200 protein-coding genes, 15 pseudogenes and 3 riboswitches (2 of these 218 running past the window's edge) are annotated in these 228,235 nt (G+C 72.4%); of the genes and pseudogenes, 107 read left to right on the top strand and 108 right to left on the bottom strand.

The features are described 5' to 3' along the window. Both E3Z34_RS15835 and E3Z34_RS15840 read right to left on the bottom strand, forming a co-directional pair. Positions 1–1,083: the 5' portion of a sensor histidine kinase gene (locus E3Z34_RS15835; RefSeq protein ID WP_134774378.1), read on the bottom strand. The gene continues 432 nt to the left of window position 1, outside the view; the window shows 1,083 of its 1,515 coding nt (coding positions 1–1,083); the start codon lies at positions 1,081–1,083; its stop codon lies off the left edge, out of view. Further along, positions 1,080–2,087: a DUF2891 family protein gene (locus E3Z34_RS15840; RefSeq protein ID WP_134774379.1), complete on the bottom strand. Its 1,008-nt coding sequence runs from the start codon at positions 2,085–2,087 to the stop codon at positions 1,080–1,082. The genes E3Z34_RS15835 and E3Z34_RS15840 overlap by 4 nt, the downstream gene beginning before the upstream one ends. A 25-nt stretch (positions 2,088–2,112) precedes the next feature. Between E3Z34_RS15840 and E3Z34_RS15845 the strand changes: the two genes are divergently transcribed. From E3Z34_RS15845 to E3Z34_RS15855, 3 genes are all read left to right on the top strand, one after another. Further along, the gene (locus E3Z34_RS15845; protein WP_238695225.1) at positions 2,113–2,889 is read left to right on the top strand and encodes a thioesterase family protein; all 777 of its coding nucleotides are present in this window, start codon (positions 2,113–2,115) and stop codon (positions 2,887–2,889) included. A gap of 296 nt (positions 2,890–3,185) precedes the next feature. Continuing rightward, positions 3,186–3,713, top strand: a complete 528-nt coding sequence (locus E3Z34_RS15850; protein WP_134774381.1) for a hypothetical protein — start codon at positions 3,186–3,188, stop codon at positions 3,711–3,713. A 14-nt stretch (positions 3,714–3,727) separates the two neighbouring features. After that, positions 3,728–4,363: an RDD family protein gene (locus E3Z34_RS15855; RefSeq protein ID WP_134774382.1), complete on the top strand. Its 636-nt coding sequence runs from the start codon at positions 3,728–3,730 to the stop codon at positions 4,361–4,363. A gap of 3 nt (positions 4,364–4,366) precedes the next feature. On the opposite strand, the gene E3Z34_RS15860 is transcribed toward E3Z34_RS15855, so the two are convergent. The 4 genes from E3Z34_RS15860 to E3Z34_RS15875 all read right to left on the bottom strand — a co-directional run bounded on the left by E3Z34_RS15860 (position 4,367) and on the right by E3Z34_RS15875 (position 8,961). After that, complete coding sequence (locus E3Z34_RS15860) at positions 4,367–5,398, bottom strand: ABC transporter ATP-binding protein (protein ID WP_134774383.1); 1,032 nt, start codon at positions 5,396–5,398, stop codon at positions 4,367–4,369. Continuing rightward, on the bottom strand, positions 5,398–6,204 hold the full coding sequence (locus E3Z34_RS15865; protein WP_134774384.1) for a hypothetical protein: 807 nt from the start codon (positions 6,202–6,204) through the stop codon (positions 5,398–5,400). The genes E3Z34_RS15860 and E3Z34_RS15865 overlap by 1 nt, the downstream gene beginning before the upstream one ends. Continuing rightward, positions 6,201–7,175: a type IV toxin-antitoxin system AbiEi family antitoxin gene (locus E3Z34_RS15870; protein ID WP_134774385.1), complete on the bottom strand. Its 975-nt coding sequence runs from the start codon at positions 7,173–7,175 to the stop codon at positions 6,201–6,203. The genes E3Z34_RS15865 and E3Z34_RS15870 overlap by 4 nt, the downstream gene beginning before the upstream one ends. A gap of 82 nt (positions 7,176–7,257) precedes the next feature. Further along, a complete protein-coding gene (locus E3Z34_RS15875; RefSeq protein WP_420818962.1) occupies positions 7,258–8,961 on the bottom strand; it encodes an ABC transporter permease in 1,704 nt (567 codons plus the stop codon). Then, a riboswitch (TPP riboswitch) is annotated at positions 8,952–9,057 on the bottom strand. Its footprint overlaps the gene before it by 10 nt. Positions 9,058–9,122: 65 nt before the next feature. Between E3Z34_RS15875 and E3Z34_RS15880 the strand changes: the two genes are divergently transcribed. After that, entirely contained in the window at positions 9,123–9,455 is a 333-nt protein-coding gene (locus E3Z34_RS15880; RefSeq protein WP_134774386.1) for a hypothetical protein, read from the top strand. On the opposite strand, the gene E3Z34_RS15885 is transcribed toward E3Z34_RS15880, so the two are convergent. Both E3Z34_RS15885 and E3Z34_RS15890 read right to left on the bottom strand, forming a co-directional pair. Then, the gene (locus tag E3Z34_RS15885; RefSeq protein ID WP_134774387.1) at positions 9,445–9,666 is read right to left on the bottom strand and encodes a hypothetical protein; all 222 of its coding nucleotides are present in this window, start codon (positions 9,664–9,666) and stop codon (positions 9,445–9,447) included. The genes E3Z34_RS15880 and E3Z34_RS15885 overlap by 11 nt on opposite strands. Before the next feature lie 599 nt (positions 9,667–10,265). Beyond that, positions 10,266–10,475, bottom strand: coding sequence for a hypothetical protein (locus E3Z34_RS15890; RefSeq protein WP_134774388.1), 210 nt, complete (start codon positions 10,473–10,475; stop codon positions 10,266–10,268). A gap of 187 nt (positions 10,476–10,662) precedes the next feature. Between E3Z34_RS15890 and E3Z34_RS15895 the strand changes: the two genes are divergently transcribed. Then, positions 10,663–10,923 carry a hypothetical protein gene (locus tag E3Z34_RS15895; RefSeq protein ID WP_134774389.1) on the top strand — a complete coding sequence of 87 codons (261 nt, stop codon included), beginning with the start codon at positions 10,663–10,665 and terminating at the stop codon, positions 10,921–10,923. Between the two features lie 16 nt (positions 10,924–10,939). Here E3Z34_RS15895 and E3Z34_RS15900 read toward each other — a convergent pair whose 3' ends face one another. The 3 genes from E3Z34_RS15900 to E3Z34_RS15910 form a co-directional block, all read right to left on the bottom strand. Then, positions 10,940–11,590, bottom strand: a complete 651-nt coding sequence (locus E3Z34_RS15900; protein ID WP_134774390.1) for a NeuD/PglB/VioB family sugar acetyltransferase — start codon at positions 11,588–11,590, stop codon at positions 10,940–10,942. Between the two features lie 21 nt (positions 11,591–11,611). Continuing rightward, entirely contained in the window at positions 11,612–12,253 is a 642-nt protein-coding gene (locus tag E3Z34_RS15905; protein ID WP_338043747.1) for a sugar transferase, read from the bottom strand. A gap of 38 nt (positions 12,254–12,291) precedes the next feature. Beyond that, complete coding sequence (locus tag E3Z34_RS15910) at positions 12,292–13,485, bottom strand: thiamine ABC transporter substrate-binding protein (protein ID WP_134774391.1); 1,194 nt, start codon at positions 13,483–13,485, stop codon at positions 12,292–12,294. Continuing rightward, positions 13,485–13,590, bottom strand: a riboswitch (TPP riboswitch). Its footprint overlaps the gene before it by 1 nt. A gap of 37 nt (positions 13,591–13,627) precedes the next feature. Here E3Z34_RS15910 and E3Z34_RS15915 point away from each other — a divergent pair. The 11 genes and pseudogenes from E3Z34_RS15915 to E3Z34_RS15960 all read left to right on the top strand — a co-directional run. After that, the gene (locus E3Z34_RS15915) at positions 13,628–13,993 is read left to right on the top strand and encodes a DUF4235 domain-containing protein (RefSeq protein WP_134774392.1); all 366 of its coding nucleotides are present in this window, start codon (positions 13,628–13,630) and stop codon (positions 13,991–13,993) included. A 294-nt stretch (positions 13,994–14,287) separates the two neighbouring features. Next, the gene (locus tag E3Z34_RS15920; protein ID WP_238695226.1) at positions 14,288–15,874 is read left to right on the top strand and encodes a polysaccharide biosynthesis protein; all 1,587 of its coding nucleotides are present in this window, start codon (positions 14,288–14,290) and stop codon (positions 15,872–15,874) included. A 20-nt stretch (positions 15,875–15,894) separates the two neighbouring features. After that, positions 15,895–17,067, top strand: a complete 1,173-nt coding sequence (locus E3Z34_RS15925; RefSeq protein WP_238695227.1) for an aminotransferase class I/II-fold pyridoxal phosphate-dependent enzyme — start codon at positions 15,895–15,897, stop codon at positions 17,065–17,067. Positions 17,068–17,179: 112 nt separating this feature from the next. Continuing rightward, positions 17,180–18,490 carry a glycosyltransferase family 4 protein gene (locus tag E3Z34_RS15930; protein ID WP_158288712.1) on the top strand — a complete coding sequence of 437 codons (1,311 nt, stop codon included), beginning with the start codon at positions 17,180–17,182 and terminating at the stop codon, positions 18,488–18,490. 64 nt (positions 18,491–18,554) lie between these two features. Then, positions 18,555–19,574: an SDR family NAD(P)-dependent oxidoreductase gene (locus E3Z34_RS15935; RefSeq protein WP_134774395.1), complete on the top strand. Its 1,020-nt coding sequence runs from the start codon at positions 18,555–18,557 to the stop codon at positions 19,572–19,574. Next, positions 19,571–19,702, top strand: a pseudogene (locus E3Z34_RS19960) (NAD-dependent epimerase/dehydratase family protein); the annotation flags it as partial. The gene E3Z34_RS15935 and the pseudogene E3Z34_RS19960, both read left to right, overlap by 4 nt. Positions 19,703–19,775: 73 nt before the next feature. Further along, a complete protein-coding gene (locus E3Z34_RS15940; RefSeq protein WP_238695228.1) occupies positions 19,776–20,684 on the top strand; it encodes a polysaccharide biosynthesis C-terminal domain-containing protein in 909 nt (302 codons plus the stop codon). Next, positions 20,681–21,811 (top strand): non-hydrolyzing UDP-N-acetylglucosamine 2-epimerase, encoded by a 1,131-nt coding sequence (gene wecB, locus E3Z34_RS15945; protein WP_134774396.1) that lies wholly within the window; start codon positions 20,681–20,683, stop codon positions 21,809–21,811. The genes E3Z34_RS15940 and wecB overlap by 4 nt, the downstream gene beginning before the upstream one ends. A 269-nt stretch (positions 21,812–22,080) precedes the next feature. Next, positions 22,081–22,365, top strand: coding sequence for an LbetaH domain-containing protein (locus E3Z34_RS20370; protein WP_420818963.1), 285 nt, complete (start codon positions 22,081–22,083; stop codon positions 22,363–22,365). 392 nt (positions 22,366–22,757) lie between these two features. Further along, a complete protein-coding gene (locus tag E3Z34_RS20375; protein ID WP_158288713.1) occupies positions 22,758–23,528 on the top strand; it encodes a glycosyltransferase in 771 nt (256 codons plus the stop codon). A gap of 357 nt (positions 23,529–23,885) precedes the next feature. Next, positions 23,886–24,242, top strand: a pseudogene (locus E3Z34_RS15960) (transposase); the annotation flags it as partial. Between the two features lie 5 nt (positions 24,243–24,247). Here E3Z34_RS15960 and E3Z34_RS15965 read toward each other — a convergent pair. After that, positions 24,248–25,462, bottom strand: coding sequence for a hypothetical protein (locus tag E3Z34_RS15965; RefSeq protein ID WP_134774399.1), 1,215 nt, complete (start codon positions 25,460–25,462; stop codon positions 24,248–24,250). Between the two features lie 1,716 nt (positions 25,463–27,178). Further along, a complete protein-coding gene (locus E3Z34_RS15970) occupies positions 27,179–27,931 on the bottom strand; it encodes an ATP-grasp fold amidoligase family protein (RefSeq protein ID WP_158288714.1) in 753 nt (250 codons plus the stop codon). Positions 27,932–28,643: 712 nt separating this feature from the next. Between E3Z34_RS15970 and E3Z34_RS18335 the strand changes: the two genes are divergently transcribed. The 3 genes from E3Z34_RS18335 (at position 28,644) to E3Z34_RS15985 (ending at position 30,236) form a co-directional block, all read left to right on the top strand. Beyond that, on the top strand, positions 28,644–28,826 hold the full coding sequence (locus E3Z34_RS18335) for a transposase family protein (RefSeq protein WP_238695229.1): 183 nt from the start codon (positions 28,644–28,646) through the stop codon (positions 28,824–28,826). Between the two features lie 529 nt (positions 28,827–29,355). After that, complete coding sequence (locus E3Z34_RS17775; RefSeq protein ID WP_158288715.1) at positions 29,356–29,877, top strand: hypothetical protein; 522 nt, start codon at positions 29,356–29,358, stop codon at positions 29,875–29,877. 56 nt (positions 29,878–29,933) lie between these two features. Further along, a complete protein-coding gene (locus tag E3Z34_RS15985; RefSeq protein WP_238695519.1) occupies positions 29,934–30,236 on the top strand; it encodes a transposase in 303 nt (100 codons plus the stop codon). Here E3Z34_RS15985 and E3Z34_RS15990 read toward each other — a convergent pair. Then, a pseudogene (locus E3Z34_RS15990) lies at positions 30,148–30,697 on the bottom strand (helix-turn-helix domain-containing protein); the annotation flags it as partial. The gene E3Z34_RS15985 and the pseudogene E3Z34_RS15990 sit on opposite strands and share 89 nt — an antisense overlap. 79 nt (positions 30,698–30,776) lie before the next feature. Between E3Z34_RS15990 and istA the strand changes: the two are divergent. Both istA and istB read left to right on the top strand, forming a co-directional pair. Beyond that, complete coding sequence (gene istA, locus E3Z34_RS15995; RefSeq protein ID WP_134774944.1) at positions 30,777–31,991, top strand: IS21 family transposase; 1,215 nt, start codon at positions 30,777–30,779, stop codon at positions 31,989–31,991. After that, on the top strand, positions 31,988–32,788 hold the full coding sequence (gene istB, locus E3Z34_RS16000; protein WP_134774402.1) for an IS21-like element helper ATPase IstB: 801 nt from the start codon (positions 31,988–31,990) through the stop codon (positions 32,786–32,788). The genes istA and istB overlap by 4 nt, the downstream gene beginning before the upstream one ends. On the opposite strand, the gene E3Z34_RS16005 is transcribed toward istB, so the two are convergent. Further along, entirely contained in the window at positions 32,780–32,986 is a 207-nt protein-coding gene (locus E3Z34_RS16005; protein WP_194092420.1) for a hypothetical protein, read from the bottom strand. The two genes, istB and E3Z34_RS16005, sit on opposite strands and share 9 nt — an antisense overlap. A 230-nt stretch (positions 32,987–33,216) precedes the next feature. Between E3Z34_RS16005 and E3Z34_RS16010 the strand changes: the two genes are divergently transcribed. Beyond that, on the top strand, positions 33,217–34,650 hold the full coding sequence (locus E3Z34_RS16010; protein WP_134774403.1) for a tyrosine-protein kinase domain-containing protein: 1,434 nt from the start codon (positions 33,217–33,219) through the stop codon (positions 34,648–34,650). A 3-nt stretch (positions 34,651–34,653) separates the two neighbouring features. Next, positions 34,654–35,532 (top strand): hypothetical protein, encoded by an 879-nt coding sequence (locus tag E3Z34_RS16015; protein WP_134774404.1) that lies wholly within the window; start codon positions 34,654–34,656, stop codon positions 35,530–35,532. 39 nt (positions 35,533–35,571) lie between these two features. On the opposite strand, the gene E3Z34_RS16020 is transcribed toward E3Z34_RS16015, so the two are convergent. From E3Z34_RS16020 to E3Z34_RS16030, 3 genes are all read right to left on the bottom strand, one after another. Then, on the bottom strand, positions 35,572–36,492 hold the full coding sequence (locus tag E3Z34_RS16020) for an ABC transporter permease (protein WP_238695231.1): 921 nt from the start codon (positions 36,490–36,492) through the stop codon (positions 35,572–35,574). A gap of 1 nt (position 36,493) precedes the next feature. Then, positions 36,494–37,528 carry an aliphatic sulfonate ABC transporter substrate-binding protein gene (locus E3Z34_RS16025; protein ID WP_134774405.1) on the bottom strand — a complete coding sequence of 345 codons (1,035 nt, stop codon included), beginning with the start codon at positions 37,526–37,528 and terminating at the stop codon, positions 36,494–36,496. Positions 37,529–37,628: 100 nt separating this feature from the next. Beyond that, positions 37,629–38,450 carry an ABC transporter ATP-binding protein gene (locus tag E3Z34_RS16030; RefSeq protein WP_134774406.1) on the bottom strand — a complete coding sequence of 274 codons (822 nt, stop codon included), beginning with the start codon at positions 38,448–38,450 and terminating at the stop codon, positions 37,629–37,631. Between the two features lie 578 nt (positions 38,451–39,028). Between E3Z34_RS16030 and E3Z34_RS16035 the strand changes: the two genes are divergently transcribed. Further along, complete coding sequence (locus tag E3Z34_RS16035; protein ID WP_134774407.1) at positions 39,029–40,384, top strand: hypothetical protein; 1,356 nt, start codon at positions 39,029–39,031, stop codon at positions 40,382–40,384. Positions 40,385–40,395: 11 nt separating this feature from the next. Here E3Z34_RS16035 and E3Z34_RS16040 read toward each other — a convergent pair whose 3' ends face one another. The 7 genes from E3Z34_RS16040 to E3Z34_RS16070 form a co-directional block, all read right to left on the bottom strand. Then, the gene (locus tag E3Z34_RS16040) at positions 40,396–41,616 is read right to left on the bottom strand and encodes a phenylacetate--CoA ligase family protein (protein ID WP_134774408.1); all 1,221 of its coding nucleotides are present in this window, start codon (positions 41,614–41,616) and stop codon (positions 40,396–40,398) included. 63 nt (positions 41,617–41,679) lie between these two features. Beyond that, the gene (locus E3Z34_RS16045) at positions 41,680–42,543 is read right to left on the bottom strand and encodes an ABC transporter ATP-binding protein (protein ID WP_134774409.1); all 864 of its coding nucleotides are present in this window, start codon (positions 42,541–42,543) and stop codon (positions 41,680–41,682) included. After that, positions 42,540–43,748 (bottom strand): ABC transporter substrate-binding protein, encoded by a 1,209-nt coding sequence (locus tag E3Z34_RS16050; RefSeq protein WP_134774410.1) that lies wholly within the window; start codon positions 43,746–43,748, stop codon positions 42,540–42,542. The genes E3Z34_RS16045 and E3Z34_RS16050 overlap by 4 nt, the downstream gene beginning before the upstream one ends. Before the next feature lie 65 nt (positions 43,749–43,813). Continuing rightward, entirely contained in the window at positions 43,814–44,875 is a 1,062-nt protein-coding gene (locus E3Z34_RS16055; RefSeq protein ID WP_238695232.1) for a branched-chain amino acid ABC transporter permease, read from the bottom strand. A gap of 4 nt (positions 44,876–44,879) precedes the next feature. Further along, on the bottom strand, positions 44,880–45,752 hold the full coding sequence (locus E3Z34_RS16060) for a branched-chain amino acid ABC transporter permease (protein WP_134774411.1): 873 nt from the start codon (positions 45,750–45,752) through the stop codon (positions 44,880–44,882). A 22-nt stretch (positions 45,753–45,774) separates the two neighbouring features. After that, entirely contained in the window at positions 45,775–47,790 is a 2,016-nt protein-coding gene (locus E3Z34_RS16065) for an AMP-binding protein (RefSeq protein ID WP_238695233.1), read from the bottom strand. Further along, the gene (locus E3Z34_RS16070; RefSeq protein ID WP_238695234.1) at positions 47,783–48,688 is read right to left on the bottom strand and encodes an ABC transporter ATP-binding protein; all 906 of its coding nucleotides are present in this window, start codon (positions 48,686–48,688) and stop codon (positions 47,783–47,785) included. The genes E3Z34_RS16065 and E3Z34_RS16070 overlap by 8 nt, the downstream gene beginning before the upstream one ends. A 160-nt stretch (positions 48,689–48,848) precedes the next feature. On the opposite strand from E3Z34_RS16070, the gene E3Z34_RS16075 reads away from it, so the two are divergent. The 4 genes from E3Z34_RS16075 (at position 48,849) to E3Z34_RS16090 (ending at position 54,124) form a co-directional block, all read left to right on the top strand. Then, positions 48,849–49,595, top strand: coding sequence for an IclR family transcriptional regulator (locus E3Z34_RS16075; protein WP_158288717.1), 747 nt, complete (start codon positions 48,849–48,851; stop codon positions 49,593–49,595). Further along, on the top strand, positions 49,588–51,486 hold the full coding sequence (locus E3Z34_RS16080; protein ID WP_134774413.1) for an acetate--CoA ligase: 1,899 nt from the start codon (positions 49,588–49,590) through the stop codon (positions 51,484–51,486). The genes E3Z34_RS16075 and E3Z34_RS16080 overlap by 8 nt, the downstream gene beginning before the upstream one ends. Before the next feature lie 114 nt (positions 51,487–51,600). Beyond that, positions 51,601–52,809: an L-2-hydroxyglutarate oxidase gene (gene lhgO, locus E3Z34_RS16085; RefSeq protein ID WP_134774414.1), complete on the top strand. Its 1,209-nt coding sequence runs from the start codon at positions 51,601–51,603 to the stop codon at positions 52,807–52,809. Positions 52,810–52,840: 31 nt separating this feature from the next. Further along, a complete protein-coding gene (locus E3Z34_RS16090; RefSeq protein ID WP_134774415.1) occupies positions 52,841–54,124 on the top strand; it encodes an ATP-grasp domain-containing protein in 1,284 nt (427 codons plus the stop codon). A 501-nt stretch (positions 54,125–54,625) separates the two neighbouring features. On the opposite strand, the gene E3Z34_RS16095 is transcribed toward E3Z34_RS16090, so the two are convergent. Next, the gene (locus E3Z34_RS16095) at positions 54,626–55,369 is read right to left on the bottom strand and encodes an esterase family protein (protein WP_134774416.1); all 744 of its coding nucleotides are present in this window, start codon (positions 55,367–55,369) and stop codon (positions 54,626–54,628) included. Between the two features lie 485 nt (positions 55,370–55,854). On the opposite strand from E3Z34_RS16095, the gene E3Z34_RS16100 reads away from it, so the two are divergent. The 9 genes and pseudogenes from E3Z34_RS16100 (at position 55,855) to E3Z34_RS16135 (ending at position 63,811) form a co-directional block, all read left to right on the top strand. Beyond that, positions 55,855–57,141, top strand: coding sequence for a sensor histidine kinase (locus tag E3Z34_RS16100; RefSeq protein ID WP_134774417.1), 1,287 nt, complete (start codon positions 55,855–55,857; stop codon positions 57,139–57,141). Positions 57,142–57,186: 45 nt separating this feature from the next. Beyond that, positions 57,187–57,855 carry a response regulator transcription factor gene (locus E3Z34_RS16105; RefSeq protein ID WP_134774418.1) on the top strand — a complete coding sequence of 223 codons (669 nt, stop codon included), beginning with the start codon at positions 57,187–57,189 and terminating at the stop codon, positions 57,853–57,855. A gap of 217 nt (positions 57,856–58,072) precedes the next feature. Continuing rightward, complete coding sequence (locus tag E3Z34_RS16110) at positions 58,073–58,804, top strand: 4-hydroxy-tetrahydrodipicolinate reductase (RefSeq protein ID WP_158288718.1); 732 nt, start codon at positions 58,073–58,075, stop codon at positions 58,802–58,804. Continuing rightward, the gene (gene dapA, locus E3Z34_RS16115; protein WP_134774420.1) at positions 58,801–59,814 is read left to right on the top strand and encodes a 4-hydroxy-tetrahydrodipicolinate synthase; all 1,014 of its coding nucleotides are present in this window, start codon (positions 58,801–58,803) and stop codon (positions 59,812–59,814) included. Before E3Z34_RS16110 ends, dapA begins: the two co-directional genes overlap by 4 nt. Before the next feature lie 11 nt (positions 59,815–59,825). Then, entirely contained in the window at positions 59,826–60,683 is an 858-nt protein-coding gene (locus E3Z34_RS16120) for a 2,3,4,5-tetrahydropyridine-2,6-dicarboxylate N-succinyltransferase (RefSeq protein ID WP_134774421.1), read from the top strand. Continuing rightward, positions 60,680–61,921, top strand: coding sequence for a pyridoxal phosphate-dependent aminotransferase (locus E3Z34_RS16125; RefSeq protein ID WP_134774422.1), 1,242 nt, complete (start codon positions 60,680–60,682; stop codon positions 61,919–61,921). Before E3Z34_RS16120 ends, E3Z34_RS16125 begins: the two co-directional genes overlap by 4 nt. Continuing rightward, a pseudogene (locus E3Z34_RS20380) lies at positions 61,918–62,460 on the top strand (hypothetical protein); the annotation flags it as partial. The gene E3Z34_RS16125 and the pseudogene E3Z34_RS20380, both read left to right, overlap by 4 nt. A 116-nt stretch (positions 62,461–62,576) precedes the next feature. Further along, positions 62,577–63,125, top strand: a complete 549-nt coding sequence (locus E3Z34_RS19595) for a type III PLP-dependent enzyme domain-containing protein (protein WP_158288719.1) — start codon at positions 62,577–62,579, stop codon at positions 63,123–63,125. A 35-nt stretch (positions 63,126–63,160) separates the two neighbouring features. Then, positions 63,161–63,811 (top strand): class I SAM-dependent methyltransferase, encoded by a 651-nt coding sequence (locus tag E3Z34_RS16135; protein WP_134774424.1) that lies wholly within the window; start codon positions 63,161–63,163, stop codon positions 63,809–63,811. 17 nt (positions 63,812–63,828) lie between these two features. Here E3Z34_RS16135 and E3Z34_RS16140 read toward each other — a convergent pair whose 3' ends face one another. The 3 genes from E3Z34_RS16140 to E3Z34_RS16150 form a co-directional block, all read right to left on the bottom strand. After that, positions 63,829–65,394 (bottom strand): flotillin family protein, encoded by a 1,566-nt coding sequence (locus E3Z34_RS16140; protein ID WP_134774425.1) that lies wholly within the window; start codon positions 65,392–65,394, stop codon positions 63,829–63,831. A 133-nt stretch (positions 65,395–65,527) separates the two neighbouring features. Next, the gene (locus tag E3Z34_RS16145) at positions 65,528–66,343 is read right to left on the bottom strand and encodes an SDR family NAD(P)-dependent oxidoreductase (protein WP_134774426.1); all 816 of its coding nucleotides are present in this window, start codon (positions 66,341–66,343) and stop codon (positions 65,528–65,530) included. Positions 66,344–66,608: 265 nt separating this feature from the next. Continuing rightward, on the bottom strand, positions 66,609–67,046 hold the full coding sequence (locus E3Z34_RS16150) for an Lrp/AsnC family transcriptional regulator (RefSeq protein WP_238695235.1): 438 nt from the start codon (positions 67,044–67,046) through the stop codon (positions 66,609–66,611). Positions 67,047–67,203: 157 nt separating this feature from the next. Here E3Z34_RS16150 and E3Z34_RS16155 point away from each other — a divergent pair, with 157 nt between their 5' ends. From E3Z34_RS16155 to E3Z34_RS20385, 5 genes and pseudogenes are all read left to right on the top strand, one after another. Continuing rightward, on the top strand, positions 67,204–68,367 hold the full coding sequence (locus E3Z34_RS16155) for a thiamine pyrophosphate-dependent dehydrogenase E1 component subunit alpha (RefSeq protein ID WP_134774428.1): 1,164 nt from the start codon (positions 67,204–67,206) through the stop codon (positions 68,365–68,367). Further along, positions 68,364–69,395, top strand: a complete 1,032-nt coding sequence (locus E3Z34_RS16160) for an alpha-ketoacid dehydrogenase subunit beta (RefSeq protein ID WP_134774429.1) — start codon at positions 68,364–68,366, stop codon at positions 69,393–69,395. Before E3Z34_RS16155 ends, E3Z34_RS16160 begins: the two co-directional genes overlap by 4 nt. Next, the gene (locus E3Z34_RS16165) at positions 69,392–70,753 is read left to right on the top strand and encodes a dihydrolipoamide acetyltransferase family protein (protein ID WP_134774430.1); all 1,362 of its coding nucleotides are present in this window, start codon (positions 69,392–69,394) and stop codon (positions 70,751–70,753) included. Before E3Z34_RS16160 ends, E3Z34_RS16165 begins: the two co-directional genes overlap by 4 nt. 111 nt (positions 70,754–70,864) lie before the next feature. After that, positions 70,865–72,361, top strand: coding sequence for an alanine/glycine:cation symporter family protein (locus E3Z34_RS16170; RefSeq protein ID WP_134774431.1), 1,497 nt, complete (start codon positions 70,865–70,867; stop codon positions 72,359–72,361). A 64-nt stretch (positions 72,362–72,425) separates the two neighbouring features. Further along, positions 72,426–72,671: pseudogene (locus E3Z34_RS20385) on the top strand (uracil-DNA glycosylase family protein); the annotation flags it as partial. An 83-nt stretch (positions 72,672–72,754) separates the two neighbouring features. On the opposite strand, the gene E3Z34_RS16175 reads toward E3Z34_RS20385, so the two are convergent. After that, positions 72,755–73,375: a CueP family metal-binding protein gene (locus E3Z34_RS16175; RefSeq protein WP_134774432.1), complete on the bottom strand. Its 621-nt coding sequence runs from the start codon at positions 73,373–73,375 to the stop codon at positions 72,755–72,757. 100 nt (positions 73,376–73,475) lie between these two features. On the opposite strand from E3Z34_RS16175, the gene E3Z34_RS16180 reads away from it, so the two are divergent. The 4 genes from E3Z34_RS16180 to recD are packed head-to-tail and all read left to right on the top strand — an operon-like array spanning position 73,476 to position 82,858. Further along, the gene (locus E3Z34_RS16180) at positions 73,476–73,940 is read left to right on the top strand and encodes a YbaK/EbsC family protein (RefSeq protein ID WP_134774433.1); all 465 of its coding nucleotides are present in this window, start codon (positions 73,476–73,478) and stop codon (positions 73,938–73,940) included. A 40-nt stretch (positions 73,941–73,980) separates the two neighbouring features. Beyond that, positions 73,981–77,466, top strand: coding sequence for an exodeoxyribonuclease V subunit gamma (gene recC, locus E3Z34_RS16185; protein ID WP_134774434.1), 3,486 nt, complete (start codon positions 73,981–73,983; stop codon positions 77,464–77,466). Continuing rightward, a complete protein-coding gene (locus E3Z34_RS16190; RefSeq protein ID WP_238695236.1) occupies positions 77,466–80,894 on the top strand; it encodes a UvrD-helicase domain-containing protein in 3,429 nt (1,142 codons plus the stop codon). The genes recC and E3Z34_RS16190 overlap by 1 nt, the downstream gene beginning before the upstream one ends. Then, a complete protein-coding gene (recD, locus tag E3Z34_RS16195; protein ID WP_134774435.1) occupies positions 80,891–82,858 on the top strand; it encodes an exodeoxyribonuclease V subunit alpha in 1,968 nt (655 codons plus the stop codon). Before E3Z34_RS16190 ends, recD begins: the two co-directional genes overlap by 4 nt. Here recD and E3Z34_RS16200 read toward each other — a convergent pair. The 7 genes from E3Z34_RS16200 to E3Z34_RS16230 form a co-directional block, all read right to left on the bottom strand. After that, positions 82,776–83,291, bottom strand: coding sequence for a hypothetical protein (locus E3Z34_RS16200; RefSeq protein WP_134774436.1), 516 nt, complete (start codon positions 83,289–83,291; stop codon positions 82,776–82,778). The genes recD and E3Z34_RS16200 overlap by 83 nt on opposite strands. 283 nt (positions 83,292–83,574) lie before the next feature. Further along, on the bottom strand, positions 83,575–86,034 hold the full coding sequence (locus tag E3Z34_RS19600) for an ABC transporter permease (RefSeq protein ID WP_134774437.1): 2,460 nt from the start codon (positions 86,032–86,034) through the stop codon (positions 83,575–83,577). Continuing rightward, on the bottom strand, positions 86,034–86,804 hold the full coding sequence (locus E3Z34_RS16210; protein ID WP_134774438.1) for an ABC transporter ATP-binding protein: 771 nt from the start codon (positions 86,802–86,804) through the stop codon (positions 86,034–86,036). Before E3Z34_RS16210 ends, E3Z34_RS19600 begins: the two co-directional genes overlap by 1 nt. Positions 86,805–86,955: 151 nt before the next feature. Continuing rightward, positions 86,956–87,288 carry a DMT family transporter gene (locus tag E3Z34_RS16215; protein WP_134774439.1) on the bottom strand — a complete coding sequence of 111 codons (333 nt, stop codon included), beginning with the start codon at positions 87,286–87,288 and terminating at the stop codon, positions 86,956–86,958. Between the two features lies 1 nt (position 87,289). Continuing rightward, positions 87,290–87,604, bottom strand: a complete 315-nt coding sequence (locus E3Z34_RS19265; protein WP_134774440.1) for a DMT family transporter — start codon at positions 87,602–87,604, stop codon at positions 87,290–87,292. Positions 87,605–87,636: 32 nt separating this feature from the next. Continuing rightward, positions 87,637–87,699: riboswitch (guanidine-III (ykkC-III) riboswitch) on the bottom strand. Between the two features lie 147 nt (positions 87,700–87,846). Continuing rightward, positions 87,847–88,500, bottom strand: a complete 654-nt coding sequence (locus E3Z34_RS16225; RefSeq protein WP_238695522.1) for a response regulator — start codon at positions 88,498–88,500, stop codon at positions 87,847–87,849. A 74-nt stretch (positions 88,501–88,574) separates the two neighbouring features. Beyond that, positions 88,575–89,936 carry a sensor histidine kinase gene (locus E3Z34_RS16230; RefSeq protein WP_134774442.1) on the bottom strand — a complete coding sequence of 454 codons (1,362 nt, stop codon included), beginning with the start codon at positions 89,934–89,936 and terminating at the stop codon, positions 88,575–88,577. Positions 89,937–90,083: 147 nt separating this feature from the next. On the opposite strand from E3Z34_RS16230, the gene E3Z34_RS16235 reads away from it, so the two are divergent. After that, complete coding sequence (locus tag E3Z34_RS16235) at positions 90,084–91,958, top strand: glycosyltransferase (RefSeq protein WP_134774443.1); 1,875 nt, start codon at positions 90,084–90,086, stop codon at positions 91,956–91,958. Next, a complete protein-coding gene (locus E3Z34_RS16240; protein WP_134774444.1) occupies positions 91,955–93,265 on the top strand; it encodes a glycosyltransferase in 1,311 nt (436 codons plus the stop codon). Before E3Z34_RS16235 ends, E3Z34_RS16240 begins: the two co-directional genes overlap by 4 nt. Positions 93,266–93,334: 69 nt before the next feature. On the opposite strand, the gene E3Z34_RS16245 is transcribed toward E3Z34_RS16240, so the two are convergent. The 5 genes from E3Z34_RS16245 to E3Z34_RS16265 form a co-directional block, all read right to left on the bottom strand. Beyond that, the gene (locus tag E3Z34_RS16245; protein ID WP_134774445.1) at positions 93,335–94,801 is read right to left on the bottom strand and encodes an MBL fold metallo-hydrolase RNA specificity domain-containing protein; all 1,467 of its coding nucleotides are present in this window, start codon (positions 94,799–94,801) and stop codon (positions 93,335–93,337) included. A 66-nt stretch (positions 94,802–94,867) separates the two neighbouring features. Then, a complete protein-coding gene (gene hutI, locus E3Z34_RS16250) occupies positions 94,868–96,070 on the bottom strand; it encodes an imidazolonepropionase (protein WP_238695237.1) in 1,203 nt (400 codons plus the stop codon). Next, positions 96,067–97,437: a formimidoylglutamate deiminase gene (locus E3Z34_RS16255; RefSeq protein ID WP_194092421.1), complete on the bottom strand. Its 1,371-nt coding sequence runs from the start codon at positions 97,435–97,437 to the stop codon at positions 96,067–96,069. The genes hutI and E3Z34_RS16255 overlap by 4 nt, the downstream gene beginning before the upstream one ends. Beyond that, positions 97,434–98,666 (bottom strand): allantoate amidohydrolase, encoded by a 1,233-nt coding sequence (locus E3Z34_RS16260; RefSeq protein ID WP_134774951.1) that lies wholly within the window; start codon positions 98,664–98,666, stop codon positions 97,434–97,436. Before E3Z34_RS16260 ends, E3Z34_RS16255 begins: the two co-directional genes overlap by 4 nt. A gap of 126 nt (positions 98,667–98,792) precedes the next feature. Further along, the gene (locus E3Z34_RS16265; protein ID WP_134774447.1) at positions 98,793–99,308 is read right to left on the bottom strand and encodes a DUF4395 domain-containing protein; all 516 of its coding nucleotides are present in this window, start codon (positions 99,306–99,308) and stop codon (positions 98,793–98,795) included. Between the two features lie 77 nt (positions 99,309–99,385). Between E3Z34_RS16265 and E3Z34_RS16270 the strand changes: the two genes are divergently transcribed. The 3 genes from E3Z34_RS16270 to E3Z34_RS16280 all read left to right on the top strand — a co-directional run bounded on the left by E3Z34_RS16270 (position 99,386) and on the right by E3Z34_RS16280 (position 101,297). Beyond that, positions 99,386–99,865 (top strand): aminoacyl-tRNA deacylase, encoded by a 480-nt coding sequence (locus tag E3Z34_RS16270; protein WP_134774448.1) that lies wholly within the window; start codon positions 99,386–99,388, stop codon positions 99,863–99,865. 70 nt (positions 99,866–99,935) lie between these two features. Then, on the top strand, positions 99,936–100,439 hold the full coding sequence (locus E3Z34_RS16275) for a YlcI/YnfO family protein (RefSeq protein WP_134774449.1): 504 nt from the start codon (positions 99,936–99,938) through the stop codon (positions 100,437–100,439). Positions 100,440–100,457: 18 nt separating this feature from the next. After that, positions 100,458–101,297, top strand: a complete 840-nt coding sequence (locus E3Z34_RS16280; RefSeq protein ID WP_134774450.1) for a DUF4097 family beta strand repeat-containing protein — start codon at positions 100,458–100,460, stop codon at positions 101,295–101,297. A gap of 275 nt (positions 101,298–101,572) precedes the next feature. On the opposite strand, the gene E3Z34_RS16285 is transcribed toward E3Z34_RS16280, so the two are convergent. The 6 genes and pseudogenes from E3Z34_RS16285 to hutH all read right to left on the bottom strand — a co-directional run bounded on the left by E3Z34_RS16285 (position 101,573) and on the right by hutH (position 108,742). Next, positions 101,573–102,871: an MFS transporter gene (locus tag E3Z34_RS16285; protein ID WP_134774451.1), complete on the bottom strand. Its 1,299-nt coding sequence runs from the start codon at positions 102,869–102,871 to the stop codon at positions 101,573–101,575. 37 nt (positions 102,872–102,908) lie between these two features. After that, positions 102,909–103,787: a DMT family transporter gene (locus E3Z34_RS16290; protein WP_134774452.1), complete on the bottom strand. Its 879-nt coding sequence runs from the start codon at positions 103,785–103,787 to the stop codon at positions 102,909–102,911. A gap of 64 nt (positions 103,788–103,851) precedes the next feature. Beyond that, on the bottom strand, positions 103,852–105,555 hold the full coding sequence (gene hutU / locus E3Z34_RS16295) for a urocanate hydratase (RefSeq protein ID WP_134774453.1): 1,704 nt from the start codon (positions 105,553–105,555) through the stop codon (positions 103,852–103,854). 354 nt (positions 105,556–105,909) lie between these two features. Continuing rightward, complete coding sequence (locus E3Z34_RS16305) at positions 105,910–106,554, bottom strand: hypothetical protein (RefSeq protein WP_238695238.1); 645 nt, start codon at positions 106,552–106,554, stop codon at positions 105,910–105,912. A 199-nt stretch (positions 106,555–106,753) separates the two neighbouring features. Then, positions 106,754–106,834 (bottom strand): annotated as a pseudogene (locus tag E3Z34_RS20390) (type IV toxin-antitoxin system AbiEi family antitoxin domain-containing protein); the annotation flags it as partial. A gap of 306 nt (positions 106,835–107,140) precedes the next feature. Next, positions 107,141–108,742, bottom strand: coding sequence for a histidine ammonia-lyase (gene hutH, locus E3Z34_RS16315; protein ID WP_134774456.1), 1,602 nt, complete (start codon positions 108,740–108,742; stop codon positions 107,141–107,143). A 115-nt stretch (positions 108,743–108,857) separates the two neighbouring features. Between hutH and E3Z34_RS16320 the strand changes: the two genes are divergently transcribed. The 5 genes from E3Z34_RS16320 (at position 108,858) to E3Z34_RS16340 (ending at position 115,423) form a co-directional block, all read left to right on the top strand. Next, on the top strand, positions 108,858–109,463 hold the full coding sequence (locus E3Z34_RS16320) for an ASCH domain-containing protein (RefSeq protein ID WP_238695239.1): 606 nt from the start codon (positions 108,858–108,860) through the stop codon (positions 109,461–109,463). Between the two features lie 238 nt (positions 109,464–109,701). Continuing rightward, the gene (locus tag E3Z34_RS16325) at positions 109,702–112,152 is read left to right on the top strand and encodes a glycogen/starch/alpha-glucan phosphorylase (protein ID WP_238695523.1); all 2,451 of its coding nucleotides are present in this window, start codon (positions 109,702–109,704) and stop codon (positions 112,150–112,152) included. A 17-nt stretch (positions 112,153–112,169) separates the two neighbouring features. Then, the gene (locus E3Z34_RS16330; protein WP_134774459.1) at positions 112,170–112,937 is read left to right on the top strand and encodes an IclR family transcriptional regulator; all 768 of its coding nucleotides are present in this window, start codon (positions 112,170–112,172) and stop codon (positions 112,935–112,937) included. Between the two features lie 59 nt (positions 112,938–112,996). Beyond that, positions 112,997–114,406, top strand: a complete 1,410-nt coding sequence (locus E3Z34_RS16335) for a NupC/NupG family nucleoside CNT transporter (protein ID WP_134774460.1) — start codon at positions 112,997–112,999, stop codon at positions 114,404–114,406. A gap of 30 nt (positions 114,407–114,436) precedes the next feature. Next, positions 114,437–115,423, top strand: coding sequence for an NAD(P)H-quinone oxidoreductase (locus E3Z34_RS16340; RefSeq protein ID WP_134774952.1), 987 nt, complete (start codon positions 114,437–114,439; stop codon positions 115,421–115,423). A gap of 220 nt (positions 115,424–115,643) precedes the next feature. Here the strand turns inward: E3Z34_RS16340 and E3Z34_RS16345 are convergent, their stop codons facing one another. Continuing rightward, on the bottom strand, positions 115,644–116,279 hold the full coding sequence (locus E3Z34_RS16345) for an NUDIX hydrolase (RefSeq protein ID WP_158288720.1): 636 nt from the start codon (positions 116,277–116,279) through the stop codon (positions 115,644–115,646). A gap of 28 nt (positions 116,280–116,307) precedes the next feature. Continuing rightward, a pseudogene (locus E3Z34_RS16355) lies at positions 116,308–117,766 on the bottom strand (FAD-binding dehydrogenase). A gap of 70 nt (positions 117,767–117,836) precedes the next feature. Here E3Z34_RS16355 and E3Z34_RS16360 point away from each other — a divergent pair. From E3Z34_RS16360 to E3Z34_RS16370, 3 genes are all read left to right on the top strand, one after another. Then, positions 117,837–119,576, top strand: coding sequence for a metallophosphoesterase family protein (locus E3Z34_RS16360; RefSeq protein ID WP_134774462.1), 1,740 nt, complete (start codon positions 117,837–117,839; stop codon positions 119,574–119,576). A 179-nt stretch (positions 119,577–119,755) separates the two neighbouring features. After that, complete coding sequence (locus tag E3Z34_RS16365; protein WP_134774463.1) at positions 119,756–119,977, top strand: hypothetical protein; 222 nt, start codon at positions 119,756–119,758, stop codon at positions 119,975–119,977. Then, entirely contained in the window at positions 119,974–122,421 is a 2,448-nt protein-coding gene (locus E3Z34_RS16370) for a hypothetical protein (RefSeq protein ID WP_134774464.1), read from the top strand. The genes E3Z34_RS16365 and E3Z34_RS16370 overlap by 4 nt, the downstream gene beginning before the upstream one ends. A gap of 26 nt (positions 122,422–122,447) precedes the next feature. Here the strand turns inward: E3Z34_RS16370 and thpR are convergent, their stop codons facing one another. Then, complete coding sequence (gene thpR / locus E3Z34_RS16375) at positions 122,448–123,035, bottom strand: RNA 2',3'-cyclic phosphodiesterase (RefSeq protein WP_134774465.1); 588 nt, start codon at positions 123,033–123,035, stop codon at positions 122,448–122,450. Positions 123,036–123,092: 57 nt separating this feature from the next. On the opposite strand from thpR, the gene E3Z34_RS16380 reads away from it, so the two are divergent. Together E3Z34_RS16380 and E3Z34_RS16385 are read left to right on the top strand one after the other, a co-directional pair. Then, positions 123,093–123,920 carry a DsbA family protein gene (locus E3Z34_RS16380; protein WP_134774466.1) on the top strand — a complete coding sequence of 276 codons (828 nt, stop codon included), beginning with the start codon at positions 123,093–123,095 and terminating at the stop codon, positions 123,918–123,920. Between the two features lie 46 nt (positions 123,921–123,966). Continuing rightward, the gene (locus E3Z34_RS16385; protein ID WP_238695240.1) at positions 123,967–124,899 is read left to right on the top strand and encodes a carbamate kinase; all 933 of its coding nucleotides are present in this window, start codon (positions 123,967–123,969) and stop codon (positions 124,897–124,899) included. A 16-nt stretch (positions 124,900–124,915) separates the two neighbouring features. Here the strand turns inward: E3Z34_RS16385 and E3Z34_RS16390 are convergent, their stop codons facing one another. Next, complete coding sequence (locus tag E3Z34_RS16390) at positions 124,916–125,230, bottom strand: YciI family protein (protein WP_134774467.1); 315 nt, start codon at positions 125,228–125,230, stop codon at positions 124,916–124,918. Positions 125,231–125,367: 137 nt separating this feature from the next. Here E3Z34_RS16390 and E3Z34_RS16395 point away from each other — a divergent pair, with 137 nt between their 5' ends. Together E3Z34_RS16395 and E3Z34_RS16400 are read left to right on the top strand one after the other, a co-directional pair. After that, a complete protein-coding gene (locus E3Z34_RS16395; protein WP_238695241.1) occupies positions 125,368–125,523 on the top strand; it encodes a hypothetical protein in 156 nt (51 codons plus the stop codon). A gap of 1 nt (position 125,524) precedes the next feature. Next, a complete protein-coding gene (locus E3Z34_RS16400) occupies positions 125,525–126,256 on the top strand; it encodes a VOC family protein (protein WP_134774469.1) in 732 nt (243 codons plus the stop codon). Here E3Z34_RS16400 and E3Z34_RS16405 read toward each other — a convergent pair. Together E3Z34_RS16405 and E3Z34_RS16410 are read right to left on the bottom strand one after the other, a co-directional pair. Further along, positions 126,232–127,361: pseudogene (locus tag E3Z34_RS16405) on the bottom strand (trans-sulfuration enzyme family protein). The gene E3Z34_RS16400 and the pseudogene E3Z34_RS16405 overlap by 25 nt on opposite strands. A gap of 67 nt (positions 127,362–127,428) precedes the next feature. After that, positions 127,429–127,908, bottom strand: a pseudogene (locus E3Z34_RS16410) (CGNR zinc finger domain-containing protein); the annotation flags it as partial. 81 nt (positions 127,909–127,989) lie between these two features. Between E3Z34_RS16410 and E3Z34_RS16415 the strand changes: the two are divergent. After that, on the top strand, positions 127,990–128,955 hold the full coding sequence (locus tag E3Z34_RS16415; protein ID WP_134774470.1) for an EamA family transporter: 966 nt from the start codon (positions 127,990–127,992) through the stop codon (positions 128,953–128,955). 4 nt (positions 128,956–128,959) lie between these two features. On the opposite strand, the gene E3Z34_RS16420 is transcribed toward E3Z34_RS16415, so the two are convergent. Then, positions 128,960–130,462: a S10 family peptidase gene (locus E3Z34_RS16420; RefSeq protein ID WP_134774471.1), complete on the bottom strand. Its 1,503-nt coding sequence runs from the start codon at positions 130,460–130,462 to the stop codon at positions 128,960–128,962. A 566-nt stretch (positions 130,463–131,028) separates the two neighbouring features. Between E3Z34_RS16420 and E3Z34_RS16425 the strand changes: the two are divergent. Further along, positions 131,029–132,770 (top strand): annotated as a pseudogene (locus E3Z34_RS16425) (M3 family metallopeptidase). Here E3Z34_RS16425 and E3Z34_RS16430 read toward each other — a convergent pair. Both E3Z34_RS16430 and E3Z34_RS16435 read right to left on the bottom strand, forming a co-directional pair. Beyond that, positions 132,771–133,025 (bottom strand): hypothetical protein, encoded by a 255-nt coding sequence (locus E3Z34_RS16430; RefSeq protein ID WP_134774472.1) that lies wholly within the window; start codon positions 133,023–133,025, stop codon positions 132,771–132,773. It lies immediately after the preceding pseudogene. A gap of 38 nt (positions 133,026–133,063) precedes the next feature. After that, entirely contained in the window at positions 133,064–135,148 is a 2,085-nt protein-coding gene (locus E3Z34_RS16435) for an elongation factor G (RefSeq protein WP_134774473.1), read from the bottom strand. A gap of 136 nt (positions 135,149–135,284) precedes the next feature. Here E3Z34_RS16435 and E3Z34_RS19270 point away from each other — a divergent pair. Together E3Z34_RS19270 and E3Z34_RS19605 are read left to right on the top strand one after the other, a co-directional pair. Next, positions 135,285–137,954 (top strand): annotated as a pseudogene (locus E3Z34_RS19270) (efflux RND transporter permease subunit); the annotation flags it as partial. 82 nt (positions 137,955–138,036) lie between these two features. Next, on the top strand, positions 138,037–138,504 hold the full coding sequence (locus E3Z34_RS19605; RefSeq protein ID WP_170213095.1) for an efflux RND transporter permease subunit: 468 nt from the start codon (positions 138,037–138,039) through the stop codon (positions 138,502–138,504). A 3-nt stretch (positions 138,505–138,507) separates the two neighbouring features. Here E3Z34_RS19605 and E3Z34_RS16445 read toward each other — a convergent pair whose 3' ends face one another. Beyond that, a complete protein-coding gene (locus tag E3Z34_RS16445) occupies positions 138,508–139,872 on the bottom strand; it encodes a glucose-6-phosphate dehydrogenase (protein WP_134774475.1) in 1,365 nt (454 codons plus the stop codon). Positions 139,873–139,949: 77 nt separating this feature from the next. Between E3Z34_RS16445 and E3Z34_RS16450 the strand changes: the two genes are divergently transcribed. Then, positions 139,950–140,450 (top strand): DedA family protein, encoded by a 501-nt coding sequence (locus tag E3Z34_RS16450; protein ID WP_134774476.1) that lies wholly within the window; start codon positions 139,950–139,952, stop codon positions 140,448–140,450. A 4-nt stretch (positions 140,451–140,454) separates the two neighbouring features. Here E3Z34_RS16450 and E3Z34_RS16455 read toward each other — a convergent pair whose 3' ends face one another. From E3Z34_RS16455 to E3Z34_RS16475, 5 genes are all read right to left on the bottom strand, one after another. Further along, complete coding sequence (locus E3Z34_RS16455) at positions 140,455–141,651, bottom strand: MFS transporter (RefSeq protein WP_134774477.1); 1,197 nt, start codon at positions 141,649–141,651, stop codon at positions 140,455–140,457. Between the two features lie 32 nt (positions 141,652–141,683). Next, positions 141,684–142,271 (bottom strand): class F sortase, encoded by a 588-nt coding sequence (locus E3Z34_RS16460; RefSeq protein WP_134774478.1) that lies wholly within the window; start codon positions 142,269–142,271, stop codon positions 141,684–141,686. A 53-nt stretch (positions 142,272–142,324) separates the two neighbouring features. Beyond that, the gene (locus E3Z34_RS16465; protein ID WP_134774479.1) at positions 142,325–142,603 is read right to left on the bottom strand and encodes a PT domain-containing protein; all 279 of its coding nucleotides are present in this window, start codon (positions 142,601–142,603) and stop codon (positions 142,325–142,327) included. Between the two features lie 643 nt (positions 142,604–143,246). Next, positions 143,247–143,540: a hypothetical protein gene (locus E3Z34_RS16470; RefSeq protein WP_134774480.1), complete on the bottom strand. Its 294-nt coding sequence runs from the start codon at positions 143,538–143,540 to the stop codon at positions 143,247–143,249. Continuing rightward, positions 143,534–144,391: a hypothetical protein gene (locus tag E3Z34_RS16475; RefSeq protein ID WP_134774481.1), complete on the bottom strand. Its 858-nt coding sequence runs from the start codon at positions 144,389–144,391 to the stop codon at positions 143,534–143,536. Before E3Z34_RS16475 ends, E3Z34_RS16470 begins: the two co-directional genes overlap by 7 nt. A gap of 62 nt (positions 144,392–144,453) precedes the next feature. Between E3Z34_RS16475 and E3Z34_RS16480 the strand changes: the two genes are divergently transcribed. Next, positions 144,454–145,449 (top strand): hypothetical protein, encoded by a 996-nt coding sequence (locus tag E3Z34_RS16480; RefSeq protein WP_134774482.1) that lies wholly within the window; start codon positions 144,454–144,456, stop codon positions 145,447–145,449. 7 nt (positions 145,450–145,456) lie between these two features. Here the strand turns inward: E3Z34_RS16480 and E3Z34_RS16485 are convergent, their stop codons facing one another. Beyond that, positions 145,457–146,068 carry a biotin transporter BioY gene (locus E3Z34_RS16485; protein WP_134774483.1) on the bottom strand — a complete coding sequence of 204 codons (612 nt, stop codon included), beginning with the start codon at positions 146,066–146,068 and terminating at the stop codon, positions 145,457–145,459. Positions 146,069–146,243: 175 nt separating this feature from the next. Between E3Z34_RS16485 and E3Z34_RS16490 the strand changes: the two genes are divergently transcribed. From E3Z34_RS16490 to ilvA, 4 genes are read left to right on the top strand one after another with little or no spacing between them, the layout of a single operon-like run. Then, positions 146,244–147,263: a 6-phosphofructokinase gene (locus E3Z34_RS16490; RefSeq protein ID WP_134774484.1), complete on the top strand. Its 1,020-nt coding sequence runs from the start codon at positions 146,244–146,246 to the stop codon at positions 147,261–147,263. Positions 147,264–147,294: 31 nt separating this feature from the next. After that, the gene (locus tag E3Z34_RS16495; RefSeq protein ID WP_134774485.1) at positions 147,295–147,690 is read left to right on the top strand and encodes a DUF3592 domain-containing protein; all 396 of its coding nucleotides are present in this window, start codon (positions 147,295–147,297) and stop codon (positions 147,688–147,690) included. Between the two features lie 33 nt (positions 147,691–147,723). Beyond that, positions 147,724–148,914 carry a M20 metallopeptidase family protein gene (locus tag E3Z34_RS16500; protein WP_134774486.1) on the top strand — a complete coding sequence of 397 codons (1,191 nt, stop codon included), beginning with the start codon at positions 147,724–147,726 and terminating at the stop codon, positions 148,912–148,914. After that, on the top strand, positions 148,911–150,164 hold the full coding sequence (gene ilvA, locus E3Z34_RS16505) for a threonine ammonia-lyase IlvA (protein WP_134774487.1): 1,254 nt from the start codon (positions 148,911–148,913) through the stop codon (positions 150,162–150,164). Before E3Z34_RS16500 ends, ilvA begins: the two co-directional genes overlap by 4 nt. A 7-nt stretch (positions 150,165–150,171) precedes the next feature. Here the strand turns inward: ilvA and E3Z34_RS16510 are convergent, their stop codons facing one another. From E3Z34_RS16510 to E3Z34_RS16535, 6 genes are all read right to left on the bottom strand, one after another. Further along, complete coding sequence (locus E3Z34_RS16510) at positions 150,172–151,050, bottom strand: siderophore-interacting protein (RefSeq protein ID WP_134774488.1); 879 nt, start codon at positions 151,048–151,050, stop codon at positions 150,172–150,174. Beyond that, positions 151,047–151,931, bottom strand: coding sequence for an ABC transporter ATP-binding protein (locus E3Z34_RS16515; RefSeq protein WP_134774489.1), 885 nt, complete (start codon positions 151,929–151,931; stop codon positions 151,047–151,049). Before E3Z34_RS16515 ends, E3Z34_RS16510 begins: the two co-directional genes overlap by 4 nt. After that, a complete protein-coding gene (locus E3Z34_RS16520) occupies positions 151,928–153,055 on the bottom strand; it encodes a FecCD family ABC transporter permease (RefSeq protein ID WP_134774490.1) in 1,128 nt (375 codons plus the stop codon). Before E3Z34_RS16520 ends, E3Z34_RS16515 begins: the two co-directional genes overlap by 4 nt. Continuing rightward, positions 153,052–154,095, bottom strand: a complete 1,044-nt coding sequence (locus tag E3Z34_RS16525) for a FecCD family ABC transporter permease (protein ID WP_238695242.1) — start codon at positions 154,093–154,095, stop codon at positions 153,052–153,054. The genes E3Z34_RS16520 and E3Z34_RS16525 overlap by 4 nt, the downstream gene beginning before the upstream one ends. 25 nt (positions 154,096–154,120) lie before the next feature. Then, positions 154,121–155,209 (bottom strand): iron-siderophore ABC transporter substrate-binding protein, encoded by a 1,089-nt coding sequence (locus E3Z34_RS16530; RefSeq protein ID WP_134774491.1) that lies wholly within the window; start codon positions 155,207–155,209, stop codon positions 154,121–154,123. A 100-nt stretch (positions 155,210–155,309) separates the two neighbouring features. Beyond that, positions 155,310–157,079, bottom strand: a complete 1,770-nt coding sequence (locus E3Z34_RS16535; RefSeq protein WP_238695243.1) for an MMPL family transporter — start codon at positions 157,077–157,079, stop codon at positions 155,310–155,312. Between E3Z34_RS16535 and E3Z34_RS19275 the strand changes: the two genes are divergently transcribed. The 5 genes and pseudogenes from E3Z34_RS19275 (at position 157,057) to moaA (ending at position 159,722) form a co-directional block, all read left to right on the top strand. Beyond that, positions 157,057–157,581 (top strand): hypothetical protein, encoded by a 525-nt coding sequence (locus tag E3Z34_RS19275; RefSeq protein WP_238695244.1) that lies wholly within the window; start codon positions 157,057–157,059, stop codon positions 157,579–157,581. The genes E3Z34_RS16535 and E3Z34_RS19275 overlap by 23 nt on opposite strands. 16 nt (positions 157,582–157,597) lie before the next feature. Beyond that, positions 157,598–158,095 (top strand): MarR family winged helix-turn-helix transcriptional regulator, encoded by a 498-nt coding sequence (locus E3Z34_RS16540; protein ID WP_238695245.1) that lies wholly within the window; start codon positions 157,598–157,600, stop codon positions 158,093–158,095. Between the two features lie 76 nt (positions 158,096–158,171). Continuing rightward, a pseudogene (locus tag E3Z34_RS19965) lies at positions 158,172–158,348 on the top strand (hypothetical protein); the annotation flags it as partial. 109 nt (positions 158,349–158,457) lie between these two features. Further along, positions 158,458–158,697: a MogA/MoaB family molybdenum cofactor biosynthesis protein gene (locus E3Z34_RS19970; protein ID WP_338043814.1), complete on the top strand. Its 240-nt coding sequence runs from the start codon at positions 158,458–158,460 to the stop codon at positions 158,695–158,697. Next, entirely contained in the window at positions 158,697–159,722 is a 1,026-nt protein-coding gene (gene moaA, locus E3Z34_RS16550; RefSeq protein ID WP_134774493.1) for a GTP 3',8-cyclase MoaA, read from the top strand. Before E3Z34_RS19970 ends, moaA begins: the two co-directional genes overlap by 1 nt. Positions 159,723–159,724: 2 nt before the next feature. Here the strand turns inward: moaA and E3Z34_RS16555 are convergent, their stop codons facing one another. The 10 genes from E3Z34_RS16555 to E3Z34_RS16600 all read right to left on the bottom strand — a co-directional run bounded on the left by E3Z34_RS16555 (position 159,725) and on the right by E3Z34_RS16600 (position 171,279). Continuing rightward, positions 159,725–159,964 (bottom strand): MoaD/ThiS family protein, encoded by a 240-nt coding sequence (locus E3Z34_RS16555; protein WP_134774494.1) that lies wholly within the window; start codon positions 159,962–159,964, stop codon positions 159,725–159,727. A gap of 47 nt (positions 159,965–160,011) precedes the next feature. Then, complete coding sequence (locus tag E3Z34_RS16560; RefSeq protein ID WP_134774495.1) at positions 160,012–161,148, bottom strand: cell wall-binding repeat-containing protein; 1,137 nt, start codon at positions 161,146–161,148, stop codon at positions 160,012–160,014. An 80-nt stretch (positions 161,149–161,228) separates the two neighbouring features. Beyond that, entirely contained in the window at positions 161,229–161,813 is a 585-nt protein-coding gene (locus tag E3Z34_RS16565) for an NTP transferase domain-containing protein (protein ID WP_202976978.1), read from the bottom strand. Positions 161,814–161,816: 3 nt separating this feature from the next. Continuing rightward, on the bottom strand, positions 161,817–162,950 hold the full coding sequence (locus tag E3Z34_RS16570; RefSeq protein WP_134774496.1) for a ThiF family adenylyltransferase: 1,134 nt from the start codon (positions 162,948–162,950) through the stop codon (positions 161,817–161,819). Between the two features lie 23 nt (positions 162,951–162,973). Continuing rightward, positions 162,974–163,366: a cupin domain-containing protein gene (locus E3Z34_RS16575; protein ID WP_134774497.1), complete on the bottom strand. Its 393-nt coding sequence runs from the start codon at positions 163,364–163,366 to the stop codon at positions 162,974–162,976. Continuing rightward, positions 163,363–164,109: a respiratory nitrate reductase subunit gamma gene (narI, locus tag E3Z34_RS16580; protein ID WP_134774498.1), complete on the bottom strand. Its 747-nt coding sequence runs from the start codon at positions 164,107–164,109 to the stop codon at positions 163,363–163,365. Before narI ends, E3Z34_RS16575 begins: the two co-directional genes overlap by 4 nt. Then, entirely contained in the window at positions 164,106–164,963 is an 858-nt protein-coding gene (narJ, locus tag E3Z34_RS16585; protein ID WP_134774499.1) for a nitrate reductase molybdenum cofactor assembly chaperone, read from the bottom strand. Before narJ ends, narI begins: the two co-directional genes overlap by 4 nt. Beyond that, the gene (narH, locus tag E3Z34_RS16590) at positions 164,963–166,723 is read right to left on the bottom strand and encodes a nitrate reductase subunit beta (RefSeq protein WP_134774500.1); all 1,761 of its coding nucleotides are present in this window, start codon (positions 166,721–166,723) and stop codon (positions 164,963–164,965) included. The genes narJ and narH overlap by 1 nt, the downstream gene beginning before the upstream one ends. A gap of 1 nt (position 166,724) precedes the next feature. After that, a complete protein-coding gene (locus E3Z34_RS16595) occupies positions 166,725–170,441 on the bottom strand; it encodes a nitrate reductase subunit alpha (RefSeq protein ID WP_134774501.1) in 3,717 nt (1,238 codons plus the stop codon). Further along, complete coding sequence (locus tag E3Z34_RS16600; RefSeq protein ID WP_134774502.1) at positions 170,434–171,279, bottom strand: helix-turn-helix transcriptional regulator; 846 nt, start codon at positions 171,277–171,279, stop codon at positions 170,434–170,436. The genes E3Z34_RS16595 and E3Z34_RS16600 overlap by 8 nt, the downstream gene beginning before the upstream one ends. Before the next feature lie 248 nt (positions 171,280–171,527). Here E3Z34_RS16600 and E3Z34_RS16605 point away from each other — a divergent pair, with 248 nt between their 5' ends. The 7 genes from E3Z34_RS16605 to E3Z34_RS19980 all read left to right on the top strand — a co-directional run bounded on the left by E3Z34_RS16605 (position 171,528) and on the right by E3Z34_RS19980 (position 178,982). Beyond that, positions 171,528–172,895: an MFS transporter gene (locus tag E3Z34_RS16605; RefSeq protein WP_134774503.1), complete on the top strand. Its 1,368-nt coding sequence runs from the start codon at positions 171,528–171,530 to the stop codon at positions 172,893–172,895. Next, complete coding sequence (locus tag E3Z34_RS16610) at positions 172,892–174,328, top strand: MFS transporter (RefSeq protein ID WP_134774504.1); 1,437 nt, start codon at positions 172,892–172,894, stop codon at positions 174,326–174,328. The genes E3Z34_RS16605 and E3Z34_RS16610 overlap by 4 nt, the downstream gene beginning before the upstream one ends. Continuing rightward, positions 174,325–174,630 carry a DUF2249 domain-containing protein gene (locus E3Z34_RS16615; protein WP_134774505.1) on the top strand — a complete coding sequence of 102 codons (306 nt, stop codon included), beginning with the start codon at positions 174,325–174,327 and terminating at the stop codon, positions 174,628–174,630. Before E3Z34_RS16610 ends, E3Z34_RS16615 begins: the two co-directional genes overlap by 4 nt. Before the next feature lie 4 nt (positions 174,631–174,634). Then, positions 174,635–175,072 carry a hemerythrin domain-containing protein gene (locus E3Z34_RS16620; protein ID WP_134774506.1) on the top strand — a complete coding sequence of 146 codons (438 nt, stop codon included), beginning with the start codon at positions 174,635–174,637 and terminating at the stop codon, positions 175,070–175,072. Between the two features lie 19 nt (positions 175,073–175,091). Further along, positions 175,092–176,228: a hypothetical protein gene (locus tag E3Z34_RS16625; protein ID WP_134774507.1), complete on the top strand. Its 1,137-nt coding sequence runs from the start codon at positions 175,092–175,094 to the stop codon at positions 176,226–176,228. Then, the gene (locus E3Z34_RS19975; protein ID WP_338043748.1) at positions 176,221–177,339 is read left to right on the top strand and encodes a hypothetical protein; all 1,119 of its coding nucleotides are present in this window, start codon (positions 176,221–176,223) and stop codon (positions 177,337–177,339) included. The genes E3Z34_RS16625 and E3Z34_RS19975 overlap by 8 nt, the downstream gene beginning before the upstream one ends. 434 nt (positions 177,340–177,773) lie before the next feature. Next, on the top strand, positions 177,774–178,982 hold the full coding sequence (locus E3Z34_RS19980; protein ID WP_338043815.1) for a multicopper oxidase domain-containing protein: 1,209 nt from the start codon (positions 177,774–177,776) through the stop codon (positions 178,980–178,982). Positions 178,983–178,986: 4 nt separating this feature from the next. Here the strand turns inward: E3Z34_RS19980 and E3Z34_RS16635 are convergent, their stop codons facing one another. Both E3Z34_RS16635 and E3Z34_RS16640 read right to left on the bottom strand, forming a co-directional pair. Beyond that, positions 178,987–179,850, bottom strand: coding sequence for a glycosyltransferase family 2 protein (locus E3Z34_RS16635; protein ID WP_134774508.1), 864 nt, complete (start codon positions 179,848–179,850; stop codon positions 178,987–178,989). A gap of 77 nt (positions 179,851–179,927) precedes the next feature. Further along, entirely contained in the window at positions 179,928–181,664 is a 1,737-nt protein-coding gene (locus E3Z34_RS16640; RefSeq protein WP_238695246.1) for an alpha-amylase family glycosyl hydrolase, read from the bottom strand. 70 nt (positions 181,665–181,734) lie between these two features. Here E3Z34_RS16640 and E3Z34_RS16645 point away from each other — a divergent pair, with 70 nt between their 5' ends. Together E3Z34_RS16645 and E3Z34_RS16650 are read left to right on the top strand one after the other, a co-directional pair. Continuing rightward, entirely contained in the window at positions 181,735–183,000 is a 1,266-nt protein-coding gene (locus E3Z34_RS16645) for a multidrug effflux MFS transporter (protein ID WP_238695247.1), read from the top strand. Further along, positions 182,997–183,461, top strand: a complete 465-nt coding sequence (locus E3Z34_RS16650; RefSeq protein ID WP_134774509.1) for a pyridoxamine 5'-phosphate oxidase family protein — start codon at positions 182,997–182,999, stop codon at positions 183,459–183,461. Before E3Z34_RS16645 ends, E3Z34_RS16650 begins: the two co-directional genes overlap by 4 nt. A 116-nt stretch (positions 183,462–183,577) precedes the next feature. Here E3Z34_RS16650 and E3Z34_RS16655 read toward each other — a convergent pair whose 3' ends face one another. From E3Z34_RS16655 to E3Z34_RS16705, 12 genes and pseudogenes are all read right to left on the bottom strand, one after another. Further along, a complete protein-coding gene (locus E3Z34_RS16655; protein ID WP_134774510.1) occupies positions 183,578–184,372 on the bottom strand; it encodes an enoyl-CoA hydratase in 795 nt (264 codons plus the stop codon). 3 nt (positions 184,373–184,375) lie between these two features. Then, a pseudogene (gene acs / locus E3Z34_RS16660) lies at positions 184,376–186,346 on the bottom strand (acetate--CoA ligase). Positions 186,347–186,466: 120 nt separating this feature from the next. Then, complete coding sequence (locus E3Z34_RS16665) at positions 186,467–187,972, bottom strand: sodium/solute symporter (RefSeq protein ID WP_134774511.1); 1,506 nt, start codon at positions 187,970–187,972, stop codon at positions 186,467–186,469. A gap of 1 nt (position 187,973) precedes the next feature. Further along, entirely contained in the window at positions 187,974–188,357 is a 384-nt protein-coding gene (locus tag E3Z34_RS16670; protein WP_134774512.1) for a hypothetical protein, read from the bottom strand. Next, positions 188,354–189,130, bottom strand: a complete 777-nt coding sequence (locus E3Z34_RS16675) for a LytR/AlgR family response regulator transcription factor (RefSeq protein ID WP_134774513.1) — start codon at positions 189,128–189,130, stop codon at positions 188,354–188,356. The genes E3Z34_RS16670 and E3Z34_RS16675 overlap by 4 nt, the downstream gene beginning before the upstream one ends. 35 nt (positions 189,131–189,165) lie before the next feature. After that, positions 189,166–190,332 carry a histidine kinase gene (locus E3Z34_RS16680; RefSeq protein WP_202976980.1) on the bottom strand — a complete coding sequence of 389 codons (1,167 nt, stop codon included), beginning with the start codon at positions 190,330–190,332 and terminating at the stop codon, positions 189,166–189,168. Positions 190,333–190,379: 47 nt separating this feature from the next. Then, a complete protein-coding gene (locus E3Z34_RS16685) occupies positions 190,380–192,452 on the bottom strand; it encodes an MDR family MFS transporter (RefSeq protein ID WP_134774514.1) in 2,073 nt (690 codons plus the stop codon). Further along, on the bottom strand, positions 192,449–192,895 hold the full coding sequence (locus E3Z34_RS16690) for a MarR family winged helix-turn-helix transcriptional regulator (RefSeq protein WP_134774515.1): 447 nt from the start codon (positions 192,893–192,895) through the stop codon (positions 192,449–192,451). The genes E3Z34_RS16685 and E3Z34_RS16690 overlap by 4 nt, the downstream gene beginning before the upstream one ends. Before the next feature lie 77 nt (positions 192,896–192,972). Continuing rightward, the gene (locus tag E3Z34_RS16695; RefSeq protein ID WP_134774516.1) at positions 192,973–195,183 is read right to left on the bottom strand and encodes a catalase; all 2,211 of its coding nucleotides are present in this window, start codon (positions 195,181–195,183) and stop codon (positions 192,973–192,975) included. 98 nt (positions 195,184–195,281) lie between these two features. After that, positions 195,282–195,521 (bottom strand): DUF5701 family protein, encoded by a 240-nt coding sequence (locus tag E3Z34_RS19280; RefSeq protein WP_238695248.1) that lies wholly within the window; start codon positions 195,519–195,521, stop codon positions 195,282–195,284. Then, a pseudogene (locus E3Z34_RS19285) lies at positions 195,434–195,874 on the bottom strand (DUF5701 family protein); the annotation flags it as partial. The pseudogene E3Z34_RS19285 and the gene E3Z34_RS19280, both read right to left, overlap by 88 nt. 4 nt (positions 195,875–195,878) lie before the next feature. After that, positions 195,879–196,409, bottom strand: coding sequence for a LiaF domain-containing protein (locus E3Z34_RS16705; RefSeq protein WP_134774517.1), 531 nt, complete (start codon positions 196,407–196,409; stop codon positions 195,879–195,881). 57 nt (positions 196,410–196,466) lie between these two features. Here E3Z34_RS16705 and E3Z34_RS16710 point away from each other — a divergent pair, with 57 nt between their 5' ends. Further along, positions 196,467–197,471: an aldo/keto reductase family protein gene (locus tag E3Z34_RS16710; protein WP_134774518.1), complete on the top strand. Its 1,005-nt coding sequence runs from the start codon at positions 196,467–196,469 to the stop codon at positions 197,469–197,471. A gap of 3 nt (positions 197,472–197,474) precedes the next feature. Here the strand turns inward: E3Z34_RS16710 and E3Z34_RS16715 are convergent, their stop codons facing one another. Continuing rightward, on the bottom strand, positions 197,475–198,011 hold the full coding sequence (locus E3Z34_RS16715) for a hypothetical protein (RefSeq protein ID WP_238695249.1): 537 nt from the start codon (positions 198,009–198,011) through the stop codon (positions 197,475–197,477). 112 nt (positions 198,012–198,123) lie between these two features. On the opposite strand from E3Z34_RS16715, the gene E3Z34_RS18345 reads away from it, so the two are divergent. From E3Z34_RS18345 to E3Z34_RS16725, 3 genes are read left to right on the top strand one after another with little or no spacing between them, the layout of a single operon-like run. Further along, positions 198,124–198,393 carry a hypothetical protein gene (locus E3Z34_RS18345; RefSeq protein ID WP_202976981.1) on the top strand — a complete coding sequence of 90 codons (270 nt, stop codon included), beginning with the start codon at positions 198,124–198,126 and terminating at the stop codon, positions 198,391–198,393. Beyond that, positions 198,393–199,277 carry a MalY/PatB family protein gene (locus tag E3Z34_RS16720; RefSeq protein ID WP_202976982.1) on the top strand — a complete coding sequence of 295 codons (885 nt, stop codon included), beginning with the start codon at positions 198,393–198,395 and terminating at the stop codon, positions 199,275–199,277. Before E3Z34_RS18345 ends, E3Z34_RS16720 begins: the two co-directional genes overlap by 1 nt. 43 nt (positions 199,278–199,320) lie before the next feature. Next, on the top strand, positions 199,321–199,602 hold the full coding sequence (locus tag E3Z34_RS16725; protein WP_134774519.1) for a ribosomal protein L7/L12: 282 nt from the start codon (positions 199,321–199,323) through the stop codon (positions 199,600–199,602). A 113-nt stretch (positions 199,603–199,715) separates the two neighbouring features. Here the strand turns inward: E3Z34_RS16725 and E3Z34_RS16730 are convergent, their stop codons facing one another. Further along, positions 199,716–200,747 carry a hypothetical protein gene (locus E3Z34_RS16730; protein ID WP_134774520.1) on the bottom strand — a complete coding sequence of 344 codons (1,032 nt, stop codon included), beginning with the start codon at positions 200,745–200,747 and terminating at the stop codon, positions 199,716–199,718. A gap of 54 nt (positions 200,748–200,801) precedes the next feature. On the opposite strand from E3Z34_RS16730, the gene E3Z34_RS16735 reads away from it, so the two are divergent. Next, positions 200,802–201,836 (top strand): saccharopine dehydrogenase, encoded by a 1,035-nt coding sequence (locus E3Z34_RS16735; RefSeq protein ID WP_134774521.1) that lies wholly within the window; start codon positions 200,802–200,804, stop codon positions 201,834–201,836. Here E3Z34_RS16735 and E3Z34_RS16740 read toward each other — a convergent pair. Continuing rightward, the gene (locus E3Z34_RS16740) at positions 201,833–203,068 is read right to left on the bottom strand and encodes an acyl-CoA dehydrogenase family protein (RefSeq protein ID WP_238695250.1); all 1,236 of its coding nucleotides are present in this window, start codon (positions 203,066–203,068) and stop codon (positions 201,833–201,835) included. The genes E3Z34_RS16735 and E3Z34_RS16740 overlap by 4 nt on opposite strands. 43 nt (positions 203,069–203,111) lie before the next feature. Beyond that, on the bottom strand, positions 203,112–203,909 hold the full coding sequence (locus E3Z34_RS16745) for a PIG-L deacetylase family protein (RefSeq protein ID WP_134774522.1): 798 nt from the start codon (positions 203,907–203,909) through the stop codon (positions 203,112–203,114). 53 nt (positions 203,910–203,962) lie between these two features. On the opposite strand from E3Z34_RS16745, the gene E3Z34_RS16750 reads away from it, so the two are divergent. Further along, complete coding sequence (locus E3Z34_RS16750) at positions 203,963–204,535, top strand: hypothetical protein (protein ID WP_134774523.1); 573 nt, start codon at positions 203,963–203,965, stop codon at positions 204,533–204,535. 5 nt (positions 204,536–204,540) lie between these two features. Here E3Z34_RS16750 and E3Z34_RS16755 read toward each other — a convergent pair whose 3' ends face one another. Beyond that, positions 204,541–206,295 carry an AMP-binding protein gene (locus E3Z34_RS16755; RefSeq protein WP_134774524.1) on the bottom strand — a complete coding sequence of 585 codons (1,755 nt, stop codon included), beginning with the start codon at positions 206,293–206,295 and terminating at the stop codon, positions 204,541–204,543. Between the two features lie 48 nt (positions 206,296–206,343). On the opposite strand from E3Z34_RS16755, the gene E3Z34_RS16760 reads away from it, so the two are divergent. Continuing rightward, positions 206,344–207,228: a phosphotransferase gene (locus E3Z34_RS16760; RefSeq protein ID WP_238695251.1), complete on the top strand. Its 885-nt coding sequence runs from the start codon at positions 206,344–206,346 to the stop codon at positions 207,226–207,228. Here the strand turns inward: E3Z34_RS16760 and E3Z34_RS16765 are convergent. Then, complete coding sequence (locus E3Z34_RS16765) at positions 207,225–209,000, bottom strand: peptidoglycan bridge formation glycyltransferase FemA/FemB family protein (protein ID WP_134774525.1); 1,776 nt, start codon at positions 208,998–209,000, stop codon at positions 207,225–207,227. The two genes, E3Z34_RS16760 and E3Z34_RS16765, sit on opposite strands and share 4 nt — an antisense overlap. A 141-nt stretch (positions 209,001–209,141) precedes the next feature. On the opposite strand from E3Z34_RS16765, the gene E3Z34_RS16770 reads away from it, so the two are divergent. After that, positions 209,142–210,869, top strand: a complete 1,728-nt coding sequence (locus E3Z34_RS16770; protein WP_158288722.1) for a D-glucuronyl C5-epimerase family protein — start codon at positions 209,142–209,144, stop codon at positions 210,867–210,869. Between the two features lie 34 nt (positions 210,870–210,903). Here E3Z34_RS16770 and E3Z34_RS16775 read toward each other — a convergent pair whose 3' ends face one another. Together E3Z34_RS16775 and E3Z34_RS16780 are read right to left on the bottom strand one after the other, a co-directional pair. Further along, the gene (locus E3Z34_RS16775) at positions 210,904–211,572 is read right to left on the bottom strand and encodes an FMN reductase (RefSeq protein WP_134774527.1); all 669 of its coding nucleotides are present in this window, start codon (positions 211,570–211,572) and stop codon (positions 210,904–210,906) included. Then, the gene (locus tag E3Z34_RS16780) at positions 211,569–212,696 is read right to left on the bottom strand and encodes an LLM class flavin-dependent oxidoreductase (RefSeq protein WP_134774528.1); all 1,128 of its coding nucleotides are present in this window, start codon (positions 212,694–212,696) and stop codon (positions 211,569–211,571) included. Before E3Z34_RS16780 ends, E3Z34_RS16775 begins: the two co-directional genes overlap by 4 nt. Positions 212,697–212,786: 90 nt before the next feature. Between E3Z34_RS16780 and E3Z34_RS16785 the strand changes: the two genes are divergently transcribed. Then, on the top strand, positions 212,787–213,527 hold the full coding sequence (locus E3Z34_RS16785; RefSeq protein WP_134774529.1) for a CPBP family intramembrane glutamic endopeptidase: 741 nt from the start codon (positions 212,787–212,789) through the stop codon (positions 213,525–213,527). A 3-nt stretch (positions 213,528–213,530) separates the two neighbouring features. Here E3Z34_RS16785 and E3Z34_RS16790 read toward each other — a convergent pair whose 3' ends face one another. After that, positions 213,531–213,941, bottom strand: coding sequence for an ankyrin repeat domain-containing protein (locus tag E3Z34_RS16790; protein ID WP_194092467.1), 411 nt, complete (start codon positions 213,939–213,941; stop codon positions 213,531–213,533). A gap of 656 nt (positions 213,942–214,597) precedes the next feature. Here E3Z34_RS16790 and E3Z34_RS16795 point away from each other — a divergent pair. Together E3Z34_RS16795 and E3Z34_RS16800 are read left to right on the top strand one after the other, a co-directional pair. After that, positions 214,598–215,428 carry a HEAT repeat domain-containing protein gene (locus tag E3Z34_RS16795; protein WP_134774962.1) on the top strand — a complete coding sequence of 277 codons (831 nt, stop codon included), beginning with the start codon at positions 214,598–214,600 and terminating at the stop codon, positions 215,426–215,428. 40 nt (positions 215,429–215,468) lie between these two features. Then, positions 215,469–216,680, top strand: a complete 1,212-nt coding sequence (locus tag E3Z34_RS16800) for an AAA family ATPase (RefSeq protein ID WP_134774530.1) — start codon at positions 215,469–215,471, stop codon at positions 216,678–216,680. 40 nt (positions 216,681–216,720) lie between these two features. Here the strand turns inward: E3Z34_RS16800 and E3Z34_RS19290 are convergent, their stop codons facing one another. The 5 genes and pseudogenes from E3Z34_RS19290 to E3Z34_RS16815 form a co-directional block, all read right to left on the bottom strand. Continuing rightward, positions 216,721–217,248 (bottom strand): hypothetical protein, encoded by a 528-nt coding sequence (locus tag E3Z34_RS19290; protein ID WP_238695543.1) that lies wholly within the window; start codon positions 217,246–217,248, stop codon positions 216,721–216,723. Next, positions 217,172–218,401: pseudogene (locus E3Z34_RS16805) on the bottom strand (bifunctional 3'-5' exonuclease/DNA polymerase); the annotation flags it as partial. The gene E3Z34_RS19290 and the pseudogene E3Z34_RS16805, both read right to left, overlap by 77 nt. A gap of 2 nt (positions 218,402–218,403) precedes the next feature. Then, positions 218,404–219,003, bottom strand: coding sequence for an SGNH/GDSL hydrolase family protein (locus E3Z34_RS16810; protein WP_338043816.1), 600 nt, complete (start codon positions 219,001–219,003; stop codon positions 218,404–218,406). Further along, the gene (locus tag E3Z34_RS19985) at positions 218,982–219,239 is read right to left on the bottom strand and encodes an SGNH/GDSL hydrolase family protein (RefSeq protein WP_338043749.1); all 258 of its coding nucleotides are present in this window, start codon (positions 219,237–219,239) and stop codon (positions 218,982–218,984) included. Before E3Z34_RS19985 ends, E3Z34_RS16810 begins: the two co-directional genes overlap by 22 nt. Before the next feature lie 67 nt (positions 219,240–219,306). Beyond that, a complete protein-coding gene (locus tag E3Z34_RS16815) occupies positions 219,307–219,582 on the bottom strand; it encodes an HU family DNA-binding protein (protein ID WP_134774531.1) in 276 nt (91 codons plus the stop codon). A gap of 115 nt (positions 219,583–219,697) precedes the next feature. Here E3Z34_RS16815 and E3Z34_RS16820 point away from each other — a divergent pair, with 115 nt between their 5' ends. The 9 genes from E3Z34_RS16820 to cobU form a co-directional block, all read left to right on the top strand. Next, positions 219,698–220,675 (top strand): aminotransferase class I/II-fold pyridoxal phosphate-dependent enzyme, encoded by a 978-nt coding sequence (locus tag E3Z34_RS16820; protein WP_134774532.1) that lies wholly within the window; start codon positions 219,698–219,700, stop codon positions 220,673–220,675. A 279-nt stretch (positions 220,676–220,954) separates the two neighbouring features. Beyond that, positions 220,955–221,992, top strand: coding sequence for an ABC transporter substrate-binding protein (locus tag E3Z34_RS16825; protein ID WP_134774533.1), 1,038 nt, complete (start codon positions 220,955–220,957; stop codon positions 221,990–221,992). A gap of 43 nt (positions 221,993–222,035) precedes the next feature. Further along, positions 222,036–223,130 (top strand): FecCD family ABC transporter permease, encoded by a 1,095-nt coding sequence (locus E3Z34_RS16830; RefSeq protein ID WP_134774534.1) that lies wholly within the window; start codon positions 222,036–222,038, stop codon positions 223,128–223,130. Further along, positions 223,127–223,999, top strand: a complete 873-nt coding sequence (locus E3Z34_RS16835; RefSeq protein WP_202613615.1) for an ABC transporter ATP-binding protein — start codon at positions 223,127–223,129, stop codon at positions 223,997–223,999. The genes E3Z34_RS16830 and E3Z34_RS16835 overlap by 4 nt, the downstream gene beginning before the upstream one ends. Beyond that, the gene (gene cobO / locus E3Z34_RS16840) at positions 223,996–224,571 is read left to right on the top strand and encodes a cob(I)yrinic acid a,c-diamide adenosyltransferase (RefSeq protein ID WP_134774535.1); all 576 of its coding nucleotides are present in this window, start codon (positions 223,996–223,998) and stop codon (positions 224,569–224,571) included. Before E3Z34_RS16835 ends, cobO begins: the two co-directional genes overlap by 4 nt. After that, the gene (locus E3Z34_RS16845) at positions 224,555–226,153 is read left to right on the top strand and encodes a cobyric acid synthase (RefSeq protein ID WP_202976983.1); all 1,599 of its coding nucleotides are present in this window, start codon (positions 224,555–224,557) and stop codon (positions 226,151–226,153) included. Before cobO ends, E3Z34_RS16845 begins: the two co-directional genes overlap by 17 nt. Before the next feature lie 5 nt (positions 226,154–226,158). Further along, the gene (locus E3Z34_RS16850; RefSeq protein WP_134774964.1) at positions 226,159–226,848 is read left to right on the top strand and encodes an adenosylcobinamide amidohydrolase; all 690 of its coding nucleotides are present in this window, start codon (positions 226,159–226,161) and stop codon (positions 226,846–226,848) included. Between the two features lie 2 nt (positions 226,849–226,850). Then, a complete protein-coding gene (locus E3Z34_RS16855) occupies positions 226,851–227,981 on the top strand; it encodes a CobD/CbiB family cobalamin biosynthesis protein (RefSeq protein WP_202976985.1) in 1,131 nt (376 codons plus the stop codon). Beyond that, a protein-coding gene (cobU, locus tag E3Z34_RS16860; protein ID WP_134774536.1) for a bifunctional adenosylcobinamide kinase/adenosylcobinamide-phosphate guanylyltransferase crosses the window boundary here: on the top strand, positions 227,978–228,235 show its 5' portion. The gene runs 267 nt beyond the window's last position; the window shows 258 of its 525 coding nt (coding positions 1–258); its start codon is at positions 227,978–227,980; the stop codon falls past the right edge of the window. The genes E3Z34_RS16855 and cobU overlap by 4 nt, the downstream gene beginning before the upstream one ends.

Below are 228,235 nucleotides of genomic sequence, written 5' to 3' on the forward strand. Positions count from 1 at the left end.
GGTGCTCAGCCGCCAGCGGCGGTCGCCCAGGGAGGTGAGCCGGTCCATGCACTCCACGGCCAGCTCGGTGACGTCGGTGGGGGCGGTCCGGACGAAGTCCGGGCGTTGCGCCTTGGCCAGCACGAGCAGGTCGTCGACGAGCCGCTGCATCCGGTCGACCTCGTCGAGCATGAGCGTCCGGGTGGCGGTCACCTCCTCGGGGTCGTGCGGGTCGAGCAGCTCGGCGTTGCCGCGCAGGATGGTCAACGGGGTGCGCAGCTCGTGCGCGGCGTCGTCGAGGAACTGCCGCTGCTCACCCACCCCCGCCTCGATCCGGTCGAGCATCTGGTTGAAGCGGACGCCGAGCTGGACGACGTCGGTGTCGGCGCCGGCGACGTCCACCCGGCGTGACAGGTCGGTGGTGCTGACCTCGGCCGTGGCCTCCTGGAGGTCGCGCAGGGGGCGCAGGAGCCGGCCGAGGACGACGTGGGCCAGGGCCGCCCCGAGCGCCATGACGACCACGCTGACGAGCACGAAGATGAGGACGCGGCGCAGCATCTCCTCCTGCTGGGACCCGAGGTCGATGGCGACGACGAAGGTCCCCTGGCGCTCCTCCCCGTCCAGCCGCACGTCGGCGGCGAGCACGCGCAGGGTGGTGCCCTGGGTCCGCAGGGAGGTGATCCGGGCCTCCCCCTCGGGCACGGACAGGGCGGTGACGGCCGAGACCACGTCCGGGCCCTGCACCTCGAAGGCCCGCTCTCCCCCGCTCCAGAACATCGGCCGGTCCTGCACCAGCCCCATGAAGGCCTCGTCCTCCCCGGCCGTCGAGGTGGCGATGAAGTCGTAGAAGAGGTCGTCGACGTCGACGTAGGCCCGGCCGTCCCGACCGGGCCCGGCCTGGGCGAGCAGGCCCAGCTCGTCCACCTCCTGGACGAGGTCGTCGTTGATCTGGTCGACGACGCGCTGGTACTGCACCGTGAACGACAGCAGGCCCGTGAGCAGCAGCCCGAGCGCGAGCAGCCCGACGACCATGGTCATCAGCCGCTGGCGGACGGTCCACCTGGGCCGCGCCGCCGGGGTGGGCTCCCCCGCCGCGTCGGTCACGGCCGCTCCAGGGCGCCCCTGGCGAGCAGCGCGAACGACACCAGCCAGTGGGTGGCCATGAAGTCGCCGTCGGTGATCGCGACCAGCACGGCACCCTCCTGCTCGTCGGCGGCGGCGCGCAGCCGGTCGGCCGCGGCGTCGGGCACCCATCCTGCCAGCCCGCGCAGGGCCCAGGCCCGGGACAGCGCGAGCCCGAGCAGGTGCGCCCCCTGGCCGTCGGTCGGGTCCAGGACCGTGGGGGTCGCCAGGAGCGAGGTATGCCGTCCCTCCCCGAGGCCGGGCAGCACCCGGGCCAGCCAGGGGCGGACCTCCTCCGGCGGCAGCACCCGGGTCATGAGCAGGGCCTCGGTGAGCGCCGGGGAGAGGAAGTCGGTGCCGCCCGGCTCGTGGTCGGTGGGCGCGGAGCCGTCGTCGGCGAACCAACCGAGGGCCGCGTCCCGGCAGGCGGTGACGACCTCGGGCCGGTCGAGGCGGTCGGGGGCGTAGGCGTCGAGGAGCAGGAGCAGCGCGAAGGCGTCGTTCTGGTGCTTGCCGTGCCGGACGGGGTAGGCCTGGCGCGCCAGCCAGCCGGGGACCAGCTCGGCCACGAGGTCCCCGAGGGGTGCCAGCGCGGCAGCCCAGCGCCCGCCCGGGTCGTGGGTCGCGGCGACGAGCTGGGCGGCCCACGCCCAGCCGTATGGCCGCTCGAAGCCGGGACGCTCCCGGAGGTAGGCGACCTCGACCGCGACGTTCGCCGGGGTCAGCCGCTCGTCCAGGAGGGCGGTGGCCGCGGCCCGCTCGGCCTCCGGGAGGGAGGCGGCATACCGTGACAGGAGGGTGACCAGGGACCACTGCATGTGGACGCTGCTGTGCCAGTCGAGCGCGCCGGAGAAGGCGGGGTGGCGCTCGTGCGGGACGACGGAGGTGTCGTCCGGGCCGAGGACGAGGTGGCCGGGCGCCCACGGGTAGGGGGTGCCGAGCACCGAGCGGGCGATCCGGCTCCAGGCCGGCAGGTCGGAGGTCATGGGGCCATTACTACACTCGGGCACCGTGACGCAGACGAGCGAGCACTACTTCACGGCGCTGGGCGGGGGGCGCTACGCCCCGACGGAGCAGACGCAGGGGGCCTGGCAGGAGGACGAGCAGCACGTCGCGCCCGTCATCGGGCTGCTCGTGCACGCGCTGGAGCGCGAGCATCCGAGCGAGCACCTGCAGTGGGCCCGGGTCAGCGTCGACATCCTCGGCATGATCCGCCGCGAGGAGATGCAGGTGACCACCCGGGTGCTGCGGCCCGGGCGCACGATCGAGCTGCTGGAGTCGGTCGTGGAGATCGGCGGCCGGCCGACCGTGCGGGCGACCGCCTGGCGGCTGGTGCGCGGGGAGACGGCCGAGGTGGCTGCCGTGGAGCACGACCCGATGCCGGGCCCGGACGAGCTCCCCGTCTGGGACGGGATGGCGCAGTGGGGCGGGCACTTCATCCGCTCCGTGGAGTTCCGCGCGGCGGGCAACCGGCCGGGTCGGGGGCGGGCGTGGGCCCGGACCCCGCTGGCCCTGGTGGACACCGAGCCGGTCTCGGACCTGGCCCGCTGGGTGGGGCTGCTCGACACCGCCAACGGCATCGCGACCCGGCAGAGCCCGCGCGAGTGGCTCTACCCCAACGTCGACCTCACCCTCCACCTGCACCGACGGCCGCGCGGCACGTGGGTTGGCCTGGACACCCGCGTGCACTGGGGCCCGGACGGCCTCGGGCAGACCTCGTCGGTCGTCCACGACGTGGACGGACCGATCGGCACGGTGGAGCAGGCGCTCACCGTCCGCAAAGTGTGATCCAGATCACATCCGACGGACGCAACGTTTCGGCCCTCCACGACGTCTTCATCTATGTCGGCCCGGGACAGCCGACGACCGTCGGGAGGGCGCCGCGAGGCGGACTGGGAGGGTTGCAGGAGGGTGGGGCGCCGGTGCAGGGGCCCGGTGCCCCACTCCCTGCCTGATCGATCACCGCGGCGAGCCGCGCGTCTTCCTCCGAGCCCGCGACCTCGCAGCGCGAGGAACCCGCTGTCCGGCGGGCGCGTCATACCCCCGCCTAGACTCGCAAGGACGCACCCGGAGGAGATCCGACGATGACCCGCACCCGAGTCCTGCCGACGACGTTGGCGCTCGCGCTGTGCCTGGGCCTGGCCGCCTGCGGCACGAAGGACGCCGAGCCCGCCGACCCGACCGGCACCACCACGGCGGCCCCGGCCGCCCCCACCAGCGACGCCCCCACCCCCGACGAGGACGACATGACCAGCAGCGGCCCCACCCTGCCCGGCCCCGACGCGGGCGACCTGCCGATCAGCCCGGTCCCCGACTCCGTGGTCCAGCGCGACGACGTGCAGCAGGCGGTCGCCGACGAGGCCGAGCGCCGCGGCGTCCCCGTCGAGGAGGTCACCGTCGCCGGCTACGCGGAGGTCACCTGGCGCGACGGTTCCCTCGGGTGCCCACAACCGGGCATGATGTACACGCAGGCGCTCGTGCCCGGCCATCAGCTGGTGCTCGAGGTCGACGGGGAGTATGCCAGCTACCACGCCGGCCGGACGGGGGCGTTCACCTACTGCGCCGACCCGGTGACTCCCGCCGAGGGCAGCGTCCCGAGCAGCGACACCTGAGGAGAAGGCCCGTGATGACCTGGCCCCCCAACGACCCCTACGGCAGCCCGGCCGACGACCAGCGTCGCCCGCCGCTCACCGGCCCGACCGAGGGCGGCGCCCCGTGGCTGGGGGCTCCGCCGCCGCCGATCCCGTCCTACTCCCCGCCGCCTCCCGGGCAGACGCCCGGGCCGCAGGACTCCTTCCCGCAGTACGGGTACGGCGCGCCGAGGCCCCCTCAGCAGCAGCTTCGCTACGCCGACTGGGGCGAGCGGGTAGGGGCGACGCTCGTGGACTGGATGATCCTCCTCCTGCCGCTCCTCGTGCTCTCCGAGATCTTCGAGTCGCTCGCCACCCTGCTGTGGCTCGGCGCCGCGGGGTGGATCGGCTGGCTCAACGGCAGCAAGGGGCAGTCGCCGGGCAAGGCGCTCATGGGGCTCAAGGTCATCCGGGACGTCGACGGCACCACCCTGGGCGGACCCGTCGGCGTCGTGCGGTCGCTGGCGCTGCTGCTCATGTTCCCCTTCACCGCGGGCATCGCGTGGGCGCTCTCCCTGGCCTGGCCGATGTGGGACGCCAAGAAGCAGACGCTCCACGACAAGATCGTCGGGGCGTCGGTGGTGGCCGGCTACCCGCGGCAGAAGCTGGGCAAGGACATCTTCACGCCCTGACCCTCAGGTCTGGAGCAGCGCGATCCCGCGCGGGTCGACCGCGAGGCGGACCCGCTGCCCGGGAGTGAGTCCGACGTCGTCCCCCAGCGCGGTCGCGGGACCGAGCCCGTCGACGTCCACGTCGAGGTGCACCGCGTCGCTCACCGCGACCGCGCGCCGGACGGTGCCGGTGAGGGTGCCGGCCGGGTCCTGGCGGAGCGCGTTGCGACGCAGCGCGATGTGCCGCTCACCACGCGAGGCGTCCGGTGCGCCCTGGGACAACCATTCGGCGCGCTCGGTGGGGTCGGGAAGCAACCACGCGGCGCGGTCGGTCGTGAGGGGGAGGATGGTCGTGTAGCCGATGAACGCGGCCACCTCGGCATCGACCGGCGCGCGCCACACCTCGGCCGTCGGCCCCTCCTGCACGACCCGGCCCGCGAGCATGACGGTGAGCCGGTCGGCGACCGTGAAGGCCTCGTCATGGTCGTGGGTCACCATGACCGCGGTCGTGCCGGTCTCCACGAGGATCTCCCGCAGGTCACCGCCCAGACGCTCCCGCAGCGACCGGTCGAGCGCTGACAGGGGCTCGTCGAGCAGGAGCAGCTCGGGGTCGGCGGCTAGGGAGCGGGCCAGGGCGACGCGTTGCTGCTCCCCGCCGGAGAGGGTGGGGGGACGGCGGTCGGCATACCCGGGCAGGCCGACGAGCTCGAGCAGCTCGTCGACCCGGGACCTCCGTGCGGCCCGGCCCACCCCGCGCAACCGCAGCGGGTAGGCGACGTTGGCGCCCACCGTGGCGTGGCCGAAGAGCTGCCCGTCCTGGAACATGAGGGCGAAGCCACGCTCGTGCGTGGGCACGCCGGCCAGGTCGCGCCCGCGCCAGCGGACGCTGCCGGCGTCGAGGTGCTCCAGCCCGGCGGTGGCCCGCAGCAGGGTCGACTTGCCGCAGCCGGAGGGGCCGAGGATGGCCAGCACCTGCCCCTCCTCCACCGTGAGGGTGACGTCGTCGACGGCCGTGGTGGCGCCGAATCGCACCGTGAGATCGGTGATCTCGAGCATCAGAAGGCACCCACCGATCCCAGGCCGGTCCGGAAGCCGGCGGCGAAGGCGCCCAGGAGTTGCGGACTGGTCAGCGACCCCATCTGACTCGCGAGTCGAGCTGCCTGCGGAGGCGCATCGAGCACCTTGAGCACCGCACCTCCGTGGAGCGGATCAAACGGCAGCGCGGCCAACCGTCCAGTTCGGAAGGCTGCTGCGACGTCGATGGCGTAGTCGGACCGCGCCAGCGCCTCTGCGTCTTCCCACGCTTCCTCCACGTAGGGAGACTCCGCGGACGCCTCCAGGATGTGTCTGAGGTCGAGAGCGTCCTTGGCGCTCTTCAGATGCCGGTCTCGCCAGGCAAGCACCTTCAGCGCAGCTTGCCCAGGGAGGGAAGCGACGTGGACTGTCACCGCGTTCGGCAGGTTCACCACAACCGCTGTAGCCGCAGCCTCGGCGAGTCCGGTCACGTCGAGGAGGTGTCCGTCATCGAGTTCGACGTGACGGTCCCGCTCCATCGGTCCGAAGGGCACCACGTCGACCTCCACCCCCAGGACGCGAACCTTGTGGTCGCTGTTGCGGACGGGATGGAGCCCACGAGTGAACCCCTCGAGCCCCTCCCGGTCGACCGCGACGGCAATGTCGACATCCAGGGTCGCACGGACCACAGGCTGCTGAGTCACAGCGTGCACGACAAGATCCCGCGCTGCGGCGCCTATCACCAGCATCGTGAGATCCAGACGCTCGGCCCGCTCCGTCAGCTCTCGAAGAACGTCGACGGGGACGGGCAGCGCCTCGGCTGCCGACAGGTCGACCGATGTGATCACAGCTGCTTGGCCAGGTCAGCCAGCCTCGGGTCGGTCTCGGCCAGGAGGTCGGCCCGGATCAGGATCTCAGGGACAACTGCCGTCTTGTCCTCCAGGAGCTTCTCACCCCAGAAGATGTCTCGCAGCTGTATCCACCCGTCCGGGTCGTGCCTGAGCCGGCCGGCGACGATGACGTCCTTCCGCTTTTCGGCAGAGGAGTAGAGCAGCGCCGTCTTCGGCCTGATCGACATGCCGATCGTCCGTGCCGCCAGTTCGGATCCGACGTAGACCCCGCTCGGCATCACCGTCAACACCTCCGTCGGCGATGACCAGACGCCTGACGAATACCGCGGGGCGTCGATGCCGCCTAGCCCCGAGAGAGCCAGATAGCTCTCCGTCCAACGATCTGCCATCGTGGCCTGCTTGAGCAGCGCGCCGTCCTTCGAGAGATACCCGAGCTCACGCAGCCCCTTCAGCACCCGGTTCGTCGTTCCCAACGACGCCCCTGCGAGTGCAGCCAGGTCGCGCTGAGTGCCCACCTCTTCGAGACTGCCGCGCACGAGGAGGACGAACGTCACGGGCAGCCCCGTCCTGGAGAAGGGCCGGTCGATGGAAGGTGGTCCTGCGGCACGTCGCCACCCATCGAGGCGGACGAGCAGCCCGGGGGCAGCGAACGAGGCCGCGCCGGTGGAGTCGAGGTAGCCCCACCCAGCAGCCTCCAGCGCCTTGCGCACCGCCGGCTTGATCTCGTGCGACAGCACCACACCACCCGGCACCGGTGGGAGCAGCTCGATCGCACCGGCGGAGAGCGCTCCTTTCAGGACGACCGGGAAGGTGCGTTCCCCCCCTCGCCAGAAGATCGTCAGCTGGCCGTCTACCGAGCCGCGGTCCTCCACCCACGACCACTTGGCCCCCAGCCCCTGGCTGATCAGGGCCTTGAGAGCCTCATTGAGCAGCGCCCCCTCCCCGCAACGACGTTCCACCGTCTTCATGTGTTCAGATTACTGGAACAACGAGACTTCTGGAACAGTCTCGCCCGGACTTCACGCCCCCTCGCACCCGCCACTTCGAGCATCAGAAGGCACCCACCGATCCGACCCGGAGCCGTTCGACGACGCCCATCACGGTGACGGTGAGCAGCGCGAGGAGCACGCTGGCGGCGAGCGCCATCCCGAGGTGGTCGGCCCCCGGGCGGGAGATGAGTTGGTAGATGACGACCGGCACCGTGGGCCGGTCCGGCCGGGCGAGGAAGGCGGTCGCGCCGAACTCCCCGAGGGAGACCGCGAAGGCGAAGCCGGTCGCGGCGAGCACCGGCCGGGTCAGCACAGGGGCCTCGACGGACCAGGCGGCACGCCAGGGGCTGGCGCCGAGCGTGGCCGCGGCCTCCTTCTGGCGCGGGTCGACCGACCGGAGGACCGGGGCGAGGGTGCGCACCACCAGCGGTAGCGCCACCATCGCCTGGGCGATCGGGACGAGGACCGGGGAGGTCCGCAGGTCCAGCGGCCCGCGGTCGAGGGTGATGAGGAAGCCGAAGCCGACCGTCACCGCGGAGATGCCGAGCGGGAGCATGAAGGCCCCGTCGAGCCCGGAGACGACGCGCGACCAGCCACGCGACCGGGGCCGGCGGGAGACGAGGACGGCGACGATGAGCCCGAGCACCATCGCCAGGACGGTCGCGTCCACGGCGGTGCGCAGCGAGTTGCCCATCGCCTCGGTCACGCTCACCCGCAGGGCCTGGGTGGCGTCGGGATCGGTCAGCGCCCGGTAGTGGTCGAGCCCCCACCCGTCGCCCACCCGCAGCGAGCGCACGACGAGCGACCCGACGGGGAGGAGGACGAAGGCGACGACGACCGCGGTCACCACGAGAGCCGGTATGTCGTGCCGCCGGGGGCGGCGGGCCGCCGCCACGGCACCGACCCGGGTCAGGGCCTGCTCCCGGGTCGAGCGGGCGCGGGAGGCGAGCGCCAGCATCGCGACGACCGCGACGAGCTGCAGCACCGAGAGGACGGCCGCGCCCTGCAGGTCGAGGAACTGCACGGTGAGCAGGTAGATCTCGGTCTCGACCGTGCCGTAGCGCAGCCCGCCCAGGGTGAGCACCACGCCGAAGGCGGTGGAGCAGAAGAGGAAGACCAGGGTGGCCGCGGAGATGAGCGCCGGGAGGAGCGCGGGGAGGGTGACGGTGCGCCATACCGTCCACGGGCTCGCACCGAGGGTGGCGGCGGACTCCTCGGCCCGCCGGTCCAGCCCCTCCCACATCCCGCCGACGGTGCGCACGACGACCGCGAGGTTGAAGAAGACGAACGCGAGCAGGATCGGCACCCACGTCCCGTCCCAGCCCAGGCCCCCCAGCGGCCCGCCGGTGGAGAGCAGGGAGCGGAACATCACGCCGACGACCACGGTCGGCAGCACGAACGGCATGACGACGACGGCCCGCAGCAGCCCCCGCCCGGGGAAGCGCAGCCGGTAGAGCGCGAACGCCACCGGCACCCCGGCGAGGAGGGTCAGGACCGTCCCGGCCAGCGAGCTGACCAGGGTGAAGGTGATGACCCGCAGGGTGCGGCTGCGCCCGAGGACGTCCGGTATGCCGGACAGGTCCAACTGCCCGTCCGGCAGGAAGCCGCGGGCGAGCATCCCGCCGACCGGCAGCAGGAAGAAGACGGTAAGAAAGGCCAGCGGCACCAGGGCGACGAAGCCGAGGGTCGCACCCGGGCCGGTGACGACCCGGCGCCGGCCGGGCACCACGGCGCGACCCGGGTGCGGGTCAGCGGTGGGCGTCAAACCCGACTCCCTTCGCCGGTGCTAACCGGAGCAGGTTCCAAAGGGTCTGCGGTGATCCCGCACTCTCAGCGCCGAGGCGCTCCCCTGTCGCGACCGATCGACCCTAGCACCGGGGCCACCAGCTCTGTGTCCAGAGCCGCCGCACCCGCTACCGTGCTGCTATGACGCTTCAGCCTCCGGGCGAGTATCACCGTGATCTCATCCGGCTCGCAGACCTCACTCTGCACACGGACGTCCTCGAGAACTACCGGTTCGTCGATTGCACCCTTGTCGGCCCGGCAGTGGTGGTCCCGCTCAACGGGACCGAGATCCTCCATTGTCGGTGGGACGGCGATCTAGGAGCTGTGCTCTGGGCCATCGATGTCGAGCGTCCGGCCGTCATCGGCGCGATCGGGTTGTCGAACTGTCAACTCATCGGCTGCACACTGCAACGCGTCGGTCTGGCCGTCCCGGCGTCTCAAGTAGACGAGATCAGCAGGGGATTTACTGCCTGACCATGGTGCTCACGTTGCGAAGCGCCACGCCGGGCTGAACCTCGTTGCCCTCGACGCGAACAAGCGTCCAGCCTTCTTCGATCATGGCGGCCGTGACCGCTCGCAGATCGCGCGGCCCTGTCACCGGCTCGGGAGACAGCGCCTCGAACCGAGCAAGCGTCTCTTCCCGGGTCAGCGACTCGTCCTCTACCCAGTCCTTCATCCTGCTCATTGTCACACCCACCGCGCGGACTTCACAACCCATGTGTCGGCCTGCTCATCCCAGGATGGCACCGGCAGCAACCAGGCGATGACTGTCCGCCCAGCAGCAGTTGTGCCCACAGCCACGAGCCGGTGGCCATGATCCTCATGCTGCTCCCAAGCGACCCGAGGCGTCGCAGGAAACTGGAGTGCCTCTTGCACCTCCTCCGGAGTGATGTTGTGCTTGCGGCGCAGCTTGTGCACGATCGCCGGGTCGCACCGCACCGACCCTAGGTACGCCATGAACGGCAGTCTGCCATCCGGCAAAGAACGAGCACACCCCCGTCCGGCCGCCCCGGCGCCGCCCACGTGGGAGACGTCAGCCGCCGCGGCCTGGCCCTGGGCGTCGAGCTCGTCCAGGCTCCCGCGACGCGGCCTCGGCCCTCGCCGCCAGGACGGTGATGGCCGCCTGGCGGCTCGGGGCGGTCGTCTACCCGGTCCGGGACAACGAGCTGGAGGTCACCCCGCCCCTGGTCATCGCCCCCGAAGCGGCCGACCGGGCGTCGACCTGCTCACGCGCGCGATCGACGCCGCCGCCCTCGGCCAGGTTACCGACGAGGACGTCGCGGCCTACTCCGGCTGGTGATGGACCCCTGCACTCACCCCGTCCGTCGCTGAAGCCACCCCGGCACGGTCACCGCTCATCCCGCAGCGCCGCACGCCGGTGCGCAGCTCCGCCTCGTCCAGCACCGTCCTCGCGTGGCAGATGCCGACCGCCAGGACGAGCACCGCGACGGCGAGCACGGCGACCCCGAGCAGGACCAGCTGGGTCGTGGTCATGCGACCTCACCCCTCCCGTCAGCAACTCGCCAGAACGTCGGCACGATGGTAGGCGATTCGGGCGCCGGAAACCGCACCCGCACCCCTGTGCCGGACGACCTGACCCCTCATCCCTCGCACCCGCGACTGCGACATCGGCGTGTCATAATTCGCCCACTCGGAGGGTGCAACCAGCAGGGAGACGACCGTGACCCGTCTTGTGGTGAAGATGAACGACCGTGGAGCCTGGGAGGTGTTCGACGACACCGGCCAGAGCCTCTTCTCCGGCGAGAGACTGCGCGCGGAGGGCTTCGCCCGGCGGCTGTGCGCCGCCGCCGGCGGGACCGTCACCGTCGTCAGCCGGACCGGGGAGCAGCTGGGGCAGTACCGCGTGGCCCCGTGGACCGCGCCGTCACCCACCAGCACGAAGAGGCGAACTGGCACGTCCGAGCGGCGCCGGCGCCGCTGAGCACGAGGACCGACCCTTAACGCTGACCCAGGGCTCGAGCCGGCACTCCCACAACGGTTGTGGCAGGTTCGACATTCTTGACCACCGCCGCGCCTGCCCCCACGACCGCCTCGCTGCCGACGCAGAGTCCTTGGTTGACGCAAGCGGTCGTACCGATCGTGGCGCCCTGTTTCAGCACGACGTCCCCCGAAATCGCGGCCAACGGGTTGACCGTCGCGAAGTCTTCAAGCACGGCGTCGTGTCCGACAGTGGCATTGAGATTCAGATGAACATGCCTCCCGATCCGCACATTCGTGGTGATACGGACGCCTGCGGCAATCACCGTCCCTGGCCCGAGAGTCACATCGGCACCGATGGTTGCGGACGGGTGGACCAGGGTGGTGGCGATCAGGCCCGCTTCGTCCGCTCTGGCCGCGAGTTGTGCACGGACCTTCGGATTCCCCACTCCCACCACATAGGCTGCTCCGCGAAGCCGAGCCAACTCGGTGCTGCTGCCGAGATAATCTGCTCCGATCCTCTCAAGTCGCTGCAGGTCAGGGCTCCCGTCATCTACGAAACCGCGGAACCGAAGACGCAAGTCCTCACTGCATGAAGAGGCAGCACTATCTCTCGCGACGTCCAGCACCTCTCGACCGAAGCCGCCAGCGCCGATAATGACAAGATCCATGGCTCAACCGTAGCCTGGCTTTCAGCCCCGCCCTTGACTAGTCGGCGGCTCTGGTGCAGCGCTCCCTCGGAACGCCGTCATCGTGGCCTCGCCTTCCGCCGAGATTCCATCCCGCTTGACGACGGCCGCCACGGTCCGCAAGAGGATCTCGACGTCCCCGCGCAGGGACCATCCGTCCACGTAGGCAACGTCCAGACGGAATCGCTCGTCCCATGAGACGGCGTTCCGGCCCGACACCTGCGACAGGCCGGTCAACCCTGGGCGCATATCGTGGCGCCGCGCCTGCTCGGGCGAGTAGAGGGGAAGGTACTCGACGAGCAAGGGCCGGGGGCCGACGATGGACATGTCTCCGCGCAGGACGTTCCACAGCGTCGGGAGTTCATCGACGCTGGTGCTGCGCAGCAACTGGCCGAGCTTTGTGAGCCGCTCCTCGTCCGTCACCCTGCCACGCACCGTGTCGACGTGATGCATCGTCCTGAACTTGACCATCTCGAAGATCTGACCGTTCAAACCGGGCCGTTGCTGGCGAAAAAGCACGGGACGCCCCATGGTGCAGCGGATCGCCACGGCAGCGACAGCTTGGATGGGCGCGGTAGCCGCTAACCCAACAACCGCGACCGCGAGATCCATCCCCCGCTTGATCAGTCTCTTGTCGATCTTCACACCGTCGTTTGTAGCCCAGACACGTCAGGATCACCTACTCAGCCGGTGGCGATGTCCGCCCACTCACGCAGCCAGGTCTCGCGCTCGGCCTCGATCTGCTGCGGGTGGACGACGATCGGGTCCTCGGCGACCTGGGCCCACTGGGCCCAGAGCTCGGGCAGTGCCACCTGGTCGGCGACGGGGAACATGTACATGCTGTCCGGGATGGCCGCCTGCACCTCCGGGCTGACCAGCCAGTCGACGACCGCCCGGGCCCCCTCGGGGTTGTCGGCGCCCTCGAGGACACCGGCGTACTCCACCTGACGGAAGCAGGTCTCCAGCAGCGCGCTCGTGGTCGGTTCGAAACCGCCCTCTGGGATGGTGAAGGGCGGGCTGGAGGCGTAGGAGAGGACGATCGGCCGGTCACCGTCGCTCCCGCCGGCGGTGAAGTCGACCGTGTAGGCGTCGGTCCAACCGCTCGTGACCTTCGCCCCGTTGGCCATGAGGTCCTCCCAGTAGCCCTGCCACTCCCCGGGGCCGAACTCGCCGACGGTGGCGAGCAGGAACGCCAGGCCGGGGCTGGAGGTGCTGGCACCGGGGGTGACGAAGAGGTTCTCGTACTCCGGCTTGGTGAGGTCGGTCAGGCTCACCGGCGGGGCGACCCCCTGCTCGGCGAACCAGACGTTGTCGATGTTGACGCACACGTCGCCGAAGTCGACGGGGGTGAGGTATGCCGCGCCTCCGTCCTCGAGCGCGTGCTCCGCCGCGGACTCAGGCAGGTCGGCCGGCGTGTGGGCGGCCAGGGCGTCCGCCTCGACCACGCGGGTCGCGTAGGTGTTGTCGATCCCGAAGACCACGTCGGCGGTCGGGCGGCCCGCGGTGAGGACGACCTGGTTGGCCATCGCCCCCGCGTCGCCCGCCAGCTGGATTTGCAGCTCGTAACCGGACTCGGCCTCGAACGCCTCGATGAGCTCGTCCGGCAGGGAGAAGGAGTCGTGGGCGGTGAGCACCACCGTGCCCGGGTCGGACGGCGGGGCGGCCGTCGCGGTCCGGCTCGTGTCGTCGGAGCTCACGACCCCGTCCGGCTGGCTGGTCAGTGCGGCGTCGTCCAGCGTCTCCGTGGCTGGCTCGGCTGTGGGGGGCGGCGCCGGCGTGGCTGCCTCCCCCTCGTCAGCGCCCTCGCCCAGGAGGGTGCACCCGCTGAGGGTGGTGGACAGGACCAGCCCGAGGGCCAGGACGCGGGTATGCCGCATTGCTCTCTCCTTCGACTTCCTTCGCCGGTGCTAGCCGGAGCAGGTTCAAGGGTCTGCGGCCGGGTGCCGCACTCTCAGCGCTGATGCGCTCCCCTGTCGTTCGACTCTGACCCTAACAGGGTGCTGTGGCAGGATCGGCGGCATGGGTAACCTCGTCGCCAAGCTCGCCACCACCGTCGCCGCCATCGGCGCCAGCGTTGTCGCCCGAAAGATGACCGACGGCACCTGGAAGTTCGTCACCGGCAACGACTCCCCCAGCAACCCGGAGGATCCGGACATCGACATCAAGGAGGCGGTGGCCTTCGCCATCCTCTCCGGTGTCCTCGTCGGCCTGGCCCGCATGCTCGCCAACCGGCAGGCCACCAAGTTCGTCGCCAAGACCCAGGGCAAGAGCTCCAAGGAGGTCGGCGAAAGGCGAACGCCTGAGCCGCCAAACACCACGCGACGCCGACCCCGAGTCACACCAGACACACGAATCGCTGCTAGTCTCCCGCTTCACATTGCGTGAGGTGTAAACATAGGGCAGGATTGGCCGGTCCCGCCGTTTATGTCGCACAGGGGAGCGCATGTCCCGAGAGCAGTCCGCCGCCGATCCACGACCGTCCCGAGAGTTCACCGTCCGCGCCCTCTGGGTGCTCACCGACGGCGCTCCTGGGCGATTGCGCTGCTGCTCGCCCTCTGGACCCGCCTCAGCTTCGACCAGAACTTGCTGACTCAGGCGACCCCGTGGATCGTGGCCGGCCTTGCCGCGGTTCTGCACGGGGCCATCGGACTTGCGACCGGGCCCTACATGGTCCGGCACATGCGCGGCAGCTTCGACGAGGTCACCTCGGTCGTCAAGACCGCTCTGATCACCGCACTCGTCATCATCGCCATCGCCTGGGCAACGCCTGACGTAGTTCTTCCCCGCTCGGTAGCGCTCCTCGCCCCCGCCCTGGCCATCGTGCTCATGCTCGCCGTGCGTTTCACCGTGCGGACCTACCGGTCGCACCGGGTGGCGTCTAACCCCGACGGGGAGCGCGTCATCATCCTCGGCGCCGGCCTGGCCGGTCGCCGGCTCGTGCACAACATGCTCCACGACGACCGCTCCGAGTTCGCTCCTGTCGCACTCCTGGATGACGCCCGCTCCAAGCGGCGACTGAAGATCGAGGGCATCCCGGTCATGGGCACCCGCCGGGACCTCGCCGCGGTCGCCGAGCGCACGGGGGCCAAGTATCTCGCCGTCGCGATCCCTCGAGCTGACGCAGAACTCCTGAGAGAGATTCAGGCCCAAGCCCGAGAGGCCGGGCTGCAGGTCAAGACCCTTCCCCCGATCGAACAGTGGCTGCGACAGTCAGACCCCCAGGCCACCGACCTGCGCGACATCAACCTCGAGGACCTCCTGGGCCGCCGGGCCGTCGAGTTGGACCAGGACGCCATCGCTGAGCACATCACCGGCAAGGTTGTCCTTGTTACCGGCGCAGGCGGTTCGATCGGCTCCGAGCTCTGCCGCCAGATCCAGCGTTTCTCCCCTGCTCGCCTCGTCATGCTCGACCGTGACGAGTCAGCGCTGCACGCCGTGCAGCTGTCGATGACAGGTCGCGGTCTGCTCGAGGGCGACGACCTGCTGCTCGCCGACATTCGCGACGCGGAACGCCTTGAACACTCGTTCAGTGAGATATGCCCGGACGTCGTGTTCCACGCCGCAGCCCTCAAGCACCTCAGCTTGCTTGAGCGCTACCCCGATGAGGCGTGGAAGACCAACGTCTTGGGAACCCTCAACGTTCTTCAGGCAGCGTCAACTGCAGGGGTGGGGACGTTCGTCAACATCTCCACCGACAAGGCCGCAAGCCCGACGTCGGTGCTCGGCACGTCCAAGCGCGTCGCCGAGCGTCTAACTGCGCATTTCGCCAAGCATGAGCCAGGACGGTACGTTTCCGTCCGTTTTGGCAACGTCCTCGGATCCCGCGGCTCGGTCATCCCTGCCTTCACCGAGCAGATCCGTCGCGGCGGACCCGTGACCGTGACCCACCCGGACGTGGAGCGCTATTTCATGCTCATCCCCGAGGCCTGCCAGCTCGTCTTGCAAGCTGGCGCCATCGGCCACGACGGCCAGGCTATGGTCCTCGACATGGGCACGCCAGTGAAGATCGTTGATGTGGCTAAAGAACTCATAACCCTCTCCGGCGAGCACGTGGATATCCGGTTCACCGGTCTCCGACCTGGTGAGAAGCTTTCAGAGGTTCTCTTCGCCAGCCATGAGGTGCATCTGCCGACTAGTCACCCACTCATGAGCGCGGTGAATGTCCCGCCCCTCGACGCCCACTCAGTCACCTCTTCCACGATCGCGCCCATCGAACTGCCGGACCTTCTGCGAGGCTATTCCTTGTCCGGAACGGGCAGCTCGTGACCAGTTCCACCCCCCCGTCCGTGAGGCCGTCACCCGTCGATGCCTCCCTTCCGAGTCTCGACGAAACCGCAGAGCGCATTCTCCTTTCGGCCCCTGACGTCGGCGAGTTGGAGCGCGAGTATGTTCTCGCCGCCATGCGCTCGGGTTGGGTGGCGCCCGCGGGCCCAGACCTACATGCCTTCGAGTCGGAGGTCGCCGAGCGAGTCGGCGTAGCGCACGCCGTGGGCCTTTCCTCGGGGACGGCAGCCCTGCATCTTGCTCTCGTCTCGTGGGGAGTTGGCCCGGGTGATGTGGTCCCAGTCTCAACCCTGACGTTCGCGGCCACTGTCAACGCCATTCGTTATGTGGGAGCCGAGCCGTTCTTCGTCGACTGTGACGAGGAATCGGGCAATATGTCGCCCTCCCTCCTTCGCCAGTCTCTGACACACTTGCGCTCCGAGGGGCGGCATGTCCCTGCGGTTGTGCCCGTCGATCTGCTGGGCAAGGCCGTTCAATACGGCGCGATAACGGAGGTCACGCAAGAGTTCGAGGCGCGTCTGCTGTCCGACGCCGCGGAGTCATTCGGCTCCACTTGGCAGGGACTCCCGACCGGTTCGTTTGGGGACGCTTCAGTGCTTTCGTTCAACGGCAACAAGGTGATGACGACCTCGGGCGGCGGGATGATGCTGACCAATGATGAGGCGCTGGCCGTCCACGTGCGCAAGCTCTCCACGCAGGCACGAGAGCCGGTGGTACATTACGAACACAACGAGGTTGGGTACAATTACCGACTCTCCAACATCTTGGCCGCACTGGGGAGAGCCCAGCTGACACGCCTAGACGAGATGATCGCAAGACGTCGCTCCTGGCGTGAGCGGTACCGCAACATCTTTCGAGAGCACCTTGGCGTGCGAATCCTCGGCGGCGAAGACGACTCCCAGGACAATTGCTGGCTGACTGGCATCGTCGTGGATCCTCACAGCGCAACATTTAGTGCGCGAGAACTAGGCGCCGCCCTGCGTCTCTCCAACATCGAGACACGACCCATATGGAAACCCATGCACCTGCAACCAGTCTCGCGAGGCATCAAAGGCATCATCGATGGCACCTCTGAGAAGATCTTCGACCAAGGCCTCACGTTGCCCAGCGGATCAGCGATGACGGAAGAGCAGTTCGGCCGTTTGATAGCCCAGATCACGCGGGTGATTGGGTGAGATGGTTGCACCTTGACGTCGCGGCCACTCGGCACTGCCGGTACGGCCCCCTGGACCGCGCCCTCCGCATCGAATGCCCCTTGCCGAGTGCCCATGTGCAGGTGGCTGCCCGATGAACCAGCCTGGACTCCGTGTCCTCTTCATATGCCAATGGTACCCACCTGAGCCCGCGGCCATCCCGGAAGGGATTGCCAGAGCGCTGACGCGTGAAGGTTTACACGTCGAGGTCCTAACGGGTATTCCAAATTACCCTAGCGGCGTGGTCGCAGATGGATATTCAGCCCTCCGGGGGACCTTCGAGATGCGCCAAGAGATCAGGGTGCAACGCGTTCCGTTATATCCAAGTCACGACTCGAGCGTCATGAAGCGGTTCGCCAACTACGCGACTTGGGCTATCGCGGCCAGCATTCTGGGATTTCGCTCGCTGCGGTCGGCCGATGTCGCGCTTGTTTACTCCTCCCCCGCGACAGCCGCCCTGCCAGCAATGGTGGCCAGTCGCCTATGGGGTAAGCCCTACGTCTTGCTGGTCCAAGACGTATGGCCGGACTCGATCTTCGCCTCCGGGTTTTTCCCAGGAACATTCGGGAGGCTCGCACGTCGCATCATCAACCACTATGTCGAATCGACATACAAAATGGCTGAGCACGTCGCGGCCATCTCCCCGGGCATGGCTGACCTTCTAGCGCAACGGGGTGTCCCCCAAGAGAAGCTCTCCGTCGTTTACAACTGGGTGCCCGAAGAGGAGTTGCAGGAGAAATCTTGGCCGACTCCGACGCTCGGCCACCGCTCGCTGGCCTCTCGCGTAGGTGTCCACCAGAACAACCGCATCTTCCTTTATGCAGGAAATCACGGTCACGCGCAGGCGCTTGACTACGTCGTCAGGGCCTTCCTCGACGACCGCACGGCTCCAGCGCATCTCGTCATGCTGGGAGACGGAGTGGTGAAACGGGATTTGGTCTCCCTAGCCAATGAACATCCTAGGGTTCACTTCTTGGACCGCGTTGATCCCGCCGAAGCGGCTCAGTTAATGGTCGATGCCGACGTATCTGTAATCTCTCTCGCTGACGAGCCACTCTTCTCTGTGACTATGCCGAGCAAGGTTCAGTATGGGCTAGCGAGCGCGACACCGATGCTGGTCGTGGCACGCGGGGATGCTGCCTCAGTCGTGAGAGACGCCAATGCCGGCGCGGTAGCCGAGCCTGGAGACGTTGACGCGGTCGTTGAAGCGGTCCGAAAACTCGCGGATGCTTCCCCCACGGAGCTCTTAGAGATGGGGGCACGAGGTCAGCGTGTATATCACTCGGAGATGGCCTGTGCAGTGGGGGCACCCAAGCTCTCGTGGATACTAGGCGAAGCCGCCACGCGGCGCAAAGGCCCGCGAGCAGCGAGCGATCAAACAGAGAGGGTGGGAAATTTCTCATGACTCACACTGTCGGACGGATCCTCGTCCTAGACCGTCAAACGAATGCCGCGGGAGTACCACACCCATGACCGACCTCAACAACGCCACCATCACCATCACCGGTGGCACCGGCTCCTTCGGCAACACTATGGTGAGGCACCTCTTGACCGAGGGTGCCGCCGAGGTGCGGGTCCTCAGCCGTGACGAAGCCAAGCAGGACGAGATGCGCCAGCGGCTGAGCGACTCACGGATGCGGTTCTTCCTCGGTGACGTCCGCGACCGGCACAGCGTCAATAACGCCGTGGCCGGAGCCGACTTCGTGTTCCACGCTGCCGCGTTAAAGCAGGTCCCCAGTTGCGAGTTTTTCCCGGACCAGGCCGTCAAGACAAACGTCGTCGGCAGCCAGAACGTGATCGAGTCCGCCCACGCTCACGGGGTCCAATCCGTGGTGTGCCTGAGCACGGACAAGGCGGTGCATCCGGTCAATGCGATGGGCATGACGAAGGCACTGATGGAGAAGACCGCCCAAGCCTTCGCGCGCAACCACCCCACGTCCAAGACCACCGTGTCAATCACACGCTATGGGAACGTAATGTACTCGCGAGGGTCAGTCATCCCGCTATTTGTCCGCCAGATCGTCAACCGCGACCCCATGACCGTCACCGAGCCCTCCATGACGAGGTTCCTGATGTCGCTCGACGAATCGGTGGACCTCGTCAACCACGCCTTCTTCCACGCCGAACCCGGGGACCTGTTCGTCAAGAAGGCCGCCGCGTGCACGGTCGAGACGCTGGCCCAGGCGGTGGCCCAAGTGATGGGAGTCGACCCGCTCATTCGGCGCATCGGCATTAGGCACGGTGAGAAGATGTACGAGACACTGCTAGCGAACGAGGAGTCCATGCACGCCATCGACCAGGGGGAGTACTTCCGTGTGCCGCTCGACGCTCGGAGCCTCGATTACTCCGTTTACGTTGATGAGGGCGAACGTCAGCCACACATGACGCAGTTCGACTCCAACAACACCCAGCGGCTTGACGTCGCCCAGACCGCCGAGCTAGTCAGGGCGTTGCCCGAGATTCAGGCCCTTCTGGATGGCCGCGTATGAGGATCCTGCTGACCGGCGCGACAGGCTTCCTCGGCTGGCACACCCGCCTGAGACTTCATGCCTTAACCAACCACGAAGTAGTTGCCGTTGATCGTAAGACATGGGATGGACTGCCAGAACGCCTCGCCGGCGTACACGCCATCATCCACCTCGCCGGCGTCAACCGTGCCGACTCCGAGCAGGCCGTCGAAGCGGGCAAACGTGAGCCTGGCCTCGGAGCTAGCGGCCGCCATCGAGTCAGAGGGGCGTCCCGTTCGCGTCGTCTTCGCAAACTCGATCCAGTCCGGCAACGGAACACCCTACGGTTCATCGAAGGAACGGGCGGGTGCCATCCTCAACGCGGCCGTCGAACGCGTCGGGGGCCAATTCGTCAACGTGTTCCTGCCAAACATATTCGGCGAGCACGGACGGCCGAAATACAACTCGTTTATCGCTACCTTCGTCCACACCACAGTCCATGGTGACACTGCGAACATCAACCACGGCCGCGTGGGCCTTCTACACGCACAAGACGCAGCTCAAGCATTGCTCGACGGTCTGACCACGAGGCGGCAAAGCCTCGTACCCGCACCGGAGGAGCATGCAGTGCAGGAGGTCTGGGACCTGCTGCAGGAGTTCCACACAACCTACGTCCCAACGGGAGAGATCCCAGACCTGTCGACTAAGTTCCGGGTCGACCTCTTCAACACCTACCGAGCCGCCCTCTTCCCAGAGCACTACCCAATCGCACTTCTGCCGCAAGCTGATTCTCGGGGCGCCTTCGTGGAAACGGTCCGTTGTCGTGGCGGAGAGAGCCAGACAGCTTTCTCGACCACGGTCCCAGGGGTTACCCGAGGCGAGCACTATCACCTAAGGAAAGTCGAGCGCTTTGCTGTAATGAGCGGCTGCGGCACCATCCAACTTCGGAAAATGTTTTCCGACGAGGTGCTCAACTTCGAGGTGTCCGGCGACGACCCCGCGGCGGTTGACATGCCCATAGGCTGGGTGCACAACATTACAAACACCGGCGACGTCGTCATGCTCACCCAGTTCTGGAGCCATGAGCTCTTCCGGCGAGACGCGCCGGACACGTTCGCCGCGCCCGTTCGAGTCGAGGAGCAACCCTCGTGAAGGTTATGACCGTCGTCGGCACACGCCCAGAGCTCATACGACTCTCACGCGTGATCCATCGACTCGACGCCACCGCAAACATCGATCACGTCCTCGTGCACACCGGTCAGAACTACGACTACGAACTCAACCAGGTGTTCTTCGACGATCTCGAACTCCGCAAGCCGGACCACCTGCTCGGCGTCGACACTTCCTCTCTCGGAACTGTTCTCGGCGGCACCCTGATCGCCGTCGAACGCGTCATCCGAGCGGAGCAGCCCGACGCCCTTCTCATTCTCGGCGACACGAATTCATGCATCGCTGCATTGATAGGCCGCCGGATGAAGGTTCCCGTCTACCACATGGAGGCCGGCAACCGTTGCTTCGACCTTAACGTGCCCGAAGAGACAAACCGTCGCCTCGTGGACCACGTGAGCGACTTCAACCTCCCCTATACCGAACACGCACGGCGCAACCTATTGGCCGAGGGGCTTCACCCGCGCCGAATCTTGGTGACCGGATCCCCAATGCGCGAGGTGCTGAATAGTAGTCTATCTAAAATTGAGGCATCGGATATTGTGGAACGTCTCGGCCTGAAAAGGGATGAGTACTTTCTCGTCAGCGCTCACCGGGAAGAGAACGTTGACGACCCAGAGAGACTGGAGCGACTACTGGCCTGCCTAATCTCCGTCAGACGGCAATTTGGAAAGCGCGTAATCGTATCCACACACCCTCGGACCCGAAAGCGGCTCAGAAGCTTGCCCGACACCAAACCGCTAGACGACATAGAATTTCTGCAGCCCTTTGGATTTCATGACTATAATAAACTTCAGATTAACGCCACGTGCGTGCTTTCCGATTCGGGAACTATAGCAGAGGAGTCGTCCATGCTGGGCTTTCCTGCCATAACCTTGCGTGATTCAATCGAAAGACCTGAAGCGCTTGATACTGGCTCAATTATGATGACGGGCCTCGACGCCTCCGACGTGACTCGTGCCATTCGAATGGTGACAACAGACCGAGGAGTCAGTTTCACGGAACCTAGTGATTATCAAATCAGTGATACAAGCAGAAGAGTGGTCCGATTCATAGCCTCCACAGCGTCGCGGCATCACCAGTGGGCTGGAGTTCGCGGCGGAAAGCAATGAATTTAAAGCGACGTGGCACCACATACGCCATGCTCAGTCACCTCAGGCGTAACGCTATAAGAGTCGCGAGGGGTCTAAAAGGTGTACACCCTACAGCTTACGTTCATCCCAGCGCACGGGTTAGTCGAGATCTTGAAACGGAAGAATGGGTCTTTATTGGACCAAGAGTTTCTGTAGCCCCCCTTGTGTCGATCGGCCGGTACACAATGCTGGCGTCGGGCGTCAACGTCGTTGGAGACGACCACGTCTGGGACGTGGTGGGGGAGCCTATGCAGTTCACGGGGCGTCCTACTCAACAACGTACGCGGTTTGGGCGCGACGTTTGGGTCGGACAAGGAGCACTAGTCCGGCGTGGCGTGACCGTTGGAGACGGTGCAATCGTGGCGGCGCATGCGGTTGTGACCAAAGACGTTCCTCCCTACAGCATCGTAGCTGGAGTCCCGGCGACCATACTTCGCACGCGATTTGAAGGGGCGGACCGGGCCGAGCATCAGAGACTGTTGGACGGACCCGTGATGAAACGTGTTGCCGCCGAAAGACTGGAGCGTTCATGACTTGGAAGCCAGACAGGAGGCGGGTAGCGGTCGTCTACCCACATCTTCCGCACTATCGGTACGGCGTATTTCTTGAGCTGGAAAAGAGACTCTCCGATATCCTTTTCATTACAGGTGGCCAGTCGCGCGATGGGACCATCTCTGTAATTCCGCCTGGAACCTTTAGACGTGAAGCTGCGGTGAGAAATCGGTGGCTAGGGCCATTTTTGTGGCAGAGGGGATTGGGTACGGTTCTACGCAAGTTTGATCCTGAGGTGGTCATCTTTCTTGGCGATGTTTCCCATCTCTCCACGTGGGTGAACGCCGTGACTAGCCGCATTAGGGGTCGACGGGTCTTATTTTGGACCATAGGATGGCATAGACCTGAGGGGGGGATCCGTCGACTTATTAGGATGTTTTTCTACCGCCTTTCTGACTTACTTCTTCTTTACGGTACAACGGGTCAACGTATAGGTGTCGACCTGGGTTTCCCCAGAGACCGGACTCGAGTAGTTTACAACAGTCACTCATCTCTTTCGGACGCACCCAGTGCGGCGCTCGTACCCGAACTGCTCCCCCCACCAGACCGTCCTACAATCGGGGCAGTACTGAGGCTGACTCGCACTAAACAGCTGGAGGCCATTATCGAAACTGTGGCAGAGGTCAACAGAAGGTCAACATTGGGCGCGTGCTGTCTGATCGTCGGTGAGGGTCCAGAGCGAGAGCGACTGGAGACGCAAGCCGCCGCGGCAGGAGTCGACCTCTATCTTCCAGGCGCGATTTATTCAGTCGACGCACTCGAAGAGGTCTACCGTCGAATCGACGTGACCCTCGTACCGGTAGCTGCTGGGTTGACGGTCTTGCAGAGTTTGAACGCAGGCACCCCTGTAGTCACGGTAGCCGACGCCTATCGCCAAATGCCCGAGTTTGAGGCCATAATTGATGGTCGCACCGGCACTCTGACGTCCGACCTGGATCCGCGTGAGTTTGCCATTGCGAGCTTATTTTGGCTGAGGCAGATTGGGCAATACGGGGAGTCGATTGCGAACGAGATTCGGGCCCTCACTAACTCTCGATGGTCCCCCACTGCGCAAGCAGACGCAATTGTGAAGGCGGTTAATTTCGCAGTCATCACACCTGGCTTTGGACAGGTAGTGCGTCGTCACGTGGCCCGACGCCGCTGACCTGCGGTCGTCCTGCTTCTGGTTATATGATTTCATTGCGCCAATCGGGGTCTTGCCAGTTGCGGTGGAGGGGAGAGAGAGGTGGCGTGGGGGGAGGACGCGGGCCGTGGAGTCGTCCGAGGATGCTGGCCTGGCTGGCCCTAAGCGGGCCCGGCCCGAAAGGTCCCTCGAAGTTGACCCCGGCCAAGGTCGCCGAGATCCGGTCCCGCCGGAAGGCGAAGGCCTCGTTTGGGGGCTCTTCGAACTCCACCGACGGATCGCCCGAGGACTGACCAACTTCGAGAACTACCGCCTCCGCATGCTCCTCATCGGCGGAGGGCTGAAACTATGACCCCACCCTCAAAGACGAAGAGCCCGTTTATGAAGCAGGTGGCCCGCGCCTACCCAGAGGGCGAGCTGCACCTGGTGATGGACAACCGCGCCGCCCACAAGAAGGCCGAGGTCCGGGTCTGGCTGGACAAGAACCCTCGCATCCACGTGCACCACACCCCGACCTCTGGCTCCTGGCTCAACCTGGTCGAGGTCTGGTTCTCCATCATCGAACGCCAGGCGATCCACCGCGGCAGCTTCGGCTCGGTCAAGGACCTCAACGCCAAGATCCGCGCCTTCATCGACGGCTGGAACGACCGATGCCACCCCTTCGTCTGGACCAAGACCCCAGACGAGATCCTCAAGAAGGCGAACCGTCAAGCAACTTCAAACGCGGGCCACTAGGAACGCTAGTTCTGGCTCGTCAGGAGCCTCGCCGGCCTACGCCCCTCAAACGGACAAGCCGGTTCCGCCCTGATAACTGAGAGCAAAAGCGTCACGCTGCTTAGGCCGACAAACGCCCCACTCGGCTCAATAATGGTGTACGCCGCAAGGGCTGCGAGTACTCCGATGTTCAGGGTCGGGCGGTCCCGAACAAGCTCCCGAAGAAGTGCTGCTACGAGGAACGCCCCGGCGATAAAGGCGACGGCCCCCCCAGCGACCCCGAACGACAACGGTGCGAAGTGGGGAGTCCCTCCGTACTCTAGCGCGAACGCAGTGGTGCCGTTTGCCAAGAACCCATCGAACGTTGCTGCCAGGGCATACGCATTCAACTCAACCCTGCCTGTTGAGAATCCGTGGGGCCCCGTCTGCACCAACCGGTCCAACGTGCTCAGCGCCAGGCCCTGCCGTGCCAACCACCACACTATGGCTAGAGCAGCCGCTGCGGCCATAAGCGCGTGGCGCGCCCGCAACCGTCCGCGCAGCAACAGCCATGAGCAAGCTAGGACCAACATCGCCAGCCCTACCCGGCCACCCGACAGCAGCAGACCGGCAATACAGATCCCCGTGCCCGCAGCATTTAACAGCCGTCCTCGCCGCTCGATGGCCGCTAGCACGCCCAATACGAGGGCTGCCATCCCTAGGTCGCTTGCAACTTTCGTGGCGGACGGGCCCAAGCCGGTCAGCCTCATCACCCCGGCATCAGAGACGGGAACCAAGGCAACTGCAGGCCCGAGCCCGGCCGCGGTGGCGATGAGCACGAGGGCACTTATAACCGCGCCGGTAGCGAAACCTGTCAAGACGGACCGCGGATTAGGGAGCCGATGAAGTGCAAACCAGGCACAGGCGACGGCCAGGAGCATGGTCACGCCGCTTCGGGTGTCCAGAGGGTCCGGCCTGGCATACCCGACGACGGTGAGCCACACGCCTAGACCCAGCAGGGTCAATGCCCACGGTCTCGCGAAACGCCACGGAGCCGCTGTTGGGAGGTGCAATGCCCTGACACCGATGGCAACGGCTAGCCCGTAGCGCACTAAATCAAACAGCACGGGAGGGAGCGTTCCGACGGAGTAAATGGGGAAGAGCGCCGCCCAAACGAACACCACTCCCGCCAGCCTGTAGGTGCCGGCAAACAAGAGCAACGCGAGCGCGCCACAGGCCGCCATCATCACATCCGCAATCACACCACCACCCTACCGACTGACGCATCCTTTGGCGACGTAGGGTTGACCTCCTCGCCAACGCCTGCCGGAACTCGCGCACCAGAATTTAGCAAACTCGCGGGACGCGATTCAGTTCCTGCCATCCCCCACCGAGGCAGCGCAGGTGCCCCAGCGGTCCCCTTGGGCGCCTGCACCGGCTTCTCCAAGATCATACTCGCCATCGTCTTTGAGCCAAGATGTGCAAAGCCATAACGTGCAAAGCCGACGCCGCCACTATAGCGATGCCGAGCCCTGTTGGACCAGCACCCATGACTAAGACAACAGAGCCGAGGTGCAGAGGACTGCTGATCAGGCGAACCCTGACCAACGCCCGTGCATTATCCATAGCTACAAACAGTGAACTATACACCTCTCCAAGTGCAACAATGCCCGCTAGTGCGATGAACCCAGCAAACAAGGGCGAGGACCCGTCAAACTCTTCACCCAAGAAGGTTGGAATCGCTAGCCCAAGGAATGGCGCCACTACCCCCAGCCCCCCAGCGAGCAGCAACGTGTAGCGCCGGGCCCTTCTAAAAAGCTGAGACCGTTGGGCTGGCAACACCGTCGCCAGCTTGGGCGCTAGCAACGTAACGGCCGACGATGTCAGCAAACTCAGGGGCGCCAGCGTTCGGGATGCCGCGGCATACCAGCCCGCCAAATTAGCAGGACCAAGCAGTGCAAGAATAAAGACGTCCAGGCCATTGACTCCCGATAGCAGCGAAGAGTACCAGTACGGTCGTGACTTCCTGACTTCCGCTACAAGGCCGCGTGGCGCCCCCAATGTGGGAAGGCAAACTGCCAAGCTCACGATGACGGCGCACGAAACGCCGAGCATCAACCCGGCGGGAGCAGCATCGACGGCATTCCCGCCAACCCATCCAAGCAAGGGTGTCAGGCGCCTAAATCCCATAACTATCTCAGCGCGTGAATGTAGCTGCCTACCCAGAAGGACGGCCAATGTGGCCTCTACCAATAGATCGCCCACCACTAAGGCAGTTGCCATAACGGTTAACGTCCAGCTTGCCTCGAAAACGGTGATTGAGACCGCCACTAGGACGATCCCTAGGGGCATTGATAGAAGTGTTTGAGCCGCCAACAGAGTCGACGCGCTCGAGTCTGCGTCTCGTTCTGAAGCAAGCCGTAGCGCTCGCGTCGGCATCCCCAGGTTGAACACCCGTGAAAGGTAGGCCCCAAGAGCGAGAATAGCACCGAAGATTCCAAACGTGACCGCTCCCATGTCGAGCAGGAGAAGGAGGATTAGAATGCCTTGCATGACGGACCCGAGTATCCGAACAAGGACCTGGCGAAAGAGCAGCCACCGGAGGCGCTTCACGCGGGCTCCGCCTCTATCCCTCAGCGCCCCGAAGCCCGATGGGCATGGCGGCCCCATTACGGCATTCAACTTCGGAGTCTCCACAGGGCTCACGTGATGTGCTCATCTGGGTCGAGATGATTGGGGAACCAACGGGCCGGATTGAATAATGCAAGTCGTCGAAATCGCGTGGTGATTTTTCACGCAACTCCTCTACCCACCCTCGGAGCGACACAGGCGCTGATTGCAAGAAGCAAGGGATATCAAAACCGGACGGTCTTGCGACAGGCGCGGTTCCGAGTTTCAGGAGCATTTCAGCTGAAGCGGGTTTGATCGATGAAGTTACTTCCCGCAGGAGCGTTTCCTCAGAAGCCCCAATTGCTTGATTATTCAATGCCCTCAGGAAGCCCGAGATCGCGCAGGGCCGAGGTAGTAAAGTATCGCATATATCCCCCTTCGGGTGTAAATGTCAATTCTCCGAGAAGCACCCTCCCGTCAGGAAGGCAGTACATATCGACTCGAACTTGCGTAAAGCGCTTAGCAATCGATTGAGCGACTTGAAGCATCTCTTCGAGTTTGGGCGGAGGTAGATACTCTCGTTGAGAGAGTTTGTGCGGCTTAATACCAGGCAATTGCTCCCAGGTTGGGCTGAACAGGGCCAGTTTAGTTCCTTTATCTCGTTCTGCGCAGACTAGTATGGCTCTGACCTCACCGCCCGACGTCATGAACTTGTAATCGATCGGCCTGCCCCCTCCCCTGGTGTCCTCGATGAGTTCCTCCGCGTAACACATGCGCTCGATGCCTGCATATTGCGGTTCCATGGGCCCGAGTCGCGAATCGTACTCGAATTCCAGTTGGCGGAGAGCATCCTCCTTTTTCATCGCAGCCTTGTCCCAGCAAATAACGTGGTTGCCTGAACCGTGATTTGTTTTCAGGACAAATCGATTGGGAAGATTCTCCCAGTCGATTGCTTCAACATTGGCCCATCGGCCATAGATTTCAGGGAGATACCGAGAAAGCCCAAATTGGGCAAAGTATTCTCGCACCTTCAATTTGTCGACCAGATCTGTATAAGAATTCACCTTGCCGGATAAGATCTCGGACAAAACCAGTTCGCTGAGATTCTGCGGCCGGGACAAGTTCGGAAATCGCCCTCGGTGGCGCCAGTATATTAGGTTGACGCACATTCGTGGCGAGAGCGACCAGAGTATCCTCTCTCCTTTTGATTTCAGGTACAATACTGCGCCCATGCGGCCCCTCCTGTAAGAAGCAATCAAACTACGCTTAATCAGACCCTATCGGTGGCGCTCGCCTGCTCCAGAGAGGTCTTCACCGTCCCTGATGGCAATCCGGTCAGCCTGCTCACGTGGTCCATTGCTTGGTAGCTGGCCGGAGGAGTTCGCGCTGGGCATGCCTACAGGCGCCGCCGCTGAAAAGCTCCGGTGCTGCGTTGCCGATGTAACACTACCTCGTACTCGCGCGCGAGTTGGCAACGAGTGGGAACGTTCTACCGATCGGCGGCTCTTCGTCCTGGGTCGGGTGAGGGCGGCGCGTTGAAGCGCTGCTTGAGGGGTGGGACGCAGGGCCTCGGCAAAGTCGGTCGGTGGGGCGCTGACCTGCGAGGACGTCGCGGCGTGTCGTGAGTGACGGGTGTGGCCCGTGTGACTTGATAGGAGTTCTCACACCGCCGATCACGCCGAGGACCACACCCGTCGATGTTGACGGGTGTGGTCGTCATCTTCGCTTACCACCCCCGCACTGTCACAACGCCCCGGTTGGGCCGGCCTGCTGGCCTCGTTGACCTCGATGCCTGACCCGCGCGATCGGCGGGGCGTGCGGCACGCCCTGCCGGTGATACTGGCGCTGAAGATCTCCGCGGTGCTGGCCGGGGCCCGCTCCTTCACGGCGATCGGTGAGTGGATCGCCGTGAAGGACGAGGCCGCCCCGGCCGCGCTCGGGGCGGTCGGGGCGCAGCGACCTTCTGAATCAGCGGTCCGGCGGCTGCTAAGCCTCGATCCACCGATGAGCCGGTGAGCCTGCATAGGCGTTGGGGGACGCACGAGTGAGAATGACAAGTCCATTTGGCCCCACTGTGCAGCTTGGAATCCAGTGAACGTCGCAACACCGAGCGAGGTGGAGGACGTCATGCAGGAGCAGCCAGCAGGTCGTAAGGTACCGGGCCCGTCGCCGTTGACGCGGCTTGATAGGAGCCTGCTCCGGGCTGGATTGGGGCGTGCCCGCCGCACCCGGCGACCAGGACGCCCATCCCAGTATCGAGCAGAAGGACCACGGCCATGGTGATGATCGACACCGACTCCCAAAAGCGCACCTACACCTTCGTCGCCGTCGACGACATCGGCCGGCGCCTGGGTGAGTGCACCCTGCGCGCCAACACAGACGGGCACCTGCAGCTGCTGACCTGGGCCGCCCGCTTCGGCGAGGTGACCTTTGCCCTCGAGGACTGCCGCCACCTCACCCGACGGCTGGAAGGCGACCTGCTGCGCGCCGGGCAGCGGGTGGTGCGGGCCCCAACGCGGTTGATGGCCGGGGCACGCCGCGGGGCGTGCACACCGGGCAAGTCCGACCCACCGACGCCGAGGCCGTCGCCCTCGCAGCGCTGCGGTACCCCGACCTGCCCGTCGCCGAGCTCGACGGCCCCGCCCGGCAGGTCAAGTTGCTGTCGGACTACCGCCGTGACCTGGTCATGCAACGCAGCCGCGCGTGCTGCCAGCTGCGCTGGCACCTGCACGAGCTGGACCCCGACCTGGCACTGCCCTCCCGCAGCCTGCCACAGGCCAACACCCGGACCCGCGTCCAGGACTTCCTCGACACGCAAGAGGGCATCGTCGTGCGCCTGGCGCGCAAGCTCCTGGTCCGGATCGCAGACCTGAGCCAGGAGATCAAGGACATCGAAAAGGAGCTGAAGACCCTCGTGCACCCCAGGCGTCGACCCAGCTGTCGCTGCCCGGCTGCGGCCTGCTGTCCGCAGCCGTCATCATCGGAGAGACAGCCGGCGTGCACCGGTTCCGGGACAAGGATGTATCGCCCCGGGTCTGATGGAGGCTCTCATCACACGGAAGGATGAGAGTCATGGGAGCACCACGTAAGTACAGCCAGGAGCTGCAGGAGCGGGCCACCAGGATGGCGGTGGAGGCCCGCCGGGACCCGGACCGTTCGCGCGGCGCGATCGCGCGGATCGCCGGCCAGCTGGACGTCCATCCCGAGGCGCTGCGCAACTGGGTCCGGCAGGCCGAGATCGACGGCGGGCAGCGGGCGGGCACGACGACCGAGGACGCCGCCCGCATTCTCGAGCTCGAGAAGGAAAACGCTGAGCTGAGACGCGCGAACACGATTCGGCGGCGCGGAACTCACTCGACATGTCGAGCGCGACGATCTGCACGCGCCGGCGCCACCACCGCGGCCGCGCCCCGAGCCAGGAGGTGACGACCTTGCCGCGGCGGCCGTCAACGACGTCCAGGATCGCCGTCCTCCAGGTCGGTGAACACGATCGACCACGGCTCGACCCGCTTCACAGCGTGGGTGTCCGGGTCGCGCAGGTAGCGCACGGTCCGGAACCGGTGCTCGTCGGTCCCGAGGCGCTTGACGTGCCGGCGGTCGACACCGGTGTGAAGGTCCAGGGTGGTGGTCAGCATCCGCATCACCGTCGGCCACGACAGACTCGCCTGGTGGGCGACGCGGGAGACCGCGCGCGGCTCGGCCCGGCAGGCGCTGATCACCTGCTCTGCGAGCCGGGTCGTGACCCGGGCCCGGGCCGGCAGCTGCTCACGGCAGGCGTAGCGGCGCTTGCGCACGACGACGTCGAGGCGCCCGCCGCCGCAGGCGACGTCCTTGACGTGCTGGGTCGGGCGGGCCTGGACCCGCGAGGACAGCACCCCGCAGGACGGGTGTCAGCGGCGCTTGAAGACTAGGCAGTAACGGCGCTCGAAAAGTGGACACCCCAACCACGATTGGAGAGTGATCACTATGGAGGACTGGGCGCTGATTCGTAGGCTGGCCCGTGAGGGTGTGCCGAAGGCTGCGATCGTCAGGAAGCTGGGCATCTCGAGGACCACGGTCGACAAGGCCATCGCCTCGCAGGGGCCGCCGAAGTACGAGCGGGCGAGCGGCCCGACGTCGTTCACGCCGTTCGAGGAACGGGTGCGGGCGATGCTCGCGGAGACCCCGGACATGCCGGCGACGGTGCTCGCCGAGCGGGTCGGGTGGACCGGCTCGATCCGCTGGTTCCGGGACAACGTGAACCGGGTCCGGGTCGACCACCGCCCGATCGACCCGGCGGACCGGTTGACGTGGTCGGCCGGCGACGTGGCGCAGTGCGACCTGTGGTTCCCGCCTCGTGAGATCTTGCTCGAGGACGGCTCGCGGGCGCTGCTGCCGGTGCTGGTGATGACGCTGGCGTACAGCCGGTTCATGCTCGTCCGGATGATCCCGACTCGCAAGACCCAGGACCTGCTGCTCGCGATGTGGGCGCTGCTGTCCGAGGTCGGCTGCGTGCCGCGTCGGTTGATCTGGGACAACGAGGCCGGGATCGGGTGCGGGAAGCTGACCGAGCCGGCCGCGGTGTTCGCCGGGACCCTGGCCACCAAGATCGTGCTGCTGCCGCCGCGGGATCCGGAGTCCAAGGGCGTGGTCGAGCGGCGCAACGGCTTCTTCGAGACCTCGTTCATGCCCGGGCGGCACTTCGAGTCCCCGGCGGACTTCAACGCCCAGTTCGCCGGCTGGCTGGGCACCGCGAACACCCGGGTGGTGCGCACGACCAAGGCCCGTCCGGTGGATCTGCTCACCGTCGACAAGGAGAAGATGACGCCGTTGCCGCCGGCGGTGCTGCACCTCGGTTGGCGCAACCACGTGCGCCTGGGCCGGGACTACTACGTGCGCGTCGACACCAGCGACTACTCGGTCCACCCCACCGCGATCGGTGCCCGGGTCGACGTGTCCGCCGACCTCGACACCGTCCGGGTTCGCCACGGTGGCCGGCTGGTCGCCGAGCACCCCCGCCGGTGGGCTCGCGGCATGACCGTCACCGACCCCGCCCACGTGACCGCGGCGGCCGAGTTGCGCCACGCCTACCAGCACCGCGACCCAGCGGCGGCCCCCGGTGAGGACGAGGGGTTGGTGCGGGACTTGGGTGACTACGACCGCGCCTTCGGCCTCGACAGCCTGGCAGGAGGCTCGCTGTGAGCACCAAGACGACGCCGGCGGCTGACACGCTGAAGCAGATCACCCACCTCGCGGCCGCGCTCAAAGCACCTCGCATCACCCAGGCCGCGGCCCGGCTGGCCGAGCACGCCCGCGACGCCGGGTGGACCCACGAGGACTACCTCGCCGCCGTCCTCGAACGCGAGGTCGCCGCCCGCAACGCCTCGGGCGCCCAGCTGCGCATCCGCGCCTCCGGGCTCCCCGCGGGCAAGACCCTGGAGGACTTCGATTTCGACCACCAACCCGCCGCCCGCACCCCGCTCCAGGCCCTGGCCTCCGGGGCCTGGCTGGCCGAGCACCGCAACGTCGTCCTGCTCGGCCCACCGGGCACCGGCAAGACACATCTGGCCGCCGCCTTGGCCGTCACCGCCGCCCGGCAGGGCCACCGGGTGCTGTTCGCGACCGCGAGCGAGTGGGTGACCCGCCTGTCCGAGGCTCACCAGCGCGGCCGCCTCGAGGCAGAGCTGGCCCGGCTGCGCCGCTATGCGTTGATCGCCGTGGACGAGGTCGGATACCTGCCGTTCGAGCAGGACGCAGCGAACCTGTTCTTCCAGCTCGTCTCCTCCCGCTACGAGCACGCTTCGCTCATCCTGACGTCCAACCTGCCGTTCAGCTCCTGGGCCCGCGTCTTCGGCGACCAGGTCGTCGCCGCCGCGATGATCGACCGCATCGTCCACCACGCCGACGTCATCGCCCTCAAAGGCGCGTCCTACCGGCTCCGCGACCGAGGCATCGACCCCCTGCCCAGCATCAAGGCCGAGCAGGGAGCACTAGACTAAAACTGTCCACTTTTCGGCCGCCGAAACTGTCCAGTTTTCGAGCGCCGTCGACAACGGGCAGGCGCCCTCCGTCGCGACTGTCTCGATGAGCACCTGCCGCGGCTGGTCGCCGGCGGCAGGGCTGGCCGAGACGACTCGGTAGCCGGGCAGGTTGAGCAGCATCGACGCCGCATCGACGTCGAACGTACGCTGGTGCACGCTCGCGGTCCTCGCTCATGAGCTGTCTAGACAACACCGATGCTGGCGCAGGGCCGCGAGCCCTACTTCAGGGCCCCCACCACGCTCCAAGTCATACAAGCCCACAAATTTGAGCCGCTCCGGGTTGGTCAGGTCGAACGGATGGATCCGCGCCTGGCCCGACGGGAGACCAACACCTGTCCGATAAGATGGGTCTGTTTGGCTAGCTACCACCGAGCCCAGGATTGTGAATGGAACTGTCTGACTATCTGCGTGTACTTAGGCGCAACTGGCGGCTCGTCGTCGCCATACCGCTCGCGACGATTGCGGTCGCCGCGCTGTTGACGGCGCTGATGCCTCGGGAGTACCGCGCTGAGGCAGAGCTGTTTGTGTCCACGGCCGGGGGCGACAATGTCTCCGATCTGGTCCAGGGGAGCTCGTTCACGCAGCGACAGGTGGCGACGTATGCCGACATCGTCACCACCCCCGTCGTGCTCGGTCCGGTGATCGAGGACCTGGGGCTTGACATGTCGGCCCGTGGTTTGGCGGGCCGAGTCACTGCCACGGTCCCGCCCAACACGGTGTTGATCAACGTCACGGCCACAGATCGCAACCCTGTGGTCGCGGCCAATATTGCTAACACGGTCGCGGATCAGTTTGCCGAAACGGTGCAGGAGCTGGAGCGCGTGTCGGCCGATGGTCAGAGCGCTGTCAAGGCGACGGTGGTCCAGCCAGCTACCCCCTCAGAGGACCCTGCAAGCCCCGACCCGTTGCGCAACATGGCGCTGGCTGTCGTGCTGGGACTACTGCTGGGCCTGGGGCTCGCGGTTCTCCGCGACCTGTTCGACCAGCGCGTCCGTGGTGAGGCCGACATCGCCCGGGTCACGGACGAGCCGACGATCGGCGCGATCTCCTTCGACAAGGACGCGCCGGATCACCCGCTCGTCATCGAGATCGACCCGCACAGCCCGCGGGCCGAGGCGTTCCGGGCCTTGCGGACCAACCTGCTCTACCTCGACCCGGACGACCAGCCCACGACCTTCCTCCTTACGTCGTCCGTCCCCAATGAGGGGAAGAGCACCACGGCCGCCAACCTTGCGCTGACGATCGCTGAGACCGGGTCCACCGTGTGCCTGATTGAGGGAGACCTTCGGCGGCCGCGGTTGTTGGAGTACATGGGACTGGAGAACGCGGTCGGGCTCACCGACGTCATCGTGGGTCGGGTCGAGCTCAAGGACGTTCTGCAGCCCTACGTGGGCGGTCTCAGCGTGCTGGGGTGCGGCCCAGTCCCGCCGAACCCGAGCGAGCTGCTGGGGTCGGACGCGATGCGGCGACTATTGGACCGGCTCGAGGCTGATTTCGACTACGTGCTCATCGACGCTCCCCCACTGCTGGCGGTCACCGACGCGGCCATCCTGTCCACTCTCACCGACGGTGCCATCGTCGTCGTGGGTGCCGACGTCGTGCGTCGCGACGAGCTCGAGAGGGCACTGGCGACGCTGGAGCGAGTCGGCGGCAAGGTGCTCGGCGTGGTGGCCAACCGGCTGCCGGTCAAGGGTCCGGATGCCTACCAGTACTCCTACGGCGACTACCGCCCCGACACCGAGCTCGAGGGGCGTGGCCGCCGGGAGCGGTCCCGCCGTTCCCGGCGCAACAGCGCCGCGAAGCCGGCGGGCCGGGGCTGAGGCATGGCACCGTCGACCCGGGCGCAGAACGCGCTGCTCGCCGCCCTGGCTGCAGTCGCCGTCGGCGCGTCCGGCTTTGCGGTGTGGAGCGTGAACCGGCCGCACCCGTCGCTCTCGAGCGCCGAGGCCAACTCCCCCAGCATGGCCTCTGGGACCGAGGACGCAACGGCGACTGCGACCGCCACCGCTGAGCCGACCGAGCCTGTGGCCGACACCACCGCCTCCCCCACCTCCGACCCGGCGCAGACCGCCGCACCCGATGACGACGTGGCCGCCGCGACGCAGGCTCCAGAGGACGACGGGGCCACGGTCGAGGAGTGGGTCGCGGCGTGGCAGGAGGAGGCGAACCTGTTGGTCGTGGGCGACGGCTACAGCAACCTGACGACCCAATGGGTGCAGCAGTGGGCCACGCTCGTGGCGCAGGAGCGGCCCGTGCAGATCCGGCACTGGGGCGAGGGTGAGGACCGCACGTTCACCGCGCCGATCGTCCTGTCCGAGGGCGAGGGGCCGGCCCTACGGGTGTGGAGCGCGAGCCGGGGTGGCACCACCATCGCCCAGGCCGCCGACCGTCTCGACCGCTTCGACCGGGTGTCGGCCGACCCCGCGGCCATCCTCATTAGCCTGGGCATGGACAGCGAGGAGGAGGACATCGCCTCCGCGATGGACGAGCTGCTTGACGGGTTGCACGACGTGCCCGTGCTCGTCGCGATCGCGCCGGAGGGGCTCTACGAGCCGGGCGTCGCCGACGATCTGCTCACCTGGGCACAGGACAACGAGGAGCGCGTCGCGGTCGTCGACCTGCGCGAGACCGGGCTGGTCGAGCCGACGGCCGAGGAGTGGGCCCTGGCCTTCCAGGAGGCGATCAGCGACGCCCGTCGCTGACCCGGCGGACCACACCCCGGTCGCGGATTCGGGTCACGCCTACATCCACCTCCGCAGCAGGCGCGCCTCGACCAGGCCAATGACCGAGTCGGTGAGCTTGCCGAGCAGGGCCAGCAGCACGATGGCCAGGACGAGCCGGTCGACCCGGCCGTTGTTCTGCGAGTCGGTGAGCAGGAAGCCCAGGCCCATCGAGGCGCCGGCCAGCTCGGCCGCGACCAGGAAGAGCCACGCCTGCGCCAGCGCGAGCCGCAGCGCGGAGACGACCGTCGGCAGGACGGCCGGGAGCTGGATCCTGGTGAAGAGCCGCAGCGGTCGCAGCCCGTAGGCGCGCCCGAGCTCGACCAGGTGCGGGTCGACGTGCCGCAGCGCGCCGGCGACCATGGTGTAGACCGGGAAGAACGCTCCGATCGCGATGAGCGTGACCTTGGAGTCCTCCCCCAGCTTGAGCCAGAGGATGAGCAGCGGCACCCAGGCGAGGGACGGTACGGCGCGGAAGGCGCCGACGGTGGGGGCGAGCAGGACGGCGGACCAGCGCGACAGCCCGACGACCGCGCCGACGGCCAGGCCGATCGAGGCGCCGATGGCGAACCCCAGCAGGACGCGCTGGGTGGAGATGGCCACGTGGCGGGTGAGCTCACCCCGGGACCACAGGTCCACCCCCGCCTCCCACACCGACGCCGGCGGGGGCAGCTGGTAGACGGCAAAGACCCCGGCGGTGCTGGCCCAGTGCCAGGCCAGCACGAGCACGGTGGGGACGAGCAGGCCGAGCAGGCCCACGGCATACCTGCGGGTGGGCGGTCGTGACCGCCGGGTGCGGGGGGAGGCGCCGTCCCCGCCGGCCCCTGGCTGGCTCGTCCGCGGCGAGCGCCCCCGGCCGGTCTCCTCGGACCCTGGGGCCGGTGCCTCGGTGCGGTCGGCCTCGGCGGTGCGGCGGGCGCGGCTGTCGGTCGCGGTCGACACGTCAGCCACCCGCGCTCTCACCGAGGGCGGCGTTGACGAAGGAGGTGTCGTAGAGCGAGGCGAGCGCCTCGTCCACGACCGCCTGGTCCGGGACGTCCCCGGACTCCACGAAGATCGTGCCGACGAAGTCGAGCACCTCGGTCTGCACCGGGCCCGGGACCGGGTCGAGGTCCAGGACCGTGCGGTCCACCAGCACCTCCTCGGCGATGGCCGGGTCGATCGCGGCGACCTCGGCCAGGATCTCCACGGTCTCCTCCGGGTTCTCCTGCGCCCAGACGCGGGCCCGCTCGTAGGCGTCGACGACGACCTGCGCCAGGTCGGGGCTGTCCGCCAGGAACTCCTCGGTGGCGTTGAGGAAGCCGTAGGTGTTGAAGTCGATGTTGCGGTAGAACAGCGTCGACCCGGAGTCCTGGACGCTCGCGGCCATCAGCGGGTCCAGACCCGACCAGGCGTCGACGCTGCCGTTCTCCAGGGCGGTCTTGCCGTCGCCGTGCTGCAGGTTCTGAACCTCGATGTCCTCCAGGGTCAGGCCGTGCTCGCCCAGCGCCTGCAGGAGGAAGAAGTAGGGGTCGGTCCCCTTGGTGGCGGCCACGGACCGGCCGCGGAGGTCCTCGACCTCGTCGATCTCCGAGCCCGCGGGGGCCACCAGTGCCGACCACTCCGGCTGGGAGTAGAGCAGGATCGTCTTGATCGGGGAGCCGTTGGCCCGGGCCAGGAGCGCGGCCGAGCCGGCCGTCGACCCGACGTCGAGAGCGTGGGCCCGCAGCCCCTCGTTGGCCTTGTTGGAGCCGGCCGACTGCGTCCAGGTGACGGTGACCTCCTCGCCGAGCTCCTCCTCGAGCCAGCCCTTCTCCTTGATGACGAGCGAGAGCGGGTTGTAGGTCGCGAAGTCGATGTTGAGCTCGGTGTCGCTCCACCCGCCGCCGGCGGCTTCGGGTGCCGCCTGCGGCGAGTCCTCGCCGGCGACGCAGCCGGTGAGGAGCAGGGCGGAGAGCAGGGGCGTGGTGAGGGTGAGGGTGAGTCGTCTGCTGGACATGAGGTCTCCTTGGGGAAGGGCAGGTGTGGTGGTGGCCGGGCCGATCGGCCGCGGTGGGGTATGCCGGCGCGCCCGTGGGCGAGCCGGGTGAGGTGGGGGGTCAGTCGCGGTGGTGGGTGGGGACGCCGAGGCCCTCGAGGAGCTGGACCTTCAGCGCGGCGAGCCGGGCGTCGGCGCGGTCCCGTGGCCGGGAGCCTGGGACGGGGGTGAGCGAGCGGATGTCGGCTCCCGTCCCTGGCTCGTCGCTGCCGACCAGGGCGACCCGGTCGGCCACGTAGAGCGCCTCGTCGACGTCGTGGGTGACCAGGACGACGGTCGTCGGCTCCGCGGCGTGCACGTCCAGGAGCAGGTCCTGCATTCGCAGCCGGGTGAGGGCGTCGAGCGCGCCGAACGGTTCGTCGAGCAGCAGGACCTCCGGGTTGCGGGCCAGCGCCCGGGCCAGGGAGGCCCGCTGGGCCATGCCGCCGGACACCTGCCGGGGACGGCGGTCGGCGGCCTCCGTCAGGCCCACGAGGCGCAGCAGCTCGGCGACCCGGGCCTGCCCCTCCGCGGCCGGCGTGCCGCGCGGCAGCCCGAGCGAGACGTTCTCGGCCAGGCTGCGCCACAGCAGCAGCCGCGGCTCCTGGAAGGCCATGGCACATCGCTGGTCGACGTCCCGCACCGGCCGGGAGCCGATGAGGATCTCCCCGGCGTCCGGGGTGTCCAGCCCGCACATCTGCCGCAGCAGGGTGGACTTGCCGCTGCCGGAGGCGCCGATCAGCGCCACGATCTCGCCGGCGGCGATGTCGAGGTCGACGCCGGTCAGCACGTCGTGCCGGCCGGCGCTGGTCGGGAAGGAGCGGGAGACGCCGCGCAGCCGGACGGGCACCGCGGTGGCGCGGCCCCCGGTCGGCGTCGCGGTCGCGGTGAGGGTGGAGGTCATGGACGGTCCTCGGGGTGCAGTGGGGCGGGTCCTCGGGGGAGGGTGCGCTGGCGGCTGCGGCCCAGAGGGCGACGGTCGTGGAGGGATCGACCCGTCAGACGCCAGCGCGCCGCATGCACATGCACATGCAGGGGCAGCACGACTGGACCGGCGCCACGACCTCGGGCAGGGGCAGGCGGAGGATCGACATCTCGCTCAACCCCTTTCCGTGGGCGTAGGTCGACGCCCGCACCGGGAGTGCGGCGTCGAGGTGACGCGCCCACCATACAGGTGAATCTTCGGGTCGCCACGCGGCCTATCGGTACTGTTCGAAGATCCTTCTGTGGTCATTTCCCCGCAGGGCGGTCACCTGCGGGCCGATGCGGCCGGTGCCTAGGACTCGCCCGTCAGATCCGCCGAATTCGACGGACCTTCCGGCGCGGCCTGCCCGGGTGCGCTCTACCCTGAGTCGCGTGTCAGCACGAGGCCTGAGGCCCGGTCGAGCCAGCCGTCGTCAGCCGCATCGCGCGCCTGCGACCGCGGTGCACCTCAGGTCGGAGCGACTCCCGGAGCCGCCGCCTCCGTGGCGACGCAGGCTCATGACAGGCGCGATCGTGGGTGTCCTGGTGGCCGCCCTCATCGCGACGGGGGTGCTGGCCAGGGACTATTTCTCCGAGGTCCGCACCGACGCCCGAGAAGCCGTCAAGGCGCTCACAGCAGGTGACCTGACCGCAGCGGGCCACCTTGCGGCCTACCGTGGGCAGCCGGACTTCGCGCACCTCTTCGCCTCTCAGCTCACACCTCGCGAGATCGGGGACGCGCTGGGCACGGTCGCCGGTGACAGCGCGGACGCGCCCTTCAGGCCTGGGTTCGACACGCACGGCTACGAGCTGGCCCTGACCGACCTGGCCGGCACGTTGGCCCTGGCCACCCACGGTCAGGATGAGCTAGCGCTGCCGGATGCGTGGACCGCGGACTTCATCACCGCCACGACGATCCCGCAGGAGCTCTATGGCGAGGGCGGGTGGTTCTTCGACGCTGAGGGACGCCAGCGAGAGCGGACGGATCTGGCCAACAAGGCCAACCTGCTGCTGGTGCTCTCCCGTGGCTACTGGTCGACGGAGTTCCTCCAGTCCGTGACGCGGAGCTACTACGAGCACGACCTCCGCGAGGGTCGGGACGCCTGGCCCGAGGCCAGGCCCAGGAAGGACGTCCCGTTCGCGCCGGCCCCGAACGGCGTCTACCTCACCGACGGGATCCTCGCGCTGACGGCCGCCCTGACCGCCAACCAGGCCGCCGCCGGCTGGGCCTTCACCGACTTCCTGCCCGGCACCACGAGGATTGACCAGACCGAGCACCACATCGGCAGGTTCACGCACTACCTCCTCTTCGAGCACAGGTTCCCCGAGACGCCGGACGGCGACAGCGTGGGCGTGACCGCAACGCTCACCGCCCTCTCGGCGGCGGTCGACGCGGCCAGCTGGGCGTCGGACCCGGCGGTGGCGATCTTGGCACCGGAGGTGGCAACGGACGTCGGACCGTGGCACGACGCGACTGTCCTGCAGGCCCTGGCTGCGGAGGTCATCGAGGAGAGCGGGTGCTCCTGGGACCCGCGCGACTATTGGACGTGCACGAAGGCAGTGGCCGGAGACCTGGCCTCCTGGGTCCAACGCTGGGGCCATGTCGTCCTCGCCGTGCTCGCCCTCCCCATCTCATCCTCCCCTCACCTCCGGTCGGTTCGCCTCGGCGCCATCATGACGAACGCGACGTGGTACGCCGTGGAGGGCGACTACCGCAAGGCTGGCCTCACGCTCGCCGGCGTCAGACCGGACCTGCCCTTCCGGAAGATCGTCAGCGCCGTCAAGGCGGGCGATGCTGCCGAGAAGGCTGCGAGGCAGGCCGCCCACGTGGCAGAAATGGTCAGAGAGATACGGGCTGGCGCCCAAGGTGGGTAGGAGGCCCCTCCTCAACTCCAGTCGCGCCGGTCCACCATCGGGCCTTCGCCCTCGCCCAGGTCGTCGACGACCTGCACGTCGGTGCGGAAGCGCAGGCCTTCGCGGATCCGGGTGGCCAGCGCCGACGTCAGCTCCTCCCCCGCCACCGTGCCGTCGGGCACGACGTGGCAGGCGAGCTGGTCGACGTGATCGACCCGGTCGATGACGAAGCGGTAGTCGGCCACGCCGGGCGCACCCTCCATCACGGACGTCACCTGGCGCGGGTGGAGGAACATCCCCTTCACCTTCACCGCCTGGCCCACGCGCCCGAGCACGCCCTTGAGCCGCAGCGAGCCGTCCGGGCCGAGCATCCACGCCGACAGGTCACCGGTGCCGAAACGCAGGAGCGGGTAGTCCTCGCGCAGCAGGCTGATGACCACCTCGCCCTCGGTGCCGTCGGTCAGCGGCTCCCCGGTCCCGATCGCGCACACCTGCACGTCGACGCCGTCAGCGAGCACCAGCCCCTGCCCCGGCTCCTCCCCCGCCGGCTCCCACGCCAGCAGCCCCGTCTCCCCCGTGCCGTAGGCCATCCGCACGTGCGGCACCCGCTGCGTCAGCACCTCGCGCAGCGAGTCCGGCAGCGGCTCGGCCGTCACCAGCGCCCGCTCCAGCCGCCACCGGGCGGCGTCCAGCCCGGCGGCGTCATACGCCTCCACCAGCGCCTTGAGGTAGGACGGCAGACCCGTGTAGGCGCTCACGCCCAGGTCGCCGATCGCCCGCGCCTGCAGCTCCTGGTTGCCGATGCCGCCGGCCACCACCGCCGCCCCGACCGAGCGCGCGCCCTGCTCGAGCATCGCGCCCGCCGGGGACAGGTGGTAGCCGAAGCAGTTGAGCACGATGTCGGCCCCACCGACGCCCAGGTCGGCCAGCGCCTGCCCCCAGCGCCAGTCCGCACCTGCCAGCTGGGGCTCGTAGAGCGGTCCGGGCGACTGGAACCAGCGGGCCACGTCCGCGTCCGGCGCGAGCAGCCCGCCGTGCGGCGGGTCGGCCTGCTGCCGCTCCACCAGGTCGTCCTTGGACAGCACCGGCAGCGCGGCCAGGCCAGGCGAGCCGCATACCTCGTCAGTGTCCACGCCCGCCTCGGCGAGCCGGGCGGCGAAGCCCGGCACCCGCCCGGCGGCCCCCCGCACCACCTGCGCCAGGGCCGGCGCCAGGGTCTGCGCCCGCCGCTCCAGGGCAGCCTCGATCGACATGGGTCCTTCTTTCTCGACAGTGCGGGTATGCGGTGCGCCGGCCTCGACGCCGGCGCCGGTCGCCTACAGCCAGCGCTTGCGCCGCTTGTAGTGCTTGACGTCCCGGTAGGACTTGCGGCTGCCCTCGTCACCGAGGCCCAGGTAGAACTCCTTGACGTCCGGGTTCTCCCGCAGCTCGGCCGCCGGCCCCTCGAGCACGATCCGGCCCTGCTCCATGATGTAGCCGTGGTCGGCGACCTCGAGCGCCCGCCGGGCGTTCTGCTCGATGACGAGCACGGTCAGCCCGGTCTCGGCGTTGAGCCGCTTGACGTAGCCGAAGATCTCCTGCACCAGCAGCGGCGCCAGGCCGAGCGAGGGCTCGTCCAGCATGAGCAGCTGCGGTCGGGCCATGAGCGCCCGGCCGATCGCGAGCATCTGCTGCTCGCCGCCGGACAGGTAGCCCGCGACGCGGGCCCGCATGTCGGCCAGCTTGGGGAAGAACTCGTAGACCATGTCGAGGTCCTCGGCCGACTCCTTGCCGCTGCGCGTGTAGGCGCCGGCGACGAGGTTCTCGGCGATGGTGAGGTGCTCGAAGACGTGCCGCCCCTCCATGCACAGGCTCATCCCCCGGCCCACGCGGGTCGAGGCGTCCATCTTCGTGATGTCCTCGCCCTTGAAGACGATCGACCCGTCGGTCACCTCGCCGCGCTCGCTGGGCAGCAGGCCGGAGACCGCCTTGAGGGTGGTCGACTTGCCCGCGCCGTTGGAGCCGAGCAGCGCCACGATCTGGTGCTCCGGCACCGCGAAGGACAGCCCGCGCAGCACGAGGATCACGTCGTCGTAGATGACCTCGACGTTGTTGAGGACGAGCAGGTCTCCCAGCCCCCCGCCCTCGGGCGCGTCGGGTCGCCCCGACGCGCCCGGGGACGAGACCGCTGCGGTGCTCATGGCGTGGCGCCCGCCTCGACCTCGACCATCTGGCCACCCTGCGCGGTGTAGACACCGGTGCTGGTCGAGCCACGGTGGGACTCGGCGGAGAACTCGATGTCGCCCTCACCGATGACGCCGCCGGTGTCGATGGCGCCCATGGTCTCCAGGGCTTCCTTGATCGAGGGACCGGTGATGTCCCCGTCCTCAGCGGCCTTCTCCATACCCTCGGCCATGACGTGCATGACCATCCAGCCCTGCACCCACGAGGTGCCCTTGGACTCCGGGTCCTCACCCTTCTCCTCGAGGAAGGCGAGCATCTCCTCGTGGCCGTCCTTCTCCGAGGACAGCGGTGCGAAGGGCTGGATGAGCATGTGACCCTCGGCGACGTCCGCACCGGCGGTGTCGATGAAGAGCTCGTTGCCGCACCAGTTGAGGCAGACGATCTTCATGTCCAGGTTCTGCGCCGCGATGTCCTTGGCGACCTGCGCCGCCGGGGAGGCGACGTTCTGGATGACGATGTACTTCGCGCCCTGGCTCTGCGCCTGGGAGAGCAGACCGACGTAGTTGGCCGAGCCGGCCGGCATGGCGTAGGACTCGTAACCCAGGTCCAGACCCTGCTCGGAGACCCACGCCTCGCCGTCGGCGACCGGGGCCTGACCGAAGGGGCTGTCGTGGTGGAAGACCGCGACCTCGGCGTTGCCGCCGGCGTCCTCGGCGATCCAGTTGAGCGCGACGCGCATCTGGTCGGAGTAGGTCGGCGCCACGACGAAGTTGTAGGGCGCCTCGGCCGGGTCGGTCAGCGACTCGGCGAAGGAGCCGGACATGAAGGGCAGCTCGTCGTCGGCGACCTTGGTGTGCAGGGCCTCGGTGTCACCGGTGCCCCAGCCCTGGACGGCGACGACACCGTCGTTGACGTACTGCTTGTAGAGCTGCTCGGCCTGCGGCACCTCGTAGGCGTAGTCGTTGCTGATCGCCTCGATCTCGCGGTCCGCGACGCCGCCGTTGGCGTTCCGGTGCTCGATGTAGGCCAGCATGCCCTCGTTGTAGGGGGTGCCGACGTCGCCGGTGGCGCCGGTGAGGTCGGCGATGATGCCGACCTTGATCGGCTCGCCCGATGCGTCGCCGTCGCCGGCGTCGCCGCCTCCGTTGCCGCCGCAGGCCGACAGGCCGAGCGCCAGGGCGGCGCTCGCGGCGATGAATGCTCCGCGTCGTGTGCGGTTCATGTGGTTCTCCTTGGATGTGTGCCGGGAGCGGCAGGGGTGGGGTGGGGGGGTATGTCGTGTGCGGTCTAGTAACGGAACGGCCAGAAGCGGAAGTACTCCTTGATCCGCTCCCAGAGCCGGTTGAGGCCACGGGGCTCGATGATGAGGAAGAGGATGATGACCAGCCCGAAGACCGCGTTCTGGATCGCGGGGAGCTGGCTGGACAGCCACGGGGCGGCGGGGCCGACGAGGTCGGCCAGCTCGCGGATCAGGACCGGCAGCAAGGTCATGAAGATCGCCCCGTAGACGGCGCCGGCGACACTGCCGAGGCCACCGACGATGATCATCGCCAGGTAGAGGATCGAGACGTTGAGGGTGAAGGCCTCCCAGGTGACGGTCTCGTTGTAGTGCGCGGTCAGCGCACCGGCGAGCCCGACGAAGCCGGAGGAGACGGCGAACGCGGTGAGCTTGGCCCGGGTCAGGTTGACCCCGATCGCCTCGGCCGCGATGTCCTGGTCACGGACGGCCATGAAGGAGCGGCCCAGCCCGGTGCGGAAGAGGTTGCGGGCGGCCATCACGGCCAGGGCCGCGAGCACGAGCAGGATCCAGTACCAGCTCTGCTCGAAGGTCTCCCGCGGGAGCTTCCACCCGAAGACCTCGAGCCGGGACAGGGTGATGTAGCCGCGGCCCTCGGTCAGCCAGCCCCAGCGGCGGATGATGAACTCGATGATCACCTGGCTGGCCAGGGTCGCGATGGCCAGGTAGAGGCCCTTGAGCCGCAGGCCGGGCAGGCCGAAGAAGGTGCCGATGACGGCGGTGAGGATCACGGCGAGGGCGATCGCCAGCGGCGCCGGGAGCCCCATACGCTCGGACAGGATCGCCGAGGAGTAGGCCCCCACCGCCAGGAAGCCGCCCTGGCCCAGGCTGATCTGGCCGGTGTAGCCGACCAGGATGTTGAGCCCCACCGCGCCGATGACGGCGATGAGGATGGTGTTGGCGATGGAGAGCCAGTAGTTGTCGAGCACGAAGGGCACGACGAGCAGCAGCACGACCATGAGGCCGAGGCGGACGTACTCCGCCCGGGTGCTGCGCAGCCTGAGCTCGGAGGCGTAGGTCCGGTGGTAGATGCCGGTGGCGGTCGCGGACACGATGTCAGACCCTCTCGATCCGGGTCTCGCCGAAGATCCCGTACGGACGGACCAGCAGGATCAGGACGAGGACGATGTAGGGGACGACCGTGGCCAGGCCCGGGTCGAGGTAGCCGGAGACGAACTGCGTGACCAGCCCGATGGTCAGCCCGCCGACGATGGTGCCGGGCACCGAGTCGAGGCCGCCGAGGATGACCACGGGGAAGACCATGAGCCCGAAGGACGCGAGATTCTGGTCCACCGCGGTGATGTCGGCGAGCAGGACACCGGCGATGAGCGCCGAGACCGCCGCGAGCACCCACGCGAGGGCGAAGATGCGGCGCACCGAGATGCCCATCGTCATCGCCGCCTGCTGGTCGTCGGCCACCGCCCGCATCGCGATCCCGTGCCGCGAGCGGCGGAAGAAGATCGTGAAGGCGGTGAGCACGACGGCGGCGATGAGCACCACGAGCAGCCGGTTGAGCGGGACGACCGCGCCGAGGAACTCGATCGAGCGGTTCGGCAGGATCGCCGGCTGGCTCTTGACGCTCGTGCCGTAGAACATCTGCACCAGGGCCTTGAGCAGCATCGACAGCCCGATCGTCACCATGATGATGCTGATCGGCTCCTCGCCGATCATCGGCCGCAGGATGAAGCGCTCGACGAGCACACCGATGACGACCGCCGCCAGCACCCCGACCAGGACCGCCCCGATGAAGGGCAGGCCCAGCACCACGAACGAGGTGTAGAAGATGTAGGCGCCCACCAGGAGGAACTCGCCCTGGGCGAAGTTGATGACGGACGTGGCCTTGTAGATGAGCACGAAGCCGAGCGCGGCCAGCGCCAGGATCGAGCCGTCAGCCAGTCCGTAGACCAGCAGGTTCAGGAAGGTCGACACAGGATTCTCCTCGCCCGGCGCCTCAGCGCCGGCCGCTCCAGACGGGTCGGCGGCCCCTGCCCTCGGGGATCCGGTAGGTGGTCAGGTCGAAGATGCGCAGCGACAGCTCGCGCAGGACCGAGGAGCCGTCCTGGTAGGTGATCCGGCTGGACAGCCCGATCCGGTCATCACCCCGACGCAGTGCGGCGATGAGGTCGGCATACCGCTCGTCGATGACGTTGCGCCGCACCTTGCGGGTGCGGGTGATCTCGTCGTCGTCGGGGTCCAGCTGCTTGTGCAGCAGCAGGAAGCGCTGCACGCGGATCGCCTCCGGAAGGTCCTCGTTGGCGTGGACGATCTCCTCGGCGATGAGGTCGTAGACCTCGTCCTTGGCGGCCAGGTCGGTGTAGGTCGTGTAGGACAGCCGCTCGTGCTCGGCCCAGGACCCGACGGTGCCGGGGTCGAGGGTGATCATCGCGGTCATGCCCTGGCCGGCCTCCTCCGGGCCGAAGACGACCGCCTCCTCGACGTAGGGGCTGAACTTGATCTTGTTCTCGATGAACTGGCTGGAGTAGCGGCTGCCGTCAGGAGCGGTGAGCACGTCCTTGGCGCGGTCGATGACGACCAGGTGGCCGTCCTCGTCCAGATAGCCCGCGTCACCGGTATGCAGCCAGCCGTCGGCGTCGACCGTCTTCGCCGTCTCCTCCGGCTGGCGGTGGTAGCCGCGGAAGATCGAGGGCGAGCGCAGCAGGATCTCGCCGTCGTCGGAGATGCGCAGGTCGGTGCCGGGGATCGGGGTGCCGACCGTGTTGAAGGCGATGTCGTCGTCGCGGTGGACGACCGCGATGCCGCAGATCTCGGTCTGGCCGTAGATCTGCTTGAGGTTGACGCCGATCGCGTGGAAGAAGCGGAAGACGTCGGGGCCGAGCGGGGCACCGCCGGTGTAGGCGCGGCGCACCCGGGACAGACCGAGCTGGTCGCGGACCGGGCGGGTGCTCACGGCGTCGGCGAGCCGGGTGACCAGACCGCCGGAGCCCTTGCCCTGGACCCGGGCGCGGGCGGCCTTGTCGCCGATCTCGTAGCCCCAGCCGAAGACCTTGCGCTTGAGCCAGCCGGCCTCGTCGATGCGGACCTGCACCTCCGAGAGCATCGACTCCCAGATCCGCGGCGGGGAGAACATCACGTCCGGCCCGATCTCGCGCATGTCGGAGCGCTGGGTCGAGGCGTCCTCGGGGAAGCTGATCGTCAGACCCTTGCCCAGGCCGATCGCCACCGCCAGCATCTGCTCGCCGATCCAGGCGAAGGGCAGGAAGGAGACGTAGCGGAAGGAGCTGTCGGCCGGGTCGATCTGGGTGAGGTTGTCGGCCATCGCCAGCAGGTTGCGGTGGGACAGCTCGCCCAGCTTGGGCTTGGACGTCGTGCCCGAGGTGGTGCAGATGATCGCGATGTCGTCCGGGCTGCCCGCGTCCACCTGGTCGGCGAACCACCGGGGCTGCTGCTCGGCCCGCTCCCGACCCATCCGCTCGACCTCGGTGAAGTCGACCAGCCAGGGGTCGTCATACCCCTCCAGCCCGTGCGGGTCGTAGAAGATCACGTGCTCGACCCCGAGGTCCGTGGTCTCCCGCAGCCGCAGCAGCTTGTCGACCTGCTCCTGGTCCTCGACCACGACCACGCGGGCCTGCGAGGTGGCCAGGATGTGCTCGAGCTCCTCGCCGATCGAGGTGGGGTAGATGCCGACGACCGAGGCGCCCATGCTCTGGGCGGCGAGCTCGGCGATGAGCCACTCGGGGCGGTTGTCGCCGAGGACGGCGATGATCTGGCCGCGCTCGACGCCGAAGCCGGCCAGGCCGTGGGCGAAGTCCTCGACGCGGCGGGCGTACTCCGCCCACGTGATGGGCTGCCAGATGCCGTAGAGCTTCTCCTGCATGGCGACGTCGTCGGGGCGCTGCTCGGCGCGCTGGAGGAGCAGGCGCGGGAAGGTGTTCGCACGGGGGGCTCCGCCCCCCGTGTCCCCCCCGGACGTCGGCCGGCTTTCTGCGTCGTTCCGCGCCTCAGCCACGGGGGGCCTCCTGCTCCTGGATGTGCTCGAGGGCCTCGCGGACGGCGTCGTCCTCGTCCTCGGAGCCCAGGTAGGCCTCGATGACGGCGGGGTTGGTCTTGACCTCGTCGGGCGTGCCGTCGGCGATGAGCCGGCCGAAGTCGAGGACGCTGACGCGGTCGGAGATGTCCATGACGACGTTCATGTCGTGCTCGATGAGGACGACGGTGACGCCGGCGAGCTCGTGGACGTCGAGGACGTAGCGGGCCATGTCCTCCTTCTCCTCGGCGTTCATGCCGGCCATCGGCTCGTCGAGCAGGAGGAGGGCGGGCTGGATGCAGAGGGCGCGGCCGAGCTCGACCCGCTTCTGGATGCCGTAGGCGAGGGAGCCGACCGGCTTGGAGCGGAAGGCCTGCAGCTGGAGCAGGTCGATGACCTCCTCGACGAGCCGACGGTGCTCGATCTCCTGCCGGCGGGCCGGGCCGAACCACAGCATCGAGGCGGCGACGCTGTGCTTCATGTGGATGTGGCGGCCCAGCATGAGGTTCTCCAGCACGGTGAGGTGGGAGAAGAGCTCGATGTTCTGGAAGCTGCGGGCCACGCCCAGTCGGGCGATCTTGTGCGGCGGCAGCTGGGTGAGGGTGGAGGTGGTCCGCTCCCCCGACGCCGCGGCGGTCTGCAGGCGGATCTGGCCCTCCTGCGGGTGGTAGATGCCGCTGATGCAGTTGAGCATCGAGGACTTGCCGGCGCCGTTGGGGCCGATGATCGCGTGGACGTGCCCCTGGGTGACGGTGAAGTTGATGTCGGTGAGGGCCTTGACCCCGCCGAAGCGCAGCGAGACGCCGTCCACCTCGAGCACGGGCTCCCCGTCCGGCAGCCGGCTGCCGTTGAGGGAGTGCTGGTACGCGCGAGTGAGCAAGGTCGGTCCTTCCACGCAGGTGTCGTCGATGACGGGCGGGCTGGTCTGAGAGTAGGGTTCCACTATCTGAAAATCAAGACCTGTTGAGAGAAATCTTTGCGCGGATGTCGTAATCCGGGGCGCAATGGGGGATGATCGGGGTTCACTGATCGGAGGACGGATGCCTGCTGCGGAGAACGGCCGGGGTGGTCTGGGCACGGTCCGCAACGCGGTGACGCTGCTGGAGCTGCTGGCCGACGGCCCGGCCTACCACCAGCTCACCGACCTCGCGGAGCGCTCCGCCATGTCCATCCCCACGGTTCACCGGCTGCTGCGCTCGCTGGTGCTGGCCGACCTGGCGGTGCAGGACCCGGCGACCTCCCGCTACGGCCTCGGCCCGGAGCTGGCCCGCCTCTCCCACCACTACCTGACCCGGCTGCCGCTCATCGGCGCGGTGTCCCCCTACCTCTCCCAGGTGCGCGACAAGGTGGGGGCGACCGTGCACGTGGAGGTGCTCGTGCGGGGCGAGGTCGTGTATGTCGACCGCGTGGACGGGGGTGCGGTCGGGCCCTACCGGGAGAGCAACCGGGTGCACGCGGCGCTGGACACCGCCGGGGGGCGGGTGCTGGCGGCCCGGGCGGACGACGAGGGGTGGGAGCACGCGCTGCGGCTGGCCGCCCCCGAGGTGCAGGAGACAGCGCGGTCGTGCCGCGAGCAGTGGGCCGGGGCGGAGTGGCTGCTGCACGAGCCGGACGACATGACGGTGCCTGCGGAGGTCGCGGTGCCGGTGCTGGACGCCGGTGGCGCCGCGGTCGGGGCGGTCTCCGCGGACATCCCGGACGCGGGGGACGAGGAGCACGTGGCCGCGGCCGCGGCATACCTCGGTCGTGCCGCGAAGGCGGCAGGGAGGACACTGGGGCATGGCTGACCAGGTGGCGCCGCGTGACCAGGGAACCCCGCAGCGGGTGACCCCGCGGGACCAGGTGACCCCCCTCCCCCCCGACCCGCGGTGGCAGGACGTCGCGGCGCGGCTGCACCTGCTGGCGCCGGGTGAGGGCCTGTGGGCCCACGGGGCGTGGCTCCCCGGGGCCCGGCTCAACTTGTCGGTGACCTGCCTGGACGCCCACCTGGAGGAGCGCGGCGACGAGGTCGCGATCCACTGGGAGGGCGAGCCCGGGGACCGCCGCGACCTGACCTACCGGGAGCTCCACGAGCAGGTCCTCACCCTGGCCCGCGCCCTCACCGCCATGGGGGTGCGGCCCGGCGAGCGCGTCGGCCTGCACCTGGGCTGGCTGCCGGAGACCGTGGTGGCGATGCTGGCGTGCGCGCGCATCGGCGCGGTGCACAGCGTCATCGCCTCGACCCTGCCCCCGGGGCCGCTCGCCGACCGGCTGGCGCTGCTGGACCTCAAGGTGATCTTCACGCAGGACGGTGCGTGGCGGCACGGGACGGTGCTCCCGCTCAAGGCCCGGCTGGACGACGCGCTGTCGGCGGTCGGCAGCATCGAGCACACGATCGTCGTGCGGCGCACGGGGATGGACGTGGCGTGGTACGAGGGCGACCGGTGGTACCACGACGTGGTCGCCGCCAAGCGGGGCCGCGAGCGGGACGAGGACGAGCAGGCGCTCGCGCTGCCGAGCGACCACCCGGTGGCGTCCGTGCCGATCGCGCGGCGGGGTGGTCAGCCGGTGTCGGTGCTGCACGGGACGGCGTCGGTGCTGGCCAACGCGATCGCGGTGCACGGGCGGCTGCGCACCGGCGGACCCTTCTGGTGCGCCGGTGACATCGCCTGGGCGGTCACCCAGTTCCACGCCGTCTACGGGCCGCTGGCCTGGGGTGACGCCTCGGTGATGTACGAGGGCACGCTCGACGTGCCCGACCACCGCCGGGCGTGGGACATCATCCGCCGCTACGGCGTGGAGAGCCTGATCACCAGCCCGTCGGTGATGCGCACCATCCGCGGCTGGGCGCGCGAGATGCCCGAGACCGACGCCGCTCCGAGCCTGCGCCGGCTGACGACCGCCGGGGAGCCGGTCGAGCCCGAGCTGGGGGCCTGGATCCGCTCCTCCTTCGGGACCGACCTCGAGGTGCTCGACGCCTGGGGCCAGCTCGAGCTAGGCGGTGTCGTGCGGGTGACGGACAGCGCCGGCTCGGTCCTCGAGGAGGGCTCACCCCTCCCCCTGCCGTTGCCCGACTGCGGCCTGGAGATCGTCGACCGGCAGGGGCGGGTCGTGGGTCCCGGCGAGACCGGGGAGGTCGTGCTCCGCCGGCCCTGGGCAGGGCTGATGATCGGTGTCGACGGCGCCGACGACGTCTCCCAGGACCCGTGGGACCACTGGGGTCGCCACCCCGGGGTCTACGCGACCGGGGACCTGGCTGCCCGGGCCGAGGACGGCACGATCGCCTTCCTCGGGCGTGCCGACGAGGTGGTCTCCGTCTCCGGCCAGCTCGTCTCGCTGCGGGAGGTGCGGGACGTCCTCACCGACCACCCCTTCGTCGCACAGGCCAGGGTGACGGTCCGCAAGGACGTCGAGCTGGGCCGCGCCCTGGTCGCCGCGGTGGTCCTCTCCCCCGAGCTGGCCTCCAGCGCCCGCGGCACCGACCTGGACGCCCTAGCCGTCGAGCTCATGGACGCGGTGCGCGAGGCCCTCGGCGGCCTGGCTCGCCCCCGAGCCATCCTCGTCGTCGACCGCTTCGGCGAGGAGCTCGGCCGCGAGTCGCTCAGCCGGGCCATCGCCACGCTCGCCACCCAGCACCGCCACAGCCCGCCCCGCAGCATCACCTGGGAGCAGCTGGTCACGGCCGCCGGCGAGGGCTGAAGGCCACGGCCCACCCGGCAAACGTGACATTGGGTCGCCACATGACCCAGTGTCACCTGTCCTGTGCCATCGTCAGGGGGTGACCCCAGGAGCCCGCGAGCAGGCGGGGCGAGCGTGAGCACGCCGTACGACGTGGTCGTCCTGGGTGGCGGCATCGTGGGATTGGCCACCGCGATGACGCTGCTGCAGCGCCGGCCGGGGTCCGGCGTGCTGGTGCTCGAGAAGGAGCAGCGGCTGGGGCGGCACCAGACGGGCCACAACAGCGGCGTCATCCATGCGGGGGTCTACTACGCGCCGGGATCGCTCAAGGCGCGCCTGTGCGCCGCCGGCGCGCGGGCGACGCGGGAGTTCTGCGACGCGCACGGCGTCCCCTACCGCGACACCGGCAAGCTCATCGTCGCCACCGACGAGCCCGAGCTCGCGCGGATGACCACGCTGCAGGAGCGGGCCGCCGCCAACGGCCTCACCCTCGAGCGGCTGGACGCTGCGGAGCTGCGTCGCCGAGAACCGAACGTCGTCGGGGTGGGTGCGCTCTTCTCGTCGACCACGGGCATCGTGGACTACACCGAGGTCTGCGACGCGATGTCCCGGGAGATCGGGCGGCTCGGCGGGCAGGTGCGGACCGGGGTGAGGGTCACCGGCATCACGGAGTCCCCCGGCCGGGTGCGCGTCGACCTGGCCGGCAGCGACGAGGCCGTGGAGGGCCTGCGCCTGGTCGCGTGCGCCGGGATCCAGGCCGACCGCCTGGCCCGCCTCGGCGGGGTCGAGACCGACATCCGCATGGTGCCGTTCCGTGGTGAGTACTACCGCCTCCCCCCCTCTCGCGACGGGATCGTCGGCACACTCATCTACCCGGTCCCGGACCCCGCGCTGCCCTTTCTCGGGGTCCACCTGACACTGATGATGGACGGCGGGGTCACGGTCGGCCCGAACGCCGTCATGGGCTGGTCACGCGAGGGCTACCGGAAGTTGTCGGTCGACCTGCGCGACGCCGTGGACGTGCTGACTTTTCCCGGCTGGTGGAGGTTCGCCCGGCACCACCTGCGCAGCGGTCTTGCCGAGCAGTGGAACTCCCTGTCCCGAACCGCCTACCTCGCCCTGGTCCGGCGCTACTGCCCCGACCTCACCGTCTCCGACCTCCTGCCGCACGAGGCCGGCATCCGCGCCCAGGCGCTGCGCGCCGACGGCTCGATGGTCGAGGACTTCCTCGTCCTCACGACCCCCCGGACCGTGCACGTCCTCAACGCCCCGTCGCCGGCCGCCACCTCCGCGCTCCCCATCGCCGGCCTCATCGCCGACCGGGTGACCGGGACGTCTGGCTGACGCTGCGCGTCATACCCGCTAACGTTCCGCCATGACCAACGATGTGCGCACCCACCTGATCGGTCTGCTGCTCGGCGCGGAGGAGGACTGGCCGCGGGCCTTCGAGTCGATCCTGGGGATGGTGGGGCCCTTGAAGGTCGGGGGGACGACCCACAGCGTGACCAGCGAGCGGGTGCGCATCCACCCCTTCGACCTGACGGATCCGGTGCGGCACGAGCTGTGCATCGACCGGTTGGCGTACTGGTACTACCACCCCCGCGAGTGGCTGAAGAAGGCCGCGCTGATGAACGACACCTACCTGCTCAACAGCCCCTTCACCTTCCAGGCGATGGAGAAGCACAGCGCCTACGTCGCGATGCTGCGGCTGGGGATGAAGATCCCGAAGACCGTGCTCGTGCCCTACAAGAACCCGGTCGACAACACCCGGTGGGCCTACACCTCCGCGCGCTACAACGACCCCTTCGACCTGGAGCAGATCGCGCAGGAGGTCGGTTACCCGCTGTTCATGAAGCCCTTCGACGGCGGTGGCTGGCGCGGGGTGTCCAAGGTCAACGACGTGGAGGACCTGCACCGGTCCTACGACGAGTCCGGCAACATGCTCATGCATCTGCAGGCGACGATCGACTACGAGCACTTCGCCCGGGCGCTCTCGATCGGCCCGGAGACGATGGTCATGGACTTCCGGCCCGACGAGCCGATGCACAACCGGTACGCCGTCACCCACAACTTCCTCTCGCCGAAGGCCGGCTGGGAGGCCGAGACCGTGAGCAAGGTCGTCAACGCCTTCTTCGGCTGGGAGTTCAACAGTGCGGAGATGCTGGTCAAGGGCGACGAGGTCCACCCGATCGACTACGCCAACGCCTGCCCGGACGTGGCGCTGACCTCGCTGCACTACTACTTCCCCTGGGCGATCACCGCGCTGGTGCGCTGGTCGACCTACTGCCTGGTCACCGGTCGGCGCGCCTTCATCGGGGTGCGGTCGCCCCGGGCCTACTTCGACATCGCCGACGACCCGGACCGCAGCTACGACGAGAAGATGCAGGCCTACCGCAAGCTGGCCGACGACGAGTTCGAGACCGACCGCTACTGGGAGTGGTGCGAGCAGCACCTGCCCCACCTGCCCGAGCGGGTGCTGGAGTGGGTCGCCTCCGACGACTTCGACCGGCTCCTCGTCGACACCGTCACCGGCCACTACCCCCAGCACGAGCACGAGAAGTTCATCGCCCACTTCCGCGGCCTCACCGGCCTGTGGGTGACCGACCAGCGCTCGTCGGGCGCGACCACCACCCCCACCACCCCCATCACCCCTGCCTGACCCCATACTTCGACCGAACGCGCGTTCCTGGCACACCGGACGCGCGTTCGTGACGGATGTCCACAACTGGGCCTGTGGAAAACCGTCACGAACGCGCGTCCGGTTGCAGGGAGAGGGAAGATTCATCCTGCAGGCTGATTCAGGTTCAGCCGGCGGGTGGCTGCGGTCAGACTGGCGGCGGCCGGGCGTCCCGTGACCGTCCGGCCGCCAAGACTGCACGGGCGGGTGCCTCGCAGGGTCACCCGTGTCCGTGGTCTCGCCTTGGCGAGGCCGCCAGAGGTCGTCGCGGAGGTCGGCGTGATGGCTCTCCGCGCGGGAACGAGAGCGGTGCCGTCGTGCGCAGGGGCGCGACGACGCAGGGAAACGTGGAGGAGAGGGGCGGACGGGATCGGGTGTGCTTCACGGGCGAGCACCCACGACCGCGACGCTAGACCCCGCCCGGGCCCGGCCCATCCGCCTGCAGGACATTTCCCGTGGCCGTCGCGGCAGGGGGGGCGTACCTCAGCAGAAGCGCGGCAGGTGGTGCGCCAACTGCTTGCGCCACCACGGCCAGTCGTGGGCGCTGTCGTAGCCCCAGAGGTCCAGCTCGTGCGGGATGCCCTTGTCGGCGAGGATGTGCGCCAGCCGCTGGGCTCCGGGGAGGGACTGGGTGGGGTGGACCTCGAACGCGCCCTGGCCCACGACGAGGACGATGCTGGCATGCTGGCGCACCCACTGCAGGTGGTCGCCCCCCATGCCGGCCACGTAGGCGGTGGGGTTGGCGAAATAGGTGGCCTCGCCGAACTCCCCCCAGCCGTGCCAGGAGGTGGGGTCGAAGTTGCCGGAGAGGCTGATAGCGACCGGGAAGAGGTCGGGGCGCTTGAGCCCGAAGTTGACGGCGTGGTAGCCACCCATGCTGCAGCCGGTCGTGATGATGCCGGAGTGCCCGGGGGAGTCGCGGTCGATGACCGGCACGATCGTGTCGAGGATCCAGCGCTCGTAGGTGGCGTGCCTGTGGGCCCGCTCCTCGGTCGGGAGACTGTTCTCGCTCCAGGACAGGTGGTCGAAGGAGTCGACGCAGTAGGCCTTGACCCGCCCCGCGTCGATGAGGGGTGCGATGGCCTGGATCATCCCGTTGTTCTCGAAGTCCCAGGCACGGCCGGCCTCGGAGGGGAAGACCAGGAGCGGACGGCCCCAGTGGCCGTAGCGGATGAGGCTCCCGCGGCCGACACCCTCGGTGTCCAGCTCGACCTGCTCGCGCTCCAACGTCTGCTCCTTCCGAGACCCGCGACGCGGGGGCGTCGACGGTGGGCCCAGCCTGCCACATACCCCGTCCCTGCCGTCGGTGCCACGACCTTCCCCACGGTCGCACGGCCGCTGGCCCATATCCCCCTCCAGGATGATGACCGCGCCCGCACGGCGGAGACAGACTGAGGCGTGCAGACGGCGCATCGGGCAGCTGGACGGCAGGGACGCCAGGGACACCAGCAGCCGAGGGCCGGGCGCGAGCTCGTCCCTGTCGCGGCAGGGGGCGGCAGGGACGAGCACCCGGCGCCGCGCCGTAGCTCTCCCCAGGTGTGCGTCGATGGTGGCGAAGGCCTGCCGGAGGAGGCAGGATTGTCTTGACGGGCCTGACCCCGTCCTCGACCTCGGGGCGCAGGAGGCAGGGAACGAGCGGCACAAGCCACGCTCCGCCCAGCCCTTGGCACCTGGGAGTCATCGGCCTGCTGGGCTGGCCTCGCGCCCGCCTGATGATCCACGTCGCCGCCGCGGTGCTCGCCGGGTCCCTGGACCTGGTCCTGACCGGCGTCGGTATGCAGTGGGGCACCCATGATCGCTGGACCGGCGACCGGGTCTCCCAGGTGGTCCCCGCCCTCGTCGTGGTGGGGATGGCGGCCCTGCTCCTCCTGCGGGCACGCAGACCCTTCCCGGTGCTGCTGGGGACGCTCGCGCTCTCGACGGGGCTCCTGCTGTGGATCGAGCTGGCCCAACCGATCTTCTGCGTACTGGTGGCCGTGTACACCGCCGCCGGGCGGTCGGGCCGGATGCTCGGCCTGCCGACCCTGGGACTGGCCCTCGTCTACGGACTCGTCATGGGCTGGGTGACACTGCGCTCGGAACCCGTCCTGAGCTCGGTGGACGTCGCCTTCGCCATCATCTTCTTCGGCCTCGTCCTCATCGCGCCGTGGGCCTTCGGCCGACTGGACGCCGTGCGCCTCGCCCGCACCGACACCCTCGCCGCCGAGGTGGAGCGGTCCGCGCAGGAGTCGGCGCACGCCGAGCGGGTCCGCATCGCCCGGGACCTGCACGACATCCTGGCCCACTCGGTGAGCGCGATGATGATGCAGGCGGCGGGGGCCCGCGCCCTGGCGACGTCGGTGACGCACGACCTTCCGGAGGATCCCCGGCTGTCCACGGTGATCAAGGCCCTGGGCAACATCGAGGGCACCGGTTCGCAGAGCCTGCGTGAGCTCAACCGGCTCCTCGGCGTCCTGCGACGGCCGGACGGCCTGGATGCCGAGGCGGAGGATCCCGCCCTCCTGCTCGCCCGCCTCCAGCCCGACCTGGATGATCTGGACCGGTTGCTGGAGACGCCCCGGCAGAGCGGGCTGGTGGTGCAGGTCCACCGCAGCGGGCACCGGGGGACGGTGGACCCGTCGGTGGGCGGCGCGGCCTACCGCGTCATCCAGGAGTCGCTCACCAACGCGCTCAAGCACGCCGGGCCGGGCGGGCTGGTCGACATCTACAAGACCTGGAGCGGGGAGACCCTTCAGGTCCAGGTCCGCAGCCGCGCCGGCCGGGAGAGCACGGACCGGCCTGCGGCGCCCAGCGGCGGGCACGGGCTGCTCGGGCTGCGCGAGCGGGTCGAGCTGGTCGGCGGCAGCTTCGAGGCCGGCCCGGCCGGTGACGAGTTCGTCGTCACCGCGACCCTGCCCGCGCACCCGCCTGCTGCCGGACCCTCCACGTCCACGCGCCGGCACCCGGACGACGACCCCGACGACCCACCCGACCCCGACGACCCGGAGGAGACACCGTGACCGTCTCACCCGGGATGCACGTGACCATCTCAGCAGGGAGACACCGTGACCATCCGCATCCTGATCGCCGACGACCAGCCCGAGGTCCGGGAGGGGATGTCCATGCTGCTGGACGCCGAGCCGGACCTGGAGTGCATCGCGGCGGTGGGTGACGGCACCGAGGCCGTCGCCGTGGCGTTGCGCGAACGCCCCGACGTGGTCCTCATGGACATCCGGATGCCGGGCATCGACGGCATCGAGGCCACGCGACGCATCACCCACGACACCGAGGGCGAGGATCATGCCGGGACGTCCGTCCTGGTCCTGACGACCTTCGACCAGGACGACATCCTCTACGGCGCGCTGCGGGCCGGGGCGTCCGGCTTCATGCTCAAGCAGGCAGCGCCCACGAGCCTGGCCGATGCCGTGCGACAGGTGGCCGAGGGCGGCTCGTGGATCGACCCCGGCGTGGCCGGCAAGGTCATCGACACGCTGCGCGAGACACTGCCGGTCGACGCCTCGGGCCGCCCCAGCCTGGACATGCTCTCCCGCCGCGAGCTCGAGGTGCTGGGGCACATGGCCGACGCCCCCAGCAACACCGAGCTGGCCCGGCGGCTCTTCGTGTCCGAGTCCACGATCAAGACGCACATCTCCCGTCTTCTGATGAAGACCGGCTCGCACGACCGCGCCCAGCTCGTCGCCCTCGCTTACCGCCCCGGCCTCGTCCGCCCCTAGTGCAACCGGACGCGCGTTCGTGACAGACCGGACGCGCGTTCGTGACAGGGTCGCGGAGACCCCGTCCTGACTTTTCCGACCCCGCCCGGACGTTGTCGTAGCCGGACCCACCCATCGACGGAACACCGTTCGGCGAACCGACCGAGGTGCGGGAAACCCTCTTTGACCTGCACAAACGTGGTCTTTGAAAGGCGCTGAGGGGCCTCATACTCGACAGGTGCCCCTCACCCTCGGACTACTCGGCCGCGGTCGTCTCGCCACGACGATCGGCGAGGTCGCCGCCCCCCGCGACGACGTCCGCGTGGCCTGGTCCGTGGGACGGGAGGGCACCGGAGCGGCCCTCGAGGCGGTCGACGTCGCCGTCGACGTCAGTGCTGCCGAGGCCGTGGCCGGCCACCTCGCCTGGGCCCGCACCACCGGCACCCCCCTCGTGATCGGCACGACCGGCTGGGACACCGACCTCCTCGCGGGCCTCGGGCCCGAGCAGCGGGTGCTCGTCGCCCCCAACTTCTCCCTCGGCCTCGCCCTGGTGCTCCGGCTGGCCCGCGTGCTGGGCGGGTATGCCGTCTCCGGCCTGGTCGCCGACGAGGTCGACCTCGCCGTGACCGACACCCACCACCGGCACAAGGTCGACGCCCCCAGCGGCACCGCCCTGGTCCTGCGGGACGCCCTCGCCGCCGGGGCGGGACGTGACCGATCGACCGTCCAGACCACGAGCCTGCGCCTCGGCGGCGTCGTCGGGGAGCACGAGGTGGTCGCCGCCTCCGCCCTGGAGACCCTCACCGTGCGGCATACCGCGCACCGGCGTGACCTCTTCGCCACCGGCGCCGTGACGGCCGCGCGCTGGCTCGCGGGCCGCACCACCCCCGGCCTCACCACCCTCGACGACCTCGCCGAGGACCACCTGCGCCGTCTGCTCGACGGCCCGACCGAAGAAGGACCCAGATGACCACCATCCCGACCCCCACCCCGTTCACCGGTCTCGGCGTCGCCCTGGCGACCCCGTTCACGACCGGCACCGACGCGGTCGGGGGCGGACGAAAGCCGGCGGTCGACCACGAGGCCTTCGGACGCCTGGTCGCCCACGTGCTCGCCGACGGGGACGGCGTGGACTGGCTGGTGGTGCTCGGCTCCACCGGTGAGGCCGCGACGGTCGACGACGTCGAGCGGCACGCGCTGGTGCGCCAGGCGGTGGAGGTGGCGGGCCGCGCGCCCCGGCCCGTCCCCGTCGTCGTCGGCGTGGGGCACAACGACACCGGGCGAACCTGCGAGCTCGCCGCCCAGGCCGCCGCCGCCGGCGCGGACGGGCTGCTCGTGGTGACCCCCTACTACAACAAGCCCCAGGTCAGCGGACTGGTGGCGCACTACCGCGCCGTCGCCGAGGCGGCACCGGGGCTGCCGATCATCGCCTACAACGTGCCGGGGCGGACGGGCTGCAACCTCACCACCGAGGCCATGCGCAGCATCTGGGGTGTGGAGCAGGTCGTCGCGCTCAAGGAGAGCTCGGGGGATCTGCGCCAGATCGCCCGGACCTGCCAGCAGGCTCCTCCCGGACGCGTCGTCCTCGCCGGGGACGACGACCTGGCCCTCGCCTCGATCGCGGTCGGCGCCCGCGGGCTGGTGTCGGTGTGCGCCAACGTGGCCCCGGTCGAGACGCGGCGGCTCGTCCACGCGGCGCTGGAGGGTGACCTCGACCGCGCCCGGGAGGCCTCCGCCCTGCTGTCTCCGCTGATGGACGCCCTGTTCGCCGAGACCAACCCCGTCCCGGTCAAGGCGGCCCTGGCCTGCCTGGGCCTGTCGACCGGGATGGTCCGCCTCCCCCTGTCGCCCGCCGAGCCCCGGACGTGGACGTGCGTGCAGCAGGCGCTGGCCGGCCTGCAGGCCGCCCGGCGGGCGACCACGCCTGACCTCACCGCCGTCCGCGCCGTGCCGCGCGACGCCGGCGCGCTGGCGTCGTGAGGGGCGCCGGTATGCCGAGCACCTCGCCCCGTCACGGATCCACCACCCGCCCGGTCGACGTCGACGCGCTGGAGGCCTTCTTCAGCCCCGGAGGTGGTGCGGACCGCCTCGACGACCGGGAGGTCGCCGGCCACGTCGAGGCCCTGCTTGACGCTCTCGAGGAGGGCTCGGTCCGCGCCGCAGCGCGCGACGCCGCCGGTGACTGGCAGGCCCACGCCTGGGTGAAGCGCGGGATCCTCGCGGCGTTCCGGGTCAGTGGGACCGTCGAGCTGGACTGGCCGGGCGGGGCGGTCGACCGCTCCCTCGTGCCGGCCCGCCGGATGGGCCTGGCCGACGGGGTCCGCGTCGTGCCCGGCGGCACCTCCGTCCGGCGCGGGGCCCACCTGGCCCGGGGCACCGTCGTCATGCCACCCAGCTACGTCAACGTCGGGGCGCACGTCGGCGCCGGGTCGATGGTCGACAGCCACGTCCTGGTCGGCAGCTGCGCCCAGGTCGGCGAGGGCGTGCACCTGTCGGCCGCCGTGCAGCTCGGCGGGGTGCTCGAGCCTGTCGGCGCGCGGCCGGTCGTCGTGGAGGACCGGGTCTTCGTCGGTGCGCAGTGCGGGCTCTTCGAGGGCGTGGTGGTCCGGGCCGACGCGGTGCTGGCCCCCGGGGTCGTCCTCACGGCCGGCACGACGGTCCACGACCTGGTCCACGAGCGGGAGCTGCGGGGCGAGGTGCCCGAGGGTGCCGTGGTCGTACCCGGCTCCCGCCCCGCCCGCGGCCGGTGGGCGGGTGAGCGGGGCCTGGCCCTCTACGCGCCCGTCATCGTCAAGTACCGCGACGCCTCCACCGACGCCGCCACCGTCCTCGAGGAGTCGTTGCGGTGAGCCCCGCCAGCAGGGTGGCGGGCCTGGGCCTGTCACCCATCCGCCGCATGGCGGTGGGCGCCCCACCCGGGACGGTCAGCCTGGGTCTCGGCGAGCCCGGGTGGCCGCTGCCACAGGTCGCCCGGGACGCCCTGACCGCGGCCGGTGGCGACGAGGGGCCACTTCCCTACGGCCCCAACGCAGGTCGCCCGCACCTCGTCGAGGCCGTCGCCGCCCATCACGGCAGGACCGCGCGTCCGGTCCGTCAGGAACGCGCGTCCGGTCTGTCAGGAACGCGCGTCCGGTCGGAGGAGGTCATGATGACGGCGGGCAGCCAGGCGGCGCTGTTCGCGCTCTACCAGACCCACGTCGAGCCCGGCAGCACGGTCCTCGTGCCCGACCCCGGCTTCGTCTCCTACGTCTCCCTCGCCCGGTTGTGCGGCGCGGACCCGGTCGGCTACCCCCTCGCGCCCGGGGGCCACCTCGACGCCGACGCGCTCGTCGGGACGCTGGCCGCGCACCCGCGGACCTCGCTGGTCGTCCTGTGCCACCCGGCCAACCCGACCGGGGGCATGGCGACCGCCCCCGCCCTGGTCCAGGTCGCCGAGGCCTGCGCGCGCCGTGGCGTGCTCCTCATCAGTGACGAGGTCTACCGCGACCTCTGGGTGGACGAGGCGCCGCCGTCGCTGCACGACGTGGCCGGCATCGACGCCGGGATCGTGCTCGGGTCGACGAGCAAGGCCTTCGGGGCGCCCGGGCTGAGGGTCGGCTGGGCCGTGGGCGCGCCCGAGGTGCTCGCCACCGCCCGCATCGTGCACAACGCCATGACCACCGCCCCCGCGCAGCCCTCGCAGCGGGCGGCCCTGGCGCTGCTCGACGCCGCGGACGAGGTGCTGGCGCAGGCACGGCAGCACGTGCGCGACCGGTGGGAGCTGGTGGCCGCCGAGGCGCCGGAGCTGCTCCGGCACGCGGGCGACCCGCGAGGGGCGGGTCGCCCGGGGCGAGCGGGCATCTACCTGTGGCTCCCGGTCCCCGACGGTGCCCTGGACAGCGGTCCCGATGGCGCCCCCGACGACCGCGCCCTTGACGACCCGACGCTCTCCTTCGCCCTCCGTCTGCGGGACGAGGGCGGCGTGACGACGGTGCCCGGCAGCGCCTTCGGGGCGCGCGGGGCCGGGCACCTGCGGGTCAGCCTCGGCGGCCCGCTCGACGAGCTCGAGGAAGGACTGCGCCGTCTGGCGCCCTGGTGGAAGGCATGATCTTGACCGCTGCGACGACCGACCTGTTCACCTTCGACGGAGCCACGCTGGAGGAGCTGGCGAGCACCCGCGCCACCCCGTTCTTCGCCTACGACCTGGGGTTCGCCCGCGAGCGCTTCGACCGGCTGAGGGCCGCCCTCCCGGGTCGGGTCCGCCTGGCGTACGCCGTGAAGTCCAACCCCGGGCTGCCGTTGCTGGAGACGTTCGCCGCGCGGGGTGCGTGGTTCGACTGCGCGAGCGCGGGCGAGGTCTCCACCGTGCTGGCCGCGGGCGGGACGGGCTCCGGGATGGTCTTCGCCGGTCCCGCGAAGTCCGAGCGTGACCTGCAGGCGGCCCTCTTCGCCGGGGCCCGCGTCCAGGTCGACGGCATCGAGGACGTGGCGCGGCTGCACGTGCTCCACGAGGGTGGGCGGCCCCTGCCCGTGAGCGTGCGGGTCAACCCTGCCTCGGGGGTGTCGGAGGCGGCGACGATCATCGGTGGCGGAGGGCCGAGCGCGTTCGGGGTGGACGAGGAGGTTGTCGAGGAGTTCCTGCGGGAGGCCGCGCGCTACCACCGCGTCCGGATCACCGGGGTGCAGGTCTTCGCGGCCAGCAACGAGCTCGACGCCGGCCGCCTGCTCGCCAACCACCGACCACCCTGCGCATCGCCGAGCGGGTGCAGGAGCTTCTCGGCCACCCGCTCGACCTGGTCGACCTCGGGGGCGGGCTCGGCGTCCGGTATGCCGTCGCCGAGCCCTCCCTCGACGTCCGCGCCCTGGGGGCGGGGCTCGGACGGGTGCTGGAGGAGAACCCGTGGTTCACCGGTGAGCTGCTGCTCGAGCCGGGCCGGTGGCTCTCCGCCCCCACGGGGGTCTACTGCGCGCGCGTGGTGCGCACCAAGGACTCGCGCGGGGAGCGGTTCGTCCTGCTCGAGGGCGGGATCAACCACCTCCTGCGCCCGCTGCTCACCGGGCAGTCGTTCCCGACGTTGGCGCTGCGTCCCGGCGTCGGTGTGCTCGACGACACGACCGGAGGCCCCACTGTCCCGACGACCCTGGCCGGCCCCCTGTGCACCTCGCTCGACCGGGTCGGCAGTGGCGACCTGCCGGAGGACCTGCGACCCGGCGACGTCGTGGTCTTCGGCCAGGCCGGCGCCTACGCCTCCACCCAGGCGATGACCCACTTCCTCTCCCACCCGGCGCCCGAGCAGGTCTGGCTGGGCTGACGGCATACCCGTGGGACCGGTGACAGGCTGGGGCCATGGGACAACCGGAGGACGTGGTCCGCAGGGCCTACGACACGGTGGCCGACGACTACACCCGGCTGCTGCCGGACACGCGCGCGGAGCACGCCGAGGACCTCGGCATGCTCGACGCGTTCGCCCGGCTCGTGCGCGACGCCGGGGAGGTGCTGGACGCCGGCTGCGGCGGCGGCCGGATGAGTCGTTACCTGACCGGGCGGGGCTGCTCGGTCCGAGGCGTCGACCTGTCCCCCGGCATGGTCGCCGCCGGCCTGCGCGCCCATCCTGATCTCGATCTGACCGTCGCCTCACTCGCCGACCTCCCGTTCCGGGACGGCACCTTCGCGGGTGCGCTGGCCTGGTACTCCACCATCCACACCCCGGACGACCAGCTGCCGGACGTCCTGACCGAGCTCGTCCGAGTGGTCCGTCCCGGTGGGCGTCTGCTCGTCGGGTTTCAGGCCGGGACCGGCACGGTGGACCTCGCCGAGTCCTACGGGCGTCACGGTCACGACGTGGTGCTCAGTCGGTACCTGCGGGACCCCGACCGGATGTCCTCCCTGCTCGCCTCCGCAGGCGCCGACGAGGAGAGCCGTCTGGTGCGCCGCCCCGGACAGGAGTGGGAGTCCGAGGACCAGGCGGTGATCCTCGGCCGTCGCCGCCCGGCCTGACCCGACCGGTGCTGGCCTCACGACTCCTGTCCGCGGTCCTCGCCCGCAGCACCGTCCGCCCCGCCGCCCGAGACGCTGACCGGCTCGGCCGACCCGCCGCTGCGTCCCTGCACCAGCTCGATCAGGTCGATCCCGGTCTGGGCCTTGAGCAGCGTGGACAGCTCCTGCACCCCACCGGCGACCTGGTTGGAGAGCTTCGAGGCGCCCTCGCTGTCGATGATGGTGATGCCGTCGATGCCGCTGATGGCGTCGGCGTAGGGCTGGGCCATCTTCGGCAGGGCATCCAGGACCATCTGGAGGCGGGCCGACTCCGGGAAGGACAGGTAGGCGTCGGCCTCGGCCTTGATGGCCGCACCCCGCGCCTCACCCTTGGCCTGCTCGGCGGCCGCCTCGGCCTCGCCGCGTGCCCGGACACCGTCGGCCTCGGCGCGGGCCTGGGCGAGGGCACCCTCGGCCTGGCGCTGACGCTGCACGAGGTCCGCCTCGGCGCGCTCGCGCAGGGCCGTGGCCTCCGCCTTGGCCTGCGCAGTCGTGCGCTGCGCCTCGGCCTCGGCCTTGCGGATCGCCGAGGTCTTGGCCGCCTCGGCCTCCTGCTCGGCGGCGTACTTGCGGGCCTCGGCCTCCTGGGCGGCCTCGTACTTGCGGGCCTCGGCGGGCTTGCGCACCTCGGTCTGCAGCTCCTGCTCGCGCAGCGCGGCCCGGCGCTGGGCCACCAGCTCCTGCTGCTCGAGGACCGCCTGCTGGGCCTCGGCCTCGGCGCGCTCCCGGGAGGCCTGCGCCTCGGCCTCGGCGGTGGCCGTCTCCTTGGCGATCTGGGCGTTGCGCAGCGCCAGCGCCTTGTTGGACTCGGCGATCTGCACGGCGGCCTCGTTGGAGCGCTCCGTGCTCTCTCGGCTCGCCTGGGCCTCGGCGATCTCGGCGTCGCGCGCCACGGCCGCGGCGCGCGGCCGGCCGAGGTTGCGGATGTAGTTGCCGCTGTCCTCGACGGTCTGGATCTCGAAGTTCTCCAGGATCAGACCCCGCTCGGCGAGCATCGGGACCGCGATGTCCTTGACCTCCTTGGAGAAGTCCTGGCGTTCGTAGAGGATCGACTCGACGGTCAGCGTGCCGGCGATCGTCCGCAGCACACCGACGAGGACCTCGCTGGTCTGCTGCTCGATGACCTGCTCCTGGCTGCGGCCGGCGAAGCGCTGGGCCGCGGCCCGCACCATGCGCTCGGTGCCGCCGACCTTGACCACGGCGATGCTGCGCAGCGTGACCCCGACACCGCTCTTGGTGGTCGCGTCCTCGGCCGTCACCGGAAAGCTCTGGGAGGCCAGCGACAGGCGCGCGACCTGCTCGAAGATCGGCTTGACGAAGGTGCCGCCCCCGATGACGACGCGCTGGCCGGAAAGGTCGGTGCTCTCCTCGCCGGTCTCCGGGTTGATGACCGGCTTCCCGCTCTTGCGCCCGGTGATGATGAGCGCCTCGTCGGGTGAGGCGATCTTGAACCGGACCTTGGCGTAGATGAAGGCGACGATGGCCAGGACCAGCAGGCCCAGGACGATCGCGGCGGTGATGATGACGGGGCGGGCGAGATCCATCGGGTCTCCTCGGCAGAGATGTCGGGGAGGGAGAGCGGCCTGGCCCGCCACCTCCCTCAGCGGCGGGGCCGCACGGCGAGCACGTGCAACCCTACCCGGGCCCCCACCCGACCTGCGGCGACGGCCTCCCTGCTCAGCCGAGCAGGTCCGCCATCTTCTTGGCGATGAAGTCGGTCGCCCGCTGCGGCGCCAGGCGGACCATCCGGTCCAGCATCGCAGCGTCCTTGCCCAGGGTCACCCGGAACTCACCCTTCTCGACGGCCTGCTCGATGATCGTGGCCGCAGCCTCGGGCGCCGGCGTGGTCCGGCGGGCCGCCTCCTCCGCGGAGATCTCCCGCTTGCCCGCACCCGGCACGTCGACGCCGGAGTTGGTGGTGATGTCGGTGCCGATCGCCCCGGGGAAGACGATGGTCACCCGCACCGCCGTCTCCCGCAGCTCGGAGTAGAGGCCCTCGGTGAGCAGCTTGACGGCCGCCTTGCTCGCGCCGTAGAGCGTCTGCCCGGGGACGGGCAAGAAGCCGCCCATGCTGGAGACGTTGACGATGCTGGCCTCGGGCCGGGTGAGCAGCGCGGGGAGGAAGGTCTTGGTCGTGTGGATCGTGCCCCACAGGTTGACCGACAGGACCCGCTCCATCTCCGCGTAGGACAGCTCGGAGAACGGCACGAACCTCTGGATGATCCCGGCGACGTTGAGCAGACCGTCGACGTGACCGTGCCGCGCGAGCACCTCGTCCGCCAGCGCCTCCACAGCAGCGCGGTCGCTGATGTCGCAGGTGTGCAGCGTGAGCCGGTCCCCCGCCGAGGCGAGGGTCGCCGTCTGCTCCAGCGACTCTGTCCGCAGGTCGACGGCGGCCACTGTGGCCCCGCGCTGCAGCAGCCCCAGCACGACCTCCCGCCCGATCCCGTTCCCGCCTCCGGTGACGACGAAGACCTTGTCGGCGACCTGCATACCCGTCTCCTCTGCTCGTGCCTCGCGGCACCTCCCACCTTACTCCGACGTCGTGTAGGACACCGAGGGGTCCTCCCTCCCTTGTCGCCTGCGCACGTGACATTGGTCCGTGTCCCGACCCAACGGGTCGGCTGGGTCATGGGGTGAACCAGAAGGTCGGCTGGGTCGTGCAGTCGGCCAGTGTCACCTCCCTCGCCGCAGCCCTGACGCGGGTGTGGCCGGCGACCGGTATGCGGTCAGGCGGCGACGGGGGTCGCCCGCCCGGTCAGCCGGTCGCCCACTCGTCGAAGATCAGCCAGGTGCGCGTCGCCCGGACCCCGGGCACCGCCTGGATCTGCCCCAGGACGACGTCCCGCAGCTCGTGGTTGTCGTGGGCCCGCACCTGCACGAGGATGTCGAACTCCGCACCCACGAGCGCCACCCGCTCCACCCCGGGGATCGCCGACAGGTCCGTCGCCACCCGTCGCCAGGTGTCCTGCTCGATGCTCACCGACACGAAGGCCGCCGTCGCCAGGCCCATCCGGTCCGGGTCCACCGTCACGGTGAACCCGGTGATGACCCCCTCCCGTTGCAGACGGTCCAGCCGGGCGTAGGCGTTGGCCCGGGAGATGTGGGTCGCCTCGGCGAGCGCCCGCACCGAGAGCCGGCCGTCGGACCGGAGGGCCTCGATGATCGCCCGGTCGGTCTCGTCGGTGGCAGCCACCTGTCTCCCCGGCGGGGGTGTGGGGCGGGTCACACTGGTCGGATTGCCGTCGTTCACCCCCTGATCGTGCCAGACGTCTTGACCTTCCCGCGGGAGTTCGTCCTTCGGTCCGGCCTGCGCGACGATATGGGCAACGAACGTCTGTGAGGACTCGATGATGAGCGACATCTCCACCCTGCTCCCCTGCCCGGAGCCCGTGCGCTTCCTGGCGCCTGACGGCACCCGCGCCGAAATGAGCACCGAGACGGCCGCCGCCCTGGAGGCACGCGGCTACACCATGCCCTCGGACGAGGACCTGCTCGCCGTCTGGCGCGGCATGGTGATCGGCCGCCGGTTCGACGCCCAGGCGACCGCCCTGACCAAGCAGGGACGCCTGGCCGTCTACCCCAGCTCCCGCGGTCAGGACGCGTGCCAGGTCGCCCCGATGCTCGCCCTGGCCGAGCAGGACTGGGTCTTCCCCACCTACCGGGACTCGATGGCCCTGGTCTCCCGCGGGATCGACCCCGTCGAGGTGCTCACGCTGCTGCGGGGCGACTGGCACTGCGGCTACGACCCGGTCGCGACGCGCACCGCCGCCCAGTGCACCCCGCTGGCCACCCAGGCGGTCCACGCCGCCGGTGCCGGGGACGGCCTGCGCCGCAAGGGCAGCGACGGCATCGTCCTGTGCCTCATCGGCGACGGGGCGACCTCCGAGGGCGACTTCCACGAGGGGCTCAACTTCGCGGCCGTCTTCCACTCCCCCGTCGTCTACCTCGTGCAGAACAACAAGTACGCGATCTCCGTCCCGCTGGCCAAGCAGACCAAGGCACCCGCCCTGGCCTACAAGGGCATCGGCTATGGCGTGCGCAGCGAGCAGGTGGACGGCAACGACCCGGCCGCGGTCCTCGCGGTGATGCGCGCCGCATATCAGCACGCCCGGTCCGGAGGTGGGCCCGTCCTCGTGGAGGCCCACACCTACCGGATGGAGGCGCACACCAACGCCGACGACGCGACCCGCTACCGCACCCCCGCCGAGGTGGACGAGTGGACCGGCCAGGACCCGCTCGTGCGGCTCCAGGCCTACCTCGTCGGCCAGGGAGTCCTCGACGACGCCCGGATGGAGGAGGTGCGGCAGGAGGCGGAGGACTTCGCCGCCGCCCTGCGCGAGCGGATGAACGCCGAGCCCCAGGTCGACCCCATGTCGCTCTTCGAGCACGTGTATGCCGAGCCCACCCCGCAGCTGCGCGAGCAGCGCGAGATGGTACGCGCCGAGATCGCCGGTGCGGCCGGTGCCGCCCACCCCGTGCCCGCGCAGGACCCGAAGCAGGAGGCCACGCGATGAGCAAGCCCACCACCTACGCCCAGGCCCTCAACACCGCCCTGCGGGACGCCCTCACGCAGGACGAGTCGGTCCTCGTCTTCGGCGAGGACGTCGGGGCGCTGGGCGGCGTCTTCCGGATCACCGACGGCCTCACCCGCGACTTCGGGGAGGACCGCTGCTTCGACACCCCCCTGGCGGAGGCCGGGATCGCCGGGTTCGCCGTGGGGTTGTGCACCCAGGGCTTCCGGCCGGTCATCGAGATGCAGTTCGACGCCTTCGGCTACCCCGCCTTCGAGCAGGTCGTCTCACACGTGGCCAAGATGCGCAACCGCACGCAGGGCCGGATGCCGATGCCGATGGTCATCCGCTACCCCTACGCCGGCGGCATCGGCGGGGTCGAGCACCACTGCGACAGCTCGGAGGGCTACTACGTCCACACCCCCGGGCTGCACGTCGTCAGCCCCTCCACCCCCGCCGACGCCTACAGCCTGCTGCGGGAGGCGATCGCCTCCGACGACCCGGTCGTCTTCATGGAGCCCAAGTCGCTCTACTGGTCCAAGGCCGAGCTCGACCTGCCGGTGACCACCGAGCCGTTCGGCAAGGCCGCGGTGCGCCGCGAGGGCAGCGACGTCACGATCATCACCTACGGCCCGCAGGTCCCCAACGCGCTCAAGGCCGCCGAGATCGCGGCCGCCGAGGAGGACTGGAGCGTCGAGGTCGTCGACCTTCGCACGCTGGTCCCCTTCGACGACGAGACGGTCGCCGCCTCGGTGCGCAGGACCGGCCGGGCGGTCGTGCTCGCCGAGGCCCAGGGCTTCGCCGGGATGGGTGCCGAGATCGCCGCCCGCGTGACGGAGCGGTGCTTCCACTCGCTCGCGGCACCGGTGCTGCGGGTCAGCGGGCTGGACATGCCCTACCCACCGCCGATCCTCGAGCACACCTACCTCCCCGGGGTCGACCGGATCCTCGACACCATCGCGCGTCTGCAGTGGGACGACGAGCCCGACCTCACCCACGCCGGCAGCGACACCCGGGCGGTGTCCGCGTGAGCGCGGGCGTCCACGTCTTCCGCCTGCCCGACCTCGGCGAGGGCCTCACCGAGGCCGAGATCGTCTCCTGGCACGTCACCGTCGGGGACGAGGTGGGGATCGACCAGGAGGTCGTCACCGTCGAGACCGCCAAGGCCTCGGTCGACGTCCCCTGCCCGTATGCCGGTCGCGTCACCGCGCTCCACGCCGAGCCCGGCACCGTGCTGCCGGTCGGTGAGCCGCTCATCACCGTCGGAGGTGCTGACGGCTCCCGCCCCGCCGGGGGTGAGCAGTACCGGCAGGAGGAGCGCGCAGGCGCCGACCCCGACCAGCCCGAGCGTCCGCTCATCGGCTACGGCGCAGGCGACGGCCCGGCCCGTCGCTCCGGCGGCCGCCGTCGCCGCCCTACGCCACCGACCACCTCCAGTGGTGGCTCCAGCACCCCACCGGACACCTCCAGTGGTGGCTCCAGCACCCCACCGGCCACCTCCAGTGGTGAGCGGCGGGCTGTCCGCGTCATCTCGCCCCTGGTCCGCAGGCTGGCGCAGGAATGGGGGATCGACCTCACGGCTGTCCGGCCCGGGCCGACCGGGGTCATCCGGCGCGCGGACCTCGAGGCCGCCCGCAGCGCAGCACCACACCAGGTGGCCGGTGGGGTCGAAACGCCACCACAGCAGGTGGCCGGTGGCGGGCGCCGCATACCGATCCAGGGCGTGCACCGCCTCATGGTCGACCGCCTCTCCACCTCCCGCCGCGAGATCCCGGACGCCACGACCTGGGTGGACGTCGACGCCACCCGGCTCCTCAAGGCCCGCGACGCCCTGCGGCAGACCCGCCCCGAGGCAGGCATCGGCACCCTCGCCCTCCTGGCCCGGATCACCGTGGCCGGGCTGGCCGCATACCCCGCCCTGAACTCCTCGGTCGACCTCGAGGCCGGGGAGATCGTCGAGCACGAGGCCGTCCACCTCGGCTTCGCGGCCCAGAGCCCGCGCGGTCTGGTGGTGCCGGTGGTGCGCGACGCCTCCTCGATGAGCACCACCGAACTGGCCGCGGCGCTGCGCGAGCTGACCGAGAAGGCGCGGGAGGGCCGGCTGACGCCTGCCGAGCTGACCGGCGGCACCTTCACGCTCAACAACTACGGCGTCTTCGGCGTGGACGGGTCCACCCCGATCATCAACCACCCCGAGGCGGCCATGCTCGGCGTGGGCCGCATCGCCGACAAGCCGTGGGTCTACCGCGGCCGGCTCGCGGTGCGCAAGGTGACCCAGCTCAGCTTCACCTTCGACCACCGCGTCTGCGACGGCGGCACGGCCGGCGGCTTCCTGCGGTACGTGGCCGACTGCGTCGAACGGCCGAGCACCCTCTTGGCCGACCTGTAGCCACGCCCACCGATCCCCCTCCGGCGGCCACCCGGCCACCGGGGTCGTTCGGGTGGCCCCGGCCACCGCCCGGCCTCTAGTCTGCCCAGACCCGCCCGGAAGGCCTGCGCCATGCTCGAGTCCACCATCTCCCGCCTCAACGAGCTCCTGTGGAGCACGCCGATGGTGGTGCTCGTCCTCGCGGCGGGCGCGTGGTTCACCGTCCGTATGGTCGTCCCCCAGGTGCGACGGCTGCCGGACATGGTGCGCTACCTCGTCGGTGGTGACGACTCCACCCAGGGCCTGTCGTCCTTCCAGTCGTTCGCGATGGCGCTCGGGGGTCGCGTGGGGGTCGGCAACATCGCCGGCGTCGCCACGGCGATCCACTTCGGCGGGCCGGGGGCGCTCTTCTGGATGTGGGTGACGGCCTTCGTGGGCGCGGCGGTGGCCATCGCGGAGAGCTCGCTGGCGCAGGTCTACAAGGAGGAGGTGGGCGGGGAGTACCGCGGCGGCCCCGCCTTCTACATCGAGAAGGGCCTGGGCTGGAAGTGGCTGGCGGTCCTGTATGCCGTGGCCGCCGTCTTCGCGCTCACCATCACCGGCCCCTCCATCCAGTCCTACAACATCGCGGTGTCGATGGACTCGGCCTTCTCCGTCCCGCCGTGGGTGACCGGCGTCGTGGTCACCGCGCTGTTCTGCCTGGTCGTCTTCGGCGGGATGCACCGGATCGGGCGGGTCGTCGGGCTGGTCGTGCCGGTCATGGCGGCCGCCTACATCCTGCTCGGGATCGTGCTGCTGGTCGTCAACGCCGAGGCGGTCCCGGAGATGTTCCGGCTCATCCTCGCCAGCGCGTTCGGGGCCGACGCGGCCTTCGGCGGCATCGTCGGCGCGGCCATCATGTGGGGCGTCAAGCGCGCGATCTACTCCTCCGAGGTCGGCACCGGCTCCGGCGCCCAGGCCGCCGCCGCGGCCGAGGTGTCCCACCCCGTCAAGCAGGGGCTGGCCCAGGGCTTCTCCGCCTACATCGACACCCTGCTCATCTGCACCGTCACCGGGCTGATGATCCTGGTCACCGGGTCCTACAACGTCGAGGGCCCCGACGGCGAGATGGTCGCGGAGAACGTCCCCGGCCTGGTCCAGGGGCCGGAGTACACGCAGGCCGCCATCGACGCCTCCTTCCCCGGCCTGGGCTCGGCCTTCATCGCCGTGGCGATGTTCTTCTTCGCCTTCACCACCCTGCTGTCCTTCGCCTTCTACGCCGACACCAACCTGGCCTACCTGCTGCGCAGCAACGCCCGCGAGCGGATCGCGGTGCGGATCGCCTGGGTGGTCCTCGCCGGCTCGATCTTCCTCGGCTCGCTGCGCTCCGCGGAGTTCGCGTGGAACCTCGCCGACGTGGGCCTGGGCCTCTACACCTGGATCAACCTCGTCGCGCTCGTCCTGCTGAGCAGGCAGGCCAACGCCGTCGTCCGCGACTACGACCGCCAGCGCAAGGCGGGGCTGGACCCGGTCTTCGCCCCCGAGGACGTCGGCATCACCAACGCCCCCGTGTGGAAGGACATCGCGGCGCGCAGAGCCGAACGCGAGCGCGAGAGGGCGGCCTCGGACCGCGAGGGCGGACGGGCCTGACCGCGGCGAGGGTCACCCCCGTGGACGTGCTGCCCGACCTGCTGGCGACGACCTGCGGCTCGTCATCGCGGCCACCGTCGTCGGGGAGTGCTCGGCGCGACGGGGTCACTACTACGCCGGGCCCGGGCAGTCGTTCTACCCGCTGCTGGCCGGGGCGGGGCTCACGCCGAACGTCCTGGACCCGCGGGCCGACGGGCTCCTGCCCGAGCTCGGCGTCGGGCTGACCGACGTCGTCGCGCTGCACTCCGACGGCCAGGTGCTGGGCTTCGACGTGCCGAGTTTCGCCGCGAAGATCGGCCGGCACCGGCCGGCCTGGGTGACCTTCAACGGCAAGCAGGCGGTTCGGGTGTGCGCGCGGTGGGCCGGTCGGCGAGCGCCAGGGCACCCCGGGGGTCAGGACAGCTGCAGGGTCGTGATGCAGGTCGCGCCCTCGTCGGAGGTGTCGAAGGGCACCTCGCCGCTCATCCCGTCGTGGGTGATGCTGACCGTCCCCGTCACGTCCTTCGGGAGCCAGAAGCCGACGAAGCCGTTGGTGTAGGTCGTGGCGTCCTCCTGGACGAGCGTCTCGCCGGCGTCGTCGGTGATGGTGACGCTGACCTCCTCGCCGACCAGCTCGCCCTGGCAGCCACCCAGCGCGTGGTAGAAGCAGTCATGCGTGGAGTCGACGTAGGGCGCGACGGAGATGTAGACCTCGTCGCCGGGGATCGGGACGGCGACCTCGCCGGTGTCCGCGGTGCTGAAGATGACCTCGTCGGTGCGCACGGAGCCCTGCACGGGGAGGGGTCGCTCCTGGTCGAGCCGGTCCAAGGAGGTGATGACGTCGCGGACGTCGTCGCCCTCCACGCCCAGGTCGCTCAGCGCCGAGGCGACCTCGTCCGGCAGCTCCTCCCCGGAGGCCGTGCCGTCGGCCGAGGTCGCGGGGGACTCCGGGGCTGCGGTCTCGGACTCGCCCGAGCAGGCGCTCAGCCCGGCGATCAGGGCGAGCGTGGACAGGGCGGCGGCGGTGCGCTTCATGGGGAGCTCCAGGTTTAACGGAAACGGTCCTACATATCGTAGGAGACGACCCCCGCCCCGCACACACCTGAACGGGTGAGACCTGCGGCACACTACGCGGATGCACCCCACGAACCGGATCGTCCTCGAGGCCGTGGAGGCCGCCGGCATCTCACCCCGCATGGTGTGGCTGGACGAGCACGCGCGGACGGCCCCGCTCGCCGCGGCCCAGATCGGCTGCGAGGTGGCCGCGATCGCCAACAGCCTGGTCTTCGCCTGCGACGACGAGCCGCTGCTGGTCATGGCCAGCGGCGCCGCCCGGGTCGACACCGACCTGCTCGCGCGGACCCTGGGCGCCGACCGCGTCGAGCGCGCGAGCGCCGAGATGGTGCGGGCGGCGACCGGGATGGCGATCGGCGGCGTCGCGCCGACCGGTCACCCCAGCCCCCTGCGCGCGCTCGTGGACGTCGACCTGGAGGCCTTCGACGAGGTGTGGGCGGCGGGCGGCACGCCGGACACCGTCATGGCCCTCACCTTCGACGAGCTCGTCCGGCTGACCGGCGGGACGGTCACCAGGGTGCGGTGAGGCGCGGGGCCTGTCGGACCCGCTGGGTAGGGTCGCTGCCGTGACCTTGTTCGTGCATCGCGGGAGGAGCACCGACGTGCTCGCCGCCTGCTTGGCCGAGCTCCTGGCGGACCCCCTGGAGGATCCCTTCGCCGAGGAGGTCGTGGCGGTGCCCACGCGGGGGGTGGAGCGGTGGCTGGCGCAGCGGTTGTCCCACCGGCTGGGCGCGGACGCCGGCGACGACGGGGTGTGTGCGGGCGTGCGCTTCCTCAACCCCCACTCCCTGGTCTCCATGCTGCTCGGGGTCGAGCGCGACGACCCGTGGCGGCCGGACCACCTCGCCTGGTCGGTCCTGCGCGCGGTCGACCGCAGCCTCGGGCAGCCGTGGGCGGCCACCCTCTCCCAGCACCTGGGCTGGGGACAGACCGGCGAGGAGGCCGAGCTGCGCCGCGGCCGGAGGTATGCCGTGGCCCGCCGTCTCGCAGGTCTCTTCGCCGACTACGCGGCGCAGCGTCCCGCGATGCTGACCGACTGGCGGGAGGGCGGGCGCGGCGACGGACTGGGCGGGCAGGTGGCCGACGATCTGGCCTGGCAGCCCGAGCTGTGGCGTCGGGTGCTCGACGTGGTGGGCGAGGAGGCGCCCGACGAGCGGCAGCAGCGCGTGGTGCGGTCCCTGCGGGAGGCTGGCGACGGGCAGCCGCTGCGCCTGCGCGACCTCACCCTGCCCGGCCGCCTCTCGCTCTTCGGCCACACCCGGGTCGCGCGCAGCGAGATCGAGGTGCTGGCGGCCCTGGCCGAGCACCGCGACGTCCACCTGTGGCTGCCGCAGGCCTCACCGGTGGCCTGGGACCGTCTCGCCGAGGTGGCGGCGGAGGGCCCCGTGCCCCGTGCCCAGGACACCTCGGCGGCGCTGGTGCACCACCCGCTGCTGGCCAGCCTGGGGCGCGACGCGCGTGAGCTGCAGCGGTCCTTGGCCCTGGCCGGAGGGTCCGGGAGCGTGGTGGAGGGCGCGCGGCCGGCCCGCGGGGGCGGTGCGTCCTCCGATGGCGGGGTGGTGGCCGGTCCCCCCACCCTGCTGCACCTGCTCCAGCAGGACCTAGCCGCCGACCACGCCCCGGGCGAGGACGACCGCGTCGGCCGGGTCGTCGACGGCGCCGACCGCAGCGTCCAGGTGCATGCCTGCCACGGCCGGACGCGCCAGGTCGAGGTGCTGCGCGACGTCCTCGCCGACCTGCTGCAGCACGACCCGACCCTCGAGCCACGCGACATCCTCGTCATGTGCCCGGACATCGACACCTACGCCCCGCTCTTCCACGCCGGGTTCGGGCTGGGCGAGGTGGTGCGGGACGCCGGCGCCCACCCCGCCCACGGGCTGCGCGTCCGGCTGGCCGACCGGGCCCCCGTGCAGACCAACCCCCTCCTGGCCCTCGCCGCCCGGCTGGTCGAGCTCGCGGGGGGCCGCCTCACCGCCAGCGAGGTGCTAGACGTCGCGCGCAGCGCCCCGGTGCGGCACCGGTTCGGCCTGGACGACGACTCCCTGGAGCGGGTCGGTGACTGGGTCGAGGCGGTCGTGGTCCGGTGGGGGCTCGACGCGGAGCACCGCGCGGCATACCAGCTGAGCAACCTCCACCAGAACACCTGGCGCTCCGGCCTGGACCGGGTGCTCGTCGGGGCCGCGGTCGACGGTCGGGACACCGACCACCTCGGGCAGACCCTCGCCCTGGACGACCTCGACAGCGGCGACCTCGACCTGGCCGGGTCGCTGGCCGAGCTCGTCGACCGGCTCGGCGCGACCCTGCGCGCGCTGCGCGCCGCCGACACCGTCGACGAGTGGATGACGGTCCTCGAGGAGGGCGTGCTCTCCCTCGCCGACGTGCCGCACCGGGACGCGTGGCAGCTGACCCAGCTGCGGCGGGAGCTGGCCCGGGTCGGCGCCGCCGCGAGCTCCGACGGCGGGTCCTCGCTCTCGCTGTCGTTGGCCGACGTGCACGCCCTGCTGCGGGAGCAGTCCGCCGGGCGGGCCACGCGCTCCAACTTCCGCACCGGGACGCTGACCGTCTGCACGATGGTCCCGATGCGCTCCGTCCCGCACCGCGTGGTCTGCCTGGTGGGGATGGACGACGGCGTGTTCCCCCGCTCCAGCACCGCCGACGGTGACGACGCGCTCGCCCGCCGCCCGGTCACCGGCGAGCGCGACCTGCGCAGCGAGGACCGCCAGCTGCTGCTCGACGCCGTGATGTCCGCCGCGGACACCCTCGTCATCACCTACACCGGCGCGGACGAGCACTCCGGGCAGGAGCGTCCGCCGGCCGTCCCGCTGGGTGAGCTGCTCGACGCCGTGCGCGCCACGGCCAGCGGCGCCGGCGTGGACCGGGTGCTCACCCGGCACCCGCTGCAGCCCTACGACCGGCGCAACCTCGGGGCGCCCGGCACCCCCGCCGACGCGCTGCTCGCGGCCGCCGGGGAGCCGTTCAGCTACGACCCGGCCGCCCTCGCCGGTGCCCGCGCCCAGGCCCGGGAGCGGCGGGAGCCGGTGCCGGTGGCCGCCCACGCCCTGCCCCCGCTGCCCGCGGAGGACGTGGCGCTGGAGGACCTCGTCCGCTTCTTCGACAACCCGGCCCGCGCCTTCCTCCGTGCCCGTCTCGGGCTGGTGCTGCCCGAGGTGCCGGAGCTGCGGGGCGAGGGCATCCCGATCGAGCTCGACGGGCTCCAGAAGTGGGACATCGGTGAGCGGATGCTGCAGGCGGTCCTGGCCGGGCAGGACCCGCAGCGCACGGTCGACGCCGAGCGCTGGCGCGGCGCCCTCCCGCCCGACGAGCTGGGCCGCGCCACGATGGAGCAGGTGTGCCAGGACGTCCAGGCGCTCGGGACGGCGGTCTGGCGGGCCGTCGGCACCGGCGGGTGGGGGCAGGCGGTGCCTCGCGACACCCTCGACGTCGACGTCGCCCTGCCCGGCGGACGCCACCTCGTCGGCACGGTCCCCGGGCTGGTCGACGGGCACGCCCTCACCGCGACCTACTCCACCGTGCGGGCCAAGCAGCGGCTGCGGGCCTGGATCGTCTCGCTCGCCCTCTCCGCCGCCGGCCACGGCGGCAGCACCCGACTCGTCGGGAAGTACTCCTGGGGCAAGGGGGACAAGAGCCCCGTCCTCGTGACCTCCGGACCGCACGACCCGCGACGCGCGAGCGAGCTGCTCGCCCAGCTCGTCGCCGTGCGGGACAGCGGCCTGTGCGCCGTCGTCCCGCTGCCCGTCGCGACGGCCGCCACCTGGGCGGAGACCTACGCCCGGCGCGGCAAGCAGACGCTCGCCGACAACCTGGCCAGCAAGGAGTGGGTGACCGAGGACAGCAGGTTCGGCACCGGGGAGCAGGACGACCCGTCGTGGCGCCGGGTCATGGGCCCGTCGGCCCCCTATGCCGCGCTGGCGGGCTCGCCGCACCCCGACGAGCTGTGGCACGACGGCGTCACCTCCCGCCTGGGGCAGCTCGCCCTGCGGGTGTGGTGGCCGGTCCTGCACGACGGCACGCAGACGATCGGGAGGCCGTGATGAGCGCGGAGACGGGCGTGGGGATGAGCACCGAGTCGAGCACCGAGGACGCGACGCCCGTCGCGGAGTTCGCCATCGGCGACCCGCTGCCCACGGGCACGATGCTGCTCGAGGCGAGCGCCGGCACGGGCAAGACCTGGACGATCGCGGCGCTGGTGACGCGCTACGTCGCCGAGGGGGTCGTGCCTCTGGAGGAGATGCTCGTCGTGACCTTCAGCCGGGCGGCCAGCCAGGAGCTGAGGGCCCGGGTGCGCGAGCAGCTCGCCGAGGCCGAGGCGGTCCTCGCCGGCCGCCGGGAGCCGGACGAGCACAACGAGCTGCTCACCCTCCTGCTGGCCGTCGACCCGCAGGAGCGGGCCCTCCGGCACGCCCGGGTGCGGACCGCTCTGACCAGCTTCGACGCCGCGACGATCGCCACGGTCCACCAGTTCTGCCACGAGGTGCTGCGCAGCCTGGGGGTGGCCGGCGCCTCGGACGCCTCGGCCCAGCTGGTGGAGGACCTCGACGACCTGCTCGTGGAGGTCGTCGACGACATCTACCTGCGCGGCTTCCGGACCGACACCGCACCGATCTTCAGCCGGTCCGAGGCGCTCGAGCTGGCGCGGGCCGCCGTCGACGACGTCCACGCCGAGCTGCACCCGACCACGGCCGAGCGGGGGTCGCCCGTCGCCCGCCGCGTCGGCTTCGCCCGGGCCGTGCGCCACGAGCTGGACCTGCGCAAGCGCCGCCTCCAGGTCCTGCACTACAACGACCTGCTCACCCAGCTCTCCGACGCCCTCGAGCCGGAGGACTCCCCGGCCCGGCAGCGCATGCGCGCCCGGTGGAAGGTCGTGCTGGTCGACGAGTTCCAGGACACCGACCCGGTCCAGTGGGAGGTGCTGGACCGCGCCTTCTCCGGCCACGCCCACGCGATGGTCCTCATCGGCGACCCGAAGCAGGCGATCTACGCCTTCCGCGGCGGCGACATCGTCACCTACCTCGCCGCGGCCGCGAGCGCCACCGACCGGCGCACGCTCCCCCGCAACTTCCGCTCCGACCCGGCCGTCGTCGACTCCCTCAGCGTGATGCTCCGGGGCGCCGAGCTCGGCCACCCCGAGATCGCGGTCCGCCCGGTCAGCGCCGCCCGCCGGTCCTCCCGGCTGTCCGGGGCACCCTCCGACGCACCGGTCCGGTCCGGCTGGCAGGTCCTGCTCGGTGAGCACCTCTCCGACCACGACGGCATCGCCGCCACCCGCGTCCACATCGCCCGCGACCTCGCCCTCGACGTGGCGCGCCTGCTCGCCTCCGACGCCCATTTCGCCGGCCGGCCCCTCCAGGCCCACGACGTCGCCGTCCTGGCCCACCGCGGCAAGGACCTCCTCGCCGCGCAGCGCGCGCTGCGGGAGGTCGGCATCCACGCCGTCAGCGCCGGCGGCTCCAGCGTCCTGGACAGCGGCGCGGCCCGTGACTGGCTCGCCCTGCTCGAGGCGATGGCGGCCCCGCACCGGGCCGTGCTCACCCGCGCCGCGGCCCTGACCGACCTGCTCGGGTATGCCGTGCCCGACCTGGACGCCGGCGCCGAGGACCTCGACGACCGGCTCGCGCAGCAGGCCCGTGACCTGGCCGGCGTCTACGCCCGGCAGGGCCTGGCCGCCGTCCTCGAGCGGCTGGTCGCCGACGGCCTGCCCGAGCGGGTCCTGGGCCAGGTCGGGGGTGAGCGCACCCTCACCGACATCAAGCACGTCGCCGAGCTGCTGCACGAGGCCGGACGGGAGGGCCAGCTCGGGCTCGTGGCCCTCCTGGAGTGGTTGCGTGCGCAGATGGCGGAGGACGGCCCGAGCACGACGGGCGCCCGCACCCGCCGGCTCGACAGCGACGCCGCCGCCGTCCAGCTGCTGACGATCCACGGCAGCAAGGGGCTGCAGTTCCCCGTCGTCTACCTGCCCACGCTCACCGACCGCAACGTCCCTGACACCCCGAAGATCCCCCTGTGCCACGACGACCCCCCGGAGCGCGTGCGCTACCTCGACGTCGGTGGGAGGAGCCCCGGCAACCCCGGGTGGGGCGACTCGGTGCGGCGGCACAAGGAGGAGGACGCCGGGGAGTCCCTGCGACTGTTCTACGTCGCGCTGACCCGGGCCCAGTCCCAGGTGGTGACCTGGTGGTCACCCACCCCCCGCAACGGTGCCCCCTCCCCGCTGCACCGCGTCCTCTTCGGGCGCGAGCCCGGGTCCGGCCCGGTGCCGGCGAGCGTCCGGGTCCCCAAGGACGACGGCCAGGCCCGCACCCGGCTCCAGGCCTGGGCCGACCTCGGGGCGTTCGCGCTCGAGCGCGCCGACCACGCCGAGCCCACCCTCGTCGCTGCCGGCGCCGGCTCCGCCGAGCTGCGCATCGGCACCTGGACGCGCGAGATCGACCACGGGTGGCGGCGGACGTCATACACCTCCCTGTCGACCCCCCGTGACCCGCAGGCGCTGGAGCTGACCGGCGGGGTGGGCAGCGAGCCCGAGGTCACCCCGCGCGAGGACGAGCCGGACACCCCCGACCCCGTCGTGCCGGAGTCGCCCGCGCTGCCCGGGCTGGAGGTGACCGTCCCCGGCGCCGACGTCCCCTCCCCCATGGCCGCCCTGCCGGTGGGCGCCACCTTCGGCTCGCTCGTGCACGCCGTGCTGGAGGAGGCCGACCCGCGGGCGGGGGATCTGCGTGCCGAGCTGCTGGCGCAGATCGCCGAGCACAAGGTGTTCTGGCCGGTCGAGCTCGGCGAGGGTGGCGAGGAGGCGCTCGCCGACGCGCTGGTCGCGGTCCACGACACCTCGCTCGGGCCCCTGGCGGGCGGGGCCACGCTGCGCGGGATCGGGCGGGAGGACCGGCTGTGCGAGATGGACTTCGAGCTCCCCCTGGGCGGTGGTGACCTGCGGCGCGCCGACGGGTCCGTCCTGGGCGACCTGGTCCCGCTCCTGCGCCGGCACCTGCGGCCCGGCGACCCGGTGCGGGCCTGGGCCGACGTCCTCGAGTCCAGCCCGGATCTGGCCGAGCAGGAGCTGCGCGGCTACCTGACCGGCTCGGTCGACGTCGTGCTGCGCACCGGCGGGCGCTACCTCGTCGTCGACTACAAGACCAACTGGCTGGGGCGCCCCGGCGAGGACCTCACCGCGGCCGACTACCGGCCGGAGATGCTGGCCGAGGCGATGGGTCACTCGTCCTACCCCCTGCAGGCGCTGCTCTACGCGGTGGTCGCCCACCGCTACCTGCGCTGGCGGCTGTGGGGCTACGACCCGGCGCGCCACCTCGGCGGGGTGCTCTACCTCTACGTCCGCGGCATGTGCGGCCCCGACACCCCCGTCGTCGACGGCCACCCCTGCGGCGTCTTCTCCTGGAAGCCTCCGGTGGCGCTGGTCACCGAGCTGTCGGACCTGCTCGACGGGCACGCCGAGGCAGGTGCGGCATGACCCTGCTCGAGACCTTCGAGGCCCGCGACGCGCACGACCGCCGGCTGGCCCTCGGCGCCACCGGGGTGCTGCGCGACCTCAACCAGGCCGGCGTGCTCACCGCGGCCGACGTCCACATCGCCCGCACCCTGGCCCGCGTGACCCGGGAGCAGGACGTCGACGCCGTCCTGGCCGCCGCGCTCGCCAGCCGCGCCGTGCGCACCGGGTCGGTGGCGGTCGACCTCACCACCGTGTCCGAGCTCGTCGACCTGCCCGACCTCCCCTGGCCGGACCCGGGCACATGGACGGACGCCGTGGCCGCGAGCAAGCTGGCCCGGCAGGGCGCGCTGGTCGTCGACCAGGGGCTGGTCTACCTCCAGCGCTACCACCACCAGGAGGTCCAGGTGGTCCAGGACCTGCGCGACCGCGCGGCCCTGGGTGCGCCCGCCGTCGACGAGGAGGTGCTCGCGACCGGCCTGGTGCGGGTCTTCCCCGGCGACGGGTATGCCGAGCAGCGTGCCGCCGCCGGGACGGTCGTCCGCTCCCGCACCAGCGTCATCACCGGCGGGCCGGGCACCGGCAAGACGACGACGGTGGCCGGCGTCCTCGCCCTGCTGGCCGAGCAGGCCAGGGCGGCCGGGGACCGTCCCCTGCGGGTGGGCCTGGCCGCCCCGACCGGCAAGGCGGCGGCCCGGGTCCGGTCGGCGATGGAGGGCGCGCTGGAGGAGATCCTGGGGCGCACCACCGACCCCGGGGCGCGCGCGGCCGTCGAGCCGCTGCGCCAGGTCGAGGCGATGACGCTGCACCGGCTGCTGGGCTGGCAGCCCGGCAGCCGCAGCCGCTTCCGCCACCACCGCGCCAACCGGCTCCCCCACGACGTCGTCCTCGTCGACGAGGCGTCGATGGTCTCGCTGACCCACATGGCCCGGCTGCTGGAGGCGCTGCGCCCCACGGCCCGGCTCATCCTCGTCGGCGACGCCGACCAGCTGGTCTCCGTCGACGCGGGCGCCGTGCTCGCGGACCTGGTCGCCTCGGTCGGGACGTCGACCGGCGCCTCGTCGGTCGACGCTGCCGCCGCCACCCCACCGGTCGATGCTTCCGCCGTCGCCACCCCGCCGGTCGACGCTTCCCCCGTCGCCACCCCGCCCGTGGCGGTGTCCCGGCTGCGCACCGTCCACCGCTTCGGCCAGACCATCGGGGCGCTCGCGCAGGCCCTGCGCGACGGCGACGCGGACGCCGTCGTCACCGCCCTGGCCGCCGGCGACGAGCAGGTGCAGTGGGTGCAGGAGGAAGACACCGCCGCCGTGCTCCGGCCGGTGCTGACCCGCCACGCCCGCGCGGTGCTGACCGCCGCCCGGCGCGGCGACTCGGCCGCCGCGATGGAGGCGCTCGGCCGGCACCGCCTGCTGTGCGCGCACCGGGAGGGGCCGCACGGCGTGCGCACCTGGAACCACCTCGTCGAGACCTGGCTCGGGGAGGAGACGGGTCTGACCTTCTACGACCCGATGTACGTCGGGCGGCCGCTCCTCGTCACCGCCAACGACTACGCCACCGGGGTGCTCAACGGTGACACGGGCGTCGTCGTCGCCTCCCAGACCCCGGACGGCACGCCCGTGCGGATGGCCGTCGTCGAGGGCCCGGCCGGCGAGCAGCGCTTCGCGCCCAGCCGGCTGGGCGACGTCGACACGATGCACGCCATGACGATCCACAAGTCCCAGGGCAGCCAGGCCGAGGAGGTGACCGTGCTGCTCCCGGACGTCGACAGCCCGCTGCTGACCCGGGAGCTGTTCTACACCGCCGTGACCCGCGCCCAGCGGGCGGTGCGGGTGGTCGGGTCCGAGGAGGTCGTGCGGGCAGCGGTCGCCCGCCGGGTGGTGCGGGCCAGCGGCCTGCGCTCGCGGCTCAGCGGGGACGGTCCGCCGACGCCGCCGTCCTCGACCCCGGACGGCGGGTCTCACGGCCCGCGGCCGACGGCACCGCGGTGAGCCGGCCTGTCAGCCAGAGCGCCAGCAGCGCGGCGCCCGCCATCTGCAGGACCCCGCCCAGGTGCGCCAGCCCCATCGCGAGCCACACCGTGACGCCGGACCCGACCGACTCCCCCAGCATCAGGCTCAGCGCGGCCCGGAGCACCTCCGCGAGCACGATCGCGCCCAACCCCGTCATCAGGAGCGCCACCGGGTATCCCCGGACGGGCGGGTGGCCGGCATACCGGATGGTCACCGCCAGCGCCAGCATGACGGCGCCGACCGTCGCGACGAGCAGTCCCAGCGTGGTCAACAGCCCCAGGAGCGCCGCCCCCAGCTCCTGCAGCGGAGTCCCCCCGCCACCGAAGCCCCCGTCGGAGCGTGCCGTCACCACCATGACGACGATGCCTGCCACGGCCAGCCCGGACCCCACGAGTGCCACCCTGCGTCCCATCTCCGCAGCGTAGGGCAGCAGCGGCGCCCCCTGCACCGCGCCGCCTGCCCGACTCCGAGCCGGTTCGCCATCTCCGAGCCGGCTCGAACCGGCTCGAGGTTGACCTTCCGGCTGGGAGTCCCGCCCCGCGGACCCCGACGCCGACCGCCCGGCCACCTCGAGGAGGTGACCGGGCGGTGGGGCGTCCCCACGTGTCCCGCGCGGGGCGCCGGGCCGAGCGGGTGTCCCTTCCCGCCGTGCCCGATCCGGCCCGGCCACCGCGTCGGTGGACCGGGCCGGTGGTCTAGGCCGTCGCCAATCCCTCCGCCGGGCTGACCCGCACCGCCCGCCTGGCCGGCAGCACGCTGGCCAGGACCCCGGCGAGCAGAGCCACCCCGACGATGACCGCCACCCGGCCCCACGGCACGGCGAGCTGCACGCCGACGTCGGCGGGCAGGAGGGTCTGGACGCCGAGCGCGGCATACCCGAGCCCCAGGCCCAGACCGATCACGGCGCTGACCAGCGCCAGCAGGACCCCCTCGACCAGCAGCATCGAGCGCATCTGGCCCCGGGTCAGGCCCAGGCCGCGCAGGAGGGCGTGCTCGCGGTGCCGCTCCAGCACCGACAGCGACAGGGTGTTGGCGATGCCGACGACCGCGATGAGCACCGCCACGCCCAGCAGGGCCGTGGTGACCAGCACCATCACGTCGAGGACCTGGGTGATGACCGCCCGCTCGGCGGCCGATCCGGTCACCTGGAGCGCGTTGTCGTCCGCCACGTCAGAGACCGCACCCATGGTGTCGGCCACGTCCGCGTCGTCGGCCAGCCGGACGAGGGCGGTCCCGGGGGTGACCGCGTCGCCACCGAGCGCCCTCAGGTCCTCGACGTGCACGGCCAGGTCGTAGCCGAGCGCGAACGGCACCACCTCCAGCTCGGCGCTGCCACCCGGCCCCGAGACCGCCACCCGGTCTCCGGGCTCCAGCTCGTAGATGGACATCATCCCGCCCGCCATCCCGAGCGTCCCCGGCACCAGAGAGGCCAGCTGCTCGGCGCCGCGCACCACGTCCGCGTCCCGGGCCGGGTCGAGGCCGACGGTGGCGGTGCCGCCACCCATGTCCTCACCGAGGGTCAGGTAGGCCGTGTCCGCCACCCGCACCGCGCTCACCCCGTCGACCCCGCCGACCCGACCGGCGAAGTCGGCGGGCAGGGGGAGCGCGTCCACGCGGTCGGTGCCGTCCTCGAGGTACTCGCCGCCGGCGGAGAGCACGAGGTCGACGGAGTAGGACTCGTCGATCTCGCCCATGGCGGTGCGCTGGCCGGTCGCCGCCCCGACGGAGGTCATGGTGATGAGGGTGACGCCCACGACCAGGGCGGCGCTGGTCGCGGCCGCCCGGCCGGGGTTGCGGACGGCGTTGTCGACGGCCAGGCGCCCCGGGACCCCGGCCGGGCGGGCGCCCAGACCGAGGGCCCGCACGGCGAGCGGCACGACCACGACCGCGGCGACGAGGACGCCGAGGAAGGAGACGACGCCGCCGAGCACCCCGCTGAGGATGTCCCGGGAGGTGGCGGCGTGGACCATGGCGGCCACGCCGGCGCCGACGAGCAGCACGGCCAGGGCCATCCGGACCCGGCTCACCCGCACCCGCTCTCCGGAGGGCCCGACCGGGCGCAGGGCCGCCAGCGGGGACACCCGGGTGGCCCGCACCGCCGGCCACAGGCTGGCCAGAACGGTCACGAGCAGCCCGACGAGCAGGGGCGCACCGAGCACCACGGGCGTCACGGCGAGCCCCTCCGGCAGCGGCAGCCCCAGGTCCAGGCGCCGGCCCAGGGCCAGCAGGCCGAGAGCCGTGAGCAGGCCCGCACCGAGCCCCACGACGGAGGCGACCAGCCCGAGGACCACGGCCTCCAGGATGACCAGGGACCGCACCTGGTGGGTCGTCGCGCCGACGGCACGCAGCAGCGCCAGCTCGGAGGTGCGCTGGGCCAGGGTGATGGTGAAGGTGTTGGCGATGACGATCGCCGCCGTGAGCAGCGCGACCGCACCGAAGCCCAGCAGGACGGCCCCGATGACGTCGGTCCCGCCGGTCATCATCGCCACCCGCTCGGCCGCCGCCTCGGTGCCGGTGCGGAGCTCGGCGCCGGGCACCGCGGCCAGCAGCGCCTCCCGTGCCGCGGTCTCGTCCGCGCCGTCGACCAGGTCCACCATCACCGAACCGTAGGACAGCTGCGGGTCCACCTGCCGCAGCGTGGCGTCGTCGGCCGCGAAGGCCGGTCCGTAGGACAGCGCCGGGCTGATGTCGCCGAAGTCGGCCACCCCGACGACGTCGAGGGACACCCCGCCCAGGTCGACCTGCTCGCCGACCGCCACCTCCTCGGCGAGGGCCGGGTTGACGGCGATCTCCCCGGGCGCGGCGGGCATCCGGCCCTCCAGCAGGGTGGTGCCCGAGACCGGGACCGGTGCCCCGATGAGCCAGGTCTGCGCGGTGAGCTCGGCGCTGACGGCGGTCTCGCCCCGCAGGGAGGCGACGTCCGCCACGGCGAGGGCGGCGTCGTAGCCCTGCGTCGAGATGCCCTCGCCGTCGACGGTGAGGACGAGGTCGGCGTCCCGCACGCCGGCGGCGACCGCGTCCTCCATACCCCGTTGGGCGGTGGTGAGCAGGGCCAGGCTGGCGGCGAGGAAGGCGACGCCCAGGACGATGGCGACCGCGGCCGAGAGCAGCCGGCGCCCGCGCGAGGCCAGGCCGGCGGTCCGCCAGGTGCCCATCAGGCCCTCCCGAGGTCGCGCACGGCGGCGAGCACGGCGTCGACCTCAGGGTCGAGGATCTCCCCGGCGACCTGCCCGTCGGCGAGGAGGATGACGCGGTCCGCGATCGCCGCGGCGTTGGCGTCGTGGGTGACCATGACGACGGTCTGGCCCCACTCGTCCACCGAGCGGCGCAGCAGGGTCAGCACCTCCACCCCGGTCGTGGAGTCCAGCGCACCCGTCGGCTCGTCGGCGAAGATCACCTCGGGCCGGGTGACGAGGGCGCGGGCCAGGGCGACGCGCTGCTGCTGCCCCCCGGACAGCTCACCGGGGCGGTGGCCCAGCCGGTCGGCCAGGCCCAGCCCCTCGACGACCAGCTGCTCCCAGTCAGGGTCCGCGGCGCGACCGGCGAGGTCCAGCGGCAGCCGGATGTTCTGGCGGGCGGTCAGGGTGGGCAGCAGGTTGAACGCCTGGAAGACGAAGCCGACCGAGCGGCGGCGCACCCGGGTCAGCTGGCGGTCCGACAGCGAGGTGAGCTCGGTGTCGCCGAGGAAGACGCGTCCGGAGGTGGGAGTGTCCAGCCCGGCGAGCAGGTGCATGAGGGTGGACTTGCCGGACCCGCTCGGGCCCATGATGGCCGTGAAGCGGCCGGTCTCGATCCCCACCGAGATCTCCCGCAGGGCGTGGACGGCCGTCTCCCCCCGGCCGTAGGTCTTGGTCAGGTCGAGGGCGCTCGCGGCGAGCGAGGCGGTGGCTCGGGCGGTGTCGCGCCCTGAGGTCGTTGTTGTCATGCCGGCGACGGTAGGCGGGGTCGGCCGCCGGGGGCATCAGCCGACGGGCGGGAGCTGCGGGCTCCCGGTCAGACCCGGGTATGACGTCCGCCGTCGGCAGGCTCCGTCGCCGGGGGTGGGTCGGTCGACGGGGCGGGTCGGTCGACGGGGGTCAGTCGGCGGCGGGGGTGCGCGTCGTGAGCTTGAGCCCGGCCGCGCACGCGATGATCCCGAGCAGGAAGAGCGCCTTGAGCGGGGTCAGCACCTCGGTGCCGGTGACCACCGCCCAGAGCACGGTGAGGACGGCGCCCAGCCCGGTCCAGACGGCATACGCCGTGCCGATGGGGATCGAGCGCATCGCCTGCGCCAGCCCGACCAGGCTGAGGACGCAGAACACGAGGAAGACGACGGTGGGGACGGGGCGGGTGAGGCCGTCGGAGAACCCCAGCGCGGTCGCCCAGACCGCCTCGAGCACCGCGCTGCCGAGCAGGATCGCCCACGCCACCTCAGGACACCACCTTGAGGCCGACCACGCAGCCGACGATCCCGAGGAGGAGCAGCACGCGCACGAGGGTGGCCGGCTCGGTGCCGCGCGCCATCGCCCAGGCGACGGTGAGCGATGCGCCGGTAGCGGTCCACACGGCATACGCCGTGCCGGTCGGGATCGTCTGCATGGCGACGGCCAGGCCCCACATGCTGAGCACGGAGGCGACGACGAAGACGAGGGTGGGCAGCGGGCGGCGCAGTCCGCGGGAGGCGCCGAGCGCGGTGGCCCACACGGCCTCCAGGACGCCCGAGGCGAGCAGGATGGCCCAGTCCATGGGGATGGCTCCTTGACGAGGTGGTCGGCAGGGGTGGCCAGTCTTGTCCTCACCGGGTACTGAACCGTCGTCCGGGGCGTCGGGGCGCCGGTCCCCAGGGTAGCAACGCGGCAGGAACGCGCGTCCGGTCTGTCAGGAACTCGCGTCCGGTCTGTCACGAACTCGCGTCCGGTCTGTCAGGAACTCGCGTCCGGTCTGTCAGGAACTCGCGTCCGGTCTGTCACGAACGCGCGTCCGGTCTGTCAGGAACCCGCGTCCGGTCCTCCTTCGGGGCGGCCGGCGAGGCCCGTCTCGTAGGCGGTGATGACCATGTGGACGCGGTCGCGCAGGCCGAGCTTGCTCAGGACGCGCCCGATGTGGGTCTTGACCGTGGCCTCGGCGAGGAAGAGCTCGGCGGCGATCTCGCCGTTGGTCAGCCCCCGGCCGACCGCCTCCAGGACCTCGCGCTCGCGCTCGGTGAGCGGACCCAGCCGCGCCGCGGCCAGCCGACGCCGGGCGACGGCCGCGCTCTCCGCCCCGGCCTCGGGCAGCTCGGGCACGAAGCGCTCGAGCATCCGCCGGGTCGTGGAGGGCGCCATCGCCGCGTCGCCCGCGTGCACGGCGCGGATCGCCGAGAGCAGCTCGGCGGGGCCGGCGTCCTTGAGCAGGAATCCCGAGGCGCCGGCCTTGAGGGCGGCGAAGACGTACTCGTCCAGGTCGAAGGTCGTCAGCACCAGCACCTTCGCGGGCGACCCTGCGGCCTGCAGGCGACGGGTGGTCTCGACCCCGTCCAGCCGCGGCATGCGGATGTCCATGAGCACCACGTCGGGCCGGGTGGCCTCGATCGCGGCGAGGGCGGCGAGCCCGTCCCCCGCCTCCCCCAGGACGGTCATGTCCGGCTGGGCGTCCAGCACCATCCGGAAGCCGGCCCGCACGAGCTCCTGGTCGTCGACGAGGAAGAGGCGGACGGGCCGGTCGTCGGGGTGGGTGGTCACGGCTGGGCTCCTTGCGTCCGGTCGGTCGAGGGTATGCCGTCCCCGGCCGGGGGAGGGCGGTCCCCCGGCACGGTGTCCGGACCCAGCACCGGGATCGTCGCCACGACCTCCCAGCCCTCCCGGGGCCGGGGGCCGGCCTGCACGTGCCCGCCGAGCACCTCGACCCGCTCGGCCATCCCGAGGATGCCGTTGCCCTCCCCGTCGGAGTCCGGGGACAGCCCCTGCCCGTCGTCGGTGACCCGGACCAGGAGCACGGCCGGGGTGCGCAGGACGTCGACGTCGACCTGCGCCTTCGGGCCCGCGTGCTTGAGCGCGTTGGTGAGCGCCTCCTGCACGACCCGGTAGGCGGCGAGGTCGACCTCGGAGGGCAGGTCGTCGGTGCGGCCCCGCACGGCCAGGTGGACCGGCAGGCCCGACTCGCGGACGCCGTCGACGAGCTCCTCCAGGTGGGCCAGGCCGCGCAGGGGCGCGTACTCGGCCCCGGCCCCCTCCTCGCGCAGCACCCCCACCAGCTTGCGGGTCTCGGCGAGCGAGGACCGGGCCGTCTGGGCCAGGGTCTCGAGCGTGGAGGCCGCGTGCTCCAGGGCCGCCCGGTCCGGCCCGATCGCCGGGGGCCGGTCCAGGGCCGCCCGGGCGGCGTAGAGCGCACCGTCGGCCTGGACCACCACCACCGCGAGGCTGTGCGCCACCACGTCGTGCATCTCCCGGGCGATGGAGGCGCGCTCGTCCTGGGCCGCCAGCCGGGTGCGCTGCGCGTGGTCGCGGGCCAGCGCCCGGTTCTGCTCCCGGAGCCGCTCGATCACGGCGTGACGCCGTCGGACCACGTCCCCCAGCACCCACGCCACCCCGACGAAGAGCCCGAGGAAGATCGCGTTGATGAGGATGCCCGCGAGGTCCCAGCGCCCGTCGTACCGCAGCCGCCAGTCCAGGCTCGCGAGCAGCGCCCCGCCCAGCGCGAGCCCGAGCACCAGCCGTGAGGTCCGGCGGTCGCCGAACGCCGCCGCGCTGTAGACGACGACCAGCACCGCGATGTTGGCCGGGTGCGGCTCGTCGGTGAGGAGGACCTGCAGCAGGCACCCGGCCGCGACGATGCCCGCCACCAGGAGGGGACGGGCCCGGCGCCAGGGCAGCGGCAGGACCTGGACCATCCCGATCAGCACCCCGAAGGGCCCCAGCGCCGCGCCGCCCACCACGCCGACGAGCACCGCCAGCCCGATGACCAGGACCTCCAGCCACCACGGGCCGGACCGCCCGGTCCGCACCGACAGCTCCTGCCAGGCCTCCCGCACCGCCTCGCGGGTCGCCCCCGCGCTCCGGATGGAGGACGGGTCGGGGGCGGGTCTGCGGTCGGGCGTCACACCGGTCGACGATAGGCGGCGGCGCCAGCGGTCGCATCCACCTGCGGGAGCGCGCGGCGGGCCTGCGTCATACCGGGGTATGACACGGCCGCCCGCAACCTTTGACACAAGTTGGACAAAGATTGGCGAAAAGGGTAGCGTCCGGGCATGATCGCCACCGCCGTAGGGACCCGTGACGCGCTCGACCAGGTGGCGACGGCGCCGACCATCCTGGACGCGGTGGACCGGTTCGACAGCGTCGCCCGGGCCGCCCGCCAGGACGGGGCGGCCTCCCAGGCGCTCCTGCGTGATGGGATCGCCGACCCGGGCGACCCCCTGGTGGCCCTGGCCGCGGTGCACGCAGCCGGCGCCGTCGGGGGCACCGTGGCCGAGGACCTCCTCGTCGACCTCCTGCGCTCCGGACCACCCCTGCTGCGGGAGCACGCCGCCTGGGCGCTGTCGGCCGGCCCGCTCCTGGAGGCCGCGCTCGACCCGTTGCGCGCGATGGCCCGGGAGGGCGACTTCGCCGGGGTGCTCGCCGGCGTCACGCTGGGGACCTGGCGCGCCACGACCCCGGACGCTCCTCCCGCACCCAGGCCGTCCCCGCGCCCGCGAACGACGTCCGGGCTCACCGTCGCCCAGCTCTACCTCCACGGCGAGATCGACGCCGAGCTGCGGCACGCAGGCCGGGGCGACACCGGCGGCATCGCCACCCTGTTGGTGCGGCTCGGCGACGCGCTGCTGCAGGAGCCGGGCGTGGGCCGCGTCCTCACCCTCTCGCGGGCCTCACGGGCGGGCGACTCCGGCCAGGTCCCGCCGGACCGGCTCGAGGAGGTCGCGGCCTCGCCCGGGCACCACTACCTCGGCATCCCCGTCCCCCGTCCGGCGCCTCCCCTGAGCCGCAGCTGGCCGCTCCTCCCGCTCGTCCGCGAGAGCCTGCGCCAGCAGCTCGCCCTGGCCGGCCCGGTCGACGTGGTCCACGTCCGTATGGCGGACGTCGGCACCTGGGCGGTCGCCCAGGTGGCTCGGGAGCTCGGCATCCCTCTGGTCCTCACGCTCGCCCCGGACCCGCACGCCCTGCTGGCCGTGCGGGAGCGGACCGGGCGGCTCACCCGGGCCACCTTCGCCGAGGCCGACCTGCAGGAGCATCTCGTCTTCCGCATCCGCCTGCTGCGGGCCCTCCGGGAGCAGGCCGAGGCCCTGGTCGTCTTCCCCCGCCCGGACCTGCAGCGGGACCTGTCCACGCTGCTGCACGTGGGGCCGGACGAGCCCATGCACGTCGTCCCCGAGGGGGTCGACCTGAAGGCCCTGGACCACGCCGACCGGCAGGTGGCCCTGGCCCTGGAGGGTGGCGAGGCCGAGCCCGGCGTGGCCGCGGCGCTCGGTGAGCTGGACGCGCTGCTGGCCGGGCTGCCCGAGGAGCGGCGGGGGCTGCCCGTGGTGCTGAGCGTCGGGCGGCTGCACGCGGTCAAGGGCATGGCGACCCTGGCGCAAGCCTGGGCCGAGCACCCCGACCTGGCCCAGCGGTGCAACCTGGTGATCGTCGGCGGCGACCTCGAGGACCCCTCCCACGAGGAGGCCGAGCAACTCGCCCGGATCGGTGAGGCCGTGGACCGGGCGCAGGGTCCCGGGCAGGGTGTGCTCCTGGCCGGCAACCGGCCCAACTCGACGGTCGCTGCGTGGCTCTCGGCCGTCCGGCGGGGCCGGCCCGGGCTCAGCGCCGCCGGTGGCGTCTACGCGTGCGCGAGCCTCAAGGAGGAGTTCGGCATCGCGCTGTGCGAGGCCCTGGGGTCCGGGCTGGTCGTCGTCGCGCCGGGGCACGGTGGCCCGCCCACCTACGTGGAGGACGGCCGCACCGGGGTCCTGGTGGACACTTCGGACCCCGGTCTGCTGGGGGAGGCGGTCGCAGAGGCCCTGAGGCTCGCGGCGTCCGACGACGCCGACGAGCGTGCCGCGCACGCACGGCAGGTCGTCCTCGACCGGTTCAGCATCCGCACCATGGCCGCCGCCCTGGCGGACGTCTACCGGGGGGTGGCCGGGTGACCCTCCTCGTGGTCTCCCCCGACTACGCCTCCCACCTCTATCCCCTGGCGACGCTGGCGACGGCGTGGCGCGACGCCGGGGAGCGGGTGGTCGTGGCCACCGGACCGGCCACCGACGCGCTCGTGCGCGGGTTCGGGATGGAGCGCGTGGACCTGCGTCTCGGGCGAGGCTCCAACCCCGGTGTGATCCGTCCCGAGGACCAGCCGCGCGGCGAGGACGACGCCCTGCGCGGCTTCTTCGCGGCCACCCGCCAGGGGGCCGTGCAGACCCTCGAGTTCCAGGCGCGAGCGCGGCTGGACGACCTGCTCTGGGACCCGCTGACGACCGCCCGGCGGGTGCAGGAGGTCGTCGACCGGGTGCGCCCCGACCAGGTGATCGTCGACCACCTGGCCTTCAGCGCCCGGCTGGCTCTCACCGCGGCGGGCGTGCCGCACGCCGACGTCGTGCTGGGCCACCCCTCGGCCCTGGTGGTGGGGGACGAGGTCTACGGCCTGCCGCCCGCCTGGCCGCAGCGGCTGCGACCGCCCCAGGAGCGGCTGGACTCCCTGCGCGCCCTGTGCGAGCAGGTCCGCGACCGCTTCACCAGCGACTGGAACACCGCGCTGGCGACCCTCGACCCGGGTGCTGTCCCGAGCGCGGACGCCTTCGCCGAGACCGGTGACGTGCTGCTGCTCAACTACCCCGCGGCGCTCCACCCCCCGGCGCGCACCCGGCTGCTGGGCGCGCACGCCTTCCTCGGGTCGGCGGTGCGGGAGGAGGCGGTCGACGCGGAGGTGCAGGCGTGGTTGTCCGCCGACGACCTGCCGGTGGTCTACGTCAGCCTGGGCAGCTTCCTGTCCGTGCGCTCGGACGTGCTCGCCCGGGTCGCCGAGGCCCTGCGGGGGCTCGACGTGCGGGTGGCGATGGCCACGGGCAGCACCCCGGCCGACCAGCTCGGCCCGGTGCCGTCCAGCTGGCTGCTCCGCCCCGTGCTGCCGCAGGTGACGCTGCTGCGGCACGCGGCCCTGACCGTGACCCACGGCGGCAACAACAGCGTGACCGAGGCTCTCACCGCGGGCGTCCCGCTCCTGGTGCTGCCGTTGTCCACCGACCAGTTCGCCGGGGCCGCCGCCCTGGAGACGACCGGCGTCGGGGCGGCGCTCGACCCCAACGACGCCTCCCCCGAGGAGTTGCGCGCCGCCGCCCGGCAGCTGCTCGCCTTGCCGTCCGGGCCGGTGGCCCTGCTGGCCGGGCTCGCGGACGACCTGCGGCGCGAGCCGGGTCCGCAGCGCGCCCGGGCCGCCCTGGTCGGCCCCGGGGCGCTCTGAGGCGCTCCTCCTCACTCCTCGCTCTACCCCCCGCTACCCCCTCCCGCGCCTACCCCCGCCTACCCGCGCCTACCCCCGCCTACCCGCGCCCTCCTGCCCGTCGGCGGTCTCCTCCCCCGCTCCCTCGAGGTCGGGCGGGTCGGCGTGACCGGGCACGAGGGAGACCACCTCGCCGTAGCGCGGCACCACGGCCGTCCAGTCCAGCTCGTCCTCCACCCGGGTCGCGAAGTGCTCGGCGGCGGTCGGCTCGCCGTGCACGACGTAGACGGTCTCGGGCGCGGGCTCCAGGGCGCGCAGCCAGTCCAGCAGGTCCGAGGCGTCCCCGTGGACCGAGAACTCCCCGCTGCGCACGATCTCGGCGCGCACCCGCACGTGGTGCCCGTTGATCTTCACGTGCCCGGCCCCGTCCTGGAGGGACCGGCCGCGGGTGCCCGCGGCCTGGAACCCGGTGAGCACGACGGTGTTGCGCCGGTCGGGCAGCAGCCGGGCCAGGTGGTGCAGGACGCGACCCCCCTCGGCCATCCCGGAGGACGCGACGATGACCATCGGGTCGAAGCGGCGGTTGAGCGCCCGGGACTCCTTGCTCGTCCGCGCCTCGATGAGCTCGGGGAGGTCGGTGAAGTCCTCGACGGCGACGTCCTCGCGCAGCTCGCCGAGGGAGGAGTCGCGGTAGACGTCGAGCGCCCGCAGCGCCATCGGGGAATCGACCACGACCGGCACCCGGGGGATGCGGCCCTCCCGCAGCAGCTGCACCAGCACCCGCAGCACCCCCTGCGTGCGGTCGATGGCGAAGGCCGGGATCACCACCAGGCCACCCCGCGCGACGGTGCGGGTGATCGCCTCGGCGAGGACCTGATGGGGCGGGTCGATCTCCGGGTGCTCCCGGTCGCCGTAGGTGGACTCGCACAGGACGTAGTCGGCGCCCTGAGGCGTCCCCCTCCCCTTGAGCAGGGGGTGGTCGTGCCGGCCCAGGTCGCCGGAGACGAGCACCGAGGTCTCCGGCAACTGCAGCCGCACGCTGGCCGAGCCCAGGATGTGCCCCGCCCGGGTCCAGCGGCCGACCAGACCGTCGCCCAGGTCCACGTCCTGCTCGAACTCCACGGTGCGGAAGAGGGGCAGCGCCCGCTCGACGTCGGCCACGGTGAACAGCGGCCTGGGCTCCTCGTGCTTGGACCAGCCGTGGCGCCTGGCCTGCTCGGCCTGCTCCTCCTGCAGCTTCCCCGCGTCGCGCAGCACGATCTCGGCGAGCTGCCGGGTGCCCTCCGTCATCCAGATCGGCCCGGCGTACCCCTCCCGCACCAGCGCGGGGACGTAGCCGACGTGGTCGGCATGCGCGTGGGTGATGACGACGTCGGACAGCGAGGAGGGCTCCACCGGGAACGGCTCCCAGTTCTTCAGCCGCCACCGCTTCTCGCCCTGGAACATGCCGGCGTCGATCAGGACCCTGCGGGCACCCCCGACGGTGAGGAGGAACTTCGACCCGGTCACGGTGCCGCTCGCACCGAGGAAGGTCAGGGTCACGGCGCGTCCGCTCATGACCCGACCCTGCCAGAACCGGCCGACCCCCGCCAGGGCCCGACGGCGGCATACCCGAGGGCCCTCTCAGACCTCCAGCGCGCGGACCAGCGGGACCCCCACCCGGTAGGGGATGTGCAGCCAGCTGGGGGCGTCGACGACGGCCAGGTCGGCCCGCAGCCCGACGGCCACCCGACCGACGTCGGTGCGCCGCAGCGCCCGGGCACCCCCCGCCGTGGCCGCCCGCAACGCCTCGGCCGGCGTCATCCCCATCTCGCGCACGGCCAGCGCGATCATGAGCGGCATCGAGGAGGAGTAGCAGGTCCCCGGGTTGCAGTCGGTCGCGATCGCCACCGACACCCCGGCGTCGAGCAGCTGGCGGGCGTCGGGATAGGGCTGCCGGGTGGAGAACTCCACGCCCGGCAGCAGCGTCGCCACCGTCCCGCTGCCGGCGAGCGCCTCGACGTCGGCGTCGGTGAGGAAGGTGCAGTGGTCCACGCTCGCCGCCCCCAGCTCCACGGCCAGCTGGACGCCCGGCCCGTGCCCGAGCTGGTTGCCGTGGACGCGCAGCCCGAGCCCGGCGTCCCGCCCGGCCTCCAGGACACGGCGGGACTCCTCGCCGTCGAAGGCGTGGGGGCTGGCCGGCTCGCAGAAGACGTCCACCCACCGCGCGTGGGGCGCGCAGGCGGCGAGCATCTCCCCGCACACCAGGTCGAGGTATGCGGCCCGCCCACCCTCGTCGCGACGGTCCGGCGGGACGACGTGGGCCCCGAGGAAGGTGGTCTCGGAGGTCACCTCGCGGGCGAGGCGCAGGGCGCGCGCCTCCTCCTCCACCGACAGCCCGTAGCCGGACTTGATCTCCACGGTCGTCGTCCCCTGGGCCCGCATCTCCCCCACGCGCCGCTGCACGAGCTCGCGCAGCCGGAGGTCGGAGGCCTCCCGGGTCGCCGCGACGGTGACCGCGATGCCGCCGCCGTCGTAGGCCTGCCCCGTCATCCGGGCGGCGAACTCCGCGGACCGGTCCCCGTCGAAGACGAGGTGGCTGTGGCTGTCGACGAAGCCCGGCACCACGGCCCGGCCCTCGAGGTCGATCGACCAGTCGGCGGCCGGGGCGCGGTCGGCCGGACCGACCCACTCGACGACGGGGGCGCTGTCCTCCCCGCCGCCGCCGAGGACGAGCGCGGCGTCGCGCAGCACCCCCAGCCCCTCGTGCAGCGGCTCCTCGACGGCGCCGTCGACGGCCGGGTCGCCGGTGACGAGCTCCCCGATGCCGGTGATGAGCATGCTCACGTGCGGTCCTTCCTTCCGGTGCCCGGGTCCTCCCACAGCGGGGCGATCGCCTCCGCCAGCAGCTGTCCCACGTCGCCGAGCCGGTGCCGGCCGTCGGAGACGACGACCGACCCGTCGACCACGACGGTGTGCACGTCCGCGGCGGTCGCACACAGGAGGATCTGGGCCGGGTCCGACCCGGCGGTGCGCACGGTGTCGTCCAGCACGGCGACGAGGTCGGCCCGCGCGCCGACCTCGAGCCGGCCGGCGTCCGGCCAGCCGATCGACGCGTGCGCCGTGGCGGCGGCCAGGAGCGCGGCCGGGTCGAACCGGCCCCGCTCCAGGCTCGCCAGTCGCTCGTGCATCTCCAGCGCCCGGGCCTCCTCGAGCAGGTCGACGACCGCGTGCTGGTCGGACCCGAGCGAGAGCCGGACCCCGGCCTCGCGCAGGGCGGTCGCCGGGCCGATGCCGTCGGCGAGGTCCCGCTCGGTCGTGGGGCAGAAGCACGCCCACGACCCGGCGGCGCCCAGCGCGGCGATGTCACCGCCGGTCAGGTGGGTGGCGTGGACCGCGGTCAGGTCCGGGCCGAGCACCCCCTCCGCGGCCAGGAGCGCCGTGGGCGTGAGCCCGTGGGCCTGCAGGCAGGCGTCGTTCTCGGCGGGCTGCTCCGACAGATGGACGTGCAGCGGGCGACCGTGCTCCTGCGCCCAACGGGCCACGACGCCCAGCTGGTCGCGCGGCACGGCCCGCACCGAGTGGATGGCCGCGCCGACCCGCAGGTGGGCGGGGCCGCCGTCGGTGGCGTCGCGCAGGTCGTCCACCCGCAGCGCCCAGGCCGACGCGTCCCCGTCGCCGAAGCGCAGCTGGGTCCCCTCCAGCGGGGCGTACCCGTCCCGGGTGAGCCCCCCGGCGAGGTAGCAGGAGTCGAGCAGGGTGAGCCGGATCCCGGCCTCGGCCGCGGCCCGGACCAGGGCGTGCCCCATCCGATTGGGGTCCATGTAGCGCGCCCCGCCCGGCCCGTGGTGCAGGTAGTGGAACTCCCCCACGGCCGTCACCCCGGCGAGCGCCATCTCGGCGTAGGTCGCCCGGGCCAGCTCGAGGTAGCGGCGCGGGTCCAGCCGGTCGGCGACGGCATACATCCGCTCCCGCCAGGTCCAGAAGGTGCCGCCCCCGTCGTGGGTGCGTCCGCGCAGGGCGCGGTGGAAGGCGTGGCTGTGCGCGTCGGCGAGGCCGGGGAGCACGACGCCGGGGAGCCGGTGGTCGCCGGGCCGGGCCGGCGCGTCGGTCTCGACCGCGGTGAACCTCCCGCCGTCGACGGTGAGCCGGACGTCGCGCGCGAGGCCGGTCGGGAGGTGGGCGGCGGCGGCGTGCCAGGTCTGCCCGGTCACCGGGCCTCCCCGCCCGCCAGGTCGGCGACGCAGGCGGCGAGGGCCGCCACCCCCGCGTGGCAGTCCGCGGCCTCGGCGTGCTCCGCGGGGCTGTGGGACACCCCGGTCGGGTTGCGGACGAAGAGCATCGCGGTGGGCAGGCCCGCGGTCGCGAGGATGCCGGCGTCATGGCCGGCCCCGGTCCCGAGCACGGGCACGCTCACCGGGTGCCCGGCGTCGCCGGCCCGCTCCAGCACGCCGCGCAGGCGGGCGGCCAGGTCGGCGTCGAAGCGGGTGGTCGGCGTCCAGCTCTCCCGGGTCACGGACCCTCCCAGCTCGCCGGCCCGGGCGTCCAGGTCCTCGACGAGGGCGAGCACCTGGTCCTCGTCGGCGCCCCGGGCGTCGAGCCAGCCGGTGACGTGGCTGGGTATGGCGTTCACCCCGCCGGGGGTGACGTGCACCTTCCCCACCGTCGCCACGCAGCCCCGCTGCGTGGCGAGGTGGCGGGCGCCCAGCACGAGATCGGCATACCCGAGCATCGCGTCGCGGCGGTCCTCCAGCCGGGTGGTCCCGGCGTGGTTGGCCTCGCCGGGGAAGTCGAAGCGCCAGCGGCCGTGCGGCCAGATGTCGGAGGCGACGGCCACCGGGGTGCCGAGGTCGACCAGCGCCCTCCCCTGCTCCACGTGCAGCTCGACGAAGCAGCCCACCCGGGCCAGCGTCTCCGGGTCGGGCCCGAAGGCCCCCGGGTCGCGGCCCGCCGATCGCAGGGCCTGCGCCATGCTCACCCCGTCGGCGTCGGTGAGAGCGAGCGCCCGGTCCACGGCGAGCTGGCCGGTGAGCACGCGCGAGCCCGCGCAGGCGATGCCGAACCGGGCGCCCTCCTCGTCTGCGAAGTTGGCCACCGCGAGGGGCACCGTCGGCTCGTAGCCGTCGCCGCGCAGCGCGTCCAGGGCGGCGAAGGACGACACCACCCCCAACGGTCCGTCGAAGGCCCCGCCGTCGGGCACCGAGTCCAGATGCGACCCGATCACGACGCCCTTGCGCCCGGCGCGGGCGGCGTCGTCGACGCTGCCGGGGCCGTCCCACCACCACGCCCACTGGTTGCCGACCCGGTCCTCGACGAGGTCGAGACCCCGCCGGCGCGCCTCCGCCGCGAACCACTGGCGCAGCGTGGCGTCCTCGGCCGTCCAGGCGAAGCGTCGGTAGCCGCCGCTCCGGACGCGGCCGACCGGCTGCAGGTCGGCCCACATGGCGTCGAAGGCGGCCAGGGCGCCCGTGGTGCTTCCGCTCACAGGTCCGACTCTAGGAGGCAGCCCGGGGTCCCGCCCCGCCGCCCCGGACGGGTGTGTCCGGCATCCGAGATGCCTCCGGTCGCGTCAGCCGGCGGCGCTGGAGGCCCGCAGCCGGGAGGTGATGTCCGCGCACTCGAGGCAGACGTCCTCGGGCACGAGCCCGGCGCGCATGAGCCAGCCGAACAGGACGCACCCCACGCACACCCCGAGGAGGGCCTCCTGCGCCGGGAAGACGGCCATCACCACCGCGATGACGACGACCACGGTGCCGGGCCACGCCGCCCCGACCGCGAGGTCCACCAGCCAGAGCACGGACGCCGCGCTCGTCAGGACCGCGCCGATGGCGGCGGCGAACCGCTTGGGTGTGCCGGCGGTCGGGTGCGGCAGCGCGGGCACCCGCGGCCGGACCCAGCGGTTCACCGCGCGGGCGACCGGGCTGGCCTGCGGGCCCAGGGCGGCACGCAGGGTGAGGTCGACCGCCAGCAGCAGGAAGACCCACCACTGCTGGGACGCGATCATGAGCAGGACGGCGAGGAGGACCACCCCGGCGACGAGCCGGACGGTCACCTCGTCGACGACGGCGGGAGGACGCGAGCGCATCGCCACATGATGCATCATCAAACTCATGCTTATGAAATGCCCGACGTGCGCCGCCCACCCGGCGTAGCGTGCCTCCCATGAGCGAGGAGCGCGCCCTGGACGCGGTGGTGGCCAGCGGGCTGGAGCACACGGTCACCCGGCACGGCCGGGTCGGCAGCCTCGAGGAGGCCGCCCGGGCCCGCGGGGTGGAGCCGCGCGACATCGTCAAGACGCTGGTGGTGCGCCGCGGCGAGGACGACCACCTCTTCGTCCTGGTGCCGGGCGACCGGGAGATCGCCTGGCCCAAGCTGCGCGAGCTGCTCGGCGTCAACCGGCTGTCGATGCCGGACGCGGCGACCGCGCAGGAGGCGACGGGGTACGAGCGGGGGACGATCACGCCGTTCGGCTCGACGACCACCTGGCCGGTCGTCGCCGACGCCTCGCTGGCCGGCGATCCGGACCGGCTCGTCTCGCTCGGGGCCGGCGCCCACGGGGTCGCGGTGACGCTGCGCGCCGAGGCGGTGCTCGCCCATCTGGGGGCCCGGATCGCGCACGTCACGGAGCCGAGCACGCCCTGACGCCATACCCGACGTCATTCTGACGTCATAGGTGTTGACAGTGACGTCAGAATGGCGTCAGGATGGCGTCATGAACCTCGATCCCTACCTCGCCTCCGTCGGGGCCGACCTCGACCGGGCCACCGCGCTCGCGGACGAGGCGACCCGTCAGGTCGCCGCCCGCGTGACCACCGCGGTGGAGCCCGCGCTGCGGCTGGCCCTGGTCCACGCCCTCTCCGACGCGGCCGCCCTCATCACCAGCGAGCTCGGTGACGCCGCCGTCGTCGTCCGGATGGAGGGGCGCGACCCCGTCCTGTCCGTCCACCGCACCGAGATCGCCCCGCCGGCCGTCCCCGTGGCGCCGCCCCCTCCGGACGCCGAGCCCCCGCTCGACCCGGACGACGACGAGACCGCCCGGGTCACCGTCCGGCTGCCCCAGTCGCTCAAGCACCAGCTCGACGCCCTCGCCACCGAGAGCGGCTCCTCGCTCAACACCTGGATCGTGCAGGCCCTGCGCCGGGCGACCAGCACCGCCCCCGCCGGGGGCGGGTCCACCACCTCCCGCAGCTCCCGCCGCGTCACCGGCTGGGCCTGACCCCGAAGGACCACGACCATGAACCGCACCGCCACCAGCCTGACCCGTTCCTTCGCCGACGACGCCCCCATCTCCCTGGTGCTCGACAACGCCCGTGGCGACGTCACGGTCCACGCCGACGCCGACCCCGGCACCGCCACCGTCGAGCTGCGCGCCGACCGGGAGGTGGACCTGGAGGAGGTGAGAATGGGGTGCCGCGACGGGCAGGTCACCGTCGACATCCCCTCCCTCGCGGACCCCGCGCGCTCCTCCGGCTTCTCGATCAGCCTCGGCCCGCTCAAGGTCTCGACGGGCGAGACCGCCAGCGTCGACGTCGTGGTCCACGTGCCGCGGGACGCCGCCGTCGAGGTGCGCACCCGCTCGGGCGACATCACCGTCACCGGCGTCACCGGGGTCACCCGCCTCACCACGGGCAACGGGGACCTCCGGCTGCAGGAGTGCACCGAGCTGCGCGCCAGCAGCGGCGCCGGTGACGCGACCATCGGCGTCCTGACCACCGGCTCGGTCACCACGGGCAGCGGGGACGTCCGGATCGAGGAGTGCACCGGCCCCGGGGCCCTCCAGCTGCGCAGCGGCAGCGGGGACCTCGAGGTGCGCACCCGCTCGGAGGAGACCACGGCCGCCACCGGCTCGGGGGACATCGAGCTCGACCTGCGGACCGGCCGGGCCACCCTGCGGACGGGCACCGGTGACGTCGTCGTGAGGGTGCCGCGGGAGGTCCCCGTCTGGCTGGACCTCAACACCGGCCTGGGTGACGTGACCCGACGGATCGAACCGGTCGGGCCGCCGGCCCAGGGTCAGGAGCACCTGTCGGTCAGCGTGCGCAGCGGCACCGGCGACATCCTCATCACTCACTGACCGACCCGCCCCACCCGGGCCCGACCTCCCGCCAGGCCGTCACCCGTCACCCCGTCATCCAGCCATCCCGTCATGCCGTCATGCCGTCATCCACCCCGACCGACCACCTCCGAAGGAGACATCATGAATTCCCTCATGGACCAGCTGCTCGGACGCAGCATCGCCCAGGAACGCGAGCGCGCACGCGAGCTCGAGCTCCGCGCCCGCACCCGCCCCCACGCGTCAGGGCCTGCGGCCGCCCGTTCCCGCTGGCTCGGTACCCTGCTGCGCTGGCGTCACGCGGCGGGGCGGCTGACGTCCGGGAGGATCGCCGCCACCCAGGCACCGACCAGCCCCAGCACGGCGAGGAAGCCCAGCGCCACCCCGGCCCCCAGGAGGGCCAGCGCGCTGGAGACCGCTCCCACCACCAGCAGGAGCACGCCGATGGCGGTGTTGGAGACCGCCACGTAGGTCGTGCGCCTGTCCTCCCCCGCCATGTCGACCACGTAGGTCTTGCGCGCGACCCGCACCCCGGTGTGGGCCAGGGCCAGGAGCAGGTAGGTCACGGGGTAGAGCCACCAGGCGCCCCGGGTGGCCGGCAGCAGGTGCAGCGCCAGGAACACCGCGACCAGCAGGCTCGCCGCGAGCGCCGAACGGGTCATCAGGGCCTGCGAGGACCGGTCCGCGAGCCGGCCGAACCACCGACCACCCACGAGACCCGCCACCCCCTGGGCGATGACGAACGGGCCCAGCCCCGCCAGACCACCCCCACCCTCCTGCGCGGCCAGCGAGACCACGAAGGGTGGCGACAGGGCGGAGACCAGCAGCAGCCCACGGGCCCAGACGAACCGGCGGAAGGGCGCGTCCTCCCGGAGCAGCCGCCACGACGCGGAGACCCACCCCTCCTGGTCGGCGGCCGCGACCGGTTCGCCGGCGGGCTCGCGCACCGCGGCGAAGACGAGCAGCGCCAGCACCCAGGCCAGGGCCGCGGCGCCCAGCAGGGCGGCGAGCACCCCGACCCCCACCTCGTCCCCGCCCACGAGGCGCAGCGCGAGCCCGAGGGTGATCGCCACCGCTCCGGACAGCACCGTGGACAGCCCGTTGATCTGACCGCGCTCGCCCTTGGGCACGGTGCGTCCCAGGACGTCCTTGCCGGCCAGCGAGTTCAGCGACCGGGACAGCGAGAAGACCGCCAGCAGGGCGACGACCGCGACCCCCGCGGCCCAGCCGGTGAGCGTGGCGACGGCGAGCGCCATACCCGCCGTGGCAAGCGCCTGACCGGCAGCACCGACCAGCCAGAAGGAGCGCCGGTGGGCCGAGCGCTGCAGCACCGGTGACATCGCCGCCTGCGGGAGCATCGAGCCGGACTCGCGCACCGGCACGAGCAGCCCGAGCACCGCCGCGGGGGCGCCCACCGCGGTGAGCGCCCACGGCAGCACGGTCTTGGCGTTGACGACCTGGTCCCCGGTGGCCTGCAGGGTGTTGGCGGCGATCTGCAGCAGCCCGTTGCGCCCCGTCCTCGCCTGCTGGTCGACGTCCTGGTCGGAGCGGTCGGCACGCACGAGCGACTGGTAGAGCCGGGCTGCGGGGGTCACCCCGTCATCGTGCCGCAGCGGCGGGGCGCCACGCAGGTCAGGCACCCCTACCTCCGGCCCGGGCACGGACCCCCGACGCCAGCAGCACACCCCCGATGACCAGCGCTCCCCCGAGCAGCTGGACCAGGGTCGGCGGGCGGCCCAGGAGGGCGGCGATGGCCAGCGTGAAGACGGTCACGAGGTTCATCGACACGCCGGCGACCGTCGGGCTCACCCTGGCCACGGCGAGGTTCCAGCACACGTAGGACCCGATGGAGGGTCCGAGCGCGATGTAGAGCACCGACCACCAGCTGGCGGCGTCCGGCGGGGCGGTGAGACCCGCGGCCAGGGTCACCGGGGTGAGGACGAGCGTGGTCAGCAGGACCTGCACCGCGGTCGAGGCCAGCGGCGGCACGCCCAGCCGGCGGCCGAGCAGCGTGTAGGCCGTCCAGGCCACGACGGCTCCCAGCATGAGCAGGTCGCCCAGGTTGAAGCTCAGCGTCAGCAGCCGCTCGACGCTCCCGCCCGTCAGCACCAGCAGGACACCGACCAGCCCCAGACCCAGGCCGGTCCACGTGCGCCAGTGCGCAGCCGCCTGACCGAGCAGGACCGCGGCGACCACGATGAGCGCCGGGTTGGCGGCGTTGATGATCGACGCGCTGGCGGCGCTCGTGTGCTCCAGCGCCGCGTAGAGCAGCAGCGGGTAGCCCACCACCCCGATGGCGCCGTAGAGCAGCAGCGGCCGCCAGTGCCGGGCCACCGCGCGCCAGTCCGGCCGCTCCAGCACCTGCGCCAGCACCACGAGCGGCACGGCCGCGAGCACCCACCGCCACCAGGTCAGGGACAGCGGGTCGACCGCCGCGACCACCAGCTCCCCCACCAGGTAGTTGCCGGCCCAGAGCAGCGTCGCGACGACGAGCAGGGCGACGGCGGGCATACGCGGAGGGTATGCGGTGCGGTGCGGGCAGGAGCGCGCGCGACGGTCCTCCCGGGCCGTCGGGTCAGGCCCGGGCGTCGGGTCCGCCCGTGGCGTCGGGTCCGCCCGGGTCGTCGCCCTCGCGCATCGGCACCCGCACCCCGCGCTCCTGCGCGACCTGCTCGGCCTCGGCATACCCGGCGTCGACGTGGCGGATGACCCCCATGCCCGGGTCGTTGGTGAGCACGCGCTCCAGCTTGCGGCGGGCCAGGTCGGTGCCGTCGGCGACCGACACCTGACCGGCGTGCATCGAACGGCCGATGCCCACGCCGCCGCCGTGGTGCAGGGAGACCCAGGACGCGCCGGAGGCGGTGTTGAGCAGGGCGTTGAGCAAGGGCCAGTCGGCGATCGCGTCCGACCCGTCGATCATGCCCTCGGTCTCGCGGTAGGGGCTCGCGACCGACCCGGCGTCGAGGTGGTCGCGGCCGATGACCAGCGGGGCGGACACCTCGCCGGAAGCCACCATCTCGTTGAAACGGAGCCCGGCCTTGTCGCGCTCGCCGTAGCCGAGCCAGCAGATCCGCGCCGGGAGGCCCTCGAAGGCGACCCGCTCGCGCGCCCCGCGGATCCACTTCTGCAGATGGTCATTCTCGGGGAAGAGGTCCATCACGGCCCGGTCGGTGGCGTGGATGTCCTTCTCGTCGCCGGAGAGCGCCGCCCAGCGGAAGGGGCCCTTGCCCTCGCAGAAGAGGGGCCGGATGTAGGCCGGGACGAAGCCGGGGAAGTCGAAGGCCCGGTCGAAGCCGCCCTTGCGGGCCTCGTCGCGGATGCTGTTGCCGTAGTCGAAGACCTCGGCCCCGGCGTCGAGGAAGCCCACCATCGCCTCGACGTGGCGGGCCATCGAGGCCTCCGCGCGGTCGGTGAACTCCTCCGGCTTCTTCTCCGCATACTCCTGCCAGTCGGCCAGGTCGATCCCCTCGGGTAGGTAGGAGAGCGGGTCGTGGGCGGAGGTCTGGTCGGTGACGACGTCGATCTCCACCCCGCGGCGCAACAGCTCGGGGAAGACCTCGGCGGCGTTGCCGACCACACCGACCGAGACGGCCTCCTGCGAGGCCTTGGCCGCGAGCACGCGCTCGACGGCGGCGTCGAGGTCGTCGGCGATCTCGTCGAGGTAGCGGCTCCTGACCCGCCGTCGCATCCGGGCCTCGTCGACGTCCACGATGAGGCAGGTCCCGCCGTTGAGGGTGACCGCCAGCGGCTGGGCCCCGCCCATGCCGCCGCAGCCCCCGGTGAGGGTGAGGGTGCCCGCCAGGGTGCCGCCGAAGCGCTTGGCCGCGACGGCGGCGAAGGTCTCGTAGGTGCCCTGCAGGATGCCCTGGGTGCCGATGTAGATCCAGGACCCGGCGGTCATCTGGCCGTACATCGTCAGGCCGAGGTGTTCCAGCCGTCGGAACTCAGGCCAGTTCGCCCAGTCGGGCACGAGGTTGGAGTTGGCGATGAGCACCCGCGGCGCCCACTCGTGGGTCTGGAAGACGCCGACGGGCCGCCCGGACTGGACGAGCATCGTCTCGTCCTCGCGCAGGTCGGTGAGGGTGCGGACCATGGCGTCGAAGCTGCGCCAGTCGCGCGCGGCCCGGCCGGTGCCGCCGTAGACGACCAGGTCGTCGGGACGCTCGGCCACCTCGGGGTCGAGGTTGTTCATGAGCATCCGCAGGGGGGCCTCCGTGGCCCAGCTGCGCGCGGTCAGCGTGCTGCCGCGCGGTGCGCGGACGGGTCGTGCGCCTTCCATGGCGTCTCCTTCGAGGTCGACCGGACGTGCGTTCCTGACAGACCGGACGTGGGTTCGTGACAGTCCGGACGTGCGTTCCTGACAGACCGGACGTGCGTTCCTGACAGACCGGACGTGGGTTCGTGACAGTCCCCCGTCATCTGACCGCCTTTCCACCACCCCCGCCAAGACCTGCAGCGCGGGAGATGTCTCGGATGCCAGACGCCTCGGTATGCGGTCCGCCGCCCTCACCCTCGCCCCGCCCCGCTCTCGCCCTCACCCTCGCCCCGCCCTCGCCCTCGCCCCGCCCTCGCCCTCGCCCTCGCCCTCATCGTGACGCGTTGTGGTCGCGATCACGACCACAAGGCGTCACCATCACGCAGCTGCTCGACACCCGACTCGACAGGTCCGCAGGCTGCCGGTCCAGCCCCGGCTCCGCAGCACCAGCGACAGCTCGTGGGCCACGGCACAGGGGGAGGTGTCGATCTCCAGCGGTGTCACCCGGAGGGTCACCTCGCCTCGCGCCGCGGCCCGACGGTCGCGCTGCCGGTCGAGGTGGAAGCGCTCACCGGCGTGCCAGAGGCGGCCGTCGATCTCGACGTTGACGCCGTGGCGACGGTTCTTGAGGTCGGTACGCGACCCGTCCTGCTCCTCCACCTGCCGCTCGAAGGCCGGCAGGCGGTGCGGGGCCCTCACGCGCGTCTCGAAGGTGACCTCGGGCAGGCTCTCCGCGCCCGCCCCCACCTCGTCCAACGCGAGGCCCAACGCGCGACGGTGCTGGTGCCTGGCCCGACCTTCGAGCTCCCGACGGAGCACCCCGGCGTCCAGCGCCCGCTCCTGGCAGGCCCGCGCCATGAGGGCGACGGCGTCGGCCACCGAGCACCCTGGCCGGTCAGCCATGTCGAGCACGGTAGTCGCCAGGCGTGACACGGGCAGGCCGTCGACCACCGCACGGTCGGACAGTCCGCGGCGGACGACCAGCACGCCGTCGGCCGGTCGCGGGTGGCGCTGCCTCGGCACGCCGACGGTGATGACGGCCGGGGCGGGCCCCAGCCGCCACAGGTGGGCAGGCCGCGCCGAGGACCAGCACGCTCCCGGGCCCGCACCGGAGCAGGGCGGCCCAGGCCCGCGCGGGCCAGTCGACCCGCCCGCTGCTCGTGAGGTACACCCCCCGGTGGATCGACTGCCACCTCCCCGCGCTCAGCCGCCAGCGCACCTCCGCAGGCGTCAGGCCGGCAGCCAGCGCCTGTTGCCGGCTCACGACCCCCTGCTGACGCCGGGCGAGACGTTCCAGCTCCATGGGTTTGATGCTGCCGCGCCGAGGCTTGCTGGCACCGCGCTTGTCCACAGGCTCGGTGCCTGGGCGACCATCGGGATGGGCAGAAGGTCGGCGGGGGGAAGGTGCGCGGATCGTGCGGATCGTGCGGATCGTGCGGGCACGTGCGGGCACGTGCGGACACGTGCGGACACGTGCGGATAGTGACCGCTTTGTGTCGTGATCACGACCACAACTCGTCACGATCTACCGGACTCGCCGGGAGGGGCACCCGGAACGCCGCTCGGGCACCCGGCGCCCTGCGTGTCCCGGCCCCCGCGCCCGCCACCCCTACAGCAGCGGGCCGGCAGCACTCTCCGCGGCGGTGCGCACGCGGCCGTCGAGGACGAGGTCGACCGTGGTCTCGATCTCGGGCGAGAGGTAGCGGTCGGGCCCGGGGCCCTCGACGCCGGCCCCGCGCAGCAGCGCGACGACGGCGCCCGTGGCCGGGGCTGGGGTCAGCGGTGCGCGCAGGTCGAGCGCCCGGGCCGCCGTCAGCACCTCCACGGCCAGCACCCGCGCCAGACCGTCGACCGCGCGGCGCAGCTTTCGGGCGGCGCCCCACCCCATGCTCACGTGGTCCTCCTGCATGGCCGAGGAGGGTATGGAGTCCACGCTCGCCGGTGTGGCCAGCCGCTTGAGCTCGGAGACGATCGCGGCCTGGGTGTACTGCGCGATCATGTGGCCGCTGTCGGTGCCGGGGTCGTCGGCGAGGAAGGGCGGGAGCCCGTGGCTGCGCGCCACGTCGAGAAAACGGTCGGTGCGCCGCTCCGATATGCTCGCGACGTCCGCGACCACGACGGCGAGGAAGTCCAGGACGTGGGCGACGGGGGCGCCGTGGAAGTTGCCGTTGGACTCGACCCGGCCGTCGAGGGTGACGACCGGGTTGTCGACGGCGGCGGCCAGCTCGCGGCCCGCGACCAGCGCGGCGTGGTCGCAGGTGTCCCGCGCCGAGCCGTGCACCTGCGGGGAGCAGCGCAGCGAGTAGGCGTCCTGGACGCGGGTGCAGTCGTCCGTGCGGTGCGACTCGCGGATGGGGCTGCCGGCCAGGACCGCCCGCAGGTTGCGCGCCGACGCGGCCTGCCCGGGGTGCGGCCGCAGCTCCTGCAGGTCGGCCGCGAAGACGTCGTCGGTCCCGAGCTGCCCCTCGACGCTCATCGCGGCGGCGACGTCGGCGGTGGTCAGCAGGGTCGTGAGGTCGTGGAGGGCCAGCACGAGCATGGCGAGCATGCCGTCGGTGCCGTTGATGAGGGCCAGGCCCTCCTTCTCGGCCAGCTCCACCGGGGCGATCCCGGCCCGGGCCAGCGCCTCCCCCGCGGGCAGCAGCTCCTCGGCGCACGTCGCCCAGTCCGACGCGCCCGCCGCTGCTCCGACCCGCACCGTCCCCTCGCCCATGACGGCCAGCGCGCAGTGCGCCAGCGGCGCCAGGTCCCCGGAGCACCCGAGCGACCCGTGCTCCCGCACGACCGGGGTGATGCCCGCGTTGAGCAGGGCCGCATACGCCCGGGCCGTCTCCAGCCGCACCCCGGTGCGACCGGTCGCGAGCGTCGACAGCCGCAGGAGCATGAGGCCGCGCACGACCTCGCGCTCGACCTCCGGTCCCGAGCCGGCGGCGTGGCTGCGCACCAGGCTGCGCTGCAGCTGCGCCCGCTTCTCCGGGGGGATGCTCGTCGTGGCCAGCGCCCCGAACCCGGTGGAGATCCCGTAGTGGGGACGACTGTCGCCCGCCAGCTCCTCGATGATGCGGCGCGTCGCGGAGATCCCCTCCGTCGCGGCGTCCGACAGCCGGACCGGGGCCCCGTGGCGGGCGACGGCGACGACCTCGGCGGGGCTGAGCGGACCGACGTCGACGACGACCTCGGGAGGCAGACCGGTGGCGGGGAGGCGGCTCATGGGGACGATCCCACCCTGTCCTCACCCCGACGTCACCCCCGGGAGGACGGCATCCGTCTCGCATGCCAGACACCCGGGCCGGCCCGCACCCAGCGGGGCACGACATACTCCCCCCGTGACCTCCGACAGCGACCGTCGCCTCGAGGCCTTCTGGGCCGACGCCCGCATCCGCGCCAAGCTCAACCGCATCGAGGTGTATGCCGGGCCCGGCGTCAGCGACACGGTCCCGCCCCCGGTGTGGTCCTTCGGCGACGACCCGCGCACCGCCGACGAGCTGCTCGAGCTGGTCCTCACCGGGCGCAAGACGGCGACCGCGAGCGCGCTGCGCGACTACGAGCTCGAGGCGCGGGAGCGCGGCCGGGCGGAGGGGCCGGGCGACGCCGAGGGCGACGTGCTCGTCGACACCGACCTCGACCTCGCCCTGCCGCAGCCGGGCCTGCTCAGCATCCTGCTCGACGGCGCCGGACGGCCCCGCGCCCTCGTCCGCACCACCGACGTCAGCGTCGTGCGGCTGGGGGACGTGCCCGCGGAGCACGCCCGGCGCGAGGGCGAGGGCGACGGCTCGCTCGAGCACTGGCGGCAGGTGCACCGGGAGTTCTTCGAGCGCAGCGAGCGGCTGGAGGAGCCGGTCGACGACGACACGATGGTGGTGCTGGAGCGCTTCGAGGTACTGGTGCCCGCCGAGGCCCGCCGCGCCGCCCGACGCCACGGGATCGGCTGACGGCTCCCGACCCGGCCAGGGCGTAAGGTAGGAGGTCGGGCAACGGAGCCTGCCCGACGCGGCCCCCTGCCGACTGCGCCGGGGCTGCACCACGACCCATCGATCGACACCGCGTCGACCGTCCCAGCGAGGCCTTTCTGTGACCGACACCTTCGACACGTTCAAGCCCTACGTCTCCGACGAGAACCCGTCCTGCGACGCCAACCGCCGCGGTCCCAGCTTTCCGGCCAGCCACGACCTGGCTGTCGGCCCGGTCCAGTCGCCGCCGCCGACGGTGGACGGTTTCGTCCAGGAGTTCCTCAAGGAGCTCAACTTCGGGCAGGGCGTGAAGCTGTCGCAGTCCACGATCAACGACCAGTACCTCGCGCTGGCCCGCACCGTGCGGTCCTACCTCATGGCCGCCTGGCTGGAGACCGGGCACCGGCGCCGCAAGAACCCCACCAAGCTGGTGGCCTACCTCTCCGCGGAGTACCTCCTCGGCCGCCAGCTGGGCAACTCGCTGCTGGCCACCAACCTCATGGCGGTGGCCGACGAGGCCATGCAGCAGTGCGGCATCGACATCGCCGACCTGCGCGCCCAGGAGATCGAGCCCGGGCTGGGCAACGGCGGCCTGGGTCGTCTCGCGGCCTGCTTCGTCGACTCGCTGGCGACGATGGACGTGCCCTCGATCGGCTACGGCATCCGCTACGAGTACGGCATCTTCCGGCAGGGGTTCGACGACGGCCGCCAGGTCGAGCGCCCGGACCCGTGGCTGCGGCTGGGCTCCCCCTGGGAGTTCCCGCACCCGGAGCGGGCGGTCACCATCGGCTTCGGCGGGCGGACCGAGAGGTATGAGGACGAGCAGGGTCGCGAGCACGTCCGGTGGGTGCCGGGCTGGCAGGTGCGGGGCGTGCCCTACCACTACATGGTCCCCGGCTTCCGCAACGGCGTCGTCAACACCCTGCGGCTGTGGAGCTCGGAGGCGACCCAGGCCTTCGACCTGACCAGCTTCAACACCGGCGACTACGCCCGCGCCGTGCAGGAGCAGACGGTCGCCGAGAACATCTCCAAGGTGCTCTACCCCGACGATTCCACCCCCCAGGGCAAGGAGCTGCGGCTGCAGCAGCAGTACTTCTTCGTCGCCTGCTCGCTGCACGACTTCATCAACAACACCCTGCCCGGTGACTTCGACCTGCAGAACCTGCCCAAGCGGGTCATCTTCCAGCTCAACGACACCCACCCCGTCATCGCGGTGCCCGAGCTGATGCGGATCCTGGTGGACGAGAAGGGCTTCGACTGGGACGAGGCCTGGGGGATCACCCAGAAGTGCTTCGCCTACACCTGCCACACGCTCCTGCCGGAGGCGCTGGAGATCTGGCCGGTGGAGCTACTGGGCCGGCTCCTGCCGCGCCACCTGGAGATCATCTACCGGATCAACGAGGTCTTCCTGGAGGAGGTCCGCGCGGCCTTCCCGGGTGACGAGTGGCGGATCCGCCGAATGTCGATCATCGCCGAGCACCCGCAGCGCTCGGTCCGGATGGCCTACCTCGCCACCGTCGCGGGCAGCAAGGTCAACGGGGTCGCCGAGCTGCACTCGCAGCTGCTGCGCGACGACGTGCTGCCCGACTTCGCCGAGCTGTGGCCGGAGAAGTTCACCAACGTCACCAACGGCATCACCCCGCGCCGGTTCGTCCGGCTGGCCAACCGCAAGCTCTCCGGGCTCATCACCGAGACGCTCGGCACCGAGGAGTGGGTCACCGACCTCGACCTGCTCCGGGGCCTGGAGCCGTATGCCGACGACGCCGACTTCCGGGCCCGCTTCCGGGAGGTCAAGACCGCCAACAAGGCCCGCCTCGCCGCGGTGCTGCAGGGGCGCGACGGCCTCGAGCTGCCGCAGGACCACCTGGTCGACGTCATGGTCAAGCGCCTGCACGAGTACAAGCGGCAGACCCTCAAGCTCCTCCACGTGGTCTCGACCTACGAGGGCGTGCGCTCCGGCCGCATCCCGCTGGAGCAGGTCACCCCGCGCACGGTGATCTTCGGGGCCAAGGCGGCACCGGGCTACCACATGGCCAAGCAGATCATCGCCCTCATCAACCACGTCGCCGGGGTCGTCAACACCGACCCGGTCATGCAGGGGCGGCTCCAGGTCCTCTTCCCGGCCAACTACAACGTCAACCTCGCCGAGAAGATCATCCCGGCGGCCGACCTGTCCGAGCAGATCTCGCTCGCCGGCAAGGAGGCCTCCGGCACGGGCAACATGAAGTTCGCCCTCAACGGCGCGCTGACCATCGGCACCGACGACGGCGCGAACGTCGAGATCCGCCAGCTCGTCGGCGACGACAACTTCTTCCTCTTCGGGCTCAGCGAGCCCGAGGCGGAGCAGCTGCGCCAGAGCGGCTACTCCCCGCGCAGCTACTACGAGCGGGACGAGGTCCTGCGGGCCGCGATGGACCTCATCGGCAGCGGCCACTTCACCAACGGCGACCGCGAGGCGGCCACCGTCGTGGTCGACAACCTGCTCTACCAGGACCCGTTCATGGCGCTGGCCGACTTCTCGTCCTACCTCGAGGCCCAGGGCCGGGTCGAGGCGGCCTACGCCGACCAGGACCTGTGGAGCAGGATGGCGATCCTCAACGTCGCCCGCAGCGGCTTCTTCTCCTCCGACCGGTCGATGCGGGACTACCTCGACCGGATCTGGATGCCCTGAGCCGCAGCGGGTCCGGGATGTCGTCGCCCAACGCCCCCGCCGCGGGGCACGCGCTGGCGATCCTCACCCTCCTCGCCCGGTCCGCCACCCCGGTGCCGGCGGCGACCATCGCCCGCGAGCTGGGGCTGCCCCGGTCCTCGACCTACCACCTGCTCACGGTCCTGGTCGAGCAGGGGTATGCCGTCCACCTGCCCGAGGAGCGCCGCTACGGGCTGGGGGTGGCCGCCTTCGAGCTGGGCTCGGCCTACACCCGCCAGGCCCCGCTGGAGCGGATCGCCCGGCCGCGGCTGACGCGGCTGGCGGATGCGGTCGGGCACAGCGCGCACCTCGCCGTCCTGCACGGCCGGGACGTCCTCTACGTCGTCGAGGAGCGGGTCGTGGGCCGGCCCTCGCTCGTCTCCGACGTGGGGGTCCGGCTCCCGGCCACGCTGACCGCCACCGGGCTGGCGCTGCTGGCCGCCCTGCCCGCCGCGCAGGTCCGCGCCCTCTTCCCCTCCCCGGACGCGTTCGTGCAACGGCATACCGACTCCCTGGGGCCCGTCTCGCTCAGCGGTCTGCGGCAGGTGCTCGGCGCCACCCGGCAGCGGGGGTATGCCGTGGAGGACGGCCTGGTCACCCCCGGTCTGGCGTCGGTCGGCGCGGCGGTGCTGGACCACTCGGGCCATCCGGTGGCGGCCGTCGCGGTCACCTACCCGGTCGGGCGGACCGACGTGGAGCCCATCGTGCGGCGGGTCAGAGACTGCGCGGAGGAGCTGTCGCAGCGGCTCGGTCACCGGCCCCGGTGATCCCGGCGGCGGGCGACGTCCTCCAGCAGGCGAGCCCGTCCAGACGGTAGCGTCCGGCCATGAACGTCCTCTGGGGAATCGGCGGCATGACCGCCCTCGTCGCGATCGGGCTGCTGCTGTCCTCCAACCGCCGGGCGGTGCGGTGGCGCACCGTGCTGGCGGCGCTGGGCCTGCAGGTGCTCTTCGGGGTCCTCGTCCTCTACTGGTCGGCGGGGCGTGCCGTGCTGCAGGCGGTCACCGAGGCCGTTCAGGCGGTCATCAGCTCGGCGAACGCTGGCATCGGCTTCCTCTTCGGGCCGGTGCTGCCGGAGGGTGAGGACGCCGGGGTGGTCTTCGCCTTCCAGGTGCTCCCGGTCATCATCTTCTTCGCCTCGCTGACCGCGGTGCTCTACCACTTCAAGATCCTGCAGTTCGTGGTCGAGAAGCTGGGCGCGGCCCTGGGGCGGGCGCTCGGCACCCGCAAGGCGGAGTCGGTCAACGCCGCGGCCAACATCTTCGTGGGGCAGACCGAGGCGCCGCTGGTGATCCGCCCCTACCTCAAGGGTCTGACCCGCTCGGGCCTCTTCGCGGTCATGGTGGGTGGCCTGTCCACGGTCGCCGGCTCGGTGCTCGTGGGCTACTCCCTCCTCGGGGCCCCGCTGGAGTACCTCATCGCCGCCTCCTTCATGGCCGCGCCCGGGGCCCTCATGATGGCCAAGCTGCTCGAGCCGGAGGACCCGGACGCGCCCCCGGAGGATGGTGGTGACGCGCCTGGTCGTGGCGCGCAGGGCGGGGGCGCACCGGGACGCCGGGGTCGCATCAGGGTGCGGGACGGCGAGGTGGTGGGGACCCGCGGCGCGACCCCCGTGGCCCGGGAGGACCTGGTGGACCGGGACGTCGAGGGGCAGCCGGACGCGGGGGACGGGGCGGCGCGGCGCGACGAGGACGACGACGACCTCGACGACGCGATGGAGTACCGCAACGTCATCGACGCCGCCGCCTCGGGCGCGGCCGACGGGCTCAAGCTGGCCCTCAACATCGGCGCGATGCTGCTGGCCTTCATCTCGCTCATCGCCCTGGTCAACCTGCTGCTGGGCACCGTGGGCGGGTGGTTCGGCAACCCCGAGCTGACCTTCGAGCAGGCGCTGGGCTACCTCTTCGCCCCGATCATGACGGTCATCGGCGTCCCCTGGTCGGAGGCCACCAGCGCCGGCAGCTTCGTGGGGCAGAAGGTCATCGTCAACGAGTTCGTGGCCTTCGCGAACTTCGCGCCGACCATCGAGGAGTTCAGCCCCAAGACGGCCGCGATCATCACCTTCGCCCTCACCGGCTTCGCCAACCTGGGCTCGCTCGGCATCCTGCTGGGCGGGCTCGGCAGCCTGGTGAAGGACCGGCGGCGCGAGATCGCCACCCTCGGCCTGCGGGCGATCGCCGCCGCCACCCTGGCCAACCTCATGAGCGCGGCCATCGCGGGCGTCCTCATCCGGTAGGCGGTCGGTAGTCTGCCGGGCATGCCGCAGATGAACGCCGTCACCATCACCGCCCCGGGCGAGGCCGACGTCCTGGTCGCCGCCCGGGTGGACAGCCCGGAGCCCGGTGAGGGCGAGGTGCTGGTCGAGGTCGTGGCCGCCGGGGTCAACCGGGCGGACGTCATGCAGCGCAAGGGGTTCTACCCCCCGCCGCCCGGTGCCTCCGAGCTCCCCGGCCTGGAGGTGAGCGGCCGCGTCGCCCGGCTCGGCCCGGGTGCGGACGGCGCCGGCTGGTCCGTGGGGGACGAGGTGTGCGCCCTGCTGACCGGCGGAGGGTATGCCGAGCTCGTCGCCGTCCCGGTCGGGCAGCTCCTGCCCGTGCCGTCGGGCGTGCCCCTCGCCGACGCCGCCGCGCTGCCGGAGGTGGCCTGCACCGTCTGGTCCAACCTCGTCCTGGAGGCAGGCCTGGCCGCAGGGGAGACCGTGCTGCTTCACGGTGGGTCGAGCGGGATCGGGACGATGGCGATCCAGGTCGCCAAGGCGCTGGGGGCGCGGGTCGCGGTGACGGCCGGCTCCGCGGAGAAGCTGGAGGCGTGCCGGGAGCTCGGAGCGGACATCCTCGTCAACTACCGCGAGCAGGACTTCGTCGAGGAGCTGAAGGCCGCGACCGACGGCCGCGGCGCCGACGTCATCCTCGACGTCGTCGGCGCGAAGTACCTCGGGCCCAACGTCAAGGCGCTCGCCCCCGACGGACGGCTCGTCGTCATCGGCCTGCTCGGGGGCCGCACCGGCGAGCTCGACCTCGGGGCCCTGCTCGCCAGGCGCGGTCGGGTCATCGCGACGTCGCTGCGCTCACGCTCGCCCCAGGACAAGGCGCGGATCGTCGCTGAGGTCCGCGAGCACCTCTGGCCCTGGATCGAGGCCGGGCGGGTGCGTCCGCTCATCCAGTCCCGTCATCCCCTGGCCGAGGCCGCCGCCGCGCACCGCGAGATGGAGGCCTCCCAGCACATCGGCAAGATCCTGCTCGACGTCCCCTGACCTCTACTCCTCCCCTCCTCCCCTCCCCCCGGCCCCCCGGCCCCCGCCCCGACCTCCCCCCGACCGGACGCGCGTTCCTGACGTTTTTCCACAGGCGCGGCGCCCCCTCCCCCGGACCGGACGCGCGTTCCTGACGGTTGTCCACAGGTATGCCGTCACTCAGCCGGGGTGCATACCCGTCCGCTGCGTCGGCGGGATCGGCCGCCCCTGTGGATAACTGTCAGGAACGCGCGTCCGGTCGGGGATCCGCGTCCTCCGCGCCCGCGCCCGCGCCCGCGCCCGCGTCGGCGTTCACGTCGACGTCGCCCGTCCCCGTGCCGTAGGCCTCGTCTGCCGCGTCGTTGGTCCGCGCATCCTGGACCAGCCGCCCCTCCCGCGCCGGTCGCCCGGATCCGGCCAGCAGGTCCAGGATGCCGCGGGTGTCCCGGTCGGCCTTGCCCAGACCCTTGCGGCTCGTCCACCGCGCCTTCCGCGCCTCGGTGGCCAGGGCCAGCTCGGGGCGGCGCTCGAGACGGACCCGGAAGACGACGTCGACGCCCTGCTCGACCGGGTCGACCCGGATCGTCACCGGGTCGCCGGGGTCGATGTCGAGGCCCACCTCCTCCCGGACCTCCCGGCGCACGGCATCCGCGGGGTCCTCCCCCCTGCCCAGCAGTCCGCCGGGCAGGCTCCACCCGCGCCGGTGCGGCTGCCAGAGCACCAGGAACTCGCCGTCGTGCTCGATGACGCACACGGCCCCCACGGTGTAGGACGGAGCCACCGTCCGCACGACCGCACGCTTGAGGGGCCCCGGCGTCACCCGGAAGGCCGACAGCGCCACGGTGCCGACCTTGCGGCGCAGGGTGAGCAGGTCCATGCCGTCACCCAACCACACGGACGACCTGTCAGCCCGTCGCGGCGGCGGCGGCCCTCCCGGCGGCTCGCCCCGAGAAGAGGCAGCCGCCCAGGAAGGTCCCCTCGAGCGAGCGGTACCCATGAACCCCACCGCCGCCGAAACCGGCGACCTCACCCGCGGCATACAGACCCGGCACCGCGGAGCCTGCGGCGTCCAGGGCCCGGCTGTCCAGGTCGGTCTGGACCCCGCCGAGGGTCTTGCGGGTCAGGATCCGCAGCCGGATCGCGACGAGCGGCCCGTGCCTGAGGTCGAGGAAGCGGTGCGGGGCGGCCGTGCGGATCAGCTTGTCCCCCAGGGAGCGCCGGGCCGCCCGCACGAGGGCCATCTGCACGTCCTTGCCGTAGGGGTTGTCGAGCTCACGGTCCCTCGACGATCCGGCGCACCGCCACGGGGTCGACCAGGTCCGCACCGACCAGGGAGTTCATCCCGGCCACGAGCTCCTCCACCGTCGTCGCCTTCACGACGTCCGCCCCGTGGTCGACGAAGGCCTGCACCGGCGGGCACGTCCGTCCGCACCCGACCCAGCACCTGACGCACCGACCGCCCCGTGAGGTCGGGGTTCTGCTCCGACCCGGACAGGGCGTACTCCTTGCCCAGGACGGTGTGCGAGGCGAGGAACCAGCTGTGGTCGTGCTCCGGGGTCGCCGTGCGCAGATGGGCCAGGGTGCCGAGGGTGTCGAAACCGGGCAGGTATGGCGCAGGCAGCCGCCGACCCCGCGCGTCCAGCCAGAGACTGGAGGGGCCGGGCAGGATGCGGATGCCGTGGCCGGGCCAGACCGGTGAGTGGTTCGGCAGACCCTCGGTGTAGTGCCACATCCGGTCACGGTTGACCAGTCGCGCCCCGGCGGCCCCCATCGGGTCGAACATCGATCCGTCGACGTAGGCCGGCACCCCGGTCACCATGTCGCGCGGCGGCGTCCCCAGCCGTTCGGGCCAGAACTCCCGGACCAGCTCGTGGTTGGCGCCGATCCCGCCGCTGGTGACGACGACGGCCCGGGCCCGGTGCCCCAGGTGATGTGGAAGCGCGGCACGGAGTTGCCGTGGCCGGTCGCGGTGCCGTCACCACGCTCGGCCCACCCCACGACGGGGAAGAACCTCACCCCCAGCTCGTACAGCCGGGCCCTCTTCTCCCCCGCCGCCCACTCCACGTAGGCCCGCGCCCACCGGCCCGCCCACACGTCCTCACCGGACGGCTCCTCGACCCGGTCGAGACCGGCGCTACCCTGCCAGTCCTGCCACGCGAGCTCGACCGAGTCGTGAATCCGCATCCGGCGCTGCTCCGGGCTGTCGACGAGGAAGAGCCCCCCGAAGCTCCACCACGCCTGGCCCCCCAGGTGCTCTGTCGACTCCTGGTCCACGAGCAGCACCCGACGGCCCGCCCCGACCAGCTCCCGGGTGGCCACCAGCCCGGCCAGGCCGGCCCCCACGACGATGACGTCCGCATCCATGACGGGAGGGTAGCGGCAGGGACCCACAGCACCCGTCGGGCCGCCCGTAGGCGCGTTAGGCTCATCCCCGATGAGCACCCGTGAGCGCATCCGGACGGTCCGCGCCTGGTCCTGGCGCGCCCTGGTGGTCGCCCTGCTCACGGTGGTCGCCTTCCTCGGCGGGGTGGCGACGACCCACCTGTGGCCGGTCCAGACGCATACGGAGTACTTCTCGGCGACGATCTCCCTCGAGCCACGTCTCAGCTCGACCATCACCCTGCCCACCGTCGTGGGCGACATGGAGATGACCTTCGCGGACCGCATACCCGCCCCCGGCCTGACGGCCCAGGTCCAGGTGCGGGACAGCCTCACCGACCTGCTGCGGCAGGGTCGGCTGCGCACGGCCGACCTCCAACCGACCCAGCCCGAGCTCCGGGCCGCCATCGACGACGGGGTGCGCGAGGTCGGGTGGAAGTTCGCCGCCGGTGCGCTGGTCACGACCGCGGCCGTGCTGCTCGTGTATGCGGCCTCCCACCCGTTGCGCCTGGCACGCGCGGTGGTGGCGTCGGTGACCGCCAGCGCCCTGGCGCTCGCCATACCGGGGCTCGCCGCCTACCTCACCTACCGGACCGACCGGGTGCAGGAGTTCCGCACGACCAGCCTGCTGTCGCTGATCGAGGGCAATACGGACATCCTGTCCGGGCTGGACCGCAAGGCTGACCAGGGAGCGGTCTACGTGACCAACCTGCTGGCGCTGTCCACGGCGATCCGTGAGGAGTTCGCGCCCGCCGAGGCCGGGGGCGCAGTGGCCGCCCGCTTCCTGCTGGTCAGCGACATCCACGGCATGAACCACTATCCCCTCATGCGGGAGATCGTCCGGACCGAGCAGATCGACGCGGTCATCGACACGGGGGACCTGGTGAACTTCGGCCAGCCGAGCGAGGGCGACCTCACCGGCATCTACGACGGCATCGAGAGCCTCGGCGTCCCGTACCTCTTCGTGCGGGGTAACCACGACGCGGTCTCCCCCACCGACGAGGGGCTCCTGCGCCGGCTCGCGCAGGTGCCCAACGTGGTGCTGCTCGAGCCCACCGCGGGCGAGCTGCAGGTGGCCTCCGTGCACGGCGTCACGATCACGGGCTTCAACGACACCCGCTACTTCAACCAGCGCAGCGACGACTTCGGGGACAGCCAGGACGACCTCGCCCAGGCCTACCGGGAGCGGACGCAGGACCTGCCGGCCAGCGACGTGGTCCTCACGCACCAGCCGTACTCCGCGAACCGGGTCACCGCCGCCGCCACGACGATCAACGGGCACATGCACGCCGCGGACCTGCAGCGGGGCCACCTGCAGGTCGGGTCGTTCACCGGGGGCGGCCTGGTCAACCAGTTCCGTCTGCCACCGTTGACGCAGGAGGCCCAGGAGGCGGCCGAGGAGGACCCTGCGACCGCGGGTGAGCTCACCGGGCATCCCTACAGCTTCGACATCCTCACCTTCAGCGAGGACTGCGCGATCTCCACGCTGGCGCGCTACAGCTACCGCAACCTCGTGTCCGGGCGCCCGCAGTTCGACGACGTGTCGCTGGTCAACGGCCGGAGCCTGCAGCCGGAGTGCCCCGAGGGTCGCACGTGCTCGGCGGACCTGGGGGTCACCGTGGAGCCGATCGACGCCCTCGCCCGCCTCATGGGGGTGGACGAGGAGGAGGTCGGTCCCCTGCCGGAGCCCACGGTCGTCGAGGTCACCCCGCCGGACGACGCGGTCGTCACGACCCTGCCGCCCCGGCCGCCGGTCATCATCGACGACGAGGCGGTGACGACGGCACCGCGGTGAGGCGATCGTGATACGGCGTTTCCCTTGCGCAGTTCGAACAGGTGTCCTAGTATGGGGTGATCGAGCAGCTCTTGGTGGGGACCGGGGGCGCGGGGGATCTGAGGGGGGTGCGGGGTTTGAGGAAGGAACCGGGGAGGGCGTCGTCCTCCGGTGGGGACTCCGGTACCGGGCCTGGGCCCGTGCCCGCTCCGGCTGCCCGGGAGGTGCTGCGGGCGGCCCTGGTGGGGGTGGGGCTGGACGAGGCCGCGGCGGCGGCGATCGGGGATGCGGCGGTGGTGCTGGGTGCGGTGGGCCGTGGCCGGCGGGTCGATCCCGGCGACCTCAGCTCCGCCGAGGCCAGGACGGCGCAGGGGCCGGGGCCGGATGCCTCCGGGGTGCCGGGGCAGGGTGGGGCCGGGTGACGGGGTCGGTGGGGGCGTGCCTGGGGGAGGCGGACGTGGCGTTGGCGGCGATGGAGGCGCTCGCGCAGGCCTCGATGCGGCTGGACGCGGCCCTGGTGCTCACGGCGGCGCAGCAGTCGACCGCAATCGGGGCGGCGTTGCTGGCGCAGCGGGACGTGGCCGACCCGGGGGAGCTGTCGGTGACCGCGCGGGAGCGGTGGCGGGCCCGGGCCAAGGCCCGCACCCGGGGCGAGATCGCCCCGGCGATCGGGTGGACCCCGGGGGAGACGGTCCACCTGGTCGCGTTGGCGTGCGCCCCGGCCGCCTTCCGGGCCCCGGTGGTGGACCAGATGACCCGGGGGGTGCTGCCGTGGCGGTTGGCGCGGTCGTTGTGGCGGGCCTGCCAGGGGCTGCCCGTGGCCGAGGCGGTGCACGTGGCCACGGTGATGTGCGGCGACGACCCCGACACATGCGTGCCGGAACGGTTGACCCCCGAGGGCACCGTGGCGACCGGGCCGTGGGAGCACCGGGCGTTCTACGCCGCGCTGGAGCGGGAGGTCGCCAAGCTCACCCACGCCGACGACACCGACCCGCAGGACCAGGCCGCGGCGCGGGCGGTGCGGGACGCGGCCTGGGCCGGGCGGGGCGTGATCGCCCGGGTCGACCAGGACGGCACCGGCACCCTGACCGTGATCACCTCCGCGTTGTGGGTCGCCGGGATCAAGGACCGCCTGTCCGGGGCCGCCCGCACCGCCCGCGCCGCGGGCGACGGGCGCACCCTGGCCCAGCTGGAGTCCGACATCGCCCGCACCCTGCTCGCCCACGCCACCGTCGGCTTCGCCGACCAACCCCTACCCACCCCGACCACCCCACCCGACCAGGACGACTCTGCCCCTGCCGGCGGTGATGCCCCACCCGGCCAGAGCGACCGCGCCGGTGGTGATGCTCCCGCCGACCGCGCTGCTCCAGGCGAGGCGGGTCCTGCTGCGCAGGACCTGGCGCGGGCGGGGTGGAGCCCGCAGCTGATCCAGGCCCTGTCCGGGCTGCCGGCGGCCACCCTGCAGGTCATCGTGCCCCTGATCGGGCTGCACGACCCCGCCACCGCGCACACCCTGCCCACCCTGGGCCGCACCAGCACCCGCCCCATTGACCCGATTGACCCCGACGGGTCCGACGGGCCCGGGGACGACTCTGCCCTCGGGCAGGGCCAGGCCGGCGGGCAGGGCCCGGGTGCCGGGGCCGGCGGGCACACGGGCCGGCCGGGATGCCCCGGCTGCCTGCCCAGCACCCGCCGCGACCACACCACCCGTGACCGCACCCGGAACCCCGACCACGAGGAGAGCCCTGCCCACGGGGAGGACTCTGCCCAGCAGGACGATCGTGTCCAGGAGGGCGACTGTGTCTGCGGGGGAGGCGACAGCGGGCCCGGTGCCGACCCACCGGGCCAGGACCGCACCGCCACGGCCGCGGGCCGCCGGTTGTGGGTGGGAGAGCTGCTCGGCTCGTTCGGCACGTTCGTCTCCCCCGAGCAGGTCCGGGCCCTGGCCCTGGAACCAGGGACCACGATGGCCCGGCTGCTGGTCGACCCCGCCGACGGGCGGTGCGTGGAACGCTCCCTGACCACCTACCGGATGGACGCGGCGATGCGGGCCCAGCTGCTGGCCGCCGACGTCACCTGCCGCGCCCCCGCCTGCACCCGCACCGGCAGCCACTGCCAGGTCGACCACGTCACCGAGTACGGCACCCCCGGCGGGACCACCACCGAGACCAACGCCCAACTGCTGCACACCGGCCACCACGAACCCAAGACCGCCAAGGACTGGGACGCCCACCTCGCCGCCAACCGTGACCTGACCTGGACCAGCCTGCTGGGCCGGATCTACCGCACCCGCGCCTGGGACTACCGCCGCTACCTCACCCTGCTCGTCGACGCCCTCGACACCGTCCACGACACCGCCCCCCAGGACCGCGCCGACCAGATCAACCACCAGATCTACCTCGCCCTGACCCACCACGACCTCACCGAACCGCTCAACCCCGGCGACGACGACCCCGAACCCGACCTCATCCGGTACGGCGGATGGGCCCTCATCGGCCTCACCCACCGCGACCCCACCACCGGGCACCGCGTCCCCGGCCCCTCACCCGCCACCACCGCCCACGCCCTCGCCCAGCGCGCCACCACCAACCCACCCCCTCCCGGCAGCACCACCGGCACGACCGGCACGACCGGGCCGGTCGGGCCGGTCCGCGGGTCCGGAGGGCAGGACCAGGACGACCGCACGGGCAAGACCACGGGACGCAGCAAGAGCACGAACCGCACCAAGGACGACGGCACGGACGGCACCAATAACACCGACGTACCCCGCCGGTGGGGCATGCAGTCCATGATCCGCCTCGGCGACGACAAGGCCTCCCGAGCCGCCTGGCGCCTCATGACCGACGAAGACATCCCACCCTTCTGAGCCAGGTCGAGCACCTCCCCAGGCCATCAGCTCCCCGGGGGACCGGTCAGCTCCCAGGTATGGCGCACCTCGTAACGCGGGGTCCCGCCCGGCCCCTGTCCCAGGAAGGACCGGACGAGATGCACCTCCTGTGCGCACCATGCGGACGTCGCGAGGGTGTCGAGCGCCTGGAGCAGGTGCCCCGCCGGGCCGGGCCGACCGACGGATCTGGCCAGCGTCAGATGGGGGCTGAACCTGGTCCCGTCGACCCGTGCGCCGGCGTGGCTCGCGACGGCCCGCAGAGACTTCGCCCACGATGCGAGGCTCGCTCCCCCGCTGCCTGCCACCGCGGCCCACAGCACACGTGCGGACCCGGGGTCCGGGAACGCGCCCGCACCGGCCAGGCTCAGCGCGAGGGGAGCGGCGCGTTCGGCCCAGGCGCTCGCGGCCTCGATGAGCACCTCCTCGCGCCACTCCTCCAGCTCGGGGAGGAAGGCCAGCGTCAGGTGCAGGTGCTCGGGCCGCGTCCAACGCCAGCGGCCCTGCGGAGCCAGCGCGTCGCGCCGGGGTCCGAGGAAGGACACGAGCTCGTCGACCACCTCCTCCGGAGGGATCACGGCGAGGAAGGCGCGCATGCCACCATCGTCCCAGCCGGATGCCGAGCCGTCCCCGCGGTGTGACAACCTGAGACGGTGAGCACGCCCCCCGCACCCTCCCCCCAGAGCGACAGCAAGGTCGCGTCCGTCGCCTGGGCGGTCGCAGCGATCGTCGTGGCTCTGGCGGTGGCCTTCATCGCCTGGTTGGCGATGGGGGACCGCGACGGTGAGGCCACGTCGGGCGAGGTTCCCAGCACCTCCGCTCCCTCGGCTCCTGCGGCACCCGCCCAGCCGGCTCAGCCCGCCCAGCCCGCTCAGCCGGCCCCGGACGCCGCGGCGCAGACCCCGCCGCCGGACGTCGAGGAGTTCATGCTCAGCCTTCAGCGCCGGGACGCGGAGGACCTCATGGCGATCGGTGACGTCGACGCCCCGGTCGTGATGATCGAGTACGCCGACTACCGCTGCCCCTACTGCGCCAGCTTCCACCTCGACACCCGCCCCGCCCTGGCCCCGCTCGTCGAGGACGGCACGCTGCGCATCGAGTTCCGCGACCTGGTCATCTTCGACGAGACCTCCCGGCTGGCCGCGCTCGCCGGTCGCGCCGCCGCCGAGCAGGGGCACCTGGAGGCCTTCCAGAAGGAGGTCTTCGAGCTCTCCCGCGAGGGTCACGGCGAGTACGACCGGGACGACCTGATCGACCTGGCCGGCGAGGTCGGCGTGGAGGACCTCGACGCCTTCGGGGCGGCCCTCGACGACCCGGACCTCCAGGCCGCCGTGGACGCCGACACCGACGAGGCGCGCGCCATCGGCGTGACCTCCACCCCGACCTTCCTCATCAACACCCAGGTCGTGCAGGGTGCCTACCCGCTCGCCTACTTCGAGCAGGTCGTCGAGGCCGAGGCGGCCAAGGTCGACGCCGGCTGACCGGCTCCCGCCACGCGTCGAGGTTGCGCCGCATACCCTCTCCCCCATGAGGATCGTCGTCGCGCTCGGAGGCAACGCCCTGCTGCAGCGCGGGCAGGTGCCCGACGCCACCGCCCAGGTCGACAACATCCGCCGGGCCATGCGCGCCCTGGCCCCGCTGACGGACGACCACCAGGTGGTCATCACCCACGGCAACGGGCCGCAGGTCGGCGTGCTGGCGATGGAGAGCGCGAACGACGCCCGGCTGACCCAGCCCTACCCGTTCGACGCGCTGGGGGCGATGACGCAGGGGCTGATCGGCTACTGGATCCTCCAGGCGATCGGCAACGAGCGCCCCTACCGGCAGTTCGCGGCCGTGCTCAACCAGACCCTGGTGGACGCCGACGACCCCGCGTTCGAGGACCCGACGAAGTTCGTGGGTGAGGTGTATGACGAGCAGCGCGCCCGCGAGCTCGCCGACAGGAACGGGTGGCAGGTCCGCAGGGACGGCGAGCACTGGCGCCGGGTGGTCCCCTCGCCCCGCCCCCGCGAGATCATCGAGACCAAGCTCATCGACCACCTGCTCGACGAGTCGATCATCGTCGTCTGCGCCGGCGGCGGGGGCGTCCCGGTCGTGCGCACCGCGACCGGGGACCTGCGCGGCGTCGAGGCCGTCATCGACAAGGACCTGTCGGCCGCGGTCCTGGCCCACCGGCTCAGGGCCGACCGGCTCATCGTGCTGACCGACGTCGAGGCCGTGATGGAGGGCTTCGGCACCGACGCCGCCCGGCCCGTCCGGCTCACCACGCCGGCGCAGCTGCGGGCGCTCGACCTCCCCGCCGGTTCGATGGGGCCGAAGGTGGAGGCGGTCTGCCGTTTCGTCGAGGTGGGTGGCAGGGGCGTGGCCGCCGCGATCGGCACCCCGACGAGGCGGTCGCCCTGGTGGACGGCTCGGCCGGCACCTACGTCACCGCCGACGGCTGACGCCGCCGAGGGCTGACGGGGCGGCGCGACCCTCAGAGGTGCCCGGCCAGCGGCCCGTCGTGCCACGCGCCGATGACCGGGCTCCACGCCCGCACCGCCACCTGCTCGACGAGGCCCTGCTGCTGGAAGGGGTCCTCGCGCAGGAGCTCGACGATCTCGGCGGCGCTCTCCCCGCGCACGAGGATGAGCGCGGCGTCCGGCGCCTCCTCGACGGCGGCGTAGGGGCCGGAGAGCAGCACGACCCCGTCGGCGGCCAGCGCGGTGAGGAACTCACGGTGCGCCGGGCGGTGCTCGTCGCGGGCGGCGGTGTCGTCGGAGTAGGAGTAGTGGACGGCGAAGAGGCTCATGCCCGGATGGTAACGAGGCCACCCCTTGCCCTGCCCGTTCTAGGTTGCTAGCATCCTAGATATGTCGGACAAAGAAAAAAGCCCAGTTCAACGTCTACCTACCCCGCGACCTGATCACGGCCATCAAGCACCGAGGGGTGGACGAGGGGGTGAGCCTGTCCGCGCTCGTGGAGCGCGCCCTCCGGGCCTTCCTCGAGCAGCCCGACGAGCGGACGGACCGGGTGCCACCCGGCCAGGGACCCGAGCCGACCCTCGAGCAGACGCCCGACCGTGCCCTCCCGAAGGAGCAGTGACATGACCACCCTGACCGGACCCACCCCCCGGCCCATCCGGTTCACGGCCGACATCCCCGGCTGGCAGCGCATCCTGGAGACCCTCGGCGCCACCCTGCTCAGCGAGCACCCGGGTTGGCTCGTCTACCAGCTGGGTGGCGGGCGGGTCGCCCTGCACGCGGCCTCCCCGGAGCAGCCGGCGGGCACGACGACGCTCGCCGTCGAGACCCCGGTCGATCTCGCGGACGCCGTCCGCACGGCGTCCGCCCAGGGTGTCCCCGTCACCCTGGAGGACTCCGACCACGGCCCCGCCGGTCACGTCCGCGTGGACGGGGCCCTTGTCTGGCTCGACGCGCCCACCCCGGGCGACGGGAAGGCCACGCGGCCGGAGCTGAGCACGCTGCAGATCTGGTACGGCCCCGACACCGGTCTCCTCCGGGACGTCCTGGAGGGCCTGGGGGCCCGGCCGCGCATCGTGGGCGACGACGGCCGATGGACGGACTTCTCCTACGACGGGGGAGGTCTGGCCGCGGCCCACCTGGCGGAGACCGGTGGCACCGAGCTCGCCTTCGAGTGGGGCGGGGACGTCGAGGAGGTCCTGCGGCTGCTGACGGCGGCGGGCATCGACGGCCTGCTCATCGACGAGACCTACGGCCGCACGGTGCAGGTGGCCGACCCCGACGGCGGCCCGCGCATCTGGATCAACGAGCAGCAGACCGACCTCTACGGCTACACGGACGCGTCCGGCGCCTGAGCCGGGCGCAGCGCCTGCTCCAGGTCGGCCCAGAGGTCCTCGACGTCCTCGAGCCCGACGGACAGGCGCAGCAGGCTCTCCGGCACGGTCGCGACCTCCAGCGGGTGACGTCGGCGCCGCTCGATCTGCGACTCGACGCCGCCGAGCGACGTCGAGTGGTCCACACGCGGTCGCCGCGCACACGGCCTCGCCGCCGCCGCCCCGCCGGCCACCTCGACCGAGAGCATCGCCCCGAAGCCGGGGTAGCGCACGCGGTCGACGGCCGGGTGCTCCGCGAGCCGGCCGACGAGCACCTGGGCGCTGGCGCTCGCCCGCTCCAGCCGCACGTGCAGGTCCGCACCCCGCGGAGCACCAGCCAGGCCTCCATCGGCCCGGGGATCGCCCCGTGCAGAGACCGGTGGGTATGCAGCCGCTCCCGCAGGTCGGTCCGCCCGGGTGAGACCACCGCGGCCCCGAGGAGCGTGTCCGAGTGCCCGGCCAGGTACTTCGTCGCCGAGTGCACCACCACGTCGACGCCCCACCCGAGGGGCCGCTGGGCCAGCGGCGTGGCGAAGGTGTTGTCGCACGCCACCACCGGACGGGAGTCGCCATACCTCTCCCGGAGCCCGCGCAGGACCGCGGGCACGTCGGTCAGCTCCATCATGGGGTTGGTCGGCGACTCCAGGAGCAGCAGGTCGGCACCCTCGCACGCCGCGACGATCCCCTCGACGTCCTCCGCCTCGACGGTGCGCACGGTGAGGGCACCGGCCCCCTCCCGGTCGGCCAGGATCCCCGTCGTGCCGTTGTAGGCGTGCCGGGGCGTCACCACGACCCCACCGACCGGGACCAGCGAGATGACGGCGGACACCGCCGCCAGCCCGGAGGCGAAGCTCAGCGCCGCCCCGCCCTCGAGCTACCCGAGCACCTCCTCCAGGGCCTCCCAGGTCGGGTTCGAGACCCGCGCGTAGCTGACCGGGCCGTCGGCGACGTAGGTCGAGGTGAAGGTCACCGGCTCGTTGACCGGCGCCCCCGGCTCGCGCGCCGGTCGACCCAGGGCCACCGCCCGGGTCGTGATGTGCAGGTCGGCGTGCCGCCCGGCCTGGTGGGTCTGTGGCTCCTGGGTCATCGTGACTGCCTCTCCGGTAGGCCGCGGCCGCCATCCGGTTGCCGCAGGTGGTGGAGCAGAACCGCTTGGAGCGGTTCCGCGACAGGTCGACGTGCACGTCTGCGCAGTCATCGGCCTCGCAGCGGCGCAGCCGCTGCAGCTCCCCGGCACGGACGACGTCGACCACGGCCATCGCGGCCTCGACCGCCATCCGGGTCGCCAGGGGCGCGTCGTCGGGTGTCGCGTGCAGGTGCCAGCCCCAGTCGTCGTGGTCCACCAGCCGGGGCACGGCGTGCGCCTCGGCGAGCAGCCCGTTGACGAGCTCGACGACCCCGGCCTCCTCCAGCTCCCACAGCTGGGCGAGCCGGGGGCGCAGCGCCCGCACCTCGTCCAGCTCGGCCCGGTCGCGGGTCCGCCGCCCGGACCAGCGGTACTCCTCCACGAAGGCGTCCAGGTCGGCCACCCGGTCGAGTGCCTCCTCCCCGGTGCCCCCCGATTCCTCCCCCCTGGTGTTGACCAGTGCGGCCGCCCCCTGGAGCGCAACCTCGGTGTCATGGGTGAAAAGCATGTTGACTCCTGACACTTCCTTCGCTTATCGTCATGACCGTTACTGCTTCTGACTCATGATGTCACGAAAGGGGCGCTCGGGATGCGCGTCTTCCTCCTCGGCCTCGCGGTCGCCGTCCTGTCCGCCGCGATGTTCGGCACCTCCGGCGCGGTCGCCAAGAGCCTGCTCGTCGAGGGCTGGTCCCCCGGCGCCGCCGTCACCCTGCGCGTGACCCTCGGCGCGCTGCTGCTCGCCGTGCCGGCCGCCATGGCCATGCGCGGCCGCTGGCACCTGCTGCGCCGGCCGGTGACGTGGATCCACACGGGGCTCTTCGGCCTCGTGGCGGTCGCCGGCTGCCAGCTCTTCTACTTCCTCGCGGTGGAGCGGTTGTCGGTGGCCGTGGCGCTCATGCTCGAGTACCTCGGGCCGATCCTCGTCGTCGGCTGGCTCTGGCTGGCCCGCGGCCAGCGCCCGACGCGGCTCGTGGTCGGGGGCATCGGGCTGGCGCTGCTGGGGCTGCTGCTCGTGCTCGACGTCCTCGGCGACGTGCAGGTCAGCACGGTCGGCGTCCTGTGGGGGCTCGCCGCGGCGGTCGGCCTGGCCGTCTTCTTCGTCATCGGGGCGGACGACGCCAGCGGGCTGCCGCCGATCGCCTTCGCCTGCCTCGGTATGTCGATCGGGGCCGTCGGTCTCCTCCTCTCCGGCCTCCTCGGCGTGGTGCCGATGACGTGGTCGACCCAGGACGTCGTCCTCGCAGGCTCCGCGGCGCCCTGGTGGGCGCCCGTGCTCTGGCTGGGCCTGGTCGCGGCCGCCCTCGCCTACGTCACGGGCATCGTGGCCGCCCGGGCCCTCGGCCCGAAGATCGCCTCCTTCGTCGGGCTGGCCGAGGTCCTCTTCGCCGTCGGGTGGGCCTGGCTGCTCCTGGGAGAGATGCCCGCCCCGGTCCAGCTGCTCGGCGGTCTGCTCATCCTGGCCGGCGTGGTCGCGGTGAAGATCGACGAGCGCCCGGAGGACGTGCACGCCGAGACCGGGCCGCTGGAGGTCGAGCCCGTCCCCGACCGGGTCTGAGGCCTCAGGGCGTGGCGGCCCGCCGCACGAAGTCGGTGATCCCCTCGGCCTCCTCCACGCGGGTGGCCTCCCCCACGTAGGGCATGTGGCCCGTCTCGAACCACGCGTGCTCGATCCGGTCCAGGCCGGAGTCCGGCAGCCGCAGGTGGGCCACCATGTCCTCGGCCGCGCCGTAGGGGGTCGCCAGGTCGTAGTAGCCGTACTCGATCCGCACCCGCAGGTGCGGGTTGGCGCGCATCACCCGCTCGAGCTTGTCCACGACGCTGATCGGCCGGCCCTCGAACTCCTTGTAGGACCAGTGCTCGATCGCGTCGGAGAAGACGGCGTAGGGCAGGTCCAGCTCGGACCGGAGCTCGCTGCGCAGGTAGTGGTGGACCGCCGCCGCGTAGGGGCCCATGATGGCGTCGATCGAGGGGTCGGCGTCCATGCCCTCGGCGTTCCCGAAGTGCAGGGCGCCGCGGATGCGGCCGTCGATGCGCCCGACCGTCTGCCCCCGGTCACGCAGCAGCTCGGTGCAGAAGCGCCAGTGCTCGGGGCGCAGCTCGCACCGGTCGACGTAGTCCTCCGACAGCCCGGTGAGACCGGAGAGGCGCTGCACCACGGCATACCTCTCCTCGTCGGTGAGGCGGTTGCCGCGCCCGAGCGCCCAACGGTACTCGCCCGCGGCGTACTCCTCCGCCTCGGCCAGCACCTCACGCAGCGACCGACCCTCGTGCAGGCCGTGGTAGTGCGCGATCGCGGCGTAGGTGGGCAGGTAGCTCAGGCAGGCCTCGTCGTGCCGCAGGTAGCGGAAGTCCTGGGTGGCGAAGTCGAGGACCGAGGAGATGAGCACCAGCCCGTTCAGCTGCATCCCGAACCGGCTGAAGAGGTGCTCGGCGACCGAGACGGCCCGCGTGGTGCCGTAGGACTCGCCGGCCAGGAACTTCGGGCTCATCCACCGGTCCTCGCGGGTGCACCAGAGGCGGATGAGCTCGGCGACCTGCTCGACGTCCTTCTTCCAGCCGTGGTAGTCCTTGGCCTTGCCCCCCTCGACCGCCCGCGACCAGCCGGTCGACATGGGGTCGATGAAGACCAGGTCGGTGGCGCGCAGCGGCGTCTCCGGGTTGTCCTGGAGCAGGTAGGGCGGCGGGGTCGGGGCGTTCGGCTCGCCGGCGTCCACGACCCTCGGCCCGAGCACACCCAGGTGCAGCCACACCGAGCTGGACCCGGGGCCACCGTTGAAGACGAAGGTGATCGGACGCTCCGGGTCGGGTCGGCCCTCCGGGCCGTCGACCGTGTATGCGGTGACGGCCAGCTCGCCGCGGGGCTTCCACCCCTCGAAGACGTCGTCCTTGACCTCCTCCTCGCGGATGACGATGCGGCCGGTCCGGGCCGTGTAGGCCAGCTCGCCGTCCACCGTCTGCAGGGTGTGACGCGTCTCGACGAGCAGGTCACGCGGCTCGGGACGGTCCGGGGTGGGCTTCGGCTGCTCGGCGGCGGAGGTGCCCCGGTCGTCGTTGGCGCTCATGAGACCCGACCCTATGACAGAGGCGGTGCCCCGCCGACCGGTCGGTCGACGGGGCACCGCGTGCGGGGTGGGGCTGGTCAGTCGCGCAGACCTCGCAGCTCCTCCACCACGTCCTCGGACACCGCGACCTCGCCACCGAGCACCACGAGCCGCTGCTCGTATCGTGACCAGATTGTGACCTTGACCACAGCCGACTGTCGTTCCGCTGGTGGGTGGCGTGGCTGGCGCTCGGACCGCCGTGATGTGATGGCGGTATGTCGAACCCGTTGCTGCAGCCCTCGCGGCTCCCCTTCGGCCTCCCCGACTACGCGAACCTCACCGACGCGCACGTCCGGGAGGCGCTGGAGGTCGGGATGGCCGAGCAGCTGGCGGCGCTGCGCGCCCTGGCCGCGGACGAGGAGCCCCCGACGGTGGAGAACGTCCTGCACGCCTGGGAGCGCAGCGGCGCCACGCTGGACCGCACGCTGTCGGCGTTCTGGGTCGCCAAGGCCGCCGACACCAACGAGGAGCGGGACGCCATCATGGCCGAGTTCTCCCCGCGGCTGGCCCAGCACAAGGACGCCATCATGCTCGACCCGTCCCTGCACGCCCGGCTACGGGCCCTGCGGGAGCGGGCGGAGGTCGGCGAGGTCGAGCTGGACGAGCAGGACGACTTCGCCCTCACCGAGCGGCTGCGGGGCTACGAGCGGGGCGGCGTCGACCTGCCCGCCGACGCCCAGGCGCGGCTGCGGGAGCTCAACACCGAGCTGGCGGGCCTGTCCACCGAGTTCGACCGGCTGCTCGTCGAGGGCCGTAACGCCGCCGCGGTCCACGTGACGCAGGAGAGCGCGCTGGCCGGGCTCTCCGAGGACGACCGGGCCGGGCTGCGCGCCGCGGCGGAGGCGGCCGGGCTCGACGGGTGGCTGGTGAGCATCACCAACACCACGGGCCAGCCGATCCTGGACGTGCTGGAGGACCGCGACCTGCGCGAGCGGATCTTCCGCGCCTCGGTCGACCGGGGGCTCTCGGGCGAGTTCGACACCCGCGACCTGCTGGTCCGCATCGCCCGCCTGCGCGCCGAGCGGGCCCGCCTGCTCGGCTACGAGCACCACGCGGCCTACGTCCACGAGGTGGCCTGCGCCCGCACGACCGCCGCCGTCAACGGTCTGCTCGAGCAGCTCGCCCCCGGGGTGGTCGAGCTCGCCGAGGCCGAGGCGGAGGACCTGGTGACCCGGCTGGGCGCCGCCGACGACCAGCTGCAGGCCTGGGACTGGCAGTTCCTGGCCGCCTCGGGAGAGGGTGAGGGCGGCGGTCCCGACCCGGAGCAGCTCAAGCCCTACCTCGAGTACTCCCGGGTCCTGCACGAGGGCGTCTTCGCCGCGGCCACCGCGCTCTACGGCATCACCTTCCACGAGCGCCCCGAGCTGGTGGGCTACACGCCCGACACCACCGTCTACGAGGTCCGGGAGGAGGACGGCGGCGTGCTCGGCGCCGTCCTCATCGACCCCTTCACCCGCCCGACGAAGAACGGTGGGGCGTGGATGACGAGCATCGTCGACCAGTCGCACCTGTTCTCCGACCTCCCGGTCGTCACCAACACCTGCAACCTCCCCCGCCCGGCGGCCGGCTCCCCTAGCCTGATGACGTGGGACAACGTCATCACGCTCTTCCACGAGTTCGGCCACGACCTGCACGGCCTGCTCTCGGACGTGCGCTACCCGTCCCGGGCGGGCACCTCCGTGCCGCGCGACTTCGTCGAGTTCCCCAGCCAGGTCAACGAGATCTGGGCCTGGGAGCCCGCGCTGCTCGCGCGCTACGCCCGTCACCACGAGACCGGGGAGCCCATGCCGCAGGAGTGGGTGGACGCCCTGGTGGCCAGCCGCCAGGAGAGCGGCTACGCCACCCTCGAGCTGCTCAAGGCGATGATCCTGGACCAGGCCTGGCACCAGACTCCGCTGGACCAGCTGCCCGAGGACGGGTCCGGCGTGGAGGCCTTCGAGACCGCGGCCCTGGACCGCGCCGGCGTGGCGTTCCCGCTCGTGCCCCCGCGCTACCGGTCGGCCTACTTCCACACATCTTCGGCGGGGGCTACTCGGCGGGCTACTACTCCTACCTCTGGTCCGAGGTCATGGACGCGGACACCGTGGCGTGGTTCCGCGAGCGGGCCGGGGAGGACGCACCCGGGGGTATGACGCGCGAGGCCGGTGAGCACTTCCGCCGGGAGCTGCTCGGGCGGGGCGGCTCGGTGGAGGCGATGGAGACCTACCGTCGGTTCCGCGGGTCGGACCCGGACGTCGCGCACCTGCTGGCGCGCCTGGGCCTGGGCTGATCAGAAGTTGCCGCGGCGCTCCGGCGGGATGTTGCCCTTGCGGGCGTCCGCCTCGGCGCGGGCGTAGGTGTCGACCATCGAGCTGGCGCTGCCCCCTCGCGAGAGGAAGAAGACCTGGACCGCGCAGGCCAGCGCCACCAGGCCCAGGACGACGAGCACGACCATCTCCTGAGTGAGCGCGAAGATCACCACGAGGGCGACCGCGGCGACGGCGTAGGCGATGAGCACGCTGCGCAGGTGACGCTTGCCTTGCATGGACTGCCTCCTCGTCGGGTCCTCCCACCCTATCGGCGTCAGCCGGTGATGTCCCTGGCAAGCGCCGCCGGCAGGTAGTCGTAGCGGTTGAAGGCCCGGGTGAACGAGCCCGAGCCGTGCGCGACGGATCGCAGGTCGATGGGGTAGCGGGACAGCTCGTGCTGGGGGACGTCGGCGGTGATCGCGGTGTGCCCCTCCAGCGCCGCCGGCTGGGTGGCGTGCACCTGGGCCCGGCGGCCGCGCAGGTCGGCCAGCACCGCGCCGACGTAGTCGTCCCCGACGGTGACCTCGATCGTGTCGACCGGCTCCAGCAGGGCCACGGTCGACTCGTTGGCCGCCTCGCGCAGGGCCAGGCCGGCGGCGTTCTGGAAGGCCATGTCGGAGGAGTCCACCGTGTGGGCCTTGCCGTCGACGAGGGTGACCCGCACGTCGACGCACGGGTAGCCGGCCAGCACGCCCTCGGCGAGCTGGTTGCGGGCCCCCTTCTCCACCGAGGGGATGAAGTTGCGGGGCACCGCACCGCCGACCACCTTGTCCACGAACTCGAAGCCGGCCCCGCGCGGGAGCGGCTCGATCTCGAGCTGGACGACGGCATACTGACCGTGGCCGCCGGACTGCTTGACCAGCCGTCCCTGGACCTGGACCGGGCGCACGAAGGTCTCCCGCAGCGAGGTGCGCACCGGCTCGGTGCTCACCGTGACGTTGAACCGCTGCGCCAACCGATCCAGGACGTCGTCGACGTGCGCCGGCCCGAGGGTCCACAGGACCAGCTGGTGGGTCTCGGCGTTGCGCTCCAGACGCAGGGTGAGGTCCTCGGAGGTGAGCCGCTGCAGCGCCCCGGCCAGCTTGTCCTCGTCCCCGGGCGACCCGGCGTGGATGGCGACCGGCAGCAGCGGCTCGGGGAGCAGCCAGGGCTCCACGAGCGCGGGCCGCTCGGTGTCGGAGAGGGTGTCCGAGGTCTCGGCGCTGGCCAGCTTGGTCACGAGCACGATCTCGCCCGCGATCGCCCGTTCCCGCGGCGCGGTGCCGCCGGGCACGGGGGTGCTGATCTGGCCCGGACGCTCGTCGTCGACGTCGTGACCGGGGCGACCGTCGACCTCGTGACCGACGACCCACTCCAGGTGACCGCTGACGTGCAGCCTGCTGTCGGGGCGCAGGGTGCCGGAGAAGATCCGCACCAGCGAGAGCCGCCCGACGTAGGGATCGGTCGAGGTGCGGATCACCTGGGCGACCAGCGGACCGTCCGGATCGGCGGTGATCTCCCCGAAGTCCCCGCCGCCGGGGGTCATGACGGCGGGCATCCACGCCCCCTCCGGCGAGGGGAAGGCGTCGACGATGAGGTCGAGCAGGGCCGGCACGCCGGTGCCGCTCGGGGGGTTGACCGGCACGATGGGGAAGAAGCGCCCGGTGGCGGTGGCCTTCTGCAGGTCGGCGCGCAGCGCCCCGGTGTCGAGGTCCTCCCCGGAGAGGTAGCGGTCCAGGAGGGTCTCGTCCTCGGACTGCTCGATGATCGACTCGAGGAGCTGACCCCGGGCGTCCTCGACCTCCGCCCGCTGCGCCTCGTCGAGGTCGCTGGCGCGGCCGGCCGCGTCCACGCGGGTGAGCCCGAGCAGGTCGACCACCCCGGTCAGCGCGGCGGGGCTGCCCTCGATGACCGGCAGCGACAGCGGCACGGCGTCGCCGAAGACCCGGCGGCACTCGGCGACCACGGCGTCCCAGTCGGCCCTGGCCAGCTCCAGCTGGGTCACCGCCACGGCCCGGGGGATGCCCACGGCCGCGCACTCGCGCCACAGCATGCGGGTCGCCTCGTCGATGCCGCTGCCCGCCGCCACCACGAAGAGCACGGCGTCGGCCGCCCGCAGACCGGCCCGCACGTCACCGACGAAGTCAGGGCGCCCGGGGCTGTCGACCAGGGTCACCACGGTGCCCGAGGGCTGGTGCACCGTCGTGACGGCACCGAGCTCGGTGGAGGCCGCCTCGGCCTCCTTCACGTGGCCGAGCTGGCCGGTCGCCAGCTGCTCGACGAGGGCGCTCTTGCCCGTCCCCTGCGGACCGACCAGGACCACGGTGCGGACCTGGCCGGGGCTCGAGGGGCCGGAGAACGAGGACGCGTGGCGGTTCATGCCCACAACCTACGCCTGCCTCCCACCGCCGGATGCGGGGGTCGGACCTGCTGCGACATACCCTGATCCCGTGTCCCGCCTCACGCTGTTCAGCGTCCGCAACCGCGCCCTCGTCGCCCTCGCCACGCTGTTCAGCATGGTGGCCGGGCTGTGGGCCGCCGGGTCACTCCCGCGCGAGCTCTTCCCCTCCCTGCAGTTCCCCGTCCTCGTGGTCGCGACGGCCTCACCGGGCGCGAGCTCCTCGGTCGTGGAGGAGCAGGTCACCCGTCCGGTCGAGACCGCGGCGCAGGGCCTGAACAACGTCGTCGAGGTGCAGTCGACCAGCGCCGACAGCTTCTCCTCCGTCCTCGTCGAGCTCGACTACGGCACCGACCTGGGCTCGGCCCAGACCGACCTGCAGCGGGCCGTCCTCGCGCTGCCGGACCTGCCGGAGTCGGCCAACCCCCAGATCTTCGCCGGCAACCTCGACGACTTCCCCATCATCCAGCTCGCGGCCAGCGGCGGTGCGGACGGTGCGGACCTCGTCGACCGGCTGGAGCGCTTCGTGCTGCCGGAGATCGAGGACCTGCCCGGCGTGCGGTCCGCCACCCTGACCGGCGTCGCCGACCGGGTGGTGACGGTCGACCTCGACGAGAACGCCGCCCAGGAGGCCGGGGTGGGCGCCGCCGAGGTCGGCCAGGTCCTGCGGGCCAACGGCGTGATCCTGCCCGGCGGGGTGGTCGAGGGGCTCGACGGGGCCGCCGAGCTGCCGGTGCAGGTCGGCTCCCGCCTCACCTCGGTGGAGCAGGTCGAGGCGCTGCCGATGCTGACCCAGGGCACCGTGCTGGCCCGCCAGCAGGCGCAGGCCGCCAACGCGCAGGCCGAGCAGGCCACGGCGCAGGCGCAGGCCGACGCGGAGGAGGCGGCGGCCCAGCTGCCCCCGGGGGCCGAGCTGCCCGCCGCGCCCGGGGGCGAGGTGCCGACCGTGGAGGTCCCGGACATCCCCACCCTGGGCGACCTGGCGACGGTGACGCTGGAGGAGCGGGAGGCCACGGCTTACACCCGCACCAACGGGGAGCCGAGCGTCGGCATCCAGATCGTCAAGACGCCGGACGGCAACGCGGTGGACATCTCCCAGGCGCTCGCCGACGCCACCCCCGAGCTGGAGTCGTCGCTGAGCAGCGGCTCGCTGGTGACGATCTTCGACGGCGCCCCCTTCATCGAGAAGTCGATCGAGGACCTGGCGACCGAGGGTCTGCTCGGCCTGGGCTTCGCCGTGCTCGTCGTGCTGGTCTTCCTGCTCTCGGTCCGGCTCACCCTGGTCACCGCCCTGTCCATCCCGCTGTCGCTGCTGCTCGCGCTGGTGGGGCTGTCGGTCGCGGGCTACTCGCTCAACATCCTCACCCTGGGCGCCCTGACGATCGCCGTCGGGCGCGTCGTCGACGACTCGATCGTGGTCATCGAGAACATCAAGCGCCACATCGCCCTGGGTGACGACCGGCGCACCGCCGTGGTCACGGCCACCGGCGAGGTCGCCGGCGCCATCACCTCCGCGACCATCTGCACGGTGGCCGTCTTCCTCCCCCTGGGCTTCGTGAGCGGACCCGTCGGCGAGCTGTTCAAGCCCTTCGCGGTGACGGTCAGCCTGGCGATGCTGGCCTCGCTGCTGGTGGCCCTGACCATCATCCCCGTCCTGGGCTACTGGTTCCTGGGCTCCTCGGCGCGGCGCGGGAAGCACCTGCGGGAGGAGGTCGCCCCCGTCGCCCCGGAGGGCGAGCAGCTGGCGGCGTCCGAGCCCGACAGCGACCTGGCCGACATCCGCACCCGCCCGGACCGCCTGCAGCGCGCCTACCTTCCCTCCCTGCGCTGGAGCCTGGCCCACCCGTGGGTCACGCTGGCGCTGGCCGGCGCCCTGCTGGCGGGCACCGGCTGGGCCGCCACCCAGATGCGCACCGACTTCATCGGCGACTCCGGCGAGAACACGCTCCAGGCGACCCTGAGCCTGCCCACCGGCACCACCCTGCAGGACACCGACGAGCAGGCCCGGGTCGTGGAGGACTGGCTGTCCGGACGGGACGAGGTCGAGGCCTACCAGGCGACGGTGGGCAGCTCCGGCGGGATCGAGGCCGTCTTCACGGGTGCGTCGGCGAGCCGGGCGACCTTCGCCCTCACCCTGGCGCCGGACGTCAGCGGCCGGGAGTTCGGCGACGAGCTGACCGCCGCCATCGAGCCCGAGCTGCCCGAGGGGAGCAGCTTCACCGCGACCGCCGGGCAGGCGGGCGGGCCCACCGGCAGCGGCCTGGAGATCCGGGTGCAGGCGCAGGACGCCGAGGACCTGCGCGCCACCACCCAGCAGGTCAACCAGCTGATGCGCGACGCCGGGGCGGCCGACGTCACCGACTCCCTCAGCGACACCGTGCCGGCGCTGCGGGTGGACGTGGACCGGGCCGCTGCGGCCGAGGTGGGGCTCGCGGAGGCCCAGCTGGGTCAGGTGGTGCAGGCCGCGACCACCGGGGCCACCGTCGGGCGGGTCGAGTTCGACAACCGCCTGATCGACGTCGTCGTGCACCACCGGGACGCCCCTGACGTCACCGCGCTGGAGGACCTCCAGGTCGCGGTGGACGCCGAGGGGGAGCCGGTGCGCCTCGGCGACGTGGCCCAGCTGGAGCGGACCGAGGAGGCGGTGAGCACCACCCGTATCGACGGGCTCCGGGCCGCCACCGTCACCGGCCGCTCCACCGGTGACGACCTCACCGCCGTCACGAACGACCTCCGCGAGCGGGTCGACGCGCTGGAGCTGCCCGAGGGGGTGCAGGTCGACATCGGAGGGGTGAGCGCCGACCAGCAGGAGGCGTTCTCCGCGCTGGGGCTGGCGCTGCTGGCCGCGGTGGCCCGTCGTCTACCTGGTCATGGTCGCGACCTTCAACTCGCTGGTCCAGCCGCTCATCCTGCTGGTCTCCGTGCCGTTCGCGGCCACCGGGTCCATCGCGGCGCTGCTGCTGACCGGGAAGGCTCTGGACGTCACCGCCCTCATCGGTTTCCTCATGCTCATCGGGGTCGTCGTCACCAACGCGATCGTCCTCATCGACCTGGTGAACCAGTACCGCGCCCGGGGGCTCCCCCGGTCCGAGGCGCTCTACGAGGGGGCCCGCCACCGGCTCCGCCCGATCGTCATGACCGCGGCGGCCACCATCCTGGCCCTGCTGCCGATGGCGGTCGCGCTCACGGGGGGCAGCGCCTTCATCTCCCAGCCGCTGGCGATCGTCGTCATCGGCGGGCTGCTGTCCTCCACCCTGCTGACGCTGCTGCTCGTCCCCGTCCTCTACGAGCTGGTCGAGCGCGGCACGGCCCGGCTGAGCCGGGGCCGCGCCGGCTGAGGGTCACCAGCCGGCGGGGCCTGCGGAGCCCGCGGCATACTCGTCCATCGGCACCTTGCCCTGGCGCCACGCCGCGAGCACCGGCTCCACGATGCGCCACAGCTCCTCCGCCTCGTCACCGCGGATGGTCATGAGTGGGTCACCGTCGAGGATGGCGCCCAGCACCTCGCCGTAGGGCAGCATCCGCGGCTGGCCGAGGGTCGCGACCAGCTCCTTCTGCTCCAGCTCGAAGGGGTCCCCCTCGGCGTTCATCGACAGGTCCAGCGCGACGGCGCCTGGCTTGATCTGCAGGATGAGGCGGTCCGGGCCGGAGGGCGGGCGGAAGCCGTCCGGGATGTGCGGCGGCTCCCGGAAGAAGACCTCCACCTGCTTGTTGTCCTTCCCGATCGCCTTGCCGGACCGCAGGACGAAGGGGACACCGGCCCACCGGGCGTTCTCCAGCTGCACCGTGAGCTGGGCCAGGGTCTCGGTCTCGCGCTCGGGGTCCACCCCTTCCTCCGCCACGTAGTCGGGCACGTCGCGCTCCCCGATCCGGCCACCGGTGTAGCGGGCGCGGCGGGAGGCGATGACCGGGTCCCGCTGCCACGGCTGCGTGGCCCGCAGCGCCTGGGCCTTGAGCGAGCGCACCTCCTCCGCGTCCATCGTCGCCGGGGCCTCCATGGCGAAGAACGCCAGGATCTCCAGCAGGTGGGACTGGATCATGTCCAGCAGCAGCGCGGCCTTGTCGTAGTAGCCCGCCCGTCCCTCCAGTGCCAGGGTCTCGTCGTAGGTGATCTCGACGCGCTCGATGTGCTCGTGGGACCAGATGGGCTGCAGGACCCGGTTGGCGAAGCGGATGCCGACGATGTTGAGGATCGTGTTGACCCCCAGGAAGTGGTCGATCCGGAAGATGTCGGTCTCGGGCACCACCCGCAGCAGCTGGGCGTTGAGCTCCTGGGCCGTCGCCAGGTCGCTGCCGAAGGGCTTCTCCAGCGCCAGCCGCGTGCCGCGGGGCACCCCGATGTCCTCCAGCAGGGCGCACACCTGCACCGTCACCGCCGGCGGGAGGGCGAAGTAGATGACCAGCCGCTCGCCGCAGGTCCCGAGCAGCTCGCGCATCTGCTCCCGGTCCAGCGCGTCCGCCCGGACGTAGCTGGTGTCCGACACCAGCCGCTCGACGCGCTCCCGGTCCAGGTCGGCCTCGCCGAGGGCGTCGCACACGCGCTGCCGCCAGGCGTCCGGGGCCAGCTCGTTGCGGTCCGCCCCGACCACGCGGACCCGGCGCCCGGGCTCCTCGCGCAGCAGGGTGCCGAGGCCGGGCAGCAGCAGCCGCCGGGTGAGGTCACCGGAGGCACCCAGGATGAGCAGGGTCGTGGACGAGTCGGTCATGCGGCCAGGGTATGCGGTGCCTCCCCGGCGGGCGGGCACGCGGGGCCCGGTCGGGCCGGACGTAGACTGGGCGGATCGTGAGCGCCGCACCGTCCTGGGGCCCGGGAGACATCGCCCTGGGCCTGTTCCTCTTCCTCTTCGTCGGGGCGATGGCCCGTGGACAGGCGATCTACTGGCTGGCCCGGGTGGTCACCGACCGGGTCATGGCGACCGGGGAGCCCGGCCCCGGGTGGCGCCGACGGGTCCACCGCTGGCTGCACAGCGACGGCGTCGCCCAGGGTCGGCGGTCCCTGGCCCGCTGGGGCTGGCCGCTGGTGCCGTTCGCGTACCTCACGGTGGGGTTCCAGTCGATGGTGATGGCCGCGGCCGGGATGGTCCGGATGCCGGTGCTCACCTACACGCTCGCCCAGGTCCCGGGCTCGATCGCGTGGGCGGTCATCTACAGCACGGTCGGCTTCGCCTTCTGGGGCGCGTTCTTCGCGGCGCTGCAGGGCAACCCGGTGTGGCTGCTGCTCCTCCTGGCCGGGATCGGGCTCGTCGTCGTCGCGCTCCGCGCCGCCCGCCGCCGCCGGGCCTGAGGCGTCATACCGCTCGCGCCGGGGTGCCCCGGCCACGGTGCCGCACGAGCAGCGAGACCCCGAGGACGAGGAGTCCGCCCAGGGAGAGGCCCGCACCGACCAGGGCGGGCGCGCGGTAGCCGTACCCCGCGGTGATGACCAGGCCCCCCACCCAGGCCCCCAGGGCGTTGGCGAGGTTGAGGGCGGAGTGGTTCATCGCGGCCCCAAGCGTGCGGGCCGCCCCCGCGACCGCCATGAGGCGCAGCTGCAGCGCCACCACCCAGGCGGAGCTGCACAGGCCCACGACCGCCACGGCGAGCACGGCCGGCACCGGCTCCAGGGACGCCCAGACGAAGGCGAGCAGGGCCGCCGCGGAGCCGAGCCCCATGATCACCAGGGTGCGCAGCACCGACCAGTCCCCCAGCCGCCCGCCCAGCCAGGTGCCGACGATGGAGACGAGCCCGTAGACCAGCAGGTAGACCGGCACCCATGCCTGGTCGAGCCCGGTGACCTCGGTGAGGGTGGGGGCGATGTAGGAGTACATCGCGAACATCCCGCCGAAGCCCACCGCACCGACGAGCATGGTGAGCCAGAACTGCAGGTTGGCGAAGGCCCCGACCTCGGTCCGCCACGAGTGCGCGCGGTCCCCCGGACGCCACGGCACCCAGCGCAGGACCAGGACGGCGGTCAGCACCCCGATCGCGGCGACCGCCCAGTAGGCGACCCGCCAGCCCAGCACCTGCCCCGCCCAGGTGCCCAGCGGCACACCCGCGACCATGGCGAGCGGGATACCGAGCATGACGGTGCCCACGGCGCGCCCGCCCTGGCCGGGCGGGGCCAGGGCCACCGCGATGAGGGCCGCCAGCCCGAAGAACCCGCCGTGCGGCAGTCCGGACACGAAGCGCGCCAGGACCAGGCTCGGGTGGTCGGGGGCGAGCGCGGCGGCGGCGTTGCCCAGGGCGAAGACCACCATGAGCACCACGAGGACGGTCCGCTTCGGGGCCCGGGCCGCGCCCAGCGCGACCAGCGGGGAGCCCACGACGACGCCGAGCGCGTAGGCGGAGATGGTGTCGGCGGCCCGGGGCACGGAGACGCCGAGCCCGTCCGCGATCTGGGGCAGCAGGCCCATCGTGACGAACTCGGTGACGCCGATCCCCACCCCACCCAGGACGAGCGCGGCGAAGGCGAGGGCGCGGGCCCGGGGGGTGAGGGTGGTGGACATCGGCGCCCAGCGTACGCCCGGCGGCCCGCCTCCTACCCCGTGCGCTCCTCGGCGATCGCGACGAAGTTGGCCCGGCTGTGCCCGTCGGACCGGAAGCCGAGGGAGTCGTCGCAGGTGATGAGCGCGATTCGGGCCACGTCCTTCTGGTTGCCCCACACGGCCGGCGCGCGCTGCAGGCCCTCCTTGGACATCTGCTGGGTCTGGGTGATGACGAACTCCCGCGTCTCACCGTTGCCGTAGCCGACGGTGACGAGATCACCCTCGGTGACCTCAGGCAGGTCGTAGAAGACGTCGGGCTCGTCGTCGTAGACCACAGGGCCGGCGATCACGGCCGTGCCGACCTGGCCGGGGACCACCCGCCCGGACCCCACGTGCCAGATGGCGTCGCCGGGCTCGGGGTCGATCGTGCCCTGCGGCGTCAGGCCCTCCGGGCTGATCGGCTCCCGGTCCAGACCGGCGGCCTCGACGCTGACCCAGCTGGGTGCGTCGAGACCGTCGGCGGTGACCGGTCGACCCGAGGTCCCCTCCAACGCCCCGACGGCCTGCACCGTCAGCGTGCTCACGCCGAGCGTCGCGACGAGCAGTCCGGTCGGGACGAGGAGGCGGGGACCTCGGGTCATCGGGTCAACCTGTCTGCGGTATGCCGCCGGGCGGGCCCGGCGGGTCGGTCAGGTCAGTGGGCGCCGCCCTCGCGGCGGCGCATCGCGAAACCGGTCGCTCCGGCGCCGGCGAGCACGAGGGCCGCACCACCCAGGAGGGCCATGTTCGGGCCGGAGGTGCTGCGTCCGTCGGTCTCCACGGGGGGACCGGTCGGCTCCTCGGTCCCCGTGGGCCCGTCCGTCGGCTCCTCGGTGGGCTCCTCGGTGGGCTCCTCGGTGGGCTCCTCCGTGGGCTCCTCGGTGGGCTCCTCCGTCGGCTCGGTGCCGCCGTCACCCCCCTGGCAGAGCATCACGTGGGTGATGTTGCCGTCACGCTCGGCCTCGTAGACGTTCTCCTCGCCGTAGCCCCTCCACTCGAAGCCCTCCTCGTCGTTCGCGACCTTGAGGACGACCAGGAGCCAGTCGTTGTCCCCCTCGAGGTAACCGCTCCAGGAGCCCTCGTCGAAGTAGACGGCGGTCTGGTGCCCTGGAGCTCGCTGGGGGTGCAGCTGACGTTGGTGTAGCCCTCGGCGATGAGCCCTTCGTGCCAGGAGTCGCTGAAGGGCGGGTGCTCGAGGGCGAGGGCGGGGCTGGCGGCGGCCATCAGGACCGCGGCAGCACCGGCCCCGGCCGCGAGGGCACGCAGGGTGTGGTTGCGGCGCATGTCTGTTTCCTTTCGGGAGGACGCAGAGTCGTTCCCTGGGTCTACGGTCGGTCCGTCGGCCGCCAGTCACACCAGTCACAAACGACACATATGTAACTCCCGACGCTTGTGCACCGTAGCCGGTCAGCACCGGCCCAGCCACCACCGCCCCGGCGTGTCCCGGGAGTATCCCTGTGCGTGACTCTTGTGTCACATTCATCGCCCTGACGATCGATGTGACACAAGAGCAGCGCATCCATGCGGGGCCCTACCGCCAGGAGGGGCGGAACGGTCACGATGCTCAGCCGGGAGGCTCAGTCGGGAACCGGCTCCAGCAGGCCCTCGGCGAGCAGGGTCCGGACGGCGTCCCGCGTGAGGGTCACCGCGTCCCCGCCCTCCGGGATCCCGAAGAGCTGCTCCAGGACCGCCGCCAGCTCCTCGACCGACGCGCCGTGCCCGGCCTGCGTACGGATGGCCGTGCCCACGGCCGAGACCCGCCGCACCTGGCCGTCCAGGAGGACGAGCGACTCCTCCTGGTGGTGCAGCTCGTCGTGGGCCGGGACGGTCCGGACGCGGGAGGGGAGCGGCATACCCTCGCCGGTCACCACGGCGAGGTCCGCCCGCAGAGCTCCTCGGCGAGCGGCTCCAGGTCCGCCACCTCGGCGTAGGTGACCCGGCGCGCCCCGCCCGTGCGGTCCAGCACCCGGGCCAGCCACCGCAACGGCCGCTCGGTCCGCATGAAGCCCGACGACTCCGGCGTGAGCGCCATCACCGCGTCCAGCAAGGACAGCTCCTCGACGACCGGCGTGGACGCACCGGGGTCGCGCCGGAGCAGCACGATCCCCGCGAGCCACGGCACCACCCTGGGGCCGGCGAGCCCGGCCACGCCCGGCGCCGTCTCGTCCTTGACCCCCACCCAGTCCGGCCGGCGGACCGACAACGGCTTGAGGTAGGGCACGACCGTGCCGTCGGGTCGTACCCCCACGGTCTCGTCCGTGACGTAGCTGCGGGACGGCCCGAGGGTGCGGCACAGGGTGGTCTTGCCCGTGTTGCCCGGAGCCACGAAAACCGCGGTCGCCCCGGTCCCGGGGTGGGCGATCGCCGCGGCGTGCAGCATGAGCAGCTTACCGGTGCGGGCCGAGATGACCTCGTGGGTGACGGACTGGGTGAGCCGCTGCAGCAGGCGCCGCGGGTCCTGGTCACGGATCTCCTGCCCGCCGCGGGCCCCCGCCCCGCCGGAGGCCGGCGGGGCGTCCGGGTCCTCGAGGACCGCCCGGACCACCCTTGGCGGGCCACCGTCCCCGGCGAGGGCCTCCTCGGCGGGGTCGTCCTCCCGCAGGCACAGGTGCCAGCGGTCCCGAACCGCCTGGGCGAACATCTCGGGCAGGTGCCCGCCCACGTGGACGTCCACGTCCGTGCCGAGCGCGCGGAGCGGCACGACGAGGTCAGGCGCGGTCACGTCCTCACCCTATCGAGCGGCCGTCCCGCCCTCCCGGCCGAGCGCGCGTACCCTGTCCGCCCATGGAGGACGACGCCACCCGGCTGCTTCACGAGGCCGCGTGGCAGGTGTATGCCGTGCCTCCCGGGGAGTTCGTCACCACCCGCACCGCGTGGGTCAGGCGGCTGCGGGGCGAGGGCCACCGGGAGGCCGCCCGGGCCGTCGGGGCGCTGCGCAAGCCGTCGGTCTCCGCCGCCGCCGTCAACGCCCTGGCCCGCTCCGAGGACCCTGTCCTGCCACGGCTGCGGGAGGTGGGCTCCCGGCTGCGGCACGCCCAGTCGGCGCTGGACGGCGCCGGCCTGGCGGCCCTGCGCGGCGAGCGCGACGCACTGCTCACCGACTGGGTCGCCGCGGCCCGGCAGCACGCCCCCGGCGGCTCCCTCACCGCGGCGGTGGAGGCGGAGGTGCGCGACACGGCCGTGGCGGCGCTGGCCGACGAGGCGGCCACGGAGGTCGTGCTCAGCGGGACGCTGACCCGGGCCCTGTCCTACAGCGGTTTCGGCGAGGTCGACGTGGCCGACGCGGTGGCCCGTACGAGCACGGGGGTGGTGCTGACCCGGATCGAGGGAGGGCGCGGCGAGGACGAGGACGAGGGCGAGGACGGGCAGGGGAACAAGGACGAGGGCGAGGGCGACGACGACGAGCCCGAACCGGACGCTGCGCCGGAGAGCGACGAGCCGGACGAGGCGCCGGAGGACGACGCCGAGCCGGAGGACGCACTCGCCGACCTGCGGGAGGAGGTCGAGCGGGCTGAGTCGGAGGTCGCCGAGGCCCGGGACCGTCGTCGGGCGGCGGCGGCCGAGGACGGGGCGGCGGGGTCGCGGATGACGGAGGCGGAGCAGGCCGTCGAGGCGGCGCGGCAGGTGCTGGAGGCTGCTGAGCAGCAGCTCCGGGAGGCCTCGGAGGCCCGCTCCGCGACGGCCGAGGCCCTGAGCGCGGCGGAAGCCGCGCTCTCCGCCGCCCGGGCGCGACGCGACACCGCGCGGCAGGAGCTCGAGGAGGCCGAGGACGCCGGCTGATCCTGCCTCAGCGGCGCCGGGAGTCCAACCGGCCGACGAGGCGCCAGGCGAGCGGGAAGACCGCAGCCGCGACGGCCGCCTTGATCAGCCCGGGCACGAGGAAGGGCGTGACGCCGGCGGCGAGGATGACGGCCGGGTCGGTCATCCCGAGGACCGTGGCCATCCAGGGCACACCGACGACGAAGGGCGCCGCGGTGGCCAGGAGGAAGCCGCCCATCGCGAGCACCACGTGGCGGTCCCAGGCGCGCTCGGCCGCCCAGCCGGCGATCGCCGCGGCCCCGATGAAGCCGATGACGAAGCCGAAGGACGGTGCCAGGACGTAGGCGGGACCGCCCGCCCCGCCGGCGAAGACGGGTGCCCCCAGCAGACCGGCGACCAGGTACGTCGTGAGGGCCGCGGCGCCGCGGCGCATGCCCAGGGCGCCACCTACGAGCATCACGCCGAGCGTCTGACCGGTGATCGGCACCGGCCCGATGCGCCACTCGGCCTGCGCGAGCAGGCCCACGACGGCGGCACCGGCGACGACGAGCCCGACGTCCACGAGGGTGCTGCTGCGGGGGAGGACACGGTCGGCGAGGACGCCGAGGCCTGGACGCGAGGGGACCGCTGCTGTCGACATGGCGGACAGGATGGCACAGCACCGGCCCCCCTCGCCGGGGAGTCCCCCGGCGACGCGTTCGCGCGGGCCGGGGCCGACGGCATACCCTGTCAGGGCGACGACGCCGGCCCGAGGGGCCGGCGTTCCCATGTCCCGCACCGCAGCTGTCCCGCACCGCAGCCCAAGGATGGATCGTATGAAGATCGGCCTCCTCACCGCCGGGGGCGACTGCCCCGGCCTCAACGCCGTCATCCGGGGCGTCGTCCTCAAGGGCGACCGGATTTACGACCACGAGTTCGTCGGGGTCAAGGACGGCTTCCGGGGGCTGGTCGAGGATGACATCGTCCCCCTGCCGCGCCAGCGGGTCCGCGGGCTGTCCAAGGTCGGCGGCACGATCCTCGGCACGTCCCGGGTCAGCCCGATCGCGAACGGCGGGACCGGGCGGGTCAAGGCGGTCATGGACAAGCACCAGATCGACGCGCTCGTCGCCATCGGGGGTGAGGGCACGCTGACCGTGGCCCGGATGTTCCACGACGACGGCATCAACGTCGTCGGCGTCCCCAAGACGATCGACAACGACCTGTCGGCCACCGACCGCACCTTCGGCTTCGACACCGCGGTGTCCGTGGCGACCGAGTCGATCGACCGGCTCCGCACCACGGGCGAGGCCCACAGCCGCTGCATGGTCGTCGAGGTCATGGGACGTCACGTGGGCTGGATCGCGCTCCACGCCGGCCTGGCCTCCGGGGCGCACGCCATCCTCATCCCCGAGGTCCCCGTCACCCCCGAGCAGCTGTGCGACTGGGTGCAGCACGCGCACGACCGCGGACGCGCCCCGACCGTCGTGGTGGCCGAGGGCTTCACCTTCGCCGGCCAGGGCCGGGTCGAGAGCGAGCAGGTCGACGGCTTCGGACGACCGGTGCTCGGCGGCATCGGCGAGCAGGTCACGCGGATCGTCGAGGAGCGCACCGGGATCGAGACCCGCAACACCACGCTCGGTCACCTGCAGCGGGGCGGCGTGCCGAGCTCCTACGACCGGGTGCTCGCGACCCGCTTCGGCACCGCGGCGGTGGACGCCGTGAGCAACAAGCTGTGGGGCACGATGGTGGCGCTCCAGGGGATCGACATCGCCAACGTCCCCCTGAGCGAGGCGACGAGCCACCTCAAGACGGTCCCGCGGGAGCAGTGGGACGAGGCGGCGATCCTCTTCGGCTGACGTCACCGCCCTGGTCCCCTGGTTCCTCGGGGTGGGCTTCACCCTGCTCGGTGGGCTCCTCGCGTGGTCCGGCCTGTCCTCGGTCGCTCGCCACGTGCGCCGCTCGCGCACCTGGTCACGCGCCAGGGCGACCGTGGTCGGCTACGACTGGCGTGGGCGCTCGGGCAAGGAGGTCCAGCACTGGGTGATGGAGCGCACCGACTCCCTGGGCCGCACCCACCGGACGCTCAGCGAGCTGGGGTCCTCGGGCGGCACGCTGCGCCGCTTCCCCTTCGACGTCGACGTCCTGGTCGATCCGGCCGACGGGTCGACCTTCGTGCTCGCCGGGGGCTGCCGCTCCGGCTGGGGCGGACTCCTCCTGGGCCTCGGAGGCAGCTTCTTCCTCCTGGTCGGCCTGGTCGTGCTCGGGTTCCTCGTCCGGGGCTGAGCCTGTCCGCGACCCACCCCTAGGATCCGGGGTATGACGCTCCTCGCCGACGCCCGGGCCCTCCAGGACGACCTCGTGCGGCTGCGCCGCGCATTGCACCGGCACCCCGAGGTGGGGCTGGACAACCCCCGCACCCAGCAGCTGGTGCTCGAGGCGCTGGAGGGGCTGCCCCTGGAGATCACGACCGGCACGGGCACGACCTCGGTCGTGGCGGTCCTGCGCGGTGCCCGCCCCGGGCCCACCGTGCTGCTGCGCGGCGACACGGACGGGCTGCCGGTCACCGAGGCCACGGGTCTGGACTTCGCCGCCACCACCGGCACCATGCACGCCTGCGGTCACGACCTGCACACCGCCGGCCTCGTGGGGGCGGCGCGCCTGCTCTGTGCGCGCCGGGACGAGCTCGCCGGGTCGATCCTCTTCATGTTCCAGCCGGGCGAGGAGGGTTACGGCGGGGCGAAGGTGATGCTCGAGGAGGGGCTGCTGGAGGCCAGTGGAGAGCGGCCCGTGGCGGCCTACGCCATCCACGTCTCCCCCGGCCCGCGCGGCGTCTTCTGGCACCGCCCCGGCCCGGTGCTCGCGGGCTCCAACGTCCTGCAGATCACCGTCCACGGCCGGGGCGGCCACGGCTCCCAGCCCCACAAGGCTGCCGACCCCGTCGCGGCGCTGCTGGAGATCGGCACCGCCCTGCAGACGATGGTCACCCGCAGGTTCGACGTCGGGGACCCGGTCGTCCTCTCGGTCACCCGGCTGCGGGCGGGCGAGGCGGTCAACGTCATCCCCGGCACGGCGTCGCTCGGCGCCACGGTCCGCACCCTCTCGGACACCAACGTCGAGGCGGTCCGCACGCACGCCACCGCGCTGGCCGCGGGGATCGCCTCGGCCCACGGGTGCACCGCCGAGGTGTCCCTGGAGGTCCAGTACCCCGTCACCGTCAACGACGACGCCGAGACCGCCTGGGTCGCCGAGCAGCTCACCGACGTCTTCGGGGCCGAGCGGGTGCAGGAGCGCCCCACCCCCCTCATGGGGTCCGAGGACTTCAGCTACGTCCTGGCCCAGGTGCCCGGCACCTTCTTCTTCCTCCAGTGCAGCCCGCCGGAGGTCGACCCCGACACCGCCCCCTACAACCACTCCCCCGAGGTGCTCTTCGACGACGCCGTCCTCGGCGACCAGGCGGCCGCGCTGGCGATGCTGGCGCTGCGGCGGCTGGCCCGGGGGGACGGATGAGCGACCTGCCGCTCCCCACCGCCGACGACGTCGACGCCGCCGCGGAGCGGATCGCGGGCAAGGTCACCCGCACCCCCCTGCAGCGCAGCGAGCGGCTCTCGGAGGCCACGGGGGCCGACGTCTGGCTCAAGCGGGAGGACCTGCAGCCGGTGCGCTCCTACAAGGGTCGTGGCGCCGCCAACCTCATCGCCCAGCTGGACAGCGAGCAGATCTGGGCGGGCGTCGTCTGCGCCAGCGCCGGCAACCACGCCCAGGGGGTCGCCCACGCCTGCGCGACCCTCGGGGTGAACGCCCGGATCTACCTGCCCGCCAACACCCCCCGGCAGAAGCGCGACCGGGTCGCTGCCCTGGGCGGGGACTGGGTGGAGACGGTGGTGGGGGGTCGGACCTACGACGAGGCCGCCGACGCGGCACGGGCCGACGCCGAGCGCACCGGGGCCACGCCCGTCCCGGCCTTCGACCACCCGCACACCATCGCCGGCCAGGGCACGATCGTCCGCGAGATCGTCGAGGACCTCCCGGCTCCGCCGGACGTGGTCGTCCTGCCCTGCGGGGGCGGCGGGCTGCTGGCCGGGGCGCTGACCTGGCTGCGCGAGCGCCACCCGCAGGTCCGGGTCGTGGGCGCCGAGCCCGCGGGCGCGGCCTGCATGATCGCGGCGACCCACGCCGGGGCCCCCGTGACCCTGCCAGAGATCGACCGCTTCGTCGACGGGGCGGCGGTGGCCCGGGCCGGCGACCGCACCTACGAGGTGGTGGCACGGCATACCCCCGAGCTGGTCGCCGTCCCCGAGGGCGCGGTGTGCACCGAGATGATCGCGCTCTACCAGACCGAGGGCATCATCGCCGAGCCTGCCGGGGCCCTGGCCTCCGCCGCGCTGGCCGGCCTGCGGGTGGAGCCCGGTCTGACGGTCGTGGCCGTGGTCTCGGGGGGCAACAACGACCTGCTGCGGTATGCCGAGGTCGTCGAGCGGTCGCTCATCCACGAGGGGCTCAAGCACTACTTCCTCGTCGACTTCCCGCAGGAGCCGGGGATGCTGCGGCGGTTCCTCGACGAGGTGCTGGGGCCGGACGACGACATCGCGCTGTTCGAGTACGTCAAGCGCAACAACCGCGAGACCGGTCCCGCTCTCGTGGGCATCGAGCTCGGGGCCCGCGAGGACCTGTCCCCGCTCCTGGAGCGGATGGCCGCCAGCTCCATGGAGGTGCAACCGATCGCGCCGGACAGCCCGCTCTTCCGCTTCGTGCTCTGAGCGGCGGTCAGCCCCGTGGCCGGCCCAGGATCCAGTAGGCGCAGAAGTAGACCGACGTCCTGGCCAGGCCACGGTCGCGCACGAGGTGACGCCGCACCTGCGCGGCCAGCTCCTGCTCGCCCGAGACCCAGCCGTAGTCCGGCTGCGGCAGGTCGGCCGCGCGGACCGCCTCGACCAGGGCCTCGCCCGGACGGCGCTTGCCGCGGTGCACCACGGTCAGCGTTCCGAGCTCGGGCTCGGGCACGTCGGGCACCGCGCCGGGGGCGGTCTCGAGCAGCACGTGCAGCTCGGTGCCGGTGCCGCGGGCGCCCTCGACGATCTGCACCATCGAGGGGTATGCCGTCTCGTCGCCGGCGATGACCTGCACCCGGGCGTCGGCCGGCGGGTGGTAGCAGGTGGTGCCGGTCTGCACGGCGAGCTCGTCGCCGGCTGCGGCGTCGCGGACCCACCGCGCGCCGGGGCCCTCCTCGACCTCGCCCTCGGGGTGCAGCACGACCTCGACGTCCAGCTCGGCGAGCCCGGGCCGCCAGGCGCGCACGGTGTACCAGCGCACCTCGGGGCGGGTCTCCTCGGGCATCTCGCCGATGACGGGACGCGGGTTGGGGCCGCTGATGCCCGACAGGTCGGGCAGCGTCGTGCCCGGGCGGGGCATGACGAGGCCGACGTACTCGTCGGGCCCGAGCGGGGCGTACCAGGCGGCCAGGCTCGGCGCGTGCACGGTGAGGCGGCGCAGCTGCGGCGCGACCCACTCGGCCCGCAGCACGGTGGCGGGCACGCAGGCGTGCTCGGAGCGCTCCAGCGGCATCGCCATGGTGCGGGCGTAGACCTCGGAGGTCACGCGCTCGGCCGCCTGGCGGGGAAGGGTGCCGGTCAGGGGTGCGGTCATCGCAGGACCTCCAGCCCGGCGGCCGCCCCGCGGACCATCTCGGGGGCGAGGCGCGGGGTGCCCGCGGTGCCCAGGACGTGCCCGACCGGCCGGTGCCGGCCGAGCGGGATGACGGACAGGTCCCCCGTGGCCTCCTGCCACAGCACGCGACAGGTGATGCCGAAGACGTCGCAGACGGTCTCGGCGGTGACGACGCTGCGGGGGTCGCCCTCGGCGACCACCTGCCCGCCGCGCATGGCCACCAGGTGGTCTGCGTAGCGGGCGGCCATCGCCAGGTCGTGCAGGACCATCACCACGGTGGTGCCGCGGTCGACGGACAGGTCGCGCACGAGGTCGAGCACCTCCACCTGGTGGGCGATGTCGAGGAAGCTCGTCGGCTCGTCGAGCAGCAGCAGGTCGGTGCGCTGGGCCAGGACCATCGCGATCCACACCCGCTGGCGCTGGCCGCCGGAGAGCTCGGTCACCTCGCGGCTGACCAGGGGCGTGGTGGCCGTGAGCTCGAGCGCCTCGGCCACGACCTCGTCGTCCTCGCGGGTCCACTGGCGCAGCAGCCCGTGATGGGGGTGCCGCCCGCGGGCGACGAGCTCGCCGACGGTGATGCCCTCGGGCACGACCGGGTGCTGCGGGAGCAGGGCCATCGACCGGGCGACCTGGCGGGTGGGCATCCGGTGCACGTCCCGGTCACCGAGCAGCACCCGGCCGTCCTGGGGACGCAGCAGCCGCGACAGCCCGCGCAGCAGCGTCGACTTGCCGCAGCCGTTGGGGCCCACGATGGCGGTGACCTTGCCCTCGGGGACGGTCAGGTCGAGGTCGTGCACGATGGTCCGCTCGCCGTAGCCGAGGCTGAGCCGCTCGGCCCGGAGCACGGAGGAGGAGGTCATGAGGATGCCCTTTCGCGGGTGAGGAGCCACAGGAGGAAGGGGGCGCCGACGACGCCGGTGACGACGCCGACGGGCAGGTTCGCCTCCGGTATGCCGTAGGCGCCGGCGTGGTCGGCCAGCACGACGATGACCGCACCGACCAGCGCCGCCGCGGCGATCGAGGCGCGCCCGCCGAGGAGCCGCCGGGCGACCGGGCCGGAGAGGAAGGCGACGAAGGCGATCGGCCCGCACACCGACGTGGTGGCTGCGACGAGGAGCACGACGAGAAGCAGCGCCCGGGCGCGGACCGGCCCGGGCGGGGCGCCGACGCCGGCGGCCAGGTCGTCGCCGAGCTCGACCAGGTGCAGCTCGCGGGCGGTGGCGAGCAGCAGCGGGAGGGCCAGCCCGACGACGACCGTGAGCAGCCCGATCTGGCGCCAGGTGACGCCGTTGAGGCTGCCGGTGAGCCAGACCATCGCCTCGTGCGCGCGGTAGATGTCGGCGTGCAGCAGCACCCAGTGCACGACCGAGGTGAGCATCGCCGACAGCGCGATGCCGACGAGGATCATCCGGGTCGGCGCGGCCCCCGGGCGGGAGGCCGACAGCGTCAGCAGGGCCACGGCCACGAGCGCGGCGCCGCCGAGGGCGGCCACGGTGACGGCGGCCCCCGACCCGCCGAGGACGACGAGGGTGAGGACGGCGGCGGCGCTCGCGCCCATAGTGAGGCCGAGGACGTCTGGGCTGGCCAGCGGGTTGCGGGCCATCAGCTGGAAGGTGGCGCCGCTCGCGCCCAGCGCCACGCCGGCCAGCGTGCCCACGACGGCGCGTGGCAGCTTGGAGTCCAGGAGGATGAACTCCGCGCCGCCGGCCACCTCGCCGGTGCCCAGCAGGATCCGCCAGACGTCGGGCACGGTGATGGTGAAGTCGCCGAGGAGGATGCGCACGGCCATGGCCAGCACCCAGGCGACCAGCAGCCCGCCGAGGACGAGCCGGCCGCGGCGGCGCGCGTGGGAGCGGGAGCGGCGGACCTCCTCGGCGCGGTCGGGCCCGGTGCCGGGGGTGACGACCTGCGTCGAGGGGCCGGGCGCGGCGGGTGCGGCGGGTGCGCCGGTCGGGTGCGGGGACCGGGTGTCGTGGACGGTCATCGCACCGCCGTCCTGCGCACGAGCCAGATGAGGCCGGGTGCCCCGAGCACCGCGGTCATGATGCCGACCTGGATCTCCGAGGGCGGCATCACGACGCGGCCGAGGGTGTCGGTGAGCAGCACGAGCACCGGCCCGACGATCGCGCTGCCGAGCAGGATGCGGCGGTGGTCGGGGCCGGTGACGAGCCGGACCAGGTGCGGCACGACCAGCCCGACGAAGCCGATCGGCCCGGCGAGCGCGACCGCGCAGGCAGCCAGGCCGACCGCGCCGAGCGCGACGACGGCGCGGGAGAGGTGGACGCGCTGACCGAGGGCGCGCTCGAGGTCCTCGCCCAGGGCGGTGGCGTTGAGCACCGGGCCGGACAGGGCGACGACGACCACGGAGACGACCAGCAGCGGCAGCACGTCGAGGATCAGGCCGACCGGTCGCCCGGCGACGCTGCCGACCTGCCAGAAGCGGAAGGTGTCCAGGGCGCTGCGGTCGCTGATGAGCAGCCCCGCGGTGACGCTGACGCCGCCCGCGGTCAGGGCGGCCCCGGCCAACGCCATGGTGAGCGGTGCCGGGCCACCGGGTGCGGCGGCGGAGACGGCATACACGACGACGGCGGCGACGATGCCGCCCAGCAGCGCGAACCACACGAACGCGCCCCCACCCACCCCGAGCAGCTGGATGCCCAGCACGACGGCGAGCGCGGCGCCGGCGTTGACGCCGAGGATGCCGGGGTCGGCGAGCGGGTTGCGGGTCAGGCCCTGCATGGCCGCCCCGGACAGCGCGACGGCGAGCCCGACGACCAGGCCGATGATCGTCCGGTCGACCCGGGCGGCGACGACGGCACCGGCGGGGTCGGTGGTGACGCCGCCGAGGACGGCCTGGACGCCGGAGACGACCTCGCCGGGGCTGAGCGTGCGTGAGCCGACCGCCACCGAGACGGCGGCGGCCAGCACGACGGCACCGAGCCCGACGGCCAGCGGCGCCCAGGTCCGGCGTCGCCCGACCAGCACGCCGCGCGTCGGCGGCGTGCTGGTCGTGGGCGTGCTCACGGGCGGGACGATCCTGGCTCCCCGCTCAGCGGGCGCCGGCCTCCGCCGCGGTGGCGGCGGCCTCGGCGACCAGGGGGATGAAACGGTCGAGGGCCACCGGGATCGACAGGGGCGTCGGCGAGCTCATGCCCACGACGTCCTGCGGGGTGCCGGACTCCACGTAGGCGCCGGAGGCCATCGCCGGGATCTGCGAGAGCAACGGGTCCTCGAGCAGCATGTCGGCGGTGAACCCGCCGTCCGTGTAGAAGATGAAGACGTCGGCGTCGAGGGTGTCGGCCTGCTCGGCGGAGAGGTTGGCCGAGAAGTTCTCGCTGCCGCTCATCTCCTCCACCAGCGGGGCGTTGACCATGCCGAGCTCGGTGAGGAACTGCGGGCGCAGGTCGATGGTGTTGTAGAGGCCGATGGTGGAGGTGTCGGTGGGGCTGAACCAGCCCCAGGCGAACGTCGTGCCCTCCAGCTCCGGGTGGGCCTCCCGGGCCGCCTCCATGGCCGCCTCGGTGTCGGCGATCGCCTGCTCGGCCTGCTCCGGCCGGCCGATCGCCTGACCCACGACCTCGACCGACTCGCGCCACGGGGTCGCCCAGGCCGTCTCGGGGTAGGCGACCGTCGGTGCGATCCGGGCGAGCCTGTCGTAGTCCTCCTGGCTCAGGCCGGAGTTGCTGCCGAGGATGAGGTCGGGCTCCATCGCGGCGATCTCGTCGACCGGGATCCCGTCGGAGTCGTCGTAGCGCGTGATGTCCGCGGGGTCGTGGCCGAGCTCGGTGACCGCCTCGTCGAACCAATCGGTCGAGCCCGCCTCGTTGCCGCCCCAGTTGATCCGCACCGCACCGACCGGCACCTCGCCGAGTGCCGCGACGATCTCGTGGTCGGTCCAGCCGACCGTGACGATGCGCTGCGGGTCGGACTCGATCGTCGTCTCCCCGAAGGCGTGCTCCACGGTGGTGGGGAAGCTGCCGGTGTCGCCGGAGGAGGCGGCCGCGCCCGAGCTCGTGGCCGCGCCGGCATCCGCTGCCGCGCCCGAGCCGGTCGGGCCGGTGCTGCAGGCGCCCAGCGTCAGGGCGGCCGCGGCGGCGGAGACGGCGAGCAGGGGACGGGAGGCGAGCGAGCGCGGCATACGGGAGGGCTCCTGGCGAGATCGGCACGGCTGGCGAGTGCCAGCCGTGCCGACCTTAGGGGAGCCTTACCTTCCTTCGCAAATCACTCTCTGACGTGACCTAAGTCGTGACGCGGGCCCGCTCCTCGGCGTGCCGCGGGGTCGCCCCCGGCCCGACCCTGCGCGGCCACCAGAAGCTCTCCCCGAGCACCCGGACGATGGCCGGCACCACGACGGTCCGCACCACCAGGGTGTCCAGCAGGACACCGATGCAGATGACGACGCCGATCTGGGCCAGGACCACGAGCGGCAGGACGCCCAGGACGGCGAAGACCGCGGCCAGCAGGATGCCCGCGCTGGTGATGACGCCACCGGTCGCGCCCAGCGCCCGCAGGACGCCGTCGCGGGTCCCGTGGACCTTGGCCTCCTCCAGGGTGCGGGTGATGAGGAAGATGTTGTAGTCGATGCCCAGGGCCACCAGGAAGACGAAGGCCAGCAGCGGCATCGTGACGTCGATGGCGCTGAAGCCGAGGATGCCGGTGAAGATGAACCACGAGATCCCGAGCGAGGCGGCGAAGGTCACGACCACGGTGCTCAGCAGGATGATCGGCGCCACGACCGAGCGCAGCAGACCCATGAGGGCCAGCAGCACGGCCAGCAGGATGACCGGCATGACGACCAGCCGGTCGCGCAGGGCCCCGTCGTTCCCGTCCTGGGTGCTCGCGTCGCCCCCGGTGACGTGGGTGTCCGGGGTGTCGCCGACGGCGTCCCGGATCTGGGCCACGACCTCCTGGGACTGCGCCGACCCCGGCTCGGCGTCCAGGACGACCTGGACCTGCCCGATGCCGACCTCCGGCGGGAGCGGGGTGGCCTCGCTGACGCCCTCAACGTCGGCGATGACCTCGGCGATCTCGTCGACCGCACCCTGGTCGTCGGTGCGGGTGACGACCACGAGGGGGTCGGCCGCGCCGGCCGGGAAGGACTCGCCGAGCCGCTGGGCCGAGGTGATGGACTGCGGGGTCTCCAGGAACTGGTCCTCCAGCGACAGCCCGCTCCTGATCTGGGTGATCCCGGAGGCCATGAGCAGCAGGACGACGAGCGCCCCGCCGGCGAAGGCGAAGGGCCGACGCGCCACGGCGTCACCGATCCGGCGCCACAGCGAGCGCGCGTCGACGAGCTGGTCCTGACCGACGCGGGGCACCTTGGGCCAGAAGATCCACCGGCCGAAGACCACCAGCGCGGCGGGCAGGACGACGAGCACCGCGACCATCGCCACGAGGATCCCCACGGCGGACGCGAGCCCGAGGCCGCGGGTGGCGGGGAAGACCGAGAGCAGGAGCGAGAGCACACCGACCACGACCGTGCCCGCGCTGGCGACGATGGCCTCGGAGGCCCGGCTCAGCGCGACGGCCATCGCCTCGTGACGGCTCTCGGTGCGGCGCAGCTCGTCGCGGTAGCGGCTGATGAGCAGCAGGGCGTAGTTGGTCCCCGCACCGAAGACCAGGACCGACAGGATGCCGATCGTCGAGTCGTCCCACGGGACGCCGGTGGCCCTGAGCACGTGGGTGGCGGTGGTCGTGGCGAGCTGGTCGGCGACGCCGACGACGGCGAGCGGGACGATCCACAGGACGGGGCTGCGGTAGGTGACGATGAGCAGCACCGCCACCACGGAGGCGGTGACCGCGAGCAGCGTGAAGTTCGCGCCGTCGAAGACGGAGGCGAGGTCGGCCTGGATGGCCGCCGGGCCCGTGACCTCGGCGGTCACCCCGTCGGGCACCGCGTCGGCGAGGGCCGTGCGCAGCTCGGCCACCACGTCGCGGGCGTCCACGGAGGTGGCTGCCTCGACGTCGAGGACGCTGATCGCGGCGGTGCCGTCCTCGGCGGGGATCACCGGGGAAGTCGCCCTCGAGCACGCCCGGCGGCGGGCCGCCGCCCTCGCCCACCTCCACCCCCGGCGGAGGACCGGCCGTGGCGGAGGCGTCGTCCACCCCCTCGGGGGGTCCGGCGCTCGCCGCGGCGTCGTCCGGTGCCTGCCCGCCCTCGGGAGCCTGCGCACCCTCCGGGGCGACCTCCTGCATCACCGCGGACAGCTCGGGCAGCCGGTCCACGATCCCCTCGTCCTCGACGGTGAACAGGACGATCGCCGTCCGGTTGCCCTCGTCGGGGAGCTCGTCGAGGAGCGCCTGGCCCTGGGTGCTGTCGAAGCCGGCCGGGAGGCTGTCCAGGCTGCTGGGCTCGCGCTCGGCCTGGCCGACGCCGCCGATGACCCGACGGCCAGCAGCAGGCCGACGAGGGCCACGGCCCACGCCGACCGGCGGCCGGTGATGAACTGGACGATCTTGCGCATGGCCGCCTCCGGGTTAGAGTGGTCTTGTCAGCACCTTGATTGCTAACTGAGTGAGGGAGTTCGTGAAGGACGATAGCACCGCGCAACACCCTCGGGCGAACCAGGCCGACGGCCCGCAGTCCCAGTGGGTGTCGGGCTGGGAGCGCAGCCCCACGCTCGAGGCACTGCACCGGCTGCTGGACTCCGGCCGCCGCTCCGGGCCCGCCCTGGCGCGCCGGGCGGGGCTGACGCACAGCGAGCTGGCGGCGCTCGAGCACATCTTCGACGAGCCCGTCGGGCCCAGCGAGCTGGCCCAGCGCATCGGGGTGACCTCGGCCGCCGCCACCGGCATCGTCGACCGGCTCGAGGCCCGCGGTCACGTCGAGAGGCAGCCACACCCGACCGACCGGCGCCGGACCGCGGTCGTCTGCACCCCGAGCGGCCGGGAGGAGCTCCTCGGTCACCTCATGCCGATGTTCGTCGAGCTCGCGGCGCTGGACGCCAGCTTCTCCCCCGAGGAGCGCGAGGTCGTCCACCGCTTCCTCGTCGCGGCGGACCGGGCCGTCCGCCGGCTGCACTAGCACGGGCGGACGCCCCGGAAGAGCCCGCGGGGCGGTACGGACGGGCGGCTCGACCGCCGTCTCGTAGACTCGACGGATGACCCGCTCCCACCCCCGTCCGCCCCTGCCGGCCGTCGCCGTCACGGTGTCGGACCGCAGCTCCGACCGGACCCGTGAGGACACCTCGGGCCAGCTGCTGACGGGCGGCCTGAGGGAGCTCGGGTATGCCGTGAGCTCGGTGGTCGTGCCCGACGGCGTCGAGACCGTGGCGGGTGCGCTCCGGCAGGCGGTCGCCGACGGGGCCCGGCTGGTGGTGACGACCGGGGGCACGGGCATGGGCCCATGGCCCGCGCGACCTGACGCCGGAGGGGACCCGGCAGGTCATCACCCGGGAGAACCCCGGCCTGGCCGAGCTGCTGCGCCGCGAAGGGGCGCGGCACACCCCCTACGCCGCGGTCTCCCGCGGGGTGGTGGGGGTGGTCGACTGGCCGGCCGGGAAGGGGCAGGGCGGGACGCTGGTCGTCAACCTGCCCGGGCGACCCAGCGCCGTGCAGGAGGGGCTGGACGTGCTCGGCCCCCTGCTGGGGCACGTCCTGGACCAGATCACCGGAGGGGACCACTGATGCCCACGCCCGACCCCGGCCACGGACCGTCGCGCGGCCCGCTGGTGGACCGCTACGGCCGGGTCCACCGCGACCTGCGCATCTCCGTCACCGACCGGTGCTCCCTGCGGTGCACCTACTGCATGCCGGAGGACGGCGTGCCCTGGCTGCCGCGCACCACGATGCTGAGCACCCCCGAGATCGTGCGGCTGGCCGGCGTGGCGGTGGAGCTGGGTATCGAGGAGATCCGCCTCACCGGGGGTGAGCCGCTGCTGCGCCGCGACCTGACCGACGTGGTCGCCGGGCTCGCCGCCCTCGACCCCGCCCCGGAGATCTCGATGACCACCAACGGCATCGGCCTGTCCCGGATCGCGCAGGACCTGCGGGCCGCCGGGCTGACCCGGGTCAACGTCAGCATCGACACCCTGGACCGCGAGACCTTCATCGCCCTGGCCAAGCGGGACCGCCTCGCGGACACCCTGGCGGGGATCGAGGCGTCCGCCGCCGCGGGGCTGGTGCCGGTCAAGCTCAACACCGTCCTCATGCGGGGGGTCAACGACCACGAGGCACCCGACCTGCTCGGCTATGCCCTGGACCACGGCTACGAGCTGCGGTTCATCGAGCAGATGCCGCTGGACGCGCAGCACCAGTGGGACCGCACGCAGATGATCACCGGCGAGGAGATCCTGGACCGGCTGCGGACCCGGTTCGAGCTGACCGCCCTGCCCGACGAGGCCCGGGGCAGCGCGCCGGCCGAGCTCTTCCTGGTGGACGGGGGGCCGGCCACCGTCGGGGTCATCGCCTCGGTGACGATGCCCTTCTGCGGCACCTGCGACCGGGTGCGGCTCACGGCCGACGGGATGATCCGCAACTGCCTGTTCGCCACCGGCGAGACCGACCTGCGCACCCCGCTGCGCGACGGCGCCTCCGACGACGAGCTGGCCGAGCTGCTCCGCGCCTCGATCGGGGCCAAGCTGCCCGGTCACGGCATCAACGAGCCGACCTTCCTGCAGCCCCCGCGCCCGATGAGCCGGATCGGCGGCTGAGCTCAGCCGCCCGCGAAGGGCGGCAGCACGTCGAGCACCGCGTCGTGCGCGAGCGGGCGGTCCGGGTCGTCGACGTATTGCCCCTCGTGCAGGACCGAGCTGCGGTCCAGGACCCGCGACAACTCGGCGCCGTGCCGCCGGCGCAGGTCGGCGAGCAGGGACCCGAGGTCGTCGGCGTGCACCTGCTCGCTGGTGGTCCCGGCCGCCTCGGCGGCGGCTGCGAAGTATCTCACCGTGGCCATGAGCACCAGTCTCCCAGACGTCCCCGGAGCAGGCCCGCCCGCAGACGTCAGGGGGCCGGCGGCTCCTCGACGCCCAGCCCCCGGAGCTGGTCGAGGACCGGCTCGGGGATGCTGCCCTGCCCGCCCAGGGCCGTGATCCACACGAGGTTGAGACCGGTCACCGTCTGTGCGGTGCTCGACGGCACCCCGGTGGGGGTCACGAGCAGCAGCTTGTCGCCGAGGATGCCGGCGTAGGCCGCTCCCACGAGCGCGTCCGGCCAGTCGTACCCGGAGGCCACTGTGGCGCCACCGTGGCCGGGGGACGCCTGGGCGAGCGCGGCAGCGGTCTCGAAGCGGTTGCGACCCGCGATGCGGGTGACCGGCGCGACGCTCTCCAGCTCCCGCACCACGGCGGCGTCGAGGCTGGCGGCACCCCCGAGCACCACGATGTGCTCCGGGCGGACGTCGTCCCGCAGGGACCGCATGACTTCGGAGGGGACGTCGCCCGGCTTGCTGAGCAGCAGCGGCGCGCCCTCCCAGGCGGCCGCTGCTCCACCGGACAGGCCGTCCGGCCAGGTGACCCCGGAGGCGACGAAGGCCAGGTCGCTCTGCCCCCACGAGCTCGCGAGGCTGGCGGAGACGACATACCGGTCGGGCCCGCCGAAGCGGCGCACCACCTCACCGCGCGGGAGGTAGGACTGCAGGGCGGTCTCCACCTCCCGGCTCACGGCGCCGGGGCCGCCGAGCAGGATGATCGTGAGGGGCTGCAGCCGCTCCAGGGCCGCCCGCGTCGCGCTGGGGAGGGAGTCCTTGCGCGTCAGCAGCACCGGTGAGGTGAGGGCACCGGCGTGCGCGCCGCCCGAGAGGGCGTCGGCGTAGTTCTCGCCGCTCGCCACGACGACCAGCCGCCGCGTCCACGGGGCCTCGACGTAGACGACCTCGTCCCAGAAGCGGGACAGCTCGGCAGCGGTCTCGTAGCGGTTCGCCCCGGCGACCCTCTCGACCAGCGGCGAGCCGCCGGGGGCCTCCGTGAGGCGCTTCTCCTGGAGCAGCCCGCGGGCCAGCGCCACCTGGTCGGTGTCCGGGCGGAGCAGACCGTCCGCGACGGCCGGAGTGGTGGTCGCGGTGGCGGCCGGGGTCGTCGTCACGCCCGCGGCGGCGAGGGCGGCGAGGACGAGGGCGGACAACGGGCGGGCAGCAGACATGACGGTCCTTCCGGGGGTGGGGCACGGGGGTTGGTCACGGCCGTCCCCCGGTCCGACCGGCGGCCCTGCACGGCGGGATGTTACCCGATCCGGTCCGCCCAGCGGGCGGCGTCGTCCCAGGTGTCCAGGTCTCCCAGGTGCTCGCCCCCGCCGTCGACGACGTGCCACCGCAGGTCGGCGACCAGCCGCCGGACGGAGGTGTCCCGTACCCGGCCCAGGGCGGCCAGGGCCGCCTCCAGGGCGGGCCGGCGGTAGAGCGCCAGCAACCACTGGCGGTGGCCCCCGGCGTCCACGTGGCTGACGGCGTCCACCGTCGCGGGGAGGTGAGGCAGCACCGCCCGGAGCGCCGCCAGCGCCGGTGCGGCCCCGGGCTGGTCGACCGCCACGACGGCGACCCACGGCGCCGCTGTGCCCAGCGTGCCCAGGCCGGCGTCGATCCCGGCGACCGGCCCGCCGTCCGGGGGGTCCTCCAGGGTGCGGAGGACGCCCGGCGGGACCGGGGTGTCCCCGACGACGACCACCCGGCCGCCGAGCACCGGGACGGCCTCCAGGACGCGGTCCAGCAGCCGGCGGCCCCCGACCTCCAGCGCCGCCTTGTCCAGCCCGCCGAGGCGCTCCCCCCGGCCGCCGGCCAGGATCAGCAGGTCGACCGCCGGCTCGACCACGGCTCAGTAGCTCGGGAGCGAGGGGTCGACGTGCTCCACCCAGGCGAGCATCCCGCCGGTCATGACCCGGACGTCCGGGTGGCCGATCCGGACCAGGTGGGCCGCAGCGCGGCGGGCGCGCGGCCCCGTCTTGCAGTAGACGACCACCGGCCCCTCGGGCACCTGCCCGATCAGCTCGTCCCAGGTGAGCACCTCGCCCACCGGCACCGTCATCGCTCCCGGCACGATCCCGAGGGCGTGCTCCGCGGGCTCCCGGACGTCCAGCAGGACCGGGGGTCCGGGCCGGTCCAGCTCCTCGGCCACCTCCCGGGCCGACACCTCCACCAGGGGCACGAGCTCGCGCACCGGCTCGTGCGCGGGCGGCTGCACGATCGCCCCCGCCGGCCGGAGCGGGATCTCCCGCACCCGCTGGGACAGGGCGTCGACCAGCAGGACCCGACCCACGAGCGGCTCACCGAAACCGCAGAGGAGCTTGACCGCCTCGCCGGCCATGATCGAGCCGACCTGGCCGACCAGGGCCCCCAGCACCCCGGCCTCGGAGCAGGAGGGGACGTCCTCGGGCCGCGGCGGGACGGGGAAGAGGTCGCGCAGGGTCACCCCCTCCCCCGCACCCGGCACGAACGTCGAGATCTGGGCGTCGAAGCGCAGCACCGCCGCCCACACCACCGGGATGCCCAGCGCGGCGCAGGCGTCGGAGACGGCATACCGGGTGGGGAAGTTGTCGGCCCCGTCCAGGACGAGGTCGTGGCCGTCCAGCAGCTCCCGGGCGTTCCCGGGGGTGAGACGCGTGGCCCGCACCTCCACCGAGACGTCGGGGTTGAGGCCACGGACGTGCTCGGCGGCCGAGTCGGCCTTGCGGCGACCGACGTCGTCGTGCCGGTGCACCACCTGCCGCTGCAGGTTGGTCGCGTCGATGACGTCGTCGTCGATGATCGTCAGGTGCCCCGTCCCCGCGGCGGCGAGGTAGGACACGATCGGGCTGCCGAGCCCGCCGGCCCCCACGACCGCCACCCGGGCGTTGAGCAGCCGGCGCTGGGCCTCCATCCCCATGCCCGGCACCAGCAGGTGCCGCGAGTAGCGGGAGACCTGCGCGGAGGTGAGCGGGGGGCCGGGCTCGACGAGCGGGGTGCGGGGCACGCCCTCCAGGGTAGGCGTGAGCGTCATCGGGGCGCCGGGAGGGAGACGGTGAGCACGCAGATGCTGTCCACCTCGGCCCGGACGTCGTGACGGGCGGGGGGTATGGCGTGTGCGGAGCCCGCCGGGAGGGTCCAGGAACCCCCCTCGGTGCTCAGCACCACCCGGCCGGACAGGCACAGCAGGGAGGCCGGACCCGGGGCGTCGTGCTCGGGCAGGCCGCCCCCGGCGGGCAGCGCCAGGACGATGAGGTTCTGGCCGGGCTGGCGGATGACCGCCCGCACCGCACGCCCCTGGTCGCCGGCGCGCGCCTTCGCCAGCAGGCGCTCGCCCTCGGCGTGCAGGTCGACCACGCGGGAGGGGTCGGCCTCGACCGGCGTCAGCCCGATCGCCCCGCCGAGCGGGTGCCCCGAGCTCATCCGACCCGCTCCCACCCGCGCTTCTGGGCCCGGCTGCCGGTGGCGACGCCCGGGCGGTCGTCACGGCTGCGGTAGACGATGTAGGGGCGCACGAGGTAACCCAGCGGGGCGGAGAAGACGTGCACGAGCCGGGTGAAGGGCCACATCGCGAAGAGCAGGAAGGCGGCCAGCGCGTGCAGCTGGAAGCCGATCGGCGCGCCCTCCATCAGCGAGGCGTCCGGCTGGAACCAGAAGATCTGGCGGAACCACGGGGAGACGCCGTCCCGGTAGTTGTAGTGGTCCCCCGCGATGCCGAGGTTGAGCAGGCTGCCCGCCACGGTGTTCCACATGCCGAGGACGATGACGACGGCCAGCACGGCATACATGACCTTGTCGTTGACCGTGGTCGCGCGGAAGACCGGGCCCGTGGTCCGGCGACGGTAGACCAGGATGGCCAGGCCCACGAGGGCCGCGATGCCCGCCGGGAGCCCACCCGCCAGCGCGACGATGTGGTAGAGCTCCTGGCTCACCCCGGCCCGGTCGGTCCAGCTCTGCGGCACGACGAGCCCCATGAAGTGGCCCACCGCGACGAAGAGCATGCCGAAGTGGAACAGCGGGCTGCCGATCCGCAGCAGCTTGTCCTCGTAGAGCTGGGAGCTGCGGGTGGTCCACCCGAACTTGTCGTAGCGGTAGCGCCAGACGTGCCCCACGACGAAGATCGCCAGGCAGATGTAGGGGAAGATGACCCAGAGAAAGGTGCTCATCGCGGGGCTCCTGACTCGGACAACCGCGACGAAGGAGCCTGGTTGTCCGAAACGTCGATCAGGGTGAGCGGAGCGAACGCACCGCTCTTCGGGGGGTTCACGGGGGGCGAAGCCCCCTGTGTGTGGTCGCAGCCGCTGGCGGGAGGTTCGCGGAGGCGGTCGAGGGCCGGGTCCATGGCGTAGGGAGCGTTGAGCGAGGCGTCGTCGAGCCCGACGGTCTCCTTCGGCGGGCCCTCGGCGATGAGCTTGAGCAGGGCCTTCTCGTCGTCCTGGTCGAGCTGGGGCAGGGTGGCGCGGACCGCGGCCAGCACGTCCAGCCACGGTGAGGAGCGCTTCTCCAGGGCTCGCCGGAGCAGCTCGATCCCGACCCGGTGGTCGTTGAGCAGCTTCCAGGCGGCGTCCGGTGCGGTCGTCGCGCCGAACTCGAGCACCACCGGCAGGAAGTCCGGCAGCTCCTCCCCTTCGCCGTCCGGGGCGCTCAGCTCGACCCCGTGCTGGCGGTAGACCTGCTTGAACCGGACGAGCGCGACGCCGCGGTTGCGGGTGTCACCGTGGAGGAAGTAGGTGAGGTGCAGGGCGCACTTGCGCGTGACGTCGAAGGTGTCGACGTAGGCCACCTGGAGCGCCCCGAGCCCGTGCTGCTCCACGGTGGAGGCGACGTGGTCGAGGAAACGGCGCAGGGGGTCCGCGGCGGACGCGGGCAGCCCCTCGACCACCTCCCGCAGCACCGGCAGCCGCGCCGGCAGCGCCTCGTCGGGGTAGTCCAGGAGCAGGGAGCACAGCTGCCAGGTGTCCGCCTGGGCGCGCGCGTCCAGACCGGGACGGGCACGGCGGTGCCGCCTCCAGGGAAGCATCAGCGCCGCCCCTCCTCGGACCCGGCCGTGTTGTCCGGCCGCGCCCGTCCGCCCTCGAGGTCGGCGGGACCGCTGGCGGACACGGTCTGCGGGACGTCGGTCGGCTCGTCGCCCCGTCCGGGGAAGAGACCCTCCGGGACGCCCTTGCCGTCCCAGTTGAGCAGGTTCACCCGGCCGCGCTTGGCACCGCCGGAGACCAGGGAGTCCTGGGTCTGCCGCTGCTGGAGCATCTTGAAGTTCTCCACCGCCACGGGGGTCGTCGCGCCGCGGCCCGACCCCTCGCCGAACGGGCCGGAGTCCAGGAGCTCGTCGTCGAAGCCGCTGACGGGGCAGTCGGTGGCGATCTCCTCCAGGGCGTGCGCCTCCTCGCCGTGGGCGGAGGGGATGACGTAGCGGTCCTCGTACTTGGCGATCGCCAGGAGCCGGAACATCTCGTACATCTCCTCCTCGGTCATGCCGACCGCCTCGGGGATCTCCGCGCGCGGGTCGCGGCCGAGGTTGATGTCCCGCATGTAGGAGCGCATGGCCGCCAGCTTGCGCAGCACGTCGTTGACCGGGCGCACGTCGCCGGCGGTGAAGAGGTTGGCGAGGTACTCGACGGGGATCCGGAGCGCGTCGATGGCCGCGAAGAGGTTGTCCTTGTCCTCGGCGTCGTAGCCGGTGTCCTTGATGACGTCGACGACCGGCGACAGCGGCGGGATGTACCAGACCATCGGCATGGTGCGGTACTCCGGGTGCAGCGGCAGCGCCACCTTGTAGTCCTGGATCAGCTTGAGGACCGGCGAGCGCTTGGCCGCCTCGATCCAGTCACCGGGAATGCCGGCCCGCTCGGCCTCGCGCGCCACGGCCGGGTCCCGCGGGTCGAGGAAGACCGACCGCTGCGCCTCGTAGAGCTCGTGCTCGTCCTGCACCGCGGCCGCCTCGAGCACCTTGTCCGCGTCGTAGAGCATGAGCCCGATGTAGCGCAGCCGCCCCACGCAGGTCTCGGCGCACACCGTGGGGATGCCGACCTCGACCCGGGGGTAGCAGAAGGTGCACTTCTCGGCCTTGCCGGTCTTGTGGTTGAAGTAGACCTTCTTGTAGGGGCAGCCGGTGACGCACATGCGCCAGCCCCGGCACTGGTCCTGGTCGACCAGGACGATCCCGTCCTCGGCCCGCTTGTAGATGGCCCCGGAGGGGCAGGAGGCCGCGCAGCTGGGGTTGAGGCAGTGCTCGCAGATCCGCGGCAGGTAGAACATGAAGGTCTCTTCGAACTCGAACTTCACCTTGTCCTCGATGCCCTTGAGCATCGGGTCCTTGACGGCGTGCTCCTGGGAGCCACCGAGGTCGTCGTCCCAGTTGGCCGACCAGGCGATGTTGATCTGCTTGCCGGAGATCAGCGAGTAGGGGCGGGCCACCGGGAAGGTGTCCTGCGCCGGGGCGTTGAGCAGGGTCTCGTAGTCGTAGGTCCACGGCTCGTAGTAGTCGTTGATGCTCGGCATCTTGGGGTTGGAGAAGATGTTGAGCAGCTTGGTCAGCCGGCCCCCGGCCTTGAGCCGCAGCCGGCCGCCCTCGGTGACCTCCCAGCCGCCCTTCCACACCTCCTGGTCCTCGTAGCCGCGTGGGTACCCCAGACCGGGCCGGGTCTCCACGTTGTTGAACCAGACGTACTCCGTGCCCTGCCGGTTGGTCCAGGCCTGCTTGCAGGTGACCGAGCAGGTGTGACACCCGATGCACTTGTCCAGGTTCATGACCATGGCCATCTGTGCCATGACGCGCATGTCAGTACTCCACCTTCGCGGTCCGCTTGCGGATCATCGTGACCTCGTCCCGGTTGTTGCCGGTCGGGCCGATGTAGTTGAAGAAGTAGGCGTGCTGGGCGTAGCCGCCGATGATGTGGCTCGGTTTGAGCAGGATCCGGGTCAGGCTGTTGTGGATGCCGCCCCGCTTCCCGTCGGTCTCGGTGAGCGGCACGTCGATGAGGCGGTCCTGGGCGTGGTGCATGTAGACCGTCCCCTCCGGCATCCGGTGGCTGACGATGGCGCGGCAGGCCACGACGCCGTTGCGGTTGACCGCCTCGATCCAGTCGTTGTCGCGCACGCCGATCTTGGTGGCGTCCACGTCCGACATCCAGATCGTCTGCCCGCCCCGGGACAGGGAGAGCATGAAGAGGTTGTCCTGGTACTCGGAGTGGATGGACCACTTGTTGTGGGGGGTGAGGTAACGGACCGAGACGGCCACCGCGCCGAGCTCGTCCGTGGTGTCGCCCAGGCGCCGCTCCCCGAAGAGGGTGGTCATGTCCAGCGGGGGCCGGTAGGTGGGCAGCGACTCGCCCATCCCCTGCATCCAGTCGTGGTCGAGGTAGAACTGCTGCCGGCCGGTGAGGGTGTGGAAGGGCTTGGACCGCTCGATGTTGATGGTGAACGGGCTGTAGCGCCGACCTCCGCTCTCCGACCCGGACCACTCCGGCGAGGTGATGACAGGCACCGGGGCGGCCTGGGTGTCGGCGAAGGTGATCTGCTTGCCCTCGTGCTCGGCCGACAGGTCGTGCAGCTGGGTGCCGGTGCGCTGCTCGAGGAACTTGAAGCCCTGGGTCGCGATATGACCGTTGCACACGCCGGACAGGTGCATGATCGCGTCCGCGACCTGGATGTCGGTCTCCATCCGCGGCCGACCGTCGGCCGCCGAGCCCGGGCGGTGCACGATCCCGTTGCGGCCACCCAGGATCCCGATCTCCCGGGAGACCTCATACTTCACGCCCTTGGTGAGCATGCCGACCGACTCCAGCAGGGGGCCGATCGAGGTCATCTTGTCGTAGACGGCCGTGTAGTCCCGCTCCACCTCGGCGATGACCGGCAGCGTCTTGCCCGGGACGGGCTCCACCTCACCCGTCCGCCAGTCCAGCACCCGCCCGTGGACGGTCGCCATCGCCTCCGGGGTGTCGTGCCAGAGAGGCTTGGTCACGACGTCCTTGCGGGTGCCCAGGTGGTCCACGGCCAGCTCGGAGAACCGGCGGGCGATCTCCTTCCACGCGTCCCAGTCGCTCTTGGACTGCCACGGCGGGGAGATCGCGGGGTTGAAGGAGTGCACGAAGGGGTGCATGTCGGTGGTGTTGATGTCGTGCTTCTCGTACCAGGTCGCCGCCGGCAGGACCACGTCGGAGAACAGCGTCGAGCTGGTCATCCGGAAGTCCAGGGTCATCAGCAGGTCGAGCTTGCCCTCGCCGGCCCGCTCGGGCCAGACGACGTCCGTGGGCCGCTGGTCCGGTGCGGCCTCGGCGGCCCTGACCGCGTTGTCGGTGCCGAGGAGGTGCTTGAGGAAGTACTCGTTGCCCTTGGCCGAGGACCCCAGCAGGTTGGCGCGCCACAGCGCGAGGATGCGCGGGTGGTTCTCCGGGTCCTCCGGGTCCTCCACGGCGAACTTCAGCGTCCCCGCCTTCAGCTGGTCGGTGACGTACTGCGCCGCCGGCACCCCGGCCTGCGCGGCCTCGTCGGCGACCGTCAGCGAGGAGCGGTCGAACTGCGGGTAGGAGGGCGTCCACCCCAGCCGCACCGACTGCGCGAGCAGGTCCATCGTGGTCCGGCCGGAGAAGGCCCCGGTCGCCCCGTTGATCCCGTCGGCGTCGAAGGTGTCGTATCGGTACTGGGAGGTGTGGACGTACCAGTAGGCCGTCTGGTTCATGTGCCGCGGCGGGCGCACCCAGTCCAGGGCGAAGGCCAGGTGCTGGAAGCCCATGATCGGGCGGACCTTCTCCTGCCCGACGTAGTGGGCCCAGCCGCCCCCGTTGCGTCCCTGCGTGCCGCAGATCGTCGTGAGGACCAGCATGGCGCGGTAGATCTGGTCGGAGTGGTACCAGTGGTTGGTGCCGGCACCCATGAGGATCATGCCCCGGCCCTGGGTGTCGATGGCGCTCTGCGCCCACTCCCGGCCGATCCGGATGATCTGCTCGACCGGGGCCCCGCTCACCTCGGCGGCCCACGCGGGCGTGGCCGGCACCGACGGGTCCTCGTAGCCGGTGGGCCAGTGGCCCGGGAGCCCGTCGCGCCCCACGCCGTAGTGGGCCAGCATGAGGTCCAGGACGGTCGTGACCAGGTGGCCACCGATGCGCCGGACGGGCACGCCGCGCCGCTCGTGGTGCACGTGGCCCTCGACGTTGTCGAAGCGGGGCAGCAGCACCTCCACGGCCTCGCCGGTGTCACCGTAGAGCGACAGGACGGGGTCGATGTCCCCGAGCTCGAGGTTCCACCGTCCGGCGTCCTCCTCCCCGTAGCGGTGACCGATCGAGCCGTTGGGGATGGCCACGTCGTCGGTGGTGCGGTCCAGGACGGCCGGCTTCCACAGCGCGTTGGCGGTCTCGTGCTCGGGGTAGGACCCGTCCAGGTCGCCTGCGGTCAGGAACTTGCCGGGCGTGAACGCCCCGTCCTCGGCCGGGTCGAGGGTCACGAGGTAGGGCAGATCGGTGAAGCGCTGGTTGTAGTCGACGAAGAAGTCGACCTGGCGGTCGACGAAGAACTCCTTGAGCACGACGTGGCCCATGCCCATCGCCAGGGCGGCGTCCGTGCCGGGGGCCGAGGCGACCCACTCGTCGGCGAACTTGACGTTCTCGGCGTAGTCGGGAGCCACGGCGACGACCTTCTGGCCGCGGTAGCGGGCCTCGGTCATCCAGTGGGCGTCCGGGGTGCGGGTCAGGGGGACGTTGGAGCCCCACATGATGAGGTATGCGGCGTCCCACCAGTCCCCGGACTCGGGCACGTCGGTCTGGTCCCCGAACATCTGCGGGGAGGCGTTGGGCAGGTCGGCGTACCAGTCGTAGAACGAGAGCATCGGGGCGCCGATGAGCTCGTTGAAGCGGGCGCCGGAGGCGTAGGACACCGGCGACATCGCCGGGATGGGGGAGAAACCGGCGATCCGGTCGGGGCCGTGCCGCTTGACCGTGTAGACGTAGGCGGCGGCCACCAGGTCCACCACCTCCTCCCAGGTCGAGCGGACCAGCCCGCCCTTGCCACGGGCTGACTTGTAGACGCGCGCTTTCTCCTCGTCCTGGACGATCGAGGCCCAGGCCACGACCGGGTCGCCGTACTCCCGCACGGCCTCGCGGAACATCTGCAGCAGCACCCCGCGCACGTAGGGGTAGCGCACCCGGGTGGGGCTGTAGGTGTACCAGGAGAAGGCCGCGCCGCGGGGGCAGCCGCGGGGTTCGTACTCGGGCCGGTCGGCCCCGGCGGACGGGTAGTCGGTCTGCTGGGCCTCCCAGGTGATGATCCCGTCCTTGACGTAGACCTTCCACGAGCACGACCCCGTGCAGTTGACGCCGTGCGTGGAGCGGACCACCTTGTCGTGGCTCCAGCGGTCCCGGTAGAACGCGTCCCCGGCCCGTCCGCCGGTGACGTGCACCGACCGCTGGTCCTCGGAGACCTCCCCGCGGGTGAAGAACCGGCTGGTGCTCACCAGGGCCTGGCTCAGGGGTCCGTCGAGGCGGGTCGAGGTGCGCTCACTCATGCGGGTCTCCTGGTGCGACGGGGAGGGGGTTGACGGGGGGCAGGTCGGGGGGCGTGCGGAACGGGCCCGGCACGATCGGGGCGGCGGGGGCGGCACCGTCGCGCAGCAGGACCGCGCGGCAGGTGCGCGGCCCGACGAAGGGCGTGAGGCTCACCCCGGCGGCATCCTCGCCGGCCACCTCGAGCGCGCCCTTGAGGAGTCCTCGGTGCACGCCGCAGACCACCTCGGGACGCTCCCGCGCCAGGTCGAGGAAGGGGCAGTCCGTCAGCGTGAGGGTGACGTCGCCGCGGCGACCGGTCACCTCCAGGTCCGGGGTGTAGCCCCACTCCTGCAGGAGGTCGACGACGGCCCCCACCTTGGCCACCCACTCCCCGGGCCGACGCGCGGCGGTGGGCGCCTCGTGCCCGGTGTCGGCGGTCAGCCGCCGCCGGACCCACTGGATCCCCGCCTCCTCCGGCGACAGCTGGTCGCCGGCGGCGGGGTCGAGGGCGGCGGCGAGCAGGCCCGCGAGGACCTGGTAGGGACCCTCGATGGTGGGAGCGGGCGTCGGCTCCTCCTCCACGGCGAAGTAGCGCTTGGCCGGGCGCCCGGCTCCGCCCGAGCGGACGGAGTGCGCACCGACCAGGCCCGCGGCCACGAGCCGGTCGAGATGGAAGCGCACCGTCGTGCTGTGCAGCCCGAGGACCTTGCCCAGCTCGGCGGCGGTCAGGCCCCGGTCGCGCGTCGGCCGACCTTCCACCGCGAGGCGGGGAAGCGACGACAGCTGGTCGACGATCGAGCGTCGGACGCGGGACAGCAGCAGCACTGAGCCGTCCGTGCTCACCCGCTCCGTCGCCATGTGCCGTCCTTTTAGTGGAAGATGCCCGCTTAATCTAAGCCTCTGCCTCGCCGTCCCGCAACCGGTCGGACGGCGTGGCGCGCTCGTGCCGGAGCCGCAGGCCACACGCTCTTTTCGGGCATACGGCCATGTCCTTATTCACCCTCTCGCGCGGCGAAGGCTCCTTCGGTACTGTGACTGTCGCGCGGGGTGTACAGTCTCCCTGGCAGATTTTCGATGAGTCTGTTCCTCTAATCCAGGGAGAGCCGATGAGCACCACCGCCCCCGCGGCCGAGAGCCCGGTCGTCGACCAGCGGGCGGGAGCCGGCCGCGTGATGTGGACGTCCACGGCGGCGTTCACGCTGATGTTCGCGGTCTGGCTGATGTTCGGCATCCTCGGCAAGCCGATCAAGGACGAGTTCGGGCTGACCGACACCCAGCTCTCCTGGGTCTCCGCGGTGGCCGTCCTCAACGGCTCGATGTGGCGCCTCCCGGCGGGCATGCTCGCCGACCGCATCGGTGGCCGCAAGGTCTTCACCGCGATGCTCGCGCTCACCGCGGTCCCCGCCTTCCTCGTGAGCCGGGCCGACAGCTACGCCATGCTCCTCGTCCTGGCCTTCCTGGTCGGCTTCGCGGGCAACTCCTTCAGCGTCGGCATCGCCTGGAACGCCGCCTGGGCGCCCCGTGAGCGCCAGGGCTTCGCCCTCGGGCTCTTCGGCGCGGGCAACGTCGGCGCGTCGGTCACCAAGTTCATCGGCCCGCCGCTCATCCTGGCCACCGCCGGCACCACGGTCGCGTTCGGGGTCCAGGGCGGATGGCGCCTCATCCCCGTCGTCTACGCGGTCCTGCTCCTGCTCATGGCGGTGGCGGTGTGGGTGCTGACCCCCTCCGTCGACCGGATGCCCGGGGCGAGCAAGAGCCTCGGCGAGATGCTCACCCCCCTGCGCCAGCTGCGGGTATGGCGCTTCAGCCTCTACTACGTCGCGGTCTTCGGCGCCTACGTCGCCCTCGCCGCCTGGCTCCCGCTCTACTACATGGAGAACTTCGACGTCTCGCTGACCACGGCCGGGCTGCTCACCGCCGTCTTCATCTTCCCGGCCTCCCTGCTCCGCCCGGTCGGCGGCTGGTTCTCCGACCGCTGGGGTGCGCGCAAGGCGATGTACGGCACCTTCCTCGTCATGCTGGCCACCACCGGCCTCCTGATGATGCCGAACGGCTACATCGTCATCAACCACGCCGACGGGCGGGAGACCGAGCACCTGGCCTACGCCATGCACATCGTCCCGTTCACCGTCCTGCTCTTCCTGCTCGGCTGCGCGATGGGCGTGGGCAAGGCCGCGGTCTACAAGCACATCCCCGAGTACTTCCCCGGCAACGTCGGGCCGGTCGGCGGCCTGGTCGGCATGCTCGGCGGTCTGGGCGGCTTCGTGCTGCCACCCCTGTTCGCCTACACCAAGGTCTGGACCGGCTTCCCCACGTCCACCTTCTTCGTGCTCTTCCTGCTCGTGGCCGTCTGCCTCCTGTGGATGCACCTCACGGTCGTCCGGATGCTGCACGAGCGCTCCCCCGAGGTCGCCGACAAGCTCGACGAGCCCGCCCCCCACCCCGCCCTGTCCGTCCAGGAGGCCCGCGCATGACCACCGACACCCGCCGCACCGGCAGCCGCTGGCTGCAGAACTGGGACCCCGAGGACGAGGAGGGCTGGGACAGCCGCATCGCCTGGCAGACGCTATGGATCACCACGTTCACGCTCACCCTGTGCTTCATCACGTGGTTCCTGCCCAGCGCGATCGTCCCCAAGCTCAACGACATCGGCTACTCCTTTACCCAGACCCAGCTCTACTGGATGGCGGCGATGCCGGGCCTGGCCGCGGGCCTGCTGCGCATCGTGTGGATGGTGCTGCCCCCGCTCATGGGCACCCGCTCGATGGTGGCGCTGACCACGGCCCTGCTCTTCTTCCCGCTGCTCGGCTGGGGCGTGCGCGTGCAGGAGCCCACGGCCCCCTACTGGGAGCTGATGGTGCTGGCCTTCCTCGCCGGCATCGGCGGCGGGGCGTTCTCCGGCTTCATGCCGAGCACCTCCTACTTCTTCCCGAAGCGGCTGCAGGGCACGGCACTGGGCCTGCAGGCCGGCCTGGGCAACTTCGGCGTCTCCCTGGTCCAGCTGCTCACACCCTGGCTGATCGGCTTCTCGATGCTGGGCTTCCTGGGCAACAGCCAGGTGATGGAACTGGCCGGTCGGGCCAACCAGGAGGTGTGGTACCAGAACGCCGCCTTCTTCTGGATCCCCTTCGTCCTGGTCGGTGCCGCGTGGGCCTGGCTGGCGTTGAGGTCCGTGCCGGTCAAGGCCAACGTGCGTCAGCAGTTCGACATCTTCCGCAACCCCGACACCTGGTACATGACCCTGCTCTACATCATGACCTTCGGCACCTTCTCGGGGCTGTCGGCGCAGTTCGGCCTGCTCATGAAGAACCTCTACGGTGCCGGCAACCCGGAGATCGTGCAGGGCGCGGGTGAGAGCGCCCAGCTGCTCATCGAGGGGTATGCCGTGCCGGAGGCGGTGAAGTTCGTCTTCCTCGGCCCGCTGGTCGGGGCCGGCGCCCGCGTGCTGTTCTCCCCCCTCACCGACAAGATGGGCGGCGCCATCTGGACCCTCATCTCCGGCATCGGTCTCATCGCCTCGATCGGGTTCACGATCAGCGCACTCGTGCCGGACACGACCTCGGCAGCCACCCTGGACGCCGGCTTCGACCGGTTCCTGTGGGGCATGCTCGCGATCTTCCTCTTCGCCGGCATCGGCAACGCGTCCACGTTCAAGCAGATGCCGATGATCTTCGAACGGCGGCAGGCCGGCGGGGTCATCGGCTGGACGGCGGCCATCGCCGCCTTCGGCCCCTTCTTCTTCGGCATCGGCCTGACCCTCATGACCCCCACCATCTTCTACGTCATCGGACTGGTCTTCGCCGTGATGTGCGTCGGCATCACCTGGTGGCGCTACGCCCGGCCCGGTGCCCCAAGCCCAGCTGAGCCCCATACCCGACCCACCCGAGAGACACGAGGAAAGACATGACCGACCAGAACCGCACCGAGATCCCCGTCACCCAGGTCCGTGAGGGCGGCTGCGCCTGCGGCGAGCACGACGAGGCGGTCCCGCTGCTGGACGTCCGGGTCATCCCGCACGCCATCCGGCACGCGACCATCTTCGGCGCCATCGGCGGCCTGCGCCCGGGGCAGCAGATGGACCTCGTGGCCAACCACGACCCGCTGCCGCTGCTCGCCCAGCTCGCCGAGCGCGAGGGCGAGGCCGTCGCCCACGAGTACCTCGAGCGCGGCCCCGAGGCCTGGACCCTGCGCTTCACCCGCGCCGCCTGAGCCGGTGTGCACCTACTGCGGCTGCGAGTCGATCGAGGTGATCGGCCGCTTCATGGCCGAGCACACCGAGATCATCAACGCCGCGGGCGACCTGCGCCGGGCCTGCCAGGCCGGTGACCAGGCCGCGGTCGAGTCGGCCGCCGACGCCCTGGCCGACCTCCTCTCCCCGCACACCCGGGCGGAAGAGGTCGGACTCTTCGCCGTGATGCGTCGCGACGAGCAGTTCACCGACCACATCGACGACCTGTGCGGCGAGCACACGACCCTCGACGCCCAGCTGGCGGTGATCCGGGCCGGGGACCACGCCTCCTTCCCCGTCTTCGAGGACCTGCTGCGTCATCACATCGACCGCGAGGACAACGGCCTGTTCCCGGCCGCCGCGATCGCGCTGGACGGCCCCGACTGGGTCGAGGTCGACGACAGCACGCCCCCCGGTCGCTGACGGCCACCGGCCCTCCCGTATGCCGACCCCCCGATCCCTCGCGTCCCTGCTCGTGCTGCCCGGCGGGCTCGCGCTGCTGACCGGGATGGATGCCGGCCTGACCCTGGCCGGCGTGCCCGCCCCGGTGGGCAGCGCCCGCCTGGCGGAGCTGCACGGGCCGCTCATGGTCCTCGGCTTCCTCGGCACCGTCATCGCCCTGGAGCGGGCCACGGCCCTGCGGGCGGGCTGGGGCTTCCTCGCCCCGGGGCTGTGCGCCGCCGGGGCCCTGGCGCTCGTGGTCCTGCCGGAGCCACTGGCGGGCCGGCTCCTGCTGGCCCAGGGGCTGCTCACCCTGGCGCTGGTGTATGCCGCGCTCTGGCGCCGCAACCGGGACGTGACTATCGCCGTCGAGGGGCTGGGTGCGGTGCTCGCGCTGGCGGCCACGCTGCTGCTGACCCGGGTGGAGGTGGCCGCCGTGCTGCCCCTGCTCATCGGCTTCGTCGTGCTCACGATCGCGGCCGAGCGCGTCGAGCTGGCGCGGTTGGCGATGCCGTCCGGGGCCGGTGACCGCGTCGCCGTCCTGGCCGGTGCGGTGGCGCTCGCGGCAGCCACGGCCGTGGCGGTGGCCGGGTCCCCTGTCGTGGGCGCGGTCGCCTGGCGGGCCCTGGGGCTCACCCTGCTCCTGCTGACCCTCTGGCTGGTGCGGCACGACGTCGCCCGCCGCACGATCAACGCCACCGGCCTGCCCAGGTTCGCCGCCGCCGCTCTGCTCGCGGGCTACGTCTGGCTGGCCCTGGCCGGGCTCCTGCTCCTGCTGGTCGGGCGCCCCGGCGGGTCGGTCTACGACGTCGTCGTGCACGCGACCTTTCTCGGCTTCGCGATGTCGATGATCCTGGCCCACGCGCCGGTCATCCTGCCCGCCGTGCTGCGGGTGCGGCTGCCCTACCACCGCGCCATGTGGGTCCCCCTCGTTCTGCTCCACCTCACGCTCGCCGGCCGCGTCCTGTCCCTGGCGCTGGTCGGGATCGGGCTGCGGGCCCTGCCGGTGTGGCAGCTCGCGCTGCTCGGCAACGTGGCCGCCCTGCTCCTCTTCCTGCTCACCTCGGTGGTGATCGGCACCCGGGCGACCCGGGCCGCCCGCCGCCCCGCCCCCCACGAGACGGTGCACCATGCCTGAGCTGTCCACCACCCCCGGCCCCCGACCCGGCCCGTCCCCCGCCGCCCGTCCCGCGGCCGGGGCCCGCGGCACGTGGGGCCTGCGGGACCGCCCGGGGGTGCTGTGGCTGGCGCTCGCGGTGGTGATGACCTTCGTCCACCCCTTCGTGCCGGAGTCCCGGTGGCTGATGGTGCACCTGGTCCTGCTGGGGGCGCTGACCCACTCGATCATGGTGTGGAGCACCCACTTCACCCAGGCCCTGCTCAAGACCCGCCCCGGCCTGGACGACCGCCGCACGCAGTCGATGCGGCTCTGGCTGCTGCTCGGCGGCACCAGCCTCACGCTGGTCGGCGTGCCGACGGCGACCTGGCCCCTCACCCTGCTCGGGGCCACCCTGGTCAGCGTCGCCGTGCTGTGGCACGGCGTCCAGCTGGCCCGTCGGCTGCGCGCCGCCCTGCCGGGGCGCTTCCGGGTGACCGTCCGCTACTACGTCGTCGCGGCCCTGTGCCTCCCGGTCGGGGCGGCCCTCGGCGCGACCCTGGCCCTCGGGCTGAGCGACGCCTGGCACGGACGCCTGCTGCTGGCCCACGCGATGGTCAACATCCTGGGCTGGGTGGGGCTCACGGTCACCGGCACCCTGCTCACCCTGTGGCCGACGATGCTGCGCACCCGCATCGGTCCGGCCGCCGAGCGCCGCGCGCGGCATGCCCTGCCGGTCCTCACCCTCGCCCTGGTCGTCCTCGTCGGCGGGGCCCTGCTGGACCTGCGCTGGCTCACCGTGGTCGCCCTCGGCGCCTACGCCCTGGCTCTGCTCTGGTGGGCCTCGGCGGTCCTCCCCCGGTGCTCGCCGCGCCGCCGCGCGAGTTCGCCCCCGCCTCGGTCGGACTGGCCCTGCTCTGGTGGCTCGTCGGGCTCGCCCTGGTGCTCTGGCGGCTGGGGTCCGCACCGGACTGGGCCGCGTTCGCCGACGGTTTCGGGCCCACCGTGGCGGTCCTCGTCGTCGGCTTCGCCGCCCAGCTGCTCTCCGGGGCGCTGTCCTACCTCGTCCCCTCCGTCCTGGGCGGGGGCAAGACGGTGGTCCGTGCCGGGCAGCGCTGGTTCGACCGGTGGGGCACCGCCCGCCTCACCGTGATCAACGTCGGCCTGCTGCTGTGCCTGCTGCCCGTGCCGAGCATCGTCCGGGTCGTGCTGTCGGTCCTCGTGGTGCTGGCCCTGGCGGCCTTCGTGCCCCTCATGCTGGCCGGGGTCCGTGCGGCCGTCCGCGCCAAGCGGGAGGTCGAGACGGCACGGGCCGCCGGGCACTCGCCGGCCGGCGCCACCCCCACCCCCGGCACGTCACCGGGGGCCCCCGACCGGATGCCGTCGGTGTGGTCCGGCGGGCAGCTCGTCGCCGCCCTCTCGGCCCTGGTGCTGGCCGTCAGCCTCGGGGTCGCCGCCGACCCGGCGGCCGCCGGGCTGACCGGCACCGTGCGCCCGGGGGTCGGCGCGACCGGTGGCGCCGCCTCCGGCAGCGCCGCCGTGCAGCCCACCGGCGAGACCACGACCGTCCGGGTCGAGGCGCTCGACATGCGCTTCGAGCCCTCGACGATCACGGTCCCCGCCGGCAACGAGCTCGTCGTCGAGCTCGTCAACGGCGACCCCACCACGGTGCACGACCTGCAGGTCCTCGGGGCGAAGACGCCGCGCCTGGCCCCCGGGGAGACCGCCACCCTCGAGGTGGGGGTGGTCTCCGCCTCCACCGAGGGCTGGTGCACCATCGTCGGCCACCGGCAGATGGGCATGGTCCTCGACGTCGTCGTCGAGGGTGCGCCCGACGGGGGCGCCACGGGCCACGACGGCGATGGGGGCGACGGCACCTCATCCCCCGTCAGCGCCACCCCGCTGCTGGACCCGGACGCCCGGGTGGCCGACCCGGTCGACCCCGTCCTCGCCCCGCTCGGCGACGCGCGGGTGCACCGCCTCACGCTCACCGCCGAGGAGGTGGAGCTCGAGGTGGCCCCGGGCGTGACGCAGACGCGGTGGACCTTCAACGGGCAGGTGCCCGGCCCGACGCTGCACGGACGGGTCGGGGACGTCTTCGAGATCACGCTCGAGAACGACGGCACGATGGGGCACTCCATCGACTTCCACGCCGGTGCCCTCGCCCCGGACCGGCCGATGCGCACCATCGCGCCCGGGGAGTCGCTGGTCTACCGGTTCACGGCGCAGCGGGCAGGCATCTGGATGTACCACTGCTCCACGATGCCGATGAGCAGCCACATCGCCGCCGGGATGGCCGGGGCCGTCATCATCGAGCCGCGCGAGGGCCTGCCCGAGGTGGACCGCGAGTACGTCGTGGTCCAGTCCGAGGTGTACCTCCTGCCCGGCACCGGCCAGGGCGGGGAGGCGCCCGCCGAGGTGGACGCCGACGCGGTCCTCGCCGAGCGCCCGGCCTTCGTCACCTTCAACGGGATCGCGGGGCAGTACGGCGAGGCCGGGGAGATGTTCGAGGCGCGGGTCGGGGAGCGGGTGCGCTTCTGGGTCCTGGACGCCGGGCCCAACCGCGCGACGTCCTTCCACGTGGTGGGCGGTCAGTTCGACACCGTGTATGCCGAGGGCGCCTACCTGCTCGGGCCGCAGGCGCAGGGCACGGGCGCGCAGGCACTGGGGCTGCAGGCGGCCCAGGGCGGGTTCGTCGAGCTGACCTTCCCGGAGGCAGGCCACTACCCGGTCGTCTCCCACGTCATGGTGGACGCGGAGCGGGGGGCCCGCGGCGTGGTGCGGGTGACGGACTGAGTCCTCAGACCGAGCCGACCCGCTCCTCCAGGTCGGTGGCCTTGACCAGGCCCTCGGCCTGCAGCCGGGCCAGCCACGGGTGCTGCGGCGGGTCGTCCCACCGCTGCCGCCAGACCTGGGCGTGCCGCACGGCGTGCCGCGCCTGGTGCTCCTGGTCGACGGGCTCGCCGGGCTGCCGGTAGGCGTCGGCACCCCCGACCCAGACCAGGGAACCTCCGGCGCGACGGACCACCTCGGCGAAGTCGGCGTCCTGGAGCCCCCGCCCGGTGTAGTCGGTGCAGAAGCCGCCGGTGCGGTCGAAGTCCTCGGCGCTCATCGCGAAGCACGCGCCGTCGAACAGCGACCACCGGTCGTCGACCTCCAGCTGGCCGGGGACCAGGCTCGGGGTGCCGCCGACGGGCAGCGCGATCTCGGCCAGCCGGCCCAGGGGGTAGACGAGCTCGTCCTGCGCCAGCGGCGGCAGGTCGAGCACCGGCGCGCGCCACACGACCGGGGCCCGGACGGGCTCCTCGGCGGCGTCCTGACCGGTGACGGCGGCGAGCAGGCGCTCGAGCGTGTGCGGGCCGGGGATGACGGTGTCGTCCAGGAAGACCAGCACGTCCGCCCCGGCCTCGACGGCGTTGGCGGCGGCGAGGTTGCGGGCTGCGGCGACGGGGAGGGCGCGCCGGTCGGTCTCCACGGGTCGCACGATGGTCGTCCAGCGGTCGGTCCCCAGCGGCAGCCGACCGCGGGTCAGGTCACGGTCACCCATCGAGACCACGCTGTGCACGTGGGGGGCGACGGTGCCGACGGAGAGCCCGTCGACCTGGGCGAGCAGCTGGTCGTGGTGGGCCTTGCTCGTGGTGAGCACGCCGATGGTTCCCTGCATGACCTTCACCCTAGGCGGCGCCTGCCGGGCCAACCACCCCCATGGGGGTGAACCTGCCGGTCAGGGCGGGGGCGGGCTCAGGCCGGGACGTAGATCACGACCGAGTAGGGCCCCAGGTCGAGCAGGCCGACACCGTCCTGGACCACCACGTCGGGCGTGGCGTGGTCGCCGAAGAGCTGGCTGTAGGTCCGGGCGTCGCTGTTGAACCGCACGCGCCAGTGCCCGCCCGGGAGCTCGAGCTTGCGCTGGACGGCGTGGGCGGTGAGGTTGATGGCCACCAGTACGTGCTGGTCGTCGCCGCTGGAGCGGACGTAGGCGAGCACGTTGGCGTCGTCGTCGAGCGAGACCACGGTGGTGTGGGGCCCGGTGAGGCCGGCCGTGTCCCCCTCTGCGTTGCGGCGCAGCACGATCATGTCGCGGAACATCCGGGTGATGTCGCGGAAGGCCCAGGCCCGGTCCCAGTCCAGCGGGACCGTGTCGCGGAACCACTCGTCCTCGAGGAACTCCTGGCCCTGGAAGAGCATCGGCATCCCGGGGGCGGTGAGCACCAGCCCGGCCCCGAGGGTCGCGCGCTTCTGGGCGTTCCACCCGGTCGGGTTGTCCCCCCTCACCTCGGAGGTGATCCGGGCGCTGCCGTTGGCCACCTCGTCGTGCGACTCGGTGTAGATGACCCGGTCGAAGGCGTTCTGGTAGCTGTGCGTGACCGCCTTGGCAACCGCGGTGATCGACCGCTGCTCGTCGGAGTCGGCGATGAGGGCCTCGCGCACCGGGTGCACGAACTGGCTGTCCCACTGGGCGTGCATGGCCGCCCCCCCGGGCTCGGTGGAGGTGACGGCGGGGTCGTTGTGCAGGTCCTCGGCGATGACCAGGCGGCGGGGGAACTCCTCGCGCACCATCTCCCCGATCATCCGCATCATGGCCCAGCCCTCGGGGATCTCGTCCCCGTGGGTCCCGTCGACGCGGCGCATGTAGGGCGTCATGTCCAGGCGCAGCCCGTCGACGTGGTAGTCGCGCAGCCACATCCGGGCGTTGTCGAGGATGAAGTCGCGGACCTCCTGCCGGCCGTAGTCCGGCCGCGTGTCGCCCCAGGGGGTGGCGGAGCGGTGGTCGTTGTAGAAGTAGATCCCGCCCTTGCCGTTCTCGGACCAGCCGTCGAACTGCCAGGTCGGCAGGTCGCTGGGGCCGAAGTGGTTGTAGACGACGTCGACGATGACCGCGATGCCGTGCCGGTGCGCCTCGCGCACGAAGGCCTTGAGGGCCTCGGGCCCGCCGTAGGTGTGCTCGACGGCGAAGATGTGGGCCGGGTTGTAGCCCCACGAGTAGTCGCCGGCGAACTCCATGAGCGGCATCAGCTCGATGGCGTTGACCCCCAGCTGCCGCAGGTACTCGAGCTTGCCGGCGGCGTCGACGAGGTCCGCCGGCCCGTCGCCCGCGTCGACGAAGGACCCGATGTGCGTCTCGTAGATCACGATCTCGTGCTGGCGGGGGCAGGTGAAGTCGTCACCCTCCCAGTCGAAGGCACCGTGGTCGTAGAGCAGGCCGTTGCCCACCGAGTTGGTCACCGCCAGGGCGCGGGGGTCGATGCGCAGGAAGGACCCGCCACCGTGGGTGAGGTGGTACTGGTACTCCTGCCACATCTGCGCGCCCTGCACCTCGCCGTACCAGTGCCCGTTGCCCTCGGGGGCGAGCACGTGCTGCTCGGGGTCCCAGCCGTTGAAGTCGCCGACGACGCTGACCCGCTCCGCGTGCGGGGCCCAGACGCGGAAGGCGAATCCGCCGTCGATCGGGACGGCTCCCATGCCGGGTGCGCTCACGGTGATCCTCTGCTCGGTGGGGTGGGACTCAGGTCATGCTAGTCGGGGTCGGGAGGGGTACCGTGCGCCGGTGACGTCATCCGCGCGGGCCGGCTGGCTGGTCACCGTCGTGCTGGCCAGCCTGGCGATGATCGGCCCCTTCACCATCGACACGATCTTCCCCGGCTTCGAGGCGGTCGGCCGCGACTTCGACGTCGACGCGACGGCCCTGCAGCAGCTGACCAGCACCTACCTGCTGGCCTTCGCGCTCATGAGCGTCCTGCACGGGCCGCTCTCGGACGCGCTCGGACGCAAGCCGGTGATGATCGGCGGGCTGGCCGGCTTCACGGCGGCCTGCGTCGTGGCGGCGACCGCACCGACCTTCGGGGTGCTGCTGGGGGCCCGTGTCGCGCAGGGGCTCTTTGCGGGGGCGGCGACCATCGTGAGCCGGGCGGTGATCCGCGACCTCTTCGACGGGCCCGAGGCCCAACGGCTCATGGCGCGCGTCATGATGATCTTCGCCGTCGCCCCCGCCGTGGCGCCGGTGATCGGCGGGGAGATCCTGCGCTTCGCGAGCTGGCACGCCATCTTCTGGTTCGTGGGGTTGTATGCCGTGGCCGCCGCGGCCCTCACCGCGCTCGTCCTCCCCGAGACGCTGCCCCCGCAGGACCGCACCCGGCTCCGGGTGGGGGCCGTGGTGGGCGGCCTGTGGCAGGTCGCCCGCTCCTGGCCCTTCGAGCGGCTGGCGCTGTGCTCGGCCCTGGCCTTCGGCTCCTACTTCGTCTACGTCGTCGGCGCCCCCATCGTCGTCGTGGACCTCCTGGGCCTGGGCGAGCAGGACTTCTGGGTGCTCTTCGTGCCGATGATCGGGGGGATGGTGGTGGGGTCCTGGCTCACCAACCGGCTCGCCGGGCGGCTCGACGGACGCGTCCTCGTGGACCGGGCGATGGCCGGCCTGCTGCTCGCCGGTGTCGCCAACCTGGCCCTGACCAGCACGGTCCCGACCCTGCCCTGGGCGTGGTCGGCCCCGCGCTCAGCTCATGGGCACCGCCATCGGCATCGTCTTCCCCGTCCTGCAGCTGGCGATGCTCGACCTGTTCCCCTCCTCCCGCGGCTCCGCGGCGTCGATGGCCTCCTTCGCCTCCCTCGTCTTCAACGCCGCGCTCGCCGGCGTGGTGGTCCCGCTGGTCAGCGCCAGCCTGGCCACCCTCGCCCTGACCAGCCTCGGCCTGGCTGTCGGAGGGGTCGCCCTGTGGGTCTGGCACCGGCGCGCGGACGGGCGCGACCGACCAGGACCCCACGAGCACTACGACGTGTCATAGGCTGGGGTCAGCACCCGACCAGGAGGACGGCATGAGCGACATCCAGCCCACGACATACCTGTCCGAGGAGGAGTGCTGGGAGCGCCTGCGCGGGACCGAGTTCGGCCGGCTCGCCTACCACCTGGCCGACGAGGTCCACATCGCCCCCATCAACTACGCGGTCGACGGGCAGACCCTGGTCTTCCGCACCGCGGAGGGCTCCAAGCTCCTCGGGGTGGTGATGAATACCGACGTCGCCTTCGAGATCGACGAGGTGGACGAGGAGGCGGAGCTGGCCTGGAGCGTCATCGCCCGCGGCGCGGCCCGGATCCTCGAGGGTCAGGAGGCCCGGGACGCCGACAACCTGCGGCTGCGGCCGTGGGTGGACACCCGGAAGTTCAACGTCGTCTCCATCGCCGTCTCCGAGCTCAGCGGCCGGCAGTTCCACCTCGCCCGTCCGTGGCGGCACATGCTGCCGGTCGAGGAGCCCGAGCCCCTGACCGAGGTCCCCGACTGACCTGTCCTCCCGGACGTGCCCATGTGCGTGTACGCGGCCCATGCGTCACCCAGGACGTCGCCTGAGGTGCATACACGCACATGGGCCCGGCACGGGGCAGGACGCCGCCGGGCAGGCTAGCGGTCCGACCAGCTCGGCGTTCTCTTCTCGAGGAAGGCGCCGATGCCCTCCTGCGCATCGTCGGCGAGCGCGTTCATCGTCATGACGGTCTTGGCGTAGTCGTAGGCCGCGTGCTGGTCACGGTCGATCTGGGCGTAGAACGCCTCCTTGCCGATCCCGGTCACCACCGAGCTCGCGGTCGCGATCTGCTCGGCGAGCTCGCGGGCCCGGGCCTCCAGCCGGTCGGCGGGCACGACCTCGTTGACCAGGCCCCAGTCGGCGGCCGTGGGCGCGTCGACGGGGACACCGGTCAGCAGCATCTGCATCGCCCGCTTGCGACCCACCACCCGGGTGAGCGCCACCATCGGGGTCGAGCAGAACAACCCGATCCTCACGCCGGGGGTGCCGAAGCGGGCACCCTCCTCGGCGACCACGAGGTCGCAGGTGGCGGCCAGCTGGCAGCCCGCAGCGGTGGCGATCCCGTGGACGCGGGCGATCACCGGCTGCGGCACCGACTGGATCAGCTCCATGAGCTCGCAGCAGCGGTCGAAGATCTGGCGGTAGTCCTCGACGCTCCGGCCGGTCATCTCGCCGAGGTCGTGGCCGGCGCTGAAGACCGGCCCCGCCCCCGCGAGCACGACGACGGTGACGTCGCGTCGCTCGCCGATCTCCCGGAACACCTCGATGAGCTCGCCCATGAGGGCCAGCGACAGGGCGTTGCGCTTCTCCGGCCGGTTCAGCGTGACCGTCGCGACGCGGGAGGCCGCGTCGTGCTCGACCAGGACCGTGGCCGTGCCCTCCAGCACCGTCATCGCTCAGTCGCCCTTCTTCAGGCCCTCGCTGATCATGCTCATCACCGAGGAGTCGGCCAGCGTGGTGACGTCCCCGACCTCGCGGTTCTCGGCGACGTCCTTGAGCAACCGGCGCATGATCTTGCCCGACGGGTCTTGGCAGCTCCGGCACGATCATGATCTGCCGCGGCTTGGCGATGGGACCGATCTCCTTGGCGACGTGGTTGCGGAGCTCGGCGACCAGGTCACCGCCCTCGCCCGCCTCGTCGGCCTCCTTCACCGCCTCCTCGCGGAGGATGACGAAGGCGCAGATGGCCTGGCCGGTCGTCTCGTCCGCCGCGCCCACGACGGCGGCCTCGGCCACCTTGGGGTGGGACACGAGCGCCGACTCGATCTCGGCGGTCGACATCCGGTGGCCCGAGACGTTCATGACGTCGTCGACCCGGCCCAGGACCCAGATGTTGCCGTCCTCGTCGAGCTTGGCGCCGTCACCGGCGAAGTAGACGTTCTCGAAGCGGCTCCAGTACGTCTCCTTGTAGCGCTCCGGGTCGCCCCAGATGCCGCGCAGCATGGAGGGCCACGGCTCGGTGAGGACGAGGTAGCCACCGGACCCCTTCTCCACCGGCTGGCCCATGTCGTCCACGACCGAGGCGACGATGCCCGGGATCGGGTGCTGGGCCGAGCCGGGCCGGGTGGGGGTGACGCCCGGGAGGGGGCTGATCATGATCGCGCCGGTCTCGGTCTGCCACCAGGTGTCCACGATGGGGCAGCGGTCGCCACCGATGACCTCGCGGTACCACATCCACGCCTCGGGGTTGATGGGTTCGCCGACCGACCCCAGCAGCCGCAGCGAGGAGAGGTCGAACTCCGCGGGGATCTCCTTGCCCCACTTCATGAAGGTGCGAATCGCGGTGGGGGCGGTGTAGAGGACGCTGACCTTCTTGTCCTGGACGATTTCCCAGAACCGGCCCTGGGGGGGGTGTCGGGCGTCCCCTCGTACATCACCTGGGTGGCGCCCAGCGTCATCGGTCCGTAGACGATGTAGGAGTGCCCGGTGACCCAGCCGATGTCGGCGGTGCACCAGTAGACGTCGGTCTCGGGGTGCACGTCGTGGACGACCGAGCTCGTGTAGGCCGTCTGCACGAGGTAGCCGCCGGTGGTGTGGAGGATGCCCTTGGGCTTCCCGGTCGTGCCGGAGGTGTAGAGGATGAACAGCGGGTGCTCGGCGTCGAACGCCTGCGCCTCGTGGGTGTCGGCCGCCTGCTCGAGCTGCTCGTGCCACCACAGGTCGCGGTCGTCGTGCCACGCGACCTCCTGCTCCGTGCGACGCACGACCAGGACCTTCTGCACCGGGGAGTCGCCCACGTCCAGGGCCGCGTCGACGGCCGGCTTGAGGGCGCCCGGCTTGCCGCGGCGCCACCCGCCGTCGGCGGTGATGACGACCTTGGAGCCGGCGTCGGCGATCCGGCTGTGCAGGGCCTCGGCGGAGAAGCCTCCGAAGACCACGGAGTGCGGGGCTCCCAGCCGCGCGCAGGCCAGCATGGCGATGACGGCCTCGGGGATCATCGGCAGGTAGATCGCCACCGTGTCGCCGGCGCCGATCCCCAGGTCGGCGAGCGCGTTGGCGGCCTTCTGCACCTGCTGGTGCAGCTCGGCGTACGTGATGTCCCGGGTGTCCCCCGGCTCCCCGACGAAGTGGATCGCCACGCGGTCCCCGTGACCGGCCTCGACATGCCGGTCCACCGCGTTGACGCAAGCGTTGAGCGTCCCCCCGAGGAACCACTTCGCGAAGGGGGCGTCGGACCAGTCCAGCACCTGGTCGAAGTCGTTCTCCCAGGTGACGTACCTGCGCGCCTGGTCGGCCCAGAAGCCCTCGCGGTCGGCCTCGGCGCGGTCGAAGAGCTCGGCGGTGCCGTTGGCCCCGGCCGCGAACTCCTCGCTCGGCGGGAAGGTGCGCTCCTCGTGCAGCAGGTTGGACAGTCCCTCGTTGGACATCGTGCCTCCTCGTGGCGGGTCTGGTCCCGAGTATGCCGTGACTGCCGCGGGTGCGCCCGCGGGAGGTCGGTCAACGGTCCGGGCCTGCGCCGAGCGGCAGGGCCGGGTCGGCGAGCGGGATCAGCCGGTGACGCCCTCCGGCGTGTGCAGCCGCACGAGGGTCCGCAGGGCACCGCGGGGGATGCCGTGCGGGGTGGCCAGCGAGACCCCCACCGCCGCCAGGAGCGCCAGCGGCACCGTCCAGGCGGCCGGGTGCTCCAGCAGCGCCCCGGGCCAGCCCGAGGGGCCCACCGTGAGGGTGAGCACCATCGCGGCGGTCGCCAGCACGGCGCCGAGCACGAGCCCGGCGGCCGCTCCCTGCACCGTGAGTCGCGGCCACCAGACGCCCAGCGCCAGGAGGGGGAAGAAGGTCGAGGCGGCGAGGACGAAGGCCAGGGTGACGAAGGCGGCGAGCGGCACGGTGGGAAAGACGCTGGAGACGGCCCAGGGCGCGACCACGGCCCCCACGGTGGCCAGGCGGAACCCGGTGACCTCCGAGTGCTCGGCCCGGACCAGGCGGGACAGCGGCCGGACGACGTCCTGGTTGAGCACGCCCGTCACGGCCACGGCCAGCCCCGAGGAGGTGGACAGGAAGGCGGCGAAGGCACCACCGGCGAGCGCCGCGGTCAGCACCTCGGACCCGAGGCCGGGGATCACCTCCCCCGGGAGCCGGAGGACGACGGTGTCCGCGCTCGCCCCCGCGTCCAGGAGCGGGAGGTAGGCGCGACCCAGGACGCCGTAGACGATCGGGACGACGTAGAACAGGCCCAGCAGGACCAGCAGCCGGACGGTGGTGCGCCGGGCCGCCGCGCCGTCGGGGTTGGTGTAGTAGCGCACGACCACGTGGGGCAGCCCGGTGGTGCCCAGCGCGAGGGCGACGATGAGGGAGAAGGTCCGGTAGACACCCTGGCCCCCGGGCACCGGCCCCGTCTGCGGGAGCGTCCACATGGCGTCCACCTGGGGGGCGGGGCCCTGGGTCACCCACCAAACCGCCAGGATGATCCCGGCCGGGACGGCCAGGGCGGTGAGCTTGATCCAGTACTGCACGGCCTGGACCAGCGTGATCGAGCGCATCCCGCCCGCCGCGACCGCCAGGACCACCACCACGAGAACCACGGAGGACCCCAGCCACTGCGGAGCCCCGGTGACCAGCCGAAGGGTGAACCCGGCCCCCTGGAACTGGGGGATGAGGTAGAGCCAGCCGATGAGCACGACGAGGACCGAGCACAGGTGCCGGACCGCCCGGGACTCCAGCCGGGCCTCGGCGAAGTCCGGCAGCGTGTACGCCCCGGAGCGCCGCAGGGGGGCCGCGACGAGCACCAGGAGCACGAGGTAGCCGACGGTGTAGCCGATGGGGTACCACAGCGCGTCGACACCGGTGTCGTAGATCAGGCCCGCCACCCCGAGGAAGCTGGCGGCCGAGAGGTACTCCCCCCCGATGGCGGCGGCGTTGCGCGCGGGCGAGACCACCCGGCCGGCGACGTAGAAATCGGAGGTCCTGCGGGACAGGCGCAGCGCGAAGACGCTCAGGCCCAGGGTGACGAGGCAGACGAGCAGCACCGAGCCGCCGGCGAGGGTCGGGCCCACCTCAGCGCTCTCGACCGATGAGGTCGGCGAACCGTCGCTCCAGGGCACCCGCGTGCCGGTCGAACCACGCGGCGATCGCGACCATCGCGGGGTAGAGCAGCACCCCCAGCACGATCCAGGGCAGGGGGAGCCCGCCGGCCTGCAGCGTGCGGGTCGCGGGGGCCACCGCGAAGAGCAGGGGCAGCCCGAGCAGGACCGCCGCGACGACCCCCAGCACGACGAGCGCCAGCCGCAGCTGGGCCCGCAGCAGCCCCTGGAGGTAGAGCTCGCCCACGTCCGTCTGCTCGGCCAGCGCGGAGGCAAGGGAGCGGCGCCGGGCGGTGGTCGCGCCCCGGCGGGCGGAGGTGACCCGCACCCGCTGGGTATGCCGCGCGGGGCCGCTCACGCGCCCCCGGCCCGGTCGGAGAGCACCCGCTCGCGCACCTCCCGGGCGTGCCGCCGGGCGACCGGGAGCTCGGGGCCGTCGGGGGCCAGGACCAGGCTCAGCTTGCCCTGGCTCTGCCGGACCTCGGCCACGTGCGGCAGGGCGACGAGGGTGGAGCGGTGGATGCGCACGAAGCCGGCGTCGGCCCACCGCTCCTCCAGCGTCGACAGCGGGATGCGCACGAGGTGGGACCCGGTGGGGGTGAACAGGCGGGCGTAGTCGCCCTGGGCCTGGACGTAGCGGATCGCCGACCGGAGCACGAACCGGGTGACACCCCCCAGCTCGACGGGGATGCGCTCCTCGGCGCCCTCCCCGGCCGTCGCCCCCACCGCTCCCGGGGACGAGGCCGGGGTCGAGGGCGGGGGCGCTGTCCCCCCGGCGGCGGCGAGGACGCGCTCGACGGCCTGCGCCAGCCGGGTGGGGGAGACGGGCTTCATGAGGTAGTCGGTGGCCCGCACCGCGAAGGCGTCGACCGCGTGCTCCTCGTGGGCGGTCACGAAGACCACCTGGGGGCGGTCGGCGAAGCGGGCGATGACGCGGGCCAGCTCCATCCCGTCGAGCCCGGGCATGGAGATGTCGGAGAAGACCACGTCGAAGGGTGCGGACTCCAGGGCGCGCAGGGCGTCGGTGCCGCTGCCGGCGGGCACCACCGCGGTGAACCGACCGTCCTGCTCCAGCAGCCAAGTCAGCTCCGCCAGGGCGGGCGGTTCGTCGTCGACGACGAGGGCGCGCATGGGGCCATGGTAGGTCGGCCCCGACCGGTCCCGGCTCAGGCGTGGACGCCGGGCGCGTACTTCGGCACCCGGAAGCTCACCTTGGTGCCCAGGCCGGGCGCCGTCTCGACCACGAGCCCGTGGTCGTCCCCGTAGACCTGGCGCAGCCGGGCGTCGACGTTGCCCAGGCCCAGCGACTCGGTCTTTCGCAGACCCTCGTCCTCCCCGTCCAACGCCCGCCGGACCGCCTCCGGGTCCGACCCCACGCCGTCGTCCTCGATGCTGATCTCGGCCAGGTCGCCCAGGTCGGTCGCGGTGATCGTCACGCTCCCGACCCCCTCCTTGCCGGCGAGGCCGTGCCGCACGGCGTTCTCGACCAGCGGCTGGACGACGAGGAAGGGGACCACCACGGAGAGCACCTCGGGGGCGATGAGCAGGCTCACCTGCAGCCGCTCCCCGAAGCGGGCCTGCTCCAGCACGAGGTAGCGCTCGACGTTGCGCAGCTCGTCGGCCAGGGGGGTGAACGACCCGCCGCGCCGCAGCGCGTAGCGGGTGAAGTCGGCGAACTCCAGGAGCAGCTCGCGGGCCCGGTCGGGGTCGGTGCGCACGAAGCTGGCGATCGCGGCCAGCGAGTTGTAGACGAAGTGGGGGCTGATCTGGGCGCGCAGGCTGCGCAGCTCGGCCTCCATCGCGCGGGTGCGCTCCCGGTCCAGCTCGCCCAGCTCCAGCTGCCCGCCCATCCAGGTGGCCAGCTGCTCGGTGGCCCGGGCCAGGCCCGCGGACGGGCGGCCGGAGTAGGCGGCCAGCACCCCGATCACCCGGTCCTCGACCACGAGGGGCGCGACCACGCCGGCCCGGACGTCGCAGTCGGGGCGGGTGCAGGGCAGGTCGGCCCGGGTGAGCACCGCGACGTCGCCGCTGCCCAGCACGGTCGCGGCGTGGGACATGGCCTGGTCGCGGTGGTGCTCACCGCGGCCGACCCAGACCAACACGTCCTGGGTGTCGCAGATCGCCAGGGCGGTGCTGCCCAGCATGAGGCGCAGCGGCCGTCCCGCCCGGCTGGCGTTGTCGGCGGTCAGCCCGGCCCGCAGCAGCCGGCCGGCCTGGCTGCCCGTGCGCAGCGTCTCGTAGGTGATGCGGTCGGTCTCGGAGAGGAAGCCGCGTCGGGCCCGGCGCCGACGGACCCACAGGACGGCGTGCAGGACGAGGAAGACCGCGACCACCCGCCAGCGCGGTGGGGAGGTGGAAGGAGCCCTGCATGGGGGGCAGACTACGAGGTTCCCGCCCCCACCCGGGGGGACTCATCGCCCGTCCCGATGTCGACGAGCAGGGCCGTCGACAGCTCCGAGGCGGCCTGCCGCACCTCGGCGAGGTCGACCGCGGCGTGCCGCTCGGCGACCGACGGCTCGACGACGGACAGCACCTCGTCCCGGGCGCGCTCGGCGGCCCGCACGGCCAGCTCCTGCCGCAGCGGCTCGCTGAGCAGGCCCCCCGGCGCAGTGGCCCGGCGGGCCAGCTGCACCGCATACCGCTCGGCCGTGACCACCTCCTGCTCGTCGTCGCTGGTGAGCATGAGCGCGGCGTTGCGCAGCACCTGCCGACCGCGCTCCAGGTCGCCGTCGCCGAGCTCGGTCACCGCCCGGGCCAGCAGCGGACGGTCCGGTCGCCCGGCGCTGCGGGCGAGCATCGCCAGCTGCAGACCGAGCACCCGCTCCCGGGTGCGGGCGCCCACGTCCCCGTGCCGCAGGCCGGGCACGTAGTTCTCCGACGGCGAGCTGGACGCCATGGTGTCGAGGTACTCGCGCTGGGCCTCGTCGGGGGTGTGCACGGTGTCGCGCAGGGGGATGTGGCGGATCCCGAGGGTGGCGAGGAAGACGACCGCGACGATCGGCAGCCCCAGGAGGAAGACGTCGTGCAGCCGGTCGGCCAGGCCGGCGCGGATCGCTTCCAGCACCTCCGGCGGCATCCCGACCGTCGCGGCGGGGTCGAGCGCGGCGCCGGCGTCGATCTGGTCCAGGTCGCCGAGCTGGTCCTCCGCGCCGGGGGGGAGGTAGCCGGCGATGGCCCGGGCGAGGCCGGAGGTCATCACGGCACCGAAGATGGCGATGCCCACGGTGTTGCCGACGTTGCGGAAGAACTGCAGGGCGGCCGTGGCGACCCCCAGGTCCCGACGGGAGACGGCGTTCTGCACCACGAGGGTGTACTGCTGCATGGCCAGGCCCAGGCCCGTGCCCATCACGGCGATGGCCGCGGTCAGCTCCCACTCCGAGGAGCCGGCCCCGAGCCGGGTCAGCAGCCACACGCCGACCCCGAGGACCACGGTGCCGACGAGCATGAGCTCCTTGTAGCGCCCGGTGCGGGTCACCAGGTAGCCCGAGACGATGCCGACGAGGATGAGGCCGAGCATCATCGGCATGAGGATGAGGCCGGACTCGGTGGCACCGACTCCGAGCACGCCCTGGGCGAAGACGGGGACGTAGATGATGACGCCGAACATCACCATGGCCAGCCCGAAGGCGGCGACGTTGGCGAAGGTGAAGACGCTGTTGGCGAAGAGCCCCAGGGGGATGAGGGGATTCTCGGCCCGGGTCTCGACCAGGACGAAGAGTCCCAGCAGCGCCCCGCCGACGAGGTAGAGGCCCACGATCGGCACGGACCCCCACGGGTAGCTGACGCCTCCCCAGGAGGTGGCCAGGAGGATGGCGACGAGCGCGGGGCTGAGGGTGAGGATGCCGAGCACGTCCACCCGCCCGCTCGAGGGCTCGTGCTCCAGCCGGAGGAAGCGGGCGATGACGAAGATCGCGGCCACCCCCAGCGGCACGGTGGCGAAGAAGAGCCAGCGCCAGCCCCAGTGGTCGGTGATGAGCCCACCGGCGATGGGGCCCGCGACCGAGGTGACGCCGAAGACGGCCCCCATGAGGCCCTGGTACTTGCCGCGCTGCCGCGGCGGGATGATGTCGCCGATGATCGTCTGGGACAGCGGCATCAGCGTGCCCATCCCCAGGCCCTGGACGGCCCGTCCGGCCACGAGCGTCCAGAAGTTCGGGGCGAGGCCGGACAGGACGGAGCCGAGGAGGAAGATGACCAGGCCGGCGAGGTAGAAGCGGCGCCGGCCGAACATGTCGGAGAGCTTGCCGACGACCGGCACCACGATCGCCGAGACGAGCATCGCGGCCGTCGCCACCCAGCTGTAGTGGTCCATGCCCCCCAGCTCGGCCACGATGCGCGGCATGGCGGGCCCGACGATGGTCTGGCTGATCGAGGCGACGAACATGCCGAGCATGAGGCCGGCGAAGACGCGCTTGTGCTCGGGGGTGAGCCGGTAGGCGGCGGGGCCGGTCACGAGGTGGACCCGCTGGCCCCGAGGGTGTCGGTGAGGCGGCCGAGCAGCCGGGCCAGCTCGGCCGTGTCCGCCTCGTCCCACCCCTGGAGGGCGTCGGTGACCAGGGTCACCCGTCGGGCCCGCTCCTGGGTGACGGCCCGGTGCCCCTCCTCGGTGAGGAAGAGCACCTGGGCCCGGCCGTCGGTGGGGTCGGTCTCGCGGTGGATCAGCCCTCTGGACGTGAGCGAGGCCAGGCGTCGGCTCATCGTCGAGGGGTCGAGCCCCTCGGTGCGGGCCAGGTCGCGGGGACGCACCTCCTCGGCCCCCGCAGCCACCTCCTGGGCGCGAGGGAGCCGGATGAGGACCGCGAAGTCGGGTCGGGACAGGACCTCGGTGCCGGAGTGCTCGTTCAGCAGGCGACCCATGGCGGCGAAGGCGCGCGCCAGCTGCTCAGAAAGTTGCATGATGCATACATCATACGCCTCTCAAGCGGCCTACCCCTGTGTCCTCCCGGGAGGCCGGATCTCCTCGGGACCCGCGGTCAGACGTCCCGCTCCCACCGGCGCAGGCCCGCGAGAGCCTCGACGAAGGCCTCGGGCTCGACCTCGCCGAGGTCGTGGCAGGCCTCGTCGAGCTGCTCGGCGATCCCGGCCACCTGCAGCAGCGGTGAGGCACCGTCGACGTACCCGATGTGCTTGTAGTGGGTGAAGGCGTCGGAGACAAAGTCCTTGACGCCCGGATGGCCCGACAGCTCCTCGGCACCCGGCCCGGTCGCCAGCAGCGCCACCGCGTCGAAGAGGACCGAGGGTGCGGCGTCGATCTTGTGGTCGACCGGGGTCCGGTCGTCCTCGCCGTCGAGCACGACCCCGCCGACCTTGAGCGCGACGGTCTCGACCAGGCCGCCGACGGCCTCGACGGCCGAGCGGACCTCCTCGAGCAGCGCACCGTCGGTGCCGTCGGAGACGAGGATGCCGAGCTTGCGGCCTCCGAAGTCCTTCGGTGCCCGGGCGGCGAAGCTCAGCGCCGGTGACGGCGGGAGGTCGTGCCGAGGGGCGACGGCGGGCTCGGTCGCCTCCGGGAGGTCCAGGCCGAGACCGTCGGCCACCTTGCGGGCCAGCTCCTCGTCGACGTTGCGCAGGTTGGCGACCATCCGCTCGCGGATCTGCGGGATCTCGCACTTGGACAGCTCGAAGACGAAGGCCATCCAGATGTGCTCCTGCTCGGGGCGGGTCTGGGAGCGGTAGAACTGCCCCGCCTGCGAGTAGTGGTCGGCGAAGGACTCCGGTCGCAGCCGCCGGGTGGGCCCGGACTCCTCCCGCACCACGGTCCGGAAGCCGGCCTCGTGGTCGGCCCGGGGGCCGGCCGCGGCCCCGGTGAAGGAGTTGGGCTCGTAGTTGGCCCGGCCCGCCTGCCGGCCGTGCTGCATGTGCCCGTCGCGCTGGAAGTGGGCGACCGGGCAGCGGGGGGCGTTGACCGGGAGCTGGGCGAAGTTGGTCGACCCCAGGCGCTTGAGCTGGGTGTCGAGGTAGGAGAAGTTGCGGCCCTGCAGGAGGGGGTCGTTCGTGAAGTCGATGCCGGGCACGACGTTCTGGGTCATGAAGGCGACCTGCTCGGTCTCGGAGAAGACGTTGTCGACGACCCGGTCCAGGCGCATGGTGCCGATCACCCGCAGGGGGACCTGCTCCTCGGGGATGATCTTGGTGGGGTCGAGGACGTCGAACTCGAAGGCGTCGGCGAAGTCGTCGTCGAAGGCCTGGATGCACAGGTCCCACTCGGGGAAGTCCCCGTTCTGGATCGCCGTCCACAGGTCCCGGCGGTGGAAGTCGGGGTCGGCACCGTTGATCTTCACCGCCTCGTTCCAGACCACCGACTGCAGGCCCTGTCGGGGCACCCAGTGGAACTTGACGAAGGTGCTGCTGCCCACGGCGTCGACGAACCGGAAGGTGTGGACGCCGAAGCCCTGCATGAAGCGGAAGGACCGCGGGATCGCCCGGTCCGACATCTGCCAGAGCAGCATGTGCGTCGACTCGGGCATGAGGCCCACGAAGTCCCAGAAGGTGTCGTGGGCCGACGCGGCCTGCGGCCAGCCGCGGTCCTGCTCCTCCTTGACCGAGTGGACGAGGTCGGGGAACTTGATCGCGTCCTGGATGAAGAAGACAGGGATGTTGTTGCCCACCAGGTCCCAGTTGCCCTCGTCGGTGTAGAACTTCGTGGCGAAGCCGCGCACGTCCCGGGCCAGGTCGAAGGAGCCCTTGTTGCCGGCGACGGTGGAGAAGCGGACGAACACCGGCGTCTGCTTGCCGGCCTCGGCGAAGAGGGAGGCTCGCGTCAGCCCGGACAGGTCCTCGGCGGCGGTGAACGTGCCGTGGGCGCCGTAGCCCCGCGCGTGGACCACCCGCTCCGGGATCCGCTCGTGGTCGAAGTGGAAGAGCTTGTCGCGCAGGACGTGGTCCTCCAGCAGGACCGGCCCCCGCTCACCGACCGTCAGGGAGTTCTGGTTGTCCGAGATCGGCTGACCGTGCGAGGTGGTCAGCAGCGGCTGACCGTCCCCGGGGCGCTGGTGCAGCTCACCGCCGGAACCCGGCTCGGTGCCACCGGTGTAGACGGGGTTGTCCGCGGCGGCACCGGCGTTGCCCGGGGTCGGCGGCTGCGGAGGAGCGGGGTCCTGCGGGTAGCTCGGCAGCTGCGGGCCGCCGACGTCGGCCGCCGGGCTCTCGGTGCCGGTGGGTGCGGGGCTCTGCTCGGTCGACATGGGATCCTCCGGAAGGGCGCGACGTGCGGGTCCTCCCGACACTAGGTGCGCCCCCGGGGCCCCCGCGCGGTGAGCCTGCCCGACGGCCATGTGCGGGCTCAGGCGTGGCGGCCGGCGACGGAGGCGATCCCCAGCCAGGTGTGGTGGTTGCCGGCCCAGCACCAGCCGACCTTCGGCGCGTCCTTGCGCTCCTGGCCGTCCCGGCCCGTCCCGTTGCTGATCCACAGCGCCGGGACCCGGGTGTCGAGGGTGCCGGGGCGCGCCCGGGGCGCCGGGAGCCGGAGGTCATGAAGCAGTGGTTGCGCTCGAGCACGGCCGGCTCCTGGAGCACCCAGCACAGACCCTCGGAGACGGTCATCAGCTCCCGGCCCGCCGCCCGCAGCTCCGGGTCGACCTCGTCCGGGCTCCGATCGGCGAACCCGTCCCCCCGGTCCGGCCCGGTCACGGCGTACAGGTCCGCGTCCGGGACCACCGTGCCCGGTGCGGGGACGTACTCCGCGAGGTCCCCCAGGTGATCGACGACGGAGCCGGTGCGCTCACCCCGCCGCAGCAGCGGCGCCAGGTCGGCGGCCGGGACCAGCCGGGGGTGGACCACGAGGAGGTCCCCCTCCAGGCCCGGCGGGAGGGCGGGCAGGTCCAGGCCGAGCCGGACGAGACGGGCGTGCTGTTCGTGGAGCGGGGCGAGGGTCACCGGGTCACGCCCTCGGCCGGGCCCAGCGCCACCCGCGGGGCAGCTTCTCCCCGGCGGCGACGGAGCGCACCCGCACGTCCCCGAAGACCGACCATCCGGTGACGAGCAGCCGGCTGCCGGACGGCGCGGCCCCCGTCGCGGGCGCCCCCACCTCCGACCGGGCGTCACCGAGCAGGGTCATCCCCTGGATCTGCACGTCGGTCCCCTCCGGGACGAGGATCTTCGCGCTGCCGAAGAGGCTGTAGAGCTCCACCTCGAGCGTCTCCCCCGGCTGCAGCACCTGGCGCAGGTCCAGCTTGGTGTCGCCGAAGACCTGGATCGCGACGGTCCGGCGGGCGGCGTCCCACGACCCGGTGCGCACCAGGTCGCCGAAGGCCGACACCATGGGCTGGTCCCGGTCCCGCCGGGCGGGCAGGGGACCCCCCGTCGGGCCAGGAACAGGCCAGGGGCGAGGGTCGGGGACGATCTCCGGCAGCCCGTCCCCCGGGGTCTGCGGACCCGGTAGCGGTGGTGGGGGTCCAGGACGTTCCGTCATACCCCCACCGTAGCCGCGCCGGTCGGAGCATCCCCGCGACGTCCGTAGGGTGGGGGGATGGAATTTCGGTACCTCGGCAACAGCGGGCTCAAGATCAGCGAGATTACCTACGGCAACTGGTTGACCCACGGGTCCCAGGTGGAGAACGAGGTGGCCCACCGGTGCGTGCGCGCCGCGCTCGACGAAGGGATCTCCACCTTCGACACCGCCGACGTCTATGCCAACACCAAGGCCGAGAGCGTCCTCGGCGAGGCGCTGAAGGGCGAGCGCCGGGAGAGCCTGGAGATCTTCACCAAGGTCTACTGGCCGACCGGCCCGGGCGGCAAGAACGACACCGGCCTGTCGCGCAAGCACGTGATGGAGTCGATCGACGGGTCGCTGCGGCGGCTGCAGACCGACTACGTCGACCTCTACCAGGCGCACCGCTACGACACGGAGACGCCGCTGGAGGAGACCATGCAGGCCTTCGCCGACATCGTCCGGCAGGGCAAGGCGCTCTACATCGGCGTCAGCGAGTGGACCGCCGACCAGATCCGCGAGGGTCACCGGCTGAGCAAGGAGCTGGGCTTCCAGCTCATCTCCTCCCAGCCGCAGTACTCCATGCTGTGGCGGGTCATCGAGCCCGAGGTGGTCCCGGCGTGCGAGGAGCTGGGCATCTCCCAGATCGTCTGGAGCCCGATGGCCCAGGGCGTGCTCTCCGGCAAGTACCTCCCCGGTCAGCAGCCGACCGAGGGCCGTGCGGCCGACGAGAAGATGGGCCGCGGCATGAAGGGCTTCATGTCCGACGAGACCCTCACGGCCGTCCAGGACCTCAGGCCGCTCGCGGAGGAGGCCGGCCTGACCATGCCGCAGCTGGCGATCGCCTGGGTGCTGCAGAACCCCAACGTGGCCGCCGCCCTCGTGGGCGCCTCCCGGCCCGAGCAGGTCCAGGACAACGTCAAGGCGGCCGGCGTGAGGCTCGACGCCGACCTCCTGGCGAAGATCGACGAGGTCCTCGGCGACGTCGTGGAGCGCGACGCGGGGAAGACCGCGGAGAACGCGCCGCAGGAGCGCGTGGCCTGAGGCTCACCCGACGATCGTCGTGACGACCTCGGTGAGCGAGGGACGCCGCGGGGTCGAGGAGAAGCCGAACCGGGCGGGCGGGTCGACCGGGGTCAGCGTGCCCAGGTCGACGCCGTCCAGCCGGGCCGTCACCGCGGTGACGGCCCGCACGTCGGTCGCCCCGTAGAACTCCCTGCGCCCCTGCCCCGCGCTGCCGCGGGTCCGCACGCCCCGCAGGACCACGCGGGCGACCGGGTCGGTGACCGCGGACAGCAGCGGGCTGGCGGCCACCCCCCGGGGTATGCCGTGCAGCAGCCACCCGAGCGCGGTGCGCCGGCCGAGGGTCGCCGTCAGGGTCAGCGACGGGGTGCGGACCTCGACCCGTCCGGTGCGCACCCGCACCTCGACGGGCTCGATCGTCGTCGCGTCGAAGGAGTACGTGCCGCTCACGAACCCGGCCACCTCCGGCGAGGGCGCCAGCAGGACCCGGTGACCGTCGGCCCGCTCCAGCATGACGTCGGCGAACGAGCCCAGCGGCGAGGTGTCCCAGACGCCAACCACAGGCGCACCCCGCTCGTGGTGCCGACCCCCAGGATCCGGCCGGTGAAGGTCCAGGTGCGTGACGTCATACCCCCATCCTTGCGACCCGTCCCGACCCTGGCAGGCTGGGGCGATGGGAGCACCCTTCGACCTGACCCTGGAGGAGATGCGGGAGCACCGCAGCGCCAAGTGGAGCCGGGTGGCACCGGACGTGCTGCCGGCGTGGACCGCGGAGATGGACGTGCGGACGGCACCGACGATCGCCGCGGCGCTGCGCACCGCCGTGGACCGCTCCGACCTCGGCTACGCGGGGGCCCGCGGCCGGTCGTGGAGGCCTTCGCCGGGTTCGCGCGGGACACCTGGGGGTGGGACCCGCTGGCCGACCGCGGCAGCGTCCGGGTGATGGCCGACGTGGGGGTCGGCGTGCAGGAGGTGCTGCGGGCGGTCACCTCCCCCGGCGACCGGGTGCTGCTCACCCCGCCCGTCTACCTCAGCTTCTACCCCTGGCTGCACGAGCTGGGCCTGGAGCCGGACGACGTGCCGATGCTCGAGCAGGACACGGGCGGGCGGCTGGACCTGGAGGGGATCGAGCGCTCGCTCGCCGACGGCACGCGCGTGGTGCTGCTGTGCTCGCCGCACAACCCGCTCGGCCTGGTCCTCCCACGGGACGACCTGGCGGCGGTCGCCGAGCTGGCGCAGGAGCACGGGGCGCTGGTGGTCTCCGACGAGATCCACGCCCCGTTGGTGCACCCGGGCAGCGACCGGCCGTTCGTGCCCTTCCTGTCGGTGTCCGACGCGTCGCGCGAGGTGGGGGTCGCGCTGCAGTCGCCGTCGAAGGCCTGGAACCTCGCGGGGCTGAAGCTGGCCGTCGCCGCGGTGGCCGACCGGGCCCGGTGGCCCGCGGGGATGCCCGGTGGTCTGGACTGGGGCGCGGGGATCCTCGGGCAGTACGCCGCGGTCGCGGCCTGGACCGACGGGCGTGGGTGGCTGCAGACGGTGCGGCGCGAGATCGAGGAGCGGGCCGCCCAGCTGGAGAGGCTCCTGGCCGAGCACCTTCCGGGAGTGCGCTACCACCGGCCCTCGGCGGGATACCTGGCCTGGCTGGACTGCCGGGCGCTGGGGCTGGGCGACGACCCGTCGGCGGCCTTCCTGGAGCGTGGCCGGGTCCTGCTCTCACCGGGCCCGGCCTTCGGGCCCGGAGGGTCGGGGTTCGCCCGGCTCAACATCGGCACCTCCCCGGAGCTGATGGCCGAGGCGGTGCGGCGGATGGCCCTCGCGGTGGCCTGAGGCGGGCCGTGGTGCGAGCCCACCGGCCCGGTAGGTTCGTGCCATGTTCGAACGAGCTCAGCGGTTGCAGCAACGAGTCGACCATCTCACCCACGAGGTGCGCGCTCTCCAGGACCTGACCTCCCGGTTGGCGGACCGGGCCGGCGTCGACGCGGCCGAGCTGGAGCGGATGAGGGCCGACAGCCGCCCGGGGATCACCCCGGAGGTGCGCGACCTGGTGGCGAGGGGTCAGCACATCGCGGCGATCAAGGCCTACCGGCAGCAGACCGGTGCCGGGCTCAAGGAGGCCAAGGACGCGGTCGAGGCCTACGCCGCGGGGAGGTAGCGTCAGAGCGCCCAGACCCCAGACCCCAGACCCCAGACAAGACTGTGCACCCGATGTGCCGCTGCCACCCTGGTCTGGGGTGCGCGCCCTTGTCTGGGAGGCGGGCTGGACCATCACGCGCAGGGGATGGCGCCCAGCCGGGCCAGGCCCTCCAGGTCGCCGGGCCCGAAGGAGGTGACGCCGACATTGGTGGGGGCCATCAGCTCGCCCGGGTCGTCGACGTGGTCGAGCCCCAGGACGTGGGCGAGCTCGTGGTCGAGCAGCGCCGCCTGCTGCTCCGGCAACAGGTCGACGTCGACGTCCAGCACCACCCGGCCACCGGCCGCCCACACCCCCGAGGGGCCGGAGAGCGTCAGCGCGCCCCCCAGGCCCGCGACCGGCCCCGCGAGCTCGGGCACCTCCTCGGCATCCGCCCAGCTGACCAGCACCGGGGCCCCGACCTCCCGGGCGCGGTCCGCCCACCGCTCGGTGGTCTCCCCGACGAGGACCAGCTGCAGGCCCGAGGCCGCGGTCAGCCGGAGAAGGGAACCGGCCACCAGCTCCACGTAGCCGTCCGGGGCGCGGTCGGGGTTCACCTCCACCTCCACGACCTCGCAGGGGGAGAAGCCGACGGGCAGGTCCGTGCCCGGCTGCCTCGCCACGAAGGCGTGCGACCCGGTGTCCCGCACCTGCACCGGCGGTAGGACGCGGTCCCCGGAGGCCGGTGCCCAGCCCGAGGGCGCGGGCACCCGGGCGAGGTCCACGATCCGGTCCGTCAGGCCTGCCCCGGGACCGTCCGGCGCGGTCCGGTCGGGAGCGGTCGTGCCGAGGACCGACCTCCCGGCCGCGACGGCCTGCCCCACCCCCTCGCGGACCCGCTCCGGGTGCTCGAGGGCGAGGACGCCGCCCCCCACCAGGGCCAGCACCATGACCACCGCCGGCCAGCGTCGTCGGCGCCGACGGGCGGGCCGGGCCACGGGCACCGGCCGGAAGGCCCCGACGGGAGGGGCGCCCTCCGGAGAGTGGTAGCGCCACGGGACGGTGTCGCGGGCGGAGGGGTGGCCGGGCGGTGCCCCGCCCAAGCCGTAGCGCCGGTCCCACTCGTCCAGCTCGGCGAGCCGACGCTCCATCTCGCGCACCCTGCGCCTGCGCCCCATGCCCGCCATGTCCCCATTGTGCCGGGCGCACGACCTGCGGGCCGGACCTCATACCCTTGCCCCATGAACCGTCCCCACCTGTGGATCCGCGCCGAGGCCCGTCCGACCGAGCAACGGGTCCCCATCGTGCCCGCCGACGCCCGGCGCCTCATCGACGACGGCTTCACGGTCACCGTCGAGGAGTCCCCCACCCGGATCGTGCCGCTGGAGGACTACGTGGAGGTGGGTTGCTCGGTCGCGCCCTTCGGGTCCTGGGTGGACGCTCCCGAGGGCGCGGTGGTCGTGGGCATCAAGGAACTGCCCGAGGACCCGTCCGACCTGCGCCACACGCACGTCTTCTTCGCCCACGCCTACAAGGGGCAGGAGGGCGCCGAGGAGGTGCTCGAGCGGTTCCGTCGCGGGGGCGGGGAGCTGCTCGACGTCGAGTACCTCACCGTCGACGGCAAGCGGGTGGTGGCCTTCGGCTTCTGGGCCGGCTACGTGGGGGCCGCCCTGTCGGTCCTGCGCCACCGCGGCCTGCTCGAGGGTGGCGTCGGCCCCATGACCCGCGACGACCTCGACGAGCGGCTGCGGGCGAGCACCCCGGCCGAGCCGGAGCGGGCCCTGGTCATCGGGTCGCGAGGGCGCTCCGGGACCGGCGCCGTGGAGGCTCTCGCGGTGGCCGGCTGCACCCTGACCCGGTGGGACCGGGCCGACACCGTGGCCCTCGACAAGCCGGCCCTGCTCGACCACGACATCCTGGTCAACTGCGTCGTCAGCCTCGGGCCCGGGGACGCCTTCGTCACCGCCGGGGACGTCGAGCGGCCCCGGCGGCTGCGCGTCGTCGGCGACGTCACCTGCGACGTCACCTCACCGGCGAACAAGCTGCCGGTGAACACCGCGATCACCACCTGGGACGAGCCCGCCCGACGCTTCGGCGGCGACGAGCACCCGCTGGACGTCATCGCCATCGACAACCTGCCCTCGCTCCTGCCGCTGGAGGCCTCGCGGACCTTCAGCGCCGAGCTGACGCCGTTGCTGCCCGACCTGGCTGACCGCTCCGGCCCGTGGGCGGCCAGCCTGGAGTGGTTCCGCCGTCACGTGCACGACGCCTCCTAGGTGAAGGCGCTCAGGCCGGTGACCACGCGACCCACGAGCAGGGACTGCACGGTCCGGCTGCCCTCGTAGGTGTAGACCGCCTCCAGGTCGGCGAAGTGCCGCCCGACGTGGTGGTCGAGCAGGATCCCGTTGCCCCCCAGCAGGTCCCGGGCGACGGCGACGACCTCCCGGGCGGCCGTGGTGGTGTGCAGCTTGGCCATGGCCGCCTGCTCGATGGTGCACCGCCCACGCTCCTGCAGCTGCGCCATGCGGGTGCACATCAGCTGCATCGAGGTGATGAGGGTGACCATGCGGGCCAGTCCGTCCTGGACGAGCTGGGTGCGCGCGAGCGGACGGCCGAACTGCTCGCGCCGCAGCGTGTAGGTCAGGGCTCCCTCGTAGGCGGCCACGGCGTGGCCGAGGGCCTCCCAGGCCACCCCCTGCCGGGAGCGCAGCAGCACCCGGTTGGTGTCCGCGAAGGTGCGGGCCTGCGCCAGGCGGTTGTCCGCAGGCACCCTGACGTGGTCCAGGGTGATGTGGGTCTGCCACACCGCGCGGTTGCTCATCTTGCCGGGGATGACCCGGGCGTCGTAGCCCGGCGCCTGCTGGGGGTCATCGATGACGAAGCCGCCCACGTCGCCCTGCTCGTCCCGGGCCCACACGACCACCAGGTCGGCGACCGAGCCGTTGCCGATCCACCGCTTGGCGCCGTCGAGCACCCAGGCGTCGCCGTCCCGCCGGGCCGTCGTCTCCAGGCTGACCACGTCCGACCCGTGGGTCGGCTCGGTGAGGGCCACAGCCCCCAGCAGCTCCACCGACGCCATGCCCGGGAGCCAGCGCTCCTTCTGCTCGGCGGAGCCCAGCTCGTGCACCGAGGTCATGGCCAGGCCGGAGTGGACCGCGTTGAGGGTCGCGACCGAGCCGTCACCCCGAGCCAGCTCGGCGCACATCATGCCCTCCGCCAGGGGCGAGACGCCCGCGCACCCGTAGCCCTGGATCGCCGCCCCCGCGACCCGGGTGGCGGCATACCCCGGGATCACCTCGGTGGGGAAACGGGCCTCCTCCCACCAGCGCGCCGCGTGCGGCACCACCTCCTCGTCGCACCAGCGGCGGACCCCGTCACGCAGCTCCCGCTCCGCCCCGGTCAGCAGGTCGTCCAGCCCCAGGAAGTCGGTGCCGCGGGCGCGACCGAGGTCGCTGCCGTCGGGCTCCTCCCGCGCGGACCCTGGCATCGGTGGGGGTTGCTCGCTCATGCCTCGAGGGTATGCGGCCCCGCCGGGCCCGGCAGGGTGGGACTCAGAACGGCAGGCCGGAGGTCAGACCAGCGGGGCGGCCCGGCTCGCGGTACCACTCGTCACCGAAGACGAGGGCGTACTGCTCCTCGGGCATGCCGAGCATCCAGCCCACGTCCTCCTGCGAGGCGTGGCTGGCCAGGGCCTCCCGCTTGACCGCCAGCACGGGCCGGACGTCGACGTGCCAGTGCAGCTCGGCCTCCGGCGAGCCGATCGGGTTGCCGTCGTCGGCGGGCTGGTCGGGGTCCCAGTCCTCACCGCCCTCACCGGCCACCCCGGCCTCCCGGGCCGCGTGGTAGAGCCGGCGCAGGAGGTCACGGTTCATCGACGCCTCCAGGACGCGGGGCTGCCGCCTCGCGTCCGCGGCGGCGCGGTGCACCACGGCGTGCACCTTGACGTGGTCGGGGTGGCCGTAGCCGCCGTGCCAGTCGTAGCCCGTGACGACGTCCGCGTCCTCCTCGTCGAGGATCGCGGCCAGCCGGGAGGCCGCCTCCCGCGGGTCGGCGGAGTGGAAGGAGCGGTCGGCGGCGTTCTGCTCCCAGCCCGTCATGCCGGAGTCGGCATACCCCAACCAGGCGACGCGCGCGGTGCCGAGCACCGCGGCCGACGCCTCGGCCTCAGCGCGGCGACGGTCCACCACCGTCTCGCCGTCGGCCAGGTCGGACGGGACGGTGCCGTGGTCGCCGTCGGTGGCGTAGACGCAGACCACGCGGTGGCCGGCGTCGGCCGCCAGCCGCATGGTCCCGGCTGTCTGCGACGCCTCGTCGTCAGGATGGGCGTGGACGAAGACGATGGTGCTCACGAGGAACCATTGTGACCGTTGTGCCCCGGGTCGGGCGGTGGCACGCTGGAGCCATGGGCATCGCGGACGTGTTCACCCGACGCAGCGACGGCCGGTCCGAACCGGCGACACCCGTGCCACCGCCCACCCGGCCCTCCCTGCGGGACCAGCTGGCGACCCTCGCCCGGCTCGGGCTGGAGCCGGTGGGCACCACGGTGCAGGAGATCGTCGAGGACCGGGAGGTGCTGGCCTGGGCGCGCCAGCACCCCTACGTCGCACCGCTGCACGCCCTCGCCCGTGGGGAGGACGGCGAACTCACCTCCCACCCCCGGGTCACCACCGTGGACCTGGAGCACGTGGTCGGCCCGGGCTCCTACCCCGACCTGGTGCGCAAGCTGGCCGCGACCGCCGGCACCACCGGGCTCCTCGGGGACGTCAGCGGGTCCGTGGACCGGGCCCGGGGTCGGTGGGTCCTCCGCTTCACGGTCGGCGGTCTGACGAGGGAGATCCACCCGCTGCTGGACGGGACGCGCGCCGACGCCGACGTGCTCACCGAGATCTTCCAGACGGTCACCGTCGCCTACGTGCCCAGCCGGCACCGTGCGGAGCTGCAGCGCGTCCTGGACCGCTGGGCCTCGCTGGCCTGAGCGCCCTAGCCCCGGAGCTCGGGGAAGTCGGTGTCCCGGAACTCCTGGGCGACCGCCCCCACCGTGCCCGGGCGGGCCGCCTCCGCCGCCAGCTCCTCCTCCCGGGCCCGCAGCTCGACCCGCCGGATCTTGCCGGAGATGGTCTTGGGCAGCTCGTAGAACTCCAGGCGTCGCACCCGCAGGTAGGGAGCCAGGTGCTCCCGGGCGTGCCGCAGGATCGACAGGGCGGTCTCCCGCGTCGGCTCGTGCCCGGGCGCGAGCGCGACGTAGGCCTTCGGCACGGCGAGCCGCACCTCGTCCGGGGCCGGCACGACGGCTGCCTCGGCGACGGCGGGGTGCTCGATGAGCACCGACTCCAGCTCGAAGGGGCTCACCTTGTAGTCGCTGGCCTTGAAGACGTCGTCGGTGCGGCCGACGTAGGTGATCGTGCCCCCCGCGTCCCGCTCCGCCACGTCCCCCGTGTGATAGAGACCGCCCGCCATCGCCTCGGCGTTGCGCTCCTCGTCGCCCTGGTAGCCGGTCATCAGGGCCACCGGTGACTGCGCGAGGTCGAGACAGATCTCCCCCTCGCCCGGGCCCTGCACGACCTCCCCGGTGGACACGTCGACGAGCACCACCGGCATGCCCGGCAGCGGCTTGCCCATCGAGCCGGGCCGCACCGGGTCGCCCGGGCAGTTCCCGACCTGGGCCGTGGTCTCGGTCTGCCCGTAGCCGTCGCGCAGGGTCAGGCCCCAGTGGGTGCGGACCTGGGAGATGACCTCGGGGTTCAGCGGCTCGCCGGCGCCGATGATCTCGCGCAGCGCGCCCGGGCCGCCGGAGAGGTCGGCGTTGATGAGCATCCGCCACACCGTCGGCGGCGCGCAGAAGCTGGTGACGCGGTAGGACCGCAGCACCCTGAGCAGCCCGGCGGCGTCGAAGCGCCCGTAGTTGTAGACCATCACCGTGGCCTCGGCGATCCACGGGGCGAAGAAGAGCGACCAGGCGTGCTTGGCCCAGCCGGGGCTGGAGATGTTGAGGTGGACGTCCCCCGGCCGGACCCCCAGCCAGAACATCGTCGACAGGTGCCCGACCGGGTAGCTCACGTGCGTGTGCTCCACCAGCTTGGGGCGGCTCGTGGTGCCCGAGGTGAAATAGAGCAGCATCCGGTCCTGCGAGGCGTTGCCCGGGTGCGGGACGGGGTCGGCCGGGGACGCGTACGCCGTGCGCAGGTCGGTCCATCCCGGCACCTCCCCCACGCTGACCCGGGCGTAGTCGCCGGGGACCTCCTCGAACTTCGCCGTGTCGGCCGGGTTGGCGATGACCATCCGGGCCTCGCCCCGCTCCACTCGGTCCCGCAGGTCCGCCGGGCCGACGGCCGTCGTGGTCGGCATGATCACGGCGCCGAGCTTGATGATCGCCAGCATCGTGTCCCACAGCTCGACCTGGTTGCCGAGCATGACGATCACGCTGTCACCCCGGGAGATCCCCTCGCGGGCGAGCAGGTGCGCGACCTGGTCGGACCGGGTGGCCACCTCGTCGAAGGTAAGCGTCTGGTCGCTGCCGTCCTCCTCCACCACGACGAGCGCGGGCCGGGGGTTGCCCCGGGCGATGACGTCGAACCAGTCGACCGCCCAGTTGAACGACGGCCCGACGTCGGGGTAGCGGAACTGCTCCCGGGCGAGGTCCGGCCGGCCGTGCCAGCCGAGCAGCTGGTCCCTGGCCGTCCGGTAGGCCTCGGTGGCGCGGCCGGCGTCGGGCTGGGGTGCGGACGGCGTCGTCATACCCCCATACCTACACCCTGGGGGCCGGACACGGCATACCGTGTCCGGGTGAGGACCCAGGACCGACCCGACCCGACCCTGGACGAGGTCGGCCTCACCCGGGCGCAGCTGGACCGGCTGCGCCGGTGGCTGCCCGGGGCCGTGCTGCTGGCCGAGCACTCCTGGGGACTGACGGACACCGTGGTCCTCCACCTGCGGCACGCCGGCCGGGAGCTGACGGTCAAGGCCTTCGGGCCGACCAACCACCACTTCGAGCGTGAGCTGGCGGCGCACCAGGAGCTCACCGGTCCCCTGCTGACCGAGGAACGGGTGCCGCGGCTGGTGCACGCCGACGCCGAGGACCGGATCCTGGTGACGACCTGGCTCCCCGGGCGGCTGGTCCAGGGGGACCCCGCGGAGGATGCGCCGGACACCTACCGGCAGGCCGGTCGGCTGCTGCGGCGCTGGCACGACGGCCAGGGTCCGGGGCGACCGGACCCGACCTGGCTTCCCGCCACCCGCGACCGGACGCTGCGCTGGCTGGACGGGCCCCACCGCATCCCGGCGGACCTGGCCGATGCCGTCCGGGACCGGGAGTGGCCGCAGGGGGCGGTGACGCTGGTGCCGACCCACGGGGACTACCAGCCCCGCAACTGGGTGGTCGACGGGGGGCGGGTGAGCGTCATCGACCTCGGGCGTGCCGCCTGGCGTCCTGCGGGCACCGACCTGGCGCGCCTGCACGCCCGGCAGTGGCGCGGACGCCCGGACCTGGAGGCGGCCTTCCTCGAGGGCTACGGCGCCGACCCCCGCCCTTCCTGGTGGGCGACGCTGCTGCTGGCCGAGGCGGTCGGGACCGCGGCCTGGGCCCACCAGGTGGGTGACGAGCGGTTCGAGGCCGAGGGACTCGCGACGCTGCGGGAGCTGCTCGAGGAGGAGGTCCCGCCGGAGGCCTAGAAGAACGTCGCCGCGGTGGCGTCGCGCGAGGTCAGGCGGGCCGCGACGCGGTGACCGATCCGCTCCCAGAGGGCGTAGCGGACCGGTCGGAGGGGCAGGTCGAAGGCGCCGACCCAGTCAGTGACCTCCTTGGAGAAACCGCGCTTGAACTCCCCGACCCCGTGCAACGGGTCCTCGGGGTCGTCCACCCTGCTCGAGTGCGGGGTGCCGCACAGGTCGTAGGTCGTGGCGCCCCGCTCCTGCGCCCAGCGCATCGCCTCGTACTGCAGCAGCTGCGCCGAGCCCCGGACCGGGCGGCCCCGCACGCTCGCTCCCTCCCGGTAGTTGGCGACCGTGCCCACGACGACGACGAAGGCCCCGGCGATGTCCCGGCCCTCGTGCCGGGCGAAGAAGAGCTGGCCCGAGCCGGCCTCGCAGAAGTCGCGCCAGAGGGCCACGTGGTAGTCGCGGCTGCGGGTGAAGACGCCCTGGTCGGCCACGACCTGCTCCCACAGGTCCCACATCCGGGCGTAGCTCGCCTCGTCCGCCGGGGCGGCCTCGATCTCCACCCCCTCCTTGGCGCCCTTGCGGATGGTGTTGCGGGTGCGGGAGGGCAGGCGGGCCAGCAGCTCCTCCGCGGTGCCGGAGATGTCGAGCAGGACCGTGGAGACGTTGTTCTGGATGCGTCCGGCGTGGCGCAGGCCGAGGTCGGCGAGGGCGGCCAGCGTCCCGGGGCTCTCGGGCAGCTCCGGCTCGACCTTGAGCAGGAAGGCCCCGGCCCGGCGGGCCTCCGCCGCCAGCTGGGGCAGCAGGCCCGCCAGCTCGTCCACGTCCGCGACGACCGGGCCCTTGGGGACGTACCACACCAGCCCGAGCCCGGGCGCCCTCTTCTCGTGCACCGTGACGGGCACATCGTAAACCTCGAAGAACCGTGGCCGCCACCCCGTTCGAGCCTTGGCGCGCCCCATCTCGGCGGTCTGGAACATGTTGGGCCGCACGGTGGTGGCGATGCGGGCGTTCCACTCCGGGGCCGACGGGTGCACCTCGACAAGGGTCATGGGCACCGATCGTAGGTCAGTCGCAGGCGGCCCGCTCCAGGCGCGGATGCCCTCCAGGTCGCCCTCACCCAGACCGGACTGGCCGACGTGCTCCGCCGCCATCAGCTGGGACGCGTCGTCGGTGTGCCCCAGGCCCAGCACGTGGAGCAGCTCGTGGACGAGGACGACCTCCTCGTCGATGCGCGCCCGAACCAGCCGCCGCGCGGCAGGTCGGTGTCCAGGACGACGGTGCCGCCCACCGCCCGGCCCGAGCCTCCCGGACCGGTGAGGTATGACGCAACCGCCCAGGCCGGCGGTCGGGCCGGCCAGCTGGGGCACCTCGTCCTCGTCGGCCCACCCGAGCAGGACCGGGCCGCGCTGCCGGTCGAAGAAGTTCCGGTCCTCGCTCTCCCCGACGACCAGGAAGGTGAAGGACGATGCGGCGTTGACCGTCCCGAGCGCACCGGCGACCAGCTCCTCATACCCCTGCGGTGCGCCCTCGGGGTTGACGACCAGCTCGATGTCGGCGCCGCACCCCCAGGTGACCGGGGCGCCCCGGTCCGTCGTCGCCATGAAGGTGTAACCCTCCCCGCCGGAGCCCGCCACGCCGTCGAGCCCGTCGTGGGTGAGCACCGTGCGGCGCACGTCGTCGAGGTCGAGGATCGGGGAGAGCCAGACGGTCCCGGACAGGACGAGGGCCACCACGACCAGGAGCGACAGGAGGCTGGTGCACCCGGACCCGCGCCGCTCAGCCATGCGACCAGTGTGACCGAGGTGACCGACGCCTCACCCGCCGACCCTTGCGGCAGGTGGGCGGGCGGTGCGAGGCTGCGGGCATCGCCGTCCCCCGGTGCCGGGGGCAGGGGTCCGCGGCGCCGGAGTGAGGGACGGTGGGACGTGCGCGCACGGGGTCTGGGGAAGCAGCTCGGGGTCGGGGCGCTGCTCCTCGTCCTGCTCGCGGGGCCGGCGGTCGCGGCCCCCTCGGGTGAGGAGGCGGCCCGGGACACGGGCACCGTCTCCCTGCGGACGGCTCCCGCCACCGACGCCGAGGCTGACCTGCAGGGGGTGGAGGGTCTGACCGGTGGCGTCGCCGAGCTCGGCCCGGCCGTCGTCGAGCAGGTCCCGGCCCGGCTCTACCCGGACCCGGCCGCCGCTCCCGGGGCCGACGCGGGCGACCCCGTCACCGACTCGACCACACCACGGCCGATCGACGTCCCGCGCCAGCCGATCGGTCGCTTCGAGGAGTCGACGCGCCAACCGCAGCCGATCGCGGCGGGGTTCCAGCCCTACCAGAGCGGCAAGGTCAACCCCGTCCCCTTCGGCCGGGTCGACACCACGGGGGTGCGCGTCTTCAAGGCCGACTGGGACGGCAAGGTCTACGACCACCCCATCGCCCAGGCGCAGTACGCCCTCAACACCCTCGAGTCCTACCGCCTCACCGGCGACCCGGTCTACCTCGACGTGGCGGTGAGGAACGCCCAGCGGATCATCGACCGGCGGCACGTCGTCGACGGGGCGTGGTACTTCCCCTACGACTTCACCTTCGACCTGCACCGCAACGGGCGGGGTGTGCTCACCCCGCCGTGGGCCTCGGGGATGGCCTCGGGCCAGGCGCTGTCGACGTTCGTCCGGCTCCACGAGGTCACCGGTCAGCAGAAGTGGCGCGACGCGGCGGACGCGACCTTCGCGGCCTTCCTGCAGGCCCCTGACGGCCGGGGGTACTTCAGCTCCTGGGTGGACGCCCAGGGCCTGCTCTGGCTGGAGGAGTACTCCCGCTACCCGGTGACCGACAGCGAGCGCGTGCTCAACGGCCACATGTGGTCGATGTACGGCATCTGGGACTACTGGATGATGAACGACTACGCCCAGGCCGATGCGGAGCGGCTGTGGCGCGGCGCCCTCTACACCGTCGAGCGGACGGGCATGTCGATCTTCCGCAACCGGAACTGGTACAGCCTCTACTCGGCCTGGCAGCGGTACCTGGCGCACACCTACCACGTCCACCACCAGCAGCAGTTCCTCATGCTCTACCGGATGTCCCACGACTCCGTGTGGATCTCCCGGGCGGGGGTCTATCGCGAGGACCACCGGACCCCCAACAACACCACCGGCTTCGCCGTCATCTCCCCGCGCACGACCGTGGCCTACCGGTTGGACGACTCGGCCCAGCACCCGAAGGACCGCACCATGCGGGTCCTGGAGACCCGGTCGCTGTCGATCACCCGCACGACCGGCGCGGCCTACGACCGCCGCGGCCGGATGCCGGACGGCGGGCCGCACGTCCTGCGGCTCAGCGCGGGCTACCTCCAGGGCTGGTGGGTGGTGGAGGACCACCGCAAGGCCTGGTCCAAGACCATGGTGGACATCCACTCCTACCTGCCCGACGCCAAGCTCTACGTCGACGCCCCGACGCGGCTGGCGATCTACCGCTTCGACACCGCCGGCAACAACGTCGAGGGCAAGCTGGTGACGCTGCAGCCGGGGACCTTCTACGGCACCCACCGCTCGGCGACGGTCGAGGGCCGTCCATCCTGGCTGCTGCGCGGCGGTGCCTACGACGGCTGGGTGCTCCCGCAGCAGGCCACGGTCAAGGTGCACCGCAACCCCGGGTGGCGGGTGGGCTGACGCGTCGTCGGCCGCCGGGCGCCAGGGGCCGGGCTCACTGACCGAGGCGGCCCAGCAGCATCTCGAAGTCCGGAACCTCCTCGGGCAGGTCGTTGCCCGAGCGTCGGCGCGGGGACGTCAGGTCCTCGGCGCCGGGCGTGAACCCCGCCACCGCGCCCGACTCGCTCACCATGAGCGCGGCCAGCTCGGACCCCGCCCGCGCGATCCTGCGACCCAGGGCGTCCGCGCCCTCGCCGCCGAAGTCGGAGGTGGCGGCGAAGACCCCGGTGGGGACGACCACCGCCCGCAGGTAGCCGAACAGCGGTCGCAGCGCGTGGTCGAGCACCAGCTGATGGCGCTCGGTGCCCGCGGTGGCCGCGACGAGGACGGGCATGCCGCCCAGCGCCTCGGGGTCCAGCGCGTCCACGAACATCTTGAACAGGCCCGAGTAGCTGGCCGTGAACACGGGGGTCACCGCCACCAGCCCGTCGGCGGACGACACGAGGTCGCGCGCGCGGACCAGGGCGGGGGTCGGCATACCTCCCGTGGTCATCATGGTCGCGAGGTCGTGGGCGAGCTCGCGCACCTCGACCACCTCCACCTCCAGCGCCTCCCCGCGGGCCGTCACCTGGGCGGAGACGGCGTCGGCGATGCGGTCGGCGAGCAGACGGGTGGAGCTGGGCTGGGACAGGCCGGCGGAGAGGACGACCAGGCGGCGGCTCACGCGCTGACCTCCTGCCGGCGGGCCGGGGCAACGAGGTGGTGCGGCGCGTCGGGCCCCGCAGCGACCAGGGATCGGTGCGTGGGCGGGTCGCTGGGGACGTGCGCCGGGCGGCGGGCCTCGAACTCGCGGCGCAGCACGGGCACGACGTCGCGACCGAGGATCTCGATCTGCTCGAGCACCATCTCCAGCGGCTGGCCGGCGTGGTCGACGAGGAAGAGCTGGCGCTGGTAGTCGCCCACGGCGTCGGCGAATCCTAGGGTGCGCTCGATGACCATCTCGGGCGTCCCGACCGTCAGCGGCGTCGCGCTGGTGAACTGCTCCAGGCTCGGCCCGTGCCCGTAGACCGGAGCGTTGTCGAAGTAGGGCCGGAAGACCCTCTTGGCCTCCGCCTCGGTGGCGGCCATGTAGACCTGGCCACCGAGCCCCACGATCGCCTGGTCGGCGGAGCCGTGGCCGTAGTGCTCGAAGCGGCGCCGGTAGAGGCGCACCATCTGGGCGGTGTGCTCCATGTTCCAGAAGATGTTGTTGTGGAAGAAGCCGTCCCCGTAGTAGGCGGCCTGCTCGGCGATCTCGGTGGACCGGATCGACCCGTGCCACACGAAGGGCGGGGTGCCGTCCAGCGGTCGGGGCGTGGAGGTGAATCCCTGCAGGGGAGTACGGAACTTGCCCTGCCAGTCCACGACCTCCTCGCGCCACAGGCGGCGGAGCAGGTGGTAGTTCTCGATCGCCATCGGGATGCCCTGGCGGATGTCCTTGCCGAACCACGGGTAGACCGGGCCGGTGTTGCCGCGGCCCATCATGAGGTCGTTGCGACCCTTGGAGACGTGCTGGAGGAAGGCGTAGTCCTCGGCGATGCGGACCGGGTCGGTCGTCGTGATGAGCGTGGTCGCGGTGGACAGGATCAGCCGCTCCGTCTGCGCGGCGATGAAGGCCAGGTGGGTCGTGGGCGAGGACACCGTGAACGGCGGGTTGTGGTGCTGGCCGGTGGCGAAGACGTCGAGACCCACCTCCTCGGCCTTGAGCGCGATAGCGGTGATGGCGTCGATGCGCTCGCCGTCGGACGGGGTGCGGCCCGTCATCGGGTCCGTGGTCACGTCACCGACGCTGAAGATGCCGAACTGCATGGCTCCTGGCCTTCCGAAAGTAGTTGATTCGTCACTCAGTGTAACGGGTTGTGCGCACCGGCTATTCCGCGGCTGACGTACCGTCGTGCCATGACCTCGCTGGAGCACCGCCCCGCCCCGCGCGGCCCCGAGCGCGACCGACGGCCGACGTTCGAGCGTCCTGTCACGGGCACCGACCTGCTCCTGACCCTGGCCTCCTTCCTGGTCACCACCGCGCTGACCGCGCTGCTCCTCCTCGGCCTCGTCGTGGCGGGGGCACCCCTGGACACGGCGATCGTGCTGGCGCTGACGACCGGGGTCGTCCTCTGGCTGGGAGGGATCGCCTGGGCCCTGCGGCGTCGCGGCTGGACCTGGGACGACCTGGGCCTGGGGCCCGTGGGGGAGCGCACCTCCCGGGCGATGCTCTGGCAGGTGCCGCTGGCCTGGCTCACCACCATCGTCCTCACGGCCGTCGTCGGTGCGCTGCTCCTGGACCCGTCGGAGAGCAACGCCGTCGCCTCGACGCAGGCGGCGCTCAACCTCGGCCCCGCGGCCCTGGTCGGCCTGGCGGTGGCGGTGGTCGGGATCGGCCCCTTCGTCGAGGAGATCATCTTCCGGCGGGTCCTGCTGGGCTGGCTCGAGGCCCGCACCGGCGTCCTGCTCGCGCTCGTGGGTCAGGCCGTGCTCTTCGCGGTGCTCCACGTCCTCCCGCAGGCGATGGTGCTCACCTTCTTCCTGGGCCTGGCGACCGGGATCCTCGCCCGCCGGCACCGCTCGCTGTGGCCCGCGGTGGCGCTGCACGCCACGAACAACGCCGTCGCGCTGCTGGCGGTGGCGACGACGCTGCGCTGAGCCTCAGGGCAGGAGGTCGCCCCGGCCGAACAGCTGCGCCGTCTCCCGCGCGGTCGGCCGGCCGGCGTCGGGGTCTGCCCCGTGCTCGAGCAGGACGGCCACCACCTCGCCCTCGCCCTTGAAGACCGCGCCGGCGAGCGGGGACTGACCCCGGTCGTTGAGCCGGTCGACGTCCGCACCCCGCTCGGCCAGGGCCCGGACCGTGGACGCGTGGCCGTGGTAGGCCCCGAGCATGAGCAGGGTGTTGCCCTGGGGGTCCGTGAGGTCGACGGGAGCCCCGGCGTCGACGTAGGCGGCGAGGCGGTCGGTGTCCCCCGCGCGGGCGAGGTCGAAGAGGGCGTGGGCCAGCTCGACGGCCTGGTCGACGGTGCCCTCGGCGGCCTCCCCGACCGCCTCCGGCGGCTCGGGCCGCACGTGGGCGAGGATGCGCTCCACGGTCCGCACGGTGAGGGCTGCGTCGTGCTCGGGGAGGTCGGGCTCGGTGAACAGGTGCCCGTCACCCGGGCTCACCACGTCCTCGAAACGGGCGCCGGAATCCCTCACGGCCGCACCGAACGGGCCGACCAGGGCCTCGTCGACCCACTCGTCCCCGGCCAGCCGGTGCAGCTGCACGTCGACCCCCGGCCACTCCTCGCGCAGCGGGTCCAGGCCGCCCACGAGGACGGCCAGGCGCACCCCGGGCCGGGCCAGGCGCTGGACGAAGGAGGCTCCGAGCGAGAAGCCGACGAGCACCGCCCCGTCCACGTCCAGGTCGCGGACCCGGGCGAAGAGCTGGCGGTAGCCGACCTCGTCCCGGTGCGCGACCCCCTGGGCCACCCCGGGGAAGGTCCGCCCCTCGTAGTAGTCGGGGACGGACACCTCGCACCCCTGCGCCCGCAGGAGGTCGGCGAACTCCCGGACCCCGCGGGTGAGCCCGAGGGCGGAGTGCAGGACGATCACGCGGCACGGGTCGGCGGGCACGAGGATCATGCTAGCGGCCAGGCTTGACCCTCCCCCGGCGTCAGGGATGAGGCTGGTCGCCCCGGGTGTTCCCCGCCATCGACACCACCCAGCCCAGGAGGAGCCTGACCGTGACGACCGAGACGCCGCTGCAGGAGGCCCTGCGCGCCGCCCTGTCCCCCGACCACCAGGTGCGCCAGCGCGGCGCCCTGCGCCTCGGCTCCCTCGCCGACCGGAGCGTGGCCGGCGACCTCGTGGCCCTCCTGGTCTCCGAGCCGGACGCCTTCGTCCGCGAGACGCTGACCTGGGCGGTCGTCGCGCAGGCCCCGGCGACCGTCCCGCACCTGCTCGCGGCCCTGGCGGGGGAGGACCCGTCCCGGGCCCACGTCCTGCACGCGCTGAGCAAGATCCAGGACCCGGCCGCCGTGGAGCACGTGCTCCCGCTCGCCGACGACCCCCACCCGGCCGTGGCCCCCAAGGCGTGGTGGGTGCTGGGCCGCACCGGCCACGACGACTCGGCGGCCGCCCTCGTGGCCCACCTCGGTCGGCACGAGGACGACGAGCGCCGGCTCGGCCTCATCCGCGCCCTGGAGCAGCTCGGCGCCCCGGCGGTGCCCGGTCTCGCCGCCGCGCTGTCCGCCGAGGACCCGCGTGTGCGCCGCCACGCGCTGGAGGCGCTCGTCGCCGTGGGGGAGGCCGCGCAGGGCGCCCTCCCCGAGCTGGTCGCCGTCGCGGAGGGCCCGGACCGCGACCTCGCGATGCTGGCGCTGGAGGCGCTGGCTCCCCTCGACGCCCCCGAGGTCGACGACGTCCTCACCCGGATGCGGGAGGGCGGGAGCCGGTGGCTGGCGACGGTGGCGGACTGGCTGATCTCCGACCGGGCCTCCCGCCGATCGGCCCCCAGAGCGACCCGGACGCGGCGACCCGGAGGCGACCCCGGCGCGGCGACCCAGGAGAGGTGACCCGAAGGGCTGTGGGTGGGCGACCCTAGGGTTCTGGGTCATGTACTCCACCGTCGCCGTCAGCGGCTACCGCTCGTTGCGCGACGTGGTGCTGCCGCTGGGCCGTCTCACCGTGGTCACCGGCCCGAACGGCTCGGGCAAGAGCAGCGTCTACCGCGCGCTGCGGCTGCTCGCGGCGTGCGGCCGCGGCGAGGTGGTCGGTGCCCTCGCGCGTGAGGGCGGGCTGGAGTCGGCGCTGTGGGCGGGCCCGGAGTCGCTGGACCAGGCCCGCCGGGGGTATGCCGTGGAGGGCACGACGCGCAAGGAGCGCGTCGCCGTCCGGCTCGGGGTGGGCGGGGCGAGCGGTGAGCTGTCCTACCTGGTGGACCTCGGCATTCCCGTCCAGTCCGGGCACACCGTCTTCAACCGCGACCCGGAGGTCAAGCGCGAGTCGGTGTGGACCGGCCCGGTGATGCGGCCGGCCACCCTCGCGGCACGGCGCAGGCACGCCTCCGTCGAGGTCCGGGACGAGCAGGGGGGCTGGGCCCCGGTGCCGGTCCGGGTGCCGCCCTGGGCGAGCGCCCTCACCGAGGTGGTCGACCCGCTGGCCGCCCCGGAGCTGTGGGCCGTCCGGGAGGCGTTGCGGTCGTGGCGCTTCTACGACGGCTTCCGGGTCGACGCCGGGTCGCCGAGCCGCCGGGCGCAGGTCGGCACCCGCACCTGGGCCCTGGCCGAGGACGGCTCGGACCTGGGGGCGGCGCTGCAGACCATCTCCGAGGACGCGCCGGGCGCCCTCGACGAGGCGGTGGCGGACGCCTTCGACGGCGCCCGGCTGTCGGTGGCCGTGACCGACGGGCTGTTCGACGTCGAGCTGCACCAGCCCGGGATGCTCCGGCCGCTGCGCTCGGCCGAGCTGTCCGACGGCACCCTGCGCTACCTGTTGTGGCTGGCCGCGCTCCTCACCCCCGTGCCGCCCCGGCTCATGGCCCTCAACGAGCCCGAGACCAGCCTGCACCCCTCGCTCGTCGCGCCGCTGGCCCGCGCGGTGGCCCGGGCCTCGACCCGGAGCCAGGTCGTCGTCGTCACCCACTCCGCGGCGCTGGTGCAGGCCCTCACCGAGGCCGTCGGCGGGGACGACCCGCGCGAGGTCGAGGCCGGGCCCGGCGAGGTCGTGCCGATGCGCCTGGTGGAGCTGACCAAGGACCTCGGGGAGACGGTCGTCGTCGGGCAGGGGATGCTCACGACCCCGCCGTGGGAGTGGGGCCGACGCTGAGACGTGCATCCGAGCCTGGCACCCAAGGCCCCGGGTCGGCTCAACCGGCCTGGTCGTAGGACCCGACGACGGCCACGTCGAGCGGGAAGTCCACGGGGAAGTCGCCGAAGAGCAGCCGCCCCGCCGCGCGCGCCGCCTCCCGGACCGCCTCCCCGACGTCGTCGGCGTGCTCGGCGGGGGTGTGCACCATCACCTCGTCGTGCAGGAAGTAGACGAGCTCCGGCCACGGCCGCGGCTCCTCCTCGAAGGTCTCGGCGAGGATCCGCCTCAGGTGGCCCATCCAGCACAGGGCCCACTCGGCCGCGGTGCCCTGCACCACGAAGTTGCGGGTGAAGCGCCCCCAGTCCCGCGCCGCCTGCCGGGCCCGTCGCTCGGCCCCCGCCCCCGCCCGCGGCTCCTGGGCGGCCCGCTGGACCTGGCGCCAGGCCGGTGGGGGCAGCGGGGAGGTGCGCCCCCAGCCAGGTCCGCACCCGCTCCCCGCGCTCCCCCGCCCGGGCGGCGGCGTCGACCAGGCCGATGGCCCCCGGGTAGGCCGCGCGCAGCCGTGGCAGGAGAGCGCCCGCCTCACCGGTCGTCGCCCCGTACATCGCCCCCAGCATGGCCACCTTGGCGTGCGCCCGGGTGTCCACCACGCCCGCGTCCACCAGCGCCTGGTAGAGGTCGCCAGCCGAGCCGGCCGCGGCCATCGCCTCGTCCCCGGCCATGGCCGCGAGCACCCGCGGCTCGAGCTGGGCGGCGTCCGCCACCACGAGCCGCCACCCCGGGTCGGCCCGCACCGCGCCCCGGATCTGCCGGGGCAGCTGCAGGGCCCCTCCGCCGCGGCTGGCCCACCGACCGGTCACCACCGCACCGGCCACCCAGTCCGGGCGGAACCTGTCCTCGCGCACCCAGGCCTGCAGCCAGGCCCAGCCGTTCGCGCTGTGCAGACGGCTGAGCTCCCGGTAGCGCAGCAACGGCTCGCGCACCGGGTGCTCCAGCCGCTGCAGCTCCCACTTCCGCGTGCTGGCCACCTCCAGCCCCGCACCGCGCAGGGCGGCGACCAGCTCGGTCTGGGAGTCGGGGTTGAGCCGCGGGGCGTGCAGCGCGGCACGGACCTCCTCGCACAGGGCGGCCAGCCGGGCCGGGCGGCCTCCGTGCGGGTCCGGCTCGCCCAGCAGCTCGGCGAGCCGCGCCCGGTGCACCTCGGTGCTGAACGGCACCCCCGCCTGGTTGAGCTCCTGCGCGACGAGCGCCCCCACGGACTCGGCGTGGCACAGCAGCCGCAGACCCGGGTCGGCCACCTCGGCCAGGCACTCCTGCTGGGCCAGGTGCTCGGTGACGCACTCCTGCAGGCCGGGCCCCTGCGTCGGCAGGGCGAAGAGGGTCGCCCCGGGCTCGGGCGCCAGGGGATCGGCTCCCCGGGCCGTCGGGGGACCGGTGTCCCAGCGGTCCTCGCCGGCGCGGGCGTAGGCGGTGCCGGCCGCCGCCGCGGCGCGGCGCAGCAGGACCCGCACCAGTCGCAGGTCGACCGCCGCGCGGACCCGGACGCCGCCGCGCAGCAGCTCGGCATACACCTGGGCGGAGTCGGCCCAGACCCAGCGGACGCCCGGCCCCTCCCGGGCCGCGACCCAGGCGGGGAGGTCGGCGAGGGGCACCTGCTCCCGCTCCCCCGGGGCGCCGTCGCGGACCGTGGCGACGTGCGCCACCTCGCCGGCGATCGCCAGCACCAGGTCCACGGGCACGCCTAGGGCGCCTGCTCCCGCGACGGGGGCGGGGTGACCGGGAGCACGTCGGGCCGCTTGGCCCCCCGGCCGTCGCCGGAGCTCTCGCCGCGCAGACGGCGGCGGATCCAGGGCCGCAGGTGCAGAGCCACCCACTGCCGGTCCGCCCGCACCGACTCGAAGCGCCCCAGCGGCGGCGCGGGCTCCAGCGGCTCCGCCCAGTCCCGCACCTCGAAGGGCAGACCAAGCGTCCACAGGGCCTGCGCCGCGACCCGGGCGTGGCCCTCGGAGGACAGGTGGATCCGGTCCTCGCCCCACATCCGGGGGTCGCGCAGCGAGCGCAGGGTGTAGATGTCGACGACGAAGGCGCCCGTCCGCTGCCCCACGGCCCACAGCTCGGCGGTGTACTCCACCATCCGGGGGTGGATCCGGTTGACCAGCGAGGCCCACTCGACGTTCGGGGCGGTGAAGAGCATCACGTCGGCGCCGGTGGCGTGGATCTGCTCCACCGCGTCCTCGAGGCGGTCCATGACGCTGCGCAGGGAGACGCGCGGCCGGAGCACGTCGTTGCCGCCGGCGGAGAGGCTGACCAGGTCAGGGGTCAGCGCCAGGGCCGCCGGCAGTGCTCGGCGAGGATGGCGTCGATGAGCCGGCCCCGGACGGCGAGGTTGGCGTAGCCGAAGGGCAGCCCCTCCGCGGCGTTGCGCTCGGCCAGCGCGACCGCGACCCGGTCCGCCCAGCCGACGTACTCCCCCTCCCGGTCCGGGTCCGGGTCGACCATGCCCTCGGTGAAGGAGTCGCCCAGCGCCACGAACCGCTCCCAGTGGCGGGGGCGGGCGGGCTCGGGCAGGACGGGCACGGACCCAGGGTATGACGCGCCCCGCCCGTCACGGGGACGGGCGGGGCGGTCAGGTCGTGCGCCGGTGTCAGCCGGAGACGCGCTCCTTCAGCTTGGAACCGGCCTTGAACGCCGGGGCCTTGCTCGCGGCGATCTGCAGCTCGGCGCCGGTCTGCGGGTTGCGGCCGGTGCGGGCCGCGCGCTCGCGGACCTCGAAGGTGCCGAAGCCGGGGAACGAGACCTTGTTGCCGTTGGCCAGCTCGGCGCCGATGGCGTCGAGGACGGCACTGACGACCTTGTCGGCAGCAGCCTGAGTCATGCCTGCCTCACGGGCGACAGCCTCGACAATGACCTTCTTGCTCATGGGTACAGCCCTTTCATCGTGCTGATGGGTCGGTTCACCGTAGGCAGACGCCGTGCGTCTTGGCCACCAGGGGGCCCCGGCGCGTCGCGGAAAAAGCGACCGTAGAGTGTTTTCCGTGCCCCCGTCCGACCTTTTCGTTCCCCAGGTGGCGTCCCCCGAGGTGCCCCCGGCCGGCACCCACGGAGGGGACGGACCGGCGGTGGAGGCGGCCCTGGGTCTGGCCCCCGGAAGCCTGCTGGACCTCTCGCAGAACATGAACCCGGTCGCCCCTCCCGTCGCCCCGGTGGTCTCGCGGCACCTGTCGGCGCTGGGGCACTACCCCGACGACCGCGAGGCGAGGCGCGTCCTGGCCGAGGCACTCGGCGTCGACCCTGGCAGGGTCCTCCTGACAAACGGGGGCAGCGAGGCGATCCACCTCGTCACCACCGTGCTCGGTGGGCGGGTGCGCGAGGAGCCGGAGTTCGGGCTGCATCCCCGCGGCAGTGAGGGCCCGGTATGGCGTACCGACCCGCACTCCCCTACGGGCCGGCTTGCCGATCCAGAGGAGCGGGCCGACGTCTGGGACGAGGCGTTCTACGCCCTGGCGACCGGCAGGTGGACGGCGCTCGGGACGCCGGCCCGCGACCGGGTGGTGGTGGTGGGTTCGCTGACCAAGACCTTCTCCTGCCCGGGGCTGCGCCTGGGCTACGTCGTGGTGCCGGAACGCCCGGTCGTCGCCCCGGACGGTACCTCGCTGGACCCCGAGGACCTGCGGGCACGCCTGCTCCAGGCCCAGCCGCACTGGCCGGTCTCCGCCCTGGCGCTGGCCGCACTGCCGGATCTGCTGGCTGAGGCGGACCTCCCCGGCTGGTCGGCCCGGATCAGGCAGCTGCGGCGGGAACTCGTGAGCATCCTGGAGGGCGTCGGGCTGCAGGTGCAGACGGCGGACGCCCCGTGGGTGCTGCTGCACGAGCCGGGCCTGCGCGAGCGGCTCGCCCCCCGGGGGGTGCTGGTCCGGGACTGCGCCAGTTTCGGTCTCCCCGGCGTCGCCCGGATGGCGGTCCCCGACTCACCGGGGCTGGACCGGGTCGCCACCGCTCTCGCACGGGCCTGAGCTTGCGCTGGGTCCCGTCCCGGCTGGTCACCCCTGGGTCACGGGCGACCGGGGAGGGGTAGGATAGCGCCGTCGTGCAGACGAAGTCCGGTGCAAACCCGGCACTGTCCCGCAACGGTGGAGTCCCCTGACCAGGCCAGGTCACGGTGGACCGAGTCCGGTCGAACTGCCCGATGATCCGCAACCACTCGCCCTCGAGGACATAGGGCCGGTTCGGACGGCGGACCGGTGCTAGGTCCTGTCGCTCGAGACCAGCTGCCTCGACCGACAGGAGACACGATGAGCACACCTGCCCCCTTCACCCGTTCCCGCGCCGTCGCCGCGGCGCTGGCCCTGAGCCTGGCTCTTGCCGCCTGCGGTGGTGACGGCAACGACAGCGACGCCCCCACGACGGACGCCACCACCGAGGATACGGCGGCTGCGGACACGGCAGCAGACACCGCTGCAGACACGGCGGAGAACACGGCCAGGGGAGACGAGGCTGCGGCCGGCGACTTCCCGGTCACCGTCGACGCCGAGAACGGCGAGGTGACGATCGAGTCCCGCCCCGAGCGGATCATCTCCCTCTCCCCGTCCGCCACCGAGATCCTCTTCGCCATCGGCGCCGGGGACCAGGTCATCGCCGTCGACCCGTTCTCGACCTACCCCGAGGACGCCCCGGTGACCGACCTGTCCGGGTACGACCCGAACGTGGAGGCTATCGTCGGCTACGACCCCGACCTGGTGGTCATCGCCAACGACTCCAACGACCTGGTCGCCTCGCTCGAGGCCCTGGACATCCCGGTCATGGCCAACTCGGCCCCCGCCGACATCGAGGGCGGCTACGACGCCGTCGCCGCGCTCGGCATGGCCACCGGCCAGATCGACGGTGCCGCCAGGGTCGTGGAGCAGATGCGCACCGAGATGGAGGAGGCCTTCGCCGCCGCGCCGGAGGACCAGGAGATCCGGGTCTACCACGAGCTGGACGACACCTTCTTCTCCGCGAGCAGCAACAGCTTCATCGGCTCGGTCTACGAGCAGATGGGTGCGGTGAACATCGCCGACGAGGCGGATGCGGACGGCACCGGCTACCCCCAGCTGACCGAGGAGGCCGTCGTCGAGGCCGACCCGGAGCTCATCGTCATCACCGACCAGGTGACCTACACCGCCGAGGACGTCGCGAACCGTCCCGGCTGGTCGGAGATCTCGGCCGTCAAGAACGGCAACATCGTGGTGGTCGACGCCGACATCGCCTCCCGCTGGGGCCCCCGCCTGCCCCAGCTGGTGGAGACCGTCGCCGAGGCGATGAACTCGGTGTCCGTGCCGGCCGGCCGCTGACCGGGCCCGGCTGCCGGCCCCGGCGGACCGCATACCGCACACCATGAGGTCGAGGACCCCCACCCCGGAGGCGCAGCGCGCGCCGGACGCCCTTGAGGCGTCCGTCGCGCGCGCCTTCCGCCGGCCCGTGGCCGCGCTGCTCGGTTGCGTGGCGCTGCTCGTGCTGGCCATCCTCGCCTCGGCGAGCCAGGGGGCGGCCGGGCTTCCCGTGGAGGGGGTGGTCCGCTCGCTCGTCGGGGCGGTGCCCGGGCTGGACGTCGAGCAGACGCTGACGACGCAGCAGGAGCAGGTGCTGTGGCAGATCCGTCTGCCGCGCACCATGCTGGCCGCGCTGGTCGGCGGCAGCCTGGCCGTCGCCGGCGCGGGCTACCAGGGGGTCTTCCGCAACCCGCTCGCCGACCCCTACCTGCTCGGCGTCTCGGCCGGAGCCGGGCTCGGCGCGGTCCTGGCCCTGGGGTTCGGTCTCGACCTGTCCTGGGGTCCGATCGACGCGCTGCCGATGGCGGCGTTCCTCGGCGCGGTCCTCGCGGTGATCGGGTCGGTGCTGGTGGCCCGCGCCTCCTTCCGCGACCCGGCGACGCTGCTGCTGGCCGGTGTCGCCATGGCCGCGCTCTTCTCCGCCTCCCAGACCTATGCCCTGACTCGGCTGGACGAGACCCGCGCCCGTGAGGTGCTGTCGTGGCTGTTCGGCCGGCTGGCCACGCACGGGTGGCAACCCGTCGGGATGCTGGTGCCGTACGTCGTGCTGGCCGGTGCGGTGCTGGTGCTTCACGCCCGGCACCTGGACGTGCTGCGGCTCGGTGACGACGAGGCCCGCTCGCTGGGGCTCAAGCCGGCCCGCTCCCGCCTGGTCGTGGTGACCGCCGCCACGCTGATCACCGCGGCCGCGGTCTCGGTCAGCGGGCTGATCGCGTTCGTCGGCCTGGTGACGCCGCACGTGGTGCGGCTGCTCGTCGGGCACTCCTACCGGCTCATCGTGCCGCTGTCGGCCGTCCTCGGCGCCACCTTCCTGGCCTTCGTGGACATCGGCGCCCGCACCCTGGTGGCCCCCGCCGAGCTGCCCGTCGGTGTCATCACCGCGTTCATCGGCGCACCTTTCTTCTCTTTCGTGCTGTGGAGAGGCAAGGCCAACCCGTGACCCCTCAGCCACCCGTCGGGGCTGGTGCCCCCACCCCGCTGCGTCCCACGCACGCCCTCCGCACCCACGACGTCCGGGTCGCCTTCCAGGGCAACGAGGTCGTCCGCGGCGTCGACCTGGAGCTGCGCGCCGGGGAGTGGCTGGGCCTGATCGGACCCAACGGCTCGGGCAAGTCGACCTACCTGCGCAGCCTGCTCGGCCTGGTCCCGCGCACGGGCACCGTGGAGCTCGGTGACGGGCTGGTGCCCACCCCGACCGACCTGTCGTTCATGCCCCAGGCCCCGGAGCTGCCGCCGGGGATGACCGTCGTGGAGTACGTCCTGCTGGGCCGGACCGCCCACCTGGGCTGGCTGCAGGCGGAGTCGACGCAGGACCGCCAGATCGTCGCCAGCGTGCTGCGCCGGCTGGGGCTGGCCTCGTTCGCCGACCGAGAGGTGCGCAGCCTCTCTGGCGGCGAGGCGCAACGGGTGGTCATCGCCCGCGCGTTGACCCAGCAGGCCCCGGTCCTTCTCCTCGACGAGCCGACCAGCGCCCTGGACGTCGGCCACTCCGTGGAGGTCCTGGAGATGGTCGACGAGCTGCGCCACCAGGACGGGCTCACGGTGATCGCCGCCATGCACGACCTGGGGATGGCCGCCAGGTATGCCGACCGGCTCCTGCTCCTGGAGCACGGCAGCCCGCAGGCCCTCGGCGTCCCGGAGGAGGTTCTCGACCCTGACCTCCTGTCCCGCGTCTACGGCCACCCGATCCGGGTCGTCGAGCTGGACGGGCACCTGGTCGTGGTGCCCGCGCCTCGGCCGACCCGACCGACGGGCGGACGGCATACCGCCATCGACCTGGAGTCCCGACGCATGGAGGAGATCTCGTGAGCGACCACGACCAGCCCCGCACCGAGCGGCCCTACGACCGGCGCGAGCTGCGCTCGGCACCCTCGCTCGTGCTGGTGAACACCGGGCACGGCAAGGGCAAGTCCACCGCCGCCTTCGGCACCCTGCTGCGCAGTCGCGCACGCGACTGGCCCACGGCCGTGGTCCAGTTCCTCAAGTCCGGCAAATGGCGCACCGGCGAGGAGGCCATGCTGCGGCAGCTGGGCGTGGAGTGGTTCAGCGCCGGCGACGGCTTCTCCTGGGAGTCCGACTACCTCGACGAGAGCCGGGGCAAGGCCGTGGCCGCCTGGGCGTTCTCCCGCCGGCTCATCGAGGCCGGGCAGCACCGGATGGTGATGCTGGACGAGATCTCCTACCCGATGAACTGGGGCTGGATCGATCCCGACGAGGTTGCCTCGGTGCTGCGCGAGCGGCCGGAGGACGTCTCGGTCTTCCTGACCGGGCGCGAGATGCCGCAGGCCGTTGTCGACGTCGCCGACACGGTCACCGAGATGGTCAAGGTCAAGCACCCGTTCGAGCAGGGGATCCGCGCGCGGCGTGGCATCGACTACTGACGGCGCCGCGCTGATGGTGGTCGGCACCACCAGCGGCGCAGGCAAGTCGACCCTGGTCAGCGCCTTGTGCCGGGCGCTGTCGCGGCGCGGGCTGGACGTCGCGCCGTTCAAGGCGCAGAACATGTCGAACCACAGCGCCGTCACCTCGGACGGCGGGGAGATCGGGCGGGCGCAGGCGATGCAGGCCCTGGCCGCCCGGGTCGAGACGGACCGGCGGATGGGACCCGTGCTGCTCAAGCCCTCGGGGGCGCGCACCTCCCACCTCGTCGTCCTGGGCGAGGAGGTCGGGGTCGCGGACGCGGCTGGGTATGGCGAGCGCGCCGCCCGGTTGCGCCCCGTGGTCCTGGAGGCCCTGCAGTCGCTGCGGACCGAGCACCAGGTCACCGTCCTGGAGGGTGCCGGTGGCGCCGCCGAGATCAACCTGCTGGACCGCGACCTGGTCAACCTGCCGCTCGCCGCTGCCGCTGGCATCCCGGCCGTGCTCGTCGTCGACATCGAGCGCGGTGGCGCGTTCGCGGCCGCCTACGGCACCTGGGCGTTGCTGCCGGAGCGGCTGCGCGGGTGCCTGCGCGGCGTCGTGATCAACTCCTTCCGCGGCGACGTCACGTTACTCGAGCCGGGCCTGCGAGACCTGGAGCAGCGCACCGACCTACCCGTGCTGGGGGTGCTGCCGCACCTGGGTGAGCACCTGATGCTGGGCGTGGAGGATTCCCTGTACCTCGCCGTGGTCCCGCCCTCGGCGCACTGGTCGGGGTCGACGGACCGTCCGGTGCGGGTCGGTGTCGTCCGGCTGCCGCACCTGGCCAACCCCTCCGACCTGGACCCGCTCGTCCTCGAGCCCGGGGTAGAGCTGCGCTGGGCCAGCTCGCCCGGCGACCTCAGCGACGTCGACCTCGTGATCCTGCCGGGCAGCCGGTCCACGGTCGCCGACCTGGCATGGCTGCGGGAGCGCGGGCTCGACCGTGCCCTGGTGGACCTGCTCGGTGACCCGGACGGGCCGTTCTTGCTGGGGATCTGCGCCGGCTACCAGATGCTCGGGCGCACGATCCACGACGAGATCGAGTCGAGGGCCGGAACCATGGCGGGACTGGGGCTGCTGCCGGTGCGGACCGTCTTCATTTCCCCCAAGACCGTCCGCCGCGCCCACGGCGTCGTGGCCGACGGGTCCGGGGCCTCGGTCACGGGGTACGAGATCCGGTGGGGCAGGCCCGAGCCGGTGGGTGGTGGGCACGGCGATGCCCAGGCCTGGCTCCGCCTGGGTGATGAGGCCGGTGGTACGGGTGGCGACGAGCGTCGTGGGGAGGATCCTGGACGTGCCGAGGGGGCAGTGGGCGCGGACGGCCGGGTGCGGGGCACCTCCCTGCACGGGGTCCTCGACGGCGACGCCCTGCGGCACGACCTGCTGCGGACCGTCGCCCTCGCCCGCGGCCGGACCTTCAGACCGTCGGCCGTGCCCTACGCGCAGGCCCTCGACGCGCACCTCGACCACCTGGCCGACTGGGTCGAGGAGCATCTCGACCTGACGGCGCTGGTCGACCTCGCCCGGAGCGCCACCCGGGTCGAGGAGGCGCCGGGCTGGTGAGCAGGATGGTCGACGTGGTGCACCTCATCGAGCGGGACGGCGCGCTGCTCTTCCCGGTGCCCCCGGGGTGGGTCGCACTGAGCTCCGCCTCCGTCGGGGGCGGGCTCGTCTGGCCCCGCCTCGTGGTCAACCTCGGGGTGGGCGACAGCTTCCTCCGCACCGATCTCGACGCCTACGTCGAGGAGCGGCTGGCCGCCCTCGGGCGGGACGACACCCCCGTGACGGCGCTGCTCACGGCCGCCGACGTGCGGTGCTGGACCGGCGGTGAGGCCGACGGTGTCGAGGCGTGGGCGACGGTCGCCGCGACGAAGCCGACCTGGGCCGCGCGGCCGGGCGGCCTCGGCGTGCGCGTCGAGGAGGACACGCCGCCGGAGCCGGGCACGGTGAACATCGTCGTGGCCGTCCCTGCCCCGCTGACCGGTTCCGCCCTGGTCCAGGCCGTTGGCACCGTGACCGAGGCGAAGGCCCAGGCCCTCCTGCACGCGGGGGTCCCCGGGACCGGCACGGCGAGCGACGCTGTCGTCGTGCTCTGCCCGGACGCGGCGGAGGGCCGGGCACCGGTGCCGTTCGCCGGGGTGCGCTCGCCCTGGGGGCACCGGGTGGCGGAGGCGGTGCGCCAGGCGGTGAGCACGGGTATGCAGGTCAACCCCTGGCCGCGGGTGGCCGCGGATCCCGATCCGGAGCGGGTGTGGTGAGCGTGCTGGGTCCACCCCTCCGGCGGCGGGCGCTCGGGGTCGCCCTCGGCCTGGTCCTCGACCGGCTCCTGGGCGAGCCTCCGGACGCCTGGCACCCTGTCGCCTGGTTCGGCACCGTGATGGGCCGGGTGGAGCAGCGCCTGTATGCCGACACCCGCCTGTCCGGGGCGGCCTACGCGCTGGTCGGGGCCGGGGTGGGCGCCGGGGCCGGTGTGCTGCTGGACCGCCTGGGCCGCAGGCTGGCGGGTCAGCGGACGCACGGCACGGCAGAAGTAGCAGTGCTGGCGGGCTCCGTAGGGGTAGCCTGCGCAGGTCGGATGTTGCGCGAGACCTCGGCGCGGATCGAGGACCGCCTGCGCGCCGACGACCTCGACGGGGCGCGCGAGCTGCTGCCGTGGCTGGTGGGCAGGGACCCCAGCGGTCTGGACGCGAGCGGCGTCGCTGCCGCGGTCGTGGAGTCCCTGGCGGAGAACACCGTGGACGCCGTGGTGGCCCCGGCCTTCTGGGGGTTGGTAGCCGGGGCACCGGGGGTCCTGGCGCACCGGGCGATCAACACCTTGGATGCGATGGTCGGGCACCGCAGCGCCCGCTACGCCCGGTTCGGGACGGCCGCCGCGCGCCTCGACGACGTGATGGCGTGGGTGCCCGCACGGGTCTTCGCCGCGCTCGTCGCAACGCTCCCTGCGGTCTTGGCCCCGCAGGACGTGATCCCGGCGGGGGTGAGCCCGGGGGGAGTCGCGCGCCCGGTCGGTGAGCATCGCGCGCCCGGTCGCGGAGGAAGGCCGGCGGCGAGGCGTTCGGCCCTCGGCCAGCTTCGTCAGGTGCTGAGCGTGGTGCGCCGGGACGCTCCCGCTCACCCCTCCCCCAACTCGGGCGTGGCCGAGAGCGCCGTCGCCGCCGCCCTGGGGGTCGAGCTGGGCGGGCCGCTGCGCTACGGCGAGCGGGTCGAGAACCGGCCCCGCCTCGGCGACGGTCCCCGCCCCGACGCAGGCACCATCACCCAGACCCGCCAGCTGGTCGACCAGGTCGAGATCACGGCCGCGGTCAGCTGCCTGCTGCTGGCCGCCGTGGCCTCGACCCGCACCCGCCGCACCCGGAAGACCCCCGCCCCGACCGGAATGAGCCCACGATGAGCCTGACCTTCCTGACCGGCGGCGCCCGCAGCGGCAAGTCCGCCCTGGCCGTGCGACGGGCCGGACGCTCCGGCCTGCCGGTGGTCTTCGTCGCGACCGGACAGGCCCGGGACGAGGAGATGACCGACCGCATCACTAGGCACCAGGCCGAGCGCCCCGAGGGCTGGGAGACGGTCGAGGCACCCGTCGACCTGGTCGACGCGGTGCGCGGCCTACCGGCCGGCAGGTGCGTCATCGTCGACTGCCTGTCACTG

The sequence above is a fragment of the Ornithinimicrobium flavum genome (genome assembly GCF_004526345.1).
Lineage (GTDB): Bacteria > Actinomycetota > Actinomycetes > Actinomycetales > Dermatophilaceae > Ornithinicoccus > Ornithinicoccus flavus.

Coding starts and splice junctions, on each gene's coding strand:
- E3Z34_RS15840 (WP_134774379.1), bottom strand. CDS start 2,087: ATGACCTCCGACCTGCCGGCCTGGAGCCGGATCGCCCGCTCGGTGCTC.
- E3Z34_RS15850 (WP_134774381.1), top strand. CDS start 3,186: ATGACCCGCACCCGAGTCCTGCCGACGACGTTGGCGCTCGCGCTGTGC.
- E3Z34_RS15855 (WP_134774382.1), top strand. CDS start 3,728: ATGACCTGGCCCCCCAACGACCCCTACGGCAGCCCGGCCGACGACCAG.
- E3Z34_RS15860 (WP_134774383.1), bottom strand. CDS start 5,398: ATGCTCGAGATCACCGATCTCACGGTGCGATTCGGCGCCACCACGGCC.
- E3Z34_RS15870 (WP_134774385.1), bottom strand. CDS start 7,175: ATGAAGACGGTGGAACGTCGTTGCGGGGAGGGGGCGCTGCTCAATGAG.
- E3Z34_RS15880 (WP_134774386.1), top strand. CDS start 9,123: ATGACGCTTCAGCCTCCGGGCGAGTATCACCGTGATCTCATCCGGCTC.
- E3Z34_RS15885 (WP_134774387.1), bottom strand. CDS start 9,666: ATGAGCAGGATGAAGGACTGGGTAGAGGACGAGTCGCTGACCCGGGAA.
- E3Z34_RS15890 (WP_134774388.1), bottom strand. CDS start 10,475: ATGACCACGACCCAGCTGGTCCTGCTCGGGGTCGCCGTGCTCGCCGTC.
- E3Z34_RS15900 (WP_134774390.1), bottom strand. CDS start 11,590: ATGGATCTTGTCATTATCGGCGCTGGCGGCTTCGGTCGAGAGGTGCTG.
- E3Z34_RS15910 (WP_134774391.1), bottom strand. CDS start 13,485: ATGCGGCATACCCGCGTCCTGGCCCTCGGGCTGGTCCTGTCCACCACC.
- E3Z34_RS15915 (WP_134774392.1), top strand. CDS start 13,628: ATGGGTAACCTCGTCGCCAAGCTCGCCACCACCGTCGCCGCCATCGGC.
- E3Z34_RS15920 (WP_238695226.1), top strand. CDS start 14,288: ATGCGCGGCAGCTTCGACGAGGTCACCTCGGTCGTCAAGACCGCTCTG.
- E3Z34_RS15930 (WP_158288712.1), top strand. CDS start 17,180: ATGAACCAGCCTGGACTCCGTGTCCTCTTCATATGCCAATGGTACCCA.
- E3Z34_RS15935 (WP_134774395.1), top strand. CDS start 18,555: ATGACCGACCTCAACAACGCCACCATCACCATCACCGGTGGCACCGGC.
- E3Z34_RS20370 (WP_420818963.1), top strand. CDS start 22,081: ATGCAGTTCACGGGGCGTCCTACTCAACAACGTACGCGGTTTGGGCGC.
- E3Z34_RS20375 (WP_158288713.1), top strand. CDS start 22,758: ATGTTTTTCTACCGCCTTTCTGACTTACTTCTTCTTTACGGTACAACG.
- E3Z34_RS15985 (WP_238695519.1), top strand. CDS start 29,934: ATGGCGGTGGAGGCCCGCCGGGACCCGGACCGTTCGCGCGGCGCGATC.
- istA (WP_134774944.1), top strand. CDS start 30,777: ATGGAGGACTGGGCGCTGATTCGTAGGCTGGCCCGTGAGGGTGTGCCG.
- E3Z34_RS16010 (WP_134774403.1), top strand. CDS start 33,217: ATGGAACTGTCTGACTATCTGCGTGTACTTAGGCGCAACTGGCGGCTC.
- E3Z34_RS16015 (WP_134774404.1), top strand. CDS start 34,654: ATGGCACCGTCGACCCGGGCGCAGAACGCGCTGCTCGCCGCCCTGGCT.
- E3Z34_RS16025 (WP_134774405.1), bottom strand. CDS start 37,528: ATGTCCAGCAGACGACTCACCCTCACCCTCACCACGCCCCTGCTCTCC.
- E3Z34_RS16030 (WP_134774406.1), bottom strand. CDS start 38,450: ATGACCTCCACCCTCACCGCGACCGCGACGCCGACCGGGGGCCGCGCC.
- E3Z34_RS16035 (WP_134774407.1), top strand. CDS start 39,029: ATGACAGGCGCGATCGTGGGTGTCCTGGTGGCCGCCCTCATCGCGACG.
- E3Z34_RS16040 (WP_134774408.1), bottom strand. CDS start 41,616: ATGTCGATCGAGGCTGCCCTGGAGCGGCGGGCGCAGACCCTGGCGCCG.
- E3Z34_RS16045 (WP_134774409.1), bottom strand. CDS start 42,543: ATGAGCACCGCAGCGGTCTCGTCCCCGGGCGCGTCGGGGCGACCCGAC.
- E3Z34_RS16050 (WP_134774410.1), bottom strand. CDS start 43,748: ATGAACCGCACACGACGCGGAGCATTCATCGCCGCGAGCGCCGCCCTG.
- E3Z34_RS16075 (WP_158288717.1), top strand. CDS start 48,849: ATGCCTGCTGCGGAGAACGGCCGGGGTGGTCTGGGCACGGTCCGCAAC.
- E3Z34_RS16080 (WP_134774413.1), top strand. CDS start 49,588: ATGGCTGACCAGGTGGCGCCGCGTGACCAGGGAACCCCGCAGCGGGTG.
- E3Z34_RS16090 (WP_134774415.1), top strand. CDS start 52,841: ATGACCAACGATGTGCGCACCCACCTGATCGGTCTGCTGCTCGGCGCG.
- E3Z34_RS16100 (WP_134774417.1), top strand. CDS start 55,855: ATGATCCACGTCGCCGCCGCGGTGCTCGCCGGGTCCCTGGACCTGGTC.
- dapA (WP_134774420.1), top strand. CDS start 58,801: ATGACCACCATCCCGACCCCCACCCCGTTCACCGGTCTCGGCGTCGCC.
- E3Z34_RS16120 (WP_134774421.1), top strand. CDS start 59,826: ATGCCGAGCACCTCGCCCCGTCACGGATCCACCACCCGCCCGGTCGAC.
- E3Z34_RS16135 (WP_134774424.1), top strand. CDS start 63,161: ATGGGACAACCGGAGGACGTGGTCCGCAGGGCCTACGACACGGTGGCC.
- E3Z34_RS16140 (WP_134774425.1), bottom strand. CDS start 65,394: ATGGATCTCGCCCGCCCCGTCATCATCACCGCCGCGATCGTCCTGGGC.
- E3Z34_RS16145 (WP_134774426.1), bottom strand. CDS start 66,343: ATGCAGGTCGCCGACAAGGTCTTCGTCGTCACCGGAGGCGGGAACGGG.
- E3Z34_RS16155 (WP_134774428.1), top strand. CDS start 67,204: ATGAGCGACATCTCCACCCTGCTCCCCTGCCCGGAGCCCGTGCGCTTC.
- E3Z34_RS16160 (WP_134774429.1), top strand. CDS start 68,364: ATGAGCAAGCCCACCACCTACGCCCAGGCCCTCAACACCGCCCTGCGG.
- E3Z34_RS16170 (WP_134774431.1), top strand. CDS start 70,865: ATGCTCGAGTCCACCATCTCCCGCCTCAACGAGCTCCTGTGGAGCACG.
- E3Z34_RS16175 (WP_134774432.1), bottom strand. CDS start 73,375: ATGAAGCGCACCGCCGCCGCCCTGTCCACGCTCGCCCTGATCGCCGGG.
- E3Z34_RS16180 (WP_134774433.1), top strand. CDS start 73,476: ATGCACCCCACGAACCGGATCGTCCTCGAGGCCGTGGAGGCCGCCGGC.
- E3Z34_RS16190 (WP_238695236.1), top strand. CDS start 77,466: ATGAGCGCGGAGACGGGCGTGGGGATGAGCACCGAGTCGAGCACCGAG.
- recD (WP_134774435.1), top strand. CDS start 80,891: ATGACCCTGCTCGAGACCTTCGAGGCCCGCGACGCGCACGACCGCCGG.
- E3Z34_RS16200 (WP_134774436.1), bottom strand. CDS start 83,291: ATGGGACGCAGGGTGGCACTCGTGGGGTCCGGGCTGGCCGTGGCAGGC.
- E3Z34_RS19600 (WP_134774437.1), bottom strand. CDS start 86,034: ATGGGCACCTGGCGGACCGCCGGCCTGGCCTCGCGCGGGCGCCGGCTG.
- E3Z34_RS16210 (WP_134774438.1), bottom strand. CDS start 86,804: ATGACAACAACGACCTCAGGGCGCGACACCGCCCGAGCCACCGCCTCG.
- E3Z34_RS19265 (WP_134774440.1), bottom strand. CDS start 87,604: ATGGACTGGGCCATCCTGCTCGCCTCGGGCGTCCTGGAGGCCGTGTGG.
- E3Z34_RS16225 (WP_238695522.1), bottom strand. CDS start 88,500: ATGGTGCTGGACGCCCAGCCGGACATGACCGTCCTGGGGGAGGCGGGG.
- E3Z34_RS16235 (WP_134774443.1), top strand. CDS start 90,084: ATGATCGCCACCGCCGTAGGGACCCGTGACGCGCTCGACCAGGTGGCG.
- E3Z34_RS16245 (WP_134774445.1), bottom strand. CDS start 94,801: ATGAGCGGACGCGCCGTGACCCTGACCTTCCTCGGTGCGAGCGGCACC.
- E3Z34_RS16260 (WP_134774951.1), bottom strand. CDS start 98,666: ATGTGGGCCGACCTGCAGCCGGTCGGCCGCGTCCGGAGCGGCGGCTAC.
- E3Z34_RS16265 (WP_134774447.1), bottom strand. CDS start 99,308: ATGCGCTCGCGTCCTCCCGCCGTCGTCGACGAGGTGACCGTCCGGCTC.
- E3Z34_RS16270 (WP_134774448.1), top strand. CDS start 99,386: ATGAGCGAGGAGCGCGCCCTGGACGCGGTGGTGGCCAGCGGGCTGGAG.
- E3Z34_RS16275 (WP_134774449.1), top strand. CDS start 99,936: ATGAACCTCGATCCCTACCTCGCCTCCGTCGGGGCCGACCTCGACCGG.
- E3Z34_RS16280 (WP_134774450.1), top strand. CDS start 100,458: ATGAACCGCACCGCCACCAGCCTGACCCGTTCCTTCGCCGACGACGCC.
- E3Z34_RS16290 (WP_134774452.1), bottom strand. CDS start 103,787: ATGCCCGCCGTCGCCCTGCTCGTCGTCGCGACGCTGCTCTGGGCCGGC.
- hutU (WP_134774453.1), bottom strand. CDS start 105,555: ATGGAAGGCGCACGACCCGTCCGCGCACCGCGCGGCAGCACGCTGACC.
- hutH (WP_134774456.1), bottom strand. CDS start 108,742: ATGAGCCGCCTCCCCGCCACCGGTCTGCCTCCCGAGGTCGTCGTCGAC.
- E3Z34_RS16330 (WP_134774459.1), top strand. CDS start 112,170: ATGTCGTCGCCCAACGCCCCCGCCGCGGGGCACGCGCTGGCGATCCTC.
- E3Z34_RS16335 (WP_134774460.1), top strand. CDS start 112,997: ATGAACGTCCTCTGGGGAATCGGCGGCATGACCGCCCTCGTCGCGATC.
- E3Z34_RS16340 (WP_134774952.1), top strand. CDS start 114,437: ATGAACGCCGTCACCATCACCGCCCCGGGCGAGGCCGACGTCCTGGTC.
- E3Z34_RS16345 (WP_158288720.1), bottom strand. CDS start 116,279: ATGGACCTGCTCACCCTGCGCCGCAAGGTCGGCACCGTGGCGCTGTCG.
- E3Z34_RS16360 (WP_134774462.1), top strand. CDS start 117,837: ATGAGCACCCGTGAGCGCATCCGGACGGTCCGCGCCTGGTCCTGGCGC.
- thpR (WP_134774465.1), bottom strand. CDS start 123,035: ATGCGCGCCTTCCTCGCCGTGATCCCTCCGGAGGAGGTGGTCGACGAG.
- E3Z34_RS16385 (WP_238695240.1), top strand. CDS start 123,967: ATGAGGATCGTCGTCGCGCTCGGAGGCAACGCCCTGCTGCAGCGCGGG.
- E3Z34_RS16390 (WP_134774467.1), bottom strand. CDS start 125,230: ATGAGCCTCTTCGCCGTCCACTACTCCTACTCCGACGACACCGCCGCC.
- E3Z34_RS16400 (WP_134774469.1), top strand. CDS start 125,525: ATGACCACCCTGACCGGACCCACCCCCCGGCCCATCCGGTTCACGGCC.
- E3Z34_RS16415 (WP_134774470.1), top strand. CDS start 127,990: ATGCGCGTCTTCCTCCTCGGCCTCGCGGTCGCCGTCCTGTCCGCCGCG.
- E3Z34_RS16420 (WP_134774471.1), bottom strand. CDS start 130,462: ATGAGCGCCAACGACGACCGGGGCACCTCCGCCGCCGAGCAGCCGAAG.
- E3Z34_RS16430 (WP_134774472.1), bottom strand. CDS start 133,025: ATGCAAGGCAAGCGTCACCTGCGCAGCGTGCTCATCGCCTACGCCGTC.
- E3Z34_RS16435 (WP_134774473.1), bottom strand. CDS start 135,148: ATGAACCGCCACGCGTCCTCGTTCTCCGGCCCCTCGAGCCCCGGCCAG.
- E3Z34_RS19605 (WP_170213095.1), top strand. CDS start 138,037: ATGGTCGCGACCTTCAACTCGCTGGTCCAGCCGCTCATCCTGCTGGTC.
- E3Z34_RS16445 (WP_134774475.1), bottom strand. CDS start 139,872: ATGACCGACTCGTCCACGACCCTGCTCATCCTGGGTGCCTCCGGTGAC.
- E3Z34_RS16455 (WP_134774477.1), bottom strand. CDS start 141,651: ATGTCCACCACCCTCACCCCCCGGGCCCGCGCCCTCGCCTTCGCCGCG.
- E3Z34_RS16460 (WP_134774478.1), bottom strand. CDS start 142,271: ATGACCCGAGGTCCCCGCCTCCTCGTCCCGACCGGACTGCTCGTCGCG.
- E3Z34_RS16480 (WP_134774482.1), top strand. CDS start 144,454: ATGGAGGACGACGCCACCCGGCTGCTTCACGAGGCCGCGTGGCAGGTG.
- E3Z34_RS16485 (WP_134774483.1), bottom strand. CDS start 146,068: ATGTCGACAGCAGCGGTCCCCTCGCGTCCAGGCCTCGGCGTCCTCGCC.
- E3Z34_RS16490 (WP_134774484.1), top strand. CDS start 146,244: ATGAAGATCGGCCTCCTCACCGCCGGGGGCGACTGCCCCGGCCTCAAC.
- E3Z34_RS16500 (WP_134774486.1), top strand. CDS start 147,724: ATGACGCTCCTCGCCGACGCCCGGGCCCTCCAGGACGACCTCGTGCGG.
- ilvA (WP_134774487.1), top strand. CDS start 148,911: ATGAGCGACCTGCCGCTCCCCACCGCCGACGACGTCGACGCCGCCGCG.
- E3Z34_RS16510 (WP_134774488.1), bottom strand. CDS start 151,050: ATGACCGCACCCCTGACCGGCACCCTTCCCCGCCAGGCGGCCGAGCGC.
- E3Z34_RS16515 (WP_134774489.1), bottom strand. CDS start 151,931: ATGACCTCCTCCTCCGTGCTCCGGGCCGAGCGGCTCAGCCTCGGCTAC.
- E3Z34_RS16520 (WP_134774490.1), bottom strand. CDS start 153,055: ATGACCGTCCACGACACCCGGTCCCCGCACCCGACCGGCGCACCCGCC.
- E3Z34_RS16530 (WP_134774491.1), bottom strand. CDS start 155,209: ATGCCGCGCTCGCTCGCCTCCCGTCCCCTGCTCGCCGTCTCCGCCGCC.
- moaA (WP_134774493.1), top strand. CDS start 158,697: ATGCCCACGCCCGACCCCGGCCACGGACCGTCGCGCGGCCCGCTGGTG.
- E3Z34_RS16555 (WP_134774494.1), bottom strand. CDS start 159,964: ATGGCCACGGTGAGATACTTCGCAGCCGCCGCCGAGGCGGCCGGGACC.
- E3Z34_RS16560 (WP_134774495.1), bottom strand. CDS start 161,148: ATGTCTGCTGCCCGCCCGTTGTCCGCCCTCGTCCTCGCCGCCCTCGCC.
- E3Z34_RS16575 (WP_134774497.1), bottom strand. CDS start 163,366: ATGAGCTCGGGGCACCCGCTCGGCGGGGCGATCGGGCTGACGCCGGTC.
- narI (WP_134774498.1), bottom strand. CDS start 164,109: ATGAGCACCTTTCTCTGGGTCATCTTCCCCTACATCTGCCTGGCGATC.
- narJ (WP_134774499.1), bottom strand. CDS start 164,963: ATGCTTCCCTGGAGGCGGCACCGCCGTGCCCGTCCCGGTCTGGACGCG.
- narH (WP_134774500.1), bottom strand. CDS start 166,723: ATGCGCGTCATGGCACAGATGGCCATGGTCATGAACCTGGACAAGTGC.
- E3Z34_RS16595 (WP_134774501.1), bottom strand. CDS start 170,441: ATGAGTGAGCGCACCTCGACCCGCCTCGACGGACCCCTGAGCCAGGCC.
- E3Z34_RS16600 (WP_134774502.1), bottom strand. CDS start 171,279: ATGGCGACGGAGCGGGTGAGCACGGACGGCTCAGTGCTGCTGCTGTCC.
- E3Z34_RS16605 (WP_134774503.1), top strand. CDS start 171,528: ATGAGCACCACCGCCCCCGCGGCCGAGAGCCCGGTCGTCGACCAGCGG.
- E3Z34_RS16610 (WP_134774504.1), top strand. CDS start 172,892: ATGACCACCGACACCCGCCGCACCGGCAGCCGCTGGCTGCAGAACTGG.
- E3Z34_RS16615 (WP_134774505.1), top strand. CDS start 174,325: ATGACCGACCAGAACCGCACCGAGATCCCCGTCACCCAGGTCCGTGAG.
- E3Z34_RS16625 (WP_134774507.1), top strand. CDS start 175,092: ATGCCGACCCCCCGATCCCTCGCGTCCCTGCTCGTGCTGCCCGGCGGG.
- E3Z34_RS19975 (WP_338043748.1), top strand. CDS start 176,221: ATGCCTGAGCTGTCCACCACCCCCGGCCCCCGACCCGGCCCGTCCCCC.
- E3Z34_RS19980 (WP_338043815.1), top strand. CDS start 177,774: ATGCGCTTCGAGCCCTCGACGATCACGGTCCCCGCCGGCAACGAGCTC.
- E3Z34_RS16635 (WP_134774508.1), bottom strand. CDS start 179,850: ATGCAGGGAACCATCGGCGTGCTCACCACGAGCAAGGCCCACCACGAC.
- E3Z34_RS16650 (WP_134774509.1), top strand. CDS start 182,997: ATGAGCGACATCCAGCCCACGACATACCTGTCCGAGGAGGAGTGCTGG.
- E3Z34_RS16655 (WP_134774510.1), bottom strand. CDS start 184,372: ATGACGGTGCTGGAGGGCACGGCCACGGTCCTGGTCGAGCACGACGCG.
- E3Z34_RS16675 (WP_134774513.1), bottom strand. CDS start 189,130: ATGCGCGCCCTCGTCGTCGACGACGAACCGCCCGCCCTGGCGGAGCTG.
- E3Z34_RS16690 (WP_134774515.1), bottom strand. CDS start 192,895: ATGCAACTTTCTGAGCAGCTGGCGCGCGCCTTCGCCGCCATGGGTCGC.
- E3Z34_RS16695 (WP_134774516.1), bottom strand. CDS start 195,183: ATGTCGACCGAGCAGAGCCCCGCACCCACCGGCACCGAGAGCCCGGCG.
- E3Z34_RS16705 (WP_134774517.1), bottom strand. CDS start 196,409: ATGACGGAACGTCCTGGACCCCCACCACCGCTACCGGGTCCGCAGACC.
- E3Z34_RS16710 (WP_134774518.1), top strand. CDS start 196,467: ATGGAATTTCGGTACCTCGGCAACAGCGGGCTCAAGATCAGCGAGATT.
- E3Z34_RS18345 (WP_202976981.1), top strand. CDS start 198,124: ATGGGAGCACCCTTCGACCTGACCCTGGAGGAGATGCGGGAGCACCGC.
- E3Z34_RS16720 (WP_202976982.1), top strand. CDS start 198,393: ATGGCCGACGTGGGGGTCGGCGTGCAGGAGGTGCTGCGGGCGGTCACC.
- E3Z34_RS16725 (WP_134774519.1), top strand. CDS start 199,321: ATGTTCGAACGAGCTCAGCGGTTGCAGCAACGAGTCGACCATCTCACC.
- E3Z34_RS16730 (WP_134774520.1), bottom strand. CDS start 200,747: ATGGCGGGCATGGGGCGCAGGCGCAGGGTGCGCGAGATGGAGCGTCGG.
- E3Z34_RS16735 (WP_134774521.1), top strand. CDS start 200,802: ATGAACCGTCCCCACCTGTGGATCCGCGCCGAGGCCCGTCCGACCGAG.
- E3Z34_RS16740 (WP_238695250.1), bottom strand. CDS start 203,068: ATGAGCGAGCAACCCCCACCGATGCCAGGGTCCGCGCGGGAGGAGCCC.
- E3Z34_RS16750 (WP_134774523.1), top strand. CDS start 203,963: ATGGGCATCGCGGACGTGTTCACCCGACGCAGCGACGGCCGGTCCGAA.
- E3Z34_RS16755 (WP_134774524.1), bottom strand. CDS start 206,295: ATGACGACGCCGTCCGCACCCCAGCCCGACGCCGGCCGCGCCACCGAG.
- E3Z34_RS16765 (WP_134774525.1), bottom strand. CDS start 209,000: ATGGCTGAGCGGCGCGGGTCCGGGTGCACCAGCCTCCTGTCGCTCCTG.
- E3Z34_RS16780 (WP_134774528.1), bottom strand. CDS start 212,696: ATGCAGTTCGGCATCTTCAGCGTCGGTGACGTGACCACGGACCCGATG.
- E3Z34_RS16785 (WP_134774529.1), top strand. CDS start 212,787: ATGACCTCGCTGGAGCACCGCCCCGCCCCGCGCGGCCCCGAGCGCGAC.
- E3Z34_RS16800 (WP_134774530.1), top strand. CDS start 215,469: ATGTACTCCACCGTCGCCGTCAGCGGCTACCGCTCGTTGCGCGACGTG.
- E3Z34_RS16815 (WP_134774531.1), bottom strand. CDS start 219,582: ATGAGCAAGAAGGTCATTGTCGAGGCTGTCGCCCGTGAGGCAGGCATG.
- E3Z34_RS16825 (WP_134774533.1), top strand. CDS start 220,955: ATGAGCACACCTGCCCCCTTCACCCGTTCCCGCGCCGTCGCCGCGGCG.
- E3Z34_RS16830 (WP_134774534.1), top strand. CDS start 222,036: ATGAGGTCGAGGACCCCCACCCCGGAGGCGCAGCGCGCGCCGGACGCC.
- E3Z34_RS16850 (WP_134774964.1), top strand. CDS start 226,159: ATGGTCGACGTGGTGCACCTCATCGAGCGGGACGGCGCGCTGCTCTTC.